A 180,332-nucleotide genomic window follows, 5' to 3' on the forward strand; every position below is an offset into this window, starting at 1 on the left:
TTTAGGTTGATCCTGTTGGAGCCCAGGCTGTATGTAGCCTCCTCAAACATATTTCCTCTGCGGCAGCGCGGGCATTTGGCGTGCAGCATAGCCCATGATTTTGATGTTTTTGCCATTATTTATTTTTTCAATGCTGTGCTTCTTTTATAACACGATTACTTAAAATGTTGGTCCGGGAACTCATTCTTTGATCCACATTTTCAGAAACCTGCTATAGGAATTGCTGACCAGTTTATAACTTGGAGGGACCTGCTTATCCGGGCCGTGAAAAGTCACCAGCCTTGTTTCCGCTGGCTTTTTATCCAGCATTTCATAAACAAACCGGCTATAATGATCATAAAGCTCAAATGAGGTTTTTACCGCATAATCGATCCGGCTATCGGGTTCGATATTTTCATAAAAAGGGTTATAAAAATAAAAGTGATCGTAATCATCAAAATCCAGTTCGGTCAGGTTACCATGAATGAAATTTACGTTGGGTAAATCAATTTCCTCCCTGGCTATTTCTGCGAAAGTAAATAGTTCGCTCCGCTGTTCAATACCGTAAAATGTTGTTTCCGGATGGAAAAAACCGGCCACCAGGCAGAACTTTCCGACACCGCTCCCGATGTCCAATACTTTGGCGTTTGGAATTGCCAGGAACTCACCCGCTTTTTTAGCGATGTCAACAGAGGTCCAGTGCATAGGTGATAATGCCTGGATATGCTCGGGGTAGATATCGTCAAACACATAGTCTTTGCGAAAAAGGGACGGACTTAAAGTATCATGGAGCATACTACTGTCTTTATTATCGGTTTCAAAACTCCTGAAAGGAGCGGTCAAAAATTTGAACACATTCATTTGGATTATTCTTTGATCCACATTTTTAGCAAAGTATCGTAGGAAACATCTGCCAGCTTATAATCCGGGGGGATCTCCTGTTCTAAACTGTGGAAGGTGACCAGGCGCGTCCCGGAAGGTTTCGCGCTTAGCGCGGCATAAAGGTATTGGGTATAGTAATCATACAAACTTTCCGATAGTTCTATCGTATCGTCAATTCGGCAAAGCGGATCAATATTCTCGAAGAATGCATTATAAAAATAGAAGTGATCAAACTCTCTAAAATTAATCTGGGTAACATTACCGTAAATAAAATTTACGTTGGGCAAATTTGCATACCTTTTGATATTTTCTGCCAAATGATGCAATTCATGTCTTTGCTCAACCCCGTAAAAAAAAGTTTCGGGGTAATGATAACCCGCAGTCAAGCAGAATTTACCAATGCCGCTACCAATATCAAGTACCCTGGTGTTTGGTAAAGACAGGAATTCTGCGGCTTTTCGGGCAATAGACAACGGAGTGAAATGTTTGAGCGATAGTAATTGAACATGTTTTGGGCATAGCCAATCAAATTCCGTGTCGTCGCTGAATAAGAGTTTATTGACCAGATTGTTTTCCGACGGTGCGGTTATTCCCTGCTTGATTTGATCCCCATAAGCAGATGGTAAGCGCGAAAACCGATAATCTTTCATCTTATGCAAATCTATGGTTATAGCAGCGGCAACGTTATGGTAAGACATCAGTATGCAGGCTGATATTTATCAGTTTTTGCCAATAGACATGAGCTTTATATCTTCCAGGCGAGTTGCGCTTTTTGCACATGCAGCGTGCGGTAGCTAATAAAATAGGTGTCAATAAATTCGTATCTTTATAACATGAGCCTATCTGGAATTTTTCCAATTGACAAATGGGAATTCACAACGCAGTCTGTTCTTAATACTCTCTCAGAAGAAGATTACCATTTTTTGATCTCCCGGCAGGGAGCACAGAAATATCAAAAAGGGGAAATTATTTTCAAGGAAGGTGTTGTGCCTTCCGGTATTTATTTTATCCACCAGGGGAAAATAAAAAAGTATAAAGTTGACAGGAGTGGCAGGGAGCAGATCATATACGTAGCCAACAAAGGCGAGCTGATCGGGTACCATGCAGTCTTAGCGGAAGAACGTTGCCCTGACTCTGCCGCCACATTGGAGGAGAGTTTAATCAGTTTTATTCCTAAAGAAGATTTTTTAACTATTCTTGATAAGGCGCCGCTTTTTGCCCGGCGCTTATTAAAAACATTGAGCCATGAGTTTACCGTGTTGGCCAATGGCATTTCCGTGATTTCGCAAAGAACCGCCACGGAACGACTTGCCATTGCGCTGATCGTATTGAGGGAAAAATTTAAAGATGAAGGGGCTACTGAAAATGAAATCATTCTGAATATCTCCAGGATGGATCTGGCCAGTCTGGCCGGGATCGCCCAGGAAAATGTGATCCGCCTGTTAAAGGAATTTAAAGAAGAAGGTATTTTGGAGACGGATGGCCGGAAAATATGGATCAAGGATATTAAGCGGCTCGTTAAAAAGTCAAACTACGGGCAATGAACTTTCTTACTGGGAAAATAAATAAAAGAACGTATTGTCAAACAGTCTTCGAAAAAACAGGTTGCCTTGGTTCAGTAAAAAAGCTGCCTATTCCATGGATGACAGCTTTTTGTATGGTTTCTGTATCCTTTAGCTACATTGGAAACGTCACGACCAGAGATTTGATGATTTACGGCCTGGATCTGTTTTTGCGAGAAAACGACCCGAAAAGGAGGCGGAGCGGATAGGGGAGTATGAATGTATTACCCCAAATAAAAAATCCGTTTATATGTTTGTAATTTTATAGGCAATCCTGCCAGGGTTGCGATTATAACCAGCCAATCGAAATCATCGTGCAAAAAAAAGTTAAATTAGCGTTTTAAGTAACCATGCTCAATAATTTTTTCGCTAAGCTATCAAAAGGGATAACACTGACAGACGCTGATAAAGCAATTTTCAGGCAGCATGTTATTGTAAAGAAGTTAAGAAAACACCAGTATTTTTTGCAGGAAGGAGAAATTTGCAAATCGGTCGCTTTTGTGAGTAAGGGCATCCTCCGTTCATATTTAGTAGATGAAAAAAACAACGAACGAATTATCCAATTTGCGCCGGAGGGATGGTTTATTTCCGATATATCCAGTTTTATAACTGAAGATAAATCTATTATGAATATTGATGCATTAGAAGATACTGAATTGATATTGATGAGCAAAACTGCACACGTCTATCTGGAGACCGCTGTTCCCGAATTTTTTAAATTTAATTATGCTCAGTATCGCGGCGCATATATTTCGCTGCAAAAAAGGTTAATAGATATGTTTACGCTATCAACCGAAGAAAAATACACCAAACTGCTAAGTATTTATCCGGATATTATGCAGCGCGTCCCGCAACATATGATTGCTTCCTATCTCGGGTTAACCCCTGAAACGCTAAGCCGTGTGAGAAAGAAACTTTCTGTTAAAAAGACTGAAGAATAATCATTGATCCATTGACCGAAATCAATATAATTTCTTGATTCATATCAAGATATTGGAACGAAATCCGGTTTATTTTTACTCCGAAGCTTCCTATCGTCAAATTAAGCATTCGAATGCAATTTGGCAGCCCCGAAGTTTTCATTTAACTAAATTCAAACCAATTATTAAACATGAAGAAATTATTATTATTTGCGGTTATTCTGCTTTTACAAAACTCATTATTTGCCCAAACAACTACGTGGAAAAATGATAAAATGCATTCCAAACTTAAGTTTTCCGTTGTCCATCATTTGCTTTCAGACGTAGATGGTTTGTTTAAAAATTTTGAAGTAACTATAACCGCTGCGAAGTCCGATTTCAGCGATGCCGTTTTTGAACTTTCAGCAGATGCGTCTTCTATAAACACAGAAGTGGAAATGCGTGATAATGATTTAAAAAGCTCTAGCTTTTTTGATGTGGCGACTTATCCAAAAATCACTTTCAAAAGCACATCAATAAAGCCGGACGGGCAAAACAAGTATAAGCTTACCGGCAACCTCACCATGCATGGTGTTACAAAACCTGTAACGATGGACCTTTGGTACCGCGGCACAAAGGAGAACCCAAACAGCAAAAAAAATGATGCCGGTTTTAAATTACGGGGTACATTAAAGCGTTCAGACTTTAATATTGGGACAAACACGCCAACGGTACTTGTAAGCGACGAGGTAGAAATTGAAGCCGACGGCGAGTTCGCCAAAGCCAATTGACAACTCCGATTACGCAACTTTCTTCAGCATTGAACAATTGTTGCATACCAATTATTCAAGCCAACCTGTCGTTCGTCTTAAATTATAATATGATGAAAAAAAACATCATTGTCCTTGCAATTGTTTTAACTACCCTTATCGCCGACCAGGCTTTTGCACAGTTACCAGTAATCCGGCTTGCAAATCAAAAATCTTTGTTACAAAGCAAAGACCCTAAGCTTGCGGCCAATAAAAAGCTTGTATACGATTGCTGGCGCGAAATGCTGGAAGCAGGTCATATTGATCTGGCAGATAAATATCTTGCCGAAAACTACATGCAGCATAATCCGAATGTTCCCACCGGAAGAAAAGGATTTGTTGAATTATTTTCAAAGTTTGCGAAACCTACGCCAATTGTGGATACCATAAAAGCCCCTGTGGTTGCAATTGTTGCGGAAGGAGATCTGGTCGTGATAAGCTTTGCCGCAAAATTACCCGACCCTGCGGACAGCACAAAAACCTACACCACAACCTGGTGTGACATGTTTCGGATTGAAAACGGAAAACTTGCAGAACATTGGGATGGGGCGCAAAAAGCAAAGAATTAATACAGAAGGTTCAAACGGTTAAAATCGGGGACATTCAGATAGCGAAATTACCGGCTGACGAATCCGGGTAATTGAAATAAAGAAAATATTTATATCAGTTCATCATTTGAAATGATATGGACATTTGTCCAAAACCATTTAATACAACGTTATGTATATATCAAGCAGAAGAAAATTCTTAGGGCAGCTGTCGGTTATTACCGCTGCTATCACCCTCCCCAAATTTGCCAATTCTTCAGTTATTGCTGAAGACGATTTTGTGATGGCTGAAGCCTCTGAGGGCAAACTTAGGGGTATCAGAAAGGGCGGAGTTTGTTTATTCAAAGGTGTTCCTTACGCCGGAAGGCTCTCGGGTGACAGGCGTTTTAAAAGACCGGCAAAACTGGAGCCATGGACAGGTGTACGTGACGCTTTACAACTTGGTGCCCCCTGTATCCAACCACAATTTCAAACTCGTGGTATAAACGAACCCAAGCCAGATGAAGATTGCTTGTTTTTAAATGTTTGGACGCCAGCTAATGATAATAAAAAACGCCCAGTGATGTTTTACAATCATGGAGGAGGGTTTTCTAACGGCTCAGGCGGCGCCCTTGATCAGGATGGTTCAAACCTTGCCCGCTTTTTTGATGTGGTCGTAGTTGAGACAAATCACAGATTAGGATTAATGGGCTTTCTCTATTTGGAGCATATTGCAGGCCCGGAATATGCCGGTTCGGGTAATAATGGCCTTCTTGATATTGTCGACGGCTTAAAATGGGTGAAAAAAAATATTGGAGCTTTTGGAGGTGACCCGGATAATGTGATGATCTGGGGCGAATCAGGCGGAGGCGCAAAAACAAGCTGTTTATATGCTATGCCGGCGGCTGCACCCTATTTTAATAAGGCCTCTATTGAAAGCGGCCCCGGCCTTAGAATGTTGCCCAAAGAAGCCGCGATCGAAATGACAAAATTGGTATTCAGGGAACTGAATATCGATATGAAGGACTGGGAAAAAATACTTGATGTTCCCGTAAAGGATTTAATTGACGTACAAAATAAAGTTCCCAGCCTGATGGCTGACAGCGATTATATCCACCAACACGGTGTTGTAGGGTTCGTTCCTAATAATTTCGCGCCGGTAGTAGACGGGGTTGCACTACCCCACGACCCCTTTGATCCCTTTGCGCCGAAAATTTCAAAGGACAAGCCGCTCATGACGGGTTGGAATGAAGATGAATGGGCGTTTTTTGCAATGTATTCACATGATACCGGCGCGCTGAAAAACGACTTTACATTTGAGGCATTACAAACAAAAATCCAACCGGAGTTCGGCGCTGATGCGCAAAAAATAATTGGGACCTATAGGCAAACAAGGCCTAACGCATCCGCCAGCGATATCTGGATGGCTGTTAAATCAATTAATATGATGGGACTTGGCACCATTGCTATCGCAGAAAGGAAAGCTGAACAACATGGCGCCCCTGTATATCTGTATAATTTTGGTTATAAATCTGAGGCAAAGGTCCCTGACACTGATTATCCTTTCGGTACGCCCCATGCCATGGATATCACGTTCAAATTCAATAACGAAGTGCCGGGCGCACCGGCTGGGTTTTTAAGCGGGAACAAGCCTGAGCGCTTTGTTGCATCGCACCATATGGCGGAACTATGGACTACTTTTGCAAGAACAGGTAAGCCAGCCGCAAAAGATGTTCCTGAGTGGCCGGCTTACAATTTGGCAGACCGGCCCACCATGCGCATAGATGCTAAATGTGAAGTAATTAATGACAGGTACAAGGAAGAACTGGCGATGTGGCGGTCGATAGGCCGAATAGGTTATCACTCGCTTAATTCAAGGTAACCGGTACTCATGCTAAAGCGACGATTGCCATAATGAGCGTGATTTTTTCAAATATTTAACGTGTAACAGGTGAGCAGTTAAATTATTTATCTTAATAATATGCCGCACGTTCTGATGCCGGATAGGAATGGCAGGCATTTATCTTGATTCAGTTGAACGCGAGCAGCGGTTTGATCTTAACGGATACCATATCCAAGCCTCCCGTTTCCACACACGGAGATAATTTTGCCCAATAACATACCAGTTGGTATGTTATTGTTTATCTTTGTCGCGAAGCCAATTGTGCTCGACAACAGCCTATGTATTCAACCCTATTAGCACTTCATTCTTTGGTACGCTGGTTTGTGCTGTCAAGCCTGCTTTTTTCACTTTTCCTGGCTTACCATGGTTGGTTCTTCAAAAGAAAATTCTCCGGCATTGATAATGCCGCAAGGCATTGGACCGCCACTATAGCGCATATCCAGCTCATTTTCGGCCTTTGGCTTTATTTTATCAGCCCCATCATTGACTATTTTCTGCATAACTATAAAGACGCCGTTCATCAAAGACAGATCCGTTTTTTCGGTATGGAACACAGCCTGATGATGATAACGGCAATTATTGTAATCACTATCGGTTCGGCAAAAGCCAAACGCAGGCAAACCGATAAGGAACGGTTTAAGACAATGGCAATTTGGTTTACCATTGGCCTTATAATCATACTGGCAAATGTTCCCTGGCCATTCTCACCATTGACGAGCCGGCCTTATTTCAGATCTTTTTAAATATCGGTTAAATGAATCAAACTTTAAACAAAAAGACATCAACGGTTAGAAATTATAAACCTTTAATATGGGCTTTGGCTTTAGGTATAAATGGCCTGATCATATTTTCTATTTTCCTTCCGGATAAGGAAAGCTTTAAGGCCTACAGCTTTTCATTTCTGCCGCTGGTAAATGCAGTAATGAACGGGGCTACCTTCATTTTTCTTTTGCTGGCATTGTATGCCATTAAACAGAAAAACATACAACGGCACCGTAATTTTATTTTCGCCGCTTTTGTATGTACTTCCGTATTCTTATTGTCTTACCTCCTGTATCATTTTACCACGCCGTCCACAAAGTTTGGCGGGCATGGCGCTCTCAGATATATCTATTATTTAATATTGCTCACGCATATCCCACTGGCGATCATAACCGTCCCGCTGGCGCTCATATCCATCGGACGCGGCCTGAATATGGAAGTCACTTTACATAAAAAAATTACCCGCTGGGCTATGCCTATTTGGCTATATGTGAGTTCAACCGGTGTGATCGTCTATTTATTGATATCGCCTTACTACAGGTAAATAACATACGCCGGCGGCGTAACCGGAAATTGGCATTTCCTGTTGCCAGGCAGAGAAAAGACTTCGAGCGATGCTGTTCCCGGATTTTAATCCGGTTTTGTAAATAAGTGCCAGTAATTCGGAAATTAACGTTAGCAGCCCTCTCATTGCCTTGCCTACCTTTGACTAACAAATAAATATCTTAAAGATGGAAAAGCAATTAAAAGTTTTGATAACCGGTGCAACCGGTAAAAGCGGCAGTGCAGCGATAGACGAACTACTGGAAATGGGTTATCCCGTTAGGGCTCTTGTTCACAGTCACGATGAACGTTCAGAAAAACTCGCAGCCAAGGGTGCGGAGGTCGTAGTGGGCGATCTGCTCAATTACAATGAAATTTCTACAGCTATGCAGGGTATTGACACCGCTTATTTCTGTTTTCCGGTTATTGTTCCGGGAGTGCTGCAAGCCACGGCCTATTTTGCCCAGGCTGCTAAAGAAAACGGTTTGAAAGGCATCGTTAACATGTCCCAGATATCTGCCAGACGGGAAGCTAAAAGCAATGCGGCGCAGGATCACTGGGTTGGGGAACAGATTTTAAATATGACCGGCATTCCTACTGTTCATTTAAGGCCTACCTTTTTTGATGACTGGTTCCTTTATACCCGTGATATTATTCACGAAACCAGCACGATCGTATTACCTTTTGGCAACGGACGCTGGGCACCTGTCGATTCAGCTGATCTGGGCCGTGCGGTAGCCAAAATTGCCGTGGCCATGGAAGACTATTCAGGTCAGGTTATCAGGCTTTACGGCCCGGAGGAATATAACATATTTGAAATGAGCGAAATTATTTCAAATGTATTAGGCAGAACCATCAAATATGAACCGGTGACGATTGAACAATTCTTTGAAATTAATTCCAAAAGAGCGGCTAGTGAACATTTTGTACAACATGTCACCCATGTTGCCGAAGATTGTGTTAATGGCGTATTTGCCGGAACAAATGATCTGGTAGAAAAGATTACCGGTAGAAAACCAACAACGCTTGCTGATTTCTTTACCAGGAACAAGGCTTTGTTTCAATAATCGTTTACAGGTTGCAAAAAGTAAGCGACAAATCACGTCGTTCTGTGGGAGAAAAGTTTTATTCACAAAACATACCAGTTAGTATGTTTTGTTTTATCTTTRGTAAAAGCAAACCTTTTTAGAAATGGCGAGCTTGCCCTGGCGATGATACATGTCGGATACCAGGGATATGCTAAAAAAGTAATTACGCCGGTCGACATGATCCGGTTAGCCCGATACTAATCGTAGTTCTTTCATTGATGGCCATGTTTTTTCCTGGATTTTCAAGTCGGTATGATTGAAAATCAGCATGCTGATGCAATTATGCAGATAAGTGACAGTAATTCGGAAATTAGCGTTAGTACACCCGGCAGCACCAGACCTACCTTTGATTAAACAAATAAATAATCAAAAAATAAATCATTTCACTTTAAAAATTTTAATCATGAAAACGAAAGTTTGGTTTGTAACAGGTGCCAGCAAAGGCTTTGGTCTTGAAATAATAAAAGCAGTCCTTGCCTCTGGCGATAAAGTAGTAGCTACCGTCCGTAATAATGCAGCCGGCCTGCAAAACGAATTGGGTAACGCTGAAAATTTATTGGTGGTCACCATGGATGTCGTGAACGAAGACGAGGTAAAACGTGCCGTAAAAGATGGCATTGATCGGTTCGGGCAATTGGATGTGGTGGTTAATAATGCAGGCTTCGGCATTGTAGCCGCTATTGAGGAAGCATCTGATGCAGAGGTAAGACGTCAGTATGATGCCAATGTGTTCGGTCTGTTGAACGTTACCCGTGCGGTATTACCAAATATGCGGGAAAGGAAAGCAGGTCATATTATCAATATCTCCTCTCTCTTTGGTTACGGAGCCTTACCTGCCTGGGCTTTGTATGGCTCTACCAAATACGCCGTGGAAGGCATATCTGAAGGTCTGGCGCTTGAGCTTGCACCGTTCAATATCAAAGTTACCGCGCTTGCCCCGGGCTTATTCCGCACACAGTTCTTAAATGCGCAATCCTACACTTCAGCTGCCAGTACTATACCGGATTATGATCAAACCATGGTCGGACAAATGAAAAATGTCCCCGATGCATTGCATGGCAACCAACCTGGCGACCCCGCTAAACTGGCGAAAGTAGTTGTTGAACTGGCTGCCGCAGAAAATCCGCCACTTCATTTGCCGGTAGGTAAGGATTCGCTGGAATCATACCGGACAAACAGTGCTAAGGTAAGCGAAGAAATTGAGGCATGGGCCGACAAGTTTACCCCAACTGAAGTGACAGCATAAAACCGACCAGGAATATTTTATTTTTCCTTACACACAAGAAAAAGTAGAAGGATTAAACCAATGGTTTGTTTATTAAAAATAATTACTTTTAATAGATAAAAACGATGAAACATTTTAAATCCTTAAGTGAAATGCACCGGGAAAACGGCTTGCCGGCTCCCGAGCATCCGATGCTTAGCCTGCTGCGTATCACCCCTGGGCTGGTGCTGAATTTTACGGAATTTACCTGCGATTTTTACATGATCGGCCTGAAAAATATTAAGGCAGGCCACTGGCTGTACGGGCGCACTAAATTCGATCATGAAAAGGGCTCAATGGTGTTTTGGAAGCCCCGGCAGGTAATTGAGGTCAACAACCTGGAACTGGAAGAGGATGGCTATATAATGCTGTTTCATGAAGATTTTTTATTGGGTAACGCACTGCAAAGGGAAATTCAAAAGTATTCTTTCTTTGATTATGAAACGGATGAGGCTTTGCATCTCGCGCCAAAAGAAGAAAAGACCATCTCACGGTTATTTGAATCCATAGAATCAGAATACGCCAATAACCACGACGAATTCAGTAAGGAAATTATCCTGGTCAATATCGATTCGATGCTGAAATATGCCGAGCGTTTTTATAAACGGCAATTCATCAACCGCAAAGAACTGACCGGTAAAACAGTTACAGCCTTTAATAAGTTACTGGATAATTATATCCGGGAGGACAAGTTTTTGAAAGAAGGACTGCCGTCGGTCGCTTATATCGCATCGGCACTAAATATGTCGCCTCGCTACCTCAGCAATGCGTTAAAGATGGAGACAGGAAAAACGGCACAGGAACTCATTCATATCGCGCTCATTACTGTGGCAAAGAACAAATTAAGGGAATCCGAAGAAAACGTATCGGAGATCGCCTATTCCCTGGGATTTGAAAACATGTCCTATTTCTCCAAACCGTTCAGGAAGGAAGTTGGTAAAACCCCGAAAGACTTTAAGAAACAGCTTTTAAACTAAGCTGGAAATCATATTCAGGATAAGAAATGAACCAGGCAGTCCCTGATGAAATACCAAATTGAATGATCCTATTTTTTATCAAATAACATACTAATTGGTATGTTAAGATTAGCTTTGTAAAACCACAGAATAAGAAATGGAACATGTATTGGATAACCCCGCATTTAACGCTTTAGCTACTGGGAATAGACAACTGGCTAATGGCACAGATGGTATTAAATATTTCTCTCCCGAAGTATCACCTTTTATCGGGTTTAAGGAACTGCAACCGGATAGCTTTCAGCAACTTTATGACCTGGTGCCTTTTGATGGCCCGATCGGTTATGTTACCCCTGTTGAAACAGAAATACCCGAAATGTGGAAATTGCTCAGTCCGATCAAAGGCCGGCAAATGATCTACGAGGGTGATATGAAAGAGGTAAATACATCCAGCCTGGTCAAATTGACTGATGTGCATATCCCGCAAATGATCGGATTAACGAAACTAACCCATCCCGGTCCTTTTGATGCCCGTACCATTGACTTCGGCGATTATTACGGAATTTTTGACGGTGATCAGTTGATCGCCATGGCGGGACACCGGATGAAGCCATCACCCTATACGGAGATCAGTGCCGTATGCACACGTCCCGACTATACCGGCCGTGGCTATGCCAGACAATTGGTGGAGTTCCAGATCAACCGGATTAAGGATGCAGGAAATATCCCGATGTTGCATGTCGCCTATGGTAATGAACGCGCTTTTGAAGTATACAAAAAGATCGGGTTCGAGGTGCGCAGCGATATGTACTTCTATATCCTGCAAAAAAATAAATAGCTAAAACTGATGGCCTGGGTGTAATGGCATCATCCGGTTATAACTGAACACCTAATTGAGCAGGAATAGCGACCGGACATCCGGATCGCCGAGAAGTGATTATAGCCACTGATCACTATGAATTAATTCTTTATTTTTGCTAACATACTATTCGGTATTTATGGCAAAAGCAGAAGCGACACGCTTGACTATATTGCAAAAGGCATATGATTTAGTTTACCAGAAAGGCTATCAGGCCACCAGCATTGATGACATCATTGCCACTACACAGGTAACTAAGGGGGCTTTTTTTTATCACTTTAAGAACAAGGAACAAATGGGGCTTGGTATCATCAATGAATTGATGTATCCCCAAATAATCCCCCTGTTAGAGAAAACGCTTAAAAAGCCCAACGACGTCCGGGTAAACATTTACGAAATGATGGAAATACTGTTGTTTAACGACGAGTTCTTTAAAGTCGAATTCGGCTGTCCCGTTATCAATCTGATAGATGAAATGGCAGCCCTAAACCCATCCTTTCAGAAGGCACTAACGCGTGTGATCAAAAAGTGGCAGACTATCATTGAGGCGGCAATATTAAAAGCACAGAAGAAAGGCCAGTTAAGCCAGGATAATGAAGCCAATAAGATCGCCCTTCATGTTATAACAAATTATGGTGGAGCGCGCTATATGGGGAAATTATTCGGCAAGTCTTCCTATTCGGATTTTTTGAAGGAATTTGAGAAGTATTTAAAGAGTCTGATGTAATTTTTTTTAAAACAAAACATATCACGTGGTATGTTTTACGGTATTGTTCGGAGTGATTAGACAGCGGTTCAAGAATGATGTGTCTTTAGCTATAATGGTGTCAACGGCCTGCTTAACGCTTTCGTCATCGGTCAGCGTAACATCCAGCACGGTTACATTCTCTAACGCTAATAAGGCATTTGCCTTATCAGCGTTCTTTCCGTTCGTATCTCTCATGGTGGCGTAAACCTTATGGCCTATAGCTGCGACACTATGGGCGGTAAGCCAACCGAATCCACTGTTTGTTCCTGTTATTAAAACTATTTCTTTGCTCATCTTTTTATTGTTTAAATGATAGCGCAAATTTTGGCAATTGGAACAGTGATACATTTACCATTTGGTAAAAAGTGATCTCAACGGATATTTTTTCTTATCCTGCTTAAGGACTGCTGGGTGATCCCCAGGTAAGAAGCGATATGAGAAAGCGGCACACGATTAACAAGGTCGGGAAAATGCTCTATGAACGATAAATAACGAGTGGTGGCATCTTCCGATACAAGCGGGCTTCTTCTTTCGATCGTTTTTAGCAAACAGTTTTTTAAGATCAGATGCTCAATATCTTTCCAGCCAACAATCGTATTGCCGGTCTCGTCCCAGTCTTTTTTGGAAAACACCAGGAATTTACAATGGGTAACGGCCTGTATATACTCGGACGCAACTACCTGCGCCTCGAACCTTTGCTGGTCGGAAACAAAATTATGCTCATCTATGAATGAATGCGTGATCTCTTCGCCCTTATTGTTATAGTAACAGAATCGAACCACACCTTCCAAAATAAATCCAACGTACCTCGGTATCTTCCCGGCTTCAGAAAAATATTCCTCTTTATGAAGTTCAAGCGTTTTTGCCTTGCTTATAATGAAGTCTGTTTGCTGTTTGTTCTGATTCCCGAATTGCAGTATGTAATTGATGAACACTTCCATAAGTTAAATTTTGAATATATTGTGGGCAGTTCATTTACCATTTGGTAAAAAATGATGTTGTGTAAACATAAAAGTATCGATAAAACACAAACTTCCTGTTTTGAGGGTCAGCTACTGGGGGATCAGAGCCTAAAGTTTGCCCAATGATAATTTGAAGACAGTAGCCTTGGTCAGGTTCACATCCTTACACCAGCAAATCACAATCGAAGTCCATGCGAAAGGTTTCCTGTAATATTCTTAAATTCGGTCATTAAAACAATATAAGCTAATGATCTTTAGTTTTACCGCCACGCGGGAGTTTGATTTCATGACTTATTTTGCCCGGCATATCGGGGCAACGGTAAATAATGATTTGTTGGTCATCCCTGATCACGTTGGGAACGGATACATTCGTAAACTTTCGTTCGGCACGGAATTCAAGATAACCATGCACCATTATGTGCTAAAGGAAGATCTGATCATCAAACGCAATACATCCGGCCTGGGTAACGAACTGATCACCATCTTTTTTTACAGCAACGAGCAAACGCTCGGCATATCGTTTGACAACAATCCAAATATTCAGTTTTCCGAGCGCGATGATTCCGCTATCCAGGTTACCTCTAATGACTTGAACTCGACCATACGTTTCCCGGCGGGGCACACTATACGTTACGCAGTCATCGCCATTATGCCGGCCTATCTAAAAGCACTATTGGCCCTGAATAATCTGAATTCTACGCTCGAAACAATAACCAGGCCAGGTAATACATTTCTCTATTTTGAGAACATGATGGCTGAAGCCAAACTGCTGCTCAAAAACTTAAGTGCGGTGGATATGAGCGATGATTTGAGCCAGTTTTATATGCAGATAAAAGTACAGGAGCTGCTTTACCTGCTTTTTCAAAAGCTGTCGAAACGCGAAAGCTTACCGCATCAGAATATTAACAGCGCGGATGCGGCCAGGCTACTTCATATCCGTAACGAAATTATCAGTGACCTGAGCGCACCACCGGTCTTGCCTGAATTGGCACAAATTGCAGCCATGAGCGAAACTAAACTCAAACAGCTTTTCAAACAGGCCTTTGGTGATACTATTTACAATTACTTCCAGCGTGCCCGGATGGAAGAGGCTGCCTTTTTGTTAAAGCAAGGCAGGCGGTCGGTTGCTGAGGTTGGCTATGAACTGGGCTTTATCAATCTTAGCCATTTTAGCAGGTTGTTTGAAAAACATTACGGCTCTACACCCAAGCGGTATTCCTCACAAGCTTAACTTATTCGTCGTATCGGACTGATTTTTCGCCTTTTCAGGCTATTATCAGCCTACTATTAGGCGCAATTTTGCTTTATCAAATTAAAAGATAAGCGAAATGAAAAAATTATTCACGCCCTATAGGAAAGCCGCATTTCAGTTGAAGAACCACGTCGTGATGGCACCTATGACCAGAAGCCGTGCGATTGGCAATGTGCCCAATGACTTAATGGGCACCTATTACAAGCAGCGTTCCGGTGCCGGATTGATCATCACCGAAGGCACTTCACCCAGCCCCGAAGGTTTAGGCTATCCCCGCATCCCGGGTATTTTTACTGATGCCCAGGTAGAAGGATGGAAACTGGTAACCAATGCGGTTCATGAGGGCGGCTCCAAAATATTCTTACAATTGATGCATACCGGCAGAATAGCCCATAGCTCCAATTTGCCGGAAGGCCATCACGTTGTGGGTTTATCAGCTATTAAAGCAGCGGGCGAAATTTATACCGATACCGGCATGTTTGAATACTCGGCCCCAATGGCATTGGATGAAGAAGGCATAGCCCGTATTGTACAGGATCATGTGAAGGCTGCTGAAAATGCCATAGCTGCGGGCTTTGACGGTGTTGAGTTGCACGGAGCACACGGCTATTTGTTGGAGCAGTCGTTAAATCCGTACGTAAATAACCGTACGGATAACTATGGCGGATCAATAGCAAACCGCAGCCGTCTGACGCTGGAGATCGTACAAAAAATAGCAGCCACGATCGGAGCAGATAACGTTGGACTACGTATTTCACCCTTTTTAACTTCCAACGACATGCCTGCTTATGAAGAAGCGGAAGTACATGAAACCTATGTTCGCCTTGCCGGGGAAGTAAACCAGTTGGGCATCGCGTACCTGCATATTTCAAATAATCCCGGCATTCCCGAAAAAACACATCAGAATATACGTGAGGCTTTCGCTAATACCATTATCTATTGCAATGGGTTCACGGCCGAAACGGCCGAAGCCAAATTACAGGATGGATCAGTTGATCTGGTCGCCTTTGGCAGAAGTTTTTTGGCCACCCCCGATTTTATGAGGAGAATAGAAAAAAACGCCCCCCTGAATGAGCCGGACTATAACACGCTTTATACCCCCGGCGACAAAGGATACACCGATTACCTCATATTAGACTAAATACTATTTAACACACAATTAAAGACGCTGTCAGCTTAACTGACTGCTTCATTACCTCTTAAAAACAATTGACAAAATGAAAATTACAACCACAGGCTCATTAGGAAATGTAGCCAAACCATTAGTAAAAAAGCTGATCGCAGCCGGACATGAAGTAACCGTTATCAGCACAAAAGATAACCGAAAAATCGAAATCGAGGCTTTGGGTGCAAAGGCAGCTATCGGCTCTATCAGTGACGAAGCCTTTTTGACGAAAGCTTTTAGCGACGCAGATGCGGTTTATACCATGATGCCACCATCAATGGGGCCAGGCAATATGATACAGAACATTGCTGAAGCGGGGCAAGCTTACGCGAACGCTATTAAAGCGGCAGGCGTAACGCGCGTAGTCATGCTGAGCAGCGTTGGCGCTGATGCAGCTACAGGAACCGGCCCGGTACAAGGTGTTCATCGTGTTGAAAAGATATTACAAGGTTTAGACGGTGTGAATGTGACCGTCTTAAGGTCAGGTTTTTTCTATATTAACTTTTTGAGAGATATCCCATTGATCAAAAGCAAGGGCATTTTCGGTAATAATTATAACGGTAATGACCCGTTGGCTCTTACACACCCCGAAGATCTTTCGACAGCGCTTGCAGAGGAATTGCAAGCTGAAGGAAGCGGCTTTGAAGTGAAGTACGTTGTAAGTGATGTTTCGACTGGAGAAGCAATAGCAGAATCATTCGGTCAGGCCATTGGTAAACCAGAACTGATTTGGACAAATATCCCGGATGAACAGTTAAAACAGGGCATGCTTGCCGGAGGATTGCCGCCGGAGCTAGTCGGCCTGATCGTTGAAATGGGGCAAGGTGTACGGGCAGGTATTATCACCTGGGACTTTTTTGCCAGCGGTGCTAAGGTAACCGGTCAGATCAAGCTGGAACAGTTTGCTCAAGAGTTCAAAGCCGCATATCTGCACGCTTAAGCACTATTTATCTATAACAACTCACATAATCATGGAAGTTTCTTTGACAAAGCAAAGGCTGTTATCATACGTATGATAACAGCCTTTGCTTTATTCACTTATTGGTGGCGTCCCATAAAGTAAAAAGCGACTAAAGAATTTTAAGCTTGTCCATCTTTCATTATGTGTAACCCCGCTTACGGAACTTATTTACCGTAAGTGATTTTAAGGAATTCCTTTAATTCCGTTGGTTTTCTTCCCAATAAATGTTCCAGATCACTTCTCTGCGTATCGAACTCACCATTTCTTATCGCAGTAGAAAATGCGCCTAAGAATCCAACAACGTCTTTCGGAACGCCGGCCTTTCCAAGAGCATTGCTGTAAGTATCAAGTTCAGGCTTCAAATAAGTTACCTTTTTACCAGTAATATGTGTTAGGAAGCCTGTTATTTCTTCAAAAGAATAAGCATTATTTCCGGTGATTGTGTAGGTCTTATATTCATGTCCGAGAGTGGTAAGCACCACAGCTGCGGCTTCGCCAATATCCGTCCTGGGAACAAAAGGAACCTTTCCATCGCCGGCTGGAAAAAAAATACCCTTTTCCAAAAATGCTTCCCCGGAAAACTTGCCGATCGAGTCAGCGTAAAGCGAGTTGTTAAATATGGTATAGGCAATTCCGGTCTCTTTTATATATTCAGCTGTAGCTCTATGAACCTGAATTACGAATGGAATGGCTGTTGTCTCATCATCCTTAATTTCCTGACTTATATAAACGATGTGCTGAAGACCATTCTCCTTAGAGGCGTTGATGACGTTCTTATGTTGCAAAAGCGTATCTGCCGCCACATCATTGGAAGAGATCAAAAAGAGCTTATCCACACCCTCTAAGGCATCTACAAGGGAGTTATAGTCATTGTAATTCCCTGTTTTTAACTGAACACCCTGTTCACTTAAATTTGCTGCTTTGTTTTCGTCTCTTACCAAAGCGGTAATTTTACTAGCCGGAACACCTTTTTCTAAAAGTGAACGGATTGCTGCATTTCCTAAATGCCCTGTTGCACCTGTTACTAAAATCATAATTGTTTAATTTATATTAAATATTTATCTTTGTTACACAAAGTTACCAATGATAGTTTCAAAAAGTAACTGTTACCTTTTGGTAACAATGGAAAATAGTGGTAACCTAAATGTGACTAATGGAAAATAAAGTTGAAAATAAGCCTTGCCCGGTTACGGCTACGATAACTTTGATCGGAGGAAGATGGAAACCAATAATTCTTTTTCATCTATCGGACCATACCAGGCGATTTGGTGAAATAGCCGCTAGGATGCCGTCTATATCCCGAAAAGTGTTGAGCGAACAACTGAAAGAACTGGAAGCGGATGGATTAATAAACCGCCAACAATTTAAGGAAATCCCGCCCCGTGTAGAATATTCTTTAACCGAGTTGGGGAAAAGTGTTAGGCCGTTACTAATACATATGGCAACCTGGGGCCAGGAAATGGTATTGAATGCCCGATCGATTAACGTTGGGTAATCGATTATTTTGAGTTTTTCAATACACCTTAATTATAAAACTGCCAACGGAAATATTTAGAACCCAGGTTCGAACCCTGGTAGGAGGCTCGAACATGGGACCATAATTCAAAAAGTTGCGAAATTAGCACAGAAACGCAATTTTTGTACAAGTCAGAGAGGTGATACCCCTAAGCGGCTACCAGGTCTTTTGTGTAACTCGTAAGCGATTGATAATCAGTTCAAAATAGAGATAAGTGTTTACCCAGGTGGGTGCACTTCTTATAAATAAAAATCGGGTCGGCTGCGAACAAAAAGGTGAACAAAGTAAACGGTCATTTTAACTTATTGATTTATAGGTAAAAAGGGGAGAGGGTGGTAATGTATTCATGAGGTTGTTAAAGTAATAGAATAATGAAAGAAGGTCACCTGGTGGTCAGGCAGCAACTGTATCCTGCCAAAAATAGATTTTTAAGCAAGCTTCTAACATGCTTATACTTTTTGAAAAACAGATTGTTCTTCTATTAAACCGTTTCAAATAAGTGCGAAGAGTTAGGTTTTTACGCTCAATTTTATTGGTGCCGCAACGTTTTACTTTGTGGAGTTTAGTTGGTATAATTTGACGATAGGTGTTCAAAGCGTCAGTATAAATTCGCTTGCATTTCGATAATAAAAGGGTATCAGTAACTCTTTGTAGATTTATTTTGGTGCGCCGCCCCACTTTTAAATCAACTACCTGCCCATTTTGCTTATCCAAAGCATAAATCACCCAGCATTCCGCGCTTTTCTTCTTGATGTAGGTTTTTAACTCGTCTACTTCATACACCCTGTTTGTGTTAATAGGTGGTTTCTTAATATTTGAGGCAATATTCTTAATTCTCTGGATAACCGTATTTGGTGAGATATTCAACAACCTTGCTATACTCCTTATCCCACAACCTTCTTTGACATGATTAATAATGTAGGAATTGGTGCCAGGTGTATATGCTTTTTTTAAGTAATCTGATAATTGAGTCTTATTACAACTTTTGCAATGGTAACGCTGTTGATTCCGGATTTTGCCAAACTTGATGGTCGGCCCTAAACAATGATGACAATTTGAATTAACAACAGCTTTGATACACGTATTCACTTTCCAGGCACTTACAGTCTAAATAATCGCCTAAATTAAAAAGGATGGTACATAAGTACCATCCTTTTTAATAAAATTTAATGTGGTGTATTTTTATTGCTCTTGATTATCAGATTATTAATTTAATAACAACACGATTGATACATTGCCCTCTTGTATATTGATAATCAGTATTTTACATTTTCAAAAGTCCTTTACTCTACGAATAACGCAATAGTAAATGACTCTAATTGTTAAACCAAATATAGGAAAATATTGATTAAAAGCTTTTTTTAACATAGTAATATAATTTACATACTTGCATTCAGGTACATTAACTTGGATTACTTTTTAGAGTTGGTCTATGAATATGTGTTCAGTGAATTCTAACTTATAGAACTAAAAATATTAAACTGGATTACCATCAAACGACTGATAAGCTTTTGCGATCAAGATATTGAATATAGTGTTGAAATATCAAACGTCCAATCATCCTAATCAAACAACAAGAAATGAAAAGGGGAGAAGTAGCCCAGCAGCTCAACGTATCCCCGAAACCGTCAAATGGAACCTTGACCAGGCTATGAAAAGCATTCGTAAGTTCTGCTTAGCTCACCTGGACGAAATGCCACCGGCTTTATCTTTATATCTCCTGGTTAAATTCTTTTCGAAATAAGAGTTGTTTTTAAACTTTTACTGGAAAAGACAATCATACAACAAGAAAAGGTGGTGTATCCATTACTTTGGAAACACCACCTTTTCTCATTGGAGGGAGGCGATCAGTTTTTCGTTCCGTGCAACATATTTAACGATATTTTATACCTGATCTGCCTTTGCATGTAATTCAATATAACTTCGCTTGGAATCTCAAATTAGTTCCAGAGGCTTATTTTCGGGAGTGCCTTGTTATGCCGGTTCAGATAATATACAATATTTTACCAACAGTATTGATTTTTAAACCCGTCCTAAAATTATATAAGCAACAGGAAGAGACTGTTTAATTTTTGCCTGATTAGCGTTTCCATGGCGGATGTGCCGACCTTTCTGCTTTATAGTTTAGAATCGGCGGGATAAAAAAATCATGGCTAATCTCACAGCTGAGCCGTCCCAGATGATTGCTGCTGAATTGCAGTATACTGGATTGCTGTAACTCTTCCATGAGCGTCCGAGGGATGAGGTGGCTGTCGGACAACGCCTCGACGTCCATCAATAACCGGTGGTTATTAAGAATCAATAGGTCCTCAAGGAGGTGTAATGCTTGGTTCAATTCGTCTGGCCGTAACCGTTTCAGCGCTTGGTGATAAAAACGGTCCATCGCACTTTTAATAAAATAGTTTGCGTCGTCGACGTTCATAACTTGTCCATCAGTGGAGGCTGCTAGTTCGAGCGAGCTGGCCAGAATCTGTAGTTGTACCGGGCTGATCCTTCCTTCTACATCAACAAGAGATTGCAAGAGGATTTCCAGCACATCGTGTGTGAGGCTGAAAGGGGCGGAAGCAAAACTTCCCGATACGCCCGCTGGGCCGGTTATAGCCGACGCGGCCTGAATAACCGACAGATTCTTCAATTCGATGGGATTCCGGTATATCGCAGGTATAGCATCGCTCAGCTGGTGTAACCGGGCGAATTCTGATGAGCGGATAACTAAGACCAGGCTGATGTCGGCGAGGCTGTCCCATCGCTTCAAGTCGTTATCCGAAATTTCGGGGTTATTCAGGAGCCAGTCCTGGTAGCGCCGCGGAATACGGACTTGAAGTACTTCAGCGATAGCGACCTTGAATCCATCGGCCGCCTCACCGGCTAAGAAAAAGAATTCCTCGAATTGATCTATGACCAAAACAATCCCGGTTCGACCATCTTCCTGTTGCAGCAGGGCGTTCTTGAGGGACAGCCATAAACCCAGCCCGAATTCCTGCCGGAGTTTTTCAGCGATCTTGTCCCAGGATCCAGCTTCCTGGTCCACGCGGCTGGTTAGGGAAGTGACAACGGTTTGTTCGGAATTCCAGGCCATGGCCGCTCTCCAGTGTATTTTTAACAAGTGATTTGTCTTTGGGTTGCCAAGTGCAATATTAACGAGTGAGGTTTTACCGCATCCGCTTTCGCCGAACAAAACAGTAACAGGATGGAGATCTATTTTGGTGATCAAATGATCTAATTCATCGTCTCTCCCAAAAAAGACTGGGGCATCTTCAAACCCAAAAGGCCGAATGCCGGGAAAACGGTATGATTGGTTGGTGATCATTCGAATTGGTTAATTTACGATATTTTTGGTCTGCCGGGGCTCCCTGCCTTTTGGTAAAGCAAATCGACAAAATCGGTTTCATTCAAATCAAAAGCGATTACTGGCATATTTTTTAAAAAGGCGGCATTTTCTGCAGTGACCCTATTCCTGCAGGTATATATTTGCTGATATTTTTTATAATCACTGACGATCCACCGGATCAATGACTGGACGTACCAAGAATCCCAATTCACGCCGATAACGATCAAAGTATTGGCTTTTTTAATCGCCAACAGGAGTTGGTCCGGTAAGTGTTCATTGCGTTGGATGGAGGTGATCTGATGATACATATCTTCCTCGCGAAGCGGAATACCCCAAGCGTTTTCCGATGAGCCGACTAAGTTAAAGAGTAAAGTGTCGTCACCGGAAGTAGTAAATGTCTGTTTTGTGGTTGCATTGTGCCGGGAAAGTACTTCAAACTTAAATTCATAACCCTTATCATAGAAGACCTGTTTTAAAAACGTATCGAACGAGACATTGATACAGCATGAAAAAGGGATTGCTGCCAGCTGATTCAGAAAAGGACTATCGGGAACCGTTGCATTTTTAAAAATACCTTCAAGCGCCCGAACGAACCATTGCTGATCCCTGCTATTGGATGTTCTGATCAGGTGGAGGTCTTCATCCGGCGTATGCTCATGACCGATGGCTCCCTTGGCTTCTCTGAACAATTCATTGACTAATGGTTCGCCCTTGGAGTTGAAGATCAGCCGGTCGCCGGTAATTAAGATTGCAGCTCCCTTTTTGATGTCTTTCGCAAAGCCGTTCAGCGTCTCTGTATTGAGCTTAAAGAACATCGAACCGAGTTTTTCTTTTTCAAATTCTTCGCGGTGGCGTTCTTTTTGTCTTCGCTCTTCCAGAAGCCGCTTTTCATTTTCTTCTTTAGTGATCCGTTGGTTGTCTTTGTCGATAGCCCTCTGTTCCGATTCAGTCAGCGCCCGCATACCATGTTTGCCGGATGCAATAATGGCTAGGTCAAGCCGGCTGAATTCAGTCTGGCCACCGGAATTTATCTCCTGCTGCTTGCTGTCGAGCAGCCGAGAGGCTTTCTGGCCCGGCAATGCGGACAACGCATGAAGTTCCCGGATCAACGGCGCCAGCGCATCATGTGCAAGGCGCAAGCTATTCCCTGCGCCAATATCGTTATCGGTCAGCAGGTATTTATTCTTTAACTCGCTCAGGACATCGTTGATCTCGATATGCCGGTATTGACTCTTCAAAGCTGCGGGCGTTTTCGTACCGGCGGTGGCCCGCGTGGTCGTGAAAGTATGCAGGATATCCAGGACGAGCCCACTCTGTACTTTCTCTGGGATGACCGCTCCGATGGCCGCGATCTGACCGGTGATCAGGTCCAGTAAACTATCTGTTTTTACGCGCGCCAACAAGGTTTTGTCAAAGACCCTGGGTGAATTGGAGGCCACCCTATCCCACATTTTGACCAAGATCATTTGCAAAAGCGGCGCGACATGTGAGTCTTCATCGACGTATACGCTTTGCGCGATCAGGGCCGGGACCTGTCCGTCCGCGAATTCCAGTTCATAATAAGCTTTGGCGTCCTGGTTGAGCGTGATTCCTTGGATGGCTTCCAGAACCCCTTTCGTCTGCAGTGCTTCCAGGTAAATTTTGAGGTAATCTCGGCCGGCAAATAATTTTTCAAAATCCGACAGGTATTCCTTCCGAAAGCCAAGCAACACATGAAAGCCCTGGTCCAGCGCGGCTTTGACGGCGACAGCCAGTTCGATCAGCTCCGCCTCAGCCTCGTTCGCAGTCGACGGATCGGTCATGATCTCTTCTGCCTGGTCGAGTATGATCAGCAGTTTGCCAGGGGAACTTTGTAAGTCCAGGCGGACCGTTAATTGTTTTGCGATTGTGCGTGATTTTTCCCGCCGGATATAGCAAACTTCCCACCCCTGGTATTCCATCCGGGGTTTCAGCCCGGCAAACAGCAGAGATGATTTTCCGGCGCCGGATTTACCATATAAAAACACGAAAGGGTCATTGGTGATTTTGAGAAAGAGCTTCCGGATCTCTTTTCCCCGCGGCCAAAAAAGATCCGGGTATCCTCCTCGGTAAAATAGGCCAAACCTTTAAAAGGTCCCTGTCTAGGGAAGAAATAACGAGAGGTATCGTAAGGTAGTTCGCCGAGTGGGTCTCGCAAGGAAAGATGCCGTTCAATGTGCGGCAGGATCGCTAAAAGGTCACTTTTGAATTGTCGTTCCCGCAGTTGGACGTCGTTTAGTTTGGTCAGTTTGTCCAGATGAGCCGGTATTCCTGCGAATGCCTGCTCGGCGCTGGCCCCTTTGATAAAGACGGGTAAGATGATTTTTTTTGGGTCGCTGAGGCTTATTTCGAGCTCTTTCCGGACCCAGTCCTCCGGGTTGTGCAGCTTGTTATTTCTAGGATCGGACCCGGTCCAGTGAGTGCCGATCATGACGATTATCACTTTGGCCGCTTTTACCGCATTTTCCAGGCGCACCGGGTATTCATCCCCTGGGAAAATGCTATCCGTATCCAGAAAGGTGGTTCCTTCGCCAAAGATATGCTCAAGGCGCAGTTGCAGCAGCTGGGCCGTATCCAGCCCGTCGTCCCTGCGGTAATTGATAAATATGGGCTTGGGTTCCATAGGAATTAAAGATAAAAATTTTATTCCATTATGGAGCACCTTCCTCCTGCGTCAAAAGCCGGCAGCCGGCCGGGTATTTCTATCTGTTCTAATAAGGGCCCGGTAGAATAATTGGTTGTTAAATGCCATATACCTAACATGGTAAGGAATTAATTCTTTATGAGCAATATCGTTTTATCAGCCCGCATTCCGGCAAAGGACAGGGCTTCCAGGATCACGCCAGCTTGTTCTTCCGGATCGATCGAATGTATTTTAGCCTCTACGGGATTTTCGCTCTTCCGGCATAGCTAGGTAAGTCATACGGGTGTTCTTCTGTATATTAATGCTGCAGCTCTTTCTCCAGGCTTGCAATGTAATCCAGCGTTTCATTAACGGTGACCAGCACGCCCCACTTGAATCGGTCAATCGAACCGTTCATTCGCCATTCACCGCTTGGCGAGTGACGCAGGACACACCAGCCTTCCGGTTCATTGCCGTATAATCGGTCTTTTATCCCCCGGGGATATTCACCAGGACCGATAGCCGCTACGGCCTGCTCAAACAGGTTTTTGTTCAAAGTACTGACCTCTGGGATCTTTAGGCCAGCTGAGGACCGGAACACGGATATCGTCCTGCGCGGCTGTCATACGGCTCAGCGCAAGGAATAGTAAACTTACCCGCCGATAAAGGTCGTCCCAGTCAGAATGAGCTGCCTGTTTGGCTACAAGACCTTCGTTGCTCAGATAGATACAAAAGCGCATGGACCCATTTGTGACGGGCATTCGCGTGTACTGGCCGGGTAGGTATAGCTCCAGGCAGTCTTCCAATTGATAAAGCGCGGCATTTTTCCAACTGCCATGTAACACAAATATCAGCATACCGGTACCAGCATGATATACATCCGTCCAGACACCGATCCCCGGGCCGGTTAATCTAGGATTGCGATCCCAGTCGAAAAACAGGCTTGGTGGTTCTTCCCGACGCCATTCACAGAATACCTCAGCTTCTTTGCCGAAGGGTACGATCGGGAAACGAAAGTTGACCTTCTGTTCTTTCAAATAATGCAATGTTGATTCCCTTTGCATATCGAAACCTGACCGGTTGGCCATCAGGCCAGTAAACAGCTGATGAAAATCCTCGCTCATGATTGGCCCCCAATCCGGCGGGTCCGGGACCCATTCTGCTAAAAGATACAGCGTTTTTTGCGGTGCGTCCTGGATTTCAAACTCCAGTGTTTTTTGCCCCAAGGAACTTTTCGTGCCAACCTGGGGCAGAGTGGAAAGGAATAGCTTATTATTTTTACGCCAGGCCGTGTAAGCGGGACCGGAATAAATTGCGTATTTAAAGCCAAGAAAGCGCACGAGCCGCTCGGCAACGAGCGCGCGTACCAGCGGCGGTGAATCAAGATAGGTATGCTCGGAGAGGTCGACAATCTCCTGCTCCGTAATTTTAGTGATGGCGGAGAAGGGTATGCGATTGAAGCCGGTGGCAAAGGCCGGTTCCCCCACTTCCTGTACCGGTGCCGGCGGATCCGGATGGAATTGACCGGGCCTTAAAGCCTCCAATTTGAGCTTCAGCATTTTGGCAACGCCTGTAGATTTATGATCTTCATATTTCAGGTAGCCGATATTTCTGGAAATAACCATAATATCGGTATCATCGATCACCACGGGCAGTATATACTCTATGGTCCGGTTACTGGCCGAAAGCGCCGAGTGGATCTCGAACTTCGCCCAGGTGCTTAGCAAATAACTTTTGGAGAGCAGCGGCATGCAAAACAAAGCCTGCGACGAAAAGATGTTAGAAAGGTAGCTGGTTAGGTCCTTTCCCAAAGCTGATGCTGAGCCCATTCGTCATAAAAAACGGTGATATCCTTCTTGTTTAAAGCTTTTGCAATACTTCGGGCAATTCGCCGGTCGCTCCCAGAAAACGATATGGCAACGTCGAATTGGTAATAAGGCACGATCATTTTGGACATACTGGCGGAATTTTTATAGGCTTACTCATTTCGGTGTTTGACTTATTTTGAAAGCCAGTTATAGGCGGCCAGGCTGACAACGATCAATGCAGGGATCAGATAGAACAAGGGAAGCGTAGTGGTATACAGTGCATCCCAGATCGTGCCGGCCTCTTCTTTCAGATCGTTTTCTGTAGCCACATTGGCAGCCGGGTCGTAATTTATTCGTCGCTTGTAAGTGTTTAAGTCATATTCAAGGTCCGTAGTAAACTTACGGTTATCAACCACCCATTTGTAGATCTCCCGGTAGAGTTTTTCCGTTTTAAGAAAGAAGCCATCCAGGAGCCAGAAACAAACGATGGGCAGCAGCAGCACCAGACTGATCCACACGCCCTGGTGGCCGTGTGTTTTACCGGCGCTAAATATTTCTTCGTTTTTAAAGGCTAGCACGGCGGTGACTATGCCCATCGTCCAGGTTTTTACCTGGAAGGAATTAGCCGCCATACGGTTGATGACGTCCTGGATCAGGTCCAGTTCCTTATGCAGGTTAGTGTGATCGGGTTGTGGCATAATGAATTAAATAAAAGTCAATTTATAAAAATTAACCGGCAATAACATTTTCTTTTTTTTCCTCTTTTTCAGGAGTTTATTAATTCGAGAGCTGGTAGATTTGCTCGAAATGACCTGTCCGTATTAGGTTTACCCGGGGCAACCTGGCCAACGAGGCTTTAATGATGCCGCTCATGTTTTTAAGTTTTAATATTGATTTGATTATGGTCTTTATTGCTTATCTATCTCAACGTAGTTAAGGACACCAAAATAAAAAAATTCAAGCATACCCCCCCATGCAGACCAGCGCGTCCACGCGCTCTTCCAGCATGCTAGTGCGCATCAGCGCCAGGCTTTCGACACATTACCGTTCTCTTAAAAAGAGTCTTAAACAATCGTCCAATAAATAACCTATAGTACATACGACGTTGTGAACATTTTTATTGCAAATTCATTTTTATCAGGTCAAGATGTACTTGTTTTTTGGACGAAATGTAATAACAATAAACTATAAAATAGTGATTTTTGTAATATAATGACAATGACTGTTTGAATTTGATCATGCCTTGTTTTAAAAATGCAGCACTATTTGGTTCACGATTTTTCGAAATTGCCAGGTCAATAGTATTTTGCTTATCTATACTTCGGACGATCACGTACAGGCTATCCTCCTTAAAAGCTAAGCTATTGCCCGGCGAAATTGGCCCAAACTCAAGGGATGCCAATGATAATTGTTTAGGTATTTCAGCGTTACTTGTTTTTTGTTCGGCCGGAACCCTGGTAGACCTTAAACTCGTAATTTCTCCTTGCAAAGTTCTGTTCGACGCCTTAGCGGTTAACAGGTCTTTATTGACCTGATCCAGGGTCGCTATAATTTGACGCAGGCTATCGCCTCTTAACACTAAGCGCTGCACCAGGGCCTGGTTTTCCTTTCGCCATTGAACTGTTGAATGAGATTCTCGTTGATGAAGGCTATCAAGTAATGATTGTTTTATTCTTACGGAATCCATTAGCTTTTTACTAATGTTAAGCGATTGTTGCAAACTGTTTTGGCTCGCCTTTATGCTCCTTGTAAGATATTTATAACTGGTCGTTGTTTCCCGTTCCTTCACCAACATAAGCACGGCAATCGCAATCGTTGCGACGACCAAGGCCAGCGAGCCGATAACGATAAAAGCGTTCCGCCGGATCTTCTTAGCCGCCCGTTTGTTTTTGCTGATCAACGCCCTTTTGGCCAGCTGGTCGTGTGCGAGCTCGATCTCTCTGAATTCATCTTTTCCATAAGTCCGGAAAATAGCGGTTTCATTTTGGAGCTCTTTGACTTCCGCTTCACTCAGCCCGGATTTCTTAATAAAATCCGCCAACGGGAACAATAACCGTCTCCCGTCAGAAGTGATTAGGTACATTTCAACCGCATATCGTTGTTTGTTCCTCTTTAAACTGTTTACATAATAATGCTCGATCACCGCCGCTGCCGGGGACCGCTCCACTTGTTCGTAAGAGATCGTTTTTTCATGATCACTACCAGGCGCTTCTTCAAATAATTGATAGCAATACAGGCTCAGTATGGTCGGATCAATGCCGACGCGGTCCATGTTATCTTCGTTTGCTATCCGGGCCTGGCTGCCCGATACGTTTGGTTTGGAATTAATAGTGTTTCCCCCCAAGTCAAGTTTGGCAACATTATGGATGATCAGTTCAGCCGTGCGCTTATCGACTGCATCGGGCGAGGTGTTATTATCAGCAGCCGAACTGACCACCGAATTTTCTATCGCTGATAAGGCTTGCGCCACGGTAAATTTTTTAAGGCCGTAACGGTTATTACTCACCGACGGCATTTGCGAACGGAGATCATCCAAATAAGCGACGAAGTCCTGTCGTAAACTTAGCACTACCGTGTAATTCAGGACATTTTCCCTTGATTCATCCGCGGAACGTTGCTGTGGCTGCCTTGGCGCTGTTTCGCTCGTTGATCCTGTTGCCGTGAGATGCAGTGGCAGACGAATCTCGATCAAGTCGCTCAATTGGGAAACATACTCATCCAGTTCCGCCGCTATCCCATACCGCGGACCTAATGTGAATAGTTCCTCAAATTGGTCGAAAAAAAGGATCGGTTTGACCAGGCCGTTGAATATCTTGGTTTTGGCCGCATACTCGATCAATGTCTCACCGGGCAGGAACGTTTTGATCTCTTTATCCCATTTGACCAACTCTTCATGCACGATTTTTTTAAATTGTTCCAGCGGCGGTATCATACTGCTGTAATTGATGCGGATATATACAGGGAAATAATATTGGCGCTCCAACTCGGGGAAGAGCTTGGCATGGATCAATGAGGTTTTCCCTGTTCCTGATTCCCCATATATGATCACCAGCTGGCTGTTTTTAATCATCTCCACCAGCTCATAGGCTTCTGCCTCTCTGCCGAAAAAGCATTTTTCATCCGCAGCCGTATAGGGAAAAAGGCCTTTGTAGGGATTGTTTTTATCCATGGCGCAGTCTTTTTATTTCGACTTCTATGAAATCAGCTAGCTGTTTTGGATCACAAGGCCAAATGGTGTTCTCTGTAATGAAATTTGGCAGCCTATCGAGGTAGGGCCTGAAATCATCGACCGCTGTCGGAACAATTACAAATGGTGTCGGGTCGCTTTTATCCGGGGTCGCAGCTAAATATTTATTGATCGTATAACGGTCACTGGCTTTTGACCATTCCACGCGCTTGGCGTAAGAATCGGCTTTTGGGCGTTCAACCATAAATTGGGATACAACGGCAACAAAAAAACAGGTCTCATTCGACAGGATTGCCGCAGTGATTTGTTTATCGTGTTCACCAAGGCCAATGTCTGATGTATCCAGAAAAACTTCGATATGCTTAATATTGAGCGCTTTCTTGATAAGCAAGGCGCATTCCCGGTCATGACGATCATAAGAAATAAAAACTCGCATACCGTCATAATAATTATTAAAACTTCCGTGCTCATCAATGATCTGCTGGAAGGATTCCAGGAAATCTTCGATCGGGTATTCGTGAATCAGCTGGATCTTAAATTTATCAAAAAAATAACGCTGGTATTTGATTCCGCCCTCGCTGTCATTGATAATATAGGCTTTCCCTGCCTCTGAAGGGATAGGCCTATTATACAGGGTCCTGATCATTAAACGCATGAACCAATCCGAAAAGTTATTGCCGATAAATACCAAAGTCTTGTTATTCAAATATTCCAAAAAAGAATATTCACTTGGTGCGTTTTTTTTATTGATCTCGTTCGAAGCTGATAAATTTAGCAGGCAGTCGACCTGTTCTTCTTCAAATAGTGCGATGCCTTTTTCCATGTCCCCGAACAAATAGAATAATTTACGTTTACCATTTGTCAGGTCGAAATGTATAGGAGCTTTCGACTCTTTGCTCCAGACATAAGTGTCGATGTTATTGCCGAGCGCGTCTTTTAAAACAGGATCGAATGAAGTTTGAATGACCAGGCTAACCTTAGAGAGATTTGCAATGCTTTTAACCAATGATTTATCGAAGTCACGATCACGGAATGACCGGTATACGCCGATCACCTCGTTGCTGCTCAGGCCTTTGTCAGGTTGCTCGATAGCGATACCACTGAACGTTTTCGGGGATGAAAGGTTGGACCGATCAGTTATCCGTTCAATAGCAGCTTCTTCGAAGGTTTTATTCACCAGCCGCTGGGGATCGCCGTTCACATGGGGCCGGGGCATATCCTGCATCCGGAGCACCTCGCTGCCAACAATTAATACGAGTTGGTCCGCATTGTAAATATGGTAAAGGCTTTTGAGATCCATCGGTTCAGGGGATTTGATCAATTAACGATATTTGGTTATTGCAGCCACCGCATGTTTTTTACAGAATAAGGTATAATAGCCTGGTTTACAGCATTAAAGTTGGGCAATATTTCGAATATTATCAAATTTTAAACAATAAATATTTACGATGAAACAGGTCTAAGGGTTCCCCCTAGTCCTCCACCAGTTTTGACAAATTACATTTCGTAGCAAAATAAGTAGCCCGCAAGCCTGCTGATGCATTTCAGCCCATCCCGAACTCTTCTCGGCTTTCCATCGGACAGGAAGGGGCTTAGTGCTATCCCGGTCGAAAGGTGGTCATTCTGGGCGGCTTGACAAAGCTGTTCCGTGCGCTTTAGAGCACCGAGTTGTGTTGGTGATTAGAAAAATCGCAATTAATAATTAGATATTTAATATGTTAGAAGTATAAAGGATTTCCTGCTCGGCATTTCGGAATAACTTGGTTAATGGCTTCAGAATGGAAGAGAAAGATGTTCCTCCTCCATTTCTCGCGATTTTATATCGTCTTGTCGCATTGCCACCACCATATCATCACTAAACCAACCTGAGTTCGCAAATTGTTCCAGCATATGGCTTAGCCCTTCAAGGGCAACAGCAGGCGAAATTACCGCGATAGGAGGGCTTCGGCCCCGATTGGCCGGGCCCGCGAGAAGGACAACAAGGCAACTACGATTAGCGGTGTCAAAATACTAAAACTAGACATTTCATGCAGGCCTCAGTTTCCATTAGGCGTGTATATGGGAGGCTAATCGAATTGAAACAGGTCAATTCCTAACTCTTTGAGAAAAAGCTCGTTAAAGTATGGATACCGACCTTTCCATTCATTCTCAAGTACACGTACCCCCATTTCCAGTGTGGGTTTCTGTATCTTTTTCCATTCCAGCGCAAAGTCGATAGCCTTACGTAAATCTTGTTCCTTATACCATAGGTCTTTAGTATGGTAGATTACCCACTCATCTCTCTTGTGGTTGTAGCCATCAACACTGCTGAGCATATAACCATCGCCGACCAAAAATCCTGTGCTCTTAGCATAACGCAAGCCGTTAATTTGCACAACATAACCAGTGATCGGCAATGGATATCCTTCGGGATCACCGGTCATCGATGTTTCGTTTTCCAATGCGTTCTGTAGGCTGTAGTAACCGCCATAAGCACTTTTAGGTGATGGATTGAGTTCTACGTCCAGTTGGTATCTAAAAAGGCTTTGCCAAGCAAAAGTGTACCAATAGTCTTCATTAGGTGTTACGTAATATCCTTCAAAGGGCTCTCTTTCATAATTGCTATATTGTGTTACAATCTCGCTGAAACAAGAAAAAAGCTCACCCGGTTCGCCAGGTACGTCGCTGCCCCAGTTTATGTCATCACATGAGAGCGTAAAAGAATTGTTTTCCCATTCACTATCCCGCATGATTTCGGGTGGGAGCTGCTTGGGGCTGCGCCAATAAACAAGCGAATAAATCGCAATTAGCATTTCAAGTTTAGTAAATATTTTTTTCTGCAGTTCAAATTCTGGTAAATATAATACGCTTAGCAATTGTTCGAGATTGGCCTTCCAATTGAAAGAGAGGTCTATATATTGAAGGTCCAATAATGTTTCCGTCCCCTGAATTGGAATCTTGGGAATAGTCTGACTATCTAATTTAATGGGGATAAACCAACTTCTTTCATTCTCGCCTTTTCTGAATTTCTCCAGCGCAAGATTCATTTCGGTATTAGCATAAGATTCTTCAGTACCGGTCCTTGTTGTTGAAAAACATGCTAGAAAATAACTTCCCTCATTTATCGCGGTATTGATAACCGTTCGCCAGCGAACGCCCGGTTCGAGGTCATTGCGGTCTAACCATACCCTGACACCATTTTTTGTGAGGGCCTTGATCAGTCTGTCAATAATGGCCTGATCTTCGCGCATGTAAGAAATGAAAACGTGCGCCATAATCTTATATTTAATATTGAAATTTATATTATTGTATAGTGTTGAAAATGAATATTTTATTAATAGTCGAATATAATAATTAACAACAAAAAAAATAGATTATTGTTAATAATTCATCCCGCAAATGGGCGCCAATGACAACCATGAGACAATGCAGACCATTATGTAAAATAGAAGAGAAAATAATCAGTAATTTTACTTTAGCAACACACCACCATGACGAACCACTACCAGCTCATTATCATCGGCGCGGCCAATCCTCTTCGGCAGGAGATACTGGATACGTTTTTCCAGCGTACCAAGGATCTCGGTATCGAATCGGACAAGATCATAGTGATTAGGCCCGCTAACTTTGCTGAGTACCGGGCTGTTTCACCGGCTTTTTGCATTTATTTTGGTGATTCCTCGGGTACCTTTCATGACGATGTGATCATCAGCCGCTTGCAGGATGATGCCAAACTTATTCTGCCTGTTGTGGACGATCTGGCTCATTTTCCCGCGCAAATACCGCCCGCACTCAGACCGATTAATGGTTTCGCGTTAGGCAGTAGCCTGAAGATCGAGCAATTAGTCAGTGTGGTGCTGGAAGGCCTCAGCTTACTCCGTTTATCGCGCCGCCTATTTATTAGTTATAAGCGCGACGAATCGCGCCCAGTGGCCGTACAGCTATTCGAAGAGTTGGAAGCGGCAGGTTTCCATGTCTTCCTGGACACGCACAGTATCCGTCCGGCCCAAGCTTTCCAGGCCGAGCTTTGGCATCAGCTGGTCGATACCGATGTTGTGGTATTGTTAAACACACCGAAGTTCCTGAACAGTGAATGGACGACCCAGGAACTAGCCAGAGCCAACGCGATGTCGGTCGGTATCCTGCAAGTGATGTGGCCGGGATACCAACAGCAGCGCGATGCCCAACTTTCCGTGCCGCTGATGCTCCATGCTACTGATTTCGGGAACCCACATTTTGCAGCATCGGATCAGTACCTCAGCCCGGATGCGGTCGCCAGGGTGGTGAGCACCGCCGAATCACTTCGTGCGCGCAGCCTTGCAGCCAGGCAATTCAATATGGTCAAGGAATTTATCGCAATCGTAAGCAGAACCGGCGCGCCAGTGACGGTAGAACCGGCTAAATACCTCGTTGTTACCAAGCGAAACGGCGATTTACTAATCATTGTGCCGACCATTGGTATCCCGCAAGCATTCAGCTATTACCAAGCTGACCTGGTGACCAAGACGATTGAAACCGGTAAAGTCGCCGATGTGTATTTACTGTATGATCATTTGTATATTCGCGACGAATGGTTGGCTCATTTGACCTGGCTGGAGCAAAGTTTTAATGTAGGTTTTAAGATCAAAACCTTAAAAACGCGTGCAGCGGAAGTGATTTTTCCAACATTAATTTAAAGACGATGGTGAATATATTTTTATCGGCCAGCATACCGCTTAAAGAAAGATCTGCCAAATATTATGATACGGCTGACAGGATAGCGATCCGGGACGCTGTGCGGGCGCTGGCAACGATTGTAGTACCCCATGCACATCTGTTTTGGGGCGGACACCCCTCGATTACCCCGCTGATCCGTGATGTAGTGTTGAAGCTGGATAACAATGTGGCTAAACTGCGAGATCATGTGACATTATACCAATCCGAACAATACCGCGAATCGTTCCCAGAAGATAATTTCGATTTCGAAGACGTACGGCTAACGCCAAAGGGTGCTAACGAAATTGACAGCAATAGGATACTGCGGATGGAGATGCTTGGCGGTAAGAACTTCGCGGCAGGTATTTTTATTGGCGGGATGGAAGGTGTTGAGATCGAATACGAAATGTTCCGGTCAATGTATCCTAGTGCGCCTCTATTCCCGGTGGCCAGCACCGGGGGCGGAGCAAAGCTACTTTTTGATCATTATGGAGCGGATACCTTAGATCCGAGACTGCTGACCGATTACGCCTATATGTCGCTTTTTCAGGACCTGCTCAGACCAGTTTTAGGGTAGATCAGCGCGTGATAATTGGTTTGAGCTGATATAACTTATCCAAAGGTTATAACACCTGCGAGCCTTCAAGAGCGTTTAAACTGAACGATCACCAATTAGAAGAAATCTTTACCTAGCAAAAGGTTGAAAGAAGACGACTTGGCTTAACCGCAAGCTATTGGGCAGGCCTACGCTGATGATTACCATGGTGAAGCTGAACCGACACGCCGCGCAAACACTGCGGGATTTCCCGGATTATATGTACAGCCTACCCGAGGTCCAGGTTTGCCTGCACCTTTCCGGGGAATGGGCCTGGTAGGCGGTGGATAGCAAGACTTGAAAAACAACAAAAATGACTAACTTTAAAGCGTAAATAAAATGAAAAATACAATACAGAAATACTATAGTTAATATATAGAATGATTTAATGCGTTCACTCTCTCGTAATACGAAACAGGTAATTTTAAAAGAACAGAGACATGTGCAACGCCCGCTAAAGCGCGGGCTTGACTGTCGTGTTCTTAGGTATACCAGTACCTGTATTGCCTTCAGGCCTGCCCCGCGGCTATTTTAACCCGACCGGGTTCAAGAAATATCAAAAAAATTACTGCAATTAACTAACGGCAAAAACACCGTACGGGAAGTTTTTTGCCCTATAATATTAGCGTCATGAACGCTTCAATCAAAAAGCTATATAATGAAGTACAGGAAGACATCGCCTTTTACTCAGAGATGGGCGACCCGCCCGCAAACCGTCTGAGCGGCGCGCTAAAAAGTATTCGTGGCATCGCGCTGCGGCTAAAAGCGGAAGTCATAGCGAATGGTTTCGCGAACGAAGCCGGAGAAATACGCTTCTTCAAACAAGAGAAGCCACTGTTTATTGCGGAACAAATTTACCTGTCGGAGTACACGACTATTTTGCTCGGCAAGCCCGCCTTCAGCCAGGGACTGCTGGAGGCCTATTATAGCGAAGAACTGAGACGGATACAAATATTTATTAATCGTTTCTGATTTCTCTACCAGTGTTATAAGCTGGAGGCCGGCGAACTGGATACGGTATTGTTCCTGCGGGATGCCGGGCCTTCGGGCATGGTGCTGCCGGAGTTGCCGGATGCGGACCCGGCGTTTTCAACTAACGGCGATTATTTGTGGGCGAAGTTTATGGCTTATGAGCGTTTGCAAGTCTGGCTGGAGGAGGAGTTGAATTATAATTAATAATACTGTAAAAGTCATAATTCATGTAATGATAGGCAGAATTTGGGGTTGGGATTTAGTAATGAACGTCCTTGATCTTCGCTCAAAGCTGATCTGCAAAACACCCAAACGTTTCATTATGCCTCATTATCATTCCCTAGTTTGATTTTTAATTAATTATGTATATTTAATTATTATACAGGCACTTAATATGACGTTATGTGTACCAAGGATATTTTGGACTTAGTCTTCAAAGGATTGGGAACCATTGGTGGTTTGACAGCAGCCTTTACTGCTATCAAGCAAATGAGGCTCAACCGAAAAATTCGTGCGCGTGATCTTCGCTGGAAACAGACCGAAGCAGCCAAGAAGCTTATGGACGAGTTGGTTAGTAATCCCAAAGCCAAGGACGCGACCCGAATGCTTGATTGGCCCGAGCGGAATTATCAGATAGATGGGAAGCCGGTTACTATATATATATACATGAAGTTATTGCAACCTTAGCATTCAGCGATGAGATAAAAAGCCACTCTGATAAAGAAAAGTATATTAAAGATTGCTTTGACTCATTCTTTTACTACGTTCAAATGGTGGAACAATCTATCCAAAATAAATTATTTAAGCAGAGAGATATCACTTTTCCGCTTTCCTATTATGCTGATATTTTAAGAAAGCCGATTTGGAAAGAAGTAATTATAAATTATCTGCTCGCTTATAAATACCAAGAGTCCATTGATTTATTCGCCAGATTTGGCGCTTGGAACAATTGATTTAGAGAGTGAGGTGTTCGGAATGAAGAGGTAAACTAACACGCTTAAAAATGAAAAACAGTCAATTTCAATTAGGTATTCGTGAATATGCTGCGCTAGTACAGGCTGCCGGCCCTCTTTTTGGAGCGGCATTGATCCAGTAAGTTCGATGATCATAGCACTAAGTAGATTAGCCACGGCAGGTATTTGTTCTTTGTATAATGATAAATACTTTCTATCGCCAAGAACACTTTGTCCTAGTTAAAACGGACGCGCAGCGACGTGTCAGTTTTTTCGTAACCGATATGTTCTGCTTATGCTCACGCGAAGGTGGGAGTTATAAAGAGATGGCGAGCTGCTCGGCATAAGGCTGGTTGAGCATTTGGCGACCTACGGAAATAATAAAATCAGCTTTGAAATATGACGGATAATTTATAATTTAACTGTCTGGTAATTAATACCTAAACATAAATCCAATGAGCTATCGACACGATATTTTTATCAGCTATAAATGGAATGGCGATGTCAAGGCCTGGGTCGAATCTGTATTCGTACCTATCCTGTCGAATGTGATGGACGAATTAAAAGACCGCTTCGGCGATGATGATATTTTCCATGATGTCAAGCAAACCGTAGGAGGGGCAAGTATCCCCGAGGTATTGAGGGATGGTGTGGCCAATTCCAAGTGTATGATCTGCGTTTTTACCAAAAATTATTTCACGAACTCCTACTGGTGCACTGCTGAATTATCGGCTATGCTCAGAAGAGAAGAGGAAACCGATGCGCGGAATAACGAGGATCATGTTGGCCTAGTCTTCCCGCTGTTATTTATTGACGAGCGTCAGGAGCTTCCTATACAACGGAACGCAGTTTACGGCGTCGATGCTGCCGCCCGGCTTCTAAACCATATTTTACCATTACAACTGGACAGGGAACGTTTTTTTCGTATTGCTGCAGGCTTTAAAGGAACACCAGCCTATGACGACCTGCGCTTTAAGATATACGACTGGGTATTCCGTAGTATTTATCCAAGGCTGATGTCGGTGCCTGATTGGGATCCACAGTGGCGCACGACCGATTATTTTGTATCCAGGTTCGACGCGCCGCCACCGCAACAACAACCCCAAAGGTTTACATTACCTACCTTATGAAAAAGACAGGGAAACAACCAGGTACCATTGCTACCTTTTATTCTTATAAGGGTGGCGTAGGCCGGTCAATGGCGTTGGCCAACGTGGCCGTGCTACTGGCTAACTGGGGATACCGGACATTGATGATTGACTGGGACCTGGAGGCACCGGGCCTTGAAAACTTTTTCAAAACGTATATTTCGATTGCTGCGGCCCGGGATAAACCCGGGCTCATTGATGTACTGGGCAGTGAGATGAATACCGGCGGCACTAAAATACAGTGGCAGGATTGCCTTATGCCTATACCTATAAAAAATGACGATACCGCTGTCCTGATCAGAGATAAGTTGTTTATGATCACTTCCGGAAGGGTAGATGATGGATATTATAAAAAGGTCAGGAACTTTGATTTTAACGATTTCTACAGCAATTATAATGGCGGCAATATCATTGAACGGTTCCGTACCGAATGGAAGAAAGCGTTTGATTTCATACTGATCGACAGCCGCACGGGAGTAACGGACACCGGCGGCGTCTGTACTATACAATTACCCGACCTCCTGGTGCTTTTATTTACACCTACGGACCAGGGATTCGACGGGATCCGGCGGATCGCGGCAAAAGTTGCGGAAGGCAGGTTGACTCTGCCTGACGATCGGATGGAACTACCTGCGTTGCCGGTACCCACGCGCATGGATTCAGCGGAGAGCGCCCCGCATGCCCTCTGGCTGCGCAAGTTCGCGGACGGTTTGGATGCGATCTACAAGCCCTGGATACCTAAAGGGTTGAATACCTATGAGCTATTGGTGCAGACAAAAGTACCTTATTCGTCCTTGTTTAGTTTCGGTGAAGGACTGCCCGTCGCTGACGAAGGAGTAAAAGACCCAGTGCGAATGGGCTATGCCTATCAAGGCCTAGCTGCGCTGGTGGCTAAACAGCTTAACAACGCCGATATTTTTCTCAACAATCGTCAGGATTTTATTTATTCGGCGATGAACCCAGATATCAACCTGGATCATGATGACGTTAAAAACTCTTATATCTCTGCTGAACGGAACGTGAAGCTGAAAGAAGTTCAGCTGGATGATTCGCTTAACGAAATAGAAAATAATAAACGGAAACAACGCAGGACAACCCAGCTGGCAATAGGCGGGGCGGTGGTCAGCATCTTGATAGCATTTGGAATCTACTTTTTTCAGGCCGGCGCGAAAGTCGATCCGGCTGTGCTCACCCAGCATATTAAAGACTCGATCTTAAAAGTGCAGGCTAAACAATTTGATTCTTTACGTTCCGCTTCTAAGAAAACGGATAGTCTGCCCGTTTTTAACGCGATTAAGGAATTAGGTAAACCTATCGGGATGGATATATCCCGGTTCAACCAGGTCAACGACTGGTCAAAAGTCAAAAGGGTGGGAATCAGCTTCGTGCTTATCAAAGCTACCGAAGGAAGCGATCATACCGATAGTACTTTCGCAAAAAACTGGGAGCAGGCCGAAGCCAACTTGATGATTAGGGGTGCATATCACTATTTTACCAACAGGGCAAGCGTGAGCGTACAAGCCGCAAATTTTATCAAAAGCGTTCATTTAACAGCCGGCGATCTGCCGCCGGTACTGGATTTGGATGCCGGCAACGCCAAAACCAAGCTGGATGATGTCATATATTTACTGGACGCGCTGGAAAGTCATTATCATATCAGGCCTATTATTTATGCACCCTATACCTTTGCCAAAGTGCTGGCGCAGGACAAACGGTTCCTTTCCTATTCTTTATGGGTAGGCGTTTATGGCCCAAATAACAACCCGCGGCCGAAGTCCTTACTGCTTTCACCGAAATGGCCTGATGGCTGGAAAACCTGGACGTTCTGGCAATTCACCACGGAGGGGGAAATAGATGGCGTGACCAATACCGGCGGTGTAAAGATCGATTTGGATCAGTTTAACGGGAGTGAGGGCGATCTTCAAAACCTGACCATCCCTTCCATTAAGAAATAATAAGATGGTCTAATAGGTCAATATGAAAGCACATAAGTGGATATTCTGAGTAGCTAGACCATTGCATTCCGTGCGCCTTAGAGCATCGAGTTGTGTTTGTGATTTGGAAAATCGCACTTAACAGTCAATGAATTAATATGATCAAAGTGTTACGGAACTGCCTGTTTGCAGTTTTCGGAATAAGTTGATCAAGGCTCCCGGAATGTCCACAGTCGAGGTTTGGTCGATTATTTTCTGCTGCACTCCCGCTGCCTGTTGGGCATGATAGACCAGGATACCCTTCATGCGGCTACTGCAAAAATCGTAGCAGCTGAAAATGTGGGCACCTTCATCAAATTGGACAATAGCTACCATCTGTTGACGGCTAACGACGGTACGCCGGAAGAAATGATCTCCCGGTTTTATCAGAATTGCAGGGAACTGATCACGGAAGAGGAACATAACCCTGTGACGCGGATCATGGCCTATTCTAAACTGTTGAGTATAGAAGCTGATTTGTTATTGCATGAGTTAACCAATAATTATTCCTTCACACTGGGCAGAAAGAAAGATGTATTACGGGACACGATCAACAGGGACTGGGAAGTTTTTGACCGGCAGTTGCGAACGCAATACAAAACCTTAACCGATTTTGCATTTAAAAAGTATGACTTTTTAGCCATCAACAACCTGATGATGGATCAGGTAGAATGGGACTATGAGCAAGCTTTTCATTTTTATGCTTTTGAAAACTGGAGCCCGGAAACGTTTAAGGTTGAGGGACCCATCAACGCTCAAACCAGGAAGCGGCTGGAAAAAGGCATGATAATGGTGGATAAGGTAGAAGAAGCCTACGAAAGGTTAATGCATATTGAAAATCTATATGCCTGCCTGATGTTTAAATATCAGCTGCTGGATTTTATGGGCGAGGCGCAAAAAGCGGCAAGTATCGCAGATAAACTGGAGAAGTTAATCGATACTTATGAATTGAATGCATTGCGAAAGGGGTATGCGGATCTGATGGCGGGGAAGACCAAGCACCAAGTCTTTTTCGAGAAGGTGACCGATAAAATGACGAACATTTATGAGGTTGTTAAAAGCGCCGATATTGTTCGAAGATGTAACGGAGGAGCGGAACAGGTTATTCAAACGGGAACCGCAGTGGTCACTTAAAACATTATTTCCCCTGGAGATCCCGGAATAATCATCCACTATAATTTTTGCAGGCGTTCGACAATAGCCCGTAGCAAAGCTGTATCCTGTAACTTCTAATCTTTTAGATCCTGGGTCAGCGCGCGGTAGCCGCCTGCTTCATCCGGTTCAAAAGTCACGGTCGTTTCGCCAATGAGCACGGCCATGCGGTGTGTGTACCCGTCAGCCGGAGCCGTGACCTGCTTTATATCAGCGTACCCGAACTGGATGCTGTCCACGAACCAACGATAGCGACAATAATAGAAATTAAACGGCTTTAAACGGTCGAACGTGTTTATTTATTTGAGATTACAATATATTATTTATGGTTCATCAGGTCATTGAAAACTTTTTAAAAAGCGTTAACGGCGCAACATTTCAAAAACCTGATGAACCATCTGTTAAAAACTGTGATAAAAGGCAGGAGTTGCCCGGATTCATAGACTGGACTAGAATCATGAGGGCTTACCATTAAAGACGTCTATAAGTTTTTTTAATAAACAGGATAAGGGCTTTTCTACAACTTTTTATTTGATATTAATAGTAGCAATATATGAAATTGGTAAGGAGAGGGAGAGTTCTGAACTACGGCTTTTTTATTTTTATAATCAGTGGGTAATTAATTCCGGATGTATAATACAGTTAACCGTTTAATCATCTGTTTGGATAAGTTAAGAGTATAAACAAGGAAAGCGAAACTTGCGCTTTCCTTGTTTACTAACGAGCCATTGCCAAGGAGGGTGATAACCAATTTAAACACGCTTCAACTTTCTTTTTAATAATTTCATATCCTTACTGATTTTTACATCGAGCACTTTAGCATAATGCTGTGTTTGTTTAAGCGACTTATGTCCCAGCATTTTTGACACTGTTTCCATTGGTACTCCATTGGTAAGCGTAATAGTAGTGGCAAAAGTATGTCTGGCGGTATGGAAAGTTAGCTTTTTATTTATACCAGCCACATCGGCAATCTCCTTTAAGTAAGAATTCATTTTCTGATTAGTCAGGACGGGTAGGAGAGTACCCTTAATTATACATTTGGGATGATCTTTGTATTCGTCAAGAATAGCCAGGGCATACGGAAGCAATGGAAGTCTTGTGCTCGATTTTGTTTTTTGCCTGGTTGTAATGATCCATTTACCGCCATCTACGCCAATCACAATATTGGAAGTTCGCAGTTTATAAACATCACTATAAGCTAACCCGGTATAACAACTAAAAAGAAATATGTCCCGGACATGCTTGAGCCTTTTTGTGTCGAATTGCTTATTCGCTATTCTGGTTAGCTCATCCTTGGTTAAAACAACTGGGATTACCTCATCTCGTTTTGTTCTAAAGCCCAAAAACGGATCGCTGGTTAGCAACCCCTTTTGTTTACATTCTAAGACAATTTTTTTGAAATTCCCCCAATATTTTATTGCCGTATTGTTACGGCAATATCTTTCTGTTTTAAGCCAGAATACAAACTGTGATATAAACTCATAATCCAATTCCTTTACCTCCAGGTCATCTTTTCTATACTTCCATCTAATAAAGTTGTTTACATGGTCGTATGCGGTCTTATAACGAGTTAATGTAGCTGGAGCGATTTGTCGTCCTACTAAAACCTTCATTTGTTTGTTATGAAGGTGAAATGCTTCCATGATGAAGTGTTTTTTCTCATCTTTTCCAATGAGTACGTCTTTTATATTTTCTGCAGTTACAAGTTTATTACCTTCAAGTAGTTTGATTTTCGCCTGATAAACTTTACATGAAATCAGATCTAAGTAGGAGTTCAATTCTTCTGTTTCTTCGTTATCGCCCACCGCTCTGCCTGACTGTGAGTTCCATTGATTAGGTAGGCATTGTCTTTTGGTTGATATATCCCGGCGATCGCCATTTACTGTAATACGCAGGTAAACATATCTTTTTTCATCTTTTTGATTTTTGGCTTGTTTTAAAAAATAAAGCAAACCGAAGCTTTTTTCTAGCATGATCGTTTTTTTAATGTCGTCAAATTTGTTAAAGCAGTATGTCAAATCAAAAAAGCAAGGTAATTGGCAGGTATTAATCAGGCCCGTTTTATCGGTCTTTTATTGCCCTGTTTTATCTGTATAAATAGAATAAGAGAGCGTCTTTTTTGTAAGCAAAAGACGCTACGAATGACGCTGTAGAGTTTTGTGATTTCGGGCATTTTTTCGTGTTTTTAAAAGGATCTTAAAAATGAAAAACCCCCTAATTTCAATAATTAGGGGGTTTTTCATTTTTGAAAAGTTAGGTTCGGGAGATTTGCTCTCCGTAAAAAAGCCCTGTAAATTCTTGATTTACAGGGCTTTATATTTTCAGCGGAGAGCTAGGGATTCGAACCCCAGGAACCTTTCACAGTTCAACAGTTTTCAAGACTGCCGCAATCGACCACTCTGCCAGCTCTCCGGGGACAAAAGTACAAATCCGAAGCGAATTGGCAAGCCGGGATAACGATTTTTTTTTAATTTCTTAATATACGGCTTTAAGCTTTTGAATGTCAGTAGTTTAATTTTAAAAATCGTCGTTTTTTTTCTGCCTGAAGCTGTTGTAACGGGGTTTTACTACCCGTAAACTTCGTTTTGAAAGCTCCACGGACGCGTTTAATTCGAATCCGATGAGCAAAATTAACGAGTTTATGTACATCCAAAGCATCGCGACTATCACAGTGCCTAATGATCCGTATACCTTATTGTACGATGCAAAATTGTTAATATAGTAAGAAAAGCCCAAAGAGGTTAATACAGCCAGACCAGTAGCTAAAACGGAGCCTGGATTTATAAACTTCCAACGTTTTGTATGAGCAGGGGCGTAGCGATAAAGGCATGCTATGGTAACAAAAAATATAACGATGATCATAAGCCAACGGAATAACATGATTGGATAGATCCAGAAATGGCTCTCGCTGTCTACACGTGATCGTATCCAGCTTATAACCGCCTGCCCGGCTATCATGATAGCTATGGAAATTAAGAAAGCCATGGCGATAGCCATGGTGATGCCAAGGGCTACAATACGTCTTTTTAGCCAGCGTCGTCTATCTGTAATTAGCGACGCCTTGTTAAATGCCTTCATTAAATTGATCACGCCATTTGTGGCAAAATAAATAGTCAGCAAAAAACCAAAAGAAAGCAATTTGCCATTCTGGTTCTTGATGATATCTATAATAGTCTCCCTAAAGGCAAGATACGCCTCTGTGGGCATCACAGACGCCAATACGCTTAGCAAATTACCCTGGAAATGATTTATTGGGATATAAGGTATTAATGTGCATAAAAAGATGGTTGCCGGAAAAATAGCCATCATAAAACTATAGGCAAGTGAGTATGCCCGGTTTATGAGCGAACTTTTAGAGATTTCTGTAATAAAGAAATCAATAACAGTATACAATGGCAATGGACGAAAACCAGGGATAATGATGTATTTAGTCCACTCGATAATGTATTGGTAAAACTTAAAACGCAACAAAAAGTGGTGCAGCCATCTCATTTAACCAAACTTACTCAAAAAATGGCAATAATTTTTCTATAAAATCTTTTGAGGGCAGGCTGGGGCGGTTTGTTTGCATGTTGATAAATACCAACAACGTCTCACCGGTATTAATGAGCTCACCTTTTTCGTTCCTCAGCTCGTATCTGAAATGGATGCGAATACCAGGCATTTTATCCATGATCACTTTTACGCTGATCTCTTCATCATACAAAGCGGGTTTTAAATACTTACATTTTAACTCCAGTACAGGCATCATAATGCCCGATTGCTCCATCCCGCTGTAGGTTAAACCCAGGCTGCGTAACATCTCTACCCGGCCAACCTCATAAAATTCGGCGTAATTACCATAGTACATATAGCCCATCTGGTCGGTTTCGCCGTAACGTACCCTTATTTTGGTGATATGCTCAAACATTACCTTTTAATGTTGCGCTGGTTAAGTGCCTCCTGAAATTTACGGGCATTTACCAGGTGATCGGTCATATTGGTTGCAAACGCATGATATCCCGAAAAATCGGCTTTTGCGCACATATAAATATATTCGCTTTTTTGATAGTCAAGTACGGCATTAACTGCACTAACCGAAGGCATCATGATTGGGCCGGGAGGCAGTCCTGTATGCAGGTAAGTATTGTAGGGCGAATTATAAGAAAGATATTTGTTGAGCACCCGTTTGATAGTAAAATCATTAAGAGCGAAGATCACAGTGGGGTCGGCTTCCAGTTTCATGCCTTTTTTAAGGCGGTTAAGGTACAATCCGGCAATTGCCGGCATTTCGTTGTCATGTAAAGCTTCGGCATCAACAATGGATGCTAAAACCGATATTTCCTGTTGCGAAAGATTAATGGCTGTGGCTTTTTGTTTACGCTCCGGTGTCCAGAATTTTTCATAGCTGGCATACATCTTTTTAAAGAATTTATCGGGCGATATATTCCAGTACAGCTGGTAGGAGTTTGGCATAAACATGGTGTACACATTATCGGTTGTAAAACCATATTTGGCTACATAACCTGCCGAATCAAGCAGGTTGATGATGGATGTTGAATCGGCTTCTATCTTTTTAGATACAAAACCGGCAAACTGTTCCTTCATCCTAAGCCCATGAAACTCCAGCTGGATTGGCTCCTGCGTACCAGATGCCAGCATATTGATAAGTTTACGGTTGCTCATGTCCTGGTGAAGACGGTATTTACCAGCCTTAACACGCCGGATGTAGTTCATATTGGTAGCAGCCCAGTTAAATGTTACGGTATCCTTAACCATATCCTGCTCTTTTATGGTTTTTAAAACATCTGCATAAGTTGCACCGGTGTGTATATACAAATACTCCTGTTTGCCGGTAACATTGGGGCCAAAGTATTTATAGTAGTAGTTTACACCCGTAAAAACCAATAATACAGTTATTACCAGCGCAAACGCTATAATGAATTTTTTTAATAATCCTGATTTTGACTTTTGTTCAGTCATGATAAATAAGTGTGAATAGTAATTATTTTAATTTTTGGATGGCCATCAATCCACCAGCTAAGTTTTTAACGTTTTGATAACCATTTTGCAGTAATAGTGTTTGCGCGGCTTGGCTGCGTAAACCAACTTTGCAGATAACGATTAACTCGTCTGTTTTGTTGTAAGCCCATTTATTTATGCTATCGGCAAGGGCCGATAGCGGGATATTGCTACCTCCTATATTAAAGGTGTGGTATTCAATAGCTTCGCGTACATCTATCAAATTTAAACGCTCGCCGATGTTTATACGGGCAAGCAGTTCTGCTGCGTTAATTTGTTGGGGCTGCATCAGTTTTTGTACCTTGTATAACCGTAATATTAATACGTGTACCTATACTGGTTTTACTTAACGAATCGGTTTTCATAGGGTATTGGCCAGAAACCACCACATTGGTCGAATCTGTTATAGTTCCCTGGTAGGTGATAGTACCAACAGATAGGCCTGCACCCTTTATTGCAAAACGCGCGGCATCAAGATCAAGGTTTATCAATTCAGGTATCTCAACTTCACTGGCTCCCTCGCCATCACCCAATACAAGGTCAACCTTTGAACCTTTAGGCAGTTTGAAACCCGCTTTTATAACCTCACCTCCATAACGAACTTCCAGGATCCGGTCGCGCGCAATGTCTGAACGGTAGGTTGTATCGCCAATTTTTAAACCATAGTTTGATAAGGTAGCCGTAGCCTCGCGGTAGGTGCTTTGTTCCAGGTCGGGCAATGCTACTGGAGGTGCCTGTAATGTTACCATGGTAAGGTATATTACACGTCCTTCTTTAACATTGGTTCCGGCATCCGGATCCTGCTCCACTATGGTGCCGGGTTCGGCATCTGGTACATAAACAGAATCTATTTTATAGCCAAATCCTTGCTCTTTTAACAAGGCCATAGCCCTGTCTATCTTCTCGCCTTTAAGCTTTGGTACAGGTATGCCCGAGCCATGGTTGGTATAATATCCCAAGCTAAAAAAGGCTATTAAAACAACCACTATTACAGTAACAATAGCGCCTATAAGGTTATAACGAAATGATTTTGTTTTTAAGTAAGCCCCAAATTTGCTCATCAGTATATATAAGGATAATTACAGTCAAATAAGTATCAAACATAGTGATTATTTTGGATTTCGGATTTCGGATGTTCGATTTTTCACAGTCGTCGATTTTATTGGTGTTCAAGATGGCTTTGCCGTTTCGGATTTAAAAATTTTGAATTTATAATTTCAATTAAGAATATTTAAGACTATTATTCTAATTTCGAAATCGAATTGGGCATTTGAAAAAGCAAATCCCAAATCCAACATCCGAAATCCCAAATATGAAGAAAAATATAGCCCTTTTGGCCGGTGGCTTTACCGGTGAGTATGAAGTATCTGTTAACAGTGCGAAAAATATAGCCGGTAATCTTGATGCCGAAAAGTATAAAGTTTATACCATATATGTAAACCGCGACAGGTGGTTTCATGAAATTACAGACGGAACTGTTGATGTTGATAAAAATGATTTCAGCCTTACTATAGACGGAGAAAAAATTAAGTTTGATTTTGCATTTATTACCATACATGGCACCCCTGGCGAGGACGGTAAGATTCAAGGCTATTTAGATATGCTGGGTATTCCTTATAATACTTGTGATGCTACCACATCGGCCATTACCATGAATAAGGCTTATACCAAAACTATTGTGAATGGGATACATGGCTTACATACTGCCCATTCTATGCGGTTGTTTGAGAAGGATATGCATGACGTGGCCATTATTGCTGCTACGCTGAAATTCCCGCTGTTCATTAAACCAAATAATGGAGGAAGCAGTGTGGGTATGAGTAAGGTTTATAACGTAGCCGGATTGCCTGATGCATTGAAAAAGGCTTTTCATGAAGATGAGCAGATCCTGGTAGAAGAGTTTATTAAAGGCCGCGAGTTTAGCATTGGCATTGCCCGCCTCAACGGTAAAATAACCGTTTTGCCGGCCACGGAGATACTTACCACTAAAGATTTTTTTGATTACGAGGCTAAGTATACATCGGGGGTAACCAAAGAAATAACCCCCGCAGATTTGCCTGCAGAGCAAAATAAGCTGATAGCCGAAATAGTGACCGAAGTATACATCCGCCTGAACTGCAGGGGGATGGTACGGGTTGATTTTATTTTGCTTGATGGTACCAATGATTTTTATTTTATTGAGATCAACACTACGCCGGGTCAATCTGCAAACAGTTTGATTCCACAGCAAGTGAGAGCGGCCGGTATGAATGTTGGTGAGTTTTATGGATCTTTGATTGAGGGAGCTATTTGATTTCGGAAATCGGAGGTTCGATTTCGAAATTTAATAAAAAATATAGAGACGCATATTTGCGTCTTTTTTATTTTACCTGTAACAATGCCGGCCCTTTTTTTATCCAATTAGCAATGCTGCAATTTATTAAATTCAAGAAACTGTATGGTGGTTTTCCGGCGCTTAAAATTGATGAGTTTTCCATCAATCCAGGCGTATATTGGATAAAAGGCGTTAACGGGTCAGGTAAAAGCACATTGTTAAAATCCATTGCCGGTATTTTATCATTTGAGGGCGATATTTTGCTTGATAACAGTATCAGCATAAAAAAACAACCGGTGGCTTATCGCAAACTGGTAAACTTTGCCGAGGCCGAGCCTGTGTTTCCGGAGTTTTTAACAGGTACCGAAATGATTGCCTTGTTTGCCCAGGCCAAAGATGCGCCGGCAGGGCAGGAGCAGCACTACATAAAAACTATGCAAATGCAAGCCTATGTAGGCCAGCCGCTGGGTACTTACTCCAGCGGAATGCTCAAAAAGCTTTCGCTGGTTCTGGCTTTTATGGGCAACCCCAAATTGATTTTGTTGGATGAACCGCTTATCACTATTGATACTGCATCATTAAAGATATTGAATAACTGGATTGCCGAACGTTATAATGAACAAGGGACCAGTTTCCTGCTATCCTCACATCAAACACTGGAGCATGATGCCCTGCCTGTTGCACGTGAGCTGGTGGTTGAGGAACAAACTCTAAAATTCATTACATAATGGGGCGGCCGTTAACTAACGTGTTGCTGAAAGTACTTGCCAATGGTTTTTACCAGGTGCATGCGCCAATATTGTTGTTCGTATTTTTTATTATGGTGGGATGCGTGCCTGGTAATATGCTCATCAGTTACCATGAATCGTTGATGATGGCTATGTGCAGTAGTCCTGTAATGCTGATGCTGGTTTTTGGCGGATGGCTTATTTATGTATTTAAAAGCTGGCATTACGTGTTGATACAATTGTTTGCGCCCGAAAAGCAATTCCTGTTTTATAGCAGCAACGCTTTAAGCCGAAATGAACAATTAAAAAGCTGGCTTTATACACAAGCATATATTTTGCTTCCAATCATCATTTATGCACTGTTGACAGTTGGGGTAGGGCTTAGGCACCATTATTATATAATGCCTGTAATTGTGTTGTTGTTTATAGCAGGGATAATTTATTGCAGCGCTTTGTTGTATACACACCAGTTAAATCGTTTGATTGATGGAAGTAAGCAATCGCTATTGTTAAAACTGAGTAGCAAGTGGCGCAAACCGTATTTTAGCTTGTATATCTATCACGTATTTGATAGACTTAAAATCCAGTATTTTGTAACCAAAGCTTTATCATGGCTTATTATTACCGGCGTGTTTTATTTGTTTGCCGATGTTAAAACAGATCTGCGTGTAGCGGGCATAGCGATACTTGCGGTAATAACAGCCCACGTTGTTTTAATATTTGAAACCCGCCGCTTTGAAGAAACCCGCCTCAGCTTTTCGCGTAACCTGCCCTACAGCCGATTCTGGTTGTTCCTTAATTTTGTGGGCGTGTATTCCTTTTTTCTACTGCCAGAGTGCATTTGGCTGTTCAGCAGGTTTAACCCGCTCATAGCTGCGGAGCTGCTGCTTGCCGGTTTAAGTACCTCTATGTTATTCCATAGCCTGCTGTACTGGTTCGGGTTAAATATGGATAAATACATTCAATGGATAATGGGCCTGTTTGTAATCCTGTTTTGGGTGATCATGTTCCGCTTACTATGGGCGTTGATACCGTTGAATTTGGGAATCGCCTACTTGTTTTTTTACTTTAACTATTATAGTTACCAGGGGATGGTGAGTAAGGAGTAGTGAGTGGTGAGTGGTGAGTGTTTTTTTAAAGGGATATACAATTTAATAAAAAATCCTGGTAATCTCTTAACCCGATGAATCACGGTTCAGGCAATTTTTTCGCAATAGGGATGGTAACGGATACCGGCCAATTTGGCTAAGGCCCGCGCAGTATGAGCGTACAGCCCGGGCTGCGGGCATTGCCAATGTCTTCACGCAATGTCAATATTCCGCGTTACTGCTAACTTAAAATTGTCCATTACACAGTATATTGCGCAATCACATCTTCCGGGATCTTAGTACCCCGGCCGGTTGCCATATCAATCATTACATAATCAAAATAGCCATCGCAACATACTTTGCCGGTGGCCTTGTTACGGAGAGAGAAGGCTACGCGGCAGCCTTTATCGTCGATGGCTTCAATCCCGGTTTTTACAATAAAGTAATCGCCCAAAGCGAGGGCGCGCTTATAATCAACATGGGCAACACGCACTACCCAGCCAAAACCGCGCTCCATAAATTTTTCCATGGCCATGCCGTAGCACCGTTCCATCTGGTCGTAACGGGCAGCCAGCACATAGTCAAAGTATTTGCTGTTGTGCACATGCTGAAACATGTCGATATCATCAGGACGTACACGTAATTCGGTTTCGAAAGTAGAATACATAGAAAAGTTAAAATTCAAAAAGTAAAAACTACGCCTCACTCCTGAACGTGTTAAAAGTACGACAACACACGAAAATTAAAAAATGAAATGCACTATATTATTACCGGAGTAATTTAAAACGGCTTTATATTTCACCCGATATTAAACATTATTGATTTGCATTTGCAATACGTTACAATATCAATGCTTCTATTTTTACGGCCAATTTTGAAAAAATATTTCCATAGGTGTCTCATTTTAAATAGCGTATAGCATTTAATGCAATTTTAGTTCAATGCCTACAGTATATCCTCAATACTAATCATAATCAATTTGAAAGTTAAATTAACCGTTCCCAATATCTTTATAGAACGCTTATTATTTCATACATAGCAATCGGGCCCCTTAAAATAAATTTTACCTCCCTGGTTTTAATTCAAACGAAATAGTGGCGATTGATTGAGTAATAAAATAAAGCAGTAATAACTATTGAGTTAATTAACCGCGTTGTTTATTATTTCCTGTCCAATCTAACTATTGCAAAAAATCAAAATTGATCTTTTCTATACTTTATAGACTTAACAACCATTGAATGATTGATTTGGGAAATATTATTAAATAATAATTAAGTTATTTAAATAAAAAGTATTGATTCGGTCCAAATTGCAGGCACTCGCTTTGCTCTTCTGCTGCAAATGAAAGGCAGATTTGTAAACTTCTGAATTTTAACCTTACGTTTTTAGCGTATAAAAAATCACCATTATTTAATTCATTAATTATGAGTAGAGAAAACAATTTTACCGAAAACAGTACCCAGGTGCATCGTAACTACAATAAACGGTTCAACATCATTTGGTCATTAATGTTATTGCTTGTTGTCTTTACAGCCGGATGTAAAAAGGAAAATGCTGAAGTAGCAACAACTTCGCTTCCAGATTCCTCATTGTCGGCAAGTTTAGCAGCAACTGCCAGCCTTGCACCAATAGACCTTAAAACAGCAAATTATTTTACAATTTTAACAGCAACAGGTATTAGTACTACGGGCGTTACCTCGGTTACCGGTGATATAGGCACAAGCCCAATTGCTTCCACTGCAATAACCGGGTTTGGATTAATAATGGATACCAATAATCAATCCTCGCATACATCCATTGTAACAGGAAAGGTTTATGCACCCAATTATGCGGTTCCTACACCGGCAAAAATGACTACAGCTGTAAACGATATGAAAACAGCTTTTACCACGGCCAATGGAATAACAATTCCTTCACCTTTAGTTAATAAGTACGCAGGTGATATCAGCGGCAAAGTTTTACCTGCCGGCTTGTACAAATGGAGTACAGGAGTTTTAATAACAAATGCAGGTGTAACTTTAAATGGGGGACCTAATGATGTATGGGTTTTTCAGATTGCACAAAACCTTACCGTAAACAATAGCGCCATCATTACTTTGACAGGCGGAGCCCAGGCCAAAAACATCTTCTGGGTAGTTTCCGGTAAGGCTACACTTGGAACATATACCAAATTCAGCGGCATTATTATCAGTAAAACACTGATTTCTTTAAATACAGGCGCTAAAGTTACAGGCAAATTATTTGCACAAACGGCGGTTACTATGATTGCAAATACAGTTAAACCTTGATAATACTTACGCTAATCGAAGTCGCTGACGTCGAATTATAGTTTACAAAACAATATTAGCGCAGGAGTATAATCACTATAAAACGAGGCTGGATCATGGTTATGATACAGCCTCGTTTTATGTTATATAAAAATTAAGCTATAGTAAAATTTGGATTTTTAAAGTGGGAGAGGGGAATAGGCTTTTAATGTGATGGAAAGGAAACAGTATTAATTGTAACGTAGACCTGCAAAATAAAAATGAAATATCCGCTCAAACAAAATATTGCATATGTTTATCCGATGAAATTTAGCGAAGCCGTTTTGCAGCATAAAGAACAAAACATTAACTGGATAAATAATTTACGGCTGATAGCTATGTTTGCTGTTATTGTGTTACATACAGCTTCGCCATTGCTTTTTGCATATAAAGGTACCCCTTTACAGAATTGGCTTATAGGCGATATTTACAACGCGTTGGTGCGTTTTTCGGTACCGGTTTTTGTGATGATAACCGGTGCATTATCACTCCACCGGGAGTATGAATTAGGTGATTTTTTAAAAAAGCGTGTCGGCCGGCTCATCTTGCCATTTATCTTCTGGAGCCTGGTTTATATAGGCTACAAATTATATAACGAAGAGATTGCGTTTAACGGCAATATTGGCGCCGATCTTAAACTGGTATTACACCAGTTGCAAACCGGTAGCTTTTATCATTTATGGTATGCGTACCTGTTGATAGGTTTGTACCTGTTTATTCCGGTTTTGGGAAAATTTGTACGTAATGCTACCGAAAAGGAACTGCTATACTTCCTGTCTATCTGGTTTTTAGCTATGCTGTTAAGCACTCCATACCTAAGTGTTTTTAACACAGCCGTTGATCTTCATAATTTTACAGGTTATATAGGCTACCTGGTGCTTGGTCATTACCTCACTTACAAACGCTTTAAATTGCGTGCATTACCGGTTATTGCGGGTTTGTTATTTATCGGCCTTGTTGCTTTAATTTCCTGGGGAACTTATTACCTGCAGGTAAAGGATAATGCACTAAGCACTTTTTTTTATGAACCCATAGGTCCATTTATAGTGATACTTTCGACATGTGCGTTTATAATGGCAAAATATACTGTGATCAAATTAAACCCGGCAATCAGGCGCATCTTCGATAACGCAGGGAAATATACGCTAGGCATCTACCTTAGTCATGCCCTAATATTGACCTTGCTTGAGTTGGCCGATATTAATTATACACTTTTTACCCCCATATTAAGTATTCCCCTGATAGCTTTATTGTGTTTCCTGTTATCGTGGCTGTTGATTTATGCCATGAGCAAATTGCCCGTGGTTAAACATGTAATAGGGTAGAAGGAGGAAGCACAGTTGAGTAGTATTAAAACCATTTTCCTGCAATCTTTTCAAAAGCCTCAAGATCAACCTGCGATTGGTATAGCTTTGTGCCGAGCTGTAGATATTGCCGCTCCAATAACCCGGTGCCGGTGATAATACTTGCTCTGAGTGTCGCTAATCCCTTGTATTCGGTTTTAATGTCGTTTTCCAGTTTGCGTTTTTTGATGTAGATCTCGTTAGCAATGAAATTGATCTCCCGGTCGATTGCCTCTGTATCCGGTGTATAAGTAAAACCAGATCCCATTTGCCTTTGCCAATCCAGCAGCAACTGGATGTTTTTGGGGCCGATGCCGCTTATCTTATGGGTTTTTAGTTTATACATATCTGCCGCTGTGCGGATTCCATTGGTAAAGATCAGTTGCTTTTTCGCCGTACCAAAGGAGGGGATAGGGTAGTTACGGATATCAAATTGCAGCAGGTGTGCCTGGTATTTGATATTATAATATTTTTCCTCGATCATCCTTTTTTTAGCCGCGAAATCTGCCGGTAACGATCGGAAGGCCGTGATCAGGTCAGTCAGCTTTTTTGCCGATTGGTTATAGCGGTTTAGCTCGGTTGGCTGGTTGTGCTTTTTTACCAGCGCCTGGAACTGGTTTTTTAAGATTTCATGATTGGCTTTCCTGCTTTTGAGTTCGGTCTTAAGTTGTTTTTGGGCAGGCGCCATGGTGTTATACAGCAAAAGGAATAATGCTCCCGCAAAAGCAAACCACCAACTCTCCGTCATGCTAACACTTAATGTAACCAGTAAAGTAATGATTTGTATGGTTATATTGATGTAAGCAAGGGTTTTAAACTTTTGCTCCACAGGGGCGGCCTTTATCGTGCCTGAAGTATAGGTGTCTGCCAGTTTCCTTATTTCCAGGTTTTCCAGCTTAAAACCATTCACAAATTGTTCAATATCCTGCAATTCGGGGATGCCTTTCAGGTGGCTATCCTCCATGAAATAAACAATCCCGGCTCTGTCCCTGAATGCGCACCAGGGGCATTGCTGCATAGTTTTTGAATAATAATGCAGCCTTGAGCGGTTGCAATTGATCATTTCCCTGTTCAGTTCTTCCAGATCGACCACCCATTGTCTTGGTGTGGGCCTGGGTGTTGTGCCATCAAATGCGGCATGAAAAGAGTTGATAAGACCCGGTGTAAAATCCTTTAGGTTTAAACTATTAGGTGCGGGTGTCAGTTTCTTATTGGTTTTGTGCAGCGAGTAGGCAAACTCTTTTTGCCGGATTGCCTGGTCTTCCTCAAAATCCTCTTTACTGCGGTTAACCCCTGTAAAAGGCGCTCTCCCCATAAACAACAACTGGAAAATGAGGGTTGCTAAAGAAAAACTGTCTGTATTTACCGTACGCACCACGTTCTCAAATGATCGCATCTGCAGTAATTCGGGCGGAGTATACCTTGGGATGCCCACTTCGCAAAAATGGTAACGCTTTCCGTTTTTTACCTGGAACGAGTCGCAATCTATCAGCGCCACCATACCGGTTCCGTTCACTAATATATTGGCTTCATTGATATCACCTACCACTATACCCAGCTGATGTATTTTGTGAAAGGCTGTAGCCAGGTTGCGGGCCACATGCACCAAAAAGTTATAGCCTTTATCGGGGAACAGTTTTTTACGGTCCATCGGGCTAAACAACATGTGCAGGGGAACAAAGCCCAGCAACTTTCGCATTACAAAGCCCGATACCCTGCCCCCGCCATCCCGGATCACATCCAAAGGCCAGGCCGCAAATTTGGTCAGTTCGGCATCGGTTATGGAGGCCATGTGTAGCAGTTTTTCCGCCTTGTCACGGTCGACGGCTTCTTTGTACACTTTAAGCACCAGCGCCGGGTTGCCCTGTACTTCGTGTATAGTGCCTTCACCGCCCTCGCCAATCTGGCGGCCTGCCAGGTAAGGGGTATCTGTAGCTCCCTTATATGCCTGGTTTGCCATGTGTTAATCGGGTGGCCAGCAGCAATGTTTTATCATCATCGGCGCGGCTGTTAATGGTATCGCCGGCTAAGTAACCGGATAATTTATTGTTCAGGATCTCTATGTGTTCCGGGCGCTCTGCCATCCGCAGCACTTTGAACAGGTCATTCAAAAAGGGCTGGTGAACGGTTTCGGTTTCATTGTTCAGGGCCAGCATTTGCAATCCATCGGTAAAAATGGCTACCTCGGTAATGCTTTCGTTTATTACCTTGGTTTTCAGGTTCCGCAGGTTCGGGTCATCTATCAAAAAAGTAGTGGTATTCTGGTACTCGCCATTATGGGGCCACCACAGGTGCGTAAAATAACCGCTGCCATCATTGCGTACAATAGCTCCGTCGCCTATCTGCATAAAGCAAGCCTTTTGGGGCAGTATTACAAAGCCCAGCAGGGTACATGAAAATTCATTAAGCAATGCATCTCTTTCTGTCGCCAGCGCGTCCAGCCGGTCATATATCGTTTCGGCAAGTTCAATTAAAGCTGCGTCGTCTATGTGCTTTTCAGCCAGGATCCAGTTGTACATAATGTCGGTAGCCTGTTGTACAGCTAAAGCAGATGCTTCGGCGGCATAGGCGGCGCTGCCGGCGCCATCGCTCACAAAACAGATGAGGGCCTCATCAGCGCCCGGCAATTCTGCCAGGCTGAAATGCACTGCATCCTCGCAGGTTTTTCCTGCCGCGATGTGTGATGTACCGATAACGCTTTGTGCAATTACCTTCCAGATCATACCTCTCCCCAGCCTGATGGCGGCAGTAATTTGGTTGGAGTGCCCGGATTTTTACTCGATACCATTTTCATAGAAGAGGATAGCCACAGGAAAAACTCCCTGAACATCAGTCCTTTTAATTTGATAGGGCTGCGAACAGATAGCTTGCTCAGCGTATCCATGCTTGCACCCTCTACACCAATAGCAAAAAAGGCAAAGGCGTTCTTTTCTTCCCCTTCTTTGATTAGCTGCGCCGCGTGCGACCAGCTATCAGTGGGGGCGCCGTCCGTGATTAGGATGATCCAGGGTTTATAATAGCCCACGCCATTCTCCTTATATACTTGTTTACGTTGCGCAATCATATTAATTCCCATGGTAATGGCTGCACCAATAGGGGTATCTCCCTCGGCGGTAAGGGTTTTGGGAAAAAAGTTATCAACGGTAGTAAAGTCGGACTGCAGGTTAACCGGTCCAAAGGTAACAATAGCCACCTCCACTCTTTTTGATGCTAAAGAATCTTGCACCAGTTCGTTTTTGAGGGTTAATACACCTTCGTTAAGTTGCTGTATGGGCATCCCACCCATAGAGCCAGAGGTATCCAACAGCAACAGGCAAGGGCATCTCGACTCGGGGTTGTTGGCGAAATCATCCGAACCAAAGGGGATCTGTTCAAACGAAACATATTCATCCATACTCATATAATATTTCTGTTTTTTATAAAACGCTAAATTACGAAAAATTGGAAACCAGCAGGGGTGAGCCTTGGTTTTGGGAAGGATACTAAGTTTTTATTGCGAAAGGAGGCCGTAATGCCGCCTTGACTTTTAGCTTATTTGTTCAACAGGTAAGTCAACCACAATTGTTGCCCTGTTATAAAAATCCGTGATGACATCGGTTACCTTATTTTTAAGCTTTGCAAGCTGCTTTTTTAATTTGTTAAGCGCGACATTGCTTTTTGCTTTATCACCGGCAAACAGCTCCGCTGCCAGCACATTATCGTGCCAGTCGCCTATGGCTATTTGCACCTGGTCTAAATAGTCGCCGTTTATACCTGTATGTAGTGCTGTATGGGCTATTTTATGATTGTGAATTAAAATTTTTATCTGTTTACGGGAATCGTGTAACCGATCGTCAAACTCAGGTATGGTGAGCAAGCCTGCAATTGTATGTAGCTGATGCAAGTAAAACTGGTTGATATGCCAATCGCTGATGGGTTTTATTTTTCTTTTAAGCGTTTGATGAGAGTCTTTTAGTTTTTTTAAATACGTGCTTGCATTCGCTTTAAATTTTTCGTTAGCTTCATCAAACAGCAACTGCTGGCTGTTTAAAAATTCCTGGTTATCTATTTTATAAGCTTTAGCCAATTCCAGGTTTATATAAGCGTTCCTGATCTCGCCAGCCTGTTTAAAAATTTTACGCACAGGTAAGAAGTGTTTGGCTAACTGGGGATGACGTTTTGCACTATCCGATAATATAAAAAAGGCGCGTAATTTTTTAACCTGTACCCTGAAATGATGCAGGTCTTCCGGCCTTTCGTTGCTTAAATACAACTCAAGGCTGGTTTTCATGTCCTTCCATTCTTTATCAATGTACTTTATTTCTTCCTTTTTTTTCATAACAATATTAAAGCAGCATGCACAAAGCTTAAAGGCAATGCATTGATTTACAATATAATTACAACAATTTATGTGAAATTAATTAATATAAATGTAATATACTAAAAACAGCTGTATACTTGAAGACGCTTGCGGCTTTTAATTGCAATAAATCTATAACAAATGGGGCGATTGAAACTTAAACCGAAATTTTGGCGGGGTACAAATACCGTGAAAACACGGATTGCGGATGAAACAGTAAATGTTATTTTTGTAGGTATTAAACTATTGATAACAACCTGCCAAATCACAATTGATGAAAAGGACCATACTTATTGCTGTTAAAGCCGTTGCCTGCCTTGTAATCTTACTTTCCGCCACGCTACCCCATTTCTCGGGCACATGGACCGGTAAGCTGATAGGTGCCGATGGCAGGGTATATCCCTTAACCTATAATTTTACCCTGCTTGGCGATTCCGTTGCCGGTACGACCAAAAGTAAGCTCGGCGAGTTCTCCATCCAGGAAGGGAAGCTGGATACCGGCGGGCTGCATTTTAAGGTTACTGTGAATGGGCGGGATGTTCCTCATAAAGGTATTGTTTATGCTGACTCCATTGGCATGAATATTATTTTGAATGGCTCCAAGGTACATTGTAGACTGAGCCGGGCAGCTAATTAATGTTCATTGCTTCTCTTACAAACACTGCTTAGAAAATAAGAAGGTTCAGAAATTTAAAATTCCACTTCAAAAACGCCGTATTTGATGGCAAATATGACCAGGCCTGCCGTGTTTTTGCAGCCAATTTTTGCGAGTAAATTGGTACGGTGCCCATCAACAGTGCGGCTGCTGATAAATAGCTTGTCTGCTATTTCGGTATTAGTTAATTCGTCGCAGATCATCCTTAATATCAACGATTCCCTTTCGGTTAATGATATAGGGATATTATTTAGATTTTGAATACCTGCTTTCCGATGATGGGCCGCGTTCCTCATGGCATTAACAGCTTCCCGGTTAAAATAAAAACCCAGTTGGTGGGTATTGATGATTGTTTGAAAGAGCTCATGTGCTTCGCAATTTTTTTTGAGATAGCCACATGCCCCGGCTTCAATCATTTTACTCATATACCGCTCCTCGCCATGCACCGATAGTACAATAACTTTTATGGAAGGATATTTATGATGTAAAACTGCATTCAGTTCAACCCCGTTCATGATAGGCATATTCATGTCTATCAGTGCAATATCGGGCAGTGTAGCCTGGTTTTTGAGCTGCTCAAGCAAAACGCGTCCGTTTTCGGCATGACCAACCAACTCAAATTCGGGATTGGTGCTCAGTAAATTAACCAGCCCTTCCAGGAATAGGGTCTGATCATCAGCAACAACAATACGGATCTTTTTCATATCATATTAATTTGGGCCGATGTCTTTTTGAGGGTCAAGGTAAATAAACATCGAAAAACCTTCACCGGCGCGTGTTTTAACCGAATACCTTGCATTGATCATCATGAGCCGGCTCTCGATATTTTGCATGCCCATGCCTTTTTTTAATTTTTTATCATCCATATTATAACCGATGCCATTATCGGTATAATGAATAGATAGCAAATTGTTTTTCATGAAAAGTGATATACCTATATAATTAGCCCCGGAATGCTTTAGTGTATTGGTAACCAGTTCCTGCAATACTCTTATCAGCGCCAGTGCAACGTGTTTAGGTAAAGTGTCTGTTGACATGGCCGCATGGTTGGTTATAGAAATAAGCGAATCGTGTCCCTTACTTATAACGTCCCTCATTTCTTCCAACGCTTCCGAAAATCCAAACAACTCAAGGCCCGGCGGCGAAAGATTATGAGATATGTTACGCACATTTTCAATGATCTTATCTATCAGCTGCTTATAAAACCCCGCCTGCAGCACATCATTTTCAGCAACATCATTATTATTCAGCCGGTTAATCAGCATTCTTAGGTTTGATAACGAACCGCCAACTTCATCATGCAGATCCCGGCCAATGCGTTTTCTTTCCTCCTCCTGGGAGTGTATTACAGCATGGAGCAGATTTTTTTGATGGTCCATAGCAACCTGGTGCAAACTTTCCCGTTGTTGCAGCAGCTTGTTTTGATTACGTATAAACAAAATAACAAATGATATCACCAATAAGGCAATACCTCCAGTACACATAATTACCAGCACATAAATATTTTCGCCTACGTCTTTCTGCATATATAAAACCCCCACGAAAACAAAAGATACATAGCCAGCAGTAAGGCGGCATGTATATTCCATATTAACAGATTAAGTAAGAAATATTTGGGGCTTATAATATAGGCAACAGTTAAATTAGAAAAGGAATACACAAACAATGCTCCCGAAAAATACAAAAGCACCCCGGTATTGATMCAGTTTAAGGGGTTGCTGCTCCATCTTTTTTCGTTGTCGGCTTCATTTATCTGGGCAAAATAAGCCAGGCTATAGGCCATCACCATCAACACCTCAAAAGGCCTGGTATAGGTATTAAAACGGAAAATGCTTTGGAAAAAAGTAAAATTTATTATACAGATCAGCGGAAATATCACCATTAAACACCAGATGATTTTACGGATCAATGCCTCCTTTAAAATCTTTATATAAAAAAATGAAAGCAGCAAAAATTCCAATACGGTAAATATGTGTAACAACGGAAGATTATTTATCCTCCTATCGGCAAGAAATGCTGCCAGCAGATTAACCAAACCATCCAGTAATAAATAATAAAAGATGAGCAAAAGTGCCCTATCAGCATGCTTATATTTAAAAACAGCAAAACTGATAGGGATTAAAACGGAAACCGGAACAATTAAGCCCACAAAGATAAATTTGGCTGAAGGCATAATATGCTTATTAGTTTATATATAATTTTCTAAACTATTGGTGCTGTTAAATAGCGGGCTTGCTGTATCGCACAAGGCTGGGCAAGGCTGTGTGAAATCGTAAATGGTTGAATCACTTGCGCTATTTACTATTTCACCCTCGCTCATTAAACCTTCACTCACCGATTTTTTGGTTAGCATATCATGGTTGTTGGCATCAACCGGCACCAGCATACCGGTGATCTGGTAAGGATAGTCGGGATCCTGCAAACTTAAATAAAGCCTGATTGATTTGGCTTGCGGATGATCTTCCATCAGATCCTTTACATCGGTAATGTTAATATTAATAGCTCTAAAAATGCGTTGTTTGGATACATCAATCGACTCTGATGTACTTTCCGCAGGCAAATTAACCACCAGGTTACGCCAGTTTTCGGCTCTTGATACTGCCTCGGCCAACGGAATACGGGGTTTATCGGATAATGATGATCTGCTGCTTACAGCACTTTGACCAGAAGTTGTACTTTCGATGTTATTCATGATAATAATGTTTTTTTAGGTTTGTATTTTAAGTTAACTGGTTTAAAGTATAATAGCATTAGGTCTTTTAAATTGTTACAACTTCGGGTACGCCAACTGCCGCACAAAAGCTGTAAATAACAGCCTGGTTAATGCTACCATCGGGATTGTAACCGGTGCGGAACACGCCAAATGATGCCACCCAGCCTAAAACTTCATCAAGCTGGTTACTATCAGCAATATTTACCTGCCCATATGTTGTTGATGGTGTAAGGTCGCTGTTATCAACCTGGCCTTGTATGCTGGCGGCTATTAAAGCAACATCATCGGCCGGGACCTGGACGCCCCAGTTAATCAGGTCGACCGTAATTTGCGTTGTTAAAGCCTGGATGTTTCCGTTTACATTATAGCCTAATACCACACCGGCATCCTGCGACGAAGAGGGGAGTGTAATGGTGGGAAATAGTCCATTAAAAATAAAAGTTGAATCGCTCTCCGCAGCCAAAATCGCAGCCGGTACTGCCAGCTCTAGGTTAGAATAGGTTGGTGGTGGTGCGTCAGACGAACGGGGGGTAAGCCCTTGTATAATAACATTTAAATCAGAAAGTGCCAGTGTGGTATCTTTAACTGATTGCACAACCAATGCCACAATCTCGGGCATAGTTAAGTTTGTAACCGAAGCGAATTGTCCCATTTTTTAATAATTTAGGTGTTTAATACTTGTTGTAATTGGTTTTTAAACTTATAACTTATTTTAATATTTCTTAACTATTAATACAAATATATTTAACTGACCGCGCCAGGGCATGAGTAAAAAATCCCCTTTTTGGAAACAGGTATTTTTACCTGCTTTTATAAAATAAAAAGCAGACTTCAGGCGTGTGAGACGCTGTTTATAGGGGAGTTTTAAAACAGCGCAAACAACTTTAATTACAATAAGTAAAAAAATAGTTGGGTTTACATTATAACTTTGGTTTATACAAATAAAGGATTTTTCTTAATTATTAAGAAATAATTCTTCAACGACTTTTACGAAATAAGTAAATAAAAGTTGCTATATTAAATAAGGTGATTGTATATATAAATCTTTAATATCGATTTGCTATTTTTTCTTTAATATAGTAAACAGGTTATAAACAGCCTGCACAAAGTAATGCGGCTATTATAGTTTGCGGGGTCACAATTACGTGAATAAGTTCGTTCCCCAGAATATCGTTATCATAGTGTTAAGCTAATAGTACTAAGTCTTGAGTCAAAAGTTAGATTTATTTTTTTTACTTAGAACTTAAGACTTTCGGCTAAAAACTATCCGTCACTACACGATTAACATAACAGTAGTTGTTAACCATGGTAAATCCAAAAAGATAAATGAGGTACCTACTGCGTTGTAACCCTCAAACTTAGAGTATCCGTTTGCATGGCGGTAAAAATGCCAAGCCCGTTAATAACGTTAGTAGGCTCGTTAACCAGGGCCTGCGAATTGCGCGATATATTGGTGGTGAGGATATTGATATATTCTTTATTTACCCGCATGAGGATCACCTGGTAATGGCCGTAATAGTTAAATGACGATTGCAGAAGGTTGTAATAAGAGGCCTGTTCCGTATTGATCTGGAAGCTGGGCCTGTTATTACTACGGATGTACGATATATAATAGGGGTCGTTATCAAGGTTTTTAAATACCAACAGGTGGTATAATGAATCCGGGTTCGACCAGCTAATGGTTGCCCTTACCACATCGGCATAAAGCGGGTTGATAGAGCTGGGTACATGAAAAATACTATCAGATATGGTGAAATTCTGCGGCTTGCCAGGCATTACCGTGCTGGCGCTGATAGTCACATTATCATAATTAAACTGCATAGTATAGGTTTTACCACTGGCTACAAACGATGAGCTGGCATAGGTATAGGTGCCGCTTGCCGACTCGGTAAGTTTAACACGCTGGCTGCCATCAGATACACTGATGCTTAAACCGGTAAGCGCGGCCCCATACGTTGTAGTGTCGGCAAGATCTTTTTGCTGGTAAACTTTTACGCTTAATGTTTGGCCGGGAATAAGGTAGGCTTCAACCACAGGTTTGTTGGTAGCTAATATATCCGACTGATTTTTTTTGCAGGATGCCAGCAGAAACAGGCCTGCTATTAAACTTAATACTATATGGCGGATGTATGTTCTTATTTCCATCTTAAACTTAAAGTAAGGTTGGGGGTAAAGCCCAGGTAATTAACGTTGGTGGTTATCACCTGGTTGTTTTGCATCTGGTACTCGCGGTACCAGGTATTGGTATGGTTGTAAACATTAAAAAATGAGAGTCCTATGGAGCCTATCTTATGCCCGTCTATCTTCAGCAAGTCGTAAGATATCGACATATCCAAACGATGATATGCTGGCAGACGTTCGCCGTTTTTGTCGCTGATATTAAGGTACGTTGTGCTGTTGCCATCGGCCGTTTTAATAGTATAGGTTGATAGGGGGGCGGTGTACGGCCTGCCGGTACTGAACAGGAATGTGGCCGCGAAGTTCCACCTGTCGTAGTGGTACATGTTGATTGATTTAAATTCATGCCTCACATCCTGGTTGGCATCGTAGTAATAATCACCAAAGGCGCTGAATTTGTTTTGAGCTTTGGCCAGGGTGTAGCTTATCCAGCCGGTATAATTACCCATCTTTTTTTGCACCAGCACTTCAACACCTTTGGCACGGCCTGTGCCCTGGTAAAAGTCTTCGGTTACGGTTTGGGTGGTGTTTGGATTAATAAAGCGGCCGCCTGTTTGGGTTTGCCTTACCGTATATTGGGTGAGGCCGCTCAGGGTTTTATAATAACCTTCCACGCTTATCAAAAATTCGTCGGTTTCATAGCTCACACCACCTATAAAATGCCTTGCCCTGCCTACCGGGATATTACTGTTGTTGGATAGCACCCAAAAATTACGGTCGCCGGCCAGTATATCCTCGCGAATCACCTGGTTTTCAAACTGGTAAAACTGGCCTGTGGCCCCCTTCACGGTGAACCTATCGGTAAGGTTATAACTGGCCGATAGGCGAGGTTCAAAATAGGGTTTTGCTGTAGGGCTGTAATAGCTGGCGCGTATACCGGGTTGTAAATGCAGCTTGTTATTTGGGTCGATAGCGAGCTCGGCGTATACACCCTCCAGTGTGGCATTGTTATGCTGATTTATCAGCTTGCTGGTATCATTCTGGGTGTATTCGTAATCTATCTTCTTATAAGAAATAAGTCCGCCAAACAGCAATTTATAAGTGTTGCTGGCCTGCCATTCCCATTCAGATTTATAGCCAACATCCTTCAGGTTATTGTTTTCGATAGTGTTGTTGCTGAAGGTATGCGCTATCCCGTTACTGTCCAGCAATGACCCGCCCGAACTACCCCGGTTACGATCGTTAAAATAGGAAGAGTAGGTGATGTAATTATTGGAGTACAGTTTTTTATTCCACTGCCTAAACCATTTGATGCTGCTGCCCAGGTTGCCATATTTGGTATAATCGGTAATACCAATACCGGCGCCCGATGATGATAAACCCGGCGGCAGGCCCAGGTCGCGGCTATTGTCGGTTTTATCGGTACCCGAATAATAGCTTACAGAAACCTTATCTTTTTGACTGATGTTGTAAGTGTACCTGGCATTGGCATCGTAAAAGAACGAGCTTGGCGTTACCTGGTTGGCAAAGCCGCCTCCCGGCCGGCCCAAGCGGCGGCCACTTCCGCCACCGCCCTGGAAGTTAGTGGTTTGGTTAAATTGGTTAAATATTTTGTTGTAAAAAGGTCCCTGGTATGATCGCCTGATGGCCAGCAGCAGGGATGATTTATCTGATAGCGGGGTTTCCAGGAAGCCGCTCGCGCTCAGCAGACTCAGATCTACTCCCATATTGGTTTCGTTCTTGTTACCTTCCTTGCCATTAATTTCGGTAACGCTTGATAGCCTGCCACCGTATTTGGAGGTAAAGCCGCCTTTGTATAGCTGTACATCCTTTACCGCGCTGGCATTAAAGGCGCTGAAGAAACCGTAAAGATGATCTACCTGGTAAATCGTGAAGCCATCCAGCAGTACCAGGTTCTGGTCGGGCGTACCGCCCCGAACATAAGCTCCCGAAGATGATTCATTGGTGCCGCTTACCCCCGGCATCAGCTGAAATGCCCGAAGGATGTCTTTATCGCCCGTGGTTGGTAGTTTATCCAGGTTGGCCGGCGAAAGCTGTAATACGCCCACCTGCCTGCTATCGGTATTCATTACCCCGCTTTTTTTACCGGTGATGCTAACTTCATTTAAGGTGTTTAATGATGAGTACATGCCACAGATAAGGGTTGAATTGATCTTTTCGCTGCTGAGCTTGAAAAAATCTGTTTGATAACCGGCATATGATACCTCAACAATGCAGGTATCGGATGGCACCCTAAGAAAGGTAAAATAACCTTCGGCATTAGTCATGGTATTCAGATCGGTGTTACGGACCCGAACGGTGGCAGAAGGGAGCGACTCGCCGGTTAACTGGTCAACCACCCGCCCGTTAATGCTCACCATAAAGTGTTTGGGTACCAGTTTGGGCTCGTCCTCATCATCGTCACGCTTATGGCGTTTTATTTTGGCGTTGGCAGCCTGCAATGATAGCTGGTTAAGTTTTTTAAGCCTTGCCAGGTCGTCGGTATTTTGGAGGATGTAAATAGTACCGTTAGATTCAATCCAGTATTTCAGATCATTTTCTCTGCAAACCTGTTTTATTACATCTTTAAGCGGCTCTTCAAAAAAATGTTCCACCACATCCATGGCGTTCAGCGGGTCGCGGTCAAATACAATACGTACCTGGTAGTTCATGGCCAGGGTATCAAACAGCTGATCGAGCGGGCATGCAAAAAAATGGTTAACAATGATGTCTTTCAATTTTTTCTGCGTTTGCTGCGCCTGTACAGCCGAATGACCTAAACCGATACTAATAAATAACAATAAGGAAAATCTCTTCATCAGGGGTGTATTTTCTTTGTGCCGAAATTGCACCCTATTTTTAATGCCCTAAAATAAAAGCGACATTGGCAGGGCTTGTGTAGATAAAGAGGGGGATTGTGTAGTGTGGTGAGTTGTGGATAGTGAGTGGCGAGTGATGAATAATTTATTTTCTTAAATAGACAAACCATTCACCACTCACAACTCACCATCAATTAAACCTTCCCAATCATCCGGTTAATTACATCACGGTAGCTGTCGCTTAAGGGTACTTCGGTATTAATGAGCTTGATACGGGCCCTGCGCAGCTGGGATACATGCTGCAGGTTTACCAGGAATGATTTGTGTACGCGGAAAAACTGATCGGCAGGTAACTGCAGTTCAACCGCTTTGAGGCTGATGCGCGATAATACCGGCTTTTGCTGGTTGGTAAAATGGACCTTCACATAATCTTTCAATCCCTCAATATACTCCACATGGTCGAAGCTTATTTTAATGAGGTTATAGTCGGCATGCAAAAAGAAATAGTTTTTAATTACGGGCTGGGGCAGATAGCTTCGGCGAAGCTCAAACAGATCAATCGCTTTGTGGCAGGCTTTTAAAAATCTGTCCAGCGGTACGGGTTTCACCAGGTAATCAATTACATCCAGCTCGAAGCCCTCAAGGGCAAATTTTTCATAGGCGGTTACAAATATCACCATAGGGCGGTTGGTAAGACTCTTGATGAGCTGTAAACCATTGATGCCTGGCATGTATATATCGCAGAAAATCAGGTCGATATGTTCCTTTTGCATGGCAAGTATAGCCTCGCCTGCATTACGGCAGCGACCAGCCACCTGTATGCTATGCACATGTTTTAAATTGTCCTCCAGCAAATCGAGCGCCAGGGGCTCATCATCAATAATAAGGCATCGTATCATTTAAGTTCAAGTTGCAGCATAACAATATAGGTTTGCTCGTTTTTATTGATATATAAATTATGTTTATCGGGGTAAAGCAGCTCAAGCCGCCTTTTAACGTTGGTTAAGCCAATGCCGCTGTCATTATCTTTTTGCTCTTCTGTAACATTGTAAACGTTTTGCACGCTAAACCGCAGGGTTTGTTCATCGGCTATAAGAGTTACCGCTATATCGGGGTTGGCTATGTCGCCGGTTCCGTGTTTAAAAGCGTTCTCCACAAAAGGGATCAGCAGCATAGGCTCAATGGTTTTATCGGGCGCTTTTATCTCCGAATGGAAATATATTTTAACCTGGTCGCCAAAGCGCAACTGCTGCAGTTCGATATAACTGCGCAGGTAATCCTCTTTTTTTTGTACCGTTACCATTTCGGCATCAGTAACATACAGCATGTAACGTAATAATTTTGATAATTGTATCAGCGTAGGCTCAACTGCCGAAGGATTTAAACGCGAAAGCGCCACCGCGCTGTTAATTACATTAAATATAAAGTGCGGACTGATCTGCGACCGCAAAAAAGCAAGTTCGGACAAGAGCGAGGCATTGGTGATATCCTTCTTTTTGTCCATTGCCTTAAACTGATCGGCCAGGTAATGGTAGGCAAAGCTGCCGGCGGTAACGGATAATAATGGGAACAGGATAAAATTAGGCCTTGGCGGCGATATATGACCGGCCATTCCCCTGAACTCCTGCATGGGGAAATGTGGTCGCATGTATAAAAGCAATACATTAAATACCACAAATGATGCTAATAATGATAAAAAGTACAGCCAGGCGTTCTTTTTTAACAACCTGGGGATCAATAAAAAAGCATTGAGGTAAAACTCGGCTGCCAGCACCAGGTTAAAGGTGATGATACGTGCCGGCGAGAACAAATGCTGCGGCATCCCCCGCATATCTGGCCGGGAAATGATAGGTGTACCGATAATAAGTGCCCAAAATAATAGGTGAATACACACCTCGATAACAAGTGCCGGTTTTATGCGGTTGAACATATAAGCTAAGGTAACCGCATTTAAGCCCTGTGTTAAATAGAATAGACGAGGAGGTTAATTGTGCCGACGAAGGACGTTTTTTAGGGGCTATTAAATTGAAGCAGGCATTTTGCGGTTTGTGAGTGCACGCTTATCGCTAATATAAAGTCAATCCTGCAAAATCGCTTATTATCAGGTTGTTTACCGTCAAACGGTCTGCCAATTGCAACCTGAGTCATTATTACACGATTAAAGTGGAATTATTTCCACAAACCAATAATTAAATTAATATTAAGTGCTGTTTTGCGCGTTTTAACCAGTATTTAATAATTGGCACTGCATTTGAATTTAACTTAATATCCTTCTCAAAAGGATTGTTTTTCATAGGTAGATGTAGAGGCCGACAAACTGCGAGAGTTTTTCGGCCTTTTTTATTTGTACCGGCTGGGCCGGAGAGAAATCGGTTTGCAAACATATTTCTTAATCCCCCGTTTCTATTATCCCCTGTATTGCCCGTTAGCTGATAAACCTGTTTTTTATCAAATAAATATTTCTAAATTAGTATTACCAATTATAAACCATCTATTCCCATCTGCCATGATCAAAAAGCACCTGCAACAATGCCTGGTGGCGTCTTTATCCGTATTTTTTTTATTTACCACAAACAATACCTATGCGCAGAGCAAGGATGGCTGGCGACAACTTTTTAACGGTAAAGACCTTAACGGCTGGAAACAGGTAGGCAAGGGCAGCCGATATGTAAAAGATGGCGTAACCGGCAGTCATGGAGGGATGGGCTTGTTATACTATACCAAACAAAAGTTCAGTAATTGCACCATTCGGGTGGTTTACAAAATGCAAAAGTTTAACAGTAATGCCGGGGTTTTTATCCGCATTCCGTTGGAACCAAGGGAGGAGTGGATGCCGGTATTTTATGGCTACGAGGTACAAATAGATAATCACCCCGAAACATCAAAGGAGGATGATTACCACATTACCGGCGCTTTGTACTCGTTAACCAAACCATTGGCCAAGCCGGGTAAACCGGGGCCGCAATGGAACACCATGGAAATAACATTGGACGGCCCGCGCACTGTTGTATACGTGAACGGCCAAAAAGTGACCGATTATAAAGAGGGCGACCCAACGCCGGCACGCAAATTTGATTTTGAGCCCTATCGCGGCATCCGTCCTAATGAAGGTTATATCGGCATACAAAACCATGGCGATGATGATGTAGTTTTTTTTAAGGAAGTATCTGTTAAACCGCTACGTAAATAACTTATGGGAAAAGCTGAGGAAACAACCGGTACCAACGGCATAAGCCGGGCCGATTTTATAAAAAAAGCGGCCATAGCCACTGCCGGATTTTATATTGTACCCCGTTTTGTGCTGGGCGGCAAAGGCTACACCGCACCAAGCGATAAGCTGTACATTGCAGCCATAGGCTGCGGCGGTGAAGGTGAAAATGATATTCGCCACCTGGCAGGCACCCCTAAAAAGAATGCCGTTATTGCCTTTTTGTGCGATGTTGACGACCGGCAGGCAGCCCCGCGCCGCAAGGAATTCCCCAAGGCGTCTTTTTACCACGACTGGCGCGAACTGTTTGATAAACAGCACAAAAACTTTGATGCCGTTACCATAGCCATACCCGATCATAACCACGCGCCGGTAGGCTTAAGCGCCATGCAACTTAAAAAACACCTGTACCTGCAAAAGCCCTTAACACACGATATTTACGAAGCCCGGATATTAACCCAGGCATCAGAAAAATACCAGGTGGTTACCCAAATGGGCGACCAGGGTGCATCATGCGATGGCATGCGTACCATGCGCGAATGGTTTGAAGCTGGCCTGATTGGTGAGATTGAAAAAGTATACTGCTGGACGGACCGCCCCGTGTGGCCGCAGGGCATAGCCTGGCCAAAAGCAAGTCCGCCCGTACCTAAAGAGCTGAAGTGGGACCTGTGGCTGGGTACCGCCAAACAAACCAATTATGTTGATAACCTGGTGCCCTTTAACTGGCGGGGCTGGTGGGAGTTTGGCACCGGCGCGCTGGGCGATATGGGCTGCCACATTATGGGGCCGCCGTTTAAGCTGCTGGGTTTAGGTTACCCAACCGAAGTATCGGGCAGTGCCAGTACGGTTTACCAGGGCATCTTTAAGGAAGGTATTTACCCCGAAAGCGGCCCTGTATCAAGCTCCATCAAATTTAAATTTAAACAGCAGAATGATAAGAATCTGGACTTGTACTGGATGGACGGCGGCATTACACCCGAACGCCTTGCCGAGCTTGACCCTGCCTTAAATATGAACGAAGCCCTTGGCGATGTGCCCGGCGAAAATGATTTTGAGGGTTGTACGCTGTTTATAGGCACCAAAGGTAAGGTTTCCTGCGGATGGGGAGGGAGCCACCCCCGGTTATTGCCGCTTGCTTTGAATAAGGATGTGCACGTTCCCGAGAAATACGCGCGTGTACCCGGTGGTATGGACGGCCACTGGTGGCAATGGATTGATGCCAGTATAGCCGGTTATGGCAAAATTGAGGTCGACTCGCCATTTGTGGGCTACGCCGGGCCGCTTACCGAGACTGTACTGATGGGCAACCTGCTGCTGCGCACCTTTAACCTGCGCGAAAAAATAAAACGCAATGACCCCGTTTACGGCAACATGGAAGGTTACAAATTTACAGGCCGCTACACCGGCTTAACCTGGGATGGCGAAAATATGAAGGTTACCAACTTTGAACCCGCTAACCAGTATATCCGCCGGGCGTACCGGCAGGGGTGGGGGAAGTTGAAGCTATAGGGGGGACCAACAGGTATAAATCTTCTACTATCTCAATTTTTATAATTTATTTGATCTTAATGGTTTTTTTATAAATCTTTTTAGTGACTTTACCGTCCCAATGATAGTAGACTATAGTTCTGGACAGACTTTCCATTCGTAATAGTAAGTCAAAATAAAGTGCCCTGGACCGACTCGACAGCATATAGCATGTGGACTTCTGATTGTATTGAGCGGGCAGGAAAATATTATTTTTATTTTCCTGCCACTGCAAAATCCGGTAGCCCCAAAGGGTTTTCAATTGGTGTTGCTATAGCCGACGAACCTTACGGCCCATTCGTTCCACAGCTGTTGCCCATAGCCGGGATTCATGGTATAGATCCGAATGTACAGATCGATAAGGACGGACAAGCGTATATTTACTGGGCGCAGGGAAACCTTTACGGTGCTAAGCTTAAAGCAAATATGCTTGAACTGGCATCAGAGCCGGTAAAACTTGAAGGCTTTCTAGATAAGGGCTTAAAAGAAGGGCCTTACATATTTGAACGAAAGGGTATTTACTATATGACCTATCCGCATGTGGCTGATAAAATAGAGCGGCTGGAATATGCCATGTCAGATAGCCCTTTAGGGCCTTTTAAATACGCCGGCGTGCTCATGGACGAATCAGCTTCTGGCTGCTGGACAAACCATCAATCCATTGTCAAATTTAAAAATCAATGGTACTTATTTTATCATAATGACAACTTATCGCCAAACTTTGATAAAAACCGGGCGGTAGTTTGTTTTTAATGTAGATGGCACTATCCGCAAGGTTATTCCGACATTACGTGGCGTTGGTGTAACCACCTCATCAAAAAAAATACAGATAGACAGGTTTAGTGCTAAAAGCGCGGATGGAGTAGAGGTGGGGTTCCTCGACACGATAAACAAATTCAAGGGTTGGAAAATTATTTTCAATAAAACCAATTCGTGGGTGAAATATAATAGTGTGGTTTTTGGCAAAAAAATAACAGAGTACACTAACATAAACGCCTGTTCAGCAACCGGAGGAACTTTATCTATAAGTACTGAAGATAAACCGGGCAAGGTTATAGCAAAACTTGTTATACCAAAAGGGAATAACTGGAGTGTTGTTAAAAAAGCAGTTTTATCTATGCCTCGCGGTGTCAGCAACCTTATAGTACAATTAAAAGGCAGCGGCCGTGTAGAAGTTGACTGGATAAGCTTCGAATAAGCCTTATATACCGTAAGTGTCTGATAAAACTACCCGGATGTAAAACCCGTTGACATACACCTGTATACACGCCGCTAAAATCAAGTGACACGAAAATTATTACAATTCTTCCTCGCTTTCCTTTATGCTTTGTTGGTCAAATGCAAAAGCCACGCAGGGATCTGCCTGGCATAGGGAAGCGTTATTATAATGAGATAAGAGCCTCTTTTCTATCCATCACGCTGCTATTCTCCACCTTTCTATAATCGGATGGAAGCATATTAAACTTCTCTCTAAACGACCGTGAAAAATAATGAGGTGTAGCAAAACCTGCTTCATAGGCTATTTGTGTAACGGTTAGATCACTCTTCAGAAGTAATATTGCGGCCCGGTCGAGTTTATAAGAGCGGATAAATTCAACGGGCGGAAGACCGGTAAGCTCAAATATTTTTGTGTAAAGCGCTCCCCGGCTCATTGCCAAATGTTCGCTGAGATCTACAACAGAAAATTTTGGATTATTTAAGTTGTTGTCTATGTAATTGACCACCTTTTTTAAAAATTTCTCTCCGCTCGACGCCACCTCCATGTCCGCGTGAATAACTGTTAATTGCTTTTTATAGGTGTTTTTAAGCATGGTATTGAGTTGTAAAAGATTTTTGATTTTGACATTTAAAATTTCAAAATTAAAGGGTTTGGTCAAATAATCGTTTGCCCCGGATTCGAGTCCTCTCAGCTGTTCATCTTCGCGTGCGCAGGCGGTAAGCATTATCAATGGGATGTGGCTGGTACGTTTATCGGCTTTTATTTTCCTGCTCAGCGTAATGCCATTCATAAATGGCATAGTTATATCACTAATGATCAAATCAGGATGGCATGATAACGCCTTATCCCAACCCGCTACACCATTTGAAGCCTCAACAATTTTATATTGGGCCAATAAGCTGTCTTTGATATAATAGCGGAACTCATCGTTGTCTTCCACAATAAGCAGTACCGGCATGTCTGTAATTGCCTGGGCAATATTTCTTTTTATACGGAAATCTTTTTCTTTAACATCTGTTTTAACCGGCAGCTGAATTTCCATTGACCTATCAGCAAAAACTTCAAGAGGAATTAACACGCTGAAATCTGAACCTTTTCCTAATTCACTTTCAACAGTAATGCTGCCACCGTGCATTTCAACAAACTCTTTAGTGATTGAAAGACCAATTCCGCTTCCCGGATTTACGTTTCCTATATTAGGATCCCCAGCCTGATAAAATCGTTTAAATATAAAATCTTTTCTCTCCGGGTCAATACCAATACCTGTGTCAGTTATTTTAAATTCCAACACCGTTTTATCTATGTTGGATGTGGGATGCCTGGTAATATTAACAGAAACCATCCCTCCGGGTAATGTAAATTTAAAAGCGTTGGAGAGCAGGTTAAATAAAATACGCTCCACTTTGTCGTGATCAAAGCGTACGAACAATTTTTCCTGAGGCGCCTTATAATTAAAGGTTATGCTTTTCGATTCCGACAAATCATGAAAAGAATCTACAACATCGCCTATGAATGAAATTATTTCACCTTCGGTCAGGCTAAGCTTTAATTCTTGTTCTTCTAATTTGCGGAAATCTAAAAGTTGGTTTACCAAATTCAACAGCCGTCGCGCATTTCGTCGTATCACTGCCAGTTGTCCTGTGGTTTGCTCGTCCTTATGTTCTGCTAATAGCTTATCTGCAGGCGCCATGATAAGTGAAATTGGCGTACGGAACTCGTGGCTCAGGTTGGTAAGAAATTTAATCTTAAGCATATCAAGTTCATGCAGCCGTTCTGCTTCCTTTCTTTCCTGTTCAAGCGCAAGTTTACTTTTTAATTTTTTTATACCCCGGTGACGGATGAACAGAAGTGCGCCCACAGCCGTCAACGTATATAGCAAATAGGCGTACCATGTCATCCATATTGGGGGGTGGATCACGATACGGATTTGTGCACCTGCGTTGTTCCATATTCCATCGTTGTTGCAAGCCCGCACTACAAACAGGTAGTCTCCGGGATCTAAATTGGTATAATACGCCGTGGTGGCCGAACCGACATAATTCCAGCTTTTATTGAATGATTTAAGAATGTAGGCATATTTGTTCTGCTGTGGAAGCGTAAAATTAATTGCAGAATAACTGATCGAAAAGTTTTCTTTGTAGTCCAGGTCAATCTGCTTCGCTACCGAAATATCTTGTTTAAGTGGCGAGTGGCTGCCAGATAATACAATGTTATTATTTACTTTAAGGTCGGTTAAAAATACCGGGGGGGCATTGTTGTTACTTTTTACCTCCTGCTTTGGGTCAATATAATTAAAGCCTTTGGCACCGCCAAAGAAAAGCAGGCCTGTAGTTGACCGGAGGCCCGATCCGTCGATGAACGCATCGTTTTGCAGGCCATTGTAGGCAGAATAATGAGTGAATTTTTTAGACGCCGCATTAAGCATGCATATTCCTTTATCAGTACTTAACCATATGTTACCGCTAGAGTCTTCCAGCAGTTTGTGCACTACTCCATCTGGTAGTTCGTTTGGTGCGGAATAATTAACCAATTTTTTATGGTTCAGATTAAAGCAAAATAGTCCATCTCCGGCAGTGCCAATCCACATATTGCCATCATGGTCCTGCAACAGCGAAAACGAGCGATCGATCGCCATTCCGGTATTTTTATTATTATACACTCTGAACTTTTGAGTTGTAGGATTTAAAACTGCTATTCCACTGCCATAGGTGCCAATCCAAATATTTCCCGCTTTATCCTCTTCAATAGCCCTGATAAAACCATTAACAGGTAACTGCCCTTCCCCGGCAGAAGCAGGAGTTGATACGTATTTAAAAAAGGTTTTTTTATCAGGGTCAAACACATTAACCCCGCCGCCGTTGGTCCCTATCCATATTTTGCCCTTGCTGCTTTCCTTCAAACAAAAAATTTCGTTGTGGTTTATATGCGCATCGCCGTTTCCTGCATTTAACTGTTGGTACCCGCCGGTTTTTGTATCGTAAATGAACAGGCCGTCCTGAAAAGTGCCGATCCAAAGTTGTTGGTTGCGGTCAAGCATCATACTTAATATCGGAAGACCGGCAGAATTATTTCTTGTTTTAGATTTTATAGCAATATGATTGAACAAACCGCTCTTGATGTGAAAAAGATTCAGCCCGCCTCCATCCGTACCAACAAACAGATCTCCGTCCTTGTTCTCGGCGAACGATGAAACGAAGGGTGCGCTTAGTCCGGCAGGGTCATAGGCATTATTTTGCTTCGAATTAAATAAGGTGAGGTTCCTGTCATACTTATCCACGCCTCCCTGGTAAGTGCCAAGCCAATAAATCCCATCAGGATCATTATAAATGCAGCGGATAGATTTGCTGCTTACGCTGAATTTATCCCGGTCGTCATGATTGTAGCGTTTTACCTTTCCGGATGCCGGATCTAAAATATTCAAACCACCTTCGGTGCCTACCCAAATTTTATTACCGTTCGCGGCTGTGCTATAAATAAGGTTGCCGCTGAGCGTACTATCGTCATTAGGCTTGTATTTAAAATTTTTAAAAGTTTTTAAATCCGGCGATAAACAGCTTAGTCCATCATTAGTTCCTATCCATAACCTGTGCCGGTATTCGGCTATGGTATTTATTCCCTCGCTTGGGATACTTGAGGGGGTGTTGTTTTCATGCCGAAAGGCAATGAAGCTGTTTGATCCTTCATGATAAAGATAAAGGCCGTTATCTGTACCAATCCACATTCGTCCCTTGCTATCCCTGAAGATGGATAATATGACACCCGAACGGAGTTGCCCCGGTTTGTGTTCGTCGGCCTTATAAAATATTTCTTTTTTTGTTTTGGGGTCAAGTACGCACAAGCCTCCTATCGTACCTATCCAAAGACGGCCATGAGCATCACCGTAAATAGATTTTATATAGCTTTTTGCAAGATGACCACCTGCAGGACGCTCCGGGAAGGTTCGGAACTGATCGTGAGAACGGTCGAGGTAATATAAACCGCCCCCCATTGTACCTACCCAAAACTGCCCTGCTTCATCCTCATACATGCTTGTTACTTCTTTGGAGCGATAACCTGATTTATCTGCCGGATCAAAGCGATATGGCTTATGTTCCATACCGTCAAATCTGTCCAATCCATCGGCGGTTGCAAACCATAAAAATCCATAATGGTCCTTTATGATCGCATTAACAGTATTCGAGAGCAAACCGTCGTGAGATGTCATTACAGTAAATCGTATAGCCTGCCCGCGGCATTGAATAGTGATGCCGAGTGATACCGTTAATATAATTAAAAACAACCGGTTAACCGTAGTTTGCTTACGTGAAAGAGAGGGGTTTAATATGCCAAATGCCATAGCTTTTTTAAAAAATGCACAGCCATCCGTTTTTATCGGCAGATGATTGTACTGATAAATTTAATTTCGAAAACAAGAGGTTTATAAAGGTGCGACTTCAAACGTTTACTGAAAATCACATAACGTAAATGTAAACTATAAATCTACAAAAAACAATCGATTGCATAAATAAAAAAATAGTGACCTAAACTAGATATCTGGCGAAATGTTTACATGCATATTTGAATATGATGGCTTAACATATCCGATAACACCCTCTTAATTTATTGCAAATTGAGGGCAGCAGTTTATTATTGATATGCCTTCAACATAACGATTTCTTTCGGCGCCGAAATGGGATGTTAAGCTATTAAATGATTTAGGATTTTTGATATTGTGCGCCTGATTAAGGCGTCGATGTCACAAAAGACCACTTATTTCAACTAAAGTGTTGATTTATTCAACATTTGTGGCACGTCAAGTTCTGTTTTCAAAATACTTTTGGTCGAAGTTGATTTAACAATTGTTGGTTTCACCATTGTTCCATTTTTTATTCAGCGGACTAAATTCTGAAGCTATGGATGATTAATACTTATTCGCCAGGTGAACCACCAATTTTTGAACCAACGCTTCAATTTAAAACGCCTGGGTACAATCTGAATTAACTAAATATCATGAACCAATTCATCCGGCTTATTGGCCTTATAACGGTTTTCTCGCTCATCGTTTTATTCGCAAATGGTCAGGGAAAAATGCAAGATTCCGCTGTGTTTTATCAAACAGTTAACACCTATGTGAATCCAATTTTACCTGGCGACCACCCGGACCCCACCTTACTTAAAGTGGGAGGTGATTTTTATCACTGCGGGTCTTCCTTTCATTTTAACCCCTACCTGCCCATTTATCACTCAAAAGATCTTGTTCATTGGGAGGTAATTAGCAGGGTGCTGCCGTCATCAAAAGCGGCCTGGGTTAATGACCGGCCTTCAGCTGGTGTCTGGCAGGGTGCCATAACCTATTTTTACGGCTCCTACTGGATATATTTTTCGGCCGGAGGGCAGTGGTTTTGTAAGGCAAGCTCCCCTAAAGGGCCGTGGTCAAGTCCCGTACAAGTAAAGTCTAATCCTGAAACAGGTAATCTTGGTTATGACAACTCGGTTTTTGTGGATGATGACGGAAAACCTTACATGGTAATAAAAAACGGTCAAAAAGTTAATCGTTTGCAAGCCTTGGGTAAGGATGGGCAATTGACAGATAGTGTGATTAATCTCGACTGGGTAAACGCAAAGCTACAGTATAGTTGGGCAGAAGGCCCCGTAATGTGTAAACGCAATGGCTATTATTATTACTTTCCGGCTGGTGATGTTACAGGCGGACAATATGTTTTAAGAGGAAGATCATTGACAGGCGATTCGACAAAATGGGAAAGGCTGGGTGATTTTTTTAAACCGGTTACCGATGTTAAGACAGGTTTTCGTCGTCCTAACCACATTTCAGCCCCCGTTCAATTGGCCGATGGTAGCTGGTGGACAATCGGACAAGGCTACGAAAAGTACGAGGGCGACGATTGGTCAGGTGCCGGACGCCAAACCGCTCTTTATCCCGTAACATGGGAGGGCGACAGGCCCTGGGGCATGGCGCCAACCGCCTCACCTATCTTGAAACCGAACCTGCCACAGTCGGGTATTTCATGGACAAGTGTGAAAACAGATTATTTTGATAGCGGTGAATTAAGCCTGAATTGGCATTTCCTCACCAAAAAAGCGTCAGCTTCTTATTCGCTTACCGCGCGGAGGGGATGGATAAGGCTTACGCCCGATTCCGCCCGAACCCACCTTGTTCAAAAGGAAACGGACCACTATTATTCTGCTGTTACAAAGGTTGACCTGCGTGCAACCAATGACAGCGTTAAGGCTGGTATTTATCTTACTAACGGAAACCAGGCGGTGGTGGTGAGGCTTTACAGCGGTTACAACAATGGAAGGAAAATTGTTTTCACAATGGATACCGCGACTCGGAGCGCGCCAAACATCTTCGGAAACATCGTTTGGCTGAAACTGGAAAGAAACCGCCACGAGCTAACCGGATATTATAGCGGCGACGGAAAAACCTGGATTTCTTTAGGCAGGCCAATTAACGCAGTTAAACTTGATGAAGCCCAACCAAATTTTAATTCATGGGTAGGGACAAGCGTAGGTTTATTTGCAGAGGGCAGGCCTGCAGACTTTGATCGTTTTATTTGCAAGGACGGGACCTCCTTATTGCCTGCAGTAGGCTATCGTAATTACTATGGAATAGCCACTGTTAATAAAGGGAAGTGGAAAACGGTAACCAATACATCGGTGTATGGCGGATGGTTTATGATATCCGGTGTGGAAATTGGAAGTCAGTCGCCGTCTTCGGTCCAGGTAGTTGCTTCCTCAAAACGTAAAGGCACGCTTCAAATATGGCTTGATGATCTTCGGACCGGTAAATTGATAGCTACAATACCGCTAAACGCTACAGGCAGCGGTAATTATAAAACATTCAGCAAACAACTTAAAAATGTTACCGGGCAACATGACGTTTTTGTGCGGTATCCTGCTGGCGTTCCACAAGCTATCTTTATTAAAAGCATCAGGTTTCCTGGTAAGTAAGGTTGCTTTTAGTTATTAACCCATAAGAAAAATAGTTAGACATAATCTTTATTAAACCACAATGTGAGTATGAAAAAAATAGTGTTATTGTATGTAATTGTTGCTTTACTGCCTGCTTTGGCAAATGGTCAAAGTCAGAAAACTTTAAAAAAAGTGCCGGGTAAAGGGGCTTTTGCGTCCGGCATTTATCCTGATCTTTTTCATGAAGCGGGATATAACAAGGGAGATATCAACATTAAAGTAGCTAAGGCTTATCATGATGTGTTTGAAGGCCCCAACAAAGTTTATTTTGAGGTGGGCGATTCAATGGCATATGTGTCTGATGTGAAAAACCACGATGCCAGAACCGAGGGTCTTTCATATGGTATGATGATCGCTGTGCAGCTTAATAAAAAAGATGTTTTTGACCGTATATGGCGGTGGTCAAAAAAATATCTTCAACATCAGGACGGACCAAGCGAAGGATATTTTGCCTGGAGCATTAATCCCCAAACGATGAAGCACAATTCGGAAGGTTCCGCATCCGACGGGGAATTATACTATATCACCGATCTGCTTTTTGCCTCCAACCGTTGGGGAAATAGTACAGGTATTGATTATTATGGAGAGGCCAGGAGAATACTGGATGCCATGTGGAAAAAAGATGGCACCGGAAATGTTCATCCTTTAATAAATATTACGGCGAAACAAATTTCCTTTGTGCCCGAAGGTGCCGGATATGGATGGACAGATCCTTCCTATCATTTGCCTTCGTTTTACGAAGTATGGGCGCTTTATGCAAAAGACGGCCATGAACAATTTTACCGGGACTGTGCAGATACCGCAAGGGTGTTTTTACACAGGGCCTGCGATCCCGTTACGGCACTTAACCATGATAACACAGATTTCAATGGTAAATCACTCGGCGGAAAGCGAATGCCGTCGGCTTTTCGTTTCGACTCCTGGCGGGTACCAATGAATATTGCAATGGATTATGTGTGGTTTGGGAAGGACAAAAACTGGCAGCAAAATTATGCGAAGCGCTTTCAAAACTTTTTACGATCAAAGGGAATAAATGATTTCCAGGATCAGTTTAATACAGATGGGTCTACGCCTGCCTTTATTCTACCCGCAGGGGGAGTTAGGAAGTTAAGGCATTCATTGGGATTGGTGGCCACCTCTGCCGCGGCCTCGCTAATGATAGCCGATGGTACAAAATTCGATTTCGTTAAGCCTCTTTGGAACGCTAAACTTGAGCCTTATGCAGATGGATATTTCGATCCATATTATGACGGCTTGTTGTATTTATTCAGCCTGATGCACCTGAGCGGCAAATACCAGCTAATACAACCACAAACCAACTGACAATTTATTTACCTATAAAAATATTAACAATGAACAGATTAAAATATTTTAAGCGATTTTTTTTTGCGGCATGTGCCGTTCTTTTGTTTAGCATACCAGTTTACGCACAAGATATAGTCAACCAGGCAAGAGCCGGTTTTGATGTGTTTCGTACAGATATTCCACATGGCAAAATTGACACCATCACTTATCAATCAAAAACCGTGGGGAATACCCGCCGTGCGCTTATTTATACGCCTCCCGGATATTCTAAAAGCAAAAAATACCCCGTGTTGTATCTTTTGCATGGTATTGGTGGCGATGAAAAAGAATGGTATAACGGCGGTAGTCCCCAGGTTATATTGGATAACCTTTATGCACAAGGTAAAATTGTACCCATGATAGTAGTGTTGCCGAATGGCAGGGCTATAAAGGATGACCGCGCTACGGGAAATATAATGGCACCCGAAAAGGTACAAGGATTTGCCGTTTTTGAAAAAGATCTGCTGAACGATCTGATACCATTTATTGATAGTAAATACCGCGTATATACTGATAAAGACCACAGGGCGGTGGCCGGCCTTTCAATGGGTGGGGGGCAATCATTAAATTTCGGCTTGGGAAACCTCGACGTATTTTCATGGGTTGGTGGTTTTTCTTCAGCGCCTAATACCAAAAAGCCTGAAGAGTTGCTGCCCAACCCCGAAGCGGTAAAAAGTAAGCTAAAATTACTTTGGATATCATGCGGATCAAGCGACGGGCTAATCGCATTCAGCAAACGAACTCACGATTACCTGGAAGAAAAAAAAGTTCCGCATATCTACTATATAGAGCCTGGTGTTCATAACTTTAAGGTTTGGAAAAACGGCTTATATATGTTTTCACAACTGATTTTTAAGCCGGTAAATGTTTCCACATTCCCCCAATATTCTTACAGCGAAGTAGGTATACCGGCGTCTACTAATATTCCGGGCGTAAAGTACCCGCAAATATTTCCAGACAATACAGTTTTTTTTCGTGTAAAGGCACCGGAGGCGAAGAGTGTTCAGATTGACCTATTGAAAAAATACCCAATGACTAAGGACACCGGGGGGTATTGGACAGTAACTACCGACCCAATTGTATTAGGATTCCATTACTATTCTTTGATAATTGATGGCGTATCCGTTGTCGACCCCGCCAGTCAAACTTTTTACGGTATGGGGAGAATGGCAAGCGGGATTGATATTCCTGATCCGGAGGGCGATTTTTATACGATAAGGGACGTACCTCATGGCGAAGTGCGTTCAGTAAACTACTACTCAAACATAACAAAGGCATGGAGGCGGGCAAACGTATACACGCCCCCCGGTTATGATATACAAACCGAAAAGAGATATCCGGTACTTTACTTACAACATGGTTCGGGCGAAGACGAAACCGGCTGGCCTGCACAAGGTAAAATGAATTTTATATTAGATAACCTGATTGCCGGGAAACAGGCAACGCCTATGATAGTTGTTATGGACAGAGGGTATGCCACAGATCCAGCACAGCCGGTAACCACCACGCCCCGGGGAATGAGCATGGCGGGCAATGTTTTTCCAGATGTGCTTGTCAAGGAAATTATCCCGATGATTGACGCAAAATTCAGAACGCTTGCTGATCGCGATCACCGTGCTATGGCAGGGCTTTCAATGGGCGGGTTTCAAACTTTTCAGACTACCATGACTAACCTTGACAAGTTTGCCTATGTGGGAGGTTTTAGTGGTGCAGGCTTCATGCAGCCAGGTACCGATATTACTAAAATGTACAATGGCGTATTTGCCGATGCAAATGCCTTTAACCAAAAGGTTAAAGTGCTTTATTTAAGTATTGGTACTACCGAACCGGAAAGAATGCAGACCACCGTAAAGGGCTTTCATGAGGCGCTTGAAAAGGCTGGCATTAAGCAGGTGTTTTACGAATCGCCGGGCACCGCACATGAATGGCAATCCTGGAGGCGTTCCTTAAACCAGTTTGCAAGCTTGATATTCAAAAATTGAGATCGAACATGAAAATGAAGCTTAGATTAATGGCGGTGACATGCCTCATATTCTTGAGTCTGAAAAGTTTTTCGCAAGACAAGAATTTTTACATATTTATCTGCTTTGGCCAGTCAAATATGGAGGGTAATGCAAGAGTTGAGGCCGAGGATACTACAGCTGTTGATAGCAGGTTTCAGGTGTTGCATGCTGTTGATTGTGGAGACAGAGGCAGGATGAAAGATAATTGGTATACGGCAGTACCGCCACTGACGCGGTGTACAACGGGCTTAACACCGGCAGATTATTTCGGCCGGACTTTGGTGGCTAACCTACCTGAAAAAATAAGGGTCGGTATTATAAATGTCTCTGTCGCCGGTGCCAAAATCGAGGTTTTTGAAAAGGATAGTTATCAATCATATCTTGCAACGGCCCCCGGCTGGATGAAAGGTATAGTGGCTGAATATGGTGGGAACCCCTACGCAAGGTTGGTAGACCTGGCCAAATTAGCTCAAAAATCAGGTATAATTAAAGGTATTTTGTTACACCAGGGAGAATCGAGTCCTAACGATACGCTATGGACAAGAAAAGTAAAGGGAATTTATGATAATTTGATCAGGGATTTAAACCTGAAGTCTAAAAAAGTGCCTTTACTTGCAGGCGAGTTAGTAAATGCTGACCAGGCAGGTGCTTGCGCTCTGATGAACAAAATTATTGCAACCTTACCTCAAACAGTTGCTAATTCATACGTTATTTCTTCAGCAGGTTGCGCCTGCTCCTCCGATCATTTGCATTTTACTGCCGAGGGATACAGGTTATTAGGAAAACGATATGGCGAGGCGATGCTTTCCTTGTTGGGTTATAAGCTTAAAGAAACCGTTAAACATTAACCAGTTAAAGATGAACAACGCTTGACGATGTATACACAGTTAACATTTTCAATAAAAACATTAATGATCCATGAATTTTTCAACTGTCAATAAAAAAACTGATCGGGGCATCCTGCTCCCGGCAATTACCTTTATTATTTTATCGTTTGCTCAATGTACACCAAAACGTCAGGTGGCTTCATCATTCCAGGCAGGTACTATTGCCGATCATCCAGATAAGGGTTTAAAAGATTATTATAAAAATTATTTTCCAATGGGTGTAGCCGTTAGTATGGCATCCTTGCGTGGCCCTGATTCTGCATTAATTGTCAGGGAATTTAACAGTATAACGCCCGAAAACGATATGAAGATGGGGCCGATACATCCGTCAGAAGATATTTATAATTGGAAAAATGCGGACAAAATTGTTGATTTTGCAGTGAGCCATCATATTAAACTACGCGGGCACAACTTATGCTGGCACAATCAGGAAGCTGCATGGATGTTTAAGGGGCCAAACGGAGGTCCGGTTACCAAAGAATTGCTGTTACAGCGTTTGAGGGATCATATTTTTGCTGTAGCAGGGAGGTATAGGGGGAAAATTTGTGCCTGGGATGTGGTTAATGAGGCCGTTGATGACAGCGATGATACAACGCAGATATATCGTAAAAGCAACTGGTACAAAATATGCAATGGCCCCGACTTTATAGCGGCGGCCTTTAAATATGCGCATGAAGCCGATCCGCAGGCCAAGCTATACTACAATGATTATAACAGCGAACATCCGGTAAAGAGAGAAAAGATATATAAATTGTTGAAAAAATTGATTGACGACCACGTGCCGATTGATGGTGTGGGCATGCAGGCGCATTGGAAGTTGAATGACCCATCGCCCGGCGAATTGCGTAAGGCTTTGGATGAAGTAACTTCGCTGGGTTTAAAAGTGCAATTTACCGAATTGGATATTACTATACGCTTACCAAAACCAACGGCCCAGGCCACCACTACGCAGCCAACAATTGATCCGGGTTATACGCCGGAATTGGAAGCGAGGCAAATAGCGCAATACAAAATGGCGTTCGAAATTTTCAGGCAATATAAAAAGTTTATTACAGGTGTTACTTTCTGGAATGTATCTGACAAATACAGCTGGTTGGATGGGAGAGGTGGAGGGCTAATGGGCGGGGCTGGCGCAGGTTTAAATACGCCCCGTGCGGTTATCAAAGCCTATCCTTTATTGTTTGACGAAAACAGGCAACGCAAAAAGGCCTACTGGTCTGTGGTTAATTTTTAACTACGGTATTAATGAACGACAGATCAAGCGCCCTGCCGCATTTATGAACATGATTTCGCTGTTGTTCCCCGGGAATATCGAAAGAGTTCACGAAGTTTATACAGATGTTATATGAATATAAACAAACGTTGTGTTTGAAGGTATCATAGCTGTTTATCTTTGGTAATGGTTTCTTAACCTGTGTTATCGGATGTAATTTGTTTGTATTTCGATTCGTTTTACAGGTGAAATACGTCTGGTAGCCATTCATAGATTAGGAACAGCAATCCATATCGATTTTTTAATAATTTATCATGTTATCACGATTTGCAAGAATGACCAGGTTTTTTGCTTTAGCTATTTGTGGTTTAATAATTTCATGTAAACCACATTCCCCGATGAGAATGGCAGACTTGCTACAACAGCTCAAAAAGCGAAATTATAATCCTCAAAACATCTTTAGCTCCGATGCCCGGCTTGCCGCCTGCGATTCGATGTTAAAGGTTGATTCGCCAAACTATGATGTTCAATTATTGACAAAAAAAGCTTTGTTTGAATTACAGGAAGGTCATGAACAGCAGGCCGTTGATATATACACAAAAATTGCAAAGCTGCCACCTTACATGAACCCCGTAAATATAAAACCTGATCAGGCGGTGGCCTATATGCGTTTGGGAGAACGTGCCAATTGTATGCTCGGTCATAACGGCTCATCGTGCATATTCCCTATTAAAGGAGTAGGCATACATCAAGTTCAAACAGGATCGCGGCAGGCAATTGAAACACTGGAGAACATTTTGCAAAGTAACTCCCACGATGCCCAGTCACGGTGGCTGTTAAATGTAGCTTATATGACATTAGGTCGTTATCCAGATCAAGTTCCTGCCCAATATTTGATCCCTAATTTAAATGCCGACGATGGACCATATAAAGTGAAGCCATTTACAGATGTAGCAGCAAATGTTGGTATAAACCTGAATAGCAGGGCGGGCGGCTCCATAGCCGATGATTTTGACGGCGACGGTTATATAGACATTATTACTACAGGAATGGATCTGCAAGATCATATGCACTATTTTCATAATAACGGTGATGGTACCTTCAGCGACCGTACCACTCAAAGTGGCTTGCAAGACGTGGTTGGCGGCCTTAATATTGAACAAACCGATTATAACAACGATGGCCGGCCTGATATTTTTATAATGCGGGGAGGCTGGCTTCTGGATGGTTTTGGCAACCAGCCAAGTTCGTTGCTTAAAAACAACGGCAATGGCAGGTTTACCGACGTTACCATTGCAGCCGGCCTCAAATTTATGCATCCTACGCAAACTGCTGTGTGGGCCGATTTCAATAACGATGGCTGGCTTGATGTTTTTATCGGGATGGAAAGCCATGACGGAACTAACCCTAACAATAACCATCCATCGGCACTTTATATAAATAACCATGATGGTACTTTTAACGAAATGGCCCAAAAAGCCCATTGCCAGATCAACGATTTTGTGAAGGGTGTAACATCTGCAGATTATAATAACGATGGCTGGCCTGACATTTTTGTATCTACCATGAGCGGAAGAAAATATTTGCTGAAAAATAAATGTAAAGGAGGGAACAACGTAGGTTTTGAGGATGTTACCGAAAAAGCGGGCATCAATATCAAACAAAATACATTTACCACCTGGTTTTATGATTACAACAATGATGGATGGCCTGATATTTTGATTGGTAGTTACAATTTTAGTACAACCTTGGGTTATTATGCCGCATTAGAGGCTTTGGGTACCCCCGTGACAGATAATGGCAATATTTTTCTTTTTAAGAACAACCGCGATGGTACATTTACAAATGTAACCCGTGATGTAGGGCTGAATAAGGTAGTGTTTAGCATGGGAGGTAATTTTGGTGATATTGATAATGACGGCTATCCGGATATTTATTTTGGTACCGGCAACCCGGATTTTGGATCGCTTATACCCAATAAACTTTTCCGGAATATAGGTGGCAAAAAATTTGCAGATGTAACCAGTTCATCACGTACCGGCAATTTGCAAAAAGGGCATGGTGTATCATTTGCCGATTTCAGGAATAACGGCCTGCAGGATATTTTTATCGAAATGGGCGGGGCCTATATAGGCGATGTCTACAAAAGTGCGCTATACCTTAATCCGGGCCAAAATAATAATAATTGGATACGTTTAAAATTGGTTGGTAAAAGGTCAAACAGGTGTGCGATCGGTTCACGAATCAAGGTCACCTTTACAGAGCATGGCTTACAAAGAAGTGTGTTTAAAGATGTAAATTCCGGTGGAAGCTTTGGCTCATCTCCGCTTCGGCAAGAAATAGGAGTAGGGCAGGCCAGTATCATCGATATCGAAATTCGCTGGGCAGGGAGTGGTACAGTGCAGCATCTTCAAAAAACAAAGCCTAATCAGTTCCTGGAAATAGCTGAGGATGGCAAGTTAACACCACTTAATTTGAAGGTGCTTAAATTTAACACAGGTGAGCCGGCGATGCAGATGCAAATGGCTGATATGTAATGGCGAAGATATATTTAAGTAAGGATATTGTGCGCGCTTGAATATAAAAAGGCGAATCTAAATCATCATTCAGGATGTCATGGCCGATGATTTAGATTTGCACTGTTAAGAAACTCCCTTGTTAAATACAGCTGATCAAATAATACCCAACAACGATATTTAAACTAAAATTTGACAAGCCTGGTTTTCCCCGAATAATCTTTTATTGATACTTGTGCTATTTTATCATTAATGAGCATAAACCTGGAGGATTGGGAAATGAACGAACTGCCATAGTGAAATTCCTGTTTGGCATGGCTGCCATTTTTATACGTTATTAAGGCACTTTGATCTGTATCACCTATTTTTAACATGGATGCCTTAGCATTCAATTGAAAAATCCGGAGTGGCCCCAAATGTTCGCTTGCAGCCATCAAATAATTATTGTTTGCACCCTTTAATTTTACAAGAGCTTTTCCATCACCAGGTAAATATATTCCGCTGTGCGCAATTGATAAGGAGGCAAAACTACCCTTGCCGTTGCCCTTCAGCAGTAAGCCATTTAAAGCATCATATCTTCCAATTGAAACATCAGTACCAAAATCATTTCCATTAATCAATAAATCGAGATTGCCATCCGCGTCAAAATCGTCGGCCACCATCCCATTTAATGCCGAAACCTGTGCTTCAAGAGGCAAAGGGGTTATTGTGAACTTACCTTCGCCGTCGTTCCTGAAATAGCAGGACCTCAACTCGGTGGCTTTAAGCCGCAGCGCATTTTTCATTTGGTCGGCGCTAAGCACATCCTGCATAGTAGCCTCGGCATATGAATGATAATTGGTGAATTTTACCCGTAAACTAATCATCTGCTTAAAAGCATCATCCCTCACATTTGCTGGATATTCCCGTTGTATACCATCTTTGCCAGGAAGAAATAATGATGGAAATGCGTCGAACCTGTTTCTTTTATCAAAATCATTTGCTGTTATAAAAGCCGGGAATTCGTCGCTGGCCTGGTAAAGGGTGTTCAAGCCTACATTTCCAACTATGTAATCCATTCTGCCTGTATGCCTGAAATCCCCTGCAATTATTGAGTTCCACCATCCGGGTTTATTGCCAACGCCACTTTTTGCTGTAATGTTTACAAACTGTCCACCTACATTTTTTAAGAAAATTAGCGGTATCCATTCTCCTGCTAATATTAGGTCTGTTTTATTATCGTTGTCAAAATCACTAAAAATGGCATCACATATCAACCCAATCTTTTTTAGGTCTGGAGCAACGTCATTAGTTACATCGGTGAATTTTACCTTTCTGTCCTTTGTGTCATTTCTTAAAATGTAGCTATTCACCGGTTCGGGATATCTCCATGGTTCCACGCGCCCTGAAATAAAGAGATCTAATCTGCCATCGTTATTATAATCAAAAGCCCTTACACACAACTTACTTTTAAAACACACCGGTAAAGCATCCTTCGCAAGCTTAAAATGACCTTTGCCATCATTAGTATATAAGCGGTCCTGGTATGCAGGATCATTTGCCGGGGTTTTATAACCACTGCCGGTGATTAATACATCAGGAAATTTATCACCGTTTGAATCAAAAATGAGAATCCCTCCGTCAAGATAGGGGCGATCGTATTTCTTTTTTTCTAAAAGGCCCCGTTGTATAAATGTGCCATTTTTTTGTTGAAAAAAGATCTGTGCCGGCTCTGTCAAATTTCCACCGACAACTATATCATCTAAGCCATCGCCGTTAATATCGCCTGCTGACAGCGCAGGATTGTATTCTGAAAGCTTATGAGGCAAAAGCTTTTGAATATTAAAGTCTGTATAATCCGTGTCGCGATGGATGTATTTAACCGCGCTTTTGCCCGTGATATTAGTAAATAACGGGGCTTTTAGTTGTACCGGATTTACCCAGGTATAGGTTTGACTAGCATTATTAACATTTGCAAACAAAGTTTGATCTGCATTTACATTTAAAAATGTTTGTCTGTATTTGTTCGGCCACTTAACAACTACCGAGTCTATTTTTTTGCATTCACCTAACCCAAAATGTGCTACAGATTGAATGCTGGTAAGGTAGCCCCTGTAGGGGCTGTTTTCGTAAACCTGATGTAAACCGTGCTGATAATATATATCCACAAAAGCTCCGATTCCCTCGCGGTTCTGATTTGGCCCTTTAAACTTTATGTTGAGGTAATGGTGCACATTTTCTTTATCCTCCACGGCGGTGTTTTTATAAATTAGCGCTTGGTCATTGATATTATTAATTACAAGGTCCATTGTGCCGTCATTATTTAGGTCGGCATACACTGCACCATTCGAAAAGGAGAAAATACCCAGGCCCCAGTCCATGCTCACATCCTTAAATTGCAAACCGTTTTGGTTACGAAAGGCGTAATTGTGAATTTTGACTGACGGTATCTGGCTGAGAACTTCCTTCTTCGGCGTTATCAAAAATGCATTGGATCTGTAAGCAATAAAATCATGATCGGTTACGTCGCGGGGATAACCGTTGGTAACAATAATATCGCGGTAACCGTCATTGTCAAAATCGGTTATCATCGGGGTCCAGCTCCAGTCTGTTTGGGCCACACCGCTTAAAAAGCCAATTTCGCTAAATGTTGGGTTACCGACCTGGTTATTTTCTCCTATAGACGGACCCTGGTTTAACTGAAGGGTATTCCGGACATATTGATATTGATACCTATAATGGTCGAAATTTTGAATGGTATTATAGCTACTTGGCCCCGACATCATTTTTTTTCGATAATTATCAGCAGGATTCATGTCCAGTTCAAATATGTCGGCCAGCCCGTCATTATTGATATCTTCAATATCCTGACCCATTGCATTGAAAGATGTATGCTTAAAATACGCTTTCGACTTGTCGGTAAAAGTGCCATCATGATTATTGATATACAATATATTATTCGACAGAAAGTCGTTTGTAATATATATGTCCTTCCAACCGTCCAGGTTGATATCGGCGATAGTTGCAGCATGTCCGTACCCTTCAATCTTAATGCCCGCTGCCAATGATACATCCTTAAACACAGGGTGTTTAAGTTTCGCGTCCCAATCGTTCCGGTACAATCGTCCCATGCTTCTGCCGTTGCCGGCGGTATCAATCGGCCTGAACTGGTTGGGGAATTCGGCGGGGTTAGGCTCGTTAACGGTCAAATACATGTCAAGGTCGCCATCATTATCATAGTCAAAAAAACCGGCCATTGTAGAAAATAGCTGGATATCAAGCCCGTATTCCTTTGCTTCTTCGTTAAATACAGGAACCCCATTTTTATTAACCCCTTTGTTTATATACAACAAGTTCTGCCTTTTTTGGGGATCATTGGCAAACGAATTACATACGTATATGTCGGGCAAGCCATCGTTATTTATATCAATTACAGAAGCACCCCTTCCCCAACGTCCTTTGCCGTCTACGCCTGCTGTCGCAGTAACATCCTCAAACCTAAAATTACCTTTGTTAATATATAACTTATTCGGCACCATGTTACCCACAAAGTAAATATCCGGTAGCCCATCGTTATTAAAATCACCTATGCCAACGCCTCCTCCATTATATACAGTGGCATTATCGATAGGATTAATCGAATCGTTTTCTGTAATCAGGTTATTAAACGTAATGCCCGAAGCAGAAGATGGTATTTGCTCAAATAGCGTGTGTTTTTTACAGGAAGAAATTAGTAGGGCTACAGTAAAACCAATAAGGAGGATTTTCATAATTTAACATTAATAAAAGCAGGCGGCTTACGGGCCGCCTGCTTTAAGAATTGGTTTAATAAATTAATAGCCGGGATTTTGGTGCCCTGCAACAAGAGGGTTATTGTCCAACTCAGCTTGAGGTATAGGTAATAATTCGTCTCTGTTGGCATGGAACCCGGCAATCGGCTCGGTCGTGAAATACGCCTTCTTGCGCCATCTTAAAATGTCGATGTTACGTACTTGCTCATCGCCCAACTCTACCATTTTTTCGTGCATGATGGCTTTAACCACGTCGCTTTTGGAAGCAACTGGAAATTGAACTGTTGGATAGGGGGGCATAGCAACATCTGGCCTTGCGCGCACCAGATTAAGGTAAGCTACAGCTCCGGCTATGTCGCCCGTTTCATTAGCGCACTCAGCAAGGTTAAGTAAAACTTCTGAATAGCGTATAATACGTTGGTTGTTACCTCCGGGGTGGAAGCCTGCAGTACTTGCACTTTCCTGGTATATGATCATAAATTTACGCCAGCTAATCTTTTTGGTAACGCCGTTCAACACCGAAGAATTACCGTTTTGATCGGCATCAGTTAAGGTGCTTTGGCCATTGTTGTAAACGTCGCCGCTCTGATAAACACTATATGAAAAACGGGGGTCTGTTTTTACTGCACCCGTAGCTGTGTTTTCAAATTCATTCAGGTATTTGTTTGAAGGAATAAGGTTTCTCCATGCAACAGGGCAGTATTCCTGATTTCTAACTGTTGACTGCTCTTCAGTTGCGCTTTCGCCACCCCAGTTGTAACCATTAGTTCCTTTATCCACAAACACAACTTCAAAAATTGATTCATTGTTAAATTCGGTGGCTAACTCAAAATTATCAAGATAACGGGCAGTTAATGAATAGCCATCGGCTCCACTGGTAGGTATCTTAAGGAATGCAGCTTTAGCGTTGGCATAATCACCTTGTTGCATTAATACCCTGCCCAGCAAAGCATTAGCGGCGGCGGCCGTGGCCCTACCTTTATCAGTAGACGATTTACCGGGTAATACTGCCGCTGCATCTGTTAGGTCCTGAACTATCTGCGCATATACGGCGGCAACATCGGCGCGTGGTTTAAAGTCGGTAGGACTTTTGGGAACTGATGTTACCAGTGGAACCCCGCCCCACATGCTAACCAGGTCGAAATAAGCCCAGGCACGCAGAAATTTTGCCTCTCCAACTGATTTTTTCGCGTCGGCTACGTTATCTGTAACGTTTGGGGCATTATCTGTTACAACATTTGCACGGAATATTACCGTGTACCAGCCATTCCAAACAGAGTTCATCACAGAGTTTGTAGGATCGTCGGTATTGTTGATCAATTGGAGCCTTGGAGCTTCCAATTGTCCGCCGCCTGGCGCTACCTCATCGCTCCGTGTGTCGTGCAGGTAATACCATTCCCGGGATACGAGGTTGTTTTGATGCATAACCGCATATATGGCGTTAACCCCTGACTTTAATTGCGCTGCCGTTTTATAATAGTTGGCGGTAGTAAGGTTATTAGGGTCAGATGTATTTAACGCTGTTTTTTTACAGGACAATACAATCACCGTTATGGTTAGTAAGATAACGGTTGACAATAAATAAATTTTTTTATGTTTCATAATATATCAATTTAATGATTGTTAAAATGTTGCCTGTAAACCTACCTGGAACACCCTTGGCGAAGGATATTGACCATAGTCAATACCATTTGTAAGCGTTCCGTTTTTGGAGCCGACCTCAGGATCAAGCCCGGTGTATTTTGTAATGGTGAACAGGTTTGTTGATGATAAATAGATCCTCACTTTGCTTACTAAATTGTTGCTGGCCGTTTTAAGCCACTGCGTTGGCAAATTGTACCCTAACTGGAGGTTTTTCAGACGGAGGTATGAGCCGTTTTCTACCCAGCGGGATGATGGCCTTACATTCGAGTTAGGGTCTCCTGAAATAGCCCTTGGAATATCAGTATTGGTATGCGTAGGCGTCCAGGCGTTTAGCACCTTGACATCTGAGTTAAACAACCTCGACATACCTTGAGCGATGATTTTTTCGGCATTAAATATTTTATTGCCATATACTCCCTGGAAAAATAAGGCAAGGTCAAAATTCTTGTAACTGGCCGAATAATTTAATGAATAGGTGAACTTAGGTAGGTAACTGCCCAGGTTAACCCTGTCATTAGCATCAATTACATGATCATTATTAATGTCCTTAAATTTCAGGTCGCCTGGAGCAGCACCTGTTTGAGTAGCATGGCTGCTTACATCAGATGCATTTTGGAATATGCCCTCTACCAAATAGCCGTAGAAATACTGGATAGATTGGCCAACCGAGGTATTGGTGAGCGGACCGCCGCCACCAAAATCAGCATCACCGCCTGCAGTTATAGTACCATTTGCAGCTCCTGTTAATGTAGTAACCTTATTTCTGCTTAATCCAAACACGCCTGTTATATCATATTTAAAGTCGCCGTTTGTTTTGTGGTAACCTGCAGTTATTTCAAACCCGGTGTTTTGCATCGAGCCAACATTTGCCAGCGGGGCGCCAACACCTTCGCTGGGTGGTACCGGCACAGTTAAGATTAAGTTTTCAGTTTTTCTTTTATAAACCTCGGCCGATAGGGTAAACGCGTTTTGAAATAGGCCCAGGTCGAAACCAATGTTTGTTGATTTGGTTATTTCCCAATGAAGAAAATAATTACTTAATGCACTGTAAAAAGAGCCATTACCAGAGTTTGCACCCGTTGCCAGGTTGCCAAACGGATATGTTGTGCCGCCCGCAGATACATTGGAAACGTAAGGATAATTTCCCAATACAGTTCCGTTTATTCCGGTAACACCGTATCCGGCCCGTAATTTCAACTCACTTACTGATTTAAAATTCTTCATAAAGTCTTCCTGGTCAACCTTCCAGCCAACAGAAGCCGCAGGGAAGTTTTCATATTTGTGACCCGGGGCCCAAACCGACAAGCCATCGCGGCGTATTGAACCGGAAATTAAATATTTTCCTTCAAAATCATACCCCACCCGGCCTACTAATGAATGAAGTACGTTAGTGCCATAAGTATAATTGGTGGTGGTGTTGGTAGCATTGTTCAGCGTGCGAATAATGTTGTTATTTTGGTTGCCAAAAGAATTTTGACTATCGCTACGGTTGGTTTGCACTTCGTAAACTGCCAGGGCCGAAACGTGGTGTTTGCTGCCGAAGGTGTGATCGAAAGTTAATTGTTGCGTATATAGCGTAGTGGTGCTAGATCCGGTATTTTCTGTTATAGAAGCAAGTGGATTGCTTGAAGTACCACCATCGTTGTATATCGGGGTGTATTGTTCTTGCCTGTTTGTTCCGTAATCAATGCCGTAGGTAGAATTGAATTTAAGCCACGGCGTAAACTTAACCGTTAAATAAGCGTTGCCGCGTATCCCAATACCAAAATTCCGGTTTTCGTTAATTAGTGCCTGTTCTACCGGGTTTACAGGGTCGGCACCGTCAAAACTGCTTTGAGGGCCAAAAAAACCGCCTTGATTGTTTGGATTGTAAACAGGTATGTATGGCTGCATCCTTATTACATTGGTAATGGGCGTTCTATTGCCTGGGGGAATCCCAAAGCGTTGGCGGGTTACCGAGGCATTGAATGTTTGGCCGATCGTAATAAACTTGTTCAGATTATGATCAGAATTCATTCGGAAGCTTTTACGGCTGAAATTAGTTCCAACGGTAATACCATCCTGATCAAAGTAACTGGCAGATGTAAATATGCGTGAATTCTCATTCCCGCCGCTTAAGGAAACAGCATGCTGCTGCACAATTCCTTTTTTGAAATAGGCATCCTGCCAGTCTGTATTGGTTTGGGCGAAGGTTTGCGAAGAACCCGCATAAATAGGCTGATTAAAGTTTGCCGGTTGTAAACGCGGCGGTATGCCAATTCCGGCTGCTCCATTCAAAGCCCTTTCATATTGTACATATTGGCTTGTATTAAGAAGGTTATACCTTTTAGTAACTTCCTGAAATCCCGCATATGAATCGAAGCTTAACACAACTTTACCACTGGAACCTTTCTTGGTTGTGATGATAATAACGCCGTTAGTTGCTCGTGAACCGTAAATCGCCGCGGCGCTCGCGTCCTTAAGTACATCAACTGATTGTATATCTCTTGGATCAAGACTGCCGATAGAACCCGGAAAACCATCAATAATATACAATGGATCAGATCCGTAACCTACCGAACTTACACCGCGTATCTGCACAATTGGCGCGGAGCCCGGCGAGCCATTATTGGTAACCGTTAAACCGGCCACCCGGCCTTGTAAAGCCTGATCCACGCCGCCAACAGGTAAAGCTGATATTGCTTTGCTGCTCACGGACGAAACAGCACCCGTTACGTTGGCACGTTTTTGTGTTCCATAACCTACAACGACTACTTCGTTTAATGATTTAGCGTCATTTTTTAACGATACATTAATCACCGATTTTTCTGAAACAGAAACTTCTTTTGATGCGTAGCCTATAAAGCTGAAAATGAGTACTGCCTGGTCATTAGGTACTTCAATGCGGAATGCGCCATTGTTGTCGGTTCCGACAGCGGTGGTGGTGCCTTTCAATGTAACAGTTACACCCGATAATCCTGAACCATTCTCATCGGTTACTTTACCCGTTATAATCTTGCTTATGGCTAATTTTATTACATCAGGATCTGTATGCCGCAAATGAGCCAGGTCATTAGCAGCAAACGTGGAATTTATAATAGTAATACTTATAAATACTATTATAACCGTCATTCTCATGAAAGTGCTTAGTAAATATTTTTTTTTCATAGTTTGGTTTGTTAATTGAAAACATTGGTTGAAAAATTGGTAAAGCTTAGCACTTATATCAAACAKGTCTTTGCATTATGTAATGGTTAGGTGACAGATGAATTAACTCATCTGAAATAATAAACCATACGGTTTGAAGAAGACTTCATTTGTTTTAATAAAGAGCGGTTTACTTAATTAGTTGCTTAGCCGGTAGCCTGTATCGGGATTGAATTTATTAGTAATAGAATCCATGATATTGATACCGGTATAGTTTACTGCGGGCCATGATCTGTGACCGGCAAAACAAAATCTTTGATTTATTTTCTCATAAATATGTCTCATAAAAGGGTTGCAATCGATTGTAGAGCCGGACCGGTTTGTACTTTCCTGAATACGACGAAACCATAGTATACAGGTCGATCAAGCCTTAATAAAACTTAAATCGAAATCTTGACAGAACTTGTCGGTCGGCTTTATTGGTTTTAATTTAGCAGCTACCTGATTTAGAATTGTAGCAGCTTTGCAAGCGTAAAATTACTTTTGAAGTAGATTGAGGTAACCAATTTTTTATCATAAAAACACAACATATGTCAACTTAAACCATATTCATGATCAATCGCCCTTGCTGCAAAGGTTAAAACGTGAATTATCGTCCGAAGGCATGGTGAAGCAACACATCTCTGCAATAATAAACGGCTGGTATGGCGTGCAGACTGCAGGTGCAGCCATAGCCGACGTGCTTTTTGGCAATTACAATCCATCGGACAGGTTACCGGGTGCGGTGAGTAGTACGGTATTATGTTATTGAGGCTTTTATTATTATCGGCAGGACACTATGTTTATTGACTATACCGTTGTTGCAGATCAGAAATAACATCAAATTCATCGGCCACTTTTGTTATTAAACTTTCAAATACTTTAAAGTATTGCGCATATATGTGGTGGTTTTCGGCGTTGGGTAAATAGGTTTGGTGCATGGTCACCGTTTTTGAGGCTTCCTCTAAAGAAGGATAAATGCCCATTTCGGTCGCACTTAACAGGAATGCACCTTTGCCTATGCTGTCGCCATGACTAAGCGTGCTTACCGGCTTGTTAAATATATCTGCAATGATTTGCGTGCAAAACGGGATGGATGCAAAACTACCATTGATAGACAGACCTTCGATATGACGGTGCTTTTCCAGTGTGCGGCCAATGCTATACATCTCGTATAAAATCCCTTCTATGGTGGCCCGTATAAAATGTTTGCGCTCATGTCGGATATTTACGCCGAAATAACATCCCCTGGAATTTGGGTTCCAAATAGGGGCCCGTTCGCCATGCAAAAAGGGAAGGAAAATTAAGCCCCCCGAACCGACTTCGACGCTTGCGGCTTCCTCTATCAACATTTCCATTGATTGGTCGACATCAAAAGCTTTTCGAAAATCGCCAAATTGTTTGGTAAACCAATTGAATATTACCCCTCCGTTACTTGTAGGCCCGCCGGTAATGATATGCTTCTCCGTAAGCAGGTAGTTGAAAATTTGCTGTTGGGGATCTTCTATTATTTTATCGCCTATGATCCGGAATGCGCCGCTGTCTTCAATGGTGATTGTAGCCATGCCGTTTTCCCATACACCGGCACCCAGGGTGGCCAGGCAACCATCGCTGGATCCAATCAGGATTTTGACGGTCGGTAACAATTTTAAAACCCTTTGATATTCTTTTTTTAGCACTACGCCCGAATAGAAAACCGGGTGCAAATCGGGTAGCTCTTCCGGTGTAATCCCTGCAAACTCCAGCGCGGCCTGGTCCCAGGCTAAATTATGGATATTCATTAGCCCGGTTGCAGAAGCTATACTATAATCTATCACACACGCACCCGTCAGTTGTTGAATGATATAGGTTTTTATAGGCATGAATTTTCTCGCCAACCCGAATTTCTCAGGTTCGTTATTTTTCATCCAGGCAATTTTTATCAACGACGACATCGGATGGATTGGTGTTCCCGTGGCTTTATAAATCTCTTCGCCTAAACTGCTTTGTTTAAGTTCCGCAGCTTCTTTTTTGCCCCTGTTATCTGCCCAGGTTATGGCGTTGCCCAATGGGATGCCATCTTTATCCACCGCCAGCAAACTATGCATAGACGAGCCAAAACAAATACAGGTCACGGTATACTTTTTAGGGTATATCTCATCAATGAGCAGATTTTTTAAAATATAGAGCATGGTAATAAACATCTGCTCCGGATCCTGCTCGCTATGGTCAGGCTGCTCATGAAAGGTAGGGTAATGCCCCTTTGACGAACTGATTAAATTGCCGGAAAGATCAAAGGCGAAAACCCGCACAGCGGCCGTGCCCATTTCTATTATGATGATACAATTCATGATGTATGTTGATGATCTGATGTTTTATTTTTCCTGAACTCGCTTGGGGTGTACCCTGTAAGTCTTTTAAAGGTTGTGGAGAAATGCTGCGACGAATAAAAGCCGGTGTTCAGTGCTATGTCGGTAACATTTACCTGGTTTTTTTTTAGCAGTTTGGTTGCTTCGGCTATTCTGATATTGATCAAATAATTCAAGGGCGAAAAGCCGGAATAGTTTTTTACCTTTTCGGTAAAAGCGGTAGTGCCCATGCCAATCAGTGCAGCCATTTCTTCCACTGTCCATTGATGGGCAAGATTTTGCCGCAATGTTTGCTCCAGTTTTAAGAATGTTTGAGGGAAGTCTCTTCTGGAGTTGTTTTGCCTGATCAATTGACGGCTGATCAACACAAAAAGTTCATCAAGCAACTGGTTTACACGTGTGTAAAAGCCTACTTCCTCGTTTTGCAATTCCAACTGTAAGTTTTGCATTAATGTGTGCGCTTCTTTCAGTTTTAAAACAAGCTGTTGCTTATTTACCATCAAAATTTGGTTAATAGATAATTTTTCCTTTTTTGTGAGCCCGCTCCATTTGCCAGGCAAAAGCTTTCCGCAATCTTCGGTGGATATTTTTATCCAGAATAATGTACCTATGTTTAATATTCCGCTTTCCCCGCCAATGCGTTGCCCGGGCAATACTATTGCAAAATCACCAGGGTATAAGGTATGACCTTGTGAATCAATTATCCAAGTGAATTTTCCTTCTAAAATATAGTACAGGCAAATGCAGTCCGTAACGTTACTCTTAAAGGAGTTAAGTTGGATAATGCTGTTCTTTTTGTGGGCAAACTCCAGAATATGCGGAAAATGTACAAGTTCTTTCGATGCCCCCTGCTGAAGTATCAATTGATTCATCCAGGATAATAATTGGTATGCGTTGCTGCCATCTCTGTACTGCGACAGATATTCTGGAACCTAATGTGATACCAGAAAAAGCAAGTTTACATAATATAAAACTAAGAGTTGTATAAAAACCATCGCTGTTTTTTAATGGTATTTTCCCGGTTTAATATTATCATCTTTTCAACTTTTATGAATATTACCGGCTCGTTATTTGCCTCTTACTGGCTTAAAAAAAAACTGCCGTTGCCCCAGAGGTTACTTTGTGAAGTTCAGCCGGGCAGTGAAGCGGCGCAGGGTTTTGCCCAAAGTTTTTTGTGCAAAAATCAACGCTACGTTTTTTTAGAAGATAAAGCAATTTCATTTGGCATTCTTTGTAGATAACCAACAAACCGATCTAAGATATTTTTTGATAATGAATAACTACCGCACAAACGCGGGATAGTAATAAATAGCTATGCATATATTTAAGACCAACGATAAAGTTATTGTGAAATACGCCGGCTTGCTTTACAGTTCACCGGATTGGAGCTGGGACAGTTTTATAAACCGCGAAGTATTGCACCGCGAGGTTTTAAATGACATCCAAAGTATCACAGCCGACTCTTTGCTTGCTCATGATTTAGAACAATTATGCGCCCCTATTGTCAATCAGGAAATATGGGCATCAGGCGTCACCTATATGCGCAGCAAAGATGCCCGCATGGAAGAGTCTAAAGATGCCGGTGGAGGCGATTTCTATGCGAGGGTTTACAGCGCAAAACGTCCTGAGCTTTTTTTTAAATCTTCAGCATATCGTGCAGTTGGGCCTGGCGGTACCGTTCGTATCCGGAAAGATTCGGAATGGAACGTTCCGGAACCGGAATTGGTAATATTCATTTGCAGCGCAGGTACCATTGAGGGATATATGATCGGCAATGATATGTCCTCAAGAGATATCGAAGGAGAAAACCCTTTATATCTTCCTCAGGCGAAATCATACGCCGGTGCAGCAGCGGTTGGCCCATGTCTTTACGTGCCGGCCACACCCATTTCTCCGGACACCGAAATTCAAATTGAAATATGGAGAGGTGATGTTAAAGTGTTTGTTGATGCCATTTTGATCAGCAGGATGAAGCGCACGCACCAGGAGCTTGCCCATTATCTTTTTATGGAGATGTCATTCCCTGCAGGTGCATACCTCATGACTGGCACTGGTATCGTACCGCCTGATTCGTTTACGCTTAACTATGGTGACGTGATACATATTACTATAGGTAACATAGGCACACTTACAAACCAGGTAGGGAAATAATGAGTATGGATTTCGGAGGTGAACCGCTTCTGGTGTTAACGAATGGGGAATTTCCGATAGTATCAATCTAAATTAAATGATAAAAGAAAATAAAATGTCAAAATTCAGAAGTTCTGATTGGTTTGGGAAAACAGGTAAAATGGGGTTTTTATACAGGAGCTGGATGAAAAACCAGGGTATGCCAGCCGACCTTTTTGACGGGAGACCGGTTATCGGCATTTGCAACACATGGTCGGAACTAACGCCTTGTAATGCCCATTTACGCGACCTGGCCGAAGCTGTTAAACGCGGGGTTTATGAAGCTGGCGGTTTCCCGGTGGAATTTCCGATCATGTCATTAGGCGAAACTCTGCTTAAGCCGACCGCTATGCTTTTCAGGAACCTGGCCAGCATGGATGCCGAGGAATCGATACGTGGTAATCCTATAGACGGGGTTGTATTGCTGACCGGCTGCGACAAAACTACGCCCTCTACTATGATGGGAGCTGCCAGCGTAGGTTTGCCTACTATCGTAGTTCCTGGCGGGCCGATGCTGAACGGCAAATACCGGGGTGCTGATATTGGATCGGGCACGGCAGTATGGAAGTTGACTGATGACCTCAAAACCGGTAAAATAACCAATGACGAATACCTTTCGGCCGAAAGCTGTATGTCGAGAAGCGCAGGCCATTGTATGACGATGGGTACCGCCTCTACTATGGCTTGTATGGTCGAGTCGCTTGGTATGTGCCTTTCACAGGCCGCGGCCACCCCGGCGGTTGATTCAAGGAAAAAAGTGCTGGCGCAGCTATCAGGCAGGCGTATTGTAGAAATGGTAAAAGAAGGATTAACGATATCCACAATACTCACCCGTGCCGCATTCGAAAACGCTATTAAAGTAAATGCTGCAATTGGCGGTTCTACCAATTTTATTATACATCTGACGGCAATTGCCGGGCGTGTTGGCGTAGACCTGTGCCTGGACGATTTTGACAGGCTGGGCAGTAAAATACCCTTGTTACTCAATCTGATGCCTTCCGGGAAATACCTGATGGAAGACTTTTACTATGCGGGCGGGTTGCCTGTTATATTGAAAGAACTGAGTAATGAGCTGGCTATGGACGCGATAACCGTAACCGGAAAATCGCACGCAGAAAACATAAAAGATGATGGCGTATGCTATAATAATAAGGTTATTGCAGGCTACAGTAACCCCATCATCCGAGAGGGGGGCATAGTCGTTTTGAAAGGTAACCTGGCTGTTAATGGCGCGGTTATCAAGCCTTCGGCAGCAACGTCATCACTGATGCAGCATACGGGCCGTGCGGTGGTTTTTGAAACCATTGAAGATTATCACGCCAGGGTTGATGAGCCTCAGCTTGATATTGATGAGACCTGTGTGATGGTGCTGAAAAATGTTGGTCCGGTAGGGTATCCCGGTATGCCCGAAGTTGGCAACATGGTGCTGCCGAAAAAACTGCTGGATAAAGGTATTACGGATATGGTAAGGATATCCGACGGACGGATGAGCGGCACCGCGTACGGTACCGTTGTGCTCCATGTATCACCGGAATCTGCCATCGGCGGTAACCTGGCACTTGTGGAAAACGGAGACCTAATATGCCTCGATGTACCGGCGAGAAGAATAGACCTGCTTGTAGATGAGGTGGAACTGGAAAGACGGCGGCTGTTATGGAAAAAGCCGGCATATCATACAGACAGGGGCTACGTATCTATGTACCAGCGCCATGTGCAGCAGGCCGATAAAGGGGCAGACCTCGATTTTCTTGCGGGGAATTCCGGATCTGTTGTAACCCGCGATTCGCATTAATTTAAACTGGGGATAGCATGACAATACTTGTACTGATCTTTTGTATTTTACTGCTTGTGGCGCTGATCACCTGGGCAAAGGTGAATGCGTTTCTTGCCTTTCTTATCGTAGCGCTATTGGCGGGCTGCTTTTTAGGTATGCCATTTGCCACAGTTATTACATCGATAAATAAAGGATTAGGCGATACATTAGGGTCAGTAGCCATCATTATTGTATTGGGGGCTATGCTGGGCAAACTGGTTGCAGAAAGCGGTGCCGCTCAGCGCATAGCCCATTTCATGCACGATTTGTTTGGAGCTAAATATGTAACCTATGCCATGGCTATAACCGGCTTTATTGTAGGTATCCCATTGTATTATAATGTAGGGTTCATACTGTTGGTGCCCATCATTTTTTCGGTTGCCTCCAGCTACCGTTTACCACTGTTGTATGTGGGTATGCCCATGCTTACCGCTTTATCGGTAATGCACGGCTTTTTACCTCCCCATCCTTCGCCAATGACGCTCATCAGCGTCTTTCATGCAGATATTGTTAAAACATTTAGTTATGGGCTGATAATCGCTATCCCTGCTATAATTATAGCAGGACCAGTGTTTTCGGCCACCCTCAAAAAAATAGGGCCGAACGGTTTGCAATTTGCCAAGAGTTCTGCCGCCTTGCCGGCACATGAGCTACCGGGTATTGTTAACAGCATACTGTCATCTCTTTTGCCGGTTGTACTGATTTGCCTTGCCCATTTGCTGTCCGCGTTTTTTGGGCAGATTCCCTTTATAAAAAACTTAGCGTCATGGCTCGCCGAACCCATTGTTGCCATGCTGCTCACCTTAATTATAAGCACCTATACGCTTGGCTTGCAAAAAGGCAGGCCATTAGCAAAAATAATGGATGGTTATGTGTGTGCAGTAAAAGATATAGCAATGGTGTTGATCATTATTGGCAGTGCGGGTGCACTGAAGCAAATATTTGTAGATAGCCGCCTAAGCGATGTGCTGGCCGGTATGCTGATTAGTAGCACCATGCATCCCTTGTTGTTTGCATGGCTGGCGACAGCTTGTTTGCGGCTTTGCCTCGGTTCAGCCACAGTGGCTGGCGTAACTGCCGCAGGAGTGTTGTTTCCAATCGCGCATCATGCAGGCGTTAACACCAATTTGCTGGTGTTGGCTATCGGGGCGGGTAGCCTGTTTGGCTCACATGTAAACGATACGGCTTTTTGGCTATGCAAAGAATATTTCGGGCTATCGGTTAAGGAAACACTCCGCTCATGGACGGTAATGGAAAGCCTGGTATCTGTAATAGGGCTTGCAGGCGTCTTATCGTTAGATTGTTTACTATAAATAGACCTATAACCCATCAATGTATATAATCAATTTCAAACCAAAAACCCTGCGTAAATGAAAAAAAAGCTACACTAAAACCGGAAAACGGCACACAAAGTGCCGCCTCGAAAAACTCTTTCGCAATCACCAATTTTGAGAAAGAGGTTAATGAAGATTTATCAATTGAATTAAACCTAAAATCATGGAAAAAAAAATCAAAGCATCTGGGATGATGTTGTTCATTACAATAAGTGTTCTTTTTACACTTATGTTTGTGGCAGATGTACAGGCGGGAAAAGCCGTCAGCGTCGGAATCCGCATCGAAGTGAGCGTACAAACAGTTACCGGTAAAGTGCTCGACGAAAAAGGCAGCCCGCTTACTGGCGTTAGCGTAAGCGAAAAAGGGACTAAAAATGGCGTTGTGACTGACGCAAACGGTAATTACAAAATACAGGTATCCTTGGATAACGCGGTGTTATTATTCAGCTACGTGGGATACCAATCCAAAACCGAGCCCCTCAACGGGCGCGTTAACCTAAATGTTATGTTGGAGCCAAAATCAAACGCCCTAAGTGAGATAATAGTTACGGCTTTAGGTATAAAGCGCGAATCAAAAAAATTAGGCTACGCGGCGGAAAATGTACGCGTGGGCGAAATAACCACCAACCGTTCTACAAACTTTGTTAACTCACTTGAGGGAAAGGTTGCCGGTTTGGATATTTCCCCGCCGGCAAGCGGCCCCGGCGGTAGCACCAAGATCAGGTTACGTGGGCAGTCTGCGTTCCAGGGCGATAATGCGCCGTTGATTGTATTAAACGGTCTTCCTTTATCGCAAAGCCCGTCGAGCACCAACGGGTACACCCAGTCAGTGGATCTGGGCGATAATATGCAGCAGATAAACCCCGACGACATTGAGTCGATGACCGTACTAAAGGGTGCCACAGCCGCTGCGCTTTACGGTTCAAGAGCAAGTAACGGTGCGTTGATTATCACGACTAAAAGCGGTAATAAAAATGGCGGAATAGGCATTGAGTTTACCTCCAACTTTACACAAAACCAGGCACTGGATTTTACCGACTTTCAGTACGAATATGGGCAGGGAGAAAATAACATACGCCCCAAGACGCAAGGCCAGGCACAAAGTTCAGGCGCCTGGAGTTTTGGAGAAAAATTCGATAATGCACCTACCTATCAGTTTGATGGCGTACAACGCCCTTACGCGCCGGAAAGAAACCGTATAAGCAAATTTTTCAGGCTTGCCAATGCGTGGACGAATACCATCGCGTTCTCCGGCGGTAATGAAAAAGGCAGCTTCAGATTCTCTTATTCGAACCAGGATGCACAGGGTATTGTACCTAACAACGATTATCACAAAAAAATATTCAACCTGGGCTTGAATTATAACTTTACCCCTAAGTTGTCCGCACAGATCTATGTAAATTATGACCACGAGAATAACAACAATCCGCCGGTAATCGGTATTCAGGGATCATCAGTTACCAATTATATCTACCGTTATTCTAACTCGCTTAGTTTGGATGTATTAAAAGCAGCTGCGGTTGATGCTAACGGCAACGAAACCCCTACGTCACGTTTCACTACCCTTACAAACCCCTACTGGATTATCAACAAGCAATTTACAAGGCAAACCAGAGACCACCTTTTGGGTACAGCAACCCTGCGCTACCAATTTTTTGATTGGCTTTACCTGCAGGGCCGTGTGAATATGGAATATAGCACTTCGTTTTACGAACAAAACGCGCCAACCGGCACCCTGGCAAATGCTGCTGCGCCCGTTGGCCTTTATAACGGTAGTTATAACTCAAATGATAATACTTACCGCGCCCTAAATGCTGACTTTTTATTAGGAGGTGGCCACAAATGGGGAGCCTTTTCTTTTGATGCTACTGTGGGAGGAAATACTCTCCCCTCTTCATCACAAGGATATACTGTTACCGCTACAAATTTCTATGTCAGGGATTTTTATACTCTTGGAAATGGCGTAACCAACACATCGGTTTTTGCAGTTTCCAAATCCACAGTAAACTCGCTTTATGGCACCGCCGAGTTTGGATATAAATCGTATTTGTTTTTAAATGTAACCGGCCGTAACGACTGGTTCTCGGTGCTAAGCCCCGAACATAATCATTATTTTTATCCCTCTGTAAGCGGCAGTTTTGTTTTTTCGGAATTTTTAAAGAATCCGCCTTCATGGCTCTCTTTTGGAAAAATTAGGGCGACTTATGCCAATGTGGGTAGTGCAAACGGTATTAACCCTTATAGCAATTCACTTACTTTCACGCTTTCACAAAACGCGTTCAACGGCGTTCCGCTTGGGAGTATCAGCAATGTCACTACGCCAAATCAGGCAATCAAACCTTACAGCGTAAAGGAGAAAGAGATTGGCCTGGAATTGCGAATGTTCAACAGCCGGGTAAATCTGGATGTAGCCGCATATGATAAGCACACCACAAACCAAATCTTAAGTGTGGCTATTTCCAACGCATCAGGCTATACCGGTACGATTGTAAACCTCGGCGAGCTGCAAAACCGCGGTATGGAATTCTTGCTGGAGTTAATACCCGTCAGAAAAGCGAATTTTACCTGGCGTTCTGCGTTTAATACTGCCATAAATTCTTCTAAAGTATTAGCCTTGGCTAACGGTCAAAATCAACTAACCCTGGGTGCAGGAGAATTCTTTGGTTCCATTGTTGACCAGGTAGGCCTTCCGTTAAACCAGATACAGGGTTCGACTTACCGCAGAGATGCCAACGGGAAGATCATTGTATCAGGCGGTAAGCCGGTGGCAAGTACATCTCCTGCGCTTTTTGGCAGCGCATTGCCTAAAGCTACAGGTGGTTGGGTAAATACATTTACTTATAAAAAGTTTACCCTGATGACACACATCGATTACAAGGTTGGCGGTAAGATATTATCAAGCTCAAACCTTAATTTTCTGAGAGAGGGTTTATCCAAAGAATCGCTGGTTGGCAGGGAAGGCGGTGTTAAGTTTGATGCGGTAAATGCTGACAGTACACCTAACACCACGGCCGTGAACGCTGAGGATTTTTATGCCAATTATCGTTCACAGGGTATCCTGGACCCCTTTATTTATAAATCGGACTTCATCAAGTTAAGAAACGTTTCTGTTAGCTACGATTTTTCGAAGATGGTGAAAGCTAAGTTTATCAAAGGTCTTGTGCTTTCTGCCGTATGCCACAACGTGCTGATCATCAAAAAGTATACACCCAATATCGATCCGGAAGCAATCTCTTCAAGTGGTGATATTTTAACGGGGTACGAGCAAAGTTCACTGCCCACAACGCGCACTTATGGATTTAACCTTAATGTCAAATTTTAAAAGAGTACGATCATGAAAAATTATATAAAGATCATAATATGTGCTGCCTGCCTGTGTTCTGCAGCAGGTTGTGATAAAGGGTTCAAAGAGTTAAATGTTAACCCAAACAACACAACCAGTCTTGACCCTATGTTCTTGTTTTCCAACGCGGAGCTTTTAACATATTCATCGTTAATGGAAACCGAAGCAACCGTTGTTCAGCAGTTTATCGATCCTTTCGGTGGTGTTACCTCTACGTTTAACTTCAACGTGTTAAATCAAACATATACCGTAATGCGGTGGAATAATACATATCCAAACAGCATAAAATTCCTGGAGCATATCTTATCGGAAACCAAGAGTGATGCGGCCCGCACCAACCTGTACAATGAAGCCAGAATATGGAGGGCGTACAATTATATGATGTTGGTAGATACTTATGGAGATGTACCTTATACCCAGGCAGGACAAGCCTATCTGAACTCGGTTTTTTTGCCCAAATATGATAAGCAACAAGATATTTATAATGATTTGGTGAAGGAACTTACTGCAGCAACGGCAGCTTTAGATGCTGCCAGGGATGTTGTAAAGGGGGATGTTTTTTTTGCAGGAGATATTTCGCAATGGAAACGGCTGGGTTATTCACTATTGCTGCGTATCGGGATGCGCTATTCTAAATTAGATGCAGGCAAGGCAAAAACAATTGTGCAGGCAGCTGTTACCGGAGGTGTGATGCAATCTAATGCCGATAATTGTTACCTGAAATATAACAATACGTACCCTAATCCCGTTACGCAGCAAATTCAACAGTTAACCAATACTTATTATCTCGCCGAGCCATTTGTAACACAATTAAAAGCTACCGGCGATCCGAGGCTGAAGTATATCTCAGCAATGTATGCCGACCCTGGAAAAGCGTTATTCCTTACTCCGGATACAGCATCTGCCAACCAGTTTGGTTTGCCTATCGGTTATGATAGCGGTACGCTGCCAACGGCGCCGGGATTTCGCGGCGTGAGTGGTTCAGGTTTCAAATATTCGCAGGTCAATTACAGCGTATTTGGTAAAGTAACCGCGCCACAATATTTTGTAACATATGCCCAAACGCAACTTTTACTGGCCGAGGCGGTTTTCAGGGGATATATCAGCGGTACAGCAAGTACTTATTATAATAATGGTGTAAAAGCGGCTATGGCTCAATTTGCCAGTTATGATGCTGCTGCTGTCATCAGCAGTGATGCCGAAAACGCCTATTTGAATAATCCGGTAAATGCATATGCTGATGCCAACGCTTTGAAACTAATTAATATCCAGTATTGGATAACTTCTTTTGGAAACGGTGCAGAAGCCTGGGCCAATTTCAGAAGAAGCGGCTTCCCGGCATTATCGCCCAATACATATCCCGGCAAGCAAATAAAAGGGAGCTTTGTACGCAGGTATACTTACCCGCAAACAGAGTCGGCTATTAATGCCGATAACTACAGGGCGGCCGTAGCCAGTATAGGCACAGATGACTTAGATACTCCTGTTTTTTGGGATAAATAAATACTCCCGGTTAATATGCCTTAATACCCCGGCACTGATTAATGCCGGGGTATTATACGTTAATCTCTATAATGGCGATTGTGATGATTGTAACCACCTGTGTTCCGATTTAAGCTTGAGTGAACATTTGTTATAGGAGTATAAACATTGGTGGTTTATAGGCCAATCCCATAAGCGTATGTTTTGTAATTAATCGTATATCTATAAAGAGATGTTATGTCCTGTTGCCTTGTTGGCGGGAGTTCTAATTGGGGAATAGGGCTACGTTAATAAAATTGCCATGAGCTGCTGTTTTATAGCCCTGAAAGTTTTGGGGGCTTCAAATATAAAACTATACATGAAAAATAATACTATAGGAACCATTAAAATACTTGCCGTTTTAATGTTATCGGGGTCATCACTGTATGCCCAACAACGCAAAATGCAGTTATTTAAGTTAAGCGATGTGCGCTTACTGGAAAGCCCGTTTTAGCAGGCAGAACAGGTGGACTTAAATTATATTTTGAAAATGGCGCCTGACAGGCTGCTGGCTCCATATCTGCGCGAAGCCGGGCTTGACCCGTTTTTACTCATCCAGCCTTAGCCAAACCATAGATTTCGAGTAGTAGGTCTTGATCAAAATAATTGAGCTTAACTTTTGGGATTCCTTTGCCGGTATTCTTGCTTAATTCCATGTTTTTATTACTGGATGCTGATATAAAAATAAGGTTTTTTAATGAATAGGGTACTTTTTAAGGACGTTTTCATTACCTTAGTTTATGGATCAATTAAACTTAAATCAGGTGCTATTGCTACTTGCTGAAAACGATCAAAAACCAACCTTGGAAACAGGGCAAATCGTGTATTTCGATAAAATAGAACGGGCAAATGATATCACATCCTTTACAATTCAGAAATTTAAAGAAGTCTTAGGTACCTGGTACAACTTTGAATATGTTAACGGAGAATTTGACAATAGCATAATAGCCATTTACAGAATAACAGGTGCCTTACATCCAAGTATTTGACTTTAAGTTATATCGGAAAGAAATTGTTTATCAAGTATTGGGATTGATGGCGGCTTAGTTACCAGTACTTATTTTTAACTAAAAAATCTTTGCAATCCTTGTAATCAGAAGTAAAAACCACAGGTTCAAGTTTTAATTGATCAATAGATTTCACGTAAGGAACCATTAACAAAGTAAAAATTTCTCTTAATACAGGTTGATCTTTCCCGTTTATTTCTTTGTTTGAATATTTTGCTTTATACAGAAAAAAAAGCGTGTCGTTTATAGGTTTTTTTGGTAGATAGAATAAATTGGAAAAATAAACGCCCTGTTTTCCATACCCTTTCCTGTCATTATTTTCAGAGTCACTTTCGCCAACCTTTTTAAATGTTAAGTTATATCTTCTAAAAGCAATAATTGTTTCTCTTACTTTAAATGCAATCCCTGAATTTATTACCTTGCTTGCAAATTGTACGAATAGAGAGTCAGGTACTTTGCCTACTACTTTTGTACCTTCCGTGGCTATATCCATCACCGGGTTAACAAATTCATTTATTCTTACGGTGTCTACAATTTTCAAAGTGTTACTTTTTGTATCGGTTTTTATCACCAAACCGTATTTCTTAAGCGCGGTATCAACGTCATTTTTTATTTCTACCTTATCTGCTATCCTTGTACTATCAGCTTTGTCGCCTTCAACTTTTTTTTCGGAATTCGCGGCATTAATTTTTAATGCAGATGTACCACCAAATAAAAACGAAACAATTATCAACATCCATCCGAGTTTCGTTATTCTTTTTATTCCTCTCCTGCTGGTGTTATCTATAATATCATAACACGGAACAAGAAGGCAAAGTACCGAGAAAGCGATAGTAATATAATCGTAAGTGGTTGAGGTAAGGTTCATGGTATAATTTTGATCAAATCTACAGAAATTTTAAAACAAAAATGCCCGGCTCATCACGGGGTCTTAAATCATAGCTTTTTATTAAAAGTGTGCACTAACCGAAAAAAACCGCATCTTGTAGCATGAAAAAATACCTATTCCTCGTAGTTTTAACGGCCATAACTTTCACCCTGAAAGCCCAGGTTGGATTGTTGAACATTCCTTTAGTTGATAGCAACATCGTTTATCAAGATACTATCAGTGTTAAAAACGCTACAAAAAAGCAACTTTACATCAAAGCTAAGCAGTGGTTAACCGACAGTTACCGGGATTACAAGACAACAATTAAAAATGAGGATGTCGAGTACAGTCATATTAGCGGCCTGGGTTTGGTTCATGTTGAAACCTCCACTCTCGGTATTGGACGAACGTTGCGAGATAAATTCACTATTCAATTTGACTTTAAGGATGGGAAGTATCGATACAAAATCTATGATTTTTACATCAGAGAGGGCATGAGTATTTATAAAGCACAAAACCTTAACGACCTTTATGCTAAATTCAATGGAAATGGATCAGCCGGCTTTAGTAAAGGACAATGCAAGGATATAATTTTGAGTAACGATACCGAAGTAAAAAAATTGATCGCATCGTTAACCAAAGCGATGAGTACAGATGATAGCTTTTGAGATTGAATAGTTTATAACTTAGTTCCATATTTATTAAATGAAAAAATTATCGCTTATAATTTTACTGATCGCTTTCGAGCTTTCTGCAGATGCTCAAAAAATTGACTCAATAGTTTTTAAGAAGGCTCAAAAGATTATTGTCAAGAATAGTCACACCGCCGCTGAAAATTTCAAGATTGCAGGTATGGCATTGATTGATAAGGGGTACATGATAAGCAGCAAGGATGAACAGTTTAATCAGATAACGAGCGGGCCTATAAAAGCGAACTTTGCCGTACAGTTCATATACGTTATTGCAAAAGACAATGAAATTGATATTACTTCCAGGTCTAAAAGCACCACTACGTTTAGTGTAACAGGCTTTAGTGTTAATGATCCAGCCTTTGAGCCAGTTGTTTACTCGAAAAACAACGATAACGTTATTGAGCGGTTTAAAAACATGACTGACCTGGCAAAGCTGATCGGCGGCGATAAGATTTTGTATTCGGAACAATAAGGCATAAGGGATTGTCTGGCTGAATTATTAAAATAGTGTATGTAAATGCGTATGTGAAGCAAAAAATAAAGGCTGTAAGTGTCTAACTTACAGCCTTCTACATCTTTCCGATGTACCCAGCGCCGGAGTCGAACCGGCACGGTTTCCCACAGGTGTTTGAGACCAGCGCGTCTACCAATTCCGCCAGCTGGGCATACTATGCTGTAATGATCAATGATTTCTTACAGGCGGGCTGCAAATGTATCTAAACTCTCTTTAATTCGCAACAGATATTTTTGTCTATAATAAATATCAGCAATTTTTATGCGGCGTTCTTCCTGTGTGCTATGGTCGAGTTTGGTATAACCGGCGGTTAAACCAGATAGTTTTTCATTAATATCTCCCTCAATAGCAAGCACTTCTGCTGTTATAGATCCCAATTCCCCCGAGTCGTCAACTTCCATCAGGCGCTCATTAATATCCATCATTTCCATTAAAAAATCTGCCGGCAATTGCGGTTTTGCCCCCTCAGATACCAGATCATGCAGCTTTAAAATGTATTCCATTCGGCGTGCCGGGTCGTTTAAAATATGGAATGCTTTATTATTTAAGGTGGATAGTTCCAGTATTTCCTGTTGTTTTATTTCATCTTCGCCAGCATAAAAATCGGGATGATAAAGTTTACTTAGCTCATAAAACTTCTTTTTAAGCATAACCGGTTCAATATTGAAAGATTCGGGGATGCCATAAAACTCAAAATAATTCATAGCACGAATTTCACGAATATTATCCGATTTTACGAATTCTTAACAATTAGAACGGCACCAGTGCTGTAAAATTCAATAAATCCTTGATAGAATCCCAACCCTTATGAATCATCGTAAATTAAAATTATCTCTTACATTTATACTTTGATCATACTATATCTAAATTATGACTAATTATTCTACCATATCACCTCAACCTATCATATCACCTCCTAAAACAACGGGCGGTCGCATTAAATCAATTATCGGTGGCTCATTGGGTAATTTGGTTGAATGGTATGATTGGTACGTGTACACAGCATTTTCTCTGTATTTTTCGGATGCTTTCTTTCCTAAGGAAAATGAAACTGTGCAGCTGTTAAATACAGCGGGTATTTTCGCTATAGGCTTTTTAATGCGCCCAATCGGGGGCTGGCTGATGGGGACGTTTGCTGATAAACGTGGTCGTAAAACGGCGTTAACAACATCGGTATTACTAATGAGTGTGGGCTCGCTCATCATAGCCATTACGCCTGGCTATAAATCTATTGGTGTTGCAGCACCGATTTTATTAGTGGTAGCCCGCATTATTCAAGGTTTGAGCGTAGGAGGTGAGTATGGCACCAGTGCAACCTATCTTAGCGAGATGGCAGGCAAAAAACACCGCGGTTTTTATTCCAGCTTCCAATATGTAACCCTTATTATGGGGCAGTTACTGGCCCTTGGGGTGCTGGTTTTATTGCAACGTGCCTTTTTAACCGAACAACAGCTGCACGATTGGGGTTGGCGCATCCCGTTTGGTATAGGCGCTTTTTTGGCCGTTATTACCATGTACCTGAGACGCAGTTTACAGGAATCGGCGTCTTTTACTAAAGAAAAAGATCCGGCTAACTCCATGCATGGTACTATCGGCGCGTTAGCCAAACACCCAAAAGCAGTATTTACCGTTATTGGCTTAACAGTGGGGGGCACCCTGGCTTTTTATACGTTTACCACCTATATGCAAAAGTTTTTGGTGAACAGTTCGGGTTTCAGTAAAGCCACTGCAACATTAATATCAACCCTTACTTTGGTTGTTTTTATGCTGATTCAACCGGTTTTCGGTTTGCTTTCAGATAAAATTGGTCGCAAACCTTTGCTTATTGGCTTTGGTGTTTTGGGTACAATTAGTACTATACCTATCCTCACATTATTAAGTAACACTAAAGATGTTTGGGTAGCTTTCGCGCTCATTTTGTGCGCATTGATAATTGTGAGCGGTTACACATCCATCAATGCCGTGGTTAAGGCCGAACTTTTTCCTGCAAACATACGTGCCCTTGGCGTAGGTTTCCCTTACGCCATAGCAGTATCCATGTTTGGCGGAACGGCAGAATACATTGCCCTGTTATTCAAAAATCACCACCATCCCCAATGGTTTTATTGGTATGTAACCGTTTGTATTGCCTTATCCTTAGTACTTTATGTTACCATGAATGATACAAGAAAGCACTCAAAAATGGAAGAGGATTAATAGATGTGCAGATATGAAAATTTTAGATGTGCAGATGATGAAACAGGGTGCCGGTGCGGATAACCGGATATGTTTTTCAATAGAATCCTGAATCAAATCATTGAAATTCAGGGAGATATTTATACTGTTTGTATATCCGTTTCGTTAAGTAAAAAGTATTAATTTTGCCCCCTTAACATAAGGGAATTCCCCTAACATCTATGGCCGATAGCAACAATCTGTTTCAACTTGCGGTTACTTTACTGCAGCAACTTATATCTATACCATCCTTTAGCAAAGAGGAGGACCGTACTGCCGATCTTATTAATGAATTTTTGCAGCAGCATGGCGTAATTACCCATCGTAAACTAAACAATATCTGGGCGTGGAATAAATATTTCGACCCGGCAAAACCTACAATCCTGCTCAATTCTCATCATGATACTGTAAAGCCAAACTCGGGCTATACCCGCGACCCTTATGATGCCAAAATTGAAGATGGCAAGCTTTATGGCCTTGGTAGTAATGACGCCGGGGGCTGCCTGGTGTCACTTATTGCTGTGTTCATTTATTTTCATGATAAAGAAAATCTAAAGTACAACTTCTGTCTTGCCACTACCGCCGAGGAAGAGATCTCTGGCGTAAACGGACTTGAACTGATCATCCCCGAATTAGGCAAATTGGAATTTGGTATAGTAGGAGAGCCTACCTTAATGCAATTAGCCATAGCCGAGCGCGGTTTAATGGTGCTTGACTGCACCGCACATGGCAGGGCGGGACATGCAGCCCGCGAAGAGGGCGAGAACGCTATTTATAAGGCATTGGCCGATATTGAATGGTTCCGCGGTTTTAAATTCCCTAAGGAATCGGAAGTCTTCGGGCCTATCAAAATGTCGGTAACCATTATCAATGCCGGTTCACAACATAATGTAGTGCCAGCCAGTTGTGTGTTTACCGTTGATGTGCGTGTTACGGACGCTTACCGTAATGAGGAAGTATTGGAGATTATCAGGCAACACGTAAGCTGTGATGTTAAACCAAGGTCTATCCGCTTAAAACCATCATCTATACCAAAAGAGCACCCCATAGTTCAGGCGGGTATTGCCTTAAACCGAACAACCTACGGTTCGCCAACTACTTCAGATCAGTCGTTGTTAGATATCCCATCCATAAAAGTAGGCCCGGGTGATTCGGCGCGCTCGCATACTGCCGACGAGTTTGTATATGTAGATGAGATACGGGAAGGTATTGAACTGTATATTAAGATGCTGGAGAGCATAAATTAATCCCCGGCATATTTAAATATTCTGTAAATAAGGAGTATTTAAATATGTCCTTTTTATATACCGTTCGTGCACCTTTGATACTCCATTCATATACCTAAGGATTACTTTACCGATATCTTTTATACCCTTTAAAACAACCCTCTAAGATCATTAAACACAGCTTAACTATCTAATAATAAGCTTATTGCTTTAAGTTGCTAATTTTTCAGGTTTCTGTATTAAATAGAACAAGGTAATTATACCCGCGTACTTTTGTTTCAGTATAAATATACCGAAAATTTAAAAAAATCGGGAAGGGTTTGTTTTATAATTCTCCCAAAAATCCAGCCAAGGCGATAGCAACACCAAATAGTACAGCAATCATTTTCCGCAGGTTAAACCGGTGATCGGCGCTTGATTCAAACAGGATAGTAGTAGAAATATGCAGGAATATTCCAATCACTATCCCCATTATCCGGTTAAAGTAATGCTGCAGGTTGCCAATATCGCCACTACTTAACGCATTACTGAAAAAGTACCCTGCAGGCGCCATTATTGCGAACAGCAAAATAAAAAACACAGTACGTGATTTTTCCTGCTTATTTGTTAAAAGTACAGTACCCAGGGCAAATGAAGCAGGAATATGGTGCAGGGCTATACCGTAAACCAGTTGATTCTGATTTCCCTGGGCCAGCGGCATACCTTCTAAAAAAGCATGCAGGCAAAGGCTCACCATAATACCTACAGGAAAAATAGCTATGTCATGCGCATGTTTGTGCATATGCCCGTGTTCGATACCATCCGAGAATTGCTCCAAAACAATCTGGAACAGGAAACCGATCAGTATAAACACACCCACCAAATTATCATTGCCATGGTAAGCGTCGGGTATTAAGTGTAAAACAGTTATGCCAAAAAGATAAGCCCCGCTAAAAGCAAGCACCAGTTTAAGCATTTTGTGGTTATCGCCTTTGAAAAGAAAAACGGCTAATCCGCCGCATGAGGCACTTAAAAACAATATTAAAACTTTCCAGATCTCCATTAAAAGGCAGGTTGTATTTTTTTAAACAGATAAGCAAACAGGATACCCACTAATGAACCGTAAATGGCGCCACAGATCACATCCACCGGAAAATGAACACCAACATATACCTGTGCAAAACAGATCAGCGATGCCCATAAAATTGCCCCAAACCAAATCCAGCGCCATTTTTTTCCAAAAACGAGGGATAAAAATATAGCCATTGCGAAGTGGTCGGTAGCGTGTGTTGAGGGGAAACTATAACCCGACCCACAGGGAACACGGTTTATATCAGTAAGACCAACTACGGGGTCGCGGCAGGGGCGCAGGCGTTTAACATTATACTTAATAATGCTTGCGCTGGTAAAATCAGCAAAGCCTGCGGTGGTAGCCAGCAGCACAATAATGATTGCACCCACCTTTCTATATCGCCACAAACAAAAAACGATAATAAAAATATATAGCGGAATCCAGAATCTGGGGTTACGAAACCAAGGCATCACCAGGTCGAAAAACGGGTTCGAGAGGTCATGGTTAATAAAGTAAAATAAATGCCGGTCGAGTTGTAAGATGTATTCGGGCATTGATAATTATATATGCTATGGTTTTGGCCCAAAGTTATCAAATACTTTAAAACAACTTTTAACGCCGTGCAGTTAATTCCCCAAAATCAATATATAGTTTACAAATAACATACACTTTAGATTCACTTTATAACGCTTTAACTGCAAACAAAAAAAGCTTTTTGGCGACTTATCAACTAATATTCACTAATTAAGAACGCTTAAAAACTACATAATTTGTACACTGCTATTGGTTAAATATTTTACTTTTGTTACACAAAAAACCACAACAAATTTGACACTTATAAAATCAATTTCGGGTATACGCGGCACCATTGGTGGCGCCGTTGGCGATGGTTTAACACCGCTGGATATTGTAAAATTCACCTCGGCGTATGGTGCCTGGGCTGTTCAAAAATCGGGGATAAAAAAAATTGTTGTAGGCCGTGATGCCCGTTTATCAGGCACAATGGTAAACAACCTGGTTATCGGTACTTTACAAGGACTGGGCATTGATGTTATTGATCTTGGTTTATCAACTACGCCTACTGTTGAGCTGGCTGTTACCGGCGAACAGGCCGCAGGGGGGATAATTCTTACCGCGAGTCATAATCCTAAACAGTGGAACGCGCTGAAACTCCTGAATGCTGATGGGGAATTTATAAATGATGCCGATGGAAAAGAAGTATTGGCGATTGCCGAAAGCAGCGATTTTAATTATGCTGATGTAAATGACCTGGGCAAGGCAACCCAGGATAACAGCTGGTTGCAAAAGCATATAGATCTTGTGCTGGCCCTGCCTTTAGTTGATGTTGACGCTATCAGGAAAGCTGACTTTCATGTAGTTATTGATTGTGTTAACTCAACCGGTGGTATTTTTATACCTGCTTTATTAAAAGCCCTTGGTGTAGCTACCATTCATAAATTATATTGTGAGCCCGATGGCAACTTCGCGCATAACCCGGAACCGTTACCAGAAAACCTTACCGCATTATCAAAAGAAGTTTTAAATAAACGAGCGCATTTAGGCATAGCGGTCGATCCGGATGTTGATCGTCTTTGCTTTGTTTGTGAGGATGGCAATATGTTTGGCGAAGAATACACCCTGGTGGCTGTTGCCGATTACGTGTTACAGCATAATTTAGGTAACACGGTATCCAACCTGTCATCAACCCGTGCCCTGCGCGATGTAACAGAAAAAGCTGGTGGTGAATACCATGCCTCGGCTGTGGGCGAGGTGAACGTAGTTAACAAAATGAAAGAAGTTAACGCGGTTATTGGTGGTGAAGGCAATGGTGGAATAATCTACCCCGAACTGCATTACGGCCGCGATGCTTTAGTCGGTATCGCCTTGTTTTTAACCCATTTGGCTAAGTATGGCAAGTCGGTTTCAAACCTGCGCCGGTCGTACCCAGGTTATTTTATCTCAAAAAATAAAATAACCCTAACCCCCGAAATGGATATAGATGCTCTTTTAATTAAAGTAGAAGAGAAGTACAATAAGCAGCCGCACTCAACAATTGATGGTCTGAAAATAGAATTTGATAAAGAATGGGTACATTTGCGTCGTTCAAACACTGAACCGATTATCCGTATTTACTCCGAAGGCAACTCAGAAACCGTTGCAAACGGCCTGGCAAATAAGATAATCGCAGATATTAAAGAAATTTTACAAGTTAACTGACCCATTTGTTGAATTACCGGATTAATGAATTACTGATCGAGGGATCAGTTTTAATTCAATAATTCAGTAATTTAATAAATCAATAATTACTATAACGATGCGTGTTTATTTTGATAATGCTGCTACAACGCCGCTTGATCCGGAAGTTTTAAAAGAAATGTATAAGGTGATGGAAAACCATTATGGCAACCCATCGTCAATCCACTCGCATGGCCGTGAGGCACGTACACTGATTGAAAGATCGCGCAAAACCATAGCTAACCTGCTGCATACTTCGCCTGCCGAGATATTTTTTACATCAAGCGGTACCGAGGCCGATAATACCGCAATACGTTGTGGTATTGCCGATCATAAAATTACACATGCTATAACCAGCCATATTGAGCACCATGCTGTATTGCACACGCTGGAGGCCATGGAAAAATCAGGTATCATAAAATTGAGTTTTGTGAATGTTGATAGCAAAGGCAACATTGATTACGATCACCTGGAAACCCTGCTTAAGGATAACGAGCGTAGCTTTGTATCTATCATGCATGCCAATAACGAGATAGGTACATTATCAGACATGAACCGTATTGGCGACCTTTGCGAAGCCTATAATGCCATATATCATTGCGACACGGTACAAACCATGGGCCATTATCAACATGACCTGAGTAAGCTTAAAACGCACTTTTTAGTTTGCGCCGGCCACAAACTGCACGGGCCAAAAGGGGTAGGTTTTTTACATATCAACCACCGCATTAAAATAAAACCATTTATATATGGCGGTGCCCAGGAACGCAATATGCGCGGTGGCACCGAAAATATTTATGGCATAGTTGGCCTGGCCAAAGCGCTTGAAATAGCTTATGCCGAAATGGAGCAGCACCAGGCACACATCCAGGGCTTAAAATCATACATGCATGGTAGATTGATAAGCGAAATACCTGGTGTAAATTTTAACGGCGAAACCGATGCCGATAAAAGCTTGTATACAGTGCTTAATGTAGCTTTCCCTGAAATGGAAATGGCTGATATGTTGTTGTTTAACCTGGATATATCAGGGATCTCTGCTTCAGGTGGCAGTGCCTGCAGTTCTGGTACCGATATTGGTTCGCATGTGCTTACGGCTATTGGGGCAAGCTCATCAAGACCTTCAGTCAGGTTTTCTTTTTCAAAATATAACACCAAGGATGAAGTGGATTTTACCGTTGCCAAGGTAAAGGAACTTTGTTTGGTTAACGCGTAAGTTTTACGCTCCATCAATCTGTAAAGCCAGGGAAATCGCTTTTAAAATTAAGTTAAAACTTTCACCATAGCGATGGTTTCAAACCCATCGTTATTTGCCAATATGCTGTGCCAAACAGTTTTATTTAATAGCTTTTCCTGGCGTTTGACCCTTAAATAATTAAAAAGCTATTTCCCTGTTGTAAAGCCCCATAGTTGAAACGCTACACCCGCATAGTAATGGGATCACCTGCACGTTTGAGATTTTGAGCAGCGAAGCCTAAATAAATCAATCCATACACATAATAAAGAAATATATTTTCTTATTTAGAAAACAAAATGATAATTCTATAGGTTTATTAATTAGTAAAAGTTAAAACCTATGAATACTAAAGAAGAAAAATCCCGGAATAACCAGGATAAAAATCGTAACGATTTCGAACATACAAGCAACTCATTTCCAGGCCAAAAGCGCGATAATCTGAAAAAGAATAAAAATGGCGATAATCCGGATGAAATACCAGAAGAACATGAATCTGATAATGAAGGTTCGGGTTACCATAGCCAGGCCGAAGTTGACCAGCCTAATAAAAGTGCAGATACTTCATATAGTGAACAAATTGACGTAACACCTCCAAATAAAAAAGAATTTCCGTCTGTAGGGCCGGCCAAAACAGATTTTGAAAGTCGCCCGCATGGAAGAACAACAGGCAGGATGGTAGGGCATGAGCCAGGTACAGAGGGAATATAGTACATGTGCACAAAGGAAATCCTTAAATACCAGGATATAATATTTGTTAAATTTTCCGGATTATAAAATACCTTACCAGGTCAAAATCCGAATACGCTTTTTTTATAATAAATTGGATAATAAAGAGTTAAATTAGTGTAAAGGTTTATGACGACGAACTGAAACCTCGCATATGATCAGGACGCCCTGACTTAACAACGACTGAATGCCATGGTCATGAACCCCGGGTACTACAGCAATGTTTAGTACAGCTAATATTTTAAACCAAAATATAGAGGAGGACAAGATCATGAACAATTATGGAACACCTGGTAGAAATCAGGGTAACAGTATGGGGATGACGGGAGGCAACAGGAATGTTGACTTGGGGATTAATCAAAGTAAAAATAATCTTGAAAAGTACGGCCCCAATAGAAAAAATTTAAAGGTTTTGCACGAAGATGGCAGCTTTGCTGATCTTCCTGATCGTGATATACCGGGAGCCGGTGCACAAAGCGGTTCGATAACAAAATAGCTCGCTGCTTTTAATAAACAACAAAGGCTACCTGAAATGGGTAGCCTTTGTTGTTTATATTGTATTGAAGAAAACTAATTTTTCATCATTTTCAAAAACGAAGCTAATTTTTCCTTCATTTCCCTTCTGTCGACTATAAAATCAAGAAAACCATGTTCCTGGACAAATTCGGCAGTCTGGAAACCTTTAGGCAAATCTTTCTTGATGGTTTCTTTAATAACTCTCGGGCCGGCAAAGCCAATCAGCGCGCCTGGTTCGGCTATGTTAATATCCCCAAGCATAGCGTAAGAAGCTGTTACACCGCCGGTTGTAGGGTCGGTAAGTAAAGATATATAAGGGATTTTAGCTATTGATAATAAAGCCAGCTTGGCTGATGTTTTAGCCATCTGCATTAGTGAAAACGCGGCTTCCATCATTCTTGCACCACCGGATTTTGAGATCATCAGGAAGGGGATTTTATGGGCAATACTATAATCAATGGAGCGTGCAATTTTTTCACCCACAACAGATCCCATCGAACCACCAATAAAGTTAAAATCCATACAGGCAATTACAATGTCCTGGCCGTCAATTTTACCTACACCGGCACGTATGGCATCTTTTAAGCCCGTTTTGAACTGGGTTTCGGTAAGCCTTTCTGTATATTTTTTAGTATCCTCAAAGTGCAGGGGATCGCCTGATGTAAGATTTTCAAAAAGTTCTGTAAACTCATTGTCATCAAACAGAACCGAAAAGTATTCTTTTGAACCTATGCGAAGGTGAAAGCCACAGTAATGGCAAACATATTGATTTTCAACCTGCTCAGAATAATGCAAGGGTTTTTTACAATTGGGGCATTTATTCCAGATACCATCAGGGGTTTCTTTCTTTTCCTCAGTAGTCGTAATTATCCCTTTCAACTCTCGTTTAAACCACGCCATATCTATATCTAACTCTTTCAATTGACTGCAAAGAAACGAAAAATATTAGAAACAGTTCAAAAATGAAATGCTAATAAATTCATAAAAATAATTAATAAACAATCAGTCCGATCAATATGATAAAAAAAGCATTCAAAGCTACCAGGGATTGCGCCTAATAACCATACCAAACTATAATGACTTACCCTTAAACAGTTTTTTAAAATTGACTAACAATAGTATAGAAATAATTAATTAAAGTATTTCAATTGCCGTTTTTTACTACTAATATTATACCTAAATTAACCTAAATCCTTAATTATATGGCTACCGATAATCTGGTACTTGTTTTTGTTCACGGCTGGAGCGTTACCAACCTTGATACGTACGGAAGCCTTCCGATACGTTTGCAGGCTGAAGCAAAAAAGATAGACGCAAATGCAATAGTTAAAGATATTTATCTTGGGCAATACATTAGTTTTCATGATGAAGTTCAGCTTCATGATATCGCCAGGACATTTGAAACCGCCGTTAACGAACAGCTGGCAGAGGAATTAGCCAACAATAACCGGTTTGTTTGCATTACACACTCAACCGGCGGGCCGGTGGTAAGGGAATGGTGGGATACCTATTATAATAGAAAAGGCACACTAACTTGCCCGATGAGTCATTTGATCATGCTTGCGCCTGCCAACTTCGGCTCGGCCCTGGCGCAGCTGGGCAAGGGTAAAATAAGCCGGTTAAAATCATGGTTTGAAGGAGTGGAGCCCGGTCAGGGAGTACTTAACTGGCTTGAGCTTGGCAGCAACAAGTCTTGGGAGCTTAATAAAAAATGGATCAGGGGCGAGGGAGGAGAAATAAGCGAAAAAGGTTTTTTCCCTTTTGCTATAATCGGGCAATCCATAGACAGGGAATTTTATGATAACCTCAATTCTTACACCGGCGAATTAGGTTCTGATGGGGTAGTAAGATCGGCTGCTGCCAATTTAAATGCTAATTATGTAAGTGTGAAACAAGGAGCTATTACATTTACAGGCGGCGAATATGTTACACAGGAGATGATTGTTGAATATAAAGCGGCCCCTCAATCAGCTTTCAGGATAGTACCTCAAAAATCCCATTCGGGTACAACTATGGGGATCATGGCAAGTCCCAAAGCTACCTCCGCCGGCGATTCAGTTGAAACCGCCGAATTAATAGATGCCATATTAAGTTGTATTGCCGTTAAAAATACTGATGATTACAATGCTTTAATACAAACCTTTAACGCAGCAACTTTAGCGGTGCAGGCTAAAGAATTGGTAGAGAAGGTAGAAAGCGGGCCTTTTGCACTTTTCAAAAGATATTTTATTCATGACAGGTTTTCGATGGTAATCTTTCGGATTCACGATTCTGAAGATTATGCTATAAAAGATTATGATCTTATTTTTACTGCCGGCGACGATGATAATCCCAATCACTTACCCGAAGGTTTTTTTGTAGACAGGCAACAAAACAGGCTGTCGCCAGAAACGGTGACGTATTTTGTAAATTATGATGTTATGAACTATTCTGCACCCGTTAATGATGATGGCCATGAAATACGTGCCGAGCAAAAAGGGGTAGATAAGTTGGGTATATTAGTTAATCCGCGCCCTGATAATGGTTTTGTACGGTATGTGCCTTTTAAAATAAAAGCTGATAACGAATTTTTTAAAAATGTAATTAAACCTAATAGTACTACGCTTATAGACATTTGCCTGCAACGCGTTGTAAGTAAAGAGGTATTCAGGTTAATTCCTCATGCTGGCCCAATGCCGGTGGATAAAGATTTCAGCGACATTGACCCTGGTTTTGAAGTTGCAGAATAATTGGCTGATCAATTATTAACAATTCTTTAAAAACTTTATTTTATATTGAATTTACAACAAAGGGGTATAATTTTTATTAAATAGAACCTTTTTGGTTTTTAAATTCCATTTTTACTACCGTTTTAATATACTTTACCAGTTTTGCCGAACAAAATGGTAGTATTCAATGATTAATAACAAGATTTCTTATCAAAAACAAAGAAATTTTATAACTTCGAGGCCCAAATAAAAGCTCATGGATTTAAAAAATTATAAAGGTGTTCTGCACGGCGATCAAGTGCAGGAACTATTTGAAGCAGCTAAAAAGCATCAGTTTGCTTTACCGGCAGTAAACGTTATTGGTACAAATACCATTAATGCAGTTATGGAAACAGCTAAGCTGGTAAATTCTCCTGTTATTATTCAGCTATCAAATGGCGGTGCGCAATTTTATGCCGGCAAATCATTAGATAATTCAAAATTGCAAGCCTGTATTTTAGGTGGTGTATCTGCTGCAAAGCACGTTCACTTACTGGCGGAGCATTATGGTGTAGCTGTTATTTTACATACCGACCATGCTGCTAAAAAGTTATTACCATGGATTGACGGTTTATTAGAGCACGGTGAAAAATTCTTTGCCGAAACAGGTAAGCCTCTTTTCTCATCTCACATGCTTGATCTTTCTGAAGAGCCTTTGGAAGAAAACATCGAGATTAGTGCCAAATACCTGGAGCGTATGGCTAAAATGGGTATGACACTGGAGATTGAATTAGGTGTAACAGGTGGTGAGGAAGACGGCGTTGACAACTCTGATGTTGACAGCTCACGTTTATACACTCAGCCAGAAGAGGTTTCTTATTCATATGAGCACCTTTTAAAGGTTAGTCCGCGTTTTACAGTGGCGGCTGCCTTTGGTAACGTACATGGTGTTTACAAACCTGGTAATGTTAAACTACAACCGGTTATTTTGCATAACTCACAGGAATATGTAAAGGAAAAATTTAATTTAACCGACGATAAACCTATCAACTTTGTATTCCACGGTGGTAGTGGTTCGAGCCAGGAAGAGATTCGCGAAGCTATTTCATACGGTGCAGTAAAAATGAACATTGATACCGATATGCAATGGGCTTACTGGGAAGGTATTAAAGATTACTACAAATCAAAAGAAGGTTACCTGCAATCGCAAATTGGCAGCCCCGAAGGTGAAGATTCTCCAAACAAAAAATATTACGATCCACGCGTTTGGTTGCGTAAAGGCGAAGAGAACTTTGTTAAAAGGCTTGCAGCAGCTTTCGAAGATCTTAATTGCATCGACGCGACGAGCAAATTATAATATTCATTAAAAATTAACAAAGCGCCTGTACATTTGTTGTACTGGCGCTTTGTTGCATTATACAAAGTGATCCCCAAAACTTAAAAACCTGTTTATGATGGTAAAGATCGCTAAAGAGAAAAAGAATTTATTTGAAAGGTTTGCCAATTGGGCAACTATCGCTACGGGTAGTTCGGCAGCATTTTTAACTGCCATTACTATAATTATTGTATGGGGTATAACAGGTCCGATATTTAAATACTCGGATACCTGGCAACTCATCATCAATACCGGCACCACTATTGTTACCTTCCTGATGGTTTTTTTGATACAAAAATCACAGAATAAAGATTCAAAGGCTATCCATTTAAAACTTAATGAACTGCTGGCCTCGCACCAGGGAGCAAGTAACCGGATGGTTGATGTTGAAAACCTTACTGAGGTTGAGCTTGATCATCTGCACAAGTTTTACGCACAGTTAGCCAGCCTGGCACAGCAGGAACATGATATTACCTGTACGCATTCAATTGATGCTGCCGAAGAAAACCATAACACTAAATTAAGCATACTTAAAACAAAACCGCATTATACAAATGCACACAAACTTAAAAGTAGAAAAAGTAACGGAGCAAGCCGATCTTGACAAGGTATTTGCCGTACGCCGGGAAGTTTTTGTAGTTGAACAAAATTGCCCTCCCGAACTAGAGTGGGAGTTTGAAGATGAATCGAACCATTTTTTAGCTACTGTTGATGGCGAAGCTGCGGGTGCGTGCCGCTGGAGAAAAACCGATAAGGGTTATAAACTGGAGCGTTTTGCCGTACTACAAAAATTCAGGGGATTTGGAGTAGGCCAGGCCCTCGTCCAGGCTGTGCTGGATGATTTGCCTGCTGATGCCGTTTATGTGTACCTGCACGCCCAGGTACAGGCAGTATCACTTTATACAAAATTTGGTTTTGAGACTACCGGACCCGAATTTGAAGAAGCCGGGATCAGGCATTATAAAATGATAAGGAAATAATATTTTGTATTGAATTTATAGCTGCGCATTTAGCATAATAATTAAAATCAAACTTTTGATTTTGCCTTGCAACCAATTTCAACCGGGCATCGTCTTGAAGTTAAATTATTATTCTATATACTATGAAAATTCAATTTTACAATTCCTCAAAACAATCAAATTTAAATATCCTGTTTACCTGTTTACTTTGCCTCCTGGTTTTGGGCGGTTTTGCGCAGGATAAAACCAAAACTATCGGGAATAAAGCACGTGAAGGCTCGGCAAACAATTCCTATTCTGCTGTAAAAGGTGCGCAGGTAGGTATCAGGATGAGTGCTGGCCGTAAACCGGTACAATTGCTTAAGCTCAATTTTCATGCTGATAGCTACGCAAGCGATAGTATTGCTTTTAAAGTGAATGTTTACCAAATGGATGGTAAATTCCCGTTGGATACCAACCTGGTTAATGCCGAAATAAAAGGCCTCATTAAAAAACACGATACAGAAAAACATCAATTGGTAAGTGTTGACCTATCTCCATACAAAATTGATGTTAGGGGCGATATTTTAGTTTCTGTAGAATTTTTAACTACCAAACCTGGGTCCGAGATTAGTTTTGCCTGCGGCTTGTTTAATGGTGGAACATTTCATAAAGACGCAAACAGTGCTAAATGGAAAAAAGTGCCAATAGTTGGGGCCGATTTTAATGTGCTGGTGAAGAAGCTGAAGTAAAATCAAATTAGTGCCGGCAAGCTGCACACCTTGTGTAAGGGGTACCGAAGCAAGTTACCACTAACGTGTTTGCAAAAAAGCCGTTGTCATGCTGAACGCAGTGAAGCATCTATTATTCGCCAGGCTTCTTCGCCCTGTACAGTCTGCGAATAGATCCTTCACTCCGTTCAGGATGACAAACCTATTAAAATCTAAATATACTTCTTACTTACTCAAACAATTCCTGTTCGTCAGTATAATAGGTTTTCCTGGAGCCCTCCTTTATTTTAATCCCGGCACCTTTAGGGCTGTGGGTTTTCCTGGAGTTGTGGATAAGCATAAAATCCCGTACCTCACCATTAATGATATCAGGATTTGATTTAAGGATTGACTTTTCGGCTTCCTTTAAAACCGAGTCGATTGACCTGGTCAAATCACTTAGTTTATCTTCGGGTATTTTATTACTTACCGAAAAAGGGGAGATCCCGGCATGCCAAAGAATCTCGTCGGCATATGCATTACCAATGCCGCGGATAATCTTTTGATCAAGCAATACTGTTTTAATATTGGTTTTTGTTTTGGCCAGCCGGGTTTTCAAAAAATCAGCATTAATATCCATAGCATCCGGCGCTTCCTTCTCTTCGGGATTTAAAGTGGGGTTAGCTATGCCCTGGAAATCGGTAAGCACCAGGCCGGTATCGTCATTAAAATGCAGTTCGATAATAGGGTATTTATTATCGTTCCTGCCTTCAAACAAAAACAGTTTGCCATGAAGCATCAGGTGCAACGCCAGGATATCTCCTTTGCTGAATTTAAAGTAAAGTTCTTTTCCTTCGCGGTAAACTTTATCCAGCGTTTGGCCTTCAAGCGTATCCTTAAGTTCTTTATGGGTGACATTCAGTTTTTTAGCATTAACAATAACTACTTCCTTAACGGCTTTGCCGGCAAGTTTTTTATTGAGGTTATGGCTGAATGCCTGGAGATCTGGTAATTCGGGCATGGTTAATGATTTTAATTTTTAACCAAATATAAACGGATAAGTTTTAGTTTACAGGCTAATCTCCACTTGCCCTGCCAAAACCTACTGTATCTCTATACATCTGGGGTGAAACATCGGCGTTGGTTTTAAAAAAACGACTGAAATAATATTCATCATTGTAACCCAATTCCCATGCAATCTCTTTTATAGGCTTATTGGTTAAGTACAGTTCACGCTTGGCCTCGATGATGATACGTTCGGCTATAAGGTTGCTGATTGTTTTGTTAAAATGGGTTTTTGTGATCCGAGCCAATGCTTTTGCCGAAATATTTAGCATGTCGGCATAATTACTTGCGCTATGTTTGGTTTTATAATGTACTTCGATGGCCTCCTGCAAATTCTGCAGTATAAAGGGCTCCTTATTCACATCATCCGGATGCCGATCCAACTCCTGCTGTTCGGCTTTTAAGCGGGATGCCGTAATCAGGAAAATTTTGAGGTACGAAACAAGGATCTCAAATTGGGCTAAGCCCTTATTTTGCATTTCGGCCCTTATCTGATTAATAACTATATTAAATGTAGCCGCGCTAACTGAATCGATCCTGACATAAGGCGGATGATAGATATTATCAAACAAAATACCGCTGCATGATACCTCTTTGTGATGTTTATGGATACAAAAAAAATCGGGGTGAAACTGGATAGCGACCCCGCTTATTGATTGGTTTGTAGATAACATAAACGGCTGATATGGAGTAAATGCCAGGAGCGTATTCTCCTCAAAATCATATTCCGAAAAATCTGATTTTAACTTACCAGCGCCTTCTTTTATCCAGATTACCGAAAAATAATTATTTCGTTGTAAATGATCGAAATAACTGTTATTCTCAAATAAAAATAATTTAAACGCAAGGTTACCGCTTACAGGATCAACAAGTATAAAAGTATTTTGCGTATCGGTCATTTATGTAAGGCTAATTGCGCTTTAAGTTCGGCGTTMTCTGTTCGTAGTTTATTAATATACTCATGCTGGGCCATAAACTCATCCTGTATCTCCTCCAATGTATATCTTGGCGTAATATGCTGCGGGCAGTTCCAGTCATGCGCTTTAACTTTTAGCAGGATGATCCGCTCGGGTTTAAATTTATAATCATCCAGGTTAAGCTTATCATATAATTCGGCATTGCCTTCAATACTTAAAATACTTGCTTCGGCAAATATCTTTAAACGGGCTTTGGCAGCCTGATTAAGGAGAAACAAAGCCACCTTGTTATGGGTAGCTAAATTTCCTGCCGAGATATATTGTTTGTTACCACTAAAATCAATAAAACCTAAAGTTTCATGATCCAGTACTTTCAAAAATCCCTTAGGCCCACCCCTAAACTGGATATAAGGATAACCACTTTCGCTTATGGTTGCCATATAAAAGTTATCCTGGTGAGCTATAAAATCTTCTTCGCTTTCGGTAAGGCCATCGGTATATTTAAATTCCTCCTGGCGGTTATAACTGGCCCGGCTGCCGTAGCGTTCCTGGAAATCTTTAACAGCGCCTGTAAAGGCAATTTGTGAGTAATTCATAATAAAATCGTTTTAAAACAATTTACGCTCGGCTTCGGATATAGGCATATCGTTAATACTGGCATATCGTTTTTGCATGTAGCCATGCTCATCAAACTCCCAAAGCTCGTTACCATAACTGCGGTACCATTGTCCGTTATAGTCATGCCATTCATACTCAAACCTTACAGCCATACGATTTTCGCGAAAGCCCCAAAGTTCTTTTTTAAGCTTATAATCCAGCTCTTTTTCCCACTTGCCTTTTAAAAACTTTTTCACCTCCTCACGTCCGTTTATAAAATCGGTACGATTACGCCATTCGGTATCAATGGTGTAGGCAAGGCTAACCTTTTCGGGGTCACGGGTGTTCCAGGCATCTTCTGCGGCCTGTACTTTTTGCAAGGCAGTTTCCATATTAAAAGGTGGCAGTGGATAGCGTTTGTTTTCCATGATTTTTTAGATTAAAAGGAGTGAAGACCAAAGATAAAGGACAGTTATAGAAAGCTACATCATATAACCGTCTTTTTCTGTCCTTTCGTTCTATCTTTTTTTCTTGTTTGCTTAATTATGCCTCAACGGAGTTATATGAATTTACAACCGGAAAGTCGATGTCAGTTTTGGCGGTGTTATTGAGATAGTTGGTCAAAACATTTAATGCTACGTGGCCAACAATTTCGCCTATTTCGCCATCGGTAAAGCCCGCAACTTTTACGGCTTCCACATCTGCATCATTAACCAGGCCTTGCTTTGAGGTTAGCACTGTAGCAAATTTTAAAGCAGCGGTTGTTTTCGCGTCCTGGCTGTTTGCGTTACGGGCATTGGTCAAGGCAGCTGCATCAATATGCACCAATTTTTCGCCGATATAAGTATGCGCAGATAAGCAGTAATCGCAATTGTTTTTTTCGGATACAGCCATGGCCAGCAGTTCGCCGGTTTTTGCGCCAAGTTTGCCGTGCGCCAATGCTCCGCTAAAGTTAAGGTAACCTTCCAGCAAGGCAGGTGAGTTACCCATGGTACGCATCATGTTTGGTACCACACCCAATTTACTTTGTATAGCGTTAAATAATTCTTTTGTTTTGCCTGTAGCTTCTTCAGGACTTAATGCTTTTAAACGTGCCATTTTTGTAATTTTTTTTAGTCGTTATTGACAATACAAATTTGCACAGCCCAGCTGTCTGGTAACATGGATGAATTTCGTTAATACATGGACAATTTTCCCGGCGATTTATGAAAAGAATTTGTAATACCTTTTAGCAGCCATCTCCACAGCCTTTGCCTGAGCCTTATTGAGCTTGCCATACAGGTTAAAGCTGATATCAATGCTTTTGGTTTTAATGGTTCGTTTCCAGTTGCCTGCAACCTGGTTATCAACAACAATTACCGGATCAAAAATTACATGCCTGGCCTGCACTAAGTACCTGGGGTTAACTAAAGCGTCTCTATGTTTATAGGCAATGGCAAACTCATCAAAGGCGGGTAATAAATAAGCTTTGGGTTTTACAGGAATAATGTCAGTATTACCCGGCATCCAATATGTTTTACCGGCAATAACTTCGCTAATGAGTTGCCCTTTGGTATTTTGCAACCCTATATCCGCATCAGCAATGGTAAGTCCCGACCAATTGGCAAAGTCATGTACAGTAGCCGGTCCGCGGCTGTTAAAATAACCGGTTGCCAGCCTGGTTAATGCTTCTTCATGTGCTAAAGCCGGAGTTGCCGGGGCCCGTTCATCAAGCAGGGCATAGGTAAATTGTTTGCCAATCCGGCCACCACTGCAAATAACAGCATCAAGTTCTGCATGCATCAGGAGTATAGTTAACCGCAAATCATCAGTTGCAATCCCGGCTTGGTTTAACGCTTCTGTAATTTCGGCGCGGGTAAGGTGTTTGTTGCCCTGCATCGCCTTTATCAGTATATCGTTGGTTTTATTGAAGATGGTATTACTAACCTCAAACTTTTTGTACATACCCGCATTAATAGCGTTAATGCGGGGGGCGGTGAGTGCAAGTATCCAACGAATATCAACAGGTGAAACAAAGTGCCATGTGGGCCTAAGCAGGTGGGTACGCAGTATTTTCCCCTCGGTTATGGCTTTTTCAATTACAGCTTCATTCGCATTTTGCGTTCTTAAACCAACAGCCCATTTTGCGCCGGCATAGTCCTGGGCCTGCATGGCTACCATATGTTTTACAACACCCGCGGGCTCATTAAAGTGCGGATTGCTGATGTGTTGGTTAAACAAGCGCAAACCGGCTAAATGATCATCTTTCATGGTTGATAGTGCGTAAATATATCACGTAGTAATTACAACAAAAGAATCCTGCTAAAAATCGTGGTACAAATTCCTGAACGAGCTTCTTAGCCCAAAAGTTAACAGTGTGGTTTTGTTGTCAATTAAGCTATTATGTTCTTTACGGTATAAACCGCTTAGTTCAAAACGGAGGTTGTATTTAGGATTTATAAGAAAGGACACTGTGCCTTCTGCATAATATAAGTTGGTACTTATTCCCTGGCCTATGGTTGTGGTGGTATTATCTGCAGGTACAAAAGGTTTGGTTACAATTTTACCATTGTTGATAACAGTAGTGGCATCAAGTCCGTATTTTGCATAGTTTAACTGTCCCTGGAGGTCTATCCTGCCAAAAGAGTAATTCAGGATACCCAAAAGCTCCCTGAAGTTTGCACCATAAGGATGCGCCAGCGGATCGCCATAAAAAGCGTAACTGCTAATGGAATTTGTATTTTGGTAAGTATAAGGTTTAACCGTATTAAACTCGAAAATATAATTAAAGCGTTTAACCTCAAGCAGATCGGCTCCCCGGATACCCACCTGTAAGCCATTGGTATTATCGGCATTATTGCCAGAAAAGAAATCGCTGGCTTTAAACCTGTCTAACAATAGCTGTGCATATAAAGCAGTTTTATCAAGAATTTTATACTTACCGGTAAATCCAATCAGTGTATTATCCTTTGGTTGCCGGGATGGACCTAAAGAGCTTGAAAACACTATTGGATTTATAAAATTCAAATCAAAACCACGCCTGTTGCCTGCTGCATCAGCTTCGGGAGATATAACAGCATTAAAGAAACCAAAAGAAACACGATTGCTTACGTTCCAGTCGAGGTAATGAAAAAATGCCCATTTGCGGCGGTTACTGCCAAACGTATCGAATTTATTTTCTTTAATATCTTCAATATAAGCCCAGGCAGCCATGTATTGAACATGCTTGCCTATATTAGCAGTAAGCCTTACCAGGGGCATATTAGCAGCATAATCTGAAAGTAATAAGGAACGATATCCATCACCAATAAACATCTTATCCTCGCCTAAGGTAACATTTAGTTTTTTTGTTATATTATAGGATAGGATAGCTGTAACGTACGACCAATCTGCTGTATTTTTTTTTATACCGTGATAGTTTCTTAAGTATGCTTGTCCTGGTATAAATTGATTTTCATTAACCAAAGTGTTATAATAAGCAGGAAACTTAGCCTGATCTTCAAAAGCACTGGCATAAAATGAAAATTTGGTGCCAATGGTACCACCAAACTGGTAGCCCCTGGTATTTAAATTTGTATTGTATTTTGCAGTAAAGTCTCTTCCGGCTTGAAGGTCCAGTATAACATCTCCGTAAAAAGTATAGTCGGGCTTTTTAACATCAAACAGGTGTTCATTAAATATTTTACGTTCAAGCCAGCTCTTACGATCACTGCTTACCCCAACATTCATTACCGAATCATAAGTATGCTGAATTAAACTATCAATCAAAAATGGGCGCAATGAAGTATGAAATGCGCTTTTTGTTGAATAAATATCGGCATTGAACTTTTGATAAAGCTGGTAAGAGTTAGGCAAATAAGTAGATTGGGCCATGCTCAATTGCACCGAGAACAGGATGATCCCGGCCAACAAAAATGTTTTTCTGAAAGTAAAGAAGTAGAGTTTTTGCATTGCGACAAAATAAGTATTATTTATTGTAAGATAAAAATATCATTTCTAACAGATTTTGGTATGAGGACTAAACTCCGTTATTATTTTCTTATAGTATTTTAAAAAAACTCATTCAGCCTAACAGCTCTCTGCCCGGTAAATCTTCAGCCCAAAAAAGTTAATAATTGTTAAATTTGACATCATCAAGCGGTTTTTTTTAAATAAACTATAAAAATCATGATATTTGCCCGCGCGATAAAACCATATACCATATATATTAAATGCAGTACAAAAAAATCAATAATCTTTTAGGCTGGCTTTGCTTTGTTATAGCTTCTGTAACCTACATCTTAACATTAGAACCTTCCGTAAGTTTTTGGGATTGCGGTGAATTTATTTCATGCGCCTACCGCTTACAGGTAGCCCATCAGCCCGGATACCCGGTATTTGCTATGCTGGGCAAGTTATTTTCCCTTCTTTCCATGGGCGATAATACTAAAGTTCCTTATTTTACCAATATGGGTTCGGCAATTGCAAGTGGCGCTACCATTATGTTTTTGTTTTGGACAATTACCGCATTGGCAAAAAAGTTACTATTGAACAAGCGCGATGATGTGGTTGACCAAACAAACCTTATCCTGATCATGGGAGCGGGGCTTGTAGGTGCACTGGCATTTACTTATACCGATACTTTTTGGTTCTCGGCTGTTGAAACCATAGTGTTTGCCTTATCGTCATTGTGTACCGCTATTGTATTTTGGGCCATATTAAAATGGGATGCCCATGCCGACGAAAAAGGCGCTGATAAATGGCTGATTTTTATAGCCTATGTTATTGGCTTATCAATAGGTATTCACCTGCTTAACTTACTAACTATACCGGCACTGGCCATAGTTTATTTTTTCCGCAGGAGCAAAAAAATTACTGTTGGTAATGGTATACTGGCTTTCCTGGCCGGTATTGTTATACTTGGACTGGTACAGTATGGCGTTAGGGGATACACCATAAAATTTGCTGCATATTTTGATCTTTTCTTTGTAAACACCTTAGGGCTGGGTTTTGGTACCGGCGCATTTTTCTTTATATTATTGATCGTGGCTGCATTAGTTGCCGGCATAGTGTATAGCATTCGCGCTAAAAAACCTGTTTTAAACCTTGCCTTGTTATGCTTGGCCTTTATTTATTTTGGTTATGGATCATTTGCGTACATTCCTATCAGGGCTACAGCAAATCCCGATTTAAATAACTCCCATCCCGACAACGCGTTTGTACTTTATGGTTACCTAAACAGGATTCAATACGGTGAAAATCCATTATTAAACGGCCAGTATTATGATGCAAAGGTTGTTGAGCAAAAAGAGGGCAGCATTATTTACCGTAAAGGAAAAACTAAATATGAAAACGCGGGCCGTAAGGTCGAGACCGTATATGACCATACCACCTTTCTTCCGCGTATGTACAGTACAGATCCGCAGGATGTTCAGTTTTATAAAGACTGGTTACGCATTCCTGACGGGCAGGCACCTACAATGGTTGATAACCTGAAATGGATGTTTAGCTGGCAAATGTACCAAATGTACTGGCGCTATTTTCTATGGAATTTTGTTGGCCGCTATAACGATGCAGACGGACAGCAAAGTACCGAAAATATTGATGGCAACTGGACATCCGGTATTATGGATGGAAGCCGGCACCTGCCAAAATCTGTAGTTAATGCGCCTACTTATACACCATTATATGCGCTGCCGCTACTAATAGGCTTTATTGGAGCTGCTTACCATTTTACCCGCAAAAAGAAAGACGCATTGGTTGTGCTGCTACTTTTCTTCTTTACCGGGCTGGCCATTGTGATGTATGTGAATCAGCCAAGTGTACAACCCCGTGAGCGTGATTACTCTTATGTAGGTTCCTTTTACGCCTTTGCTATTTGGATTGGCCTGGGCGTGATTGCCATTGCCGAAAGTGCGCGAAAGTTTTTGGATGGCCGTACTGCGGCAATTGGGTCGACGGTTATTTGTATACTGGTTGCCCCGGTATTATTAGCCAGCAAAGAATGGAAAGCTCATGACCGGTCGACCAAAATGACTCCGCATGATATGGCATATAACTACCTGATATCGTGCCCTAAAAATGCTATTTTGTTTACTTATGGTGATAATGACACCTACTCTTTATGGTATGATCAGGAAGTTGAGGGCATAAGGCCTGATGTACGTATAGTGAACTTAAGCTTGTTTACCGGCGATTGGTATATTCGCCAGATGCAGGGTAAAATGAACCAATCGGAACCATTGCCTATCACTATGCCTTTTGATAAGTATAAAGAGGGGGTAAGGGATGCTATTTACTACAGCGACCGTAAATTAGACGGTCCGCAGGAAGTAAAAGAAGTGTTTGATTTTATAACTTCTGATAATAAAGCAGCCCAGGTAGAATATCAAAGTGGAGATTTTGGCAATTATATGCCGACGAAAAACCTGAAGATTACTATTAATCCTGATGAAGTGGTTAAAATGGGTGTTGTTACCCCGGAACAGAAAAGCAAATTAACTACCAGTATGGAATGGAAATTTCCGCCAAACTATATAACTAAAGAGAACCTGGCCATGCTGGATATCCTGGCGCATAATAACTGGAAAAGGCCTATTTGCTTTACTACCACCATCGGAAACGAAAATTTGATTGGCTTACAGCCGTACCTGTACAAAGAAGGGTTTACGTATCATTTAATACCATTCCAGAAGGATACAACCATACGCGATCAGTTAAGCAAAACAAACACCTTGGTGATGTATGATAACGTAATGAACAAGTTTAAATTTGGTAATTTTAAAACAGCCAAGTATCTTGATCATGAATCAACATCTATGTTTTACCCGGTAATGATCACCACATTTAGCGATCTGATCCAGAACCTGATGAAAGAAGGCCATAACGACCTGGCATTAAAAGTTCTGCATAAATACGACCAGGAAATGCCGGATATCAATCCTTACATAGATATAGCCGGACGTAAAATATTTTTAGCCCAGATGGCTTTCCAATTGAATGATGTGGTATTGGGCACTAAACTGGTGAATAATATTGATGACTATGTGGTTGATCAGCTTGATTATAACTATCATTTATTATCATCCAACGGCAGCGGTTTAAGTACGCGTGATGTACAAATCAGCTTGCAGGTGCTAAACGGGATGAGTGATTTTATGAAAGAGAATAACCAAACAGGATTATTTAAAAAGTTCGACGGCCAGCTAAAGGATTACGTTAAAAAGTTTTCACCATTATTGGGCGGACAACAGCCATAAAAGAGCCTGACACGAAGGGTCTTTGATTTTCAGGTTAATATAAAAATGGAAGCTTTCGCACCGGAGGCTTCCATTTTTTTTAAAACTCACTCAGCTTTGAAGAAGGTTAGGGTGAGGCTAAATATTAAATAAAAATAAATAAAGTCGGCTTCTTTATTTATTTTCATAGCCGGTATGCAAAAACGTTTAAAACTACATTTCATCTTTCCGGTTTGCCTTTTATTTTTATTTAAGTAACAACTACCCGATTTATTAATGGAAACAAGATTTGAAAAGTTATCAACTGTAGTTTACCTTGTTTTAAAGTAAACCTTAAGTAATAATTAGGCCCATAATTTTTATTAAACTGTTAATAAAGATTTTTAGAATAAATTTGACTAACAATTACCCAAAACAAATGAAATTTCAACAACTATTAGAAGAGGTAAAACAGTACGTAACATCCTATTTTGATGCTTACCAGGATCCCGAACTTATATATCATAACATTAAACATACTAAAGATGTAGTTGCTGCAGCCATTAAAATAGCCAACCATTACCAGTTAAGCGATGAGGACTTTTTTGTGGTGATATCGGCCGCGTGGTTTCATGACACAGGTTATTTTACAGATAGGGCTGATCATGAGGCAAAAAGTATAAGTATTGCTGAGCATGAATTGAAACAATTAAAGGTAGCACAGCCCGTAATAAATAAAATTAAAGCCTGTATCCTGGCTACCGAAATGCCGCAGAAGCCAATAGGCTTGCTCCAGGAAATTTTATGTGACGCCGATTTGTTTCATTTGGGAACCGACGATTTCATGGAAAGAAGTAAAATGGTGCGCAAAGAGATAGAGACAGTAAAGCATATAACACTTGATAAAGATGAATGGCGTGCGCGCAGTATAGAGCTGTTGCAATCGCACCAGTTTTTTACCGATTATTGCCGCCTGCTGCTTGGCGATCAGCAGCAAAAAAATCTTGATAAGCTTTTAGAGAAACAAGGCCGGGTGCAAGATAAAGCGCCCGCTACACCGCCTGCAGAAAATAATACAATCGCTGCAGAAGAAAACGCTGTTATAACAATTGATGACAGCAAAGCCGATAGCGAAAAGCATGGCAAAAAGCACAAAAATGATAAGCCCGAAAGAGGTATCGAAACCATGTTCCGCATCAGCTCAAGCAACCACCAGCGGTTGAGCGATATGGCCGACAATAAGGCTCATATCATGATCACCGTAAACTCTATCATTTTATCGGCTATCATTAGTTTGGTACTACGTAAGCTTGACGAGCACTCAAACCTACTGATACCAACTTTCATGCTGCTTGCCGTAAGCTTACTTACCATGACGTTTTCGATACTCGCAACCCGGCCTTCTATCCCGAGCGGATTGTTTACGCATGATGACATTGAAAAGAAAACGGTTAACCTGTTGTTTTTTGGTAACTTTTACCGGATGTCGCTTAATGAATATAGCGATGGAATGATTAAAATGATGGACGATAGCGACTTTTTGTATGGCAGCCTCATTCGCGACAATTATTCGCAGGGCGTTGTACTGGGTAAAAAATACAGGTTGTTGCGTGCTTCTTATAATATATTCATGTTTGGGCTTATTATTTCGGTAGCTGCATTTATTATTTCAACATTGCTGTAAGCAGTAAATTTTATTACTAAACAAATACTGCTATTTATGGATTACTCATTTTTTGACAGGGACCTGAGCTGGCTGCTTTTTAACGGGCGCATTTTAATGGAGGCCGAAAAGGAGGATCTCCCCTTAATGGAAAGGGTAAACTTCCTGTCGATATTTTCGTCAAATTTAGATGAATTTTACCGGGTACGAATGCCGGTTTTACTGGCCCTACATAACCTGGCGAGGCATGGCAACAGCGAAAAGGAAGATGTTTTACTGGAAGCCCAGGAGCTGATAAGCCATCAGCAGCAAAGATTTGGGAAGGTGTTTACGGGCAGGCTTATTCCCTTGTTAAAAGAAAATAAAATCAGCCTCCTTTTTAATGAAACTTTACCCGCTGCTATTGAAGATAAAGCAAGCGAATACTTCTATAGCCAGGTAATGGCCTTTTTGCAGCCTATTGATCTTGCAGACGCAAAAAAAAGCTTTTTCCCCGAAAATAACAGGTTATATTTTTTGGTAAATCTTCGATCTGGAGATGATAAAGAGCGAAATGTAATACTCAATATCCCATCAAACCAGTTACCAAGGTTTTATAGTGTTAGTGCTGATGACGGTCAATACATTGTATTCCTTGACGATATCATTAGGCATAACCTCAATAAGCTATTTAAAAATGAGATAATAAACGGGTGTTATAGCATTAAAATAACCCGCGATGCCGAGCTGGACCTGAAGGACGAATACCAGGGCGACCTATCTGAACAGATCGAAAAACAATTATTAAAACGCGACATGGGTATAGCCACCCGCTTTTTGCACCAGCCCGGTATTCCTTTACGTATCCTGCATTTTATTACAGAAAAGTTTAGTTTGCAAAGCTCAAGCGTGGTTGAAGGTGGCATGTATCATAACCTTAAGGATTTGATGGGGCTGCCGGTTAATAACCCGGCACTGCGTTACGCCCGCTGGGCTCCCATTACAAACAATACCGGTGATGAAGAGGGTTCGTTATTTGATCATATCGAAAAGCGCGATTGCATTTTTCATGCGCCATACCAATCCTACAATACTATACTCCGTTTTTTTAACGAGGCCGCTACCGATGTATCTGTAGATGAAATATATATTACCCTTTACCGTGTAGCCAGCGATTCGCGAATTGTTAACGCGCTCATCAGCGCTGCCAATAATGGCAAAAAGGTAAGGGTTATGGTTGAGCTGAAAGCTCGTTTTGATGAAGCCAACAACATTAAATGGGCAAAAAAAATGAAAGCCGCCGGTGTGGATATCATCTACAGTGATAAAGCCCTAAAGGTTCATGCCAAGGTGGCGCTGGTAAAAAGGCGGATTGATGGCCGCGATAAATATTCGGGATTGCTGGCTACCGGTAATTTTAATGAAAGTACCGCCGCTTTTTATACAGATCATATTATGATGACGGCAAATTCTTTGTTGCTGCGCGAGATGGAATTACTCTTCATTTTTTTATCCAAAGGGAAAAAATCTGCAGAGGGTTATCCCATTGATTTTAAGCATCTGCTGGTAGCGCAGTTTAATTTGCAATCGCGTTTTATTGAATTAATAGACCAGGAAATTAATAACGCGGAACAGGGTTTACCGGCAGCTATCACCATAAAACTAAACAATTTGGAAGAGCGTAAGCTAATTGCTAAATTGTACCAGGCATCACAGGCCGGTGTTAAAATAAGCCTGTTAGTAAGAAGCGTTTGTTGTTTGATCCCCGGCGTTAAAGGTATGAGCGAAAACATTACCATCAGGCGCATCGTAGACCGCTACCTGGAACACGGCCGCATATTTATCTTCCATAACAACGGTGATAAGAAAATATTTCTTGGCTCGGCCGATTGGATGAACCGCAACATTTATCGTCGTATTGAGGTTTGCTTTCCTGTTTATGACGAAAAGATAAAGACCGAAATTTTGCAAATTATTGAGGTGCAATTAAAAGATAATGTACAGGCCGTAATGCTCAATGAGCAATTGCAGAATATAGCAATTAAAGCCAAAACACCTTTGGTACAATCGCAACGTGCTATATATGACCTTTTGAAAGCAATTTAACGATTAAAACTATGCTTAAAGCTATAACTTATTTAACTATATTACTTGTTTCGGCGGGTATCCTCTCGGCTATATCATGTACCGATAAGACTGAAAGCAACCCAAGCAGTAGCCCTAAAGGCTATGATCTGGATAAACCGGTAAAATATAATATGCCCGGTGAACTGCTTGAAATATCGGGCATCACTTTCAATAACGGCAAAAGCGATTCATTATATGCCGAGCAGGACGAGGATGGTAAGGTATTCTATCTCAAGTTAGGGGATAAGCAGGTTAATTACAGCAAGTTTGGTAAAAAAGGCGATTATGAGGATATAGCTATTTGCCATAACCAGGTAATTATGTTGCGCAGTGACGGTGTACTGTTCACTTTTCCGTTTAACCAGGTAAGAAGCAAAGAAATTGCTAACGTACAAAAGCTGGAAGACCTTTTACCTGCCGGTGAATACGAAGGCATGTATGCCGATGAAAAATCGGGCCTGCTTTATATTTTATGTAAACATTGTGCCGATGACCGCACTACCAAAAGCAGCAGCGGCTACATATTAGCCTTGCAGCCCGATGGTACACTTAAGCAAAGCGGAGGTTTCAGTGTTGACGTTAAATCAATTGAGAAGATAATTGAAAAAAAACGGATAAGCTTCCATCCATCAGCATTAACAAAAAACAGTAATACAAACGAGTGGTACATCCTGTCATCGGTTAATAAAATGCTGGTGGTGGCTGATGCCAACTGGAATGTAAAAGCCGTTTACCCACTAAATGCCTCAACATTTAATCAGCCCGAGGGGATAACTTTCGACGCGCAGCATAACCTTTACATATCCAATGAAGGGAGCAAGATTAGTGAAGGTAATGTATTGAAATTTAATTACAGCAAATAACAGCGATGATAAGAAACAAAAAACTGATCCGGATATTTTTCACAATTGTTACTTTTACGACTTATCATCCTTGCTTTGCCCAAAATCCTGATATAGATATTTTAAAGAGCATCAATCCACAGCACCCAACATCCTTATATTGGCGTAATACCAGTAATTCAGTTTATTATGTTGCAGGTGCAGCCACGTTTGGTACATTAATATATGGCTTCGTTACCGATGATGCAACAGCTAAACGTAATGGAATCGAAACCTTTATCAATTTAGGGGCCTCAGTTTTAGTAACGGATATTCTTAAAGTAAGTGTAAATCGTACCCGGCCTGCAGATAGGTATCCAAATGATGTATTTGTACTTTCGCCAACGCATAATCAGTCGTTCCCTTCGGGGCATAGCAGTTTGGCCTTTGCAACGGCTACCACCATATCAATACAATACCATAAATGGTATGTAACTGTACCGGCTTACCTATGGGCATCATCGGTAGGGTATTCCAGGATGTATTTGGGTAAACATTACCCCTCGGATGTGTTAGCTGGTGCTGCAGTAGGTATAGGCACGTCATATGCCGGCCATTGGCTTAACCAGAAACTTTTCAAAAAATCAACATCAACTCACAGCTATCATGAATAAACATTTAACCCTTATTTTTATTTTATTATTGGGCAGGCTTACTGTAATGGCCCAGGACTCGGTTAAATACCGGGTAATACTGATAGGTGATGCCGGCGAAATGGACATGCAGCAGAGCGCCGTTTTAAAACACGCGGCAGGCAGCATCATAAAAAACAAAACCATTGTGATGTACCTGGGCGATAATATTTACCCAACTGGCATGGACTTGCCGGGCAGCAATGAAGAAGAACAAACAAAAAAGATCCTGCAATCGCAATACCAACCTATGCGGGCCAATGGCGCACCGGTTTATTTTATCCCCGGCAACCATGACTGGGATAAAATGGGACCGCAGGGCCTTGCTAAAATAAAGCGCCAATGGCAATACCTTGATGAACAGCAGGATAGTCTGTTGAAGATGATCCCTGCAAATGGCTGCCCCGATCCGGTAGAGATTGATCTCAATGAAAACTTAACCGTTATTGCCTTTGATAGTGAATGGTGGTTATATCAATACAATAAAGATAATACAGGCGCCGAGTGCGACTGTAAAACCAAAGATGATATTATAGATAAGTTTAAGGAAATACTGGACAGGAACCGCAATAAAGTGATCCTGCTGGCATCTCATCACCCTTTCCAGAGTTATGGTACCCATGGCGGTTATTTTTCACTGAAAGACCATATTTTTCCTTTAACTGCGGTAAACAGCGGCTTAATGATCCCGCTGCCGGTAATTGGTTCGCTTTATCCATTTCTGCGGTCATCGTTTCCAAATCCCGAAGACCTGAACCATCCTTTATATAAGGAAATGATCACCCGGATAGACGGCGTTTTTAAAGGTTTTCCTAATATGATCCATGTTGCCGGTCATGAGCATGGCCTGCAGTTTATTAAAGATAACCAGGTACAGGTTGTTAGTGGGGCAGGTGCTAAGCATACTTACGCCATAAAAGGCAAAAACTCCCTGTTTGCCAATGCAACACAAGGTTATGTAACTGCAGATATGTTAACCAATAACAGCATCCGGTTTACTTATTATATTGACGGCGAAACAGGAATAAAGCAGGCATTTATCTATACACAGCCTTATACAACTGTAAAAGAACAGGTTGATGCGTCGCTTAAACCTATCACAGCTGATAGCATTGTGGTTAAGGTTCATCCGTCATATAATAGCGTAAGTAAATTTCACCGGACATTATTTGGTGAAAACTACCGTAAAGAATGGGCAGCTGATACCAAATTACCGGTGATAAGAATCTCGGAATTTCAGGGCGGCCTAACTCCTTTAAAGGTTGGCGGCGGTTTCCAAACCCACTCATTGCGTTTAACTGATAAGAATAACAAGGAATGGGTGATCCGCAGCGTGGAGAAAAGCCCCGAAAAAATATTGCCGCAAGAATTCCAGGAAACCTTTGCAAAAGATTGGGTTAATGATGCCATGAGCGCGCAGCACCCTTTTTCGGCACTTATCGTTCCGCCTTTGGCCGATGCTGCCCGTGTGCCGCATTCAAACCCGGTAATCGGGGTGATATCGCCTGATGAAAAACTTGGTAAATTCAATGAAGTATTTGATAACAAGGTAGTACTGATTGAAGAAAGAGAACCCACGGGAAAATCGGACAATAGCACCAAAATGACAGAAACCTTGTTGAAGGATAATGACAACACGGTGGATGGCAAAGAATTTTTGCGTGCCCGTTTACTCGATTTGCTGATAGGCGATTGGGACAGGCATAGCGATCAGTGGCGCTGGAAAGGTGATAAAACAGATAAAGGCATTTCTTATACAGCTGTGCCGCGCGACCGCGACCAGGTAATTTATACCAACCAGGGTATATTGCCAACCATAGCCGCCCAACCATGGCTGGCGCCAAACCTGCAGGGTTTTAACGGCGAGATTTATGATGTGCGTTACTCCATCTGGAAAACCATGTTCATGGAACGCTTTCCGGCCGTAAAATACAACTACGATGAATGGACGAAAATAGTGAAAGACTTTGTGGCTGCAGAAACTGATGAAGTTTTAGAGGCTGGTTTAAGGCGATTACCCGAATCGTCCTACAAATTGCGACATGATGTATTGATTAAACAATTAAAAGAACGCAGGGCCAATATTCCTGCCGCTATGGACTATTACTATAAGTTCGCCAATAAAATTGTTGATGTACATACCACCAACAAGGATGAATTGATAAATATTAAAGACATTCCCGGTAAAGGCTTAAATATCACTATCAACAAGATTAATAAAAACGGTATTGTAAAAGATACATTGATGAACATCAATTTTAGTGCTGATATCACTAAAGAGATTCGTCTTTATACCGGGGGAGGTGATGATAGAGTAGTTTTAAATAATGCAACATCGCCTATTAAGCTGAGACTTATTGATAGCACCGGTACCAAAAACTACAATATCATTAAATCAAGAAATACGGTGCAGCTTTATGATAAGGGCAAAAAACTTACGCTTATTGGCGATACCTCCAATGTGCACAAACATATTTCGGCAGATAGCGCTAATACAGCCTACCTGCGAACAAATCTGTTAAGCAATACCATGCCGCTGGCCAATATAGAAATTAACCCTGATGAAGGCGTTTTACTGGGCTTAGGTTTTAAATACACACACCAGGAAGGTTTCCGTAAGTTACCGTATAATGATGTACAACAGGTATTTGTTAGCCATTCATTCAGTACAAATGCTTTTAAGATTAAATATAACGGTGAATGGGTGCAAGCCGTGGGCGATGCAAATTTGCTGATGCAGTTCCAGGCAAACTCCCCGGGAAATATTAACTTTTTTGGCAGGGGTAACGAAACAGTATTTGATAAAACGGGAGATTACAGAACTTTTTATCGCACAAGGTTTAATACAGTTCAGTTTGATCCGGCTTTACAATGGGTAAGCAAATCGGGAACGAGTTTAAGTGTAGGGCCGTCATTTCAATATTACAGTTTGGATGTTGATGATAACAAGGGCCGTTTAATTACAAATCCATTACTTACTAACAGTGATGATAGTTATACCTTTGATAAACGAAAACTTTTCGCCGGTGTGATATTAAACTTTACCAGCGATAAGCGTAACAATAAGATACTACCCGCCTGGGGGAGCTATGTAAATATTAAACTGCAGGGTTATGCCGGTTTAAATAGCTATTCAAATACCTTTACACAGCTTATTCCGCAAGTGGCATTGTACAAAAGTTTAAACACCCAGGGAACCATTGTGCTGGCTGATAGAGTAGGGGGTGGTATTACCCTTGGTAAAACGGCTTTTTATCAATCCTTATTTTTAGGCGGGCAGGATAACCTGATGGGCTATAGATTATACCGCTTTGCCGGGCAATATAGCTTTTATAACAACCTGGAGCTGCGTATAAAATTATTTAATTTTGCCAGCTATATAGTACCCGGACAGGCAGGGCTTCTGGGCTTTTATGATGTTGGCAGGGTGTGGGTAAAAGGCGAACATTCTGATAAATGGCATAACGGTGCAGGCGGTGGAGTATATATTGCACCGGCCAGGCTTGCGGTAATAAAAATAGTTGCCGGGCACTCTGAAGAAGGATGGTACCCTTATCTTTCAACAGCATTCAGGTTTTAACAAGGGTAATTTTTTATTATAAAAATGCACACCGAAGTATTAAATATAAGCAAAAACGATTGTACTGTTTGCCTGGTAGATATGTGCCTGTCATTCAATCCATTTGTTGAACATTTAAAGGAGCGCGTAATCACCGAAAAAACCCTCAAAACCGAGTTTTACAAATACGTACTCAATAAGTTTGAAACAGATACCTGTATTGACCTGGAACTAAATCCGGAGCATGCAGAGACGTACCGTGAAATGCTGGAACTTATTTATAGCATACTAACACCACCTATACTTAATGAAAAGGAATTTTACTGGGCGTTAAGTACACCTATACCAGATAAGATCTTTTTCAGTACCGAAGCGTTCTTTAATTTTCATTCCAGTCATTACTCTGGTATATATGCGGAAAATATACCTGATACTGAAATGTTTATGCAACGCCAGAGAAGGTTTGTTTTTAACCTGATATTGGAGCGGATGTATGGCTTCAGTACCGTGCTTAAAAACGAACTGTTGTACAGTTATATAGATCCGGAAACAAACCTTACGCGCTATTACAGTATTTTCACCAATGCACAGTTCGTAAATATCATAGCAAAAGGTGATTTACCTGTACTGAACTTTGAAACTATAGAGCCCTACCTCAATGATTTTGAAGGAATAGAGACATTGGAACGTATTTTACCACTGTCGAATTTTATGTTCCAGGGTTTTACGGTAATTACTTTAACAGATGTTACTCTTCCACATGCCATGGAAAGTATCAGGAGTGAGCTGGTTAATCATTCTACCAATAATGAGACAGAACAATATGAGCATATTATCCAGTCGTTAAAAACACTGGCCGAAGATCCATCGATTGAGTTTGGATTAATGCCATTTTTAACTGTTAATAATAAGCCGGTATTTGACAACGATGAATGTTCACAAAGTATTTTAATTTCGTCAGCAAAGCAATACAGCCTGGGCGAAGAAGCTTTCGATTCAATTGCCGGCGATTATAACAGAAACCCCAAGCCGATATTTTTTAATACCATCAGTGATGAAAAGGTATCAAAATTCCCTTTCCTTAAAGTGTTAAAACAAGCCGGCGTTAAATCTTACGGAATTTTCCCTGTTTATTACAATAAAAAAAATGTAGGTATAATGGAAGTTTACTCGTATAAAGAAATAAGCTTTTACGAAAAACTGCTCTCCAAATTGCAAACAGCTATTCCGTTAGTTGCCCAGTTACTGCAAAACAGTATCGACCGGTTTGATGAACGTATAGAGAAAGTTATTAAGAACAAATTTACCTCGCTGCAGCCATCTGTTCAATGGAAATTTAATGAGGTAGCCTGGACATATCTTACAAAATGGGATAAAAAGCGCAAGAACCAGGAGATAGAAACCGTGGTTTTTGATAATGTTTACCCATTGTTTGGAGCAATAGATATCCGCAACTCTACTATCGAGCGCAATACTGCTTTACAGGATGACCTTGAAGCCCTGCTTGCTCTTATTATGAAAACTTTAAAGGCATTAAAAAAGAATATTCACTTAAGCCTTATTGATAACCTGGTATTTAAATGCGAGGACTGGCAGCAAAAGGTAAGTGGTTTTATCACTACCAACGATGAGCTTACGCTGGATAGCTTTCTGCGTGATGAATTGAGCCCATTCTTAAACCACTTCAGGCAAAACTATCCGGAGGAAAAAGCGGTGATTGATAAATATTTTGAGGCCTTGTCTGAAGAAACCGGCCTATCATTCGCCAACCGCCGCAACCTGGAAAACTCCATGCAGCTCATCAATACCAGCATTAACCATTACCTGGAGGTAGCCCAGGATGAGGTACAGGAGTCATTCCCTTGTTATTTTGAAAAATTCAGGACCGATGGGGTGGAATATGACATCTATATTGGCCAATCCATTGCGCCCAACCGGGTTTTTGATTTGCTATACCTTAAAAATATCCGCCTTTGGCAATTGCGCTCGATGGCCGAAATTGCCAAGCTTACCAATGGCTTAGCCGATCAGATTTCGCGCCCGCTGCAAACAACACAGCTGATATTTATACATTCAAACGCTATAGACATTAGTTTCAGGAATGATGAAAGGCGTTTTGATGTAGAGGGGGCTTATAATATCAGGTACGAAGTTGTAAAAAAACGTATTGATAAGGTTTTGATAGCAGGTACTGTTGAGCGGCTTACCCAGCCTGGTAAAATAGCGATGGTATATTTTAACCAAAATGAAGCGGCTGAATACCAGGAATACATCAAGTACCTGCAGGAACGCCATATACTCAACAATGACCTTGAATACCTTGAGTTGGAAGAACTGCAAGGTGTTACCGGCCTAAAAGCCTTAAGGGTTGGTGTTAATTATGAGTTTAAATCATAAAAATAAAACTATTTTAAGTTAAAACTATTGTGTAATATGCATGATATAGTCGGTTAGCTTTGAAACACAAATACCTTGATATAAAACCTTTTAAAGCGCTATTCCCGTTTTTATTAGGGGTAATTTTTTTTAATGCCAGCCGTGTAAATGCACAATCAACAGGCGATAGTATAAAACTCGCCATTGAGCCCCAATACAATAATGTAAGCGGCACTCATCGTTTTTTCCTGGGTGAGAATTACCGAAAACTTTGGGCGGCCCCTGTAAAGCTCAGCATCTTTCATATATCAACCGAAAAGGGAGGCTTAAAGATCTTGCAAAGGGGCGGTGGCCAGCAAACCAAATCCCTTCGCCTGCAGGACCAAACAGGGCAGCAATGGGTATTGCGAACCATCCAAAAATACCCTGAAAAAGGTTTACCACCCAATTTACGCCCCACTGTGGCAAAGGATATTTTGCAGGACCAGGTATCAGCCGCGCACCCGTTTTCGGCATTAACTGTGCCGCCATTGGCATCGGCATTGGGTATACCGCATTCTAATCCTAAAATTGTTTATGTACCGGATGATCCTGCTTTGGGCGAATACCGTAAAGATTTTGCCAACCAGGTTTTCCTGTTTGAAGAACGTGAGCCGCTGGATGCTGAAAAAACCGATAATACCGAAAAAGTACAGCGAAAGCTCCAGGATGATAACGACAACCGCGTTGATGAAAAAACAGTACTACGGGCCCGCCTGCTGGATATGCTATTGGGCGATTGGGATCGGCACGAAGATCAATGGCGCTGGGAAAAACTGGATGGCCAGCACGAAACCATCTATGAACCCATTCCCCGCGATCGTGACCAGGTTTATTATAAAACCTCGGGGCTGTTCCCCTGGATAGTTGCGCATCAATGGCTAAAATCAAAGTTCCAGGGATATAGCAGGGAGATAAGAGATATCAACGGATGGAATTTTAATGCCCGCTATTTTGACCGGTACTTTTTGAATGCGCTAAGCGAAGAAGACTGGAAAGAGCAGATAGCCTTTGTACAAAACAAACTAACCGACGACGTGATTAAACGCGCGGTTAAGCTGATGCCCGATACCATCTACAAACTTTCGGGACCAGAGATCATCGAAAAGATGATTGCCCGAAGGAATATACTGGATAAACAGGCGCTGGAATACTATCGTTTCATCGCCAAAGAAGTAGAGATCCCCGCCAGCGATAAAACCGACAAGTTTACCCTAAGTAACCAGGCAGGCGGCAATCTTACCGTAGCAGTAAATAAAATAAAAAAAGACGGAAGTGTTGATAAAGTAACCTACCAGCGCACCTTTAAACCTGATGTGACCAAGGAGGTAAGACTGTATGGTTTTGCAGGCGATGACCAGTTTTCAGTAACAGGTACCCAACCATCACCAATAACAGTACGTATGGTTGGCGGTGATGGTGTGGACAGTTTTTATGTTGATAAAAACCTGCACAATAAGGGTAAGCTCTTTTTATACGATCGATCTGATCAACAGAATAAATTGCCGCCATCCACAGACGTAAAAATCCGTACCTCAACAGATACTGCCGTAAATCAATACAATAAACAAAGTTTTAAATTCGACCGTTTTGAGCCTATTGTGCTGGCTAATTACAGCACAGACCTTGGGATATCACTCATCGCTGGCTTTTCTCTCGAAAAACATGGCTTCCGCAAAGAACCATATGCTTTCAGGGAAGAGTTTCTCGTCAGCTATAATTTGTCAAGAAGATCGTTCCTGTTAACTTATATTGCCGACTGGAAGAAAGCCATTGGTAACAATGATATTGGCATCAACATCCTTTCAAGGGGGCCAAATAACCTAAGCAATTTCTTTGGTATAGGTAATAATACTGCTTTCGAAAATAAAGACGATAAGAAGATTAGTTATTATCGAAACAAATATGATTATATCACCGCCGATGTCTCTTTAAAACAAACTCAGGGCAGCTGGCACTTCAGTGAAGGAGTGGCAGGGCAATATTACAATAGTAAATCATCCAACAATACCAATAGGTTTTTAGGTAATTACAATCAGGGGAATCCTGGTGAAAATGTGTTCGGAACAAAGTTTTACACCGGGATATTGGCCAATGCACAGCTGGATACACGTAACAAAGCAACCATTCCTACAAAAGGGCTTTATTGGAATACCACAATAAGCGGCTTTACCGGTTTAAGCAGCAACAGTCATAATACTTACGGACAAATACTTTCCGAGTTTAGTTTTTACCTCAATCCCGACAAGGATTCGATACTGGTTATAGCCAACAGAACAGGTTTAGGTACAACAATAGGTGATGCTGCCTATTTTCAGCAAATGAAGCTGGGTGGCGCTCAAAACTTCAGGGGCTTTCATACCAACAGGTTCACCGGTAAGTCTATTGCTTACAATAACCTCGAACTCCGCCTAAAAGTGCTCGATTTTGCATCCTACCTGCTACCCGGTTCAATAGGCGTTATCGGCTTTAACGATGTAGGCCGTGTTTGGGCACCAGGCGAAAAATCAGACCAATGGCACGATGGCTATGGTGGTGGTATTTACATTATCCCCGCGCAACTGGTTTTAATTGAGGCTGTGATGGGCTTTTCAAAAGAAGGATCACTGCCTTATATTTCTATAGGGTTGAGGTTTTAGGAGCAACTAACTTTAAAAGCCTTGTAATGCAGAACGCAAAGAAGCATCTATTCTGTATCTTGAATAGCTAATATGTATAGTTAGCGTATAGATCCCAGTCGGCGGATGGCCGACCCTCCGGCTGTGCTGCAAAGAGGGTGAAGCTCAATTTTTGTTGTATTGCCCCTCTATGCGACGCAGTCGGAGAGAGGCAGACGTCCGTTAGCTAACGGATCGTCGGGGTGAGTCGACTCGCAGCCATCCGATATACGTCATTCCCCCTTCAGAAATTTTCGAAATTTTACAACTAAGGATTACAATTTTAATTACAGCAGCAATATATCTATCTGGTGTGCATGTACCATATTCACTATCGGCGACCATGCAAAAACAGTAAATCTTCCATCCTGTGAGGCTACCAGCGCAATTGCATCCTTTTGATCGAACACAAATTGCGCCGCCGATAAATGCCGTGTACCGCCATTTTGTGCCGGATGAATTACTTTGGTTGAGCAGCCTACAACCGGCTCGGTAACAATAATTTCCTCTACGCGCGTACTTTTTGATGAGCGGCCAATTTTGGCGCCAAAGGCAAGCAATTCGTGCTTATCGTTAATTACTGTGGCGCCATCTATAGATGTTAGGCCGCCAATAGTATCAACAGCGCGACGCAGTTTTTCCTGCCACGAAGTATGATATTTTTCGATGCCCTCGTGGATCATCAGATCTGTAAGGCCTGAGAAAGCCGGAGAAACCGGGTAAGAGATAGGAGAGATGATAGATTCTGTCCAGTCGTCATTATCAGATGGTACAACCAGCAGTATACCACCGCGTTTATGGGCCTGCATAGATGCGGCTAATTGTACCAGCACATTCACCGGATCATTCCAGGAAGATGGCAGGGTAAAATCAAGCATAGAAGTAAGGATGGTGGGGCAATCGGACAGGGTGGAGCCCTGTTCATCAACCACTTTAATATCATCGCCTTTTAAAATGGCAATGTTCACAAACTTACCAAAACCATCTACACGGCGATGTTTTACCACAAGCAGCCCGGGTTCTATCACCTCCAGCACAAAACAATAGGCGGGTATGGCAAGTGTAGTGCCCCATACATAAAGTTCGCCATCCTCTATCCAAACACCAAGGTGGATACCTGGCTGTTGAACCGCCGACGCAAATTTGGTGAGGATATTTGGCGCAAGTTTTATTTTATGGCCGAACAAAAGCGGTTGCCCGGCGCTCTCCGGCGGTAAAAAAGCCAAAGTAAATTTAGGCGAATAACCTTCTTCACGACGCAGGCTGGCCCAAAAAGAGATATCGATGATAGCCTCAATTGTTGGGATATCAGGAGTAGGAGCAGCAAGGTCGGCCTCATTTTCTGCATTTACCATAGAATGGAAATGTTTAAAATGCCGCTCTAATGACGGGGCTACAACACGGGCAGCTTTATAGGTTGGTTCAGAGGTAATACTCCTTGATTCCATGTTTTATAAGAATGATTCCAGGCTGGTACGGCCGGTTAATAGATTGTTTTACCAAAAATAGGCGTTCTTTATCGCCATCACAAACAAATGCCTCAAAATTGCAATTAGCCGATAATTGGGCCGCATCAGGGTACGGAAGCAGATGGCTGGTAAATAATTTATTTTTACTTTTGGACCATGGATAGTGCTACCGTTCCGCACAGATCGAAATTAAGATTTGCCTGCGGGGTTTTCTTCTTCATTTCTGGCTTTGGATATTCGTCATGGGCATCACGCATACCATCTATTCAACAACAGCTGCATTTAAATGAGGCACAGTTAGGGGCGGTTTTGTTTGCTTTGCCAATAGGGTTAATGCTTACCATACCCATAACAGCAAAAATGCTGAAGCACTTTAGCAGCAAAAGTATTATGCTTACTGGCGCCATTGCTTTTAATTTATTACTATGTGTGCCCGGCTTTACCACCTATGTGTGGCAATTGGTAATACTGCTTTTTTTCTTTGGCTCTGCACGTAACATATACAACCTGTCAACAAATTCGCAGGCGGTGAGTATCCAGGCTTTTTACCCCAAATCTATCATGGTAACCTTTCATGGTATCTGGAGCATTGCCGGTTTTGCCGGGGCAGCTGTAGGATACGTAATGGTATCCTATAATGTAGCGGCATCCTGGCACCTGTTAATAGTGGGCATTGCCATGCTGATTACAACGGCCATTTTTTACCCGCACATTTATTATGAAAAACCAGTGGTTACATCAGGTACATCGGGCTTTAAATTACCCGATAAGCACCTGGTAAAATTTGCACTGATATGTTTTGCATCGATGGCCTGCGAAAATACCATGTATGATTGGAGCGGCATTTATTTTCAAAAGGTAGTTCATCCGTCTAAATCTGCTGCAACAGCGGCATTTGTGGTTTATATGGTATCCATGACCATTGGCAGGTTTACTGGGGATAGGCTGGTGGCCTCGGCAGGGATTAAAAAAGTACTTACGCTCAATGGTATCCTGGTAACTGCTGGTTTATTGTTTTGTATTATTTTGCCTTATACCTATACCACTTATATTGGTTATGCCATGGTAGGGTTGGGGGTATCATGTATTGTGCCCCTGGTATTCAGCATGGCGGGCAAATCGCAAAGCATGAATACCAGCCAGGCCCTTGCCGCAGTTTCAACTGTAGGCTACCTGGGTTTCCTGATTATACCACCGGCAGTGGGTTTTATAGCACAGGCCGCAGGCTTGCGCTGGGCATTTGGCATAGTTGCAGGTTTTGGTGCGTTGATTATTGTGATGGTATCGCAGCTGAAGGAAGAGCCTGTTGCAGTTTCACCGGTAAGCTAATTATAGCATATTCGGCACCGGAGGGTTGGCAATACGGTACCTCACCTAATTAACCTGGATAAAGGTCAACGCCTATTACCTACTGAATGTCATTGCACAGGGCGCAGATCATGAATTTGTAAAATCACGTGCCGGGATCAAAGATAAATGGGCAAAGAATTACGGGTTTACTTTATAAGTAATACCTTGGTGGCATAAAACAAATAAACAGACCGTCATTGCGAGGTACGAAGATAACCGACCGCAGGGAGCTCATTAATACCTATGAAAATAAAAACACAACATTAATAATCCCAAACTATACAGATCGGATTTGCAATGCTACTCTGTAAGGCGGGGATTGCTTCGTGCCTCGCAATGACGCCTGGATATGTTCTTCATCATTAGAAGTATAAAAACATTAATAAATCAAATTTAAACAGCTTCTAAAAGCCTTTAATTTATCTGCTATGGAATTATCTCTTCATATTATTCTGCAAAAGCCACCTGCCAATGTCGACTTTGGTCTGCAAAAAGGATCGGGCAGCATATATGAAACTGTACAAACGCAGCGATCCAACTCGGAAGACCTGCATTTTTACTTAGCCGTTAATATTAAAGGCGACAGGTTAAAAGACAGTTTGCCCAAATTCAGCAGCCCTTATGTACAAGGCCCATACCCAAACAATTTTATTTATATAGATATAGGAACTTTGGCCGGGCAAATTGGCTCCTGGGCAAGAAGGCTTAAAATACCATTAACCGGCATTACCTGGGATACTATTGATCAGCTTAATGCAGGCCCTAAATTAATCCTGGAAACAAAGGTACCAGGGACTGCAAAAGATGGAACACCAAATTGTGCAACTGTTAAGCCTTTTGATGGCTGGAAAATAAATCAGCATAATTAAATACATCTCACATAGTTAAAAACATAAACACCCATCATGGAAACTCAACACGAAGTAACAACAGAATTATTCATCAAAATGGCAATATCAAACTGGGAACTGCAAAATACCCGTTTAAATGCTTTGTTGGATAAACTTACTGACGACCAGCTTGCAGCCCAAACTGCGCCCGGTCGTAATACAGGTAATTACCTGCTGGGGCACCTGGCTGCAGTGAGTGATGGATTATTTACTTTTTTGGAACTTGGCGACAGGCTTTATCCAGACCTGGACAGGATTTTTCTTAAAAATTCCGAGACATCCGGACTTGAACGACCATCGATAGGTGTAATCAAGGAATACTGGCATAATGTAAATACTGCACTCAAACAAAAATTCGATACCATGCAACCTGCAGAATGGTTTACCAAACACAGCGCCGTATCTGCAGAGGATTTTGCGAAGGAACCTCATCGTAACAAACTGAATATCCTGATTAACAGAACTATTCACCAGGGATACCATTTGGGACAGCTGATTTATTTGGCAGAGAAGTAGGGGGAGGGGTAAGTGTTAAGAATAAAGACAGGTTCAGGCTCAGGCACAAACCTGCGAGTTATTATAAGTCATTGATTATCAATTCGTTTTTACACATAGCCTCTTACCCGTCATACGAGTAACCACCAAGATAATCCTGGAAAAAATGGCGATGACGTGCTGGTTTTAGGGGCTAACAACAACCATGTCATTGCGAGCGCAGCGCGGCAATCGCGAACTGTGCAGGTCCGCTCTGTATAGCATGCGATTGCTTCGTGCCTCGCAATGACATAGATTATATTAAAAAACAGTACTGAAAATCAATAACTTACAAACACGTCATTATAAGGTACGAAGCAATCCCCGAATTACAGCTACCGTGTGTACACAAGTGAAAAAGAACAGCCTGCACCGTTAGGTGCTACTTATTTGTAGAAAAGACATGCCCATTAACCTTTGCCTCGTAGAGGCTACACTCCAATATCAATGTTAATTGCCTTGTTAATAGGGGGGTGCACCTATGGAGCAATCTTGTCTTTTGTTCAAAATTACTACAAACAGGTTGCTCCTAATGGAGCATACTTACTTGTGTACACACGGTAGGAATTACAGAGTAGCCGTGCAAATCCGATCTGTATTTTGGGGATTGCTTCGTCGTACCTCCTCGCAATGACGCTCTTTTTTAAGATGTCATTACTTTTTTTTTCCAGCCACGCTGGTAGGTAATGACGCGTGGAATTGCGCTTCTCCTGATTCTCAACTCTTAATTCCTCTCCCACCTCCTGACATTTAGATGATCTCAATTTTACAAAGCGATGGTACTATGGGCCGATAAACAGTTATATATTTGCTTAACGCTGTTAAATAGTTTATCGCGTAAATAAAATGGCCAGTAAAGAACGTATTCAACGCTTAAAAGACGAAACCAGGATCAACATCCTGGATGCCGCGCTCCATATTGTAAAAGAGGAGGGATGGCAAGCTTTAAGTATGCGCAAAATTGCCGATGTAATAGAATATACCGCACCTATCATATACGAGTACTTTGCCAATAAAGAGGCTATCCTGCTTGAACTTGCCCGCAAAGGCTATCTTATTTTAGCGCAGGATTTGAGGACGGCTCATGAAAAACATCGCTTACCAGAAAAACAACTGGAAGCCATGTGGCTGGCTTACTGGAACTTTGCTTTTGCCAACAAAGAGCTTTACCAGATCATGTTTGGAGTAACTACAAATTGTTGTTGCGAGGAGATCAATAAGCTCGAAGAATCAGTAATGCCATGGGACCTGTTCACCGATGTGATTGGAAAAGTAATGCATATTGATAACCCTGCTTCTGATATCATCTGTACTAAATATTACACTTTTTGGTCGGTTGTACATGGTTTGGTATCTATCAACCTGTTAAGCCGCGGTTCATCAGACGACATTAATCGCCAGGTACTAACGGATACTATCACTGGCATCATCAAATCCATTAAACCGGATTGATTTTTTAACATAATTTTAACATTGTTAAACCATTTAACACTGTTAAGTAAACAAAAACAAATAACATCATCATGGATCTTAACTTTTACATAACATTAATAAACAGCATAAAACTATCTGATGCTACTAAATCTGCAAAGCACCATTAGCACAGCTAATTTTTAATTATATGGTTATCATTTAACCTTATTACACACATATAATAATAACAAGAAAACAATTAACTCAATATATAACAACCGGCCGCAAGGCTATTTTTCACAAATCATCTATCACTTTAAAATTAATCATCATGAAAAGTATCACATTAGCGCTCTTAGCACTTACATTATATGGTTGCTCGCCCAAGCCGCAAACGCAGCAGGCGCCACCTCCACCAGCATTACCTGTAGCAAGTATAACATCAGGCAATCAAACCACTTACCAGGAATATCCTGCATCTATAGAAGGTACTGTTAACGTAGAAGTAAGGCCGCAGGTAAGCGGTGCATTAGACAAAGTATTTGTTGACGAAGGCGCCTTTGTAAGCGCTGGTCAGCCTATATTTAAAATAAACGATCAGCCTTACCGCGCAGCATTAAACAACGCTTTAGCAAGTCTGCATGCTGCGGAAGCTGCCCAGGGAAACGCGCAACTGGAAGTAGATAAATTAACTCCATTGGTTGAAAACAAAGTAGTTTCTGATTACCAGTTAAAAACAGCAAAGGCTGCTTTCCAGGTTGCTAAAGCCAATATCGAATCGGCTAAAGCAAATGTATCAACTGCACAAATCAATTTGGGTTATACCCTCATTAAAGCACCTGTTAACGGTTATATAGGTCGTTTACTTAAAAAACAAGGAAGTTTAGTTACTCCGCAGGATGTTGAAGCATTAACACAGCTATCTGATGTACACGATGTGCATGTTTACTTCTCTTTAGGCGAAAAGGATTTTGTAAGTTTTAAAGAACAATATCCCGGCGAAACTTTGAAAGACAAGCTGAAACACTTACCATCAGTATCATTATTATTAGCTGATGGCAGCGAATACGCTAAGCAAGGTAAAATCGATGTGATCGACGGCCAGTTTGATAAAAATACCGGCGCTATCACCATCAGGGCAAACTTTGCCAATCCGGATGGTTTATTACGTGCCGGCAACACCGGTAAAGTGCGCCTGAGCTTACACCATACCGATGCATTAATTGTACCGGAATCGGCTACTGTTGAAATGCAGGATAAAGTATTTGTTTTTGCCCTTGCAGATAGCAACAAGGTGAAAAAAGTACCTATCAATATCATAGGCAAAAGCGGCGAAAACTACCTGGTTAAAGATGGCCTTAAAGCCGGCGACCAAATTGTGTTAAGCGGTATGGACCACTTAGTTGAAGGTACGGTAATAGCACCTCAAAAAGCGGCCGATAAAGTTGCTGCTGTAGTTAATAAATAAGAATCAAGAGTTAGAATTTAGGTAAAAGGCGAAAGGCCAAAGGTGAAAGGTTTAATTGGTTGCCGTTTGTATCGTTCATTTACGAAATGATAAATAGCGTCTGATAAATCCGAAGTCGAAATTCCGAATTCCGAAATTAAAATCACAAAATCATGTTTCAAAAATTTATAGAAAGACCGGTACTCTCCACAGTGATCTCCATATTATTGGTGATAGTTGGTGTACTTGGTTTAACAAAACTGCCCTTAGAGCGATTCCCGGATATTGCCCCTCCGGCAGTATTGGTATCTGCAGTTTACCCGGGCGCTAATGCCGAAACTATTTTACGTTCTGTTACGCCTTCATTAGAAGAAGCGATTAACGGTGTGGAAAATATGACCTATATGACCTCAACCGCCAGTAACGACGGTTCGTTGGGTATCACCGTTTATTTTAAACAAGGTACCAACCCCGATCAGGCGGCGGTAAACGTTCAAAACCGTGTTTCACAGGCTACAAGCCAGTTACCTGCCGAAGTTGTGCAATATGGTATAACTACTACCAAGCAACAAAACAGCTTCATAGGTGCTATGGCTATCTATACGGAGGATCCAAAAAAATACGATCAGACCTTTGTGGCCAACTATGCACAGATCAATATTGTACCCGAAATTAAACGTATTACGGGTGTAGGTTCGGCCAGTATTTTTGGTGGTGTTAAGGATTACTCCATGCGTGTTTGGCTTAATCCCGCACAAATGGCTACTTACAAAGTTACACCCGCCGAAGTAATGGCAGCTATACAGGACAAAAACCTTGAAGCCGCGCCTGGTAAATTTGGTGAGCGTAGTAACGAGGCATTTGAATATGTAATTAAATATAAGGGTAAGCTTACCAAACCAGAGGAATATCAGAATATTGCTATCCGTGCAAATGCAGATGGTTCTGTATTGCATTTAAAAGATGTAGCCCGTGTTGAATTGGGTGCTTACTCTTATAATAGCGTAAGTAACCTGAACGGGCACGACGGTATTATTATTGGTATCATACAGTTGTCGGGCTCAAACGCCAACCAAATTCAGATTGAGATTGATAAGCTGATGATAAAGTTATCAAAGGATTTTCCTGCCGGCATCAAATACAATCAGTTCTATCGCACCAAAACCGACCTTGATGAGTCAATTAACCAGGTTGAGCATACACTGGTAGAGGCTTTTATACTGGTGTTTATAGTAGTATTTATATTCCTGCAGGATTTCAGGTCTACCCTGATCCCGGCTATAGCAGTTCCGGTAGCCATTATCGGTACCTTCTTCTTCATGAATCTATTTGGCTTCTCTGTTAATCTTTTAACCCTGTTTGCATTGGTGCTGGCCATAGGTATTGTGGTGGATGATGCTATTGTGGTGGTAGAGGCGGTACATGCCAAAATGGAACACGACCCAAGCCTTACCCCAAAAGCAGCAACTACCGAGGCTATGCGCGAAATTACAGGCGCTATTATATCTATTACGCTGGTTATGGCAGCCGTATTTTTACCGGTAAGCTTCATGGTAGGTTCAACGGGTATATTTTACCGGCAGTTTGCGTTAACCATGGCCATAGCTATCATTATATCGGCTGTTAACGCTTTAACCTTAAGTCCTGCACTTGCCGCTTTGTTTTTAAAGAACAAACATAGTGCAGATGGTCATAATGAACCTAAAAAAGGGTTTTTAGAAAAATTTTATGCAGGCTTTAATGGTGGTTTTAATTATATGACCAACAGGTACGTAGGCGGCTTAAAGTTCCTGATCCGTAAAAAATGGTTGAGTATAGGCGGACTTGTGTTGGTAGTAGCAGCTACAGTTTACCTGGTAAATAAAACAAAAACCGGCTTTATCCCTACCGAAGACCAGGGTTTTGTGGCCATAGCTGTTAATACACCATCCGGAACTTCGTTAAGTGGAACCAATAAGATTTTTAAACAGGCCGAAGATCAGCTGAAAACTTTACCATCAGCAAGGTTTGTTACCGCGTTATCTGGTTTTAACTTTTTAACACAATCCAGCAGTCCATCAGCCGGGGTAATTTTCCTGTTGCTAAAACCTAATGATGAAAGAGGCGCGGTCAAAAATATTGATGATATACAGAATATAGTAAGAGGGAAATTAGGTGGCATACCAGGTGGTACCTTCTTCGTATTTAGTTTTCCAACCGTTCCCGGGTTTAGTAACGTGGAAGCGCTTGACGTGATGTTGCAGGATAAAACCAACGGCAAGCTGGATAAATTTAGCGGCGTTGCCAATAACTTTATAGGAAAGCTGATGCAGAAACCGGCTATCGCTTATGCCTTTACTTCTTATAAAGCAGATTATCCCCAGTTACAATTAGAAGTTGATGACGAAAAGGCTAACCAGCTGGGTGTAAATGTCAAAGACATTTTGCAAACTATGCAGGCTTACTTCGGTACTGCACAGGCATCAGATTTTAACCGCTTTGGTAAATACTACCGCGTGGTAGTTCAGGCTGATATTGCGGATAGGACAGATCCTTCAGCAATTGACAGGGTGTTTGTTAAAAATAAAACCGGCGAAAACGTACCTATCAATACACTGGTTAAACTAACCCGTGTGTATGGTTCAGAAACTGCCTCACGTTACAACCTGTTCAACTCTATCGAGATCAACGCTATCCCAAAACCGGGTTATAGTTCCGGTGATGCCATTAAGGCCATCCAGGAAACAGCCAAGGAGCAATTACCGTCGGGTTTTGCCTACGAGTTTGCTGGCCAAACCCGCGAAGAAATTTCTTCGGGAGGGCAGTCGGCAGTTATATTTATGCTTTGTTTGATATTTGTATATTTCTTATTATCAGCACAGTATGAAAGTTATATATTGCCATTGGCGGTAATCCTTTCAATCCCTACAGGTATATTGGGTGTGTTTGTGGTATTAGGCTTAACCGGTATCGAAAACAACATTTACGTACAGGTAGCCTTGATCATGCTCATCGGTTTGTTAGCCAAAAATGCTATCCTTATTGTTGAGTTTGCAGTACAGCGACGCAAGGCCGGGCATGGTTTGGTTGAATCGGCAATTGAAGCCGCAAGGTTGAGGATACGCCCTATTATCATGACTTCGCTGGCTTTCGTATTCGGTTTATTCCCGATGAGTATTGCAACCGGTCCATCTGCACAAGGTAACCACTCGATAAGTATTGGTGCTGCCGGCGGGATGGTATCAGGGGTACTATTAGGTTTATTCATCATCCCGGTATTGTTTGTGATATTCCAGGGATTACAGGAACGAATTAGTGGTGTGCCATTGGCTGTACTGAACAACGATGGATCAGATCATAAAAAAGGGCATGCCATTGACGCTAAAAAATTGGAGCTACAGAATAATTAAGAATAGAATCAAGAGTAAAGAATCAAGAGTCAGGATAGAAAAGTAAAAGTTACAGAATAATAGGATTGAAGATTGTCTTCTGTCTTGATTCTTGACTCTTGGTTCTTGACTCTTTCAAAGCAACAAACAAATGAAACGATATACAACCCCATTAGCTTTTGCATTACTTATGGCCTTTTTAAGCGCCTGTAAAGTATCAAAAGATGTGGAAACACCCAAAGCAGAGCTGCCTGCAAATTTTAGGAATAGCGTAGCAGCCACCACTGCCGATACCAGCAGTATTGCCGATATACAGTGGAAAAACTTTTTTACCGATGCAACCCTGCAAAAGCTGATTGATAGCGCTATTGCTAAAAATTACGATATGCAGATAGCTGTAAAAAATATAGATGCAGCCCAACAGTTATTTAAACAGGTAAAATGGAACTATGTACCAGAGGTTGCCCTGAATGTTACCGCAAGCTCCAACCGCCCAAGCGATAACAGCATAACAGGTTTGAGCATTGCCCAATATAACATTGGCACAAAACACGTTGAGGACTACTCGGCAAATTTAGCCCTTTCATGGGAAGCTGATATCTGGGGTAAGATCCGCAACCAAAGCCGCCAGGCGCTTGCACAATACCTGCAAACCACCGAGGCAAAAAAGGCAATTCAAACCAATATTGTGGCAGGTGTATCACAGGGATATTATAACCTGCTGATGCTGGATGCGCAGTTGGACATTGCCAAAAAGAATGTGAAACTGAACGATAGTACCTTAAGGATCATTCGTTTACAGTATGATGCCGGGCAGGTTACCTTATTGGCGGTACAACAGGCTGAGGCACAGCAACAATCTGCAGCCCAGTTGGTGCCACAATTTGAAAGGAATGTAGCCGTGCAGGAAAATGCCCTGAGCATATTAGCCGGAAGACTCCCTGACAGCATTGAACGAAACGGTACTTTAAACGACGTGAAGTTCCCTGAAACTTTAACCGCAGGCGTACCATCTACCCTCATCAGCCGCAGGCCCGATGTAAGGAGCCAGGAGCTGGCTTTAACCATTGCCAATGCCAAGGTGGGTATTACCAAATCAGAAATGTATCCTGCATTAAGGATCACTGCAAGTGGGGGAGTTAACTCCTTTAAAGCCAGCAATTGGTTTAACATACCTGCCGCCTTGTTTGGTATTGTTGCAGGTAGCGTTGTTACGCCTTTGTTACAGCACAAAGAACTAAGTACCCAATACCAGGTTGCTAAAATCGACCGTGAAAAAACAGTTCTTCAGTTCAGGCAGTCGGTATTGAATGCAGTTGGCGAGGTATCAGATGCACTGGTTAAAATTGAAAAACTTAAGCAGGAGCAGGCCATAGCTGCAAACCGTGTAAAAACCTTACAGCAGGCAACTACCAATGCCAGCCTGCTGTTCAAAAACGGCCTGGCCAATTACCTTGAAGTAATAACAGCCCAAAGCAATGTACTGCAAGGCGAACTTGCCCTTGCCTCTATAAAAAGAGATGAGCTAACCGCAACCGCCGATCTTTACCGCTCATTAGGCGGTGGATGGAAATAATTGTTTTAGTGAGTGATTGATTGGTGAATAGTTAGCTGCATCAGTTAACTTAGTAACTAATGTGAAAAAAGGCCGGTCGTATTTAAATACGACCGGCCTTTTTTGTGGAGACCTTTTATAATTTATCTCAGATAACAAATCTCGATTAATCTCGATTTTTCTTTATTTTTTCTACCAAAAAAGTGGGATAAATATCGATAAAAACCGCATTTTAATGCATATTTCCCACATTTTACAAATAAATTACCGGCATTACCCGAAAAATACCTATCATAGCAGTTACCCAATAATTTGAACTTGCTTTTTTGAATGAAATTTAAATTTTTAGCAGCGCTGCTCCTGGTGTCGTGTTATCTGAAGGCGCAAAACTTAAATATAATCCCGCAGCCCCGGTCGGTTGTAACCGGTGTAGGGCAAATCAGTATTAATAACCGGTCTACCATCGGTGTAAGCGATACCTCGTTAACCGCTTTGGCCTTTTACTTTCAAAAGGAATTATTTAAAGCAAAAGGCTTATCGCCCGAGGTAAGCAACGGAGATTCCAAAAGTTCAATAAAGCTTATTTTAACCAATACAAACCAAACTATTGGGGCATACTCACTCAAAATTGCCCCCGACCAGGTAACCATATCATCCTCCAATAAGGAAGGTGTTTTTTATGGGTTAATCTCGCTTTTACAGCTCATTAAAGATCACCCGAAAGAAGGCGAAAACCTTACCCTGGCATCAACAGATGCAACAGACGCGCGGGGGTACCAAAATATTATTCTGACATCCACCGAAATAACCGATGCCCCACGATACCAATGGCGCGGCCTGATGCTGGATGAATCACGGCATTTTTTTGGCAAAGAAAAAGTAAAGCAACTGCTAAACTGGATGGCTTATTATAAACTGAATAAATTTCACTGGCACCTTACCGATGTACAGGGCTGGCGCATTGAGATTAAGAAATATCCAAAGTTAACCGCTGTTGGTGGAATTGGCAATTACAGTGATACCGGTGCCGAAGCCGAATATTACACCCAAAACGATATCAGGGAACTTGTAGCCTATGCCGCCCAACGCTTTATAACTGTAATTCCCGAAATTGATATGCCGGGCCATGCCACAGCGGCAAATAAGGCTTATCCCGAATATTCGGGGGGAAGTGTTGCGGGTTATCCAAACTTTACTTTTAATCCTGCTAAGGAAGAAACCTACCAGTACCTGGCCAATATCATAAAAGAAACCAACTCGCTTTTTCCTGCCAAAATGATGCATTTGGGTGGTGATGAAGTGATTTTTGGCATAAAGGCATGGAGTTTGGATACGGCTATAGCCAAGCTGATGCAAACTAAAAACTTTGCAGATGTCGGCGAACTGGAACGTTATTTTTTTAAGCGGATGACAGATACGGTTACCAGCATGGGTAGTAAGATCCTGGCATGGGACGAGGCTGCTCAAACCGATCTGCCGCCCGGCAAAACCATTATTTTCTGGTGGCGCCAAAACCTGCCCGGGCAACTGAGCCTGGCATTGCAAAAAAATTACCAGGTGGTGCTTTGCCCGCGTTTGCCGCTTTATTTTGATTTTATGCAGGATGGCGGGCATATAGCCGGCCGGAACTGGAATGGCGTATTTAACCGGGTTACAGATGTTTATAATTTCCCCGACAGGCAATTACCGGCAGACCAGCTTGCATCGGGCCAGGTAATTGGCGTACAGGCCAACATCTGGACAGAAAAGATAGCTTCGGAACAACGCCTGGATTTTATGCTTTTCCCGCGGATTGCCGGTCTGGCCGAAGCCGGATGGACGGCACCCGAACTCAAGAATGAGGCAGCATTTAATGAAAGGCTGCAGGCGGGTTTAAAAAACTGGGATGCAGATAATATTTACTACTATAACCCATTTAATCCATCGGCCCATCCCGAGGCTGTTGATTTTGCACCGGTCATCAAAAAAACTTACGTGGCCGAGAGACATAGCCGCCGGCATAGTTCAAAGAAACTGCATGCCAGGGCTTCTAAAAAAGGGAGGGCGACCATCTCAAAATCTCATAAATCATCGGCCAAAGCATCAAAAAGCAAACCGCATAAAAAAAGGAAATAACCAACAGGCTATTTCCTTTTCAAAGGCTTGTTAATTTAGCCTACCGGTAAGTTGAAAGGTGGGTGGTTTTGATGCTAAGCACAAATGATTTACCTACACTTATTTTAACGTTTTTATCAAGTAACATGGCTTTAACTGCGTCATCGCCTTTAATGGCTTCAAAAAGATCGCGTGCTACGGCCGATCCGCTGATGTTGTTGGTAACCTTGCCATTTTCCATGTTGATATTGAAGGTATAACCAGATTTTCCACGATCGCCCGCAGATTCAAAATCAGTTATGTTTAGTTTAAATTGTTGATCTTCATTCAGGCTTTTTTTCAAATGCAGACGGATAACGGGCATGTACCTTTTCCAGGTAGTTAAATACTTTCTTTCTTCCATGATATGCTTAATCTATATAAAAAATAAAGCCCCTGTAGGTGTTCTTTTACCCGGGCTTTGAAGGATCTTAAGAGCAGGGGATCAATACCTCCAGATCTTATATTTATTTGTGTGATTTGATGTTTTGAAACCGCAGTAATGAGGGACAGCTACTCCCGGAATAATATTACCGCATAACAATTCAAAGCTACCTAAATAAAAGTGTACTAAGGCAATTTATATTTCTATATTAATTACACCTGTAATGTATTGTTAATCAATCATTCAGGAATACTAACCCTATGCTGTAGTAATAATGCAGCGGCAATCATCCCTGGTTTTTAGTCGTGTTTTGTAAATGCTGATGCTTGGTATTGGAAACTTGCAGCCAATTACAGTTACAGACAAAGAAAAATAAGTGTGATGGTTTAGGAAGCTTTTACCTATATTGGGGCATGAGATTGTAAAGCAAAGGAATTAATCGCCCCGGTGTTTTACTTAAGAAGATCTCAACCAATCATTATGTTTAATATCCAGGCAATTACAACTTACGCAGTTGTAGCTAAAAAGCTATTCTATGATGATTTCTGTATTGATGATCTTCGCATTTTTATGTGTACTGATTATACCCTTACGCGGTCCTTCCAAAAACAATAACATCAAACGCAAAAAGCCCAGGGACTTCTCCAAATACGCTGTTACCAAAGATGGCTGGCTGGAAATGATGGATGAAAACAAAAAGTAGTAACGATAATTTTATTTTACTGAGTATAAGTATTTTACAACTCTATAATGAGGTGCGGAATATGTCATCATTTCAAATTTAATTTACACTTGCGCAAATTCCCATAAATAAAGACATTTGCCCAGGTATGAATACAAATACGCTATCAGAGATAACATTTCAACCCGCAACATCAACGGAGCATTTTGAACAGATAGTTCGGTTACAAAGTCAAAACCTGTGCAAAACATTAAGCACCGAGCAACAGGAGCAGCAAGGCTTCCTGTTTGCAGAGCATACCGTATCCTTATTGCAATTAATGGCATCGCAGATACCACAGGTCGTAGCATTGCATAAAAACCAAGTAGTAGGCTATAACCTGGCCATGACTGCTACTATGGAAAATGAAGTGCCCACTCTTGCACCCATGTTCAGGGAGTTTCATAAAAACCAATACCGGGGCAAGCCTTTAACTGCTTACAAATTTTTTGTAGGGGGACAGGTTTGTGTTGATAAAGATTTTCGTGGCCTGGGTTTATTAAGCAAACTTTACAACGCCACGGCCAGCCAGGTAGCGGAAGATTATCAACTTTGTATAACAGAAGTAGCTATAAGGAACATCAAATCGTTAAAGATCCACCAAAAAATGGGGTTTGAGATTGTAAGCAGCCACAACGATGGGTTGGAGGACTGGAATGTGGTTGTGTGGGATATCAGAAACCTTTTGTCATTGGCAACGCATTGAAGGATCTGTTATTCGTCATGCTTCTTCGCCCTGTACGGTCTGCTAATAGGTGCTTCACTGCGTTCAGCATGACAAATGCTACTTACACCAACTCCCTTTCCCGCTTCATTACTTCGGCGATTTTTATGCCCTGCTTACGTACCTCCTCATTGCGCACATAGCGTTTATCGGCACCCAGGCTGGGTTTGGTAATGAAATCATAAAACATCCTGGTCCATGATTGGGTTGAATCCAGGTGCTGGTAAAAATCTTGGGTGATCTTATAGTACTTCGGTAAAAGCCGGCCGGGAATGTTCATGATATCGTGATGCTCGTTATGGTAACCCACGTTAAAGCAAACCAGGTTGAGCCAGCCGTAGTAGGAATTAGTTTCCTGTCCCTCCCGGAAAATAAAATGTTCATGAATAAAATGCCCGGCTGCGGGATGAAGACTAAAGCCCCATAAGGTGGAAAGAAACAGGTAAATGATAGCTATCTTCCCTAAAAAAACAAAGATCAATACATCGGTAATTATCAGCGTAATGATATTGGCCCATTCCCAGCGTGTAGGTTTGGTATCAAAACCTCGTACCAAAAACAGGAAAAATATATAAAAAAACAGCCATACAAACTTCCTGATTCCCGATTTGCCTACCATTTTAACCTCCCAATGGCTGGGGAAGTCGTTATCTACATCCTCGATACCTAAATGGGAGTGGTGTTTCATATGGTGGGTTCTGAAAGCGATTGCTCCGGGCACTAAAACAGGGATATTTGCAAAAATTGCCAGGGCTTTGTTCTGTGCCGGGGTTTTCAGCATCAGGTTGTGTGCCATTTCATGCACAGCCATTGCCGACCAATGGTTCATAGTACCGCCAACTACGTATGATAGCAGGATTATTTGCCACCAGTAAGCTCCAAAAGAGGGGAACCAGGCGCTAACACCCCAGGCAAAACTAATTTGCCCGGCTACTATAAAAAATGTAAGCAGAGCCGCCCAGGGATCATAGCCCATTAATTGCTTTACTTCCGGGTGTTTTTTTAATACGGCTATCCGGCGCAGAAAATGAATATCAGGTGTTTGGATACTTTCAAATGGAGTATTTGTTTTCATAATGATGTATTTAGGTTAATGCAAAGTAAAATAAATCTTTAAAAAATATGGACAGTAGTTGTACTTAATTTAACCACGTATTAATACCTGGTTAATATTACCGGCACATTTTAACCCGGCGCTTGCCAAAACTTTTTATGTGTGGTAAGCCGATAAATACTTATCCGGGCAATTTCCCGTTTTAACTGGCAGCAAAGGATTTAAGACATCTGCCAACAAATTGTCATTATATTCCTTTTATTTATATATCCGTTAAACCAGTTTAGGCTGAATAGCGATTATTTTTTTATGTTTACTAAAAAATTAAACTTAACTATGAAAGTTTCAAAAACGCAGTTATTTCCTTTACTTATTGCATTAGCGGCCATTACTTTTCCTGCTTGTAAGGCCAAAAAATTAGTGGAAAAACCGGCCCCGGTAGAAACCGAAAAAATGTATGCGCCAACTCCAAAGCCGACACCGCCGCCTGCACCGGCCCCTGCGCAAACACCGCCGCCGCCACCTGCAAAACCAAACTATAATTTCAGCAATATCCAGTTTGAATTTAACTCTGCTGTATTAAAAACCGGTTCATACCAGGCCCTGGATCAGGCTGTGGTTGAAATGAAAAAAGATGCTACTGTAAAGTTTGTATTAAACGGTAATTCATCTGCCGAAGGTACCGACCAGCGTAATATGGAACTATCTGTTGAAAGGGCCAATTCGGTAAAAACTTACCTTGTAAACAGTGGTATCAGCGCCGATAATTTAACCGTTAAAGGTTATGGCGAGAGCAAACCTGTTGCCGATAACACAACCGAAGAAGGAAGAGTTTTAAACCGCAGGGTCGAGATCAAGTTAAATCAATAGCTAAAAATCAGCTTTATAAATTATTAATGCCCCGGTAGGATTCCTCACCGGGGCATTATAGTTTATAGTGGGCAACCATTGTGCTTTAAAGTTCGTAATGTTTAAAACGTGTTTAGAAGGTGTATGGAAATAAATGAATAAATAGCCCCTCTAAATCTCCCCTGGTAGGGAGACTTTGGAAGAGCTTTTAAGCCCTCCTTTCCGGAGCGGGGCTGCAGCTTCCAGGCACGTTAACAACAATACTTTATCAAACGTTTTGAAGCATATTTTTAAAGGAATTTTAACCCTGCTTAACAAACAGGAAAAAAACAGGTTGTACAGGCTCATCCTGTTCGATGTGCTTATCAGCATACTTGATATTTTATTTTTAGGATTACTGCTAATCGTTATCAGCTTCTACACCTCGGGCAAGCCCATTAGCCACCATTGGCTTCCCAACACCTGGTTCAACCAGGATTCGGTACTGCTTATTGGCGTGTTCCTGACATTCTATTGTTTAAAAAACTGGCTCGGTTACCTTATTATGCGCTTTCAGCATCACTTTTTTTATGGGGTGGCTTCGCGCTTATCCCAAAGAAATATTTTACATTACCTTAAAGACGATTATATAAAATTTATAAACGTTGATTCATCGGTACATATCCGGCAGATCAGTCAGCAACCTATCGAGTTCAGTCATTATATACTAAACAACGTTCAGCAGATCATATCGCAAAGCATTCTCATTTTTTTTTCCGTTGGCGCAATATTAATTTACCAGCCTATATTGTTTTTATTATTGTTGATGTTGCTGGTACCACCGGTAATTATCCTGGCTTACTTCATCCGGCGAAAATCAAAACAGGTACGGGTGCATACCAAAATAACAAGTGAAAAGAGCATACAGTATTTACAGGAATCGTTATCGGGCTTTGTGGAAAGCAATATTTATAATACAAGCGATTTCCTGGCCGCGAGGTATAACAATTACCAACAACAATTAAATAATAACATTGCCACACAGCAAACCCTGCAGGCTTTGCCATCAAGACTGGTTGAAGTGTTTGCCATATTTGGTTTTTTTATTTTGGTGTTCGTTAATAAGTTTTCGGCCCATGGCCCTGTGATAAGTATGCTTACTATCGGTGTGTTTATGGCCGCAGCCTATAAGATCATTCCGGGTATTATCAAGATCCTGAACAGCAGCGGCCAAATAAAAACCTATGAGTTTACTCTAAATGATCTGCTTGCAGTGAAAGAATCAAAGATACCTGCAAAAAACGATTTGCTTAATATTGATGAACCCATCAGCGCTATCCGTTTTAATAATGTCCGTTTTAGCTATAAAGAACAAACCGTATTAAACGGGATTAGCTTTGAAGTTTGCACAGGCGATTTTGCGGGATTTTCGGCAGCATCCGGCAGCGGCAAAACCACGCTTATAAACCTTGTCCTTGGTTTTTTAACTCCCGAATCCGGTTACATCGATATAAACGGCAGGCCTGCTGATACCATAAAAAGACAGCATTACTGGACAAAGATCGTCTATGTAAAACAACAAACTTTTTTTATTCATGATACCATCCTTAAAAACATTACCCTTAACGATAAACAGCACAACCGCGAAAAACTGGCTGAGGTAATAACTTTTTGCGGACTTGAGCCACTATTATCGGGCTATGCTGAAGGGATAAATAAGATAATCAGGGAAAATGGTAAAAACCTAAGTGGTGGCCAAAGGCAGCGTATAGCGCTGGCAAGGGCGTTATATCATAATTTTGATGTACTGATACTGGACGAGCCCTTTGGCGAAATGGATCAGCAAGCCGAAAACGCTATACTTGACCAATTAAAGCTACTAACTGCCCAGGGCAAGATCATATTATTTATTACGCACAATGTTGCAAGTTTAACTTACTGCAACAAAATAATTCCCCTTGTAAATGAATAAGTTAAAAGCATTAGTGATATTAACTCCGGGCTTCCCGGCAGATAGTAACGATACTACCTGTGTACCACCCATGCAAATTTTTGTAAAAGCTTTAAAACAAAATAACCCGCAGCTACATGTTATCGTAGTCACTTTTCAATACCCTTATACCACTTCGCGATATAACTGGTATGGAGTTGATGTTATACCGCATGGAGGTAAGGGCCGGGGGCAGTTATTCAGGCTAATTACCTGGAGGCGTGTATGGAAAACCCTAAAAAAACTGCATAACACTTATCAGCTTACTGGGCTGCTGAGTTTTTGGATAGGAGAATGCGCCTATATTGGCGACCACTTTGCAAAAAAGTACAGCTTGCCGCATTACATATGGCTGCTTGGCCAGGACGCTAAAGCTGGTAACGAGTACGTGCACCGGATAAAACCCACAAAGGAATCATTAATAGCCATATCAGATTTTTTGGCAAATGAGTTCAGGATAAATTATGGCATATTGCCTGCACATACCATTCCTACAGGTATTGAAACTGCGCTTTTTAATACGATCCCTGTCGAAAGGGATATTGATATCATGGGCGCGGGTTCCCTTATCCCGCTTAAACAATATCATTTGTTTATTAAAGTAGTTAAAAACTTAATTGCTCAATTCCCCCATATAAAAGCGGTTATTTGTGGTAAAGGGCCCCAAATGGAGAATCTAAAGAAGCAGATAAGCAGGCTAAAACTGGAAAATAATATTCGCTTAATGGGAGAACTGCAACACCCGGAAGTACTTGCCATGATGCAGCGCTCAAAGGTATTTTTGCACACATCATCCTATGAAGGTTATAGCACTGTTTTAAGTGAGGCCTTATATGCGGGATGCCACGTAGTGAGCCTGGTTAACGGCATGAATGCCCGGCCACCTCAACACCATGTGCCCGATAATGCAGAACACTTACCGGAAATAATTAAAGATCTGCTTAAAAATAAAAACCTGGCCCATGAACCGGTTTTGGTTTATCCTCTTAAAACAGTTACAGCGAGGGTGGCCGCTTTATTTGGCCATTAAGGTTTTACAAATATTAACCAGGTCATCGGCTATGTTTTTTGCAGTAAGATTTTGGTTAAAGTGCCTTATAATGGCATTAGAAAGTTTTTCGCGGTTTGTGCCTGCAATAATTCCCAATAACCGGGCAAGGTCGCCGGCAGCACCGGGAGCGTACAGAAAACCATATTTACCATTTCCTGTCATCCTTTTAAAGGATGGCATATTGGTAATAACCGGGGTACAGCCGCACGCAAGAGCCTCTAACAAGGCATAGCTGGTGGAGTCTTTATGACTACCGGATACATAACAATCGGCTGCGCTATACCAGTACGGCAATTCGGTATTAGGTACTTTGCCAATCAATTTCACCGCTTTTGATAAAGCCTGGTTTGAGTTAAGTTTTTGCTTTACCTCGTTCAGCAGATCCTCTGTAGAGTATATCATATAAAGTCTTGCCGCAGGATTTAAATGCAGGTGCTGTTCAAAACCGTTTAAAACAGTAAGCGGGTCTTTGTGTTCGGTTAATCTGCCAACCCATAAAAAGTTGCATTCGCCGTTCATTCCTGTGCGTCCTTTGCTTAGCTGCTTATCCATTCGCGTAAAACTGGTTGATGCCTCTAACAGTTCAAATATACTTGCACCCGGTTTTATGATGTTTGCATTTTGCCACGGCACAGCATCCCCGGCGGCTGTAAAAACAAAGCCGTTTGCTAAACTGCATGCTATTTTCTGGAATAAACCCTTTATTCCGCCAAACGGTAATTCGCTATGGTGCTGAATCAATATTTTAAAACCTGTACCGCAAAACAGCCTTAAAAACATTACCTGCAACGGAAACATGAAGCCCTGTACAAGTACTATATCAGGCTTAAGTTTTTTGATAAATAAATGTGTTTTAACAGAAACCGACCAGAACCGGTTTTTCCCCTTAAAAAAATAATAAGGAATGTCGTCCATCACTACATGCTGCTCAAAAGATGCATGCTTAACAAACGTAACATCGATGCGGTTTTTAAGATAAGCGGCAAAAGCCATGGCAGGGGCGTGGTTTTCCCTAACCTGTTGCGGCCTGGTATAATTTAGGTGTGAATGATAAGTAAGGTCGATCAGTTTTATCAATTTTATAGTATTTGATGATGTATAAATGTTACCGGGAACATAGCGCCGGATAAATAAGATTGAATGGATAAAATAAGGCTACCTATATCTCCTTCCACGTATTTGTAAGCATCGCCCAGTTTAATCAGGCTAAACGGCTTCCCTTTAAGCTCAACGGCCAATGCAGGTAATAGTCCCTGGTCAAACAAACGGATGTTTCCTTTATGTATCACCAGTTGGATATCGGCTGCCTGTGCAGCGAAAAAGGCATCGTATTTACCTGTTTGGCCATTTGCTTTTGCAATTACAAGATCGGCATATTTGCCTGTCATAATTTCACCGCTATTTGTTTTCCAAACGCTTGCTGCTGTTTTATTCAGGGCTTGATACAATTCCTCATTCTTAAGCATCCCTGTATTCTGCGCCGTATGAATATGATCCCAGATGTTCCAGCCGCTGGTAAGGGTCGAATCGGTACCAAAAAGAACGTTTGTAAAAGGTTTCAGCTTCTGTATAGGTGCTGTCCTGTCCAGCAGGAAATAGTTCGACACAGGGCACCACACAATGGCTTTAAAATACGGGGCTTGTTCCCTGGTCATGGCCACCGCGTGGATGCCGATAAGGTCGCGGGCCAGTTTATTCCAGCTGATAAGGCTGTCAATTTCTTTTTCGGCCTGCTCATCGGTTCCCTCGCCGGTATGAATCACTACCGGCAGCTTCCTGTTAAATGGATTATTCAGCTTTATTTTCCAGTGTTTTTCAAAGGCCGCCGAATGTAGGTCGTGTGTATCTTCAATTATATCGATCAGCGCATGCGCAACAAATAATTGTTCGCCATGATTTACTACCGTAGTAACCCCACAAAGCAGGTTTTTGTAGATGCCCCACAGTGTACGCAGACGTTGCGGAATAGCAAGTACTGCATTTATTTCGTACTTAAACTCTTTATGAATGTAAGTTCCCCATTCGGTGTAGTTATTATAAAAGCGATTACCTAACTGCGGGAAAAGGTTAAAATCAAGATGATCATGCGAGTTGATAAGGCCAGGGAAGATGATGGAATCTTCAAAATACAGCTGCAGGCTATCATCAATAATATCATCGGGACCAACGCCGGTTATTTTGCTCCCATTGATACCAATGTTTACCACCTTTCCGCTATCGGCCAACCTCACATTATGCAGTATCATCTATGTTAAACTATTAATTCACACAATTTGGTATAGGTTTCAAGCTTTGTGCATGCTGCTTTTAGCTTTATTTAAATTCCTTTTTAAATGAATACCATAAATAATCGGGAAACCCTTGTATTTTTCATACACATGCATGGCTTTCGCATTTTCATAGAACGATTTCATGGAGTCGTCAATTTTTATTTCCTGCTGGCTTACCAGGTGAAAATTGTTTTTTAACAGCACATCTTTTATAGTAAAAATAGGGTGTATGTAGTTGCGCACCACTATCAGGGTATTATTGTGCTTAAAAGTACGTTTGCCGCCAACCGCCAACGTGTGCGGGTGAAAATCGGTAATAATAATTTCACTATCAGGTTTTAGTATTCTGCACCACGCCTGCAAAGCTTCTTCAATATCTTCAATATGCGCCACTGTAAGTGTTGAAACAATGATGTCAAAAGAAGCATTCTGGGTGTCTGCAAAAGTATTATCCTTAACCCGGCGAACATGTGCTAACGGATATTTATCCTTTAATTTCCCAAGCATACCGCCCGATACATCAAAGCCCGTAAGGCCGGCCGGTTGTTTAGCTAAAATTGCAGGCCATTGCCTGCCGGTGCCGCAACCTATATCAGCCACTTGTTTGCCTTTAATATTTACATTTTCAATAAGGCTTTCAAATAGCCTTTTATCGAGCTGAAGCATTAAGTTTCCGGGCTGCATATCATAATCAGATGACCACAGGTCATAAGCTTCCACTGCACTTTTTTCAGTAATGGCAGGGGAGCCTACCTTGCTTTTAATATAATTTTTGAAAGTAACCAGCATCTGTACGGGTTTATAACAATAACGGGCAAAAAAGCTATATGGTTGCCCGTCATTTTTATTATATGCAGGCAACCCCTGCGAGATATGCAGCGTAATGTATAAAGAATAGTTTTATAGTTGATCTGGGTTAGGAGCGATGGGTGTAAAAGCCCATCGCGTTTATTTAATTAATAATAGATGTATGAATAAGATATTACTCTACAATCCTAAAAGCGCTGTTGCCAAGCACCGCATCCCTAATTCTATTTTAAATATCGCAGCCTCTGTTGAGGGCAGGTACGACTGGGTGATAGTTGACGGTAATCGCGAGGCAGATCCATTCCAAAAGATCGAAAGCTATTTAAAAACCGGCGAGTTTGGCTATGTTGGTTTTACAGTTATGCCAGGCCCGCAACTGCGGGAAGCCATTCCTTTATCAAAAAAAATAAAAGAAAAATACCCTTATACCATCATGATATGGGGAGGATACTTCCCCTCGAGTCAGCCAAATGCGGTTTTAAGCTCTGGGTTTGTCGATTTTATTGTCAACGGCCCCGGGGATCACGCCTTCCCGCAATTGATAGATGCCCTTGAAAATCATGAGCCCTATGGGTTTATTAAAAACCTGATCTATAAAGCTGATAGCAAAATCACCAAAACAATTAAGGAAGACCTGTTAGACCAGGATGCTTTACCGCCATTGCCTTATGATAAACTTAATACTTTTTATCCTATAGACAAATACCTGGGTAAAACTTATTTAGGCGAGCATACCATGGCTTACCACTCCAGCATAGGCTGCCCGTTTACCTGTTCTTTTTGCGCTGTGGTGCCCATTTATGAAGCCCGCTGGAAAGCAAAATCGGCAAAAGCTGTTTATAAGGATATTAAGTACATTAAAGACAGGTGGGGTGCAGATGCCATAGAGTTTCATGATAATAACTTCTTTGTGTCAGAAAAAAGAACCGTTGAGTTTGCAAAACTGATAGAACCCGAAAACATGACATGGTGGGGAATGGCCCGTATTGATACCATGGATAAGTTCAGTGATGCCTCGTTGGCGCAGATCCGTAAAGCCGGCTGCAAGATTATTTTTTTTGGCGCAGAGAGCGGCAACAACGACATTTTGGAGCAGCTGGATAAAGGCGGCACGCAAACCGGCGAACAGATCATTCATTTTGCCGAACGATTAAAGAAGTTTGATATCATCCCCGAATATTCATTTGTTTTGGGAACACCGGCTCCGACAGCAGAAAAGGTGCAGGCACAGATAGATTTCGAAATAGATTTTATAAAAAAGGTTAAGGCTGTAAATCCACATACCGAGATTGTATTATATACCTACACGCCCGTACCTACCGAAGGTTCTGAACTATACAGACAGGTTCAGGAGCAGGGTTTTAAATATCCACAGGCTCTGGAAGATTGGATGAGCCCGGCCTGGGAAAACTTCGATATGCGCAAAAACCCGCTCACCCCATGGTTAAAACCCCAAATGGTAGATAAGATAAGAAATTTTGAAACCGTATTGAATGGCGTATACCCAACGGTTACCGATATAAGGCTTAGTAATTTGAAAAGAAAGCTGATGACGTTTATTTCGGGTTTACGGTATAAGGCCGGCCTCTACAAGTACCCTTACGAAATAAAATTGCTGCAAAGATTCTGGAAATACAGGCAGCCCGAAATACAGGGATTTTAATTAACTCACAAAACCATTGAAGACCAACAGAAATAATATAGCCCCCAATTTAACCCAAACTGCCGGTGAGGCATTTGAGGAAATGTACGTTGCTGTGCGCGATAAGGAAGGAAGATTATACAGCGATAAACAGGTAGCCCGTTTGCCCGATATTGATGCAGGGCATAAGTATTACAAAGAATGGAAAATAAGAAAGCGTTCTTCGGAGCAACTTATCAATCACCTTAAAAAAGAGCAAAGGTCACTTAACATCCTCGAAGTAGGCTGTGGTAATGGCTGGCTTTCGTCAAAGCTTGCCAATATCCCGAATGCCAGTATAACCGGGCTTGATCCTAACCGGATAGAAATTGAACAGGCACAGCGCGTATTTATAAAGCCCAACCTGAAATTTATCCACGGTTCATTTGATAGAAATACATTTAACGGTTCTGTAAAATTTGATGTGATCATATTTGCGGCTTCAATACAATATTTCCCCTCATTAAAAGATGTAATTGCTGATGCTTTTGCACTAATGAGCAAGGCCGGAAGAGTGCATATAACCGATACTCACTTTTACCATGCACAGGAATTGGAAACTGCACAGGCAAGAACCCTGGAGTATTACAACTCCCTGGGTTTCCCGGAAATGGCAGCTAAATATTTTCATCTTCCCTTAAAAAACATCATGCATTTTAAGCACAGAACTATGTTTGATCCAACCACCTTTTGGAACAGGCTGACCAGGAAAGGTGTTTTTTACTGGATTAAATTAAAACCCTAAAAAAATGACAGTGCAAACCATATTACATACTTTTAAGCGCTACCGTACCCTGCAAACACACAGGATATCGGCGCTGCCTATTGTAATATTAATGCCCCATAGCGCCTGTAATTGCCGTTGTGTAATGTGCGATATCTGGAAAGACAATAAAAACCTAAAGCAGCTTACAGTTGACGATATCAGCAGTTTATTAGCGGCCCTTAAATCATTGGGCACCAAACAGGTGCTCATGTCGGGCGGGGAAGCTTTGCTGAACAGCAACTTCTTTGTATTGTGCAGGATTTTAAAAGACGCCGGGATCAGCGTAGTATTGCTTACTACCGGCTTATCAATAAAAAACAACGCCGATGATATTTTAAAATACGTTAGCGAGGTAATTGTATCCATTGATGGCGATGAAGCGTTGCACGATGCCATCAGGAACATTCCCAATGCCTTTAAAAAGCTTAAGGAAGGGGTGGAGCATATCAAAAAACTAAACCCTTCCTACCGCATTACCGGGCGTACGGTTATTCACCGCCTTAATTACCGCAACTGGCCGGCTATCATAACCGAAGCCACAAAGATGGGACTAAACCAGGTAAGCTTTTTACCTGCCGATGTTAGCAGTCATGCTTTCAACCGCCAGCAAGCCTGGGCTGAGCCAAAGCAGCACGAGATCCTGTTATCAGAAAAAGAACTGCCCGAACTTTGCGAAGTCATCAACTCTTTATTTACCGAATTTGATAAAGAATTTCAAAACGGTTTTATTGCCGAAAGCAAGGAGAAAATCCAGGACATATATCATTACTACGCGGCCTTTTATGGCTTAAATGAATTCCCGTTTAAAAAATGCAACGCACCCTGGGTATCTACCGTTGTGGAAGCGGATGGTACGGTAAGGCCCTGTTTTTTTTTAGAATCAATGGGTAATATCAGGGATACCTCATTAATCAACATATTGAATAGCCCGGAGGCTATCGGGTTTCGCAGGTCATTAAATACGTCAACGCATCCTACCTGTGTAAAATGCGTTTGCTCGCTTAACCTGTCGCCATTAACTCATCTGTCTTAAATTTATGGAACAGCTAAATAAAATATTATTCACACATTCCTATTTTTTACGGTTTGATCCCAAGCAATGGGCCATGGGGCAACCATATGCGCCTTTGGGAACTTTGTATGCTGCTTCAAATATGCGTGCCAACGGTTATGAAGTTTCGTTTTTTGATAACATGTTCTCGCACTCGGCAGAAGAGGTTATACCTGCTATTGAACAAACCCGGCCCGGCTTTTTTGTAATTTATGATGACGGGTTCAATTACCTCACCAAAATGTGCCTTACCAATATGCGCGAGGCTGCTTTTAAAATGTGTAAACTGGCCAAAGAGCATGGTTGCACCGTGATAGTTTCCAGCTCAGATTCAACCGACCGGTATAAAGAATATTTAAATGAAGGCGCTGATTTTGTGATTATCGGAGAAGCCGAACAAACCCTGCTTGAGCTTGCAAGCGCTATTAAAAACGGCGCTGAAGATGTTTCGCAAATACAAGGGCTTGCTTATTTAAAGGATGGTGTGCCGTTCAAAACCGTAGCGCGCCCTGTATTAAAAGATCTGGATACATTGCCTTTACCAGCTTGGGATTTAATTGATATCAGCCCTTACCGAGAAAGCTGGACGAAACATGTCGGCTATTTTTCCATGAACGTTGGTACCACACGCGGCTGTCCGTTCAAATGCAACTGGTGTGCCAAGCCTATTTATGGTAACCGGTACAATTCCCGCAGTCCCGAAAATGTAATTGCGGAGCTCAAGCTTTTGAAAAGGATGTTCAACATGGATCATATCTGGTTTTGCGACGATATCTTTGGATTGAAGCCCGGTTGGGTAAAACAGTTTGCCAAACTGGTTGAGCAGGAAGGCCTGCAGCTGAAATACAAGATCCAATCCCGCGCCGACCTGCTATTGGTTGATGAAGAGGTAAGCGCAATGGCTTCATCGGGTTGCGATAATGTGTGGATAGGTGCCGAAAGTGGTTCGCAAAAGGTATTGGACAATATGGATAAGGGAACTACCATTGAGCAGATTTCCACCGCAACGCTGTTAATGAAAAAGCATGGTATAAAACCTTCATTCTTTATCCAATTCGGCTATCCCGGCGAAACCAAAGAGGATATCGCTCTTACTATCAGCATGATCAATGAACTGTTACCGCATGAAATAGGTATATCTGTATCATACCCGCTACCAGGTACATTATTCTATGAAAAAGTTAAGGCCGGTATGCAGCAAAAAACCAACTGGACAGATTCTGACGAGATGGCATTGATGTTTAGCAACACTTTTAGTCCGGCTTATTATAAGCAACTGCACAAATATGTACACCAGAATTACCATTTGCACCTGGCTAAATATAACCTGGTTAAACTGCTGAAAAACCCGTTGAACTCCAATATAAAACGCCTCAGAAAGGCGGCATCATTTATATACCACGTACCGGCTACATTGATAGCAGGTTTTAAATTAACTAAATTAGAAAAAGCGGTATGAGTGAGATTAGCCTGATAAACAATGAGACTAATGCTTCTGATGCGTTCGGCAGGCAATCGGGTGTATTTGATGAAATTTACTCAAACAATACCATCATTAATTATAAAAGGAAAAGGGTAAGGGAGCATGTAATGCCATATTTAAAACCCGGCAGCAGGATACTGGAACTTAACAGCGGCACCGGCGAAGATGCTCTATTTTTTGCCCAACAAGGGCATTATGTTCATGCTACTGATGTATCAACGGGGATGCAAAATGTGCTTAAGCAAAAATCTGCACCTTACCGCGATCGTATCAGCTTTGAAACCTGCTCATTTACCCAGCTTAATCTATTAAAGCAAAAAGGGCCGTATGACCATATTTTCTCAAACTTCGGCGGTTTAAATTGTACGGGGGAACTGGATAAGGTTTTATTATMATTTGATGCACTTTTAAAACCCGGAGGAAAAGTAACACTGGTTATCATTTCGCCATTTTGCTTATGGGAAACATTACTTGTTTTTAAGGGAAAGTTTAAAACCGCGTTCAGGCGTTTATTTAGCAGCAAAGGCAGGCTGGCTCACGTAGAAGGCGCTTACTTTAAATGTTTTTATTATAATAAATCATTTATTATCAACAAATTATATAATTCATTTAAAGTTTTAGGAGTGGAGGGTTTATGCACCATAGTACCTCCGTCATACATAGAGGGCTTTGCCGAAAAGCATCCTAAAATCTATAAATTCCTGATGAATAAGGAAGACAAACTAAAAAGCACATGGCCCTGGAAGCATATGGGCGATTACTTTATCATCTCGCTGGAAAAGAAATAGGCACGCTCCGTGATTTTTTTACCGAAGGCGCCTGCTTTATCAATTAGCCACACTATGCTGATTTTCTTCCAATAATTGCGCAACTTTAGTTTCAAAGCGACTTATTAATTTAAACTGGAAGTTTTCAGGATCGGGTTTGGCAAAATGTTTACCTGTTGCCATAGCCAACAGGGTGCCATGGCTGTTCAGTCTTTTTTGTTGTGTTTTAAGGTTCCACCTGCCCGCAGTAATGTTCATTAATTTATCATCCAATCTATCACCCAGTTTATTGTTTAGTAAAAATTCAATTAAACTTTTTAAAATGGTTATTTTTAATGATTTAGCCGTCGACATCCGCATAATATGATTAGGCAGATATTTGCGTGTCCAGGCATTTGCAACAAAAAAATCGGCAAAGGTGGTATCACCCTGTATTGGTAT

At 42.0% G+C, this 180,332-nt stretch carries 148 protein-coding genes, 2 tRNA genes and 1 pseudogene; 88 read left to right on the top strand and 63 right to left on the bottom strand.

Annotation, left to right across the window (positions count from 1 at the left end):
- Positions 1 to 180: 180 nt before the first annotated feature.
- Positions 181 to 840, bottom strand: a complete 660-nt coding sequence (locus AC1DQW_RS05650) for a methyltransferase domain-containing protein (RefSeq protein WP_477419991.1) — start codon at positions 838 to 840, stop codon at positions 181 to 183.
- Between the two features lie 5 nt (positions 841 to 845).
- Positions 846 to 1,559, bottom strand: a complete 714-nt coding sequence (locus AC1DQW_RS05655) for a class I SAM-dependent methyltransferase (protein WP_477419992.1) — start codon at positions 1,557 to 1,559, stop codon at positions 846 to 848.
- Positions 1,560 to 1,694: 135 nt separating this feature from the next.
- Here AC1DQW_RS05655 and AC1DQW_RS05660 point away from each other — a divergent pair, with 135 nt between their 5' ends.
- The 12 genes from AC1DQW_RS05660 to AC1DQW_RS05715 all read left to right on the top strand — a co-directional run bounded on the left by AC1DQW_RS05660 (position 1,695) and on the right by AC1DQW_RS05715 (position 12,760).
- On the top strand, positions 1,695 to 2,405 hold the full coding sequence (locus tag AC1DQW_RS05660; protein ID WP_477419993.1) for a Crp/Fnr family transcriptional regulator: 711 nt from the start codon (positions 1,695 to 1,697) through the stop codon (positions 2,403 to 2,405).
- Positions 2,406 to 2,773: 368 nt separating this feature from the next.
- The gene (locus AC1DQW_RS05665; protein WP_477419994.1) at positions 2,774 to 3,364 is read left to right on the top strand and encodes a Crp/Fnr family transcriptional regulator; all 591 of its coding nucleotides are present in this window, start codon (positions 2,774 to 2,776) and stop codon (positions 3,362 to 3,364) included.
- Positions 3,365 to 3,534: 170 nt separating this feature from the next.
- Complete coding sequence (locus AC1DQW_RS05670; protein ID WP_477419995.1) at positions 3,535 to 4,113, top strand: YceI family protein; 579 nt, start codon at positions 3,535 to 3,537, stop codon at positions 4,111 to 4,113.
- A gap of 89 nt (positions 4,114 to 4,202) precedes the next feature.
- Positions 4,203 to 4,700, top strand: a complete 498-nt coding sequence (locus tag AC1DQW_RS05675; RefSeq protein ID WP_477419996.1) for a nuclear transport factor 2 family protein — start codon at positions 4,203 to 4,205, stop codon at positions 4,698 to 4,700.
- A gap of 151 nt (positions 4,701 to 4,851) precedes the next feature.
- Positions 4,852 to 6,540, top strand: coding sequence for a carboxylesterase/lipase family protein (locus AC1DQW_RS05680; RefSeq protein ID WP_477419997.1), 1,689 nt, complete (start codon positions 4,852 to 4,854; stop codon positions 6,538 to 6,540).
- Between the two features lie 299 nt (positions 6,541 to 6,839).
- Positions 6,840 to 7,304: a hypothetical protein gene (locus AC1DQW_RS05685; protein ID WP_477419998.1), complete on the top strand. Its 465-nt coding sequence runs from the start codon at positions 6,840 to 6,842 to the stop codon at positions 7,302 to 7,304.
- Positions 7,305 to 7,315: 11 nt separating this feature from the next.
- Positions 7,316 to 7,867 carry a DUF420 domain-containing protein gene (locus AC1DQW_RS05690; RefSeq protein ID WP_477419999.1) on the top strand — a complete coding sequence of 184 codons (552 nt, stop codon included), beginning with the start codon at positions 7,316 to 7,318 and terminating at the stop codon, positions 7,865 to 7,867.
- A 187-nt stretch (positions 7,868 to 8,054) separates the two neighbouring features.
- Complete coding sequence (locus tag AC1DQW_RS05695; protein WP_477420000.1) at positions 8,055 to 8,933, top strand: NmrA family NAD(P)-binding protein; 879 nt, start codon at positions 8,055 to 8,057, stop codon at positions 8,931 to 8,933.
- Positions 8,934 to 9,357: 424 nt separating this feature from the next.
- On the top strand, positions 9,358 to 10,200 hold the full coding sequence (locus tag AC1DQW_RS05700) for an oxidoreductase (RefSeq protein WP_477420001.1): 843 nt from the start codon (positions 9,358 to 9,360) through the stop codon (positions 10,198 to 10,200).
- Between the two features lie 104 nt (positions 10,201 to 10,304).
- Complete coding sequence (locus tag AC1DQW_RS05705) at positions 10,305 to 11,195, top strand: helix-turn-helix domain-containing protein (RefSeq protein WP_477420002.1); 891 nt, start codon at positions 10,305 to 10,307, stop codon at positions 11,193 to 11,195.
- A 136-nt stretch (positions 11,196 to 11,331) separates the two neighbouring features.
- Complete coding sequence (locus tag AC1DQW_RS05710) at positions 11,332 to 12,012, top strand: GNAT family N-acetyltransferase (protein ID WP_477420003.1); 681 nt, start codon at positions 11,332 to 11,334, stop codon at positions 12,010 to 12,012.
- A gap of 160 nt (positions 12,013 to 12,172) precedes the next feature.
- Entirely contained in the window at positions 12,173 to 12,760 is a 588-nt protein-coding gene (locus tag AC1DQW_RS05715; protein WP_477420004.1) for a TetR/AcrR family transcriptional regulator, read from the top strand.
- 21 nt (positions 12,761 to 12,781) lie between these two features.
- Here AC1DQW_RS05715 and AC1DQW_RS05720 read toward each other — a convergent pair whose 3' ends face one another.
- Positions 12,782 to 13,075 carry an SDR family NAD(P)-dependent oxidoreductase gene (locus AC1DQW_RS05720; RefSeq protein WP_477453212.1) on the bottom strand — a complete coding sequence of 98 codons (294 nt, stop codon included), beginning with the start codon at positions 13,073 to 13,075 and terminating at the stop codon, positions 12,782 to 12,784.
- Between the two features lie 77 nt (positions 13,076 to 13,152).
- Entirely contained in the window at positions 13,153 to 13,722 is a 570-nt protein-coding gene (locus tag AC1DQW_RS05725; RefSeq protein ID WP_477420006.1) for a Crp/Fnr family transcriptional regulator, read from the bottom strand.
- Positions 13,723 to 13,990: 268 nt separating this feature from the next.
- On the opposite strand from AC1DQW_RS05725, the gene AC1DQW_RS05730 reads away from it, so the two are divergent.
- The 3 genes from AC1DQW_RS05730 (at position 13,991) to AC1DQW_RS05740 (ending at position 17,100) form a co-directional block, all read left to right on the top strand.
- Complete coding sequence (locus AC1DQW_RS05730) at positions 13,991 to 14,974, top strand: helix-turn-helix domain-containing protein (protein ID WP_477453213.1); 984 nt, start codon at positions 13,991 to 13,993, stop codon at positions 14,972 to 14,974.
- Between the two features lie 97 nt (positions 14,975 to 15,071).
- Positions 15,072 to 16,136, top strand: a complete 1,065-nt coding sequence (locus AC1DQW_RS05735) for an alkene reductase (RefSeq protein WP_477453214.1) — start codon at positions 15,072 to 15,074, stop codon at positions 16,134 to 16,136.
- Between the two features lie 76 nt (positions 16,137 to 16,212).
- Entirely contained in the window at positions 16,213 to 17,100 is an 888-nt protein-coding gene (locus AC1DQW_RS05740; protein WP_477453215.1) for an NAD(P)H-binding protein, read from the top strand.
- Between the two features lie 185 nt (positions 17,101 to 17,285).
- Here the strand turns inward: AC1DQW_RS05740 and AC1DQW_RS05745 are convergent, their stop codons facing one another.
- Positions 17,286 to 18,155 carry an SDR family oxidoreductase gene (locus tag AC1DQW_RS05745; protein ID WP_477420010.1) on the bottom strand — a complete coding sequence of 290 codons (870 nt, stop codon included), beginning with the start codon at positions 18,153 to 18,155 and terminating at the stop codon, positions 17,286 to 17,288.
- Positions 18,156 to 18,274: 119 nt separating this feature from the next.
- Here AC1DQW_RS05745 and AC1DQW_RS05750 point away from each other — a divergent pair, with 119 nt between their 5' ends.
- Positions 18,275 to 18,616: a winged helix-turn-helix transcriptional regulator gene (locus tag AC1DQW_RS05750; RefSeq protein WP_477420011.1), complete on the top strand. Its 342-nt coding sequence runs from the start codon at positions 18,275 to 18,277 to the stop codon at positions 18,614 to 18,616.
- Between the two features lie 414 nt (positions 18,617 to 19,030).
- Here the strand turns inward: AC1DQW_RS05750 and AC1DQW_RS05755 are convergent, their stop codons facing one another.
- The 11 genes from AC1DQW_RS05755 to AC1DQW_RS05805 all read right to left on the bottom strand — a co-directional run bounded on the left by AC1DQW_RS05755 (position 19,031) and on the right by AC1DQW_RS05805 (position 32,858).
- Positions 19,031 to 19,726 carry an IS1 family transposase gene (locus AC1DQW_RS05755; RefSeq protein ID WP_477420012.1) on the bottom strand — a complete coding sequence of 232 codons (696 nt, stop codon included), beginning with the start codon at positions 19,724 to 19,726 and terminating at the stop codon, positions 19,031 to 19,033.
- 991 nt (positions 19,727 to 20,717) lie between these two features.
- Positions 20,718 to 21,947 carry an nSTAND1 domain-containing NTPase gene (locus AC1DQW_RS05760; protein WP_477420013.1) on the bottom strand — a complete coding sequence of 410 codons (1,230 nt, stop codon included), beginning with the start codon at positions 21,945 to 21,947 and terminating at the stop codon, positions 20,718 to 20,720.
- Between the two features lie 14 nt (positions 21,948 to 21,961).
- The gene (locus tag AC1DQW_RS05765; RefSeq protein WP_477453322.1) at positions 21,962 to 24,013 is read right to left on the bottom strand and encodes an nSTAND1 domain-containing NTPase; all 2,052 of its coding nucleotides are present in this window, start codon (positions 24,011 to 24,013) and stop codon (positions 21,962 to 21,964) included.
- Entirely contained in the window at positions 23,917 to 24,609 is a 693-nt protein-coding gene (locus AC1DQW_RS05770; RefSeq protein ID WP_477420014.1) for a toll/interleukin-1 receptor domain-containing protein, read from the bottom strand. The genes AC1DQW_RS05765 and AC1DQW_RS05770 overlap by 97 nt, the downstream gene beginning before the upstream one ends.
- A 319-nt stretch (positions 24,610 to 24,928) precedes the next feature.
- Complete coding sequence (locus AC1DQW_RS05775; RefSeq protein ID WP_477420015.1) at positions 24,929 to 25,165, bottom strand: hypothetical protein; 237 nt, start codon at positions 25,163 to 25,165, stop codon at positions 24,929 to 24,931.
- Positions 25,146 to 26,438 (bottom strand): hypothetical protein, encoded by a 1,293-nt coding sequence (locus tag AC1DQW_RS05780; RefSeq protein ID WP_477420016.1) that lies wholly within the window; start codon positions 26,436 to 26,438, stop codon positions 25,146 to 25,148. Before AC1DQW_RS05780 ends, AC1DQW_RS05775 begins: the two co-directional genes overlap by 20 nt.
- Positions 26,405 to 26,566: a hypothetical protein gene (locus AC1DQW_RS05785; RefSeq protein ID WP_477420017.1), complete on the bottom strand. Its 162-nt coding sequence runs from the start codon at positions 26,564 to 26,566 to the stop codon at positions 26,405 to 26,407. The genes AC1DQW_RS05780 and AC1DQW_RS05785 overlap by 34 nt, the downstream gene beginning before the upstream one ends.
- Positions 26,567 to 26,608: 42 nt before the next feature.
- Complete coding sequence (locus tag AC1DQW_RS05790; RefSeq protein ID WP_477420018.1) at positions 26,609 to 27,115, bottom strand: hypothetical protein; 507 nt, start codon at positions 27,113 to 27,115, stop codon at positions 26,609 to 26,611.
- A 419-nt stretch (positions 27,116 to 27,534) separates the two neighbouring features.
- Complete coding sequence (locus tag AC1DQW_RS05795) at positions 27,535 to 29,586, bottom strand: nSTAND1 domain-containing NTPase (RefSeq protein ID WP_477420019.1); 2,052 nt, start codon at positions 29,584 to 29,586, stop codon at positions 27,535 to 27,537.
- Positions 29,579 to 30,904 carry a toll/interleukin-1 receptor domain-containing protein gene (locus AC1DQW_RS05800; RefSeq protein ID WP_477420020.1) on the bottom strand — a complete coding sequence of 442 codons (1,326 nt, stop codon included), beginning with the start codon at positions 30,902 to 30,904 and terminating at the stop codon, positions 29,579 to 29,581. The genes AC1DQW_RS05795 and AC1DQW_RS05800 overlap by 8 nt, the downstream gene beginning before the upstream one ends.
- A gap of 766 nt (positions 30,905 to 31,670) precedes the next feature.
- Positions 31,671 to 32,858, bottom strand: coding sequence for a toll/interleukin-1 receptor domain-containing protein (locus AC1DQW_RS05805; RefSeq protein ID WP_477420021.1), 1,188 nt, complete (start codon positions 32,856 to 32,858; stop codon positions 31,671 to 31,673).
- A 216-nt stretch (positions 32,859 to 33,074) separates the two neighbouring features.
- Between AC1DQW_RS05805 and AC1DQW_RS05810 the strand changes: the two genes are divergently transcribed.
- The 8 genes and pseudogenes from AC1DQW_RS05810 (at position 33,075) to AC1DQW_RS05845 (ending at position 41,053) form a co-directional block, all read left to right on the top strand.
- The gene (locus AC1DQW_RS05810; protein ID WP_477420022.1) at positions 33,075 to 34,259 is read left to right on the top strand and encodes a toll/interleukin-1 receptor domain-containing protein; all 1,185 of its coding nucleotides are present in this window, start codon (positions 33,075 to 33,077) and stop codon (positions 34,257 to 34,259) included.
- A gap of 5 nt (positions 34,260 to 34,264) precedes the next feature.
- Entirely contained in the window at positions 34,265 to 34,855 is a 591-nt protein-coding gene (locus tag AC1DQW_RS05815; protein WP_477420023.1) for an SLOG domain-containing protein, read from the top strand.
- 157 nt (positions 34,856 to 35,012) lie between these two features.
- The gene (locus AC1DQW_RS05820) at positions 35,013 to 35,153 is read left to right on the top strand and encodes a hypothetical protein (protein WP_477453216.1); all 141 of its coding nucleotides are present in this window, start codon (positions 35,013 to 35,015) and stop codon (positions 35,151 to 35,153) included.
- A gap of 413 nt (positions 35,154 to 35,566) precedes the next feature.
- Positions 35,567 to 36,049 (top strand): annotated as a pseudogene (locus tag AC1DQW_RS05825) (RteC domain-containing protein).
- A 407-nt stretch (positions 36,050 to 36,456) separates the two neighbouring features.
- Positions 36,457 to 36,798 carry a hypothetical protein gene (locus AC1DQW_RS05830; protein WP_477453217.1) on the top strand — a complete coding sequence of 114 codons (342 nt, stop codon included), beginning with the start codon at positions 36,457 to 36,459 and terminating at the stop codon, positions 36,796 to 36,798.
- A gap of 455 nt (positions 36,799 to 37,253) precedes the next feature.
- Positions 37,254 to 37,928: a toll/interleukin-1 receptor domain-containing protein gene (locus AC1DQW_RS05835; protein WP_477420034.1), complete on the top strand. Its 675-nt coding sequence runs from the start codon at positions 37,254 to 37,256 to the stop codon at positions 37,926 to 37,928.
- A complete protein-coding gene (locus tag AC1DQW_RS05840) occupies positions 37,925 to 39,901 on the top strand; it encodes a KGGVGR-motif variant AAA ATPase (protein ID WP_477453218.1) in 1,977 nt (658 codons plus the stop codon). The genes AC1DQW_RS05835 and AC1DQW_RS05840 overlap by 4 nt, the downstream gene beginning before the upstream one ends.
- Before the next feature lie 261 nt (positions 39,902 to 40,162).
- Complete coding sequence (locus AC1DQW_RS05845) at positions 40,163 to 41,053, top strand: hypothetical protein (protein WP_477453219.1); 891 nt, start codon at positions 40,163 to 40,165, stop codon at positions 41,051 to 41,053.
- Positions 41,054 to 41,823: 770 nt separating this feature from the next.
- Here AC1DQW_RS05845 and AC1DQW_RS05850 read toward each other — a convergent pair.
- The 7 genes from AC1DQW_RS05850 to AC1DQW_RS05880 all read right to left on the bottom strand — a co-directional run bounded on the left by AC1DQW_RS05850 (position 41,824) and on the right by AC1DQW_RS05880 (position 47,133).
- Positions 41,824 to 43,044, bottom strand: a complete 1,221-nt coding sequence (locus AC1DQW_RS05850; protein ID WP_477453220.1) for a site-specific integrase — start codon at positions 43,042 to 43,044, stop codon at positions 41,824 to 41,826.
- A gap of 352 nt (positions 43,045 to 43,396) precedes the next feature.
- Positions 43,397 to 43,483: transfer RNA gene (locus AC1DQW_RS05855), tRNA-Ser, on the bottom strand.
- Between the two features lie 105 nt (positions 43,484 to 43,588).
- Positions 43,589 to 44,563, bottom strand: coding sequence for a YihY/virulence factor BrkB family protein (locus AC1DQW_RS05860; protein ID WP_477453221.1), 975 nt, complete (start codon positions 44,561 to 44,563; stop codon positions 43,589 to 43,591).
- Positions 44,564 to 44,573: 10 nt separating this feature from the next.
- Positions 44,574 to 44,981, bottom strand: coding sequence for an acyl-CoA thioesterase (locus AC1DQW_RS05865; RefSeq protein WP_477453222.1), 408 nt, complete (start codon positions 44,979 to 44,981; stop codon positions 44,574 to 44,576).
- The gene (mltG, locus tag AC1DQW_RS05870) at positions 44,981 to 46,033 is read right to left on the bottom strand and encodes an endolytic transglycosylase MltG (RefSeq protein ID WP_477453223.1); all 1,053 of its coding nucleotides are present in this window, start codon (positions 46,031 to 46,033) and stop codon (positions 44,981 to 44,983) included. Before mltG ends, AC1DQW_RS05865 begins: the two co-directional genes overlap by 1 nt.
- Before the next feature lie 22 nt (positions 46,034 to 46,055).
- Positions 46,056 to 46,361, bottom strand: coding sequence for a rhodanese-like domain-containing protein (locus tag AC1DQW_RS05875; RefSeq protein ID WP_477453224.1), 306 nt, complete (start codon positions 46,359 to 46,361; stop codon positions 46,056 to 46,058).
- Positions 46,342 to 47,133, bottom strand: coding sequence for a PASTA domain-containing protein (locus AC1DQW_RS05880; protein WP_477453225.1), 792 nt, complete (start codon positions 47,131 to 47,133; stop codon positions 46,342 to 46,344). The genes AC1DQW_RS05875 and AC1DQW_RS05880 overlap by 20 nt, the downstream gene beginning before the upstream one ends.
- 251 nt (positions 47,134 to 47,384) lie before the next feature.
- Here AC1DQW_RS05880 and AC1DQW_RS05885 point away from each other — a divergent pair, with 251 nt between their 5' ends.
- The 3 genes from AC1DQW_RS05885 (at position 47,385) to AC1DQW_RS05895 (ending at position 50,223) form a co-directional block, all read left to right on the top strand.
- Complete coding sequence (locus AC1DQW_RS05885) at positions 47,385 to 48,365, top strand: D-alanine--D-alanine ligase (RefSeq protein WP_477453226.1); 981 nt, start codon at positions 47,385 to 47,387, stop codon at positions 48,363 to 48,365.
- 113 nt (positions 48,366 to 48,478) lie between these two features.
- Positions 48,479 to 49,114, top strand: a complete 636-nt coding sequence (locus AC1DQW_RS05890) for an ABC transporter ATP-binding protein (RefSeq protein ID WP_477453227.1) — start codon at positions 48,479 to 48,481, stop codon at positions 49,112 to 49,114.
- Positions 49,114 to 50,223 carry a hypothetical protein gene (locus AC1DQW_RS05895; RefSeq protein WP_477453228.1) on the top strand — a complete coding sequence of 370 codons (1,110 nt, stop codon included), beginning with the start codon at positions 49,114 to 49,116 and terminating at the stop codon, positions 50,221 to 50,223. Before AC1DQW_RS05890 ends, AC1DQW_RS05895 begins: the two co-directional genes overlap by 1 nt.
- A gap of 238 nt (positions 50,224 to 50,461) precedes the next feature.
- Here the strand turns inward: AC1DQW_RS05895 and AC1DQW_RS05900 are convergent, their stop codons facing one another.
- Positions 50,462 to 50,869, bottom strand: a complete 408-nt coding sequence (locus AC1DQW_RS05900; RefSeq protein ID WP_477453229.1) for an acyl-CoA thioesterase — start codon at positions 50,867 to 50,869, stop codon at positions 50,462 to 50,464.
- 757 nt (positions 50,870 to 51,626) lie between these two features.
- Between AC1DQW_RS05900 and AC1DQW_RS05905 the strand changes: the two genes are divergently transcribed.
- Positions 51,627 to 52,490, top strand: coding sequence for an ice-binding family protein (locus AC1DQW_RS05905; protein ID WP_477453230.1), 864 nt, complete (start codon positions 51,627 to 51,629; stop codon positions 52,488 to 52,490).
- A 239-nt stretch (positions 52,491 to 52,729) separates the two neighbouring features.
- Entirely contained in the window at positions 52,730 to 53,833 is a 1,104-nt protein-coding gene (locus AC1DQW_RS05910; protein ID WP_477453231.1) for an acyltransferase, read from the top strand.
- A gap of 25 nt (positions 53,834 to 53,858) precedes the next feature.
- Here AC1DQW_RS05910 and AC1DQW_RS05915 read toward each other — a convergent pair whose 3' ends face one another.
- The 4 genes from AC1DQW_RS05915 to AC1DQW_RS05930 form a co-directional block, all read right to left on the bottom strand.
- Positions 53,859 to 55,811, bottom strand: a complete 1,953-nt coding sequence (locus AC1DQW_RS05915; protein WP_477453232.1) for a protein kinase domain-containing protein — start codon at positions 55,809 to 55,811, stop codon at positions 53,859 to 53,861.
- Positions 55,792 to 56,574 (bottom strand): PP2C family serine/threonine-protein phosphatase, encoded by a 783-nt coding sequence (locus AC1DQW_RS05920; RefSeq protein WP_477453233.1) that lies wholly within the window; start codon positions 56,572 to 56,574, stop codon positions 55,792 to 55,794. Before AC1DQW_RS05920 ends, AC1DQW_RS05915 begins: the two co-directional genes overlap by 20 nt.
- Entirely contained in the window at positions 56,571 to 57,251 is a 681-nt protein-coding gene (locus AC1DQW_RS05925; protein WP_477453234.1) for a vWA domain-containing protein, read from the bottom strand. The genes AC1DQW_RS05920 and AC1DQW_RS05925 overlap by 4 nt, the downstream gene beginning before the upstream one ends.
- Positions 57,252 to 57,377: 126 nt before the next feature.
- Positions 57,378 to 58,169 carry a CHAD domain-containing protein gene (locus AC1DQW_RS05930; protein ID WP_477453235.1) on the bottom strand — a complete coding sequence of 264 codons (792 nt, stop codon included), beginning with the start codon at positions 58,167 to 58,169 and terminating at the stop codon, positions 57,378 to 57,380.
- 295 nt (positions 58,170 to 58,464) lie between these two features.
- Between AC1DQW_RS05930 and AC1DQW_RS05935 the strand changes: the two genes are divergently transcribed.
- Positions 58,465 to 58,827: a hypothetical protein gene (locus tag AC1DQW_RS05935; RefSeq protein ID WP_477453236.1), complete on the top strand. Its 363-nt coding sequence runs from the start codon at positions 58,465 to 58,467 to the stop codon at positions 58,825 to 58,827.
- Between the two features lie 53 nt (positions 58,828 to 58,880).
- Here the strand turns inward: AC1DQW_RS05935 and AC1DQW_RS05940 are convergent, their stop codons facing one another.
- The 9 genes from AC1DQW_RS05940 to AC1DQW_RS05980 all read right to left on the bottom strand — a co-directional run bounded on the left by AC1DQW_RS05940 (position 58,881) and on the right by AC1DQW_RS05980 (position 68,425).
- Positions 58,881 to 59,549 (bottom strand): response regulator, encoded by a 669-nt coding sequence (locus AC1DQW_RS05940; protein ID WP_477401829.1) that lies wholly within the window; start codon positions 59,547 to 59,549, stop codon positions 58,881 to 58,883.
- A 6-nt stretch (positions 59,550 to 59,555) separates the two neighbouring features.
- Entirely contained in the window at positions 59,556 to 60,371 is an 816-nt protein-coding gene (locus AC1DQW_RS05945; RefSeq protein WP_477453237.1) for a sensor histidine kinase, read from the bottom strand.
- Positions 60,356 to 61,018: a hypothetical protein gene (locus AC1DQW_RS05950; protein ID WP_477453238.1), complete on the bottom strand. Its 663-nt coding sequence runs from the start codon at positions 61,016 to 61,018 to the stop codon at positions 60,356 to 60,358. The genes AC1DQW_RS05945 and AC1DQW_RS05950 overlap by 16 nt, the downstream gene beginning before the upstream one ends.
- Before the next feature lie 15 nt (positions 61,019 to 61,033).
- A complete protein-coding gene (locus AC1DQW_RS05955) occupies positions 61,034 to 61,537 on the bottom strand; it encodes a hypothetical protein (protein ID WP_477453239.1) in 504 nt (167 codons plus the stop codon).
- Between the two features lie 67 nt (positions 61,538 to 61,604).
- The gene (locus AC1DQW_RS05960) at positions 61,605 to 62,210 is read right to left on the bottom strand and encodes a hypothetical protein (protein WP_477453240.1); all 606 of its coding nucleotides are present in this window, start codon (positions 62,208 to 62,210) and stop codon (positions 61,605 to 61,607) included.
- A gap of 683 nt (positions 62,211 to 62,893) precedes the next feature.
- A complete protein-coding gene (locus AC1DQW_RS05965; protein WP_477453241.1) occupies positions 62,894 to 63,703 on the bottom strand; it encodes a DUF4249 domain-containing protein in 810 nt (269 codons plus the stop codon).
- Positions 63,694 to 66,495: a TonB-dependent receptor gene (locus AC1DQW_RS05970; RefSeq protein ID WP_477453242.1), complete on the bottom strand. Its 2,802-nt coding sequence runs from the start codon at positions 66,493 to 66,495 to the stop codon at positions 63,694 to 63,696. The genes AC1DQW_RS05965 and AC1DQW_RS05970 overlap by 10 nt, the downstream gene beginning before the upstream one ends.
- A 194-nt stretch (positions 66,496 to 66,689) precedes the next feature.
- Positions 66,690 to 67,394, bottom strand: coding sequence for a LytR/AlgR family response regulator transcription factor (locus AC1DQW_RS05975; RefSeq protein WP_477453243.1), 705 nt, complete (start codon positions 67,392 to 67,394; stop codon positions 66,690 to 66,692).
- On the bottom strand, positions 67,391 to 68,425 hold the full coding sequence (locus AC1DQW_RS05980; protein ID WP_477453244.1) for a sensor histidine kinase: 1,035 nt from the start codon (positions 68,423 to 68,425) through the stop codon (positions 67,391 to 67,393). The genes AC1DQW_RS05975 and AC1DQW_RS05980 overlap by 4 nt, the downstream gene beginning before the upstream one ends.
- 576 nt (positions 68,426 to 69,001) lie before the next feature.
- On the opposite strand from AC1DQW_RS05980, the gene AC1DQW_RS05985 reads away from it, so the two are divergent.
- The 4 genes from AC1DQW_RS05985 to AC1DQW_RS06000 all read left to right on the top strand — a co-directional run bounded on the left by AC1DQW_RS05985 (position 69,002) and on the right by AC1DQW_RS06000 (position 72,428).
- Positions 69,002 to 69,685 carry a 3-keto-disaccharide hydrolase gene (locus tag AC1DQW_RS05985; protein WP_477453245.1) on the top strand — a complete coding sequence of 228 codons (684 nt, stop codon included), beginning with the start codon at positions 69,002 to 69,004 and terminating at the stop codon, positions 69,683 to 69,685.
- Positions 69,686 to 69,688: 3 nt separating this feature from the next.
- A complete protein-coding gene (locus AC1DQW_RS05990; RefSeq protein ID WP_477453246.1) occupies positions 69,689 to 71,212 on the top strand; it encodes a Gfo/Idh/MocA family protein in 1,524 nt (507 codons plus the stop codon).
- 159 nt (positions 71,213 to 71,371) lie between these two features.
- Positions 71,372 to 71,983: a family 43 glycosylhydrolase gene (locus AC1DQW_RS05995; RefSeq protein WP_477453247.1), complete on the top strand. Its 612-nt coding sequence runs from the start codon at positions 71,372 to 71,374 to the stop codon at positions 71,981 to 71,983.
- 184 nt (positions 71,984 to 72,167) lie between these two features.
- Entirely contained in the window at positions 72,168 to 72,428 is a 261-nt protein-coding gene (locus tag AC1DQW_RS06000) for a carbohydrate-binding protein (protein ID WP_477453248.1), read from the top strand.
- A gap of 184 nt (positions 72,429 to 72,612) precedes the next feature.
- Here AC1DQW_RS06000 and AC1DQW_RS06005 read toward each other — a convergent pair whose 3' ends face one another.
- On the bottom strand, positions 72,613 to 76,785 hold the full coding sequence (locus AC1DQW_RS06005; protein ID WP_477453249.1) for a hybrid sensor histidine kinase/response regulator transcription factor: 4,173 nt from the start codon (positions 76,783 to 76,785) through the stop codon (positions 72,613 to 72,615).
- 653 nt (positions 76,786 to 77,438) lie between these two features.
- On the opposite strand from AC1DQW_RS06005, the gene AC1DQW_RS06010 reads away from it, so the two are divergent.
- The 6 genes from AC1DQW_RS06010 (at position 77,439) to AC1DQW_RS06035 (ending at position 87,405) form a co-directional block, all read left to right on the top strand.
- Complete coding sequence (locus tag AC1DQW_RS06010; protein ID WP_477453250.1) at positions 77,439 to 79,400, top strand: family 43 glycosylhydrolase; 1,962 nt, start codon at positions 77,439 to 77,441, stop codon at positions 79,398 to 79,400.
- A gap of 69 nt (positions 79,401 to 79,469) precedes the next feature.
- The gene (locus tag AC1DQW_RS06015) at positions 79,470 to 80,744 is read left to right on the top strand and encodes a family 8 glycosyl hydrolase (RefSeq protein WP_477453251.1); all 1,275 of its coding nucleotides are present in this window, start codon (positions 79,470 to 79,472) and stop codon (positions 80,742 to 80,744) included.
- Between the two features lie 29 nt (positions 80,745 to 80,773).
- Positions 80,774 to 82,747, top strand: coding sequence for an alpha/beta hydrolase-fold protein (locus AC1DQW_RS06020; protein ID WP_477453252.1), 1,974 nt, complete (start codon positions 80,774 to 80,776; stop codon positions 82,745 to 82,747).
- A gap of 14 nt (positions 82,748 to 82,761) precedes the next feature.
- The gene (locus AC1DQW_RS06025; RefSeq protein ID WP_477453253.1) at positions 82,762 to 83,616 is read left to right on the top strand and encodes a sialate O-acetylesterase; all 855 of its coding nucleotides are present in this window, start codon (positions 82,762 to 82,764) and stop codon (positions 83,614 to 83,616) included.
- Between the two features lie 70 nt (positions 83,617 to 83,686).
- A complete protein-coding gene (locus AC1DQW_RS06030; protein ID WP_477453254.1) occupies positions 83,687 to 84,889 on the top strand; it encodes an endo-1,4-beta-xylanase in 1,203 nt (400 codons plus the stop codon).
- Between the two features lie 377 nt (positions 84,890 to 85,266).
- Complete coding sequence (locus AC1DQW_RS06035) at positions 85,267 to 87,405, top strand: FG-GAP-like repeat-containing protein (protein ID WP_477453255.1); 2,139 nt, start codon at positions 85,267 to 85,269, stop codon at positions 87,403 to 87,405.
- A 164-nt stretch (positions 87,406 to 87,569) separates the two neighbouring features.
- Here AC1DQW_RS06035 and AC1DQW_RS06040 read toward each other — a convergent pair whose 3' ends face one another.
- From AC1DQW_RS06040 to AC1DQW_RS06050, 3 genes are all read right to left on the bottom strand, one after another.
- Entirely contained in the window at positions 87,570 to 91,133 is a 3,564-nt protein-coding gene (locus AC1DQW_RS06040) for a VCBS repeat-containing protein (RefSeq protein WP_477453256.1), read from the bottom strand.
- Positions 91,134 to 91,196: 63 nt separating this feature from the next.
- Complete coding sequence (locus AC1DQW_RS06045) at positions 91,197 to 92,756, bottom strand: RagB/SusD family nutrient uptake outer membrane protein (protein WP_477401863.1); 1,560 nt, start codon at positions 92,754 to 92,756, stop codon at positions 91,197 to 91,199.
- Between the two features lie 21 nt (positions 92,757 to 92,777).
- A complete protein-coding gene (locus AC1DQW_RS06050) occupies positions 92,778 to 95,945 on the bottom strand; it encodes a SusC/RagA family TonB-linked outer membrane protein (protein WP_477453257.1) in 3,168 nt (1,055 codons plus the stop codon).
- Between the two features lie 643 nt (positions 95,946 to 96,588).
- Between AC1DQW_RS06050 and AC1DQW_RS06055 the strand changes: the two genes are divergently transcribed.
- A complete protein-coding gene (locus tag AC1DQW_RS06055) occupies positions 96,589 to 96,735 on the top strand; it encodes a glycoside hydrolase family 3 C-terminal domain-containing protein (RefSeq protein ID WP_477453258.1) in 147 nt (48 codons plus the stop codon).
- A gap of 31 nt (positions 96,736 to 96,766) precedes the next feature.
- Here the strand turns inward: AC1DQW_RS06055 and AC1DQW_RS06060 are convergent, their stop codons facing one another.
- On the bottom strand, positions 96,767 to 98,293 hold the full coding sequence (locus tag AC1DQW_RS06060; protein WP_477453259.1) for a gluconokinase: 1,527 nt from the start codon (positions 98,291 to 98,293) through the stop codon (positions 96,767 to 96,769).
- On the bottom strand, positions 98,290 to 99,183 hold the full coding sequence (locus tag AC1DQW_RS06065; RefSeq protein ID WP_477453260.1) for an AraC family transcriptional regulator: 894 nt from the start codon (positions 99,181 to 99,183) through the stop codon (positions 98,290 to 98,292). The genes AC1DQW_RS06060 and AC1DQW_RS06065 overlap by 4 nt, the downstream gene beginning before the upstream one ends.
- 177 nt (positions 99,184 to 99,360) lie before the next feature.
- Here AC1DQW_RS06065 and AC1DQW_RS06070 point away from each other — a divergent pair, with 177 nt between their 5' ends.
- From AC1DQW_RS06070 to AC1DQW_RS06105, 8 genes are all read left to right on the top strand, one after another.
- On the top strand, positions 99,361 to 99,552 hold the full coding sequence (locus AC1DQW_RS06070) for a hypothetical protein (protein ID WP_477453261.1): 192 nt from the start codon (positions 99,361 to 99,363) through the stop codon (positions 99,550 to 99,552).
- A 73-nt stretch (positions 99,553 to 99,625) separates the two neighbouring features.
- Positions 99,626 to 100,462, top strand: a complete 837-nt coding sequence (locus tag AC1DQW_RS06075) for a fumarylacetoacetate hydrolase family protein (RefSeq protein WP_477453262.1) — start codon at positions 99,626 to 99,628, stop codon at positions 100,460 to 100,462.
- 76 nt (positions 100,463 to 100,538) lie between these two features.
- On the top strand, positions 100,539 to 102,272 hold the full coding sequence (locus tag AC1DQW_RS06080; RefSeq protein WP_477453263.1) for an IlvD/Edd family dehydratase: 1,734 nt from the start codon (positions 100,539 to 100,541) through the stop codon (positions 102,270 to 102,272).
- A gap of 17 nt (positions 102,273 to 102,289) precedes the next feature.
- The gene (locus AC1DQW_RS06085; protein WP_477453264.1) at positions 102,290 to 103,606 is read left to right on the top strand and encodes a gluconate:H+ symporter; all 1,317 of its coding nucleotides are present in this window, start codon (positions 102,290 to 102,292) and stop codon (positions 103,604 to 103,606) included.
- Between the two features lie 184 nt (positions 103,607 to 103,790).
- Positions 103,791 to 106,949, top strand: a complete 3,159-nt coding sequence (locus AC1DQW_RS06090; protein ID WP_477453265.1) for a SusC/RagA family TonB-linked outer membrane protein — start codon at positions 103,791 to 103,793, stop codon at positions 106,947 to 106,949.
- A 12-nt stretch (positions 106,950 to 106,961) separates the two neighbouring features.
- On the top strand, positions 106,962 to 108,473 hold the full coding sequence (locus tag AC1DQW_RS06095) for a SusD/RagB family nutrient-binding outer membrane lipoprotein (RefSeq protein WP_477453266.1): 1,512 nt from the start codon (positions 106,962 to 106,964) through the stop codon (positions 108,471 to 108,473).
- Positions 108,474 to 108,810: 337 nt separating this feature from the next.
- A complete protein-coding gene (locus AC1DQW_RS06100; RefSeq protein ID WP_477453267.1) occupies positions 108,811 to 108,945 on the top strand; it encodes a hypothetical protein in 135 nt (44 codons plus the stop codon).
- A 286-nt stretch (positions 108,946 to 109,231) separates the two neighbouring features.
- Positions 109,232 to 109,480 carry a hypothetical protein gene (locus AC1DQW_RS06105; RefSeq protein ID WP_477453268.1) on the top strand — a complete coding sequence of 83 codons (249 nt, stop codon included), beginning with the start codon at positions 109,232 to 109,234 and terminating at the stop codon, positions 109,478 to 109,480.
- Between the two features lie 58 nt (positions 109,481 to 109,538).
- Here the strand turns inward: AC1DQW_RS06105 and AC1DQW_RS06110 are convergent, their stop codons facing one another.
- Positions 109,539 to 110,366, bottom strand: coding sequence for a hypothetical protein (locus tag AC1DQW_RS06110; protein WP_477453269.1), 828 nt, complete (start codon positions 110,364 to 110,366; stop codon positions 109,539 to 109,541).
- A gap of 122 nt (positions 110,367 to 110,488) precedes the next feature.
- On the opposite strand from AC1DQW_RS06110, the gene AC1DQW_RS06115 reads away from it, so the two are divergent.
- Together AC1DQW_RS06115 and AC1DQW_RS06120 are read left to right on the top strand one after the other, a co-directional pair.
- Positions 110,489 to 111,034, top strand: a complete 546-nt coding sequence (locus AC1DQW_RS06115; protein ID WP_477453270.1) for a DUF4468 domain-containing protein — start codon at positions 110,489 to 110,491, stop codon at positions 111,032 to 111,034.
- 37 nt (positions 111,035 to 111,071) lie between these two features.
- Positions 111,072 to 111,530, top strand: a complete 459-nt coding sequence (locus tag AC1DQW_RS06120) for a hypothetical protein (protein ID WP_477453271.1) — start codon at positions 111,072 to 111,074, stop codon at positions 111,528 to 111,530.
- A 113-nt stretch (positions 111,531 to 111,643) separates the two neighbouring features.
- On the opposite strand, the gene AC1DQW_RS06125 is transcribed toward AC1DQW_RS06120, so the two are convergent.
- Both AC1DQW_RS06125 and hscB read right to left on the bottom strand, forming a co-directional pair.
- Positions 111,644 to 111,723, bottom strand: a tRNA-Leu gene (locus tag AC1DQW_RS06125).
- A 28-nt stretch (positions 111,724 to 111,751) separates the two neighbouring features.
- Positions 111,752 to 112,276, bottom strand: a complete 525-nt coding sequence (gene hscB / locus AC1DQW_RS06130; protein WP_477453272.1) for a Fe-S protein assembly co-chaperone HscB — start codon at positions 112,274 to 112,276, stop codon at positions 111,752 to 111,754.
- 166 nt (positions 112,277 to 112,442) lie between these two features.
- On the opposite strand from hscB, the gene AC1DQW_RS06135 reads away from it, so the two are divergent.
- Together AC1DQW_RS06135 and AC1DQW_RS06140 are read left to right on the top strand one after the other, a co-directional pair.
- Positions 112,443 to 113,768, top strand: coding sequence for an MFS transporter (locus tag AC1DQW_RS06135; protein WP_477453273.1), 1,326 nt, complete (start codon positions 112,443 to 112,445; stop codon positions 113,766 to 113,768).
- A 200-nt stretch (positions 113,769 to 113,968) separates the two neighbouring features.
- The gene (locus AC1DQW_RS06140) at positions 113,969 to 115,033 is read left to right on the top strand and encodes a M20 family metallo-hydrolase (protein WP_477453274.1); all 1,065 of its coding nucleotides are present in this window, start codon (positions 113,969 to 113,971) and stop codon (positions 115,031 to 115,033) included.
- 304 nt (positions 115,034 to 115,337) lie between these two features.
- On the opposite strand, the gene AC1DQW_RS06145 is transcribed toward AC1DQW_RS06140, so the two are convergent.
- Complete coding sequence (locus AC1DQW_RS06145; RefSeq protein ID WP_477453275.1) at positions 115,338 to 116,054, bottom strand: ZIP family metal transporter; 717 nt, start codon at positions 116,052 to 116,054, stop codon at positions 115,338 to 115,340.
- Positions 116,054 to 116,617: a phosphatase PAP2 family protein gene (locus AC1DQW_RS06150; RefSeq protein WP_477453276.1), complete on the bottom strand. Its 564-nt coding sequence runs from the start codon at positions 116,615 to 116,617 to the stop codon at positions 116,054 to 116,056. Before AC1DQW_RS06150 ends, AC1DQW_RS06145 begins: the two co-directional genes overlap by 1 nt.
- Before the next feature lie 274 nt (positions 116,618 to 116,891).
- Here AC1DQW_RS06150 and glmM point away from each other — a divergent pair, with 274 nt between their 5' ends.
- From glmM to AC1DQW_RS06170, 4 genes are all read left to right on the top strand, one after another.
- Positions 116,892 to 118,280: a phosphoglucosamine mutase gene (glmM, locus tag AC1DQW_RS06155; protein ID WP_477453277.1), complete on the top strand. Its 1,389-nt coding sequence runs from the start codon at positions 116,892 to 116,894 to the stop codon at positions 118,278 to 118,280.
- Positions 118,281 to 118,377: 97 nt separating this feature from the next.
- The gene (locus AC1DQW_RS06160; RefSeq protein WP_477453278.1) at positions 118,378 to 119,514 is read left to right on the top strand and encodes a cysteine desulfurase family protein; all 1,137 of its coding nucleotides are present in this window, start codon (positions 118,378 to 118,380) and stop codon (positions 119,512 to 119,514) included.
- 360 nt (positions 119,515 to 119,874) lie between these two features.
- Positions 119,875 to 120,243: a hypothetical protein gene (locus tag AC1DQW_RS06165; RefSeq protein WP_477453279.1), complete on the top strand. Its 369-nt coding sequence runs from the start codon at positions 119,875 to 119,877 to the stop codon at positions 120,241 to 120,243.
- A gap of 238 nt (positions 120,244 to 120,481) precedes the next feature.
- Positions 120,482 to 120,757 (top strand): hypothetical protein, encoded by a 276-nt coding sequence (locus AC1DQW_RS06170; RefSeq protein WP_477453280.1) that lies wholly within the window; start codon positions 120,482 to 120,484, stop codon positions 120,755 to 120,757.
- A 74-nt stretch (positions 120,758 to 120,831) separates the two neighbouring features.
- Here AC1DQW_RS06170 and accD read toward each other — a convergent pair whose 3' ends face one another.
- On the bottom strand, positions 120,832 to 121,677 hold the full coding sequence (gene accD, locus AC1DQW_RS06175) for an acetyl-CoA carboxylase, carboxyltransferase subunit beta (RefSeq protein ID WP_477405207.1): 846 nt from the start codon (positions 121,675 to 121,677) through the stop codon (positions 120,832 to 120,834).
- Between the two features lie 302 nt (positions 121,678 to 121,979).
- Between accD and AC1DQW_RS06180 the strand changes: the two genes are divergently transcribed.
- The 5 genes from AC1DQW_RS06180 (at position 121,980) to AC1DQW_RS06200 (ending at position 126,529) form a co-directional block, all read left to right on the top strand.
- Positions 121,980 to 123,506 (top strand): lipase family protein, encoded by a 1,527-nt coding sequence (locus AC1DQW_RS06180; protein ID WP_477453281.1) that lies wholly within the window; start codon positions 121,980 to 121,982, stop codon positions 123,504 to 123,506.
- A gap of 235 nt (positions 123,507 to 123,741) precedes the next feature.
- Positions 123,742 to 124,821 (top strand): class II fructose-bisphosphate aldolase, encoded by a 1,080-nt coding sequence (gene fbaA / locus AC1DQW_RS06185; protein WP_477418778.1) that lies wholly within the window; start codon positions 123,742 to 123,744, stop codon positions 124,819 to 124,821.
- A 94-nt stretch (positions 124,822 to 124,915) separates the two neighbouring features.
- Positions 124,916 to 125,443: a low affinity iron permease family protein gene (locus tag AC1DQW_RS06190; RefSeq protein WP_477453282.1), complete on the top strand. Its 528-nt coding sequence runs from the start codon at positions 124,916 to 124,918 to the stop codon at positions 125,441 to 125,443.
- The gene (locus tag AC1DQW_RS06195) at positions 125,394 to 125,819 is read left to right on the top strand and encodes a GNAT family N-acetyltransferase (protein ID WP_477453283.1); all 426 of its coding nucleotides are present in this window, start codon (positions 125,394 to 125,396) and stop codon (positions 125,817 to 125,819) included. The genes AC1DQW_RS06190 and AC1DQW_RS06195 overlap by 50 nt, the downstream gene beginning before the upstream one ends.
- 122 nt (positions 125,820 to 125,941) lie before the next feature.
- The gene (locus AC1DQW_RS06200; protein ID WP_477453284.1) at positions 125,942 to 126,529 is read left to right on the top strand and encodes a hypothetical protein; all 588 of its coding nucleotides are present in this window, start codon (positions 125,942 to 125,944) and stop codon (positions 126,527 to 126,529) included.
- A gap of 208 nt (positions 126,530 to 126,737) precedes the next feature.
- Here AC1DQW_RS06200 and AC1DQW_RS06205 read toward each other — a convergent pair whose 3' ends face one another.
- The 7 genes from AC1DQW_RS06205 to AC1DQW_RS06235 all read right to left on the bottom strand — a co-directional run bounded on the left by AC1DQW_RS06205 (position 126,738) and on the right by AC1DQW_RS06235 (position 132,996).
- Positions 126,738 to 127,508 carry a DNA-formamidopyrimidine glycosylase family protein gene (locus AC1DQW_RS06205; protein ID WP_477453285.1) on the bottom strand — a complete coding sequence of 257 codons (771 nt, stop codon included), beginning with the start codon at positions 127,506 to 127,508 and terminating at the stop codon, positions 126,738 to 126,740.
- A 55-nt stretch (positions 127,509 to 127,563) separates the two neighbouring features.
- A complete protein-coding gene (locus AC1DQW_RS06210) occupies positions 127,564 to 128,451 on the bottom strand; it encodes a helix-turn-helix domain-containing protein (protein ID WP_477453286.1) in 888 nt (295 codons plus the stop codon).
- Positions 128,448 to 129,065, bottom strand: coding sequence for a pyridoxamine 5'-phosphate oxidase family protein (locus AC1DQW_RS06215; RefSeq protein ID WP_477453287.1), 618 nt, complete (start codon positions 129,063 to 129,065; stop codon positions 128,448 to 128,450). The genes AC1DQW_RS06210 and AC1DQW_RS06215 overlap by 4 nt, the downstream gene beginning before the upstream one ends.
- A gap of 12 nt (positions 129,066 to 129,077) precedes the next feature.
- Entirely contained in the window at positions 129,078 to 129,494 is a 417-nt protein-coding gene (locus AC1DQW_RS06220; protein WP_477453288.1) for a nuclear transport factor 2 family protein, read from the bottom strand.
- A 115-nt stretch (positions 129,495 to 129,609) separates the two neighbouring features.
- Positions 129,610 to 130,164: a carboxymuconolactone decarboxylase family protein gene (locus AC1DQW_RS06225; RefSeq protein ID WP_477453289.1), complete on the bottom strand. Its 555-nt coding sequence runs from the start codon at positions 130,162 to 130,164 to the stop codon at positions 129,610 to 129,612.
- A 105-nt stretch (positions 130,165 to 130,269) separates the two neighbouring features.
- Positions 130,270 to 131,316, bottom strand: a complete 1,047-nt coding sequence (locus tag AC1DQW_RS06230; protein WP_477453290.1) for a winged helix DNA-binding domain-containing protein — start codon at positions 131,314 to 131,316, stop codon at positions 130,270 to 130,272.
- A gap of 51 nt (positions 131,317 to 131,367) precedes the next feature.
- Positions 131,368 to 132,996, bottom strand: a complete 1,629-nt coding sequence (locus AC1DQW_RS06235) for a gliding motility protein RemB (RefSeq protein WP_477453291.1) — start codon at positions 132,994 to 132,996, stop codon at positions 131,368 to 131,370.
- Between the two features lie 260 nt (positions 132,997 to 133,256).
- Between AC1DQW_RS06235 and AC1DQW_RS06240 the strand changes: the two genes are divergently transcribed.
- From AC1DQW_RS06240 to AC1DQW_RS06275, 8 genes are all read left to right on the top strand, one after another.
- Complete coding sequence (locus AC1DQW_RS06240) at positions 133,257 to 136,283, top strand: glycosyltransferase family 117 protein (RefSeq protein ID WP_477453292.1); 3,027 nt, start codon at positions 133,257 to 133,259, stop codon at positions 136,281 to 136,283.
- Between the two features lie 397 nt (positions 136,284 to 136,680).
- Entirely contained in the window at positions 136,681 to 137,925 is a 1,245-nt protein-coding gene (locus AC1DQW_RS06245) for a Pycsar system effector family protein (protein ID WP_477453293.1), read from the top strand.
- A gap of 36 nt (positions 137,926 to 137,961) precedes the next feature.
- Positions 137,962 to 139,989, top strand: coding sequence for a polyphosphate kinase 1 (ppk1, locus tag AC1DQW_RS06250; RefSeq protein WP_477453294.1), 2,028 nt, complete (start codon positions 137,962 to 137,964; stop codon positions 139,987 to 139,989).
- An 11-nt stretch (positions 139,990 to 140,000) separates the two neighbouring features.
- Positions 140,001 to 140,873, top strand: a complete 873-nt coding sequence (locus AC1DQW_RS06255) for an SdiA-regulated domain-containing protein (protein ID WP_477453295.1) — start codon at positions 140,001 to 140,003, stop codon at positions 140,871 to 140,873.
- A 5-nt stretch (positions 140,874 to 140,878) separates the two neighbouring features.
- Entirely contained in the window at positions 140,879 to 141,505 is a 627-nt protein-coding gene (locus AC1DQW_RS06260) for a phosphatase PAP2 family protein (RefSeq protein WP_477453296.1), read from the top strand.
- Positions 141,498 to 145,103 carry a BamA/TamA family outer membrane protein gene (locus AC1DQW_RS06265; protein ID WP_477453297.1) on the top strand — a complete coding sequence of 1,202 codons (3,606 nt, stop codon included), beginning with the start codon at positions 141,498 to 141,500 and terminating at the stop codon, positions 145,101 to 145,103. The genes AC1DQW_RS06260 and AC1DQW_RS06265 overlap by 8 nt, the downstream gene beginning before the upstream one ends.
- Positions 145,104 to 145,127: 24 nt before the next feature.
- Entirely contained in the window at positions 145,128 to 147,479 is a 2,352-nt protein-coding gene (locus AC1DQW_RS06270; RefSeq protein WP_477453298.1) for a GAF domain-containing protein, read from the top strand.
- Positions 147,480 to 147,538: 59 nt separating this feature from the next.
- Positions 147,539 to 150,136 carry a BamA/TamA family outer membrane protein gene (locus AC1DQW_RS06275; protein ID WP_477453299.1) on the top strand — a complete coding sequence of 866 codons (2,598 nt, stop codon included), beginning with the start codon at positions 147,539 to 147,541 and terminating at the stop codon, positions 150,134 to 150,136.
- Positions 150,137 to 150,441: 305 nt separating this feature from the next.
- Here the strand turns inward: AC1DQW_RS06275 and AC1DQW_RS06280 are convergent, their stop codons facing one another.
- A complete protein-coding gene (locus AC1DQW_RS06280; protein ID WP_477407021.1) occupies positions 150,442 to 151,602 on the bottom strand; it encodes a putative sensor domain DACNV-containing protein in 1,161 nt (386 codons plus the stop codon).
- Between the two features lie 177 nt (positions 151,603 to 151,779).
- Between AC1DQW_RS06280 and AC1DQW_RS06285 the strand changes: the two genes are divergently transcribed.
- The 8 genes from AC1DQW_RS06285 to AC1DQW_RS06320 all read left to right on the top strand — a co-directional run bounded on the left by AC1DQW_RS06285 (position 151,780) and on the right by AC1DQW_RS06320 (position 164,295).
- Positions 151,780 to 152,952 (top strand): MFS transporter, encoded by a 1,173-nt coding sequence (locus AC1DQW_RS06285; protein WP_477453300.1) that lies wholly within the window; start codon positions 151,780 to 151,782, stop codon positions 152,950 to 152,952.
- Positions 152,953 to 153,401: 449 nt separating this feature from the next.
- Positions 153,402 to 153,842 carry a DUF5990 family protein gene (locus AC1DQW_RS06290; RefSeq protein ID WP_477453301.1) on the top strand — a complete coding sequence of 147 codons (441 nt, stop codon included), beginning with the start codon at positions 153,402 to 153,404 and terminating at the stop codon, positions 153,840 to 153,842.
- 36 nt (positions 153,843 to 153,878) lie between these two features.
- A complete protein-coding gene (locus tag AC1DQW_RS06295) occupies positions 153,879 to 154,379 on the top strand; it encodes a DinB family protein (RefSeq protein WP_477453302.1) in 501 nt (166 codons plus the stop codon).
- Between the two features lie 864 nt (positions 154,380 to 155,243).
- Positions 155,244 to 155,849, top strand: coding sequence for a TetR/AcrR family transcriptional regulator (locus AC1DQW_RS06300; protein WP_477408537.1), 606 nt, complete (start codon positions 155,244 to 155,246; stop codon positions 155,847 to 155,849).
- 292 nt (positions 155,850 to 156,141) lie between these two features.
- Positions 156,142 to 157,278 (top strand): efflux RND transporter periplasmic adaptor subunit, encoded by a 1,137-nt coding sequence (locus AC1DQW_RS06305; protein ID WP_477453303.1) that lies wholly within the window; start codon positions 156,142 to 156,144, stop codon positions 157,276 to 157,278.
- Between the two features lie 152 nt (positions 157,279 to 157,430).
- Positions 157,431 to 160,646, top strand: coding sequence for an efflux RND transporter permease subunit (locus AC1DQW_RS06310; protein WP_477453304.1), 3,216 nt, complete (start codon positions 157,431 to 157,433; stop codon positions 160,644 to 160,646).
- 130 nt (positions 160,647 to 160,776) lie between these two features.
- Positions 160,777 to 162,201, top strand: a complete 1,425-nt coding sequence (locus tag AC1DQW_RS06315) for an efflux transporter outer membrane subunit (RefSeq protein WP_477453305.1) — start codon at positions 160,777 to 160,779, stop codon at positions 162,199 to 162,201.
- Between the two features lie 309 nt (positions 162,202 to 162,510).
- Positions 162,511 to 164,295, top strand: a complete 1,785-nt coding sequence (locus AC1DQW_RS06320; protein ID WP_477453306.1) for a beta-N-acetylhexosaminidase — start codon at positions 162,511 to 162,513, stop codon at positions 164,293 to 164,295.
- A 40-nt stretch (positions 164,296 to 164,335) separates the two neighbouring features.
- Here AC1DQW_RS06320 and AC1DQW_RS06325 read toward each other — a convergent pair whose 3' ends face one another.
- Positions 164,336 to 164,677, bottom strand: a complete 342-nt coding sequence (locus AC1DQW_RS06325) for a hypothetical protein (RefSeq protein ID WP_295718674.1) — start codon at positions 164,675 to 164,677, stop codon at positions 164,336 to 164,338.
- Positions 164,678 to 165,233: 556 nt separating this feature from the next.
- On the opposite strand from AC1DQW_RS06325, the gene AC1DQW_RS06330 reads away from it, so the two are divergent.
- Both AC1DQW_RS06330 and AC1DQW_RS06335 read left to right on the top strand, forming a co-directional pair.
- Positions 165,234 to 165,401 (top strand): hypothetical protein, encoded by a 168-nt coding sequence (locus AC1DQW_RS06330; RefSeq protein ID WP_477453307.1) that lies wholly within the window; start codon positions 165,234 to 165,236, stop codon positions 165,399 to 165,401.
- Positions 165,402 to 165,528: 127 nt separating this feature from the next.
- A complete protein-coding gene (locus AC1DQW_RS06335; RefSeq protein WP_477453308.1) occupies positions 165,529 to 166,125 on the top strand; it encodes an N-acetyltransferase family protein in 597 nt (198 codons plus the stop codon).
- Positions 166,126 to 166,207: 82 nt separating this feature from the next.
- On the opposite strand, the gene AC1DQW_RS06340 is transcribed toward AC1DQW_RS06335, so the two are convergent.
- A complete protein-coding gene (locus AC1DQW_RS06340) occupies positions 166,208 to 167,218 on the bottom strand; it encodes a fatty acid desaturase (protein ID WP_477453309.1) in 1,011 nt (336 codons plus the stop codon).
- Positions 167,219 to 167,533: 315 nt separating this feature from the next.
- Between AC1DQW_RS06340 and AC1DQW_RS06345 the strand changes: the two genes are divergently transcribed.
- The 3 genes from AC1DQW_RS06345 to AC1DQW_RS06355 all read left to right on the top strand — a co-directional run bounded on the left by AC1DQW_RS06345 (position 167,534) and on the right by AC1DQW_RS06355 (position 171,045).
- Positions 167,534 to 168,067 carry an OmpA family protein gene (locus tag AC1DQW_RS06345; protein WP_477453310.1) on the top strand — a complete coding sequence of 178 codons (534 nt, stop codon included), beginning with the start codon at positions 167,534 to 167,536 and terminating at the stop codon, positions 168,065 to 168,067.
- A gap of 175 nt (positions 168,068 to 168,242) precedes the next feature.
- Positions 168,243 to 169,997, top strand: a complete 1,755-nt coding sequence (locus AC1DQW_RS06350; RefSeq protein WP_477453311.1) for an ATP-binding cassette domain-containing protein — start codon at positions 168,243 to 168,245, stop codon at positions 169,995 to 169,997.
- Positions 169,990 to 171,045, top strand: coding sequence for a glycosyltransferase (locus tag AC1DQW_RS06355; RefSeq protein ID WP_477453312.1), 1,056 nt, complete (start codon positions 169,990 to 169,992; stop codon positions 171,043 to 171,045). The genes AC1DQW_RS06350 and AC1DQW_RS06355 overlap by 8 nt, the downstream gene beginning before the upstream one ends.
- Here AC1DQW_RS06355 and AC1DQW_RS06360 read toward each other — a convergent pair.
- From AC1DQW_RS06360 to AC1DQW_RS06370, 3 genes are read right to left on the bottom strand one after another with little or no spacing between them, the layout of a single operon-like run.
- Complete coding sequence (locus AC1DQW_RS06360) at positions 171,031 to 172,143, bottom strand: glycosyltransferase family 4 protein (protein WP_477453313.1); 1,113 nt, start codon at positions 172,141 to 172,143, stop codon at positions 171,031 to 171,033. The genes AC1DQW_RS06355 and AC1DQW_RS06360 overlap by 15 nt on opposite strands.
- 2 nt (positions 172,144 to 172,145) lie before the next feature.
- Entirely contained in the window at positions 172,146 to 173,312 is a 1,167-nt protein-coding gene (locus AC1DQW_RS06365; RefSeq protein ID WP_477453314.1) for an amidohydrolase family protein, read from the bottom strand.
- A 39-nt stretch (positions 173,313 to 173,351) separates the two neighbouring features.
- On the bottom strand, positions 173,352 to 174,125 hold the full coding sequence (locus tag AC1DQW_RS06370) for a class I SAM-dependent methyltransferase (RefSeq protein WP_477453315.1): 774 nt from the start codon (positions 174,123 to 174,125) through the stop codon (positions 173,352 to 173,354).
- Positions 174,126 to 174,306: 181 nt separating this feature from the next.
- Here AC1DQW_RS06370 and AC1DQW_RS06375 point away from each other — a divergent pair, with 181 nt between their 5' ends.
- The 5 genes from AC1DQW_RS06375 to AC1DQW_RS06395 are packed head-to-tail and all read left to right on the top strand — an operon-like array spanning position 174,307 to position 179,912.
- On the top strand, positions 174,307 to 175,806 hold the full coding sequence (locus AC1DQW_RS06375) for a B12-binding domain-containing radical SAM protein (RefSeq protein ID WP_477453316.1): 1,500 nt from the start codon (positions 174,307 to 174,309) through the stop codon (positions 175,804 to 175,806).
- Between the two features lie 16 nt (positions 175,807 to 175,822).
- Positions 175,823 to 176,569, top strand: coding sequence for a class I SAM-dependent methyltransferase (locus AC1DQW_RS06380; protein WP_477453317.1), 747 nt, complete (start codon positions 175,823 to 175,825; stop codon positions 176,567 to 176,569).
- 4 nt (positions 176,570 to 176,573) lie between these two features.
- Entirely contained in the window at positions 176,574 to 177,623 is a 1,050-nt protein-coding gene (locus AC1DQW_RS06385) for a radical SAM protein (protein ID WP_477453318.1), read from the top strand.
- 4 nt (positions 177,624 to 177,627) lie between these two features.
- Complete coding sequence (locus AC1DQW_RS06390; RefSeq protein ID WP_477453319.1) at positions 177,628 to 179,100, top strand: B12-binding domain-containing radical SAM protein; 1,473 nt, start codon at positions 177,628 to 177,630, stop codon at positions 179,098 to 179,100.
- Entirely contained in the window at positions 179,097 to 179,912 is an 816-nt protein-coding gene (locus AC1DQW_RS06395) for a class I SAM-dependent methyltransferase (protein WP_477453320.1), read from the top strand. The genes AC1DQW_RS06390 and AC1DQW_RS06395 overlap by 4 nt, the downstream gene beginning before the upstream one ends.
- A gap of 39 nt (positions 179,913 to 179,951) precedes the next feature.
- Here AC1DQW_RS06395 and AC1DQW_RS06400 read toward each other — a convergent pair.
- The coding region (locus AC1DQW_RS06400) for a hypothetical protein (protein WP_477453321.1) at positions 179,952 to 180,332 on the bottom strand (381 nt) is incomplete at its 5' end.

The organism is Mucilaginibacter sp. P5_A4, assembly GCF_056400605.1.

Bases quoted from the DNA above. Each gene is read 5' to 3' on its own strand.
- AC1DQW_RS05745 (WP_477420010.1), bottom strand. From the start codon at position 18,155: ATGATTTTAGTAACAGGTGCAACAGGGCATTTAGGAAATGCAGCAATC.
- AC1DQW_RS06355 (WP_477453312.1), top strand. From the start codon at position 169,990: ATGAATAAGTTAAAAGCATTAGTGATATTAACTCCGGGCTTCCCGGCA.
- AC1DQW_RS05805 (WP_477420021.1), bottom strand. From the start codon at position 32,858: ATGGCGCACGTTTTCATTTCTTACATGCGCGAAGATCAGGCCATTATT.
- AC1DQW_RS06115 (WP_477453270.1), top strand. From the start codon at position 110,489: ATGAAAAAATACCTATTCCTCGTAGTTTTAACGGCCATAACTTTCACC.
- AC1DQW_RS06135 (WP_477453273.1), top strand. From the start codon at position 112,443: ATGACTAATTATTCTACCATATCACCTCAACCTATCATATCACCTCCT.
- AC1DQW_RS05730 (WP_477453213.1), top strand. From the start codon at position 13,991: ATGATCTTTAGTTTTACCGCCACGCGGGAGTTTGATTTCATGACTTAT.
- AC1DQW_RS05935 (WP_477453236.1), top strand. From the start codon at position 58,465: ATGAAAAGGACCATACTTATTGCTGTTAAAGCCGTTGCCTGCCTTGTA.
- AC1DQW_RS06065 (WP_477453260.1), bottom strand. From the start codon at position 99,183: ATGAATCAATTGATACTTCAGCAGGGGGCATCGAAAGAACTTGTACAT.
- AC1DQW_RS06165 (WP_477453279.1), top strand. From the start codon at position 119,875: ATGAATACTAAAGAAGAAAAATCCCGGAATAACCAGGATAAAAATCGT.
- AC1DQW_RS06320 (WP_477453306.1), top strand. From the start codon at position 162,511: ATGAAATTTAAATTTTTAGCAGCGCTGCTCCTGGTGTCGTGTTATCTG.
- AC1DQW_RS05955 (WP_477453239.1), bottom strand. From the start codon at position 61,537: ATGAATAACATCGAAAGTACAACTTCTGGTCAAAGTGCTGTAAGCAGC.
- AC1DQW_RS05835 (WP_477420034.1), top strand. From the start codon at position 37,254: ATGAGCTATCGACACGATATTTTTATCAGCTATAAATGGAATGGCGAT.
- AC1DQW_RS05940 (WP_477401829.1), bottom strand. From the start codon at position 59,549: ATGAAAAAGATCCGTATTGTTGTTGCTGATGATCAGACCCTATTCCTG.
- AC1DQW_RS05965 (WP_477453241.1), bottom strand. From the start codon at position 63,703: ATGGAAATAAGAACATACATCCGCCATATAGTATTAAGTTTAATAGCA.
- AC1DQW_RS06330 (WP_477453307.1), top strand. From the start codon at position 165,234: ATGATGATTTCTGTATTGATGATCTTCGCATTTTTATGTGTACTGATT.
- AC1DQW_RS06120 (WP_477453271.1), top strand. From the start codon at position 111,072: ATGAAAAAATTATCGCTTATAATTTTACTGATCGCTTTCGAGCTTTCT.
- AC1DQW_RS05770 (WP_477420014.1), bottom strand. From the start codon at position 24,609: ATGGAACCCAAGCCCATATTTATCAATTACCGCAGGGACGACGGGCTG.
- AC1DQW_RS06230 (WP_477453290.1), bottom strand. From the start codon at position 131,316: ATGAAAGATGATCATTTAGCCGGTTTGCGCTTGTTTAACCAACACATC.
- AC1DQW_RS05725 (WP_477420006.1), bottom strand. From the start codon at position 13,722: ATGGAAGTGTTCATCAATTACATACTGCAATTCGGGAATCAGAACAAA.
- AC1DQW_RS06005 (WP_477453249.1), bottom strand. From the start codon at position 76,785: ATGGCATTTGGCATATTAAACCCCTCTCTTTCACGTAAGCAAACTACG.
- AC1DQW_RS06060 (WP_477453259.1), bottom strand. From the start codon at position 98,293: ATGAATTGTATCATCATAATAGAAATGGGCACGGCCGCTGTGCGGGTT.
- AC1DQW_RS05875 (WP_477453224.1), bottom strand. From the start codon at position 46,361: ATGCAGCCCCAACAAATTAACGCAGCAGAACTGCTTGCCCGTATAAAC.
- AC1DQW_RS06180 (WP_477453281.1), top strand. From the start codon at position 121,980: ATGGCTACCGATAATCTGGTACTTGTTTTTGTTCACGGCTGGAGCGTT.
- AC1DQW_RS06055 (WP_477453258.1), top strand. From the start codon at position 96,589: ATGGTGAAGCAACACATCTCTGCAATAATAAACGGCTGGTATGGCGTG.
- AC1DQW_RS06140 (WP_477453274.1), top strand. From the start codon at position 113,969: ATGGCCGATAGCAACAATCTGTTTCAACTTGCGGTTACTTTACTGCAG.
- AC1DQW_RS05695 (WP_477420000.1), top strand. From the start codon at position 8,055: ATGGAAAAGCAATTAAAAGTTTTGATAACCGGTGCAACCGGTAAAAGC.
- AC1DQW_RS06145 (WP_477453275.1), bottom strand. From the start codon at position 116,054: ATGGAGATCTGGAAAGTTTTAATATTGTTTTTAAGTGCCTCATGCGGC.
- AC1DQW_RS05890 (WP_477453227.1), top strand. From the start codon at position 48,479: ATGCTGCAATTTATTAAATTCAAGAAACTGTATGGTGGTTTTCCGGCG.
- AC1DQW_RS06105 (WP_477453268.1), top strand. From the start codon at position 109,232: ATGGATCAATTAAACTTAAATCAGGTGCTATTGCTACTTGCTGAAAAC.
- AC1DQW_RS06025 (WP_477453253.1), top strand. From the start codon at position 82,762: ATGAAGCTTAGATTAATGGCGGTGACATGCCTCATATTCTTGAGTCTG.
- AC1DQW_RS06300 (WP_477408537.1), top strand. From the start codon at position 155,244: ATGGCCAGTAAAGAACGTATTCAACGCTTAAAAGACGAAACCAGGATC.
- AC1DQW_RS05910 (WP_477453231.1), top strand. From the start codon at position 52,730: ATGAAATATCCGCTCAAACAAAATATTGCATATGTTTATCCGATGAAA.
- AC1DQW_RS06340 (WP_477453309.1), bottom strand. From the start codon at position 167,218: ATGAAAACAAATACTCCATTTGAAAGTATCCAAACACCTGATATTCAT.
- AC1DQW_RS06190 (WP_477453282.1), top strand. From the start codon at position 124,916: ATGATGGTAAAGATCGCTAAAGAGAAAAAGAATTTATTTGAAAGGTTT.
- AC1DQW_RS05880 (WP_477453225.1), bottom strand. From the start codon at position 47,133: ATGAGCAAATTTGGGGCTTACTTAAAAACAAAATCATTTCGTTATAAC.
- AC1DQW_RS05780 (WP_477420016.1), bottom strand. From the start codon at position 26,438: ATGGGCTCAGCATCAGCTTTGGGAAAGGACCTAACCAGCTACCTTTCT.
- AC1DQW_RS06365 (WP_477453314.1), bottom strand. From the start codon at position 173,312: ATGATACTGCATAATGTGAGGTTGGCCGATAGCGGAAAGGTGGTAAAC.
- AC1DQW_RS06090 (WP_477453265.1), top strand. From the start codon at position 103,791: ATGGAAAAAAAAATCAAAGCATCTGGGATGATGTTGTTCATTACAATA.
- accD (WP_477405207.1), bottom strand. From the start codon at position 121,677: ATGGCGTGGTTTAAACGAGAGTTGAAAGGGATAATTACGACTACTGAG.
- AC1DQW_RS05710 (WP_477420003.1), top strand. From the start codon at position 11,332: ATGGAACATGTATTGGATAACCCCGCATTTAACGCTTTAGCTACTGGG.
- AC1DQW_RS05850 (WP_477453220.1), bottom strand. From the start codon at position 43,044: ATGCTAGAAAAAAGCTTCGGTTTGCTTTATTTTTTAAAACAAGCCAAA.
- hscB (WP_477453272.1), bottom strand. From the start codon at position 112,276: ATGAATTATTTTGAGTTTTATGGCATCCCCGAATCTTTCAATATTGAA.
- AC1DQW_RS06170 (WP_477453280.1), top strand. From the start codon at position 120,482: ATGTTTAGTACAGCTAATATTTTAAACCAAAATATAGAGGAGGACAAG.
- AC1DQW_RS05980 (WP_477453244.1), bottom strand. From the start codon at position 68,425: ATGTTCAACCGCATAAAACCGGCACTTGTTATCGAGGTGTGTATTCAC.
- AC1DQW_RS06200 (WP_477453284.1), top strand. From the start codon at position 125,942: ATGAAAATTCAATTTTACAATTCCTCAAAACAATCAAATTTAAATATC.
- AC1DQW_RS05930 (WP_477453235.1), bottom strand. From the start codon at position 58,169: ATGAAAAAAAAGGAAGAAATAAAGTACATTGATAAAGAATGGAAGGAC.
- AC1DQW_RS06255 (WP_477453295.1), top strand. From the start codon at position 140,001: ATGCTTAAAGCTATAACTTATTTAACTATATTACTTGTTTCGGCGGGT.
- fbaA (WP_477418778.1), top strand. From the start codon at position 123,742: ATGGATTTAAAAAATTATAAAGGTGTTCTGCACGGCGATCAAGTGCAG.
- AC1DQW_RS05915 (WP_477453232.1), bottom strand. From the start codon at position 55,811: ATGGCAAACCAGGCATATAAGGGAGCTACAGATACCCCTTACCTGGCA.
- AC1DQW_RS06085 (WP_477453264.1), top strand. From the start codon at position 102,290: ATGACAATACTTGTACTGATCTTTTGTATTTTACTGCTTGTGGCGCTG.
- AC1DQW_RS05760 (WP_477420013.1), bottom strand. From the start codon at position 21,947: ATGATCACCAACCAATCATACCGTTTTCCCGGCATTCGGCCTTTTGGG.
- AC1DQW_RS06315 (WP_477453305.1), top strand. From the start codon at position 160,777: ATGAAACGATATACAACCCCATTAGCTTTTGCATTACTTATGGCCTTT.
- AC1DQW_RS06345 (WP_477453310.1), top strand. From the start codon at position 167,534: ATGAAAGTTTCAAAAACGCAGTTATTTCCTTTACTTATTGCATTAGCG.
- AC1DQW_RS06245 (WP_477453293.1), top strand. From the start codon at position 136,681: ATGAAATTTCAACAACTATTAGAAGAGGTAAAACAGTACGTAACATCC.
- AC1DQW_RS06270 (WP_477453298.1), top strand. From the start codon at position 145,128: ATGCACACCGAAGTATTAAATATAAGCAAAAACGATTGTACTGTTTGC.
- AC1DQW_RS05810 (WP_477420022.1), top strand. From the start codon at position 33,075: ATGACGAACCACTACCAGCTCATTATCATCGGCGCGGCCAATCCTCTT.
- AC1DQW_RS05675 (WP_477419996.1), top strand. From the start codon at position 4,203: ATGATGAAAAAAAACATCATTGTCCTTGCAATTGTTTTAACTACCCTT.
- AC1DQW_RS05960 (WP_477453240.1), bottom strand. From the start codon at position 62,210: ATGGGACAATTCGCTTCGGTTACAAACTTAACTATGCCCGAGATTGTG.
- AC1DQW_RS05700 (WP_477420001.1), top strand. From the start codon at position 9,358: ATGAAAACGAAAGTTTGGTTTGTAACAGGTGCCAGCAAAGGCTTTGGT.
- AC1DQW_RS05860 (WP_477453221.1), bottom strand. From the start codon at position 44,563: ATGAGATGGCTGCACCACTTTTTGTTGCGTTTTAAGTTTTACCAATAC.
- AC1DQW_RS05895 (WP_477453228.1), top strand. From the start codon at position 49,114: ATGGGGCGGCCGTTAACTAACGTGTTGCTGAAAGTACTTGCCAATGGT.
- AC1DQW_RS05705 (WP_477420002.1), top strand. From the start codon at position 10,305: ATGAAACATTTTAAATCCTTAAGTGAAATGCACCGGGAAAACGGCTTG.
- AC1DQW_RS06390 (WP_477453319.1), top strand. From the start codon at position 177,628: ATGGAACAGCTAAATAAAATATTATTCACACATTCCTATTTTTTACGG.
- ppk1 (WP_477453294.1), top strand. From the start codon at position 137,962: ATGGATTACTCATTTTTTGACAGGGACCTGAGCTGGCTGCTTTTTAAC.
- AC1DQW_RS05715 (WP_477420004.1), top strand. From the start codon at position 12,173: ATGGCAAAAGCAGAAGCGACACGCTTGACTATATTGCAAAAGGCATAT.
- AC1DQW_RS05885 (WP_477453226.1), top strand. From the start codon at position 47,385: ATGAAGAAAAATATAGCCCTTTTGGCCGGTGGCTTTACCGGTGAGTAT.
- AC1DQW_RS06305 (WP_477453303.1), top strand. From the start codon at position 156,142: ATGAAAAGTATCACATTAGCGCTCTTAGCACTTACATTATATGGTTGC.
- AC1DQW_RS06045 (WP_477401863.1), bottom strand. From the start codon at position 92,756: ATGAAACATAAAAAAATTTATTTATTGTCAACCGTTATCTTACTAACC.
- AC1DQW_RS06015 (WP_477453251.1), top strand. From the start codon at position 79,470: ATGAAAAAAATAGTGTTATTGTATGTAATTGTTGCTTTACTGCCTGCT.
- AC1DQW_RS06050 (WP_477453257.1), bottom strand. From the start codon at position 95,945: ATGAAAAAAAAATATTTACTAAGCACTTTCATGAGAATGACGGTTATA.
- AC1DQW_RS06385 (WP_477453318.1), top strand. From the start codon at position 176,574: ATGACAGTGCAAACCATATTACATACTTTTAAGCGCTACCGTACCCTG.
- AC1DQW_RS06160 (WP_477453278.1), top strand. From the start codon at position 118,378: ATGCGTGTTTATTTTGATAATGCTGCTACAACGCCGCTTGATCCGGAA.
- AC1DQW_RS05685 (WP_477419998.1), top strand. From the start codon at position 6,840: ATGTATTCAACCCTATTAGCACTTCATTCTTTGGTACGCTGGTTTGTG.
- AC1DQW_RS06100 (WP_477453267.1), top strand. From the start codon at position 108,811: ATGAAAAATAATACTATAGGAACCATTAAAATACTTGCCGTTTTAATG.
- AC1DQW_RS06295 (WP_477453302.1), top strand. From the start codon at position 153,879: ATGGAAACTCAACACGAAGTAACAACAGAATTATTCATCAAAATGGCA.
- AC1DQW_RS06040 (WP_477453256.1), bottom strand. From the start codon at position 91,133: ATGAAAATCCTCCTTATTGGTTTTACTGTAGCCCTACTAATTTCTTCC.
- AC1DQW_RS06265 (WP_477453297.1), top strand. From the start codon at position 141,498: ATGAATAAACATTTAACCCTTATTTTTATTTTATTATTGGGCAGGCTT.
- AC1DQW_RS05905 (WP_477453230.1), top strand. From the start codon at position 51,627: ATGAGTAGAGAAAACAATTTTACCGAAAACAGTACCCAGGTGCATCGT.
- AC1DQW_RS06290 (WP_477453301.1), top strand. From the start codon at position 153,402: ATGGAATTATCTCTTCATATTATTCTGCAAAAGCCACCTGCCAATGTC.
- AC1DQW_RS05920 (WP_477453233.1), bottom strand. From the start codon at position 56,574: ATGATCTGGAAGGTAATTGCACAAAGCGTTATCGGTACATCACACATC.
- AC1DQW_RS05785 (WP_477420017.1), bottom strand. From the start codon at position 26,566: ATGTCCAAAATGATCGTGCCTTATTACCAATTCGACGTTGCCATATCG.
- AC1DQW_RS06260 (WP_477453296.1), top strand. From the start codon at position 140,879: ATGATAAGAAACAAAAAACTGATCCGGATATTTTTCACAATTGTTACT.
- AC1DQW_RS06035 (WP_477453255.1), top strand. From the start codon at position 85,267: ATGAGAATGGCAGACTTGCTACAACAGCTCAAAAAGCGAAATTATAAT.
- AC1DQW_RS06310 (WP_477453304.1), top strand. From the start codon at position 157,431: ATGTTTCAAAAATTTATAGAAAGACCGGTACTCTCCACAGTGATCTCC.
- AC1DQW_RS06240 (WP_477453292.1), top strand. From the start codon at position 133,257: ATGCAGTACAAAAAAATCAATAATCTTTTAGGCTGGCTTTGCTTTGTT.
- AC1DQW_RS06095 (WP_477453266.1), top strand. From the start codon at position 106,962: ATGAAAAATTATATAAAGATCATAATATGTGCTGCCTGCCTGTGTTCT.
- AC1DQW_RS05970 (WP_477453242.1), bottom strand. From the start codon at position 66,495: ATGAAGAGATTTTCCTTATTGTTATTTATTAGTATCGGTTTAGGTCAT.
- AC1DQW_RS05865 (WP_477453222.1), bottom strand. From the start codon at position 44,981: ATGTTTGAGCATATCACCAAAATAAGGGTACGTTACGGCGAAACCGAC.
- AC1DQW_RS05900 (WP_477453229.1), bottom strand. From the start codon at position 50,869: ATGTATTCTACTTTCGAAACCGAATTACGTGTACGTCCTGATGATATC.
- AC1DQW_RS05990 (WP_477453246.1), top strand. From the start codon at position 69,689: ATGGGAAAAGCTGAGGAAACAACCGGTACCAACGGCATAAGCCGGGCC.
- AC1DQW_RS06375 (WP_477453316.1), top strand. From the start codon at position 174,307: ATGAATAAGATATTACTCTACAATCCTAAAAGCGCTGTTGCCAAGCAC.
- AC1DQW_RS06195 (WP_477453283.1), top strand. From the start codon at position 125,394: ATGCACACAAACTTAAAAGTAGAAAAAGTAACGGAGCAAGCCGATCTT.
- AC1DQW_RS06280 (WP_477407021.1), bottom strand. From the start codon at position 151,602: ATGGAATCAAGGAGTATTACCTCTGAACCAACCTATAAAGCTGCCCGT.
- AC1DQW_RS06080 (WP_477453263.1), top strand. From the start codon at position 100,539: ATGATAAAAGAAAATAAAATGTCAAAATTCAGAAGTTCTGATTGGTTT.
- AC1DQW_RS05945 (WP_477453237.1), bottom strand. From the start codon at position 60,371: ATGCAGAAAGACGTAGGCGAAAATATTTATGTGCTGGTAATTATGTGT.
- AC1DQW_RS06210 (WP_477453286.1), bottom strand. From the start codon at position 128,451: ATGACCGATACGCAAAATACTTTTATACTTGTTGATCCTGTAAGCGGT.
- AC1DQW_RS05795 (WP_477420019.1), bottom strand. From the start codon at position 29,586: ATGGATAAAAACAATCCCTACAAAGGCCTTTTTCCCTATACGGCTGCG.
- AC1DQW_RS06075 (WP_477453262.1), top strand. From the start codon at position 99,626: ATGCATATATTTAAGACCAACGATAAAGTTATTGTGAAATACGCCGGC.
- AC1DQW_RS05975 (WP_477453243.1), bottom strand. From the start codon at position 67,394: ATGATACGATGCCTTATTATTGATGATGAGCCCCTGGCGCTCGATTTG.
- AC1DQW_RS06110 (WP_477453269.1), bottom strand. From the start codon at position 110,366: ATGAACCTTACCTCAACCACTTACGATTATATTACTATCGCTTTCTCG.
- AC1DQW_RS06235 (WP_477453291.1), bottom strand. From the start codon at position 132,996: ATGCAAAAACTCTACTTCTTTACTTTCAGAAAAACATTTTTGTTGGCC.
- AC1DQW_RS06030 (WP_477453254.1), top strand. From the start codon at position 83,687: ATGAATTTTTCAACTGTCAATAAAAAAACTGATCGGGGCATCCTGCTC.
- AC1DQW_RS06370 (WP_477453315.1), bottom strand. From the start codon at position 174,125: ATGCTGGTTACTTTCAAAAATTATATTAAAAGCAAGGTAGGCTCCCCT.
- AC1DQW_RS05680 (WP_477419997.1), top strand. From the start codon at position 4,852: ATGTATATATCAAGCAGAAGAAAATTCTTAGGGCAGCTGTCGGTTATT.
- AC1DQW_RS06010 (WP_477453250.1), top strand. From the start codon at position 77,439: ATGAACCAATTCATCCGGCTTATTGGCCTTATAACGGTTTTCTCGCTC.
- AC1DQW_RS05690 (WP_477419999.1), top strand. From the start codon at position 7,316: ATGAATCAAACTTTAAACAAAAAGACATCAACGGTTAGAAATTATAAA.
- AC1DQW_RS05800 (WP_477420020.1), bottom strand. From the start codon at position 30,904: ATGGATCTCAAAAGCCTTTACCATATTTACAATGCGGACCAACTCGTA.
- AC1DQW_RS06070 (WP_477453261.1), top strand. From the start codon at position 99,361: ATGAATATTACCGGCTCGTTATTTGCCTCTTACTGGCTTAAAAAAAAA.
- AC1DQW_RS05840 (WP_477453218.1), top strand. From the start codon at position 37,925: ATGAAAAAGACAGGGAAACAACCAGGTACCATTGCTACCTTTTATTCT.
- AC1DQW_RS06285 (WP_477453300.1), top strand. From the start codon at position 151,780: ATGGATAGTGCTACCGTTCCGCACAGATCGAAATTAAGATTTGCCTGC.
- AC1DQW_RS05655 (WP_477419992.1), bottom strand. From the start codon at position 1,559: ATGTCTTACCATAACGTTGCCGCTGCTATAACCATAGATTTGCATAAG.
- AC1DQW_RS05845 (WP_477453219.1), top strand. From the start codon at position 40,163: ATGATAGACCAGGATACCCTTCATGCGGCTACTGCAAAAATCGTAGCA.
- AC1DQW_RS05740 (WP_477453215.1), top strand. From the start codon at position 16,213: ATGAAAATTACAACCACAGGCTCATTAGGAAATGTAGCCAAACCATTA.
- AC1DQW_RS05670 (WP_477419995.1), top strand. From the start codon at position 3,535: ATGAAGAAATTATTATTATTTGCGGTTATTCTGCTTTTACAAAACTCA.
- AC1DQW_RS05735 (WP_477453214.1), top strand. From the start codon at position 15,072: ATGAAAAAATTATTCACGCCCTATAGGAAAGCCGCATTTCAGTTGAAG.
- AC1DQW_RS05720 (WP_477453212.1), bottom strand. From the start codon at position 13,075: ATGAGCAAAGAAATAGTTTTAATAACAGGAACAAACAGTGGATTCGGT.
- AC1DQW_RS06225 (WP_477453289.1), bottom strand. From the start codon at position 130,164: ATGGCACGTTTAAAAGCATTAAGTCCTGAAGAAGCTACAGGCAAAACA.
- AC1DQW_RS05815 (WP_477420023.1), top strand. From the start codon at position 34,265: ATGGTGAATATATTTTTATCGGCCAGCATACCGCTTAAAGAAAGATCT.
- AC1DQW_RS06020 (WP_477453252.1), top strand. From the start codon at position 80,774: ATGAACAGATTAAAATATTTTAAGCGATTTTTTTTTGCGGCATGTGCC.
- AC1DQW_RS06205 (WP_477453285.1), bottom strand. From the start codon at position 127,508: ATGCCCGAATTACCAGATCTCCAGGCATTCAGCCATAACCTCAATAAA.
- AC1DQW_RS06150 (WP_477453276.1), bottom strand. From the start codon at position 116,617: ATGCCCGAATACATCTTACAACTCGACCGGCATTTATTTTACTTTATT.
- AC1DQW_RS05790 (WP_477420018.1), bottom strand. From the start codon at position 27,115: ATGCCACAACCCGATCACACTAACCTGCATAAGGAACTGGACCTGATC.
- AC1DQW_RS05750 (WP_477420011.1), top strand. From the start codon at position 18,275: ATGGAAAATAAAGTTGAAAATAAGCCTTGCCCGGTTACGGCTACGATA.
- AC1DQW_RS06335 (WP_477453308.1), top strand. From the start codon at position 165,529: ATGAATACAAATACGCTATCAGAGATAACATTTCAACCCGCAACATCA.
- AC1DQW_RS05660 (WP_477419993.1), top strand. From the start codon at position 1,695: ATGAGCCTATCTGGAATTTTTCCAATTGACAAATGGGAATTCACAACG.
- AC1DQW_RS06220 (WP_477453288.1), bottom strand. From the start codon at position 129,494: ATGGAAAACAAACGCTATCCACTGCCACCTTTTAATATGGAAACTGCC.
- AC1DQW_RS05650 (WP_477419991.1), bottom strand. From the start codon at position 840: ATGAATGTGTTCAAATTTTTGACCGCTCCTTTCAGGAGTTTTGAAACC.
- AC1DQW_RS06325 (WP_295718674.1), bottom strand. From the start codon at position 164,677: ATGGAAGAAAGAAAGTATTTAACTACCTGGAAAAGGTACATGCCCGTT.
- AC1DQW_RS05985 (WP_477453245.1), top strand. From the start codon at position 69,002: ATGATCAAAAAGCACCTGCAACAATGCCTGGTGGCGTCTTTATCCGTA.
- AC1DQW_RS05925 (WP_477453234.1), bottom strand. From the start codon at position 57,251: ATGAGTATGGATGAATATGTTTCGTTTGAACAGATCCCCTTTGGTTCG.
- AC1DQW_RS05665 (WP_477419994.1), top strand. From the start codon at position 2,774: ATGCTCAATAATTTTTTCGCTAAGCTATCAAAAGGGATAACACTGACA.
- mltG (WP_477453223.1), bottom strand. From the start codon at position 46,033: ATGACTGAACAAAAGTCAAAATCAGGATTATTAAAAAAATTCATTATA.